Genomic DNA, 230,686 nt, shown 5'->3' with positions numbered 1-230,686 from the left:
ACGCCGATGGGCCATTGGTGGTCAGCAGTGCAGCCACCGATATCGGAACGGGTACGTATACAGTAATGGCAATGATTGCAGCTGAGTCGTTGGGGTTGCCGCTTGAGCGCGTCACCTTCCAGTTAGGTGACTCAAACCTGCCTTTTGCACCAATCGAGGGCGGCTCTTCGCACGTTACTTCAGTCGGTTCTGCGGTGGACGGTGCCTGCGGCAAGCTGCGCAAACAACTGCTTGTGCTGGCGCAACGTGAGGATGACTCGCCCTTCAGGGGACTGACGCTTGGGCAGGTGCAGTTCGTCGATTCGGGACTCCAGGTTCGCGGCGCGACAGCTACTCATGTTTCTCTTGATGATTTGCTGCATGGGGCCGGCAAGGGAAGTGTCGAAGCAAGATACTTACTGGTTCCTAACATGTTCAAAAAACGCAGGTTCACTAGGGCCACGCACAGCGCGGTGTTCGTAGAGGTGCGCGTGGATGAGGAACTTGGCACGGTGAGAGTGATGCGCGTGGTCAGCGCGATTGCAGCTGGTCGCATACTGAACCCGATTGCCGCCCGCAGCCAGATTATCGGCGGAGTGGTATGGGGAATCGGCGCGGCGCTGCACGAACACAGCGAGATGGATCATCGTTTCGGTCGATTCATGAATCACGACTTGGCGCAGTACCACCTTTCGGTCAATGCCGACATCCACGATATTGAGGTCGTGTTCGCACCCGAGGACGACCGAGTTGTGAGTGCGCTTGGAGCCAAGGGCGTGGGCGAGATCGGACTAGTCGGTGTTGCAGCCGCGATCTGCAACGCGATATTTCACGCCACTGGCAAGCGCGTCCGTAATACGCCGATGACGCCGGACAAGGTAATGAACTGAATTTTTTGCGATCGGGTCTGACTGCGGTGCGCGTGACGATGCAACCCTGTCTATCTCATTGAAGGCTAACGCGTCTAGCACCATGTTGGGAACAGTCGCCAGACACTGCATTTCCGCTTTGAAGGGGTCATGGGGCAATGCGCGATTGCCACCCAACCTGAGGAGCACCCAAGATGTACATGCACAACAAACGTCTGCAGTACACCGTTCGCGTCGCGGAAGGAAATCCTGCTTTGGCGACGCTGCTACTGGAACAGTTCGGCGGTCCACAAGGCGAGTTAGCCGCGGCCATGCGCTATTTTACGCAAGCCTTGGCTGAGGACGATCCGGGCAGAAAAGATCTGTTGTTCGACATCTCCACCGAGGAGTTGAGCCATTTGGAGATCATCGGCTCGATCATCACCATGCTCAACAAAGGCGCGAAGGGTGAACTTGCTGAAGGTATGGAAGAAATGGGCGAGCTGCGCTCATTGACCGGCAACAGCACAAGCCAAACCCAGGCAATTCTCTACGGAAACGGCCCTGCCTTGGTTAATTCCAGCGGCGTGCCATGGAGTGCGTCTTATTTGGACAGCATTGGCGAGCCAACTGCTGACTTGCGCTCAAACATCGCGGCTGAAGCACGTGCAAAGATGGTCTACGAACGCCTGATCGGCGTCACCGATGATCCGGGCATCAAGGATGCGCTGACATTCCTTATGACACGTGAGATTGCACATCAGAAATCCTTCGAAAAAGCCTTATACGCAATCTCTCCAAACTTCCCCACAGGCAAGTTGCCAGGAGACCCCAACTACACCGATGTCTATTTTGATGCCTCGCAGGGAAGTGGCAACGTACTCGGCCCATGGAATGACGGCGAGTTGTGGGAGCGCGTAGAGGACCAGGAGGCCCAATGCGCAGTGGATGGCGGTGACGGCACCGCCAGTGTTGGTCTCACGCCGCGGCAGAGAGAGGCTCTGGCCTCTTTCGTGGCGCGCACCGCCTCTGATCCGGGCAGTGATCCGATGACCGGTGCTGAGCTTGGTGCGGGGCCCGGTGCAGGCGCTACGAACCCGTTGAATTGATCGAATAATAAATCTCTCTGGGTAGGCATGGGCTCTCAGTTGGCCCATGCTCTGCTCAGGAAGTTCCTAAGGGAAATCAGGAGAAATCACAGCTTTCGCATCGTAGGCGAGCGATCCTGCTCTGGTCTTCCACAGTCGCACAGGAGGCCACGCTCGGGGTGGCGATTTTTGATCTTCCCAGCGTTGAGATTGCCCGAAAGCTATTGACCCCAGATTCTTTAGCGCTACTAATCACACTTCCTTTTGGAAAGTGAAACTCTTAAAAAATAGCTGCTGCCGCGCGCGCCGCAGGGGAGGGGGTCAGCCTTTATCCCTTCCAATCCCGGCCGCTGGTATGCAAGCTCACAGCCGCTATTGCTTTGGCTGGCGATTGCCGATCGCCTGCTTTTGTTACTCCGACTCGTGAAGCGATCCAAGCCAGTCGGCGTATGGGGTGTTGCGAGCCATGTGTCTGTTGAAATCAGGTGAGCCATCAGTCCACCACACAGGACCCCGTTCTCCAAGGCCAATCTTTGCCTGATGCACGCTTGCACGAGCCTTACGCATTTCACGCCGATCTCCCGTGGACGACGCTGCGATGACCGCACGGCGCCCATCCATGAGGTCATTGATTAGTTGCTGTCGCTGGGGGGCGCTCAAGCCCGGGTTAGGGGCGCGCCACAGACGTCCTCTCACTAAGATGTATCTTCCGTCAGGAGTGACGGGAGGTCCTTCGCTTTTCATGCTCATCCTCCCGGAAGTTCAGAAGCGCTTGCTGTGGAGATACAACGCGTGGCGGTTCAGGTTGGCCCACAATTCCAAAGGCCATCTGAGTTGGTTTTAGCCATCCACACGCGGCCCACGACGACTTGGTCGAAATGGCGAGGAATCTGTGATGCTCGCCAGATAGCGGCAGCAAACGCCTCCTCGATGGCGAAATACCAGTAGCTTCCATCGAGGTCAATCCGAGCAGCTTTCGCATTGTTAAGGAAATCCGCAGAGAGGACACTTCGTACCAGACCGACCAGATGTGATAGCAACTGACCACGAAGTTCGCTTGGCAGGATCTGCCGTAGCCTCAGCCGATCGCGCGGCGTCATCGAATGCATTGGGGTTTCTCCAGCTGCCGATGAACGGCGGCAGAGCCGAGTTCAGAAGGGCGCCGGCGGCGGCCGGCAAAATCCAAACAGAGAGTGCTAGAACATGAAGGGTGATGGCGTACAGGTGATTGGCCATCCCTTTTGTAGGCAGCGTTGCATGGCTGTATCGCTGTGAAATCTACGCGTAGAGCTGGCATCGAATGCTGTGACGCGTGAGGAGTGGTTCGTAGTGATAGTGCCAGTTTGTGGGTCCGAGTACGCTGGCTACAAGATACATGCCGTTGAAGTCGCCGGTTGGTGGTACGAGAATCCTGTGTAGTTGGACCTCAACATCGTGAGTGCTAACTTCCATGATGGCGGATGAAACTGCTTCGATTAAGTCTTCGGCACTGGCTTGCAACACCAGATGGCGAAATGCCAGACGGTGGAGTTTCGTTGAAATGAGCACGGGCGCTACCTCTGATGCATCGCCCCCGCAAAATTCACTCTACGCCCTTACAGATTTACTGATCCTCACATGTGCAGCAGAGCAGCTGTCTGCTACCACCTTCTGTAAGAATCGCATTGATGACATCGAGGGCAGATTTTGATTCGAGCAGGGTGATCCCTGCATTTTTGATCGGCAAGCCAATCAGCGGTTCGGTGTGATCGCATCTTGCGAAAGCTCACCGATCCGATCGCTCTAAGCTGAAGGTAACTCACTTTGAGCTCAACTGATCTATATGCACGCCGGTGGAATAGGCTGCCAGTTCTCACCGGTCTCATGACGGATCGTGGCATTGAGAAAAGCACGGGGCTCACGCTGCAGGCAGACAGGAAAATTCCTTGGATCATGCTGCCTGGCTGATTCCGGTTGCACCTCACGGTGCCAATATCAACCCAGTTGAAATATGCCAATTCGAACGTATTGGAGCTAAGCCAGCCTTGCCAGTGCGGTTCGCGATGCACGTGATGATCCTCAACACACGCTACGCTTAAAGAGTCAATCGCGCGGCCAATTCAGACGAACGGCGGGTGCTTCAGAGTAACGGCAGGCACTTCTAATGTTGGACCCTGTTGGCGTCCTAGCCGTCTAGCGAACGTGGCTGAAAGCCAGCCAGTAGCGCATAAGCGTTCGGCTTTGCTCTTGGTGCTCGCTAAAAGCGCGTTAGTTCGGCGTATAGGGGTCTCACGGCTGAACAACGGCTCGGCGCTTAGCTTGCCGGATGCAAGTTTTCTTGGCAGACACAATCGATATCAACGACCAGGCGTTGCGTATTGCCAATTGGCGGAACTTACGTGCCGCGGCAATCAATTTCATTGCCAGTACTCCAACTCTTCCACTGCCTGGACGTGGCAACACGCTTGATCGATGGCGCGCCTTATCAGCGATCGGCGGTCAGGACCTGGCGCTGGTGAAGGTGCTCGAAGCGCATTTTGATGCTCAGGCCATCCTCGCAGATCTTGATGCGGCGGCGATGGCAACAGGTGAGTTATGGGCAGTATGGGCTGCCGAACCTCCGGGCGTAGTGCTCGACTTCACGGCGACCACTGAGACATCAGGTCTCCTCTCAGGGACTAAAGCGTGGTGTTCGGGCGCACAAATTGCCAGCCATGCATTACTGACTGCAACTGCCGGTGGAAGGCAGGTTCTGTGTCGGGCGGTTGTGGATCTGGAATACATGGATTACGACACCAGCCGATGGCAGGCGGTCGGAATGTCGCGGATCAGTAGTGGCACCTTGATGCTGCGAGGGGCGCGCGCAAGCCTGGTAGGGCCTCCCGGCGCATATTTGGACAGGCCTGGCTTCTGGCATGGCGGCGCGGGGATCGCGGCATGCTGGTTCGGTGCAACTACTGCGATTGCCGGTCGGCTTCGCGAGGATCGGCGAGTGAAGTCCAATCCACACGTGGCCGCGCATCTGGGTGCGATCGACATCGCGCTCTCCGCGGTAGCCGCGCTGTTTCGCGAGACGGCTGCGCTAATCGATGCCCAACCTCGCCAAGCGCATCGCCACGAAATTGTCAGGCTACGTGCGTTGATGGACCGCGTCGCCAGCGACGTGATCGAACGCGTTGGGCGCGCGTTGGGCGCAGGACCGCTTTGCACCGAGCATGACCATGCCCAACGCTGTGCCGATCTGATGGTGTTTCTACGCCAGGCGCACGCCGAGTCAGATGAGCAGCGGCTCGGAGAAGCACTATTCGATGGGGAGACCCGCACATGGAGGCTTTGAAGGGCCGGTCCATCCAGGGGACGGGCAATACAGAGGAGGCTTGGGCCAGCAGTACACTGCTGCGGGATCTTCCGGAAACCGACCTGGCCGGGCTGCTGGGTGATAGCGCGCGGCTGGTTGTGGTCGCGCCGCACCCGGATGATGAAGTGTTGGGCTGCGGTGGCTTGATCGCCGCCGCAATCCACTCCGGGCTCCAAGTGCTGGTGGTCTCACTCACCGATGGCGAAGCGGCGTATGCCTGTGATCCTGCGTGGCCGCCGCAACGGCTTGCGCCAATCAGGCGCAGCGAACTGCTCAACGCCGTCCGTGCGCTGGGTGGTGGCACCGACAACATCGCGCATGTTGGGATTGCAGATGGGCATATCGCCGTGTGCATCGAGCGGGCCATCGATGCGTTGGCTCAGGTGCGCCGCCGGGACACTGTCCTGGTGACTTGGGCCAAGGATGGACATCCCGATCACGAGGCGGCGGCTCAGGCCGCGCAGCAGGTATGTGCCCGCGTGGGCGCGCGCCTGATCCAGTATCCAATCTGGTGCTGGCACTGGGCCGACCCGGAGCGCGCCGATTTCTTGAGCAACCGGGCCCGGCGCTTTTTGCTGAGTGCGTCGGTCCAGGCGCGCAAGCGTGCCGCACTTTTGGCGTTTGCCACGCAGATCGGGACCAGCGTTCCAAGGCCTGCCTCACCCATCCTTCCCCCGCACGTGCTGGCGCGGTTCCAGCGTCCATACGAGGTCTACCTGACGTGACAGTGCAAACGGAAATTCCGTCTGCTGCCTATTTCGAGCAGATCCATGCGAACGGTGACCCTTTTGGGTATCGATCGCGCTGGTATGAAGCAAGGAAGCGGCAGGTCCTGCTGGCAACCCTGCCAAAGCCCAACTTCGAACGCGCCTGGGAGCTTGGCTGCTCCAACGGCGAATTGACCGCCGCACTGTCTGAACGCTGTAGCTCGCTACTGGCCACCGATATCTCGAACCGTGCGGTGCAGTTGGCGAGGCAGCGCACGCAGCAACTCGCGGGCGTGAGTGTCGAGCAGATGACGCATCCGTCGCAGTGGCCGACAGGCAGCTTCGCACTGATTGTGATGAGTGAAGTGGGCTATTACATGACCCCTGCAGCGTTGCACGAAACGATCGAAAAGCTGCAGGACGCCCTGCAGCCCGGAGGCGTCTTGGTGGCTTGTCACTGGCTGCACCCGTTCGCCGGGGCTCCCCAAAATGGCAGACAGGTCCACGCGCGTATAGCCGAAATTCTGGGCTCCTTGCCCACATACGCCTATGAGGATCGTGATTTCGTATTGGAAGCCTGGGGCGGCGGTGAGGCCTCGATCGCTGAGTTGGAGGGTCTGAGGTGATCGCTGTCCTGATCCCAGCGCATAACGAAGCAGCTCTGATCGGTGCGTGTCTGCGATCGGTCCGACGTGCGGCAGAGCATCCCGAGCTGCAGGAGGAAGTGCGCGTCGTCGTGGCGGTGGATCGCTGCCAAGACGCGACAGCACCAATCGCTCACGCGCTTGGCGCACATGTCATTGAAGTCTCTGCGCCAGGCGGGGTAGGGCTCGCACGCGCAGAAGCTTCCGCCTTGGCGGTGTCTTGGGGAGCGCGCTGGCTATCTATGACCGATGCTGATACCACCGTGCCGCAGGACTGGCTGGTCGAACAACTGCGCCATCGCGCGGATGCCTTCTGCGGCATCGTGGAAGTGGAAGACTGGGAGGATTATGGGGATGAGGTGCAGAGCGCCTTCCGCATGGGGCAATGTGCACTTGATGGTCATATGCGCGTCCATGGCGCCAATATGGGAGTGAGCGCTGATTTCTACACGCGCTGCGGGGGATTCTTGCCCTATTTGTGCAGTGAAGATGTCGCACTGATCGATGCATTGGTGGGTATCAATGCCAGGATTGCGCGCATGGCGCGGCCAGTCGTGAAGACGAGCGCCCGGCGTATGGCGCGTGCGACCGGCGGCTTTTCTGACTTCATGAAGCAGGTGGAGCGCATGAGTCTTCAGCCTGGCGTCGAACCAATTACGTCCCTCTGATACAGCTATCGCATGCGCTCGCATTACGCGTTGATGGACGGCATGATTGGAGGCGGACGCAATAGCGGTCATCTCCTCTTTCCGGAAGCGCGCTGATCGATACCTGCTGACGATCGTTCTGCTCTAACGGGTTGCGCACGCCGTAGGTAGCTGTTTCTATGAACAGACGTTCCCAGGATTGGCAGCGTAGCTGCCGGCTTTGGCTAGTCGGTTCCAGAGTGGACCGTCAGTCCTGCAAAATCGGCTACGAAGCTGACTTGTCAAAAGGCGTTCGGCAGTGCTCTTGCATGTGAGTGATCGATGTTGTCTCACATCTGTTCGCCACCCAAAGCTGGCCTCAGCGGGCGCAAATATAAAGAATGCGCGCCCAGGTAAAGCCGAATACGAGTCGCGCAACGTCTTCTTCCATCCCCAAGCACCGCGCTTCGCTCAAAGCAAGCGCGAGCGCAGATTCCATGGTGAACGCGGCATCAGTAGCTGAGGCATAGATCTTCGTCATCAGCTCCCACCGGTGAGCGAACTGAACTGGTGAACATCCCCTCTGCTCGGCGACGCTGCACCAGTACTTGTACTCGGCGTCCATGTCCCAGGCCATGATCGACGCGGGAAATAGCGGAGGGACTGGGTCATGGGCGGCCTGTTTCTGTTGGGGATCTGTACTATCGCCCAGCTTTTGTAGGGCGGCTACACAAGTAGTGATCGTTATGAGGCGCCTGGGCTCCCATACGGGGAGTCAAATGCGAACCGGGCGCACCGTTGGTCCGAATTTTCGACGGGGGCCGTTCATAGCGCGTAGCTTGCAAGAACGGGGGGCTCCCGCGTTCTCTTTGGGAATCTCTGTGACAGGAAGCAAGGCCTATCGCTTCACCCACCGGGCGTCTCAGCAAGGGGCGATGGCCGGTGTGCAATACAGGCCACTCCCGCACCCGTTTGCCTGCGTGCATCCTTTTCGAAAGCAAGTGCGCGTGGCTTTGCAAGAATCGATGATTGCTCATGTTGCAGGTGCCGCTCGGCGCTTGGAACGTCGATGAAACCAAGACAGACCTATTTGATCCTCCTCCATCTGAGGAATGGGCAGTCCATTGGTCCTGAGCGTCTTGGGTCGATGTGGAAGACTGCGTGCGGTGGCAGTCCCGGGTCAAGCGTCACCTGCCGATGCAGGGGTGAAGAGTTCGATCAGTCGGTGACATACCAGTTGCGAGCCATGTCGGATACCCCGATCAAGGCTGCCGAAGAACTCATGCGCGACATGCTAGATAGTGACGGATTTGTGTTTCGCCTAACTCGCTCGCGCTGATTTTGGATCCGGTCAAAAAGCTCGACAAGCGACGGGTTTACTTTCGCTTCCGTCAGATGTTCTTCGTGGGCTTCGCCTCCAGGTGAAATACGATGGTCAACTATGTCTTTAGAAGTTGTTGCAATGCACCGAATGAGGCCGGAGACCTCGAGACCTCCGTTCGCGCGGCACTGCGTGAGGTTCGCTGCCAGGGAGCTTTCCAATATGAGCAAGCAGATACCACAGAGACATCGGGTGCAGATGGCGGCTACGTCCTGATGAACATCATGGCGGCCGCTGGTTGGCAGTATCACCATGAGTTGGTGTTCAGCCGTCATGGAATCACATGCGCATATTTCACCGCAGAGTCCGGCTTGGGGACTTGCTGATGGCCTACATAGAAGATCAGCCACAGGCCACGACTGAAGTGGCCTTGATCACCAGGTTCTCGCTGTGGATCGACAGATTTGAACCCGCCGGGAAGCTATTCCTTGCCTTTGACAAGGAGAAGTGCCAGCACAACGGGGAACTGATGGCTGTTCTAAGCTCACCCGTGTGCTCAATTGATCTGATGCATGCTTACAGCAATCAGCTGACCAAGGCTGATCGATTGGGATATTTTCCATTCAACCTTGAACAGGAGGATGGTACGGAACTGAACGACCGGGACTTCATTCTTCTTTCAGACCGGGAAAAGCACAGAGTTATCCAGGGTCGATGAAGCGGTAGCCCTATTCGGAATGCCTCATTTTTATGAAGATAACCATGCGCCTTCATGCTGGACAGGTCTAGGAGCTTCTCCGGCCTTATTGCGGGATGTCTGCTGTCGGACGCCGCTAGCTGCCGATAGACTAAGTGAAGCTACCTAGGAGCTAACATCGTTCCGCTACAGGTATCAGCGCCGCATCGGCACGCCCATAACGCCTGCATGCGCTTGGTGTGTCTGACCGGCAGGCAGATCCCATAGCTCAGGGTGAGCTCATCGCCTGGCGCAATCGGCCTGATGGCGTGGAACATAATCCTGTCCAGGCTGCGGTCGTCACTATCGTGCTCGTAGAGTACGCTCTCGCAATTGGGCTGGCAGCTGTGGTTGAACCACTTGGCTGCACAGCGCGATCTCGTCGCATCAAGCAGAAACTGGTCGTTGAGCGAAAACAAAAACGTGTGGCCCGAGTCGATGCCATGTAGATCATCGGCCTCGGCATCCTCGCTGGACTTGACGACGCCACGGTACTGGGCGACCCGTTGGCCGGGTGATATGTCGACCTGGGCGAAGACCCCTTTGCCATGGATCGGCGAGTTGCGGACAAGAATTCTTTTCTGCATAGGGGTGATCTTAAGGGCCTTGCTGCAAGGGCGCTGTGGTTATCTCAGTAGGGTGGACCATGGGCTTGATGGCGCGTTGCGGCTCGGGGGCTTATGGTCGGCTATCGATGACAATTTGGCGGATCTGTGCCGCCTGAATGGATGGAAGGGTGGTTGATTTGAGATTGGACACGGTAACCATCGCCTTGATACTGGCAACGGTCGAGGAGGGCAGCATCTCGCGCGCCGCCAATCGCCTCGATCTGGCCGTTGCGGCGGCCTCCAGGCGGATCTCCGAGCTGGAGGAGCAGCTGGGCGTCAAGCTGTTCCGGCGCCTGCCGCATGGCATGGAGGTGACCGAGGCTGGCGACAAGCTGATCGTGCACTTGCAGCAGGTCGATATGCTGGTCGATCGCCTGGCCGGCGATGCCCAGGCGATGGTCAGCGGCCTGGACGGTCGCATCATCATCGGCGCGCCCAAGGCGGTGATCATCGAGTTCCTCTGCGGCGACATCGCCCGCATCCAGCAGCTCTATCCCGGCATCAGCCTCAAGATCGTCGAAGAAAACAGCCGCATCATCCAGCAGTCGCTGCGCGACCGGGTGATCGACATCGGCATCTACGAATCGCGCAGTGGTTTCCTGGACTTGAGGCAATATCCATATCGGGAGGATCGGCTGGTGCTGGTCTACAACCCGTCCCATTTCAGCTTTGATGCAGATCCGGTTCCGCTGGAAGCCTTGTTCGACAAGCCGGTGATCTCCCTGGGCAAGGGCTCGGCCACCCTGGCCGCCATCGAGCGGGCCTTCCGAAACCAGGGCAGGGCGTTCACCAACAACTTCCTGGTCTCCGGTTTCGACACCATGTTCAACATGGTGCGGCATGGACTTGGGATCGGGCTGATGCCACCTGAGGTCCATCGCTTCTTCGACCCTGGCGCCACCATCGGCCAGGCTGAGCTAGACGGGAACTGGCAGCATCGCCAGTACGTGCTGTCCTACGTCGAGGGGCATGCACAAGGGCAGACTCTGGCCAATATCGTGAGCGAGCTCAGGCGCGGGTCCACGTCCAGGTCCTGAGGCACCTTAGTGTCGTCGGGGGAGGCGGCCGAGCGACGCCTTGGCGTGGATTGCGACCATGGTCTAAGGCGCTTTTGCGGCTCGCAAGTCAGCGGCGGCGGGCAGGCCTTTCGCTGCTTTTCGAAATGGCCGGGCGCAGATGCCCACGCCTTGCCGCATCTATCTTTCAGCGCGTTTTGAGCGGAACCGATTGCTGGCGAAGTGGTGCCACGTGTCCGCATAGCTGTCGCGTGTTTGGCGGCTCACTCTTAGTGCTTTCGAATTCTGCGAAACCTGCCATGTCCGCCACATCATTGCCGGTGGCAGGCGCCTTGGTGAGAGTGCAACGCAAGCACTCGCGCATCGAACCGGAGGAACCATGGCGCACTCGAACGAAACCGCAACTGCCACGCTGCCACTGGCGGGCGTCCGCGTCCTGGACGTCAGCCAGGTCATGGCCGGTCCCTTCGCCTGCATGATGCTGGCCGACATGGGCGCCGACGTCATCAAGGTCGAGCCCCTGGAGGGCGACCAGACCCGTGGCGCCATGGGCTTCAAGATGAAGGGGCCCGACAGCATGGGCTTCCTCAATATGAACCGGAACAAGCGCTCGGTGGCGCTGGACCTCAAGACTGAAGAGGGCAAGGAGTTCTTCTACGAGCTGGCCAAGACCGCCGACATGATCGTGGAGAACTACCGCCCCGGCGTGGTCAAGCGCTTGGGCATCGACTACGACACCATCTCCAGGCTCAACCCCAAGATCGCCTACGCCAGCATCTCCGGGTTCGGCCAGAGCGGGCCTTGGTCTTCGCGCCCAGGCTTCGACCTGATGGCTCAGGCCATGTCCGGGGTGATGAGCGTGACCGGCTACAAGGATGGTCCACCGGTGAAGGCTGGTGTGCCGGTGGCAGACATCGGCTGCGCGCTGTTCGCGGTATACGGCCTGCTGTCTGCCTACATCGGTGCACAGAAGTCCGGCCAGGGCCAGCACATCGATGCGTCGCTGTTCGACTCGGCCATGGCCTTCTCGATCTGGGACATGTCCGAGTACTGGGGCATCGGCACGCCGCCGACGCCGCTGGGCACGGCCAACAAGATGAGCGCGCCTTACCAGGCGGTCAAGGCGAGCGACGGTTACTTCGTCATGGGCGCGACCAACCAGAAGCTATGGACCAAACTGTGCGAGCTGCTGGAACGCCCCGATCTTCTGGCGCATCCCGACTACGCCACGGTCGCCTTGCGCCTGAAACACAAGGAAGCCCTCATTGCTGCGCTTGAAGACTCCTTCGGCCGACAGCAAGCAGAGCACTGGATTACCACCATGCTCGATGCCGGCATCCCGGCGGGCCCGATCCTGACCTATCCGGAAGCCTTCGGCAGCGACCACGCCCAGCATCGCGGGATGTGCATGGAGATCGACCATCCCAACGAGGGCAAGGTCAAGAACATCGGCTTCCCGGTGAAAATGCGCGGCACGCCGCAGCGGGTCTACCGGCATCCGCCGCTGCTGGGCGAACACAACGAGGAGCTGATGGAAGAGCTGGGCGCGGTGCAGTCATGAACGACACCGCCGCCAGCGCGCAGGTGCTCGAACGCGTCATCTCGCCAGGGATCGTCGAGGTGGTGATTGATCGCCCGGAACGGCGCAATGCGATGACCCTCCAGATGTATGAGTTGATGCTGGGCATCATGGCCAAGCTGCAGGAAGATGCATCGGTGCGGTGCATCATGATCCGGGGCGCGGGTGGAAAATCCTTCGTCGCCGGCACCGACATCGATCATTTCCGGGAGTTCACCAGCGGTGCGCAGGGCGTGGCCTACGAGGCAATGATCGAAAAGGTGATCGGTGCGGTCGAGCGCATTACCGTTCCCACGATTGCGGTGATCGACGGCTGGGCTGCCGGCGGTGGATTGGCGCTGGCCACGGCCTGCGACTTCCGGGTCTGTAGTGCAGGCTCCAAGTTCGGAGCGCCGATTGCCAAGACGCTTTCAAACACCTTGAGCGCTCGTAACCTGGCACGACTGATCGCAGGCTTCGGCGTGCCGCGGGTCAAGAAGATGCTGATGCTGGCCGACTTCGTCGATGCACCCGAGGCGCTTGCCTGTGGCTACGTCCATCAGATCGCGCAAGCCGATGAACTGGAAGCCAGCGCACTGGCACTTGCGCAGCGGCTGCCCCCCTTGTCGCAGGTCACCCAGCATGCGGTGAAGGAGTCCATCCGCCGCGTGGTGATGGAACACAGCTTCAGTGACGACGACCTGGTGGCTGCGGTCTATGGCAGCGCTGCCTTTCATGATGCGGTGGCAGCCTTCGGCTCGAAAACAAACAACAAGCGCTAGCCCTTCAGGGCTGGCGTGTTCCTCACGACCGGTCGGTCTGAGGCAAGAGACAATGACCTGGGAGGGTTCATGAAACGCTTGTCCATGAAGGCCAGTACCACGGTACTGGTGATGCTCTGCCTGATGTACTTCATCACCTACATTGACCGGGTCAATGTGAGCACGGCCGCCGGTCAGTTCAAAACCGAGCTAGGGCTGTCCAACACCCAGCTGGGCGTGGTGTTCTCCGCCTTTGGCTATCCGTACGTGATCTTCCAGTTCATCGGGGGATGGATCGGCGATCGCTTCGGTGCGCGCCGCACCCTGCTGGTGTGCGCCTCGATCTGGGCGCTGGCCACGGTCCTGACCGGCATGGCTGGTGGGCTGGTCTCCTTGATCGCTGCACGCCTGCTGCTGGGCCTGGGCGAGGGCGCAACCTTTCCCGCGGCCACCAGCGCCATGGGCGCCTGGATCCCGCGCGAGAAACGCGGCATGGCCCAGGGCATCACGCATTCGGCGGCGCGGTTTGGCAACGCGGTGGCGCCGATGATCGTGCTGGCGATCATGACCGCCTTCGACTGGCGCACCTCGTTCTACGTGATGGGCGTGGTCAGCGCGGTGTGGTTGGTAGCCTGGTACTTCTGCTACACCGAGCTTCCAGCTGACCATCCTCGGATCACGGCCCAGGAGCTTGAGTCGCTGCCCAAGCCCAAGGTGCGCCGGGTCGACCCGCCGGGGACCTGGGCGCGGCTCTACCGTCGCATGGCGCCGGTGTCTGCGGTCTACTTTTGCTACAACTGGACGCTGTGGCTGATGCTCAGCTGGATGCCGCTGTACTTCATGCACAGCTTCAACCTGGACATCAAGAAGGCGGTGATCTTCACCTCCGGCGTCTTCATCGCCGGCGTGGTGGGCGACCTGGTCGGAGGCATGGTGAGCGACCGCCTGCTGACCAGGACGCGCAATCTCAAGATCGCCCGCAGCTACCTGGTGGCCGGCTGCATGGCCCTGACCGCCCTGTCGCTGCTGCCGGTGCTGCTGGTCAATGATCCCTTCCACGCCCTGATCTTCCTGGGGGCGGCAATGTTCTTCAATGAGATGACGGTGGGCCCGATGTGGGCAGTGCCGATGGACGTTGCCAACGAACGGGCCGGCACGGCCAGCGGGATCATGAGCGGCACTGGCGTGACCGCAGCATTGATCAGTCCAGTCGTGGCCGGCTTCATTGCGGACCGCCTGGGCAACTGGAACATCACCTTCATGGTCTCGGTCGGTGTGATGGTGGTGGGCACGGTGCTGTGTTTCCTGATGAAGCCGGATGTGCCGTTCCAGGAGAAGCTTTCGACCTTACCTACGGGGGAGAAGAGTTCGCCGGCCACCACGAGCGCGTTCTTCGCCGACAAGCAGCCGCGCCAGGCCAGCTGAAAGGTGCGGTTGCGGCAATGTAAGAGGAGCCATATGCCTTGTTATGAGATTGAAGGCCAGCGCCCGGTGCTGGCGCCAAGCTGCTGGGTTGCGCCGGGTGCGCACGTCATCGGCCAGGTCAGCCTGGAGGCCGGTGCCAGCATCTGGTTCGGCGCAGTGGCGCGTGGCGACAACACCCCGATCAGCATCGGCCAGGGGACCAACATCCAGGACGGCGCGATCCTGCACTCGGATCCCGGCTATCCGCTGATCGTTGGCGACCAAGTGACCGTCGGCCATCGCGCAACCTTGCACGGCTGCACGATCGGGCAGGGCAGCCTGATCGGCATGGGCGCCACGGTCATGAATGGGGCGGTGATCGGTGAGCAGTCGCTGGTGGCGGCCAATGCGCTGGTGACCGAGGGCAAGGTCTTTCCACCGCGAAGCCTGATCGTCGGCAGCCCGGCCAAGGTCGTCCGCCAGCTCGACGATGCAACGCTCGAGGGACTGGCGACATCCTGGAAGCAGTATCGCGACAAGGCCGCGCTGTTCGCCCAGGGCCTGCGAGTAGTGGAGGATGCGGGATGAGCAGCGTCTTGGAACGCTTTGATGGCGCGCTGCCTGCCGTTGGAAGCAGCGCAGGGCCGTCCCCTGCTGATCCGCGACAGCTGCTGCTGGGCATGTTCCATGCGGCGGTCGATGCGGCACAGCCGGCGCTGCGCCTTCGCGATGCTCTGCCTGCGCCGCCCAAGGGACGTACCGTGGTCATCGGCGCTGGCAAGGCTTCGGCCGCCATGGCGCAGGTGCTGGAAGCGCATTGGCCAACGCCGCTGGAAGGTGTGGTCGTGACGCGCTACGGCCACGGCGTGCCGTGTCGATCGATCGAGATCCTGGAGGCCGCCCATCCGGTGCCGGACCAGAATGGGCTGCGGGCCGCCCAACGCATCATGGCCTGCGTGCAGGGGCTGACCGCCGATGACCTGGTGATCTGCCTGATCTCCGGTGGTGGCTCGGCCTTGCTACCTCTGCCCGCGCCAGGCATCAGCCTGCAGGACAAGCAGGTCATCAGCCAGCAGCTGCTGGAAGCCGGCGCCACCATCAGCGAGATAAACTGCGTGCGTCGGCATCTGTCGGCCGTCAAGGGTGGCCACCTGGCCGCAGCCTGTCATCCGGCGCCAATCTGCAATCTGGTGATCTCCGACGTGCCGGCCGATCATTTGAGCGACATCGCATCAGGGCCAACGGTCCCCGATGCCAGCACCAGCGCCCAGGCAATGGACCTGCTGGTTCGGTATGGCATCCAAGTGCCGCCAGCCGTATCTGCGGCGCTTGCGCAGGGTCGCACCGAGACCATTAAGCCAGGTTCGGCGTCCCTTCCACAGATCCAGAACCATCTGGTGGCCACGCCCCAGCAGTCCCTTGAGGCGGCCGCAGCCTACGCGACCGGTCATGGCCTCAATGCCTACATCCTTGGCGATGCCGTCGAAGGCGAGGCAAGGGAAGTGGGCAAGGTGATGGCGGCGATCGCGCGTCAGGTGCGCCTTCACGGCCAGCCGTTCAAGCCACCCTGCGTCCTGCTCTCTGGGGGTGAGACTACAGTGACCGTGCGCGGCAACGGCCGTGGCGGTCGCAACGTCGAGTTCCTGCTGTCGCTAGGGATCGCACTGGGAGGAATGGACGGGGTTCATGCCATCGCATGTGATACCGATGGTATCGATGGCCGCGAGGAGATCGCGGGCGCCACCCTTGCACCTGACAGCCTGACCCGTGCACTTGCGCTGGGCGTGCGTGCGGCCGCGGCGCTGCAAGACAACGACGGCCATGGCTTCTTCGGATGCTTGGGCGATGCCGTCGTGACGGGGCCGACCCACACCAACGTCAACGATTTCAGGGCCATCTACATCGGGGCATAGTGATATCCCCGCGCTTCGCCTGCTCCGCCGCGGCCTCGCGTGGGCGAGGCCGGACGGTCGTGCGTCAATGATGCGGCTTGGCGTTGTCGCGCGCCTTGCCGACTTCGCTCTGTACTTTGCCAACGCCTTTCTGGATCTTGCCTTCGGCTTCCTGAGTCTTGCTACCGGTCACCTTGCCGGCGATTTCCTTGGCAGTGCCTTTGACCTGGTTCTTGGCACCTTCAGTACGATTTCTGTCCATCGTCGTGTTGCCTTGATCTGCGCCCAAAGCGGGCTAAGAAAAGCTGGACCTCGACGAGTTGAATCGCCGTGAAGCAAGCGAGCGTTTCCAAGACGCGATTGCAACAACTCCTGCACAAAGATGAGTTGAAATCGCAGTGTCTCCGGCCGCTCGGAGTTGTCTTACATTTTCGCAATAGACTAACTGGATGCAGGACTCCGAGCACGTAGATAGCTCGATCATCCAAAGCGACCGCGTGTTCACGGTTGCGATCTGTGTCAGCCGCCAGGGCCAATGCACCTTGCTTTACGTCGGCAAAGCGATCGAAACCCCCGGCCAGGCTTGGCTGGTACTCGAATGGGATCGCTCAGGGATGCAGGCCCTCAAGCGACTTCCGCTGACCGCCAAGCTGTTGCAGAAGCATCCACCCGTTGGACACGGTGTTGAAGCGAACTGGACCTATATCGTTCCGATGCCACGCCCCAAGCTGCGCTGAGCTGCGATAGGGACTGCAACCGTTGGGTTGGCCTCCTTAACGATGTTCGATGGGCTAGCTTTTGCATAGCAGTGATCCGTGCATTACAGATCATCCTCGCTGCGAGACTGTCGCCTCGAATCGCAGGAGCGATTAGTCAGCCCTGGCCGAAACTTCTGCACTGGCGCGTTGGAAGACTCACGTCTTCCTTCAATCTTGGAAGTTCGACATGTCCGCAGACGACCTCTTCCAGACCGTGGGCTTGCTTTATCAGGTTCTTGGCCTTTGTGCCTCGGGCAAGGCTCCGGACCCTGTGGTGTGCGAGTGGCTCTGCAAGCTCCTGCTTGCGCGGCGGGATGCTGAAGGTGTCTACGCACTCACCGAGGCAGGATGGCGCCTGTTGGGCGAGCTCAAAAGCAGGTTCGACGCCTGAGGCGATCGCGGCCACGGCGCCAGGAATGATGGATAGAACTCCAGATCTCCACTTTGCGTGAAGGTGCATCGAACGAACTTGAACACCCGGTTAGCAGCTGGGGCCTGAGCATCGATGTCTCCTCCGCCAGCTGACTGGACCCATTCCATGGCCGCAAGCAAGCGCGCTTCAAACCAAGCCCCGACCTCTACCGGAACTTCGACCGAGCTCAGGGGGCAGGGCGATGAACTGCACCAGCTTGCGGGCGGCAGTCATCCGCCGCTGACCACCAACCAGGGCATTGCGGTCAGCGACAACCAGAACTCGTTGCGGGCGGGTGCCAGGGGGCCGACCCTGCTGGAAGACTTCGTGCTGCGCGAAAAGATCATGCATTTCGATCACGAGCGCATCCCCGAACGCATCGTGCATGCCCGCGGCACAGGTGCCCATGGCTATTTCGAGCTGACCAATTCGCTGTCCCGGTACACCACGGCCAAGATCCTGACTGAGGTTGGCCACAAGACGCCTGTGTTCACCCGATTCTCCACCGTGGCCGGCGGCGCCGGCTCGGTTGACACGCCGCGTGACGTGCGCGGGTTTGCGGTGAAGTTCTATACCAAGGAAGGCAACTGGGACCTGGTGGGCAACAACATCCCGGTGTTCTTCATCCAGGACGCGATCAAGTTCCCCGACCTGATCCACGCGGTGAAGATGGAACCGGACCGCGGCTTTCCGCAAGCCGCCAGCGCCCACGACACCTTTTGGGACTTCATTTCGCTGACTCCTGAGTCCATGCACATGATCATGTGGGCGATGAGCGATCGGACCATCCCGCGCTCGCTGCGCATGATCGAAGGGTTCGGCATCCACAGTTTCCGGCTGCTCGATGAGCAAGGTCAGAGCACCTTCGTGAAGTTCCACTGGCGGCCCAAGCTGGGCCTGCAGTCGCATATCTGGGACGAGGCGGTGAAGGTGGCCGGGGCTGACCCGGATTTCCAGCGCCGTGACATGTTCGAGGCGATCAGCAATGGCGATTTCCCCGAATGGGAACTGGGCGTTCAGCTGTTCACTGAGGAAGACGCCGCTGGCTTTCCATTCGACCATCTGGATCCGACCAAGCTCATTCCCGAGGAGCTGGTGCCCTTGCAGGTCATTGGCCGCATGGTGCTCGATCGCTGGCCCGACAACTTCTTTGCCGAGACCGAACAGGTCGCCTATTGCCCGGCCAATATTCCGCCGGGCATCGACTTCTCCAACGACCCGCTGCTGCAGGGCAGGTTGTTTTCCTACCTGGATACGCAGCTTTCGCGACTGGGGTCAGCCAACTTTCACCAGCTCCCCATCAACGCGCCCAAGTGCCCGTTCCACAACAACCAGCGCGACGGGCACATGCAGAGCCAGGTGCCCAAGGGGCGGGTTGCCTATGAGCCTTCCTCGCTGCAGGAAGACTCCCCGCGGGAAACCAGGACCGGGTTCCGCAGCCATGCAACCGCCGATGATGGCCTCAAGGGGAGGTTGCGCGCGGAGAGCTTTGCCGACCACTACAGCCAGGCGCGCCTGTTCTACCGCAGCCAGTCCAAGCCGGAGCAGGCGCACATCGCTTCGGCCCTGGTCTTTGAGCTTTCCAAGGTTGAGACGGCCCACGTGCGCGACGCGGTCACCGGGCACCTGCGCCACATCGATCCGGACCTGGCCCAGCGCGTGGCCGATGGACTTGGCATGGATGCACTTCCGGCTGCGCCCGCCACCGCCTTCGAACCGATCGACATGAAGCCCTCGCCGGCGATCCAGCTGATCGGGAAGATGAAGGACACCTTGCAGGGCAGAAGCGTCGGCATCCTGGTCAGCGAGGGCTCCGACGCCGGAGCAGTGGCCGCTATCCAGAAAGCGGTCAAGTCCGCAGGCGGGCTTACCAAGATCGTGGCGCCCAAGCTGGGCATTACGCTATCCGATGGCAGGAAGATCACGGCCGCCGGGCAACTCGCCGGCACGCCTTCTTTCATCTTCGACGCGGTAGCGATCGTGCTGACGCCGGAAGCGGGCAATAGCTTGGCTAAGGACTCTGCGGCTATCGATTTTATCAGCAATGCGTGGGCCCACCTCAAGGCCATCGCCAGCGATGCGGGCGCCCAGCCGCTGCTCAAAGCTGGGAGTGTCGGTAAGGACACGGGCGTGGTCGATGCCGGCGACATGACGGCTTTCATCTCGGCGGCAAAAGTTCGCCAGTGGCTGCGCGAGCCGAAGCTTCGTGCCTTGGCTTGATTGAGAAAGTTCAGGCGAGATTTCAGTCCGACCAGACAAGGAACGAACATGAGCATCGAGAAGAAGACCACCCGGGAGCTCAATGCATTGATTGAGATTGCACGCGATGGCGAGCACTTCTACAGGGAAGCATCAAAAAAAATTCACGACAAAGCGCTTGCAGATCTCTTTACTCACATCGCGGACGCCAAGCAGGCAGTCGTAACCAAGCTCAGTGCCGTCGTGTTCTTCGTAGGACTAGAGCCCGCCAAGCACGGAACCGTGCTCGGCATGACTCGGAAGCTTTACGCCAAAGTCCGAGCGGGGCTTGGCGGCGGTGATTTTGCCTACCTTACGGAGCTTGAGGAGGCAGAGGATCGCCTGCTCAACGAGTTCATCGCGACCGCAACGGATGTGGACATTTCCATCGCGGGACGAGAAGCAGTCGCTGGACTGATTCCCTCGCTCAAAGACACCCGCAAGGTGCTTGGACATCGAAGGAGAGAACTACAGTTGCAGTGAGACCTACAGCAGCTGTAGTGCTAATGCAGCAACCCCAAAGCAGCGAGCCGTCCGATTCAAGACGGCGCCGAGTCATCTGACAGGAGCATCGCCATGAATTTCAACGTACAGCAGCGCCAGGTTCTGGAAAGTATCCGGGACGGCCGGAAAGTCTCGGAGATGGACGCAAACTGGGCAGTCAACAAGGAGCTGGCTACGCAAGGTGAGGATGGGGATATCGATCTCACCCAATTGGGACGCTCGCAAATCGATCGAAGCCCCAACGCATCGGTCTAATGGCCTCTGCACTAATCAAAGCACGCAGCGCCTCGTAAGGCGCGCCGTGAGCTGATCCGCGACGCCTGAGCCCGACATGGCAGGCTGTCCTCCACCGAACGGCGAAAGTCGGCAGCCGGGTAGTCATAGCGATATCGAAAGGGCAGGGGATCGGTCGACATCGTTTGCGGGAGCTCGCCAGTCGTTGCGGTGAGCAGGCGTCCGACCTTGCTCGAGATCACGTAATCGTCCGCGGACCGTCTGTGCAGGTCGTGCCCCATCCTGCATTCGCTCAGTCCAAGTCCGTACCAAAGCGATGTATCGAAATATCGGATCCCCCCGTCCCATGCATCCTGGAGCGTGTCCTGGCTTTGCGCATCGGTCGCCGGCGCAAAGCCGTTGCCGATGGCGACGCCTCCCAGCCCGAGATGGCTGGAGGGACGGAACCTGCCTTGTGGGCTTGCGCTTTCAGATGCGGGGGAAGTGTTGGAGTTATCTTTCATGGGAATTGTTCGAAGCTGGGGGGCACTTCGAGACTGTCATCTGTGCCATGTAGGAACGGTGCTGGGCCGTCATGAACTCATGCGCTGCTCTTCGGTGACCTGTTCAGCAACTCGTTGCGTGGCCATCACAGGGCGCACCGTAAAAAACTACTTCCTTCTGTTCATTCGCCCGCTTTGGACACGATCACGGCATTCTCCAATACATACCCCACGGTGGCAGTGGCCGTCGTGCTACTCGTCGTGGCCTGCACCGTATTTGGCCTGCTGATGGTCAAGCCCAGAAACGCAAGCCGCAGCGACATCACTGAGTCTAATCCGGCACTCGAAGCAAGCCTGGCCGACTGGTCCAGCGACTTGAAAACCCTTGCCATTTCCCTGCACCTTGGCCGATGGAATGACGTGAGATACGCCATGCAGTGGGACGTGTTGGAAGTGCCAGATAGTGTCTTCGTCGCTCTTGATGAGCAGTCATTGGGAGACAAGCAAACCGTACTGCTTTCAAGGGTGATGCAGGAGGCCACGACTCTGGCAAAGACTTCGGTCCTGATCGAGCATCATTACTTGCTGCCTAGCGGACAAGTCCCCAAGAAAGGGACCCAGCGTTACAGCGCTACCGACTATGCACGAGCTGTTCGCATGCTGTGCATTTCAATCGATCGTGCAGTTGCCGCCCTTGAACCGCAGAACCGTTCCGTGTCAAATTACGGCGCACGGTCGGAGCCTTCGGCGCAGCCCTTGAGCGAGGCTGCATGACCCGATCATTGCATCGCATCGCGCTTGATGCCGGAAACGGTGCAGAGCTGCACGACCTTCTTAAAATCGGGGACTTTGAGCACTGGATCGTGATGGGCTGGGAAGTCCGAGGCCAATACTGTGTTCCTGAGATTGCCATCCGGCTCGAGGGGCTGCCCTACATTCCCAGTGGCACTGGCCAAGCCGAATTTACCCTGATGTGCCCTCTACCTCTGTCGGGTACCCAATTCCATCGCATACCTGGCTTGGTGGTTTTTGAATCGGGCGAATCACAATCCTGGCGCTTGCGCGTACTTTCAGCGCTGCTAATTGAACATGCAGGTAAGCATCACCCTGACCAGATCATATCGGTGCCCAAGCCAGATGGGCGGCATTTGATGGATCCAAGGGTCAGGCCACGCAGGGCAGGGAGTCATCGCGGGCAAGCCGGCGATCTAGATCGAACCAGTCCGACCGTTTGACTGCGGTCTGTATGTGCAAACTGGTTGGAGTTCTATTGGAGCTGAAGGCGCGGTATGCGTAGGATCAGGTGGCTTTTGCCCGCATGGCGGGTGCGACGCGCCAAGCAGGATGCGCTGACGGCGCGAAGACTCAGGTCGGTAGCTCAGTTCCAAGTTGACCAAGAGGTGGAGAGGCTCTGGCTCGCCGTCCAGCAAAGCTCGAAATTGCGCCATATGATCGATAGGGCCGCCACCTCGGGCCACATCGACCGCGATATCGCCACCAAGGCGATCGCGTAGTTGACCGACTTGAGGTCGGAACCGGAACAGCTCAGCACCCGGCTTCGTTTGGCTGAGTTGAGCCAGGCAGATGTCCTTGGGACAGCACTGTAAGAAGCCCGAAGTGGGCGCGATTATCTAGCCTGTGCTGCTGATGAGCTTGAACTGCGCGCGCTCTTGCTCGGCATCGATCTTGCGATGCGCAGGCTGGTCAATGAGTCCATCGGCCTATTGGCTCAAGTCGACTCGCATCTCGGGGCGGCGGGCCGCCGCATACTGATGCGCAAGCATGCTTGCATCGACAAGTAAGCTCGTAGGCGCAAGCTCGGCTCAAGCACGCCTCCACACCCTCAGTCCACCTGGCAGGTCGTGCTCCCCTGGAAGGGGCATTCGATGCCGGTCCGATGCCGCGGTTAGCAGTGCAAGCATCAAGCCGGCGTGAATCTCATCCCACTTTCGCAGCGTGATCTTTCCAGTCAATATGGGCCACTTGACCGTGGAGACTTTCATGACTGGGCTGTCTAAAAACACTACTGTTTCACTGATGTCCCACGAGTCGACGCTCCTTGCCGAGTGGATGCAGAACCTGGAGGACAACGGCGCCTTGTCCGATGGACGCATCTCTCGCGCCGAGGTGGAGGGGCAGGCGCGTGAGTTCCTTCGTGCCTTCACCAGCGCTGCCCAAGATGGATCCAGCCTGCGCGTTCGAGACGAGGTTTGGGCCGATGCTCGGACTTTCCTGGACGCACTGTCGCGTAGCCGCGCCTTGGCCGGCTTCGATTCATCATCGACGGCCAGCTTTGTTTTTTCGATGAAACGTCCGATCTTCAGCCTGCTTCAGCAGGAATACAAAGCCGCCCCCGAGGCCCTGGCGGAGCAGCTGTGGCTGCTCTCAGACCTGATTGACCAGCTTGGTCTGCAAACGGTCCAGACTTTTCAAAAAACCCGCGAAGCCATCATTGCGCGCCAGCAGGAAGAGTTGCTGGAACTCTCCACTCCGGTAGTCAAGCTTTGGGACGGCGTCCTGGCACTGCCGATGATTGGCACCCTGGATTCCCAGCGAACCCAGGTGGTCATGGAATCGCTGCTTCAGCGCATCGTCGAGACCGGGTCGGAGATTGCCATCATCGACATCACCGGCGTGCCCACAGTCGACACACTGGTGGCCCAGCACCTGCTCAAGACCGTCACTGCCATCCGCCTGATGGGAGCCGACGCCATCATCAGTGGCGTGCGTCCGCAGATTGCTCAGACCATCGTCCACCTTGGCCTGGATCTGCAGGGCATCACCACCAAGGCGAACCTGGCAGATGCCCTGGCCCTGGCGCTCAAGCGCACGGGACAAGCCGTAGTTCGCAAGGACTGACATGGACCGCATCCCGCTGTTGAAGATGGGTGACTTCCTGCTGGCGACCATCCAGGTGGAGATGCATGACCGCCTCGCACTGACATTGCAGGAAGACTTGGCCGAACGAATCAGTGCAGTCGGTGCGCGCGGAGTCCTTCTGGACATCTCGGCGCTTGACATGGTCGATTCCTTCATCGGCCGCATGATCGCCAACATTTCCGGGCTATCCGAGTTGATGGGTGCCACCACGGTCCTGGTGGGCATGCAACCCGCGGTAGCCATCACCTTGGTTGAACTTGGATTGAGCCTGCCGGGCGTGCGCACCGCCATGAACGTCGAACGCGGCATGGCCCTTTTGCGCGCCAGCGTAGACGCCACGCCGTGATCGTTACCGCTCAGGGGCAGCAAGACGTCAGGAACGAGCAGGATGTCGTGCTGGCACGCCAACTGGTGCGCAAGCACGCTGTGACCTGCGGACTGAGACTGGTCGATCAGACCAAGGTGGTGACTGCCGTAAGCGAACTGGCGCGCAACACCGTGGTCTACGGCGGCGGCGGGACCATGCAATGGGAGCTGCTCGAAGATGGCATTCGCCGCGGCGTAAGGCTGTGCTTTGTTGACCAGGGGCAGGGTATCCCCGACATGGCTTTGGCGCTGACCGATGGCTGGACTTCAGGCTCGGGCATGGGCCTTGGGCTGACCGGTGCGCGTCGGCTGGTGGATGAGTTCGACATCCACAGCGTGGTCGGCCAGGGCACGCGCGTGACCATCACCAAGTGGACGTAGTCCATGTCGGCAAGCCTGCATTGTGCCTGCTGATCGAAGACGCCAGTCAGGTAGGGCATGCCAGGCGCGAAGCAGTCCGCCTGGCGACGACGCTGTCCTTTGACGAAGCCGATCTGGGTCGGGTAGCTCTTGTAACAACCGAGCTTTCAACCAACCTGCTCAAGCATGCCACCCGCGGGGTCCTCTATCTTTCGGTCGTCCCGGGCAAGATCAGTCCAGGCCTGGAGGCAGTCACGATCGACCAGGGGCCTGGATTTGAACTCCACCGCTGCCTGGCTGACGGCTATTCCAGCCGTGGCACCCAGGGCATTGGCCTGGGCGGAATCGCCCGCCAAAGCCAGATGTTCGATGCTTGGTCTGACGACAAGGGCAGCGTGGTGATCAGCCGTTTGTACGGAGGCACTGTCCTGGGCGGCGATCTGAGGGTCGGAGCCTGTCAGGTGCCACTGGCCCATGAGCCGGTCAGCGGCGACGGCTGGGCATTTGCACTGGACGCGCGCACCCTCAGCGTCATGGTGGTCGACGGGCTCGGACACGGCATCCTGGCGCACGACGCCGCCACGGCAGCATCAGAAGGATTTTCCAGCACCCCGTTTGACAGCCAGCTCGCACTGATCGAACGCCTGCACTCGGCAATGTCCGCAACCCGGGGCGGGGCCGTCGCCCTGGCTCAGATGCAACTGGAAACTGGCGCGCTCTCCTACCTGGGGGTGGGAAACATCGCCGGCTGCACGGTGTCAGATGAAGGCTCGCGTGGTCTTGCCTCCATGCCAGGCATCGTGGGCGGCGCGTTCCGCCGGCCGCAGGCGTTCCACAGCCAAGTTGAGCGCACGGTTCTTGTGATGCACAGCGACGGGCTGTCTGCACGTTGGAACCTGCGGGACTATCCGGGATTATTGCGGCGTCATCCTGCCGTGGTGGCCTGGGTGCTGCACCGGGATGCATCGCGTGGTCGTGACGATGCCACCGTCGTGGTCTTCGATCTGGGGGCGTTGAGATGAATCAGGAAAACATGCAGGAACGCATCGCTCAACTGCAGGCCGAAGCCGCTGCGTTGCGGGCCGAGCTTGAGGAGACCAACCAGGGCGTCCTGGCCCTGTATGCCGAGTTGGACATCCAAGCTGAGGCGCTCAAGCATGCCTCGGACCTCAAGAGCCGCTTCCTGTCCTACATGAGCCATGAGTTCCGCGCTCCGCTGGGTTCGATCCTGAGCATGACTCGCCTGCTCAGCGATCAGCTCGATGGCCCTTTGAGTGAGGAACAGCATCGCCAGGTGGGCTTTATCAGCCTCTCTGCGAACGAGCTGACCGAGATGGTCGACGACCTGCTGGATCTTGCCAAGATCGAGGCTGGACGCGTCACCATTTCCCCGGCCTGGTTCAACATGATGGATCTGTTCTCTGCCTTGCGCGGCATGTTCAGGCCTATCGCCGAGGGCGCAAAGGTCGATCTGGTGTTCGAACCACCCATCCCAGTCCCCCAACTTTTTACCGACGACAAGAAACTGGCGCAGATCCTGCGCAACTTTGTTTCCAATGCGCTCAAGTTCACCCCACAGGGCCAGGTGCGGGTCTTGGCCAGCATGGAAGATGCCCAGCACGTTCGCTTCACCGTCAAGGACACCGGCATCGGCATCCCGCAGGAGCTGCAGGCGAATCTGTTCGAGGATTTCTCGCAAATCGATTCGCCCTATCAAAAGCGTTTCCGTGGCACCGGGCTGGGACTTTCATTGTGCAAACGCTTTGCCACGCTGCTCGGGGGCCATGTGGGGATGAGCAGCGCGCCTGGGCAGGGTTCTGAATTCTTCCTCGTCATTCCAACCCGGCTCGAAGTGCCGTCCTCATGAACCAGCCAACGCAATTGTTGATCGTCGATGACAACGCCGCCACGCGTTACGCGATGCGACGTGTCCTGGAGCGTAATGGGTATGTGGTGCTTGAGGCAGGCACTGGCGGCGAAGGCCTCCAGTTGCTGGATGATCACCCGGTGCAGGCGCTGGTCCTGGACGTCAACCTGCCGGACGTGAGTGGATTTGACATCGTGCGCGTGCTGCGTGCCAAGCCTTCCACCGAATTGCTGCCGATCGTCCATGTCTCGGCGGCAGCGATCGCGACCGGTGACATGATCACGGGCCTCAATGCGGGCGCCGACGCTTATCTGATCCACCCGGTCGATCCAGATGTGCTGGTGGCAACCTTGCGTACCTTGCTAAGGGTGAGGAAGGCCGAGGATGCACAGCGCGCCAGCGAAGCGCGTTTCCGTGAGATTTTCCACAACCTGACCACGCCAATCGCTGTGGTCGATGCAACCTTGGCACTGGGCGAACGCAACGACGCATTCGTCGCACTATTTGGCGATATCGCCAAGCTCGACGTATCTGCCTTGGAGTTTCATGGCGGCGGGGCATCGCTGGCCGCCATGCAATCGGCGATCGGGCGCCAGTTTCATTGGAAGGGCGGCGTAGCTTTGACCGATCTATTGATGCCTGAAACCTTATGGAAGGTCGTCCCTGAGGCCGCAGCAGGTAAGGCACTGCTAATTATCGAAGACATCACCGAGTTCAAGCGCCGGGAACGCAACCAGACTCAGGCGCTGTACGAAGCCAACAGCGCACTGCTTGTAGAAACGGAGCAGCGACGCAATAGCGAAGCCCAACTCGCCCAGGCGCAAAAGATGGATGCTCTAGGGAAGCTGACCGGTGGCATCGCCCACGACTTCAACAACCTGCTCACCACCATTACCACTGGCATCGAGATGATGCACCGCTCGGTGGAGCTCAAGACGTTTGATCGCGTCAGCCGGTTTGCAGACCTGTCACTGGGTGCTGCGCGGCGCGCGGCAACCCTGACGCAGCGAATGCTGGCCTTTGCAAGGCGCCAGCCGCTGAGCGAGCGGGCACTGGACCTGTCCGAGCAGGTGCGTGATCTGCAGGACATGCTCCAGCGCACCATCGGCGAGCGGATTTCGCTTGATCTGCAGGATTGCCAGGCGCCTGTGTTTGCGCTGGCCGACAGCGGGCAACTGGACCATGTCGTCATCAACCTGGTCGTTAATGCCCGCGATGCCATGCCTGCTGGCGGGACTATTTTCCTGCGCAGTCAATATGTAGAGGAGGATGGGTCGAACGACCTGCCGGCAGGGCGCTACGCCATGCTCAGCATCTCCGATACGGGAACGGGCATGGCCCAGGATGTGCTCGAGCGGGTGTTCGAGCCGTTCTTCACGACCAAGCCGGCCGGCACCGGGACAGGGCTTGGCCTATCGATGAGCTATGGCTTTGCCAAGCAGTCACAGGGCACACTGCGCATTCAAAGCGCAGTGGGCCAAGGCACGACTGTATCGCTGCTTCTACCGGCTACCGAACCTGCGCTGCACACTGATACGGAGGGCGGCGAGGTCACACCATCAGGGGCGGGGCAAACCATCCTGGTTGTTGAGGACATCGAATCCTTGCGGGATCTGGTGGTTCAGATGCTTAACGAGTCCGGTTACACCTGCATGCAGGCGGCCAGAGTGGATCAGGCCATGTCCGTTCTACGCGGTGACTCTAAGGTCGATCTGCTGCTGACCGACTTTGGCTTGCCTGACGGCAATGGCCGTGAGCTCGCCGAGCGCGCACGAGCTTGGCGCCCCGAGATCAGAGTGCTTTTCATGACGGGATATATGGAAGGTCACACTCCAAGTGAACTACAGAACCTCTACGGCGCTGACATGATTGCCAAGCCGTTCGGCATGGATGCGCTGTTGCGCAAGGTTGCCGATGCGCTCCGCTAAGAGTTCGGGCCAGTAAGGGGTGGCGGGCCGAGCGTCAAACGCTGCTAGGGCGCTGCTTTCGATGCTCAAGGATCAGGCGCTGGACATCGTCCACTTCCACACCTGCCTGAGAGATTGCCCGGCGCAGTTCCAGCGGGGTGACTGCGAAGCGGGCGCACCAGAAGATGACATCGTCCTGGGTCTTGAGAATGACCTGGTTACGACGCGTGATTCCGCTTTCCTTGGTGCTCATGGGTGCGCCTGATCGCTGATGACCGGGTCGGATCAGACCACGGCAAGGATTGGCTCGGCGGCTATAACCGGAGTTGGTGGCTGCACGCAGCGATAACAACGTCGCGATCTTCAGTGTTGAAGACCTGTACCGAGCTACTTGTCCGATCAGAGGTACCGCTGGCCTACCGATTGCGGCGGCTGATGAGCGCTTCCATCAACACCTGACCGTCGTGATTGCGCGCGCTCAGGAGTCCTCCGTGGGCCCTGACAAACTGGTCTGCAATATAAAGTCCGAGCCCGAGACCCTTGCTGGTATGGAAGCGGCCTTTGAACGGCTCGAACAGACGCGGCAGCAACTGGTCGGGGATCATGCCGGCGTTGCTGATGGTGATCCGCACGTGGGCAGGGTCACGGCCGTCGAGCGAGATGTCGATCGGCTCCTGACCGCCATGCTCGATCGCGTTGCCGATCAGGTTGGACAGGATCTGCGCAAATCGGTCGGCATCCACATCGCAGAGCAGGTCGCCTTCTTCCTGCAGCTCAATGCTTCGCAGGCCGTGGGCTTGGCGCAGCTCCTCCACTGAAGCCTGCGCGACCTTGCCCAGGTCCTTGGCTGAGAAATCCATGCGCAGGCCACCGGTGCGGATGCGCGAGAAATCCAGCAACTGCTCTACCATGCGCGCCATGCGCTGGCCGCTGTTGTCCAAGAAACCCAGCGTGCGCTGGATCGCGGGTTCATCGGGCAGCTCCACGCGCAGCTTGTCCGCGCAGAGGAGCACGACTGACAGCGGGGTGCGCAGGTCATGGGTTAGCACCGCGGTCATGGTCTCGTTGAGGTCCAAGGCGCGTTCCAGCTCCGCATTACGCCTGGTCAGCAGCTGGCGCTGCTCGTAGAGCTCCACGAACACATTGACCTTGCCTAGGATCACCAGCGGCTCGATCGGCTTGTGCAGGAAGTCCACAGCACCGGTCTCGTAGCCCTTGAAGGCACGCAGCGGGTCGTTAGGCGAAGCGGTAAGGAAGATGATCGGAACCTGGCGGGTGCGCATGGAGCCCCGCATGAACTCGGCCAGCGCGAACCCGTCCATCTCGGGCATGTGGACGTCCAGCAGCGCCAGCGCCACGTCGTGCTTGAGCAGCAGCTCCAGCGCCTGTGCGCCTGAAGCTGCGCACAGGATGTTCAACTGCGGTCGGCGCAACAGCGCCTCCATGGCAATCAGGTTTTCCGCCACGTCGTCGACGATCAGGATATTGATGGCTTCCGAAGACGCGCCGGCTGGGGGTTCGGGATTAATGTGCATGGGGCAGCTGGCTGAGTTGTTCGCAGATTGCAGAAAGAGTGAGCACGGCATCGGCGCCGGCCCTGGCAAGCGCAGAGGCTGGCATCAAAGGCGAGCTGGCCTCGTCGGGGCATTGGATCCAGACGGTGCCGCCTGCTCGGCGGACTGCCACCACACCATCGGTGCCATCGCTGCTGGCGCCGGTAAGCAGGATCGCCAGCAACCCGGGGCCGAAGGCCTCGGCCGCAGACTCGAACAGCGGGTCGATCGCCGGCCGGGAGAACATCACCGGCTCGTCCACCGACAGCGCCACCGTGGCCTGGTCTTCGACGAGCAGGTGGTAGTCGGGCGGGGCAAACAGCACCTCGCCACCGCGCAAGGGCTGCTTGTCCTGGGCTTCGGCCACGGCCAGGGGACAGCCGGAACCGAGCAGCTCGGCCACCCGGCTTGGCCGGTCGCGTGGCAGGTGCAGCACGATCAGCACCGGCGCGGTCAGTGAGGCCGGCAGCGACTGGAGCAGTTGCTGCAGCGCGATCACCCCGCCGGCGGAGGCGCCGATCACGATGGCCGAAAAACCGGTGGGGCTGCTAGCGGTGTTCATGAGGCCTTCCGGTACAGGCGCTGCTCGCGGACGCAGACCTCGAAGGCGCTGGCATGAGCACCGAACTGCAGCGACTCCTTGCTGCCCAGGCCCAGGAAGCCGCGGTACACCAACGCCTCGTGGAAGAGGCCGACCGCGCGGTCCTGCAAAGCCCGGTTGAAGTAGATCAACACATTGCGGCACGACACCAGATGGACTTCTGAGAACACCTGGTCGGTGGCCAGGCTGTGGTCAGCGAACACGATGTTGCGCTTGAGGCTGCGATCGAACATCGCGCCGTTGTAGGCAGCGCTGTAGTAGTCCGACAGGGAGCCTTTGCCGCCTGCCTTGAGATAGTTCTGGCTGAACAAGGCCATGCGATCGATCGGGAACACCCCGGCCTCGGCCATAGCCAACGCATCGGAATTGATGTCCGTGGCATAGATCAGACTCCGATCCAGCAGCCCCTCCTCATGGAGCAGGATGGCCAGCGACCAGACTTCCTCGCCCGTGCTGCAGCCGGCAACCCAGAGCTTGATCGAAGGGTAAGTGCCCAGCACCGGCAGGGCGTGCTGGCGCAACACGCTGAAGTAGTCCGGATCCCGGAACATCTCCGAAACCTGCACGGTGAAGAACTGCATGGCCTGGGCGAACAGGTCCGGCTCGTGAAGCAGCCTGCGCTGCAGGTCACTGATGTGCTCGCATCCGAAGCGCGACATGGCATGGCGCACGCGCCGGCGCAGAGAGGAGAGCGCGTATTGCCTGAAGTCGTAGTGGTAGCGCTGGTAGATGGCCTCCAGCAGCAGCTTCAACTCCAGGTCGAACAGCTCTGTCTCGTTCACTGGCGGGAGGACCACACGCGGCACAGGGAGATCAGCTTGTCTACGTCGATCGGCTTGGCGATGTAGTCGTTGGCGCCAGCCTCCAGGCAGCGCTCGCGGTCATCGGCCATGGCCTTGGCGGTCAGCGCGATGATCGGCAGGCTCTGCCAGTGCCGCTGCTTGCGGATTTCCTGCATGGCGGTCAGGCCGTCCATCTCCGGCATCATGATGTCCATCAGCACCAGGTCGACATCGCACGCAGTCAGGCGTTCCAATGCCTCGCGACCATTGCGGGCAATCTCAAGCTTCACCCCCAGGGGTTCAAGTACGCTGGACAGGGCGAAGATGTTGCGCACGTCATCCTCGGCCAGCAGGATCGTGCGCCCGTCCAGGACCGTGTCGCGGCGACGCGCCTCGCGCAATAGGCGCTGCTGATCGGAGGGCAGGGAGGCTTCGACGCTGTGCAGGAACAGGGTGACTTCGTCGAGCAGGCGCTCGGGCGAGCGCGCCCCCTTGATGATGATGCTCTTGGAGTAGCGGCGCAGGCGCTGCTCTTCATCCCGAGTCAGGGCACGGCCGGTGTAGACGATCACCGGTGGGAAGGCTGAGGAGTCACTGTTGCCCATGCGCTCGAGCAGGTCATAGCCGCTGCCATCGGGCAGGGACAGGTCGGTGACCATGCAGTCGAAGGTGGCGGCCGCCAGCTGCTCCATCGCCTCTGCGATGCTGCCCACCGTGGTGATGTCCAGATGCTCATGCGCAAGCAGCCTGCGCAGGTTCTCGCGCAGCTCGCGATCGTCCTCGACGATCAGCAGGCGGCGCATGTCGCGTTCGCTGGTTTGCTCAAGCTGGCGGATCGCGGTCACCAGGCGCTCGCGTGTCGCAGGCTTGAGCAGGTAGCCCACTGCGCCCAGTTCCATGGCCACCTGGTTGCGTTCCTGCGCCGAGACCACGTGGACCGGGATATGGCGCGTGGCCGGATCGCGCTTGAGCGACTCAAGCACGCTCAGGCCCGACACATCGGGCAAGCCGATGTCGAGCAAGACGCCGCTGGGATGGAGCTGGGATGCCAGGACGATGGCTTCCTGGGCTGTGCCGGCGACCACGCAGTCAAAGTCCATGTCGTGGGCCAGCTCGATCAATGCCTGGGCAAAGGCCGCATCGTCTTCCACCGCCAGGATGACCCGACCAGGGCGCGTGCGGTGGTCTCGATCGTCCTGGGGAGCGACTGGTGGGCTGGGCTGGCTAATGGTGGCGCCGGCAGGACTGGCAGCTACAGGCGCTGGCGCAGCTTCGGTGGCCGCTGGCGCGGCCGCCTCGGCTTGAACGTTCTCTCCAGCCGGCGCACCGTCAAGGGGAAGTTCCAGAGTGAAGATGCTTCCGCGGCCCGGCTCACTGTCTACCGTGATCGAACCGCCCATGCGCTGGGCCAGGTCGCGCGAGATCGACAGCCCAAGGCCAGTGCCGCCGAAGCGGCGCTGGGTGCTGCCATCGGCCTGGCGGAAAGCTTCGAAGATGACGCTGGTCTGGTCCCGGCCAATGCCGATCCCGGTGTCGCTGACCACGAACCGAATGCGCTGGGCGCCATGCGCGTGCAGCGTCAGGCTGACCCGTCCCTGCTCGGTGAACTTGACCGCATTGGCCAGCAGGTTTTTGAGGATCTGCTGCAGACGCTGGCTGTCGGTGGTCAGGCGATCGGGCGTTCCTGGCGCAACGCTGATATCCAGGCTCAGGCCCTTCTGGCTGGCAAGCGGTTCGAAGGTTTCGCGCAGGCGTGACAGCAGCGGAGCGGTGGACACGGTCTCCTCGCTCAGCTCCACATGGCCAGCCTCGATCTTGGACAGATCCAGGATGTCGTTGATCAGGGCCAGCAGGTCGCTGTTGGAGGAGTAGATCGCCTGGGCGTATTTGACCTGCTCGGCGCTCAATCCACCGTCGCGGTTGTCCGCAAGCAGCTTGGCCAGAATCAGCGAGCTGTTGAGCGGGGTGCGCAGCTCGTGGGACATGTTGGCCAGGAACTCAGACTTGTACTGCGACGAGGCGGCCAGCTCCTTGGTGCTGCGCACCAGCTCGCCTTGAGCCGTGAGCAAGACCTGTCGCTGGGATTCGAGTTCGTGCGTGCGCTCTTCCAGGTGCACGTTGATCTGCTCCAGCTCGCTCTGCTGTTGCTCCAGGTTGGTCTGGGAGTGCTGCAAGCTGCGACTCTGTTCTTCCAGTTCCTCGTTGGCCACGCGCAGCTCTTCCTGCTGCGCCTGCAGCTCCTCGCTCTGGCGCTGGGTCTCTTCAAGCAGTTCAACCAGCTCGGCCCGGAGCTGGGCAGTGCGCAGCGCTACGCCGATGGTTTCCATACAGCGATCGAGCAGCTCCAGGCTGCGACCATCAGCGTTGTGCACACCCTGACGTCCCAGTTCCAGGACACCGATCACGCGACCATCGTCGGTGACCGGCGACAGCAGCAGTTCGTCTGGTGAGCCGCGCCCCAGGGCCGACTCGATCAAGACGCGGCTTTGGTTGACTTTGCTCAGCTGGCGCGGCTTGGCCAGAAGGATGATCTCGCCGAGCTGGCCTTCGCCAGTAGGTATGTCGCGGGGAATATCCGAGGGTAGGGCAATCCCCCCGGCCAGGCTGAGGCGGTCACCGGCTAGGCGATAGAGTGCACCGACCTGGGCGTCTAACACTTCGCACAGCACGCGCAGCGAGGCTTGGGCGATCTCGTTTGGCGTCAGGTCACCCTGCAGCGCCACCGCGACCGCATTCTCGCTGGCCTGGAGCCAAAGGGCGACCTGAGATGCCAGGCGGGCTCGGATGGCCTGCATCGCAATCAACGCGGTGCCCAAGAAACACGCTCCGCCAATGGTCCTGTTGACCATCGAGAAGGATGAGTTGTTGCTCGGAGGCGCGAACTGAAAGCCGACCACCAGCAGGACGCATGACAGCAACGCCACGATCAGCGGCAGCTTGGGGCGACTTTGAAAGATGGTGATGCCTACTGCCATGAAATGCAGCAACCACACCGCATAACCCAATGGCGTGATCAGCTCGAGCACCAGGGTGGCAATCAGCAGACCAAAGGCCGCGGCCCAGATCCAGGGGTCACGTGATGCAGTCGTCGCGCGCATGGTGTTTGGAACAAGAAAGGACCGGGGATGTTAGCCGATTCTTAACGCGCTCCAGAGCCGGAATTTTACAATGTTGCTTACACGCATCCTTCACGTGTATCCCGGGAAAAATCCACCTCCGCTGCGGTGGCCTGTCCGCGCGCCGCCGTTTACGAATTGCAGCGTCTGGGGATACTGCAGTTCTATCTTCCACCCTCAATGAGCTCTCATGTCCAAGCCCTTGCGCATCCTTTACGTCGAGGATCAGGTGGATCTGCGCGATCTTATGGCAGATGTCTTCGCGGACATGGGCATGGACGTAAAGCTGGCCGCTGATGCACAGACCGCGTTTGAGATGTTGACCTCTGGAACTGAGGTGGATGTGTTGTTCACCGACGTCTACATGCCAGGCCAGATGACCGGCGCCGAGCTCAGCCTACGCGTCCAGAAAATGATGCCGCACATCAAGATTGTGCTGGCGTCTGGTCATTCCCGACATCAATTGCCCCCGCTGCCGAGCGAGATTGAGTTCGTGCAGAAGCCCTACAGCCTGGGCCAGGTGATCAAGATGTTGCAGACATTCCAGTCAGCTGCCGCGTAGCAGCCGCATAAGGGCATGCAAACTTGGTAGTCGTCACCAAGCCTGAAGTAATTTGTCGACGCCGCCGCGACCTGCAACGAGGTAATTTTCCTGCCCATGTCAGAGCAGGGTGAGTTTGTGGAAGACGCAGCGCGCAGTGCGGAATCCGCACGCATCAATGAGGAGCTCTCAGGGACACAGGCCGCTCTCCAGTTCTGGAGATCCTCGCTCGAGCGCTTTGCAAGCGAGCAGACAACCTTGGATCTGCGCTCTGCCTTTGGCGACTGGGCACCCGTAGAGATCGAGCATCACCTGCGTAGCGGGCGTTCGCCAGATTTCCTGGATTCATGGAAAAGAACGTTTCTGGCGCTTGTGCAGGCACTTCCTGCAGCTGACCGCGCCATCGCGCGCAATCGCGTGGTGCTCGCCCAGGCTCGCGCCGAGGCCATGTCCGGAATTCGCTTCGAGCGGCGCCGCGAGCTTGGCATCGGCCTGACATGAAAGTGCCTGGCATCAGGTTGACAGAGGCTTTGGAAGCCATCCAGGATGGGCTTGAGTGGTCCTCCTCTCAATGCGCCAAGGGGCTTCGTCCGGGATCGGAATTTTCCGACAGCAGGCAAGGCAATTCTGACCTGTTGTGGTAATATCACGCTGGGCATCATTGCCTCCATCAAGTGGAGGTCACATGGAAATCGCCAACGAGTTGCTGATGGCCACCCTGGTCGGAATCAAGAACGGGATAGTCAGGCCGGACTTGACGCAATGGGCCTTGCTGGAAAGCAGCGGACTGGCTCGACAGGGCGTACTGACCACGGCGGGCTGGCGCTTGATCGACCCGAGAGCTCATCTGCAAATAGCGGATCGACCTATCCCATCCTGAAGCAGGGAGGCGGCGGCGAGGTCGCACGAAATCCGGGGGAGTCACCCGCAGCAATCTGTCGCCGTCATGGTCTTCACCGGCCGCACCGGTGTCAGATCCATATTCCCCCCCCTGGGACCGGACAAGCCGGGACCAATGCCGAATATACGCGCATGTCCGGCCAAGCAGCTTTGCTCGTTGACATGGCGTGCATAGGGCGCACCTTTAGCCTCTCGTCGAGTACGGGCCACTGCTGAAGTACGGCATGTCTGGTCGTCGCTATTCCTAGCACCGCAAGTCCATGCGCGATTTGCCGATCATGCGCCTTGCTTATCGCCGTGACGCGCTGTGCGCGATCAGGGCGGCCGACCCAACGGCGATGACATCTTCAACGGCGCCTGTGCTCTTCTGGCCATAGCGCTTGATCGCGCGCATGCGCAGATTGAAGGTCAGATACGCTGCACCAACGGCTGTGCCCGCCGCCAGAACAGCGCCCAGGCCGCGCTGACGCCTCGGCGCCAAGGCAGCACCGGCGATCAATCCGGTCGCGATCCGGGTGGCCATACCGGCGGGCACGATCCGATCAGGCGCCGACTTCATCTTGTCACCCATCAGTTCACCGCCAGCCAGCGCCAGCATCGCCGCTGATGCGAGCTTGTTGGACAGCAGACGTGGTGCGCCGTTGTCCCGCGGCAACATGCCGCTGCGTGCGGCATTGGTCACGGCCGCCAGCGGAGTTACCGCGCGCATGCCGGCCACCGCGCCCATCAAGATCGAATGCACCAATGCCATGACGGTTCTCCCTTTGGGAAATGAGGAATCGATGATTCTGCAAGCTACGGCCGCGGGCGTTCGCGCAGTGGCAAGACAGCGGGCCGGCGTCTTTGCATCCACCACCACAGCAGGCCGGCTAGAGTTAAGTCATGCGACGATTCGTCCAAGCCATTGCGGGGATGGAGATGCTTCCGGCGGGGCTACCGGTCCAGTTGGCGATGGCCGTCTCTGTTGCGCCTCAGCGATACAACATCGCCAAAGCAAAGCCAGCCTGCGTGATCGCCCAGGCGGTCAATGAGGCCCCGTTCCAGGCAGACATGCTCTGGGGCTTGGTTCCGCGATGGTCAGCAGAGCCAACTACGCCTTACACCACCGTGACCGCCCGGCTCGAACGCGCGCAGCACAGCAGAATCTATGCGCATGCATGGAAGCAGCGCCGCTGTGTCGTCCCCATGACCGGTTACTACAAATGGGACCGGAGTCAGAAGCGCCCATGGCCCCGTTTTGTGCAGCGACAAGACGGCATCGCTCTGCTGGCTGCGGGAATCTGGGAACGCTGGCAGGGTCAGGATGATGTGGTGCTCGATAGCTTCAGCCTTTTGACGGCTCCTAATCCGGCTATCCCGGCGCCACTGACTCCCGATGGCCCGGTGTTCCTCGATCCCGATAGCGCGATGGACTGGCTCTCCTTTCGGCTGACCACCACGGTCATGCTTAAAAGGCGAAGCTTGCTACCAGCGCTTGAGAGTTATCCGGTGAGCCGAGCGGTGGCAGATCCAGCCCGTGACGACTACACCCTCCTTGAGCCTGTCGAGCCGGATCGGGTGGAGGAATCGGATGAGGAGATCGAGCACGAACCTTGGGAAGATGAAAACTAGAAAACGTCTACCAACGTCCAGCGACAATGCGGCATGTATCAAGCCCAGCTGGCTTGGTCCATGTGGATTGTCCCAAGCGCTATTTTGTTTTTGGCAATCCAAGCGCTTTAGTCGCAACTTCCCGGGGGCGAACCGAAGCTCTCAGCTGACAAATAGTCATTGGCTCAAGAAATTAACGAATACGCGCAGCTTCGGAGAGAGCCGGCGACTGGGCGGCCATAAGATCGAAAACGGGCCTGGGCCGACCAGATGTCTCTTCGGCAGAGAATGAAGGCGTCCATCTTTCAGCGCGACATGTGCAAGGAACTCAGACATGTAGCCGATGCCCAGGCCGCCGATGGCGGCGGCGCAGCGCTTCCATGATGTTGCAGGTCAACACCGTCTTCAGCCTCGCGGCCGCAGCGAGTTGCTACTGCGAGACGGCAGCATCCGACCCATAGCGGACTTCCGCTGCGGCACACGTTCTGCATTCTGCTGGGTCCGGTTATACGTCGGCTTGTTAGCCAAACCGAGCGGCCCTAAGATCAAGCCTTATCAATGGGATAGCCCGGCGTACGGTGCGCTGTGGATCAGTCGTATAACCGGACCCCGGGATCCGTATATTAGGTAGTTAGCCCTCAATGAAAACAGTGCTTGACACCGGACACACTTGGTTCTTGGAGGCATGTAGTCAACTGCCTAGCGGCGAGTTGCACATTCGCCTGGCTGAGGGCATTAAAGGCAGGGAACGTCTTCCCGTACAGATCGGAGACCAAGCACTAGGTCCTTACTTCCCGGTCACAATCGGGCCGGCCAGTCGGGCTGTTGAGGTGCGTTTTCCTTACGCACTCGCCTTGTTCACCTACAACGAATCCTATGATGCAAAAGATCCAGATTTGACTATTGAGAGCCGCACGGTACTACGCAGGGTCAATGTTTCCTCCTTTCGCAAGTACGTTGCCGCAAATACAACCGCATTTGAGCTCGGCAAAGAGCCGCTGACTGAGTGGTTGCTGTGGACAGAGAACCAGGTGTTTCAGCTAATTGCATCCGGAGATCCGCAGGTTGTAGAGCTTCCTAATGGCCCTGATCTCTCCATAGAGCGGTATCAAACATGGTCAGCCAGTTGAGGGCTAACAATTCATTCAAGCCGAACCCGCTTTGCGGGTCGGCTTAATTCAGGCGTTGGTTGATGTCCGCTTCTGGCCGGTAGCGGACCAGTAGGACATGGCGATTAGGCAGGCTTATCGGGGGTTAGCATGCTTCTTCTCAAGGTGGCCGATCCAGCAGGTGTGGGATAAGCCAAGCGGTGCGCTTGATGCAAGCGGACGACCACGTAAGCCTGCATCATCTCGGCAGGTTGCGTTGTCCTGATTTGCGGTCTCAAGTTCCGGTTGGACTAGAGCTGACCTTTGATGTTTCTATAGTCCCGCGGTGACATGCCAACGGTAGCTTTGAACTGCCGCGCAAAAGCGCTCTGGTCCGCGAAGCCGCACTGCTGGCCGATGCTGGCGATGCTTTCGTCGCCGTGCAGCAGGCGCATGGCGGCCTCGATGCGCAGCTTGGTCAGGAGCTGCTGGGGTGTCACCTGGAACACGCGGCGGAAATGGCGCTCCAGCTGCGCCACCGAGAGCTCTGCCAGGTCCGCCAGCGACTGCACGCGGATCTGGTCATCGAAGTGGTTCTGCATGTGGTCGAGCACCTTGTTGAGGCGCTCGAACGCCGAATGCCGGTTGTCGGGCTGGCCCAGGTCGCGCGAGATGCCGATCACGCCGACCACGTCCTCGCCCCGGCAGAGCGGACGCTTGAAGGTCAGGCACCAGCCGGGCATGCGGTTGGGATACAGATGCACTTCAAGCTGGTTGTCGATGAGCTCGCCGCATAGCACGCGACGGTCCTGCATCATGTAGCTGCCGCCGAACGGCAGCGGGAACAACTCCAGCACGGTTCTGCCGATCACGTCGCTGCGCTGCTTGCGCCCAAGGCGCCGGACCAGGGTCAGGTTGCAATGCGTGTAACGTCCTTCCTGGTCCTTGATGAAGAAGACCACTTCGGGCAACGCATCGAACAAGGCCTGCATTTCAAGGCCGGAGAGGTTGACGTCCATTGGATCCGCTGGCGGTGTGCTGGGGGCGCTTGGGCTTTGATGCTAGCGCAAAGCGGGCGCAGCGGCGGGAAAACGATTGTGCGGATTTCCGCATTTGCTGCCGACATTCGGCGCTAGTCGTCATTGCGTGCCGGGTGGGAGCATCTGTCCCATGCACACGATCGACGTGATTGACTCCCATACCGCCGGCGAACCGACCCGTGTCGTGATCGCGGGCTTCCCTGAACTGGGCGAAGGTGACTTGGCCCAGTGCCGCGCGCGGTTCCGTCGCGACTTCGATCACTGGCGCAGCGCGATCGCCTGCGAGCCGCGTGGCTCGGACACGATGGTTGGCGCGTTGTTGTTGCCGCCGCGCGATCCGGCCGCCTGCACCGGGGTGATCTTCTTCAATAATGTCGGCTACCTGGGCATGTGCGGACACGGCACCATCGGCGTGGTCCGCACGCTGGTGGCGCTGCGCCGGATCGGGCCCGGGCGGCACCTGATCGAGACGCCGGTCGGCAATGTCGGGGTCGATCTGGACGAGGCCGGGAATGTCTCGGTCGATAACGTCGAAAGCTATCGCTACGCCCGCGATATCCAGGTGCAGGTCGACGGCCACGGCAGCGTACGTGGCGACATTGCCTGGGGCGGCAACTGGTTCTTCATCACCTCGCAGTCGCCGTGTGCGCTGGAGCTGGCCAACCAGCGCGCGCTGACAGCGTATACCGAAGCGATCCGCCAGGCGCTGGAAGCGGCCGGGATCACCGGCGCCGACGGCGGCGAGATCGACCACATCGAGGTCAACGGCCTAGCGCCGGATGGCAGCGGGCAGGCGCGCAATTTCGTGCTTTGCCCGGGCCTGGCGTACGACCGTTCGCCGTGCGGCACCGGCACCAGCGCCAAGCTGGCGTGCCTGGCGGCCGACGGCAAACTGGCCGAGGGCGAGCGCTGGATCCAGCAAGGCATCCTGGGCAGCGCGTTCGAAGGCAGTTACCGCCAAGGCGCGCGCGGCATCCTGCCGCGCATCACCGGAACCGCCCACATCACCGCGCGCGCGCAGTTGTTGATCGACCCGGTCGATCCGTTCGCCTGGGGCATCGGCGCGGAGCCTGTCGCGCCGTAATGAGCCGCTACGACCTCATCATCGTCGGCGCCGGCATCGTGGGCGCAGCTTGTGCTGCCAATGCTGCCTGTGAAGGCCTGAGCGTGGCACTGGTCGAGCCGGGCCCGATCGGCGGCGGCGCGACGGCGGCCGCGATGGGGCACCTGGTGGCGATGGATGACGATCCGGCAGAGCTGGCGCTGTCAGCGTATTCGCTGAAACTCTGGGAGCGCTACGCGCATCTGGAAGACGCCGAGTTCAGCCGCTGCGGCACGTTGTGGGTCGCGCGTAATCCGCGCGAACTGGAGACGGTGCCGGCCAAGATCGCGCGCCTGGCGGCGGCCGGGCTGACCGCCGAGCGGGTCGATGCGGAGCAGCTCTATCAGTTCGAACCGGCCCTGGTGCCGGGCCTGGCCGGCGGCATGCGGGTGCCTGGCGAGGCGGTGGTGTATCCGCCGCGCATGGCGCGGCATCTGGTGGACCAGGCGATCGAGGCCGGCGCGCGCCTGTACGCGGGCCGACGCGTGGCCGAGCTGGTCGATCGTGGCGTGCGCCTGGACAACGGTGAGCGATTGACCGGCCCGGTGCTGATGGCCACGGGCGTGGAGCTGCCGCAGCTGCTGCCCGAACTGCCGCTGCGGCCGCGCAAGGGCCATTTGGCCATCACCGATCGCTATCCCGGGCTGGTGCATCACCAGCTGCTGTCGCTCGATTACGCCGACTCGGCGCATGGCGATGCCGACACCAGCGTCGCCTTCAACGTGCAGCCGCGTCCGACCGGGCAGATCCTGATCGGCTCGTCGCGGCAGTTCAACGTGTCCGACCGCGAGATCAACCTGCCGCTGCTGCGGCAGATGCTGCAGCAGGCGGTGGCATTCCTGCCGGTGTTGCGAGAGCTGCAGGTGATCCGGGTCTGGACCGGCCTTCGCCCGGCCACGCCGGATGGTCGTCCGTACCTGGGCCCCGTGCCGGGGCGGCGCGAGGTGTGGGTGGCGGCAGGGCACGAAGGCCTGGGCGTCACCACGGCATTGGGCACGGCGCGCCTGATCGTCGATGGCCTGCTTGGGCGCACGCCGGAGATCGATCCGGCGCCCTATCTGCCCGACCGGGCGATCACCGGGAAAGCCGCATGAGCGCGCTTCTGCAGCTGACCGTGGATGCCCAGCCGGTGCAGGTGCCGGCCGGCGCGACCGTGGCGGTCGCCGTGGCATTGGCCGGTGGGCCATTCCGTCGCTCACGCAACGGCGAGCCGCGCGCGCCGCTGTGCGGCATGGGCGTGTGTTTTGAATGCCGGGTACGCATCGATGGCGTGGCCCAGCTGCGCGCCTGCATGACGGCGGCGCGCGATGGCATGGCGGTGCTCACCGATGACTGAGTCCGTGCGCCATTACGAGGTGTTGGTGGTCGGTGCCGGTCCTGCCGGCCTGGCCGCGGCCAAAGCCGCCGCCTTGCACGGCGCGCGCGTGGGCCTGGTCGATGCACAGCCGCGCGCTGGAGGCCAGGTCTGGCGCCATGACATCGCGCACGGCGTGCCAGCTATTGCACGACGCGCACTGGCGGCGATCGAAGGCGAACAGATCGAATTCCTGGCGCAGGCTCAGATCGCGCTGGCGCAGCCGGGCTGGCTGCTGGCCGATGGTCCTGGCGGCGCCCGCAAGCTGCATTACCGCAATCTGGTGCTGGCCACCGGTGCACGCGAACTGCTGCTGCCGTTCCCCGGCTGGACGCTGCCCGGGGTGACCGGCGCCGGCGGCGCACAGGCGCTGGCCAAACAGGGATGGCCGCTGGCCGGCAAGCGTGTGCTGATCGCCGGCAGCGGACCGTTGTTGCTGGCCAGCGCCGCCACACTGCGTCGCCATGGTGCGCGCGTGCTGGGCATCCACGAGCAGGCATCGTCGGCCGCGCTGGCGCGCTTCGCGCTGCAGCTGCCGCGCTGGCCGGCAAAGGCTGCGCAGGCGCTGGTGCTGCAGGCGCAGCTGGCGGGCGTCGGTTACCAGCGCGGCAGCGTGGTGGTCGCCGCGCATGGCGACACGCAGGTGCGCGAGGTCGAGATCGAAGGCCCGCGCGGCCGCTGCCGCATCGCCTGCGACCAGCTCGCCGTCGGCTACGGCCTGGTGCCCAATGTCGAACTCGCCCAGCTGCTGGGCTGTCGCCTGGAGCGCACCGGCGCGCATCCGCAGGTCGCCGTGGATGCGCAGCTGCGCAGCAGCGTCGAGCACGTGTTCGCCGCCGGCGAAGCGCTGGGGATCGGCGGTCGCGACTGCGCCCTGATCGAAGGCGCCATTGCCGGGCACATGGCCGCCGGCAATGCCAAAGCCGCGCAGGTGCTGCTGCCGCGTCGCCGGCAGGCGCGCGCCTTCGCCACGCTGCTGCAGCAAACCTTCGCCCTGGATCACCGGGTCCATGCGCTGGCCCAGGACGACACCTTGGTGTGCCGCTGCGAAGACGTGCCGCTGGGCCAGCTACGCGGCTTCAGCGACCAGCGCGACGCCAAGCTCGCTTCGCGTTGCGGCATGGGCGCGTGCCAGGGCCGGATCTGCGGCACCGCACTGGCCGAACTTGGCCTGGCCGACCCGCGCCTTTCCACCGATGACGGCCGCCGGCCGCCGTTGTTCCCGGTCCGCCTCGCGGCGCTGGCCGGGCTTCCCACTGAACCCTCCTTCACCGACGACTCGCAAGGGATACATCCATGAGCAATGCCTCTTTCTGGAAGGGCGTCCTGCCCGCCATCACCACCCCGTTCAACGCCGACGGCAGCGTCGACCACGGCTTCCTGGCCAAGCACGCGCTGCAGATGGTCGAAGCCGGTTGCACGGCGATCGTGCCGCTGGGCTCGCTGGGCGAAGCGGCCACGCTGTCTTTCGACGAGAAAGTCGCGATCATCAGCACCCTGGTGAAGGCCGTCGACGGTCGCGTGCCGGTGGTGCCGGGCATCGCATCGCTGTCCACCGATGAGGCGGTCAAGCTGGCCCAGGCCGCTAAGGCCGCGGGTGCAGGCGGCCTGATGGTGCTGCCGGTGTACGTCTACACCTCCGACTGGCACGAGGCCTCGGCCTATGCGCGCGCCGTCCTGGGCGCGACCGACCTGCCGTGCATCCTCTACAACAACCCGGTCGCCTACCGCACCGACATTCTGCCGTCGCAGATCGCGCAGCTGGCGGGCGAATTCCCCAACCTGCAGGCGGTCAAGGAATCCTCCGGCGAGATACGTCGCTTTGCCGCGATCAAAGAGCTGCTGGGCGATCGCCTGGTGCTGCTGGTCGGCATGGACGACGCCATCGTCGAAGGCCTGGCGATGGGCGCGCAGGGCTGGATCGCGGGCCTGGTCAATGCGTATCCGGTCGAGTCGGTAAAGCTGTTCGAACTGGCGCGCGACGGTGGCTACGCCGCGGCGGCCGAGCTGTACAACTGGTTCCTGCCGCTACTGCGCCTGGACACCGTGCCCAAGTTCGTCCAGCTGATCAAACTGGTGCAGGCGAAAGTCGACCTGGGCAGCGAAACCGTGCGCGCCCCGCGCCTGGTGATCGAAGGCGCCGAGCGCGAAGCCGCGCTGAAGGTGATCGACCACGCCATCGCCACCAAGCCGGCGCTGTGATCGAGCGTCGTGCGCCTGCCGGGGATGTGCCTCGGCAGGCGCGCGGCGATGGAACGGGCGGCGCCAGGTGCGAAGAGATGCACGTGGCGTCGCCGGCTCTGCTTGCAGTGGAGGCAGGCGACCCCCCTGAATCATGAGAGATTCGATGAACGACGCGATCCAACCCGTCCTGCTCGCCGGCCAGTGGCAGTCCAGCCTGGGCACCACCGGCCAGTTCCGTGCAGCCGATCCGACCACGGGTTTGGCCATCGGCCCGGTGTTTCCGGTCAGCGGTGCAGCCGATGTGGAGGCGGCACTCGCCGCCGCCAGCGCCGTGGCCGCCGAACTGGCTGCTACGCCCGCCGAACGGATCGCGGAATTTCTCGAAGCCTATGCCGATGCGCTCGATGCCGATGCCGACACGCTGGTCGCGCTGGCCGCGGCCGAGACTGCACTGGCGGCGCCAACGCGTTTGCGTGGCAACGAACTGCCACGCGCCAGTGGCCAGCTGCGCCAGGCGGCGCAGGCGGTGCGCAGTTACAGCTGGACCAACCCGACCATCGACACGGCCGCAGGCCTGCGTGCGCACCTGGCGCCGCTGGGCAAGCCGGTGCTGGTGTTCGGCCCCAATAATTTCCCGTTCGCCTTCAATGCGATCGCGGGCAGCGATTTCGCCTCGGCGATCGCCGCGCGCAACCCTGTGATCGCCAAGGCGCATCCGCTGCACCCGGCCACCAGCCAGCGCATGGCGCAGCTGGCGCATACGGCGCTGCTGCAGGCGGGCTTGCCAGCCGCGTCGGTGCAGCTGCTGTATCAGTTCGACAACGCCATCGGGCTCAAGCTCGCCGGTGACGCGCGCCTGGGGGCTATTGGTTTCACCGGCAGCCGTGGTGGTGGGCTGGCGCTGAAGGCCGCAGCCGATGCCGCGGGCATCCCGTTCTATGCCGAGCTGTCCAGCGTCAATCCCGTGTTCCTGCTGCCCGGTGCGCTGGCCGAACGCGGCGATACGCTTGCGCAGGAATTCTTTGCCTCGTGCACCCTGGGCAGTGGGCAGTTCTGCACCAATCCCGGCGTGGTCGTCGTGCCGCGTTCGGCGGCCGGCGATGCGTTCGTGGCGTCGGCAACGGCGCACTTCGCCAACGCTTCGCCGATGGTGCTGTTCTCGCAGCGCGGCGTGGATCACGTCGCTGCAGGTGTGGCCACGCTGTGCCGTGCAGGCGCCGAGGTGCTGGCGGTTGGCGTGATTGGGCAGGGCGAAGGCTCCCGCTATGCGCCGACATTGCTGAGCGTGGATGCGGCCGAGTTCATCGCCCAGCCGCAGGCCTTGCAGACCGAGGCCTTCGGTCCGGTCAGCCTGCTGGTGCGGGTCGAGGATGCCGACGAGATGGTGTTCGTGGCCAAGGCCTTCGAGGGCAATCTCACCGGCACGCTGTACCGCGCCTCCGATGGCAGTGACGATGCGGCCTGGCAGGCGATCGCGCCGGTGCTGCGCGCGCGCGTGGGCCGCCTGATCAACTCCAAGATGCCGACCGGCGTGGCGGTCAGCGCCGCGCAGAACCACGGCGGGCCGTTCCCCAGCACCGGGCATCCGGGCTTCACCGCGGTGGGCATGCCGGCCTCGATCCATCGGTTCGCCGCGTTGCACAGCTACGACGCGGTGCCCGACGCGCTGCTGCCCGTCGAGCTGCGCGATGCCAATCCCGGCGGCGTGCAGCGCATCGTCGACGGTCTCTGGACCACCGCCTACATCGGAAGCGCCGCATGAGCCCGCAGATCGGTCACCTCACCCTGGAACAGGCGCAGGCGCAGCTGGTGCCGTGGGCCCAGCGCGCCCCGGCCATCACCGCCGCCGAATACCAGCAGCGTATCGATCACGCGCGCGCGCTGATGCGCGAGCAGGGCGTCGATGCGCTGCTGGTCAACGCCGGAACCTCGCTGCGTTACTTTGCCGGCGTGCCGTGGGGCGCCAGCGAGCGCCTGGTCGCGCTGCTGATCACCGCCCGCGATGCGCCGGTGCTGGTGTGCCCGGCGTTCGAGGAAGGCTCGCTCGACGCGGTGTTGAAGATTCCTGCCGACAAGCGCCTGTGGGAAGAGCACCAAGATCCCTACGCCCTGGTCGCCACGCTGATGGCAGAGCGCGGCGCACGCACATTGGCACTGGATCCGGGCGCGGCTTTCTTCATCCACACCGGGTTGCGCGCGCACCTGGACGTGTCGGCGATCAGCGATGCCGCTGCGATCATCGACGGCTGCCGCATGTGCAAGTCGCCGGCGGAGCTGGCGCTGATGCAACAGGCCTGCGACATGACCCTACTGGTCCACCGGCTGGCCGCGGGCATCGCGCGCGAAGGCATCGGCACCGACGAACTGGTGCGCTTCATCGACCATGCCCATCGCGCGCTGGGCGCCGACAACGGCTCGACCTTCTGCATCGTGCAGTTCGGCCATGCCACGTCCTTTCCGCACGGCATCCCGGGCGTGCAGCACCTGCGCGAAGGCGAACTGGTATTGATCGACACCGGCTGCACCGTGCAGGGCTATCACTCCGACGTGACCCGCACCTGGATCTTCGGTACGCCAAGCGCCGAGCAGCAGCGGATCTGGGACCTGGAACACGCCGCGCAGGCCGCCGCCTTCGCCGCCGTGCGCCCGGGCGTCACCTGCGCCTCGATCGACGATGCCGCACGCGCGGTGCTGGACGCGGCGGGCCTGGGCCCGGATTACCGCCTGCCCGGCCTGCCGCATCGCACCGGCCACGGCTGCGGCCTGGCCATCCACGAGGCGCCGTACCTGGTGCGCGGCAACCACACCGTGCTGAAGCCGGGCATGTGCTGCAGCAACGAGCCGATGATCGTGGTGCCGGGCGCGTTCGGCGTTCGGCTTGAAGACCATTTCTACGTGACCGACGACGGCGCGCGCTGGTTTACGCCGCCGTCGCCGGCGATCGACCGGCCGTTCGCATGAGCGCTTGCCGGATGCATGGCAGCGGCGGCATCACCGCACGCACCTGTGTCCGGCAGGCTTGGACGTTTGTGACCTTTGCCATCGGAGTGCGCGCATGACCCTGTTCCGCCCCCTCGCCATCAGTGTGCTGGCCGCCGCGCTGTTCACCGCCTGCCAGCCTGCCTCGCCGCCGGCGGCGGTCGAAACCCCCAAGACGGTCGTGGACAGCGCACGGGTGGCCAAGGCCTTCGATGCGCTGCTGGACCAGCAATGGCAATACCAGCTGGCGCACAGCCCGGAGTTCGCCAGCATCATCGGCGACCGGCGCTACAACGATCGCTGGACTGATTACTCGCTGGCCGCGGTGCAGGCCGATCGTACGGCCACGGCCGCGCTGCTCAAGCAGTTCGAAGCCATCGACGGCAAGGCGCTCGATGAGCAGCGCCAGCTGAGCTTGCAGATGATGCTGCGCCAGTTGCGCGACAAGCTCACCGGCATCGACCTGAAAAATTACGAGATGCCACTGGAACCGGTGGGTGGCATTCAACTCGCGCTGGCCGGGCAGGGCGATGCGTTCCCGTTTGAAAACGCCAAGGATTACCAGGACTACATCAAGCGCCTGCACGCGATCCCGGCGCTGCTGGACCAGATCATCGAAGTCTCGCGCCAGGGTGCCAAGGACCAGCTGGTCCAGCCGCGCTACCTGCTGGACCGCCTGCCGGCGCAGATCACCAAGATCGCCGCGGCGGCTGGTGCCGACAGCGCGTTCGCCTCGCCTTTAAAGAAGCTCGACAAGGCCGTGCCCGATCCGGCCCAGCGCGAGGCCATCCGCAAGCAGCTCGTCGCCGCTGTCGACGAAGCGGTACGCCCGGCCTACGTAAAATTGGCCTCGTTCGTGAAGGACGAATACGCCGCGCGGGGCCGCCAGCACGAAGGCCTGTGGTCGCTGCCCGATGGCGACAAGCGCTATTTGTTCGCCATCCACACCCAGACCACCACCGATAAGTCGCCCGAAGAGATCCACCAGATCGGCCTGCAGGAAGTGGCGCGCATCGAAGGCGAGATGACCGCGATCGCCAAGGCGCAGGGCTATCCGGACCTGGCCAGCTTCCGCAAGGCGGTGGCAACGGACAAGACCCATTTCGCCAAGTCCAGTGAACAGATCCTGGACCTGTATCGCGGCTACATCGCCGGGATGGAACCGGAACTGCCCAAGTTGTTCGGCCACCTGCCCAAGACGCCGCTGGAAGTGCAGGGCATGCCGGCGTTCCGACGCGAGGCGCCCGGCGCCGAGTACTGGCAGAGCAATCCGGAAGGCACCAAGCCGGCCATCGTGATGGTCAACGCCAACGACGCGACCGACCGCACCCTGGTCAACATCGAGACCACCGCCTATCACGAGGGCGTGCCGGGCCATCACCTGCAGATCTCGCTGGCCCAGACCTTGCCGCTGCCGCCGTTCCGCCAGCAGGCCGGCTACAACGCCTTCATCGAAGGCTGGGCGCTGTACGCCGAGCGCCTGGCCGGCGAAGTGGGCTTCTACAAGGATCCCTATAGCGCCTACGGCCACCTGGCCGGCGAGCTGCTCCGCGCCAATCGTTTGGTGCTCGACACAGGCGTGCACTACAAGCACTGGACGCGCCAGCAGATGGTGGATTTCTTCCACGCCCATCCGTCCGATGATGAGCCCAGCATCCAAGCCGAGACCGATCGCTACATCGTGTGGCCGGGCCAGGCGCTGGGCTACAAACTCGGCCAGCTCGACATCCTGGCGCTGCGCGCCAAGGCCGAAGCGGCACTGGGAGACAAGTTCGACATCCGCGCCTTCCACGACGAAGTGCTGGGCGGCGGCGCCATGCCGCTGGACCTGCTCGACGCGCGGATCGACGCCTGGATCGCCCAGGTCCAGTCCGGCGCTGCCGCGTCCGCCGCCACGCCTGCCAAGGACACCCCATGATGCTGCGTTCCCATTTGTCTTTTGCACTGCTGATGGCCCTTGGCGTCGGCAGCCTCGCCGGTGCGATTCCCTTTGCGCAAGCAGCCGATGCCGACGCGGCCGCCGTGCAGGGCGATGCGACCGCGCGCTTCAAGGCGCTCTACACCCGCGAGTGGACCTGGCGCCAGGCGCAGACCGCCGGCGCCGACGACGAGAACGGCGACAGCCGCGCCGCAGACCATCTGCCCAAGGTCGATGTCGCCACCCAGGCCATGCGCACGGCGTACTGGCAGCAGGTGATGCGCGAACTCGATGCAATCCCGCCGGCGCAGCTTTCGGCGCAAGACCAGGTCAACTATCAGGTCTATCGGCAGCAGATCGAGGTGTTCCTCGATCAGCAGCATTTCCGCGCGTGGGAAATGCCGTTCAACAGCGATACCGCGTTCTGGACCAACCTGGGCTTCACCGCGCGCAGTACGCTGCACAGCGCCGACGACTATCGGCGCTACCTCAAACTGCTGGCCGATATCCCGCGCTACTTCGACGAGCAGACGGTCAACATGCGTGCTGGCCTGGCGCGCGGTTTCAGCCAGCCGCGGGTGACGCTCACCGGACGCGACCAGTCGATCGCCGACGTGGTCGATGCCAAGGGCGAGGCCAACCTGTTCTACACGCCGTTCAAGCAGATGCCGGCTTCGATCCCCGCCGCGCAGCAGGCGCAACTGCGACAGCAGGCGCTGGCGGCGATTTCCGCCAGCGTGATCCCGGCCTACGGCAAGCTGTTGACCTTCATGCGTCAGGACTACATGCCGCATGCGCGCACCACGCTGGCTGGTGAAGCGCTGCCCGACGGCAAGGCGTATTACCGCGCGCAGATCCGCGAGTTCGTCACCGAGGACATGGCGCCCGAACAGATCCACCAGATCGGCCTGGACGAAGTCGCGCGCCTGCGCAAGGAAATGCAGCAGGTGATGGATGAGGTGGCTTTCAAGGGCAGCTTCGCAGAGTTCCTGACCTTCCTGCGCACCGATCCGCAGTTCTACGCCAAGACGCCACAGGAACTGCTCGATCACGCCGCCTGGATCGCCAAGTCGATGGACGGCAACCTGGGTAAGTACTTCGGCCGCGTGCCGCGCCAGCGCTTCACCATCAAGCCGGTGCCCGATGACCTGGCGCCGTTCTACACCGGCGGCCGTGGCGGCATGGATACCTACTGGCTCAACACCTACAACCTGCCGTCGCGGCCGTTGTACGTGCTGCCAGCGCTGACCCTGCATGAATCCTCGCCGGGCCATTCGCTGCAGATGTCGCTGGCGGCCGAGGACACCGGCCTGCCGGACTACCGCCGCTACAACTACATCTCCGCCTATGGCGAAGGCTGGGCGCTGTACTGCGAATACCTGGGACAGGAGATGGGCATGTACACCACGCCCTACGAGCGCTTCGGTTACCTGACCTACCAGATGTGGCGCGCCGCGCGCCTGGTGATCGACACCGGCGTCCATCACGAAGGCTGGAGCCGCGAGCAGGCGCTGGCCTACCTGCGCGACAACGCTGCACTGAGCGAGCACGAGATCACCACCGAGGTCGATCGCTACATCGCCTGGCCGGGCCAGGCGCTGTCCTACTACCTGGGCCAGCTGGAGATCCTGAAGCTGCGCAAGAAGGCCGAGGCCGCGCTGGGCGAGAAGTTCGACATCCGCGCCTTCCACGACGCGGTGCTGTCGCTGGGCTCGGTGCCGCTGCCGGTGCTGGACGCGCGCATCGATCGCTTCATCGCGGAAGGCGGCACCTCGCCCTGGGCCGACGCGCCCACGCACTGAGGCATCGCCTCCCACCTTCGCTTGCACGTTGCGGCGCTCGGTCCGCAACGGCTTCGGCACCCAACGCACCACCGGGGGATCCCATGGCAGTAGCAGGAAAATTCCATAAACGCCTCAGCCTGACCGACCTGACCTTCATCGGCCTGGGCTCGATCTTCGGTTCGGGCTGGCTGTTCGCGGCCAGCCACGTGTCCTCGATCGCAGGGCCAGCCGGCATCCTGTCCTGGATCATCGGCGGCATTGCGGTGTTCCTGCTTGGCCTGGTGTATTGCGAGCTGGGCGCGGCGCTGCCGCGCGCCGGCGGCGTGGTGCGCTATCCGGAGTATTCGCACGGCGCGCTGCTGGGGTGGCTGACGGGCTTCATCACGCTGATCGCGTTTTCCAGCCTGATCGCGATCGAGGTGGAAGCCTGCAGGCAGTACGCGGCGGCGTGGTTCCCGTCGCTGAGCCAGCCAGGCAGCACCCATCCCAGCCTGGCCGGCTGGCTGCTGCAGTTCGCGCTGCTGGTGCTGTTCTTCCTGTTGAACTACTTTAGCGTCAAGACCTTCGCGTTGGCCAACAACGTCATCAGCGTGTTCAAGTTCCTGGTGCCGCTGCTGGTGATCGTGCTGCTGCTTTCGCACTTCAACGGCGACAACTTGCACAGCCACGGGTTCGCGCCGGCCGGCGCGGCGGGCGTGGAAGCGGCGATCTCCGCCGGTGGCATCATCTTCGCCTACCTGGGCCTGACTCCGATCGTGTCGGTGGCCAGCGAGGTGCGCGACCCGCAACGCACGATCCCGATCGCGTTGATCCTGTCGGTGGCGCTTTCCACGGTGATCTACGTGCTGCTGCAGCTGTCTTTCCTCGGCGCGGTGCCGGGCGACGTGCTGGCCGGCGGCTGGGCCGGCATGGACAAGGTGTTCTCGCTGCCGTACCGCGATATCGCCCTGGCGCTAGGCATGGGTTGGCTGGCCACGCTGGTGGTGGCCGACGCGGTGGTCTCGCCCAGCGGCACCGGCAACATTTACATGAACGCCACGCCGCGCGTGGTGTACGGCTGGGCGCGCAGCAGCAACTTCCTGCCGGTGCTGACGCGGGTGGATGCCAAGTCGGGCATCCCGCGTCCCGCGCTGTGGTTGAGCTTTGGCCTGTCGGTGTTCTGGACGCTGCCGTTCCCGTCGTGGGACACGCTGATCGGCGTGGTGTCGGCCGCGCTGGTGCTGAGCTATGCGATCGCCCCGGTGACGGTGGCCGCGCTGCGGCGCAGCGCGCCTGACCTGCAGCGCCCGTTCCGGGTCAAGGGCATGGCGGTGCTGGGGCCGCTGTCGTTCATGGTCGCCGCGCTGATCGTCTACTGGTCCACCTGGTCGACAGTGTCCTGGCTGCTGGGCCTGCAGGTGCTGATCTACGTCGGCTACGTGCTGTCGCAGCTGCCGTCCACGCCGCGCCGCGCGCGCGTGCTGCAACAGGTGCGCAGTTCGGCCTGGCTGATCGTGTTCTTCGTGCTGGTGATGGGCGTGTCCTACCTGGGGACCTTCGGCGGCATCGGCGCAATCGCCCATCCTTGGGACACGGTCTGCGTGGCGGTGATCGCCTGTGGCATCTACCACTGGGGTGCGCGCAGCGGCCTGCGTAGCCACGAACTGGCGCTGGAAGAAGACGACGGCGAGTAAGCCGCACCGCGTGACACCCGAGGCCCCCGCATGAAGACCCGCGCATGAAGAAGTTCGCCGCCTTGCTGCTGCTCGCCGTCGCCGGCAGCGTCCAGGCCACGCCGACGCCTGCCGATTACGCGCGTTCGCTCGGCCTGCGCGAATCTTGGCGCGGGCTGACGCGCGATGTCGCCTTCCCGGCGCAATGGCGCGATGACGGCCGCTTCTACTACCGCAAGACGGTCGAAGGGGGATTTGCTTTCGTCGTGCGCACACCGGGCCGCGATGCGGTCGAGCCGGCGTTCGATGCGGCGAGGTTGGCCGAGGCACTGTCCCGGGCCAGCCACCAGGCGGTCGCCCCGCTGGCGCTGCCGTTCTCGCATTTCGACTACGAGGCCGAAGGCGCGCAGGCGCATAGCGCCATCCGCTTTTACATGGACAGCGACTACGCAACGTGGCGCTGCACGCTGGTCGACTACGTGTGTGCGCCTATGCAGAGCTCCGGACGGCCACGCGGCTTTGGCGTGGTGCGCGATCTGCGCGTCGCGGCGGACAACACGCCACATCGATCGCCCGACGGGCAGTGGGACGCCTATGCAGACGGCTTCAATGTCGTGCTGCGGAAGGTGGCGGACGGCCAGGTGATCACTTTGACCTCCGATGGCCGCGCCGACGCCTTCTACGACCCGGAAACCATCGCCTGGTCGCCCGATGCGCGCCATGTGGCGCTGTACCGGGTGACGCCCGGCTTCCCGCGCCTGGTGACGCGGGTCGAGTCTTCGCCGCCAGACCAGCTGCAGCCGCGCGTGCGAACCCAGCTCTATCCCAAGCCCGGCGATGCGGTGGATATCGAGCGTCCGGTGTTGTTCGACGTGAGCGGCCGCCGCATCGCGATCGACGATGCGCTGATGACCAACCCCTATTCGATGTCGCCGATCCAGTGGCGCGCCGATAGCGCCAGTTTCAGCGTGCAGTACGTGCAGCGAGGGTTCCAGCGGATGCGCGTGGTGGCCGTCGATGCGGCCAGCGGCCGGGCGCATGCGGCGGTGGATGAAACGGCCAAGACCTTCATCTACGCCGATCGCAGCTTCGCCCATGATGTCGACGGCCTAGGCAAGGAGATTCTCTGGATCTCCGAACGCGACGGCTGGCGCCATCTGTACCTGGTTGATGGCATCACCGGCAAGATCAAGCAGCAGCTTACTCGTGGCGATTGGGTGGTGCGCGAGGTCCTGCGCGTGGACGATGTCCAGCGCAGGATCTGGTTCAGCGCGAGCGGCACCGAAGCTGGCAAGGACCCGTACGATCGCCAGCTTTTCAGCGTGGATTTCGACGGGCGCCATCTGACCCGGCTGAGCAAGTCAGATGCTGATCACGACATCGCGATCTCCGGCGATGGCCGCTATTACGTGGACCTGTATTCGCGTCCGGACCTGGCGCCGGTCATGGAACTGCACACCATCGACGGCGCGCTTGTGCAGGTGGCAGAACGAGGCGACCTCTCGCGCCTGGTCGCCGCCGGCTGGAAGGCGCCGGAAACCTTCGTCGCCAACGGCCGCGACGGCAAGACCGATATCTGGGGCATGGTCGTGCGTCCACGCGACTACGATCCGCACAAGCGCTATCGCGTGATCGAGAACATCTACGCCGGTCCGCACGATGCCTTCGTGCCCAAGACCTTTTGGCCGTTCGGCTATCACTCTGGCGGTGACAAGCAGATCGGCATGCAGGCGCTGGCCGATCTGGGCTTCATCGTCGTGCAGATCGATGGCATGGGCACGGCCAATCGTTCCAAGGCCTTCCAGGATGTGGCTTGGAAGAAACTGGGCGACTCTGGCTTTCCTGATCGCATCGCCTGGCACAAGGCGATGGCCGCGCGCGATCCTTCCTACGACATCAGCCGCGGCGTGGGCATCTACGGCGCTTCGGCCGGTGGCCAGAGCACGCTGGGCGCGCTGGAGCGCCATCCCGAGTTCTATACCGTCGGCGTGGCGATGGCTGGTTGCTACGACAACCGCATGGACAAGATCAGCTGGAACGAGCAGTGGATGGGCTGGCCGGTGGATGACAGCTACGCGCGCGCTTCCGGCGTGGTCAACGCGGGCAAGCTGCGCGGCGACCTGCTGCTGGTGGTCGGCGAGCAGGACAGCAATGTCGATCCCGCCTCGACCGGGCAGTTGGTGGACGCGCTGATCAAGGCGGGCAAGGAGTTCGACCTGCTCGCCGTACCCAGTGGCGAACACACCGTCGGTCGCTCCACCGGTCCGATCGATTACGTCACCCGTCGCCAGTACGACTTTTTCGTCCGTCACCTGCAGGGCGGCGCCACGCCGCGCTGGAATGCCTTGGAGGCCATCGCGCCATGACTGCAGCATGTTCCAACCCCCGTCGCCGTGCCAGCCGCTTGCATCAACGCCTGGCGCTGGCCGGCCTGCTATTGGCGGGCGTGTGCGCCGCCGCCACGGCCGAGCAGCTGCCGCGCTTCGTCAGCGAAAAGGGCCGCCATGCGCTGCTGGTCGATGGCGCGCCGTACACGGTACTGGCTGCGCAGCTGCACAACTCCAGCGCCTGGCCGTCGGTGCTGCCGGGTTCGCTGGATCAGGTGGTGGCCTTGCACGCCAACACCGTCGAGGCGCCGGTGTACTGGGAGCAGTTCGAGCCCGCACTTGGGCGCTACGACACGGCTAACGTCGATGCGCTAATTGCCCAAGCTCGCCAGCGCGGGCTGCGAGTGGCGCTGCTGTGGTTCGGCAGCTGGAAGAATGGGCAGATGCACTACGTGCCCGAATGGATCAAGCGCGACGCCGCGACCTATCCGCGCGCGCTGGATGAAAAGGGCCAGCCGGTCGATGTGCTCTCGCCCTATGCCAGCGCCAATGTCGAGGCGGACACACGCGCCTTCACCGCGCTGATGGCGCACCTGCGCAAGGTCGACGGTGATCGCCACACCGTGATCCTGGTCCAGGTGGAAAACGAGCCGGGCACGGTCGGTGCGGTCCGCGACCACGGCGCCGCCGCCAATGCCGCCTTCGCCCAGCCGGTGCCGGCGGCGATCACGGCCAAGCTGGGCAAGCCGGCCGGGAGCTGGCAGCAGGTGTTCGGGCCCGAGGCCGACGAGGCCTTCAATGCCTATGGCACCGCCCATTACATTGAGCAGGTCGCCGCCGCCGGCAAGCAGGCGTATCCGCTGCCGATGTACGTCAATACCTGGCTGCGCTACAAGGGCAAGAAATTCCCGGGGCTGGATTACCCCTCCGGGGGCGCAACGGTGAATGTGTTCGACCTGTGGCGCGCGGCGACGCCGTCGATCGACTTCATCGGCACCGACATCTACACCAGCGACTACAACGAATACACCAAGGTCATCAGCCAGTACGCGCGTCCGGACAACCCCGCCTGGGTGTCGGAAACCGGCTTCGAACCGGCGACGGTGCCGTATCTGTTCCATGTGCTCGGCCAGGGCGGCATCGGTTTCTCGGTGTTCGGCATGGATGGTGCGGACTCGCCGCAGAAGCAGACCGCCACCGCCGCCCACGCGGCCAACTTTGGCCAGCTGGCGCCGATGCAGCGGATCCTGGCCAAGGCCGCGTTCGAAGGCCGTCTGCAGGCGGTGGCCGAGCAGCCCGGCCAGCCGCAGCGGACGCTGCGTTTCGGCGACTGGGAAGTACGCGTGTCCTACGGTGCGCCGTATTGGGGCGATGCCGATCCGATCCTGTCGGGCAACGCCGACCATGATGGTCGCCTGCTGGTGGTGCAGACCGCAGCGGATCAGTTCCTACTGACCGGCTTCGCCGCACGCGCCGAATTTGCGCGTGTCGCCAACGACGATTTACATGGCCAGTTGCTGCGGGTGGAGCTGGGGCATTACGTGGACGGGCAGTGGCAGTTCGAACGCCTGCTCAACGGCGACCAGACCGACTACGGGCTCAATTTCGTCCGCACCGATCCGCCGGTGCTGCGGGTCACGGTCGGCACGTACTGAGCTGCAACTGCGGACCGGAGCGCTGTCGCCGGCAGACCCGACTTGTGCGAAAAGCCGCACCGGCGACAGGCGTGCAGGACAAGACGCCGCGCGCCCCGCGCCGCACGATGCAGCTTGATCATCGAACCGCGTGGGCACCATGGATCGCAGAGACTTCCTTCGCCAGGGCATGGCCGCAACGGCAGCCGCCGGCCTGCTTCCCGCTGTCGGCAGCCTGGCTGCCGACAAGACCGGCGCCGCAGGGGACGCCAGTCCGCTGCCGGTCCTGCAGCCCGTCAGCAACGTCGATCTGGCCGGGCTTACCCAGCTCAGCGCCTTTGCCCATCGCGGCCAGGTTTGGACCGTGCACGAAGACCTGCGCACGCCACAGGGCGCGCTGGTGCTGGCCTGCGCGGCCGGCGTGCTGGATCTGGGCAAGCGCACCGAGGACGTGTGGGGCAGCACCGCCACGCCGTACTTCGGCATGCCGTTGGCCAAGTTGGCGATGGCCGAAGCCGACCTGCTGGCCGATCAGCTGCTGCGCGATGGCGATCCGCGTGAGGATGAAGTGCGCGATGTCGCGCCGCCGCCGGCCTCGCGCCTGGATCCGAAGGACTACAACGGCCGCCTGCCCTGGACGACGTTCGTCGGCACCGTGCAGGGCAACGACACGATGCAGATCTATCCCGATGGGCGCAGCCGCACCTATCGCGCGATCCAGTTCTTCCCCGAGTTGGTCGATGCCGACAAGGTCGCCCACCGCGCCGAAGGCGTGCTGGGCGGCTGGATGCCGGCCGTGCACAAGGTGATCCCGGCCGGCGAGGGCCGCTGGTACGACCTGCTGGTGTTCGCAGACGTCAATGCGCAGGACAAGTTCATCGTGCAGACCTGGCACCGCGCGGTGCTGGTCGAGCAGGGCAGGGCGGTGCGCACCGTCTACGGCTACAGCTATCCCGATTATCCGCCACGCCGCGGCGGCGCCACGGCAGAGGATTTCTATCGCGGCATGATCGACTTCGCCGGTGTCTGGCAGGCGCAGCTGGCGCAGGCCAGCGCGATGCAGTTGCCCGATGCGGGCTGGCCAGATCTGGCGCGCTTCGCCTTCGCGCGCGAGCTGGTGGTGCGCCCCGGTGGCGTGTATCCGAAGTACGGGGCGGTGGATCGCGATTATGTCGGCAACGAGTACGACGGCTTCCAGGACACCTTCACCAGTTCGCTGTACGCCAACCTGGAGTGGGGTCGCTTCGACCAGGCCCGCGCCGTGCTGGACAACTATCTGTCCGAGTACACCCAGCCCGATGGCCTGATCAACATGCGTGGGCCGGAGACGGGCCAGTTTGGCCTGACGCTCTCGCTGCTGGCGCGCTACCTGCGCTACACCGGAGATATCGCGCTGTTGCGCAAGCACCAGGGCAAGATCGAAGCGACGGCGCAGCTGCTGGCCGAACTGCACGATGCCAGCCTGAAGCTGCCGCGCAGCGATCGCGGTTACGGCCTGATCCACGGCTGGAGCGAATCCGACGCCTGCCTGTATCCGGATCCGTCGCTCTGGTGGAAGCCGTACTTCGGCAACAGCGCCTTGGCGATCCGCGGTTGGGAAGACATCGCCGCGGTGTGGCCGACGATTGCGGGCACGCCAGGACTTTCCGGCCAATGGCGCCAACGCGCGCAGCAGCTGCACAAGCGACTGCTGGAAAGCCTGCGTGCCGATATTCGCCGCGATCTCACGCCCGCGTATGTCGGCCCGCTGCCGGGCACGACCGAGACCTTCCGCCAGGCCATGTCGCAGGAGGATCCCAGCAAGAGCGAGCAGCTGTGGTCGCATCGTGCCTATGCGGAACTGTTGCAGGCCGACGTGCTGCCCGACGACCTGGCGCACCTGGTCATCGATTGCCTGCGCGGCCACGGCGGTACGACCTTGGGCATCGTCTCCAACATCTGGAAGCCCACGCCGGAGGGGCGCGACATCCTCGGCTTCATTTCCTACGGGCATGCCCAGCAGCTGCTGCGGCTGGACCGGATCGAGGAATACCTGCTGTTCCTCTATGCGCATCGCTACCAGGCGCACACGCGCGGTAGCTGGACCGCAGGCGAGGTGGCTGGCATCACCGGCGGCATGCCGCTGTTCTGCATGCCGGCGCAGATGACCGTGCCGCTGCTGCTGCGCTGGATGCTGGTGTTCGACCAGGAGGAGGAATTGTTCCTGGCGCGTGCATTGCCACGCGATTGGCTCGCCAGCGGCAAGCCGATCACGATCATCGGTGCGCCCACGCCGTGGGGCAAGGTCAGCGTGTCGCTTCAGGCGAAGCCCGAGCAAGGCGCGATCCAGGCGCAGGTGACGCTGCCCGCTTTGAAACCCAAGACCACCTGGTTGACCCTGCGCGCGCCCGCCGGAAAGACCTTGCGCGAAGTCACCATCGATGGCGCGCCGGCGACACTGAGCGGCCCGCATCGCGACCGCGTTGCGCTGCCGTTGATCGCTGGTAGCAAGGTCAATATCGCGGCGCGTTACGGATGAAGTGACTGGGCCGTCAGAAAAGTGCGGATTTCCGCACGTGGCCCAGCCAATTGCGTCAAGACGATCTGTCTTTTGTTGCTGGATGATGGCACTGGACCGATCAGCGATCTTCTCGCGCGCAGCGTGATGGATCGCGGTTGAAAAGGGACGCGGTGTCGCCGATGGCGGCACCACGATCGTCGTCGGGGAGGCGACGGTCGGTACTAAGACACCTGGGCCCTGCGGCCACCGGTGTTTCGCCTTGCTTGTTGTTTGGATTCCGCTGCCACCGCGGAACGGGCGGTCTTGGCCCGGATTTCCCTACTTTCCCGCTGTATTTCAGTCCGAGGATCCTTCGATGCTGTCGAACCCCCATGCCCGTCCGCGCCACACGCGCAGCGCCCTGGCCATCGCCATGGCGATGGCACTCTCCGCCACCACCATTGCGCCTGCACTTGCCCAACAGGCCGACGCCACCGCGGAGGATGCCTCCAAGGATGAGAAGGCGCAGACGCTCGACACCGTCAGCGTCACCGGTAGCCACATCCGCCGCGTGGACATGGAAACGGCCAGCCCGGTGATCACCATCGATCGCCAGCGCATTGAGGACAGCGGCAAATCCACGCTGGGTGACCTGTTGCAGGACATGCCGGTGATGGCCGGATATCAGGCCAATACGTCGATCAACAGCGGCTTCAGTCATGGCCGTGCATTGGTCTCGCTGCGCGGCCTAGGGCCTGAGCGAACGCTGGTGCTGCTTGATGGCCACCGCATGACCGGCCCAGCGAGCAGCGTGGCTTCGGCACCGGGCGTGGACGTCAACTCGATCCCCGCCTCGATGGTGGACCACATCGAAGTGCTGACCTCCGGTGCGTCGGCCATCTACGGTTCCGATGCGATCGGCGGCGTGGTCAACATCATTCTCAAGAAGGGTTACGACGGCTTCGCGCTGGAAGCCGATGGTGGAATCAGCGGTCACGGCGATGGCGCCCGTCGCAACTTTGGCGTGGAGTGGGGCAAGACCTGGGACCGCGGCAGCCTGATGCTGGGCCTGAGCCACAACTCGCAGAACGCGCTCTATAACAGCGATCGCGACTTCGCGCAGAAGCAGCTCAACTACGTCAACGGCGTGATCGGTAGCTACACCGGAAGCAACGGGCGCGCGGTGCTCAGCGATGGCTCGGTGGTCGCCGCCAACAGCAACGCCGGCACCGGCCAGCTTAGCGCCAGCGATTACCACACCTTCGGCAGCGCGGCGGGCGATCGCTATAACTACTACGGCACCCAGTACATGGCCACGCCGGTAGAGCGCACAAACTTCACCGCCCGCGGCACCTTCGATGTGACAGACAGCATCGAGGCCTATGCTGATGTGCTGTGGACCCACAGCAAGACGATCTCCCACCTGCAGCCGTACGGCATCAGCGCCAGTTCGGTCGGCGCCGATATCGCCGACAATCCCTACAACCCGTTCGGTGCCGACCTGAGCGAGTACTACCTGCGTACCGATCTGTTTACGCGCAAGTATGTTTCCTCGATGGCGCAGACCAACATCGACGCCGGCCTGCGCGGTGGCTTCGGCGATTCCAGCTGGAAGTGGGATGCCAACTTCGGCTATGCCAAGTATGTCGACAAGCTGGTGCGCTACGGCTTTGCAGTGACCTCGGAACTGACCGATGTCTTCAACACGGCCAACGTGTTCAACGTCAACGATCCCTCCACCATCGCCGCACTCAACGCCAGCCTGCTACCGGTGGATCTGAAGGACGAGAGCACCAGCAAGAGCTTCAACCTGGCGCTCAACGGCACATTGTTCACCCTGCCGGCCGGTGACGTGCAGGCCGCGGTCGGCCTGGAATACCGCAAGAACGGCTTCCAGCAGGGCACGCAGGCCTCGGTGGCCATGGCCGACGAATACGGCGCGTGCGACTACATGGACGGCTGCATCCTGGCCCAGGGCCATGAAGAGACGCTCAAGGAGGTCTACGCCGAGCTGCTGGTGCCGATCCTGACCGATGTGCCGTTCGCGCATTCGCTGACGCTGGACATCGGCAGCCGCTATTCGCGCTACAGCGCCTTCGGAGGCACCACCAACAGTTCGCTGGCGCTGGAATGGCGGCCGGTCGAAGACCTGCTGATCCGCGGCACCGCCGCGCAGGTGTTCCGCGCCCCCGCCTTGGGCGACCTGTACGGCTCGCCGTACCAGGGCATCTACGACGCCGGCACGTTCTACGATCCGTGCGAGGGCTACACCGGCGGCGCAGGCGCGGGTGGCTGCACGAACGTGCCGACCGATGGCAGCTTCGTCAATACGGGGTCGGCCACGGTGATCGTCACCGGTGATGCCAACGCCGGCTTCGACCTGAAGCCCGAGACCGGCCATTCCTACGACGTGGGCCTGGTCTACGACCCTGAATGGCTGCCGGGCTTCTCGGTCAACCTCGATGCCTGGCGCGTCGAGTTGAGCGACATGATCTCCGGCGTTGACTACACCTACGTGCTGGACCAGTGCTACCAGGGCAACGCGCAGTACTGCGCGCTGGTGCAGCGCAGTTCCACCGGCGCGCTGGTCAGCGTGACCGTGCCGTATGCGATCAACTACGACAAGGTCGAGATCCGAGGCTACGACTTCGGCACCAAGTACCAGTTCGAAGCCGGGCGCTGGGGAAAATTCCAGCTCGGGCTGGATGCGACCATCATGGACAAGTACCTGGTCGACGGCGATTCGCATAACTACGTCGGCGAGACCTCCGGCACCGGTGGCAACCTGCCGCGCCTGAAGGCCAACCTGACTGCCGGCTGGGACTACCACGACTGGCATGCCGCCTGGACGATGCGCTACATCGGCTCCAGCACGGTTGGCAGCGCCTATGAAAACTACTGCTACAACACCGATGCCGCCGGCAACTGCGTGTACTTCAAGGTCAATCCGGTGGTCTACCACAACCTCTCGCTGAGCCGGAAGTTCGAGAAGCTGCACCTCAACGCCTCGCTGGGCGTGGACAACGTGGCCGACAAGCTGCCGCCAATCTATTACGGTTACTACTCCAATGCGTCCAACACCGACGCATCGACCTACGACACGCTGGGTCGTTACGTGTGGGGCAAGCTGCGCTGGGAGTTCTGATCGTTCGATGTGGGGCGCCGCCCTGGCGACGGGGCGGCGCTGTTTTGTTTTTGAAGGCTGCAGTGCGTGCACGCAAAGCGCGTGAATCCGCTGCGTGATCTATCTGCCTTCGTCATGGTTTGAAGAGGTTGCATGAACACCAAGGGTGACGTTCTCCCGTCGCGGCGCCGTGGCCTGGCCTGGTCGCTGCGCGCGCTATTGCTCACGTTGGCGCTGGGCTTGGAGCCCTGTTCGATGGCGCAGACGTCCACGTCGACAGCGCAGGTCGTGCAGCACCGCAGCATTGCCATCGGCGACCCGGTGTTCAAGGGCGATGCCCATCCGGTGCCGGACACCGGCGTCCCGTTCGCGCCGGGCGGCTATCTGCCAGCGGTGTTCGCGGCGGACCAGGCACAGGGTGCGGGCACGGCGCCTGGTCATGACTTCTGGATCGACCGGATGCTGGCCCGCAATGGCAACGGCGGTGGGTTCGACGACACCAACAACTGGCTGTTCACCCGTGGGCGAGCCGCTTACCTCTACACGCACAAGCCCGAAGTACCGGGCTTCGTTGGCGAGGTGGCGTACTGGCACAAGACCGGTCACGACGCGTTGTTCCGAATCAAGGCCGCGGAGGCGGGCAAGCCGCTGACGTTGGTCGAAGACACGTCCAGGCGCCGGCAGACGCCGAGCTACTTCAGCACCGCGTTCGCCGATGCCGCGGCCGGCGTGCGCATGCAGCTGGTCAAGTTCATCACCCAGGATGACGTGGCCGTGGCCGAGGTCAGCCTGGCCGCGACCGACGGCAAACCGCATGCGTTGACCCTTACCGCGGTCTCGCCGATGGCGTCGCATCCGGAAGGCGGAATGCTCACCGGCGCGTTCCAGGCGCGCAACGACATCACCACCGTGTTTCCGAAGTTGTCTGGCGATGGCTTCAGGGTCGATGGCGCGTCGCTGACACGGCGCGTCGAGGTGCCGGCCTCGGGAACGACCGCGACGTACAAGCTCCAGCTGGGCCTGATCACGCGCGAGTTGCCGTCTTCGCTCGCGGCTTTCCAGCGGATTGCCGCGCAGTCGCCGCAGCAGGCTTATCTCGGGCATGTCACCGCCTACAACCGCTGGTGGGCCGACAACATCCCTTACCTGGACACGCCCGAGGACAACATTGACAAAACGTTGTTCTATCGCTGGTGGCTGCTGCGGTTCAACTTCCTCGATGCCGACGTGCCGGGCAACGACTATCAGTTCCCGGTCGCCATCGAAGGCGTGCTCGGCTACAACAACGCGATCGTGCTGACCACGTGCATGTTCCTGGACGACCTGAAGTACCTGCGCGATCCGACCTACGCCTACGGGTCATGGATCGGCGCGGGCGAGGTTGCCGCCAGTGGCAAGTACGCCGACAACCCCGGTTCGCCGGAGAACTGGTCCAACTCCTACGCGCAGTACCTGACCGATGCGGCCTGGCGCTCCTATGAGTTGCACGGTGGTCCGGCCGCGGTGGCCGGCAAGCTCGCGCGCTACGGGCGCGATGACGTGCTCGGATTACTCAAGGCCTACGACAGTAACGGCAATGGCCTGATCGAGTACGACTGGGCGGCGATGACCGGTAACGACGCCGACGCGGTGTCCTTCGACTGGGCCAAGCAGCACGGCCAGGTGCGCATGGATCGCACCGAGAGTGCGTACGTGTATGCCAACGCGCTGGCATCGGCCCACGCCGCGCGCGTCGCCGGTGACCTCGCCACCGCCAAGCAGATGGAGGCCGAAGCGGCGAAGATCCGCAGCGCGGTGCTGTCGGTGCTGTGGCAGGACCACAGCGACACGCCGGATACGATGGGTCTGCACGGCGACCTGCTCAAGCACCGCCAAGTCGGCGGGCCGGGCGCCCTGGTGGACTGGAAGGAGACCAACAACTACTACCCGTTCACCGTCGGCCTGATGCCCAAGGCGGGTGAGGCCGATTACGATCCCAAATACGTGCGCGCGTTGCGGCTGTTCGCCGATGCAGACCAGTATCCGATCTTCCCGTTCCACACCGCCAACCAGGCCGACCGTGCGGCGCGCGGCGAGGGCGGCAGCAACAACTTCTCGGTGATCAATTCGACGGTCACCTTCCGCATGCTGGGCTCGGTGCTGCGCGACTATCCCAGTCCGTACCTGGACGCTGGCTGGTACCGCAAGTTGCTGTACTGGAATGCCTGGGCGCACGACATCGATGGCGACAACCGCTACCCGGACCAGAACGAATTCTGGGCCAAGGGCAGCGCGGATGACGGTGGCCACATCGGTTACCGCTCCTGGATCCACCACACCCAGCTGGGCGCGACCAACTTCACCGTGATCGAAGATGCGATGGGTCTGCGCCCGCGCAGCGACGCGAAGATCGAGCTGTATCCGATCGACATTGGCTGGGACCATTTCGCCGCGGACAACATCCGTTATCGCGATCGCAACCTATCCATCGTCTGGGACAAGGACGGCCGTCATTACGGTGGGCGGATGCCTAAGGGCTACTCGGTATTCCTGGACGGCAAGCGCGTGCTGACCCTTGATCGCCTGACGCATGTGGTCTACGACCCGGCGAGTGGTCAGGTCGAACTGCCGGCAGATGCGGTCAATGCCGATGCCGCCGGTGCGCAGGTGCTGGCCTCTCAGCGTACAACGGTCCTGCTCCCGGAGCAGGTAGTGTTCGACCAAGGTGCGCGCATCGACGACGTGCTGCAGAAGGCCGGTGTCGATCCAACCTTGCCGGTGAGCACGCCGGACCTGGCGCTTGGCGCGCGCGTGACATCGAGCTTCGCAGCGCCCGGCTTCGCCGCGGCCGGCGCGGTGGATGGCAGCACCGTCAACGAGCCGTTCTGGGGCACGGCGGGATCGCCGTCGGACCGCGACTGGATCGACCTGGACCTGGGCAAGCCGCAGCGGTTCGACGACGTGCGCCTGTACTTCTATCGCAGCTCCTCGCCCGCGGGCGAACAGCACGGGCTTCCCTCGGGTACGCGCGCCGGTTACGCACCGCCGTGGATGTACCAGGTGCAGGTCTTTGTCGACGGCTTGTGGAAGCCCGTGCCTGGCCAAGTGCGCGATGCGGCGATCGCGCAGGGCAATCGCAACCGCGTGCGCTTCCCGGCGATCACCGCGCAGCGCTTGCGCGTGCAGGTGGTCCACGCCGGCGCGTTGCGCACTGGGCTGAAAGAAGTGCAGGTCTACGCCACCGGTACCGCGCCAGCGGCGGCGCCCGCCAACCAGGCGCCGCAGGTCGTGGTCTGGCAACAGGATCGCGGGCAGGGCACTGCGATCCAGTTACGTGGCCAGGTCGGTGACGACGCGCTACCGCACGCGCAGTTGGCGGTGCACTGGCAGCAGGTCCAGGGGCCGGCGCAGGGTGAGGCGCTGTTCGGGACGCCCGATGCGACCTCGACGCTCGTGCGTTTCACGGCGCCCGGTCGCTACATACTGCGCCTGGTGGCCGATGACGGCGCGCTGCAAGGAAAGGCCGAGGTGCGCGTGGACGCCGTTGCGCAGGCGGTGGGGCAGGGCGTGCAGGTGCAGGGCGAGGCCACCGCCACGGCCCAGCAGACCGCCAGCCATCACCGCGTGCAGGCGCTCAACGATGGCTTCATTGCCGATGCGGCCTCACCGCCAGCGGCCGATCGTCGCTGGGGCAGCTGGGGACGCGCGCAGCCGGCCTCGGTCTGGCTGCAGTACCAGTGGCCGCAGCCGCAGCGGATTTCGGCCAGCACGATGTACTTCTGGGACGACCAGCCCGATGGCGGCGTCATGCAGCCGGTCAGCTGGAAGCTGCAATTCCTGCAGGACCAGCATTGGGTCGACCTGCCGGTGACCGGCGGTTATCCGTTAGCAGGTCGTGACAAGCCCAGCCGCGTGCACTTTGCGCCGGTCACCACCACGGCGCTGCGCGCAGTGATCGAGACGGCGACGCAGGGCAGCGGTCGTGCGGCGCTGGGCGTGGACGAATGGCAGGTGTTCGCTGATCGTCCCGAGCGGCTGGAGACGCTGGACGTGCGCACCGGCGCTGGCCAGGTACCGACGTTGCCCGATCGCATCACCGGCACCTATGCCGATGGCAGCCAGGGCCTGCTCGCCGTGCGCTGGCCGCAAATCGGGGCGGGTCGACTCGGCAGCGATGGCCACGTCGAGATTCACGGCCTGGCCGATGGCGGGCTGCCGGTCACCGCGCAGCTCTGGGTGCGGGCCAGCGAGCCTGGGCAGGTCAATACCGTCGATCCTCTACCGCCTCTGCGCGCCGTCGCCGGCAGCCCAGTCGCGCTGCCGGCCTTCGCCACCGTGCAGTACAACGATGGCTCGCGCGAACGTCGCTCGGTGCATTGGCCGCAGGCTTCAGTACAGGCACCTGCGGCCGGCAGCGAGCGCATGCTGGAAGGCGTCGTGCAAGGGCGCGGACAGACCGGGCAGCTGCCGGTGAATGTCACGGTGCGCGGCGTCGAGCCGGCGGCATCCGCGCTATGACCAGGCGCGTGCAGCCGCGTTTGCTGGCGATCATCGGATTGATCGGGTGGGCGTGCGCCTCCAGCGCACAGCAACCGGCCTCGCGGCAGGTGCAAGCCCACGTCAATCCGATCATGGCCGACGGCCAGTACTACTCGGCCGATCCGGCGCCGCTGGTGGCCGATGGAAGACTTTACATCTTGGCCGGGCGCGACGAAGCCGCACCGGACGTCAACGACTTTGTGATGAAGGAATGGCAACTGCTGGTCACCGACGATGTCGCCGGCGGGCGCTGGACGCATTATCCGGCGATCCTCAAGCCCGAGCAGGTATTTGCCTGGGCCGCGCCGGGCCGCGCCTATGCGGGGCAGATCGTGCAGGGGCCAGACCGGCGCTACTACCTGTATGCGCCGGTAGAAGAGCGCGATTCGACAAACCCCGACCGCTTCGCCATCGGCGTGGCGGTGGCCGACAGTCCGCTGGGACCCTGGCGTGACGCGCACCGCCAAGGACCAATCGTGTCGCAGTCGCTGCCGGAGCGAAACGACATCCAGAACATCGACCCGACGGTGATGGTGGATGACGATGGCCGCGTCTATCTGTATTGGGGCACGTTCGGCAAGCTGCGGGGGATTGAACTGGCGGCGGACATGCGCACGCCGATCGGGCATGCGGTGCAGGTCTCCACGCTCGATGGCTTCTTCGAGGCGCCTTGGCTGTTCAAGCGCAACGGGACCTACTACATGGCCTACGCCGGCAACAATGCCGGCCCCGATTCACCCTGCACGCCCGCGCGCTACCACGCCTGCATCGCCTATGGCACCGCGCCGTCGCCATTGGGTCCGTGGACCTACCGCGGCGTGGTGCTCGACCCGGTGTCCAGCACCACCTCGCATCCGGGCATCATCGCCTTCGGTGGCCAGTGGTACATGATCTATCACACCGCCGATGCCAGGGGCGGCGGGCATTTCCGCCGCAGCGTGGCCATCGACATGCTCGAATGGGACGACAGCGTCCGCCCGGCGCGAATGCGCAAGGTCGTGCAGACCCATCCTCCGCGCCCCGCGCTGAAGCCGCAGCGCAATATCGCCGCCGCCGCGCAGGCCAGCGCATCCAATAGTCCCGACATTCCGACCCAGTACTGGATCAAAGCGCTCAACGACGGCATCGTCCGCGCCAATCCGTTGCCGCCGGACATGTGGGGCAGCTGGACGCCGCACAATCCGGCCCGCCAATGGATCCAGTACCGATGGGGACGGCCGGTGACACTGGATGCCAGTCGCATCACGTTTTTCGCCGACCAGCCAGCCGGCGCATCGCAGGGCGTGGCACCACCGGCGCGCTGGCATCTTGAGTATCGCGACGATGGGCGTTGGCAGCCGGTCTTGCCGATCAGCGCTTATGGGGTCGCGCTAGGGGCAGCCAACACGGTGACGTTCAGGCCCGTGACCACCCGCTGCCTGCGCGCCGTGCTCGACGCGTCTGGCGGCGCGAGCCAGTACGCGGCCGTTGCGGTGCAGGAATGGGAAGCGCTGGCGCCGCAGCCGGTTTTGCTGGCCCCTGCGACGATGTCATCCGACACACGCTGCGACCTGGACTGATCCGCACGCTTGCCCGCTTCGTGCCGGATTCCGCATGTCCCGGCACGCTGCAGCTCAAGACGGTGCTTGCACGTCGGTGTGATAGTCGCTCTAGCGAGGCGCAGGCCTCGATCTTCATGCCCCGCCTGTCTCGCCGCCGTTGGCGCGTGAGTGGGGCTCGCCTATCGAGGACATCCAGATGCCGCTGCTCTATTTCCCTTCTCTGCGTGTAATGGCCAGCGAGCGCCGCGCATGAGTACGTCTTCCGATTCCACAAAGGTGCAGGCTTGTAGTCATGCGGTCAGCGACCTGTCGCGCCGCCGCTTTCTGCAATGGAGCGCGCTGGCGGTGGCGGCGGGGATGCTGCGCTTCCCGCGGGACGCTGCTGCATCCATCGCCGGCAAGGTGACCGCGCTGCCGCTGCAGGACGTGAGGCTGAAGCCGTCCATGTTCCTGGATTCGCTGCTGGTCAACCGGCGCTATCTGTTCGAGATCGAGCCGGACCGGCTGCTGCACAACTTCCTGCAATATGCCGGCCTGCCGCCCAAGGGCGAGGTCTATGGCGGCTGGGAAGGCGACACCATCGCCGGCCACACGCTGGGGCATTACCTCAGTGCGCTGTCCAAGCTGTATGCGCAGACCGGCGATATGCAGGTCAAGCAACGCATCGACTACATCGTGGCCCAGCTGGCCCGCGCCCAGGACCAGGACGCCGATGGCTACCTCGGTGGCCTGACCCGCAAGACCGACGCCGGCAAGATCGAGGGCGGTAAGGTCGTGTTCGAGGACGTACGGGCCGGCAAGGTCAAGGGCAGCGCCTTCAATATCAATGGCAGCTGGTCGCCGCTGTACACGGTGCACAAGTTGTTCGCCGGCCTGCTCGACGCCAATGAGCTGGCCGACAGCCCGCAGGCGCTAGAGGTGCTCACGCCGCTGGCGGCGTACCTGGCCGGGGTCTTCGACGCCCTCAACCACGATCAGATGCAGAGCCTGCTGGACACCGAGTTCGGCGGCCTCAACGAGTCCTATATCGAACTGGGCGCGCGCACCGGCAACGCGCGTTGGATTGCCATCGGCAAGCGGCTGCGCCACGACAAGATTATCGACCCTACCCTCGCGGGCAAGGATGACCTGCCGCACCATCACGCCAATACCCAAGTGCCCAAGTTCATCGGCGAGGCGCGCCAATTCGAAGTCGTGGGTGATGCGGATTCGGCAGCCGCGGCGCGCTTCTTCTGGGAGACGGTGACCAACCACTACAGCTACGTGATCGGCGGCAATGCAGACCGCGAGTATTTCCAGCAACCGGACACCATTGCCGCGTTCCTGACCGAGCAGACCTGCGAGCACTGCAACAGCTACAACATGCTCAAGCTGACCCGGCACCTGTACCAGTGGACGCCGCAGGCGCGGTACTTCGACTACTACGAGCGCACGCTGCACAACCACACGATGGCCGCGCAGCATCCGGCTACCGGCATGTTCACCTACATGACGCCGATGATCACCGGCGGCGAGCGCGGGTTCTCGGACAAGTTTGATTCGTTCTGGTGCTGCGTCGGCAGCGGCATGGAGGCGCACGCGCAGTTCGGCGACTCGATCTACTGGCAGGACGGCAGCGCGCTGTACGTCAACCTGTACATTCCCTCGACCCTGGACTGGAAACAGGGCGAGCTGGTGCTGGAGCTGGACAGCGGCATCCCGCATAACGGCCAGGTGCGCCTGCAGGTGACGCGTGCCGGGGCCAAGGCGCCGCAGCGCCTGATGCTGCGGATCCCGGCCTGGTGCGAGGGGCGTTACGCGCTCACGCTCAACGGGCGCAAGACCAGTGCCCACATGGAAGGCGGTTATGCATTGCTGGAGCGTCGCTTGAAGGCCGGCGATGTCATCGAGCTGGCGCTCGAAACGCCCTTGCGCCTGGAGCACGCCGCGGGCGATCCGGACAGCGTGGTGGTGATGCGCGGTCCATTGGCGCTGGCCGCCGACCTGGGGCCGGTCACCACGCCTTATGACGCCCCGGACCCTGCGCTGGTGGCCGATGTCTCGCCGCTGTCCGGCTTCGTGGCCCTGCCCGAGCCCGGGCGCTACCTGGCCAGCACCACGCGTCCGCAGGCGCTGGAGTTCGCGCCGTTCTACGCGCAGTACGACCGCCGCAGCGCACTGTATTTCAAGCGCATGGACTCCAAACAGTGGGCGCAGGAAGCGCAACGGCGCACGCGCGACAAGGCCGAGCATGCCGCATTGCTGGCCAGTGCGGTGGACATGATCCAGTTCGGCAACGAGGCCTCCGAACAGGCGCATAAGCTCACCAGCGATACCTCTTTCGGTGGCGCCTACCGAAGGCAGGAATGCCGCGACGTGCGCGGCAAGGGGTTCGTCGAATTCCAGATGAAGAGCAGCGATGCGCCGCTGGCGTTGCGGCTGCGTTTCTGGGGGAGCGACAAGGGCCGCTTCAACATCCTCATCAACGGCCAGCTGGCCGTGGAGGTCAAGGTCGAGCGCGGGCAGGTGATCGACTTCGTCGACCACGACTACCCGCTGCCGCCGGCGCTGACGCGCGAGGCCCAATCGCTGACCTTCCGTTTCGAGCCACAGCACGGCGATACGGCCGGACCGCTGTTCGGCGGCTGGTTGATTCCGGCCTGAGCGCACACGCGCTACGCCTGCATTGGGCGTGGCGCCTTCTTCGATGATCACGGGAGGCGCCATGGCGCGTATCGGACTGGTTATTCCATTTCACGTGGTTGTAAAGCCCGTGCTTCTTGCCTTGGTGTTGGGCACAGCCGTCGCCGCGTTCGCCGGCTGCGCGCATGCGCCGCCGCTCGCACAACAGGCTGCGGTGACTGCTGAAGCCAGTTCGCTGGAAGGTGTCTGGGTCTTTGCCAAAGGGCCCTCATTCCCTGGGCCGCGCTACCTGCGGATCGCAATGAGAGACGGCCAGCCGCAAGGCAGCCTGACCACCGACTGGTATGGCGATGTACCGATGAATCGGCTGCGCATCGAAGGCACGACCGCGTCATTCGAGATCGATAACGGCAACGCCAAGCTGCCCGCACGGCCGTGGACAGCCACGCTGCACGATGGGCATCTGCGCGTGCAGGGTCGGATCTGGGACGAGCAGGTCGATATCGTCGGCCTGCGCGGCAGCGAGGCCGACGCGGCGCGGCTGGCATTTCCGGCACAAGCCTTGCCCGTGATGCAGGGGCTGGCGCCGGATGGACAAGCCGCCACGCCGCCGATGGGCTGGAGCAGCTGGAATAAGTTCGCCGATCGAATCGACGATGCCACCGTCCGGGGGATCGCTGATGCAATGGTGCGCAGCGGCCTGCGCGATGCCGGCTATCTCTATATCAACATCGACGACGGCTGGCAGGGCGCACGTGATGCCAGCGGCGTACTGCAGCCCAATGCACACTTTCCCGACATGAAAGCGCTGGCCGATTATGTGCATGCCAAGGGCCTCAAGCTGGGCATCTACAGTTCGCCAGGCCCTAAGACCTGTGCCGGCTATGTCGGCAGCTACGGTCATGTCGAGCAGGATGCGCGGGCCTGGGCGGAGTGGGGCATCGACTACGTCAAGTACGACTTGTGCTCGGGCGAGGGCATCTTCCGCACGCCGCTGCAGGTGCGGCAGGCCTATCTGAAAATGGGCTTGGCCCTGCGCGCGACCGGGCGCCCGATTCTCTACAGTCTGTGCCAGTACGGCCGCGACCACGTCGGCCAGTGGGGGCGCGACGTAGGTGGCCACCTGTGGCGCACGACGGGCGACATCGAGGATCGCTATGCGGTGATGGCCAGCATCGGCTTCGATCGGAATGGCGATGCGGCCGATGCCGGCCCCGGCGGCTGGAATGATCCGGACATGCTGGAGGTCGGCAACGGCGGCATGTCGCAAGCCGAATACCGAACGCACATGACGCTCTGGGCGTTGTCCGCTGCGCCGCTGCTGCTGGGCAACGATGTCCGCACGCTCGATCCAGTGACGCGGCAGCTGTTACTGAATCGGGACGTGATCGCGGTCGACCAGGATGCGCTGGGCCAGCAGGGGCGGCCGGTGCGCAGCGCGGGTGAGATGTCGCTGTGGCGAAAGGCGATGGCCGATGGCTCGGTGGTGATCGGGATTTTCAATCGCGGCGAAGCGACGCAGTCGTTCAATGTGTCGAGCGCGGATATCTCCCTGCCCGGAACACGCTGGAAAGCACGCGATCTCTGGTCCGGACGCGCGCTGAAACACGGTGTCGAGACTGTGTCAGTGCCGGCACATGGTGCCAGCATGATCCGGCTGTGGGCGCGGGAAGGCGCAGTGCGGGGCGCCACGCACTGACGGGCGACAAGCGCGCGGAAATCGTTGCTGGGTCCGTGCTGTTTTCCGCATCCACAGGCATCAAATGCGACAAGACGCTGCGGCGTCGTGAGCGGCACATTGTGACCGTGTGATTAAGAAAGCGTTGCGTTGTACGTAGGTCGAGATCTTGGGCCGCTCCTCGCGTGCATCGCTTTCCCGGTCATTCCCTGGCGCGTTCGCCAGCACGCAAGACAGATCAAGCCGATTCGCTGGCGCTTGCCGGTGCGGGGGACTGTTGCCCTCGATTGCCGTGGTACGCGCATCTCTGAGGAACTACCGCAATGACGCCCACGATGTTCGCTTCCGCCAACGCTGCACGCTTGCACGCGCCTCCACTCGCCACACGGCGCGGCCTCTCCATCGCGATCACCGCAGTGCTGGCGCTTGCCGGAGCGTCGCCGGTGTCAGCCCAGGAGGCTACTGCTTCTGGCGACGATGCGCCCAAGACCCTGGACAACGTCGTGGTCACCGGCTCGCGCCTGCGCCGCGTCGATACCGAGACCGCCAACCCGGTGGTGACCGTCACCCGCGAGCAGATCACCGCCACCGGCAAGGCGACCGTCGGCGACCTGCTGCAGGAACTGCCGTCCATCGCCGGCAACGCCACCAATCCCAATACCAACAATGGCGGCGGCACGGGCGCTTCGACGGTCTCGCTGCGCGGACTGGGCGACAAGCGCACGCTGGTGCTGGTCAATGGCACGCGCCTGGCCTACAACGACGTCAATGCGATTCCGGCCAGCATGATCGAGCGCATCGAAGTGCTGAGCGATGGCGCCTCGGCCGTGTATGGCTCCGATGCCATTGGCGGCGTGGTGAACTTCATCCTGCGCGATCGCTTCGAGGGCACGCAGTTCTCCACCGACTTCGGCAGCAGCTGGAAGGGCGACGGCAACCGCCGCAATTTCTCGCTCACCACCGGCAAGACTTGGGACCGCGGCAGCCTCGTCGCCGGCCTGTCCTATCACAATCTCGATGCAGTCTCGGCCGCCGAGCGTGACTACTCCAAGGACGCGCTGTACCTGATCGATGGCGCGTCGGTGAAGCAGGGGTCGTCGGCCACGCCGACCGGCTCGGTCAACTTCAACGATGGTTCGGCGGCGTCCACGGCACTGGCCACGGCCAACGGCTGTTCGCGCGTGACCCTCAATAGTGGCGTCAACGGTACGGCTGGTGCCAGCGACTTCCACTGCTATAGCGCAGCAAACGACTCTTACAACTATCAGCCTTACAACCTGCTGCAGACCCCGCAGGAGCGCACCAATGCGTTCGTGCTGGGGACTTTCCGGATCAACGACAACGTCGAGGCCTATCTCAATACGTGGTTCAGCAAGACCGAGTCGTCGTCGGTGATCGCGCCGATCCCGATCTTCGCCAATGGCGACAACTTCCTGGTCTCGGCCGACAGCTACTACAACCCGTATGGCGTGAACTTCGGAACTGATCGCACTACCGGCACCTCGTACAACGACCTCAATACCCGCATCACCGCGCTGGGCAATCGTCGCTACCAGTACAACACCTATAACCTGCAAGTGACGCCGGGCCTGCGCGGTAGCTTCGGCAGTAGCTCCTGGCAGTGGGATGCCAGCTTCAACTATGGCCGGGTCAAGCAGAAGTCGATCAACTACGGCTTCCTGGACTACGCCAAGTTCAACCAGGCCGTCGGTGCCTCGTTCATGGATAACGATGGCACGGTCAAGTGCGGGAGCGCCGGCAACTTGATCGCAGGCTGCACCCCGATCAACATCTTCAATATCAACGATGCCTCCAACACGGCCGCGCTGGAATCGATGCTGGTCAACCCGGTCGTCACCAGCGTCTACACGGTCAAGCAGTTCGAGGCCAACGCCAACGGCGAGCTGTTCGACCTGGCTGCCGGCACCGTGAGCCTGGCCGCAGGCCTGTCGTATCGCAAGGAGTCCACCAGCACGCAGGCCGATGCGCTATGGACAGCCGACGAGAACGGCCTGTGCAACGTGATCGAGTTTTGCGCCTCCACGCTCAATGGCAGCTTCGACGTCAAGGAAGCCTATGCCGAAGCGCTGCTGCCGCTGCTCAAGGATCTGCCGCTGGTCGAATCGCTGAACCTCACGCTCGGCTCGCGCTTCTCGGACTACAGCTCGGTCGGCAGCAAGACCAACAGCAAGGTCTCGCTGGAATACCGCCCGGTGCAGGACCTGCTGCTGCGGGCGACGGCCTCGCAGGTGTTTCGCGCGCCCAACATCAGCGAGCTGTATGCGGGCGTGGCCGGCGATGCAGCCACTGCCAATGACCCCTGCAACGGCTACACCGGTGGTCACGAGGCGGCCTGTGCGAACGTGCCCACCGACGGCAGCTACCAGCAGGCCGATGGACAAGTCTCGGGCAAGGCCTCGGGTGCGGCCGTGGCCGGCTACCAGTTGAAGCCGGAGACCGGCAAGTCCTATGACGTGGGCTTCGTCTACGATCCGCGCTGGCTCGATGGCCTGTCGCTGAGCGCGGACTGGTGGCGCATCGATCTGGAAGACACGATCACCACCGTCTCGGCGCAGACCGTGATGAACCAGTGCTACGCCAACTCGGCCAGCAGCTTCTGCGCGCTGATCCACCGCAACGGCAACGGCACCATAAACTATATCGCCGAGCCGACCGTGAACCTGGGCAAGCTCTGGGCACGCGGCATCGACTTCAACCTGGCCTATCGCCTGCCGGACACCCAGTGGGGCAAGTTCACCGCCAGCCTCAATGGCACCTACACCACGCAGTACGACATCCTGCCCGACACCACAGATCCGAGCACGGTCACCATCCACAACGCCGGCAAGTTCACCTATTCCTACGGCAACTTCCCGCGCTGGCGTGCGCTGGGCACGCTGAGCTGGAGCAAGGGTGACTGGAGTGCGGCGTGGCGTCTGCGCTATGTCGGCAAGACCGAGATCGGCAGCACAGATCTGGACCAGGGGCTGTCGGCCGATTCCGATCAGGCCGGCGTGGTCCGCGGCATCGGCGCCTACGTCTACAACAACGTGCAGGTGGGTTACCAGGTGACGCCGTGGCACACGCGCTTCGAAGTGGGTGTGGACAACATCACCAACAAGCAGCCGCCGCTGTATTACGCCAACAACGTGACCAACGCCAACACTGACGTGGCGACATACGACTTGCTGGGCCGCTTCATGTGGGCGCGCATGACGGTGACGTTCTAAGGCGGGGAGTGCGAGCCGCTGTTTGCGGTCTCGCGGGATGGCCGGCATGGCGCAAAGCGCCATGTCGGCTTTTCGTTTGATGAAACCGTCGAGCTGATATGAGGAGTTTGGAAATGAAGCAGGTGCATCCGTCATGCATGCCGTCGATCCTTGAACGATGGGCGAGGAGCGCTCGTGTCGATGTTCGCCAGGCATCGCGCATGAAGCGCCTGCTTGCCGTCACGGGCTTGCTGTTGTGGATGCCTCTATTGGCCTTGGCCGCCGACAAGCCTGCGACCATCGTTCCCGGTGCGCTGTGGCATGACCGCCAGGGCGAGGTGATCAATGCGCACGGCGCCGGCATGCTCAAGGCCCCCGATGGCCGCTATTACTGGTTTGGCGAGCACAAGATATCCGGCAAGGGCGGCAATGCCGCGCATGTGGGTGTGTCGGTCTATCAATCCAGCGACTTGTTGCACTGGAACGCGCGCGGCATCGCGTTGCCGGTATCGAAAGATCCTGATTCGGACATTGCAGACGGCGCCATCATCGAGCGGCCCAAGGTGCTGCATAACGCGGCGACCGGGAAGTACGTGATGTGGTTTCACCTGGAGCGGGCAGGGCACGGTTACAAGGATGCGCGCGTTGGCGTGGCTGTCGCTGATGCGCCAGCCGGGCCCTATCGTTACTTGCGCTCGTTCCAGCCCAACGGCCAGCAGTCGCGCGACATGACGCTGTTCCAGGATGACGGTGGCATCGCGTACCTCTTCTACAGCTCCGAACGCAACGCCACGATGCACGTGACGCGCCTGACCGATGATTACCTGGGCACCGAGCAGGACTACCAGCGCCTGTTCGTCGACCAGTGGTTAGAAGCACCGGCGATCTTCAAGCATGCCGGACGCTATTACTTCATGGGTTCGGAATGCACAGGCTGGAAGCCGAACACCGCGCACGGGGCGGCCGCGACATCGCCAATGGGCCCGTGGACCGAGTTCGGCAATCCCGCGCAGGGCGACGATGCCGCGCTCACCTTCCATAGCCAGAGTGCTTACGTGCTGCCCATGCCAGGGCAGCCGGGTCGCTTCATCTACATGGGCGATCGCTGGAATCCGGAGAACGCCATCGACGGGCGCTATGTATGGCTGCCGCTGCAACTTGAAGGCGATGGCTTTCGCGTCGATTGGCATGCGTCCTGGTCGTTGGACGAGGCGCAGAAAACGCACGTTCCATCGCGCTGATTCGAGAGGTGAAACGCGATCATGCGCAGATCCGCATGAAACGCGCGGTGCTCGGCCAAGACGCCTGATTTCAGCGCTCTATATTCAAGTTTCGTAAATCTAATGCTGCGTCATGACGCAGCATTAGACGCTGCGCATCGAACACGTGTCAGGGGCTTTTCAACGTGTTTCGGTGCATGTCAGCAACATCGAATACATGTCGGCATGTGTCGACATTGCCATCAAACGTAAATGCCAAACCGCTTTCCAAAAGGAAGCGGAAGGCGTGTGCGTGCGATAAACCCCACGACCAAGGACCCACCCGATGAACCTGTTGTCTCCCACATCCGCTACCTCGCGCCAGCAGCGCGTCGGTGCGCCGCAGGCAGGCCTGCGCCGTACGCTCCAGAAGAGCGCCCTGAGCCTGGCCTTGGGGCTATGCGTGGTCGGCGCGGTGCACGCGCAGTCCACCACCGGCAGCCTCTACGGCACCGCACCCGCAGAGGCGGGTATCACGGTGGTGGCCACCAACCAGAGTGGCGTCAGCCGCACCGTGCCGATCGGCGACAACGGCCGCTATAGCCTCAACGCGCTGCCGGTCGGTACCTATACCGTCGAGCTGCATCGCGGTGATACGGTGATCGAATCGCGCGAGAACGTTCTGCTCAAGGTCGGCACCGGCACCGAGGTGTCGTTCGTTGCAGCCAGTGGCGATGCGAAGAACCTGGCCGCCGTGTCGGTCACCGCCGCCAGCGCGCCGAAGATCGACGTGAGCAGCACCGTGTCGCGCTCGGTGGTCACCTCGCAGGAGCTGGCCACGCTGCCGCTGGGCCGCAGTGCCGAAGCGATCGCGCTGCTGGCGCCGGGCGCCGTGGCCGGCAATGGTGCCTTCGCCAACGGCAGCCGCTCGGTGGTGTCCTTCGGCGGCTCGGGCGTGACCGAGAACGCGTACTACATCAACGGCTTCAACGTCAGCAATCCGCTGAGCAACCTCGGCGGTGTTAGCCTGCCGTACGGCGTCATCGACCAGCAGGAAACCTACACCGGCGGCTACAGCGCCCGTTACGGCCGCTCCACCGGTGGCGTGATCAACCAGGTCGGCAAGCGCGGCACCAACGACTGGCATTACGGCTTCCAGGCCACCTGGGCGCCGGCCTCGCTGGCCAGTTCGCCGGGCGACATCTGGTACCCCAACGACACGCTGCCCGAAGGCTTTGGCTACCAGAACACCAGCCTGCCCGGCACGCTGTATCGCAGCCGCAGTGGCGACACCGAAACCAACACAACCTATAGCGCCTACGTCGGCGGCCCGCTGATCAAGGACCGCTTGTTCATCTTCATGGCGGGTGAGTCGGACAAGACCAGCGGTGTGTCGACCAACACCAGCGACGACAGCGTCCAGGCGCGCAACCATTACAGCTACAGCGCGCCGAAGTTCTACGGCAAGCTGGACTGGAACATCACCGATGACCACATCCTGGAATACACCCGCATCCAGAACAGCGACCGTCGTGCCGGCTACTACACCGCGTTCGACTACGACACGCTGACCGAAAGCGACCGCACCGGCACCTATCCGGATACCTACAAGCTCACCGACACTTACGACATCTTCAAGTACACCGGTTACTTGACCGACAACCTGACCCTGAGCGCCACCTGGGGCCAGAGCCGCGAGCAGGATTACCAGGCCAATCCGCTGAGCTCGGACCTGCCTTACATCAGTGGCAGGACCAACCAGGACCCGTCGATCACCGGCGGCACGCCGATCACCAACGACCAGGCCTCGACTTCGATCAAGGACGCCGATGCACAGAGCAAGACCCGCAACCTGCGCGTCGAGCTGGAATACCGCCTGGGCAACCACGACCTGACCGCCGGCGTGGACAACATGTACTACAACGCTTACGACGAAGGCAGCGACACCAGTGGCCCGGGCTATCGCTGGATCTACAGCAAGGCCTCCGACCCGACCGCAGAAATCTCGCCTAACCTCGGCGTCGGCGCGCCCGGTGGCGATGGCTATTACGTCAGCAAGTACATCTTCCGCAGCGCCACCAGCATGGCGGTGGAGCAGAAGGCGTTCTACCTGGAAGACCGCTGGCAGGTCAGCGACAACTGGCTGGTGACGATGGGCCTGCGCAACGACCAGTTCACCAACTACAACAGCGATCACGTCGCCTATGTCGACAGCGGCGACCAGTGGGCCCCACGCTTTGGCGCCAGCTGGGACGTGTTCGCTGATTCCTCGTTCAAGGTGTTCGCCAACCTCGGTCGCTACTATTTGGCGCTGCCCAACAGTGTGGCAATCCGCGGTGCATCGGCCTCGACCTACACCAACGAGTACTTCACCTACACCGGCATCGACGCCAACGGCGAGCCGACCGGCCTGACTGCACTGGGCTCCGGTCCGGTCTCGGCCAACGGCGAATACGGCCAGGCGCCCGATCCGAACTCGTTCGCGCCGAGCGACCTGAAGTCGCAGTACCAGGACGAACTGATCCTGGGCTTCGAGAAAACCATCGGCTCCAACTGGAACAGCGGCGCCAAGTTCACCTATCGCCAGCTGCAGTCGGCGATCGAAGACGTCTGCGATACCGCCAAGATCGGCGACAAGCTGGAGTCGATGGGCATCGATTCCAGCACGGTCACCATCCCCGGCTGCGTGATGTTTAACCCGGGCGAGACCAACACCTACAACCTCAGCAACGTCGACGGATCCGGCTACACCACCGTGCAGATGTCCTCATCTGACTGGGGCTTCAACCAGGGCGTCAAGCGAAAGTACGCGGCGGTGGACCTGTTCCTGGAGCATCCGTTCGCCAACAACTGGTATGCGCGCTTCGACTACACCTGGTCGCACAGCTACGGCAACGTCGAAGGCCAAGTGAAATCCGACACCGGCCAGACCGACGTATCCAAGACCACCTACTGGGATGCGGCCTCGCTGATGGAGTACGCCAGCGGTGACCTCGGTAACGATCGCCGCCACCAGTTCAAGGCGTTTGGCTACTACCAGTTCACGCCTGAGTGGGTGGCCTCGGCCACGTTGAAGGTCCTGTCCGGCACGCCCAAGTCCTGTCTGGGCTACTACGGCACCGACGAGTCCAACCCGATCTCCTACGGTTCGGCCTACCACTGGTGCGCCGGTGAGCCGTCGGCACCGGGCGACGCCGGTCGCACGCCGTGGACTTTCCAGCTGGACCTGGGCACCTCGTACCGCCCGGCGGTGTTCGACCACAAGCTGGCGTTTGGCTTGCAGGTCTTCAACGTGACCAACCAGCGCGTGCCGGTGGCCACCAACGTGACCTACGAAAGCTCGCCCTACACCGTGTCCAACACCTACGACCTGGGCAAGTACTACACCGAGCCGCGCTACGTGCGCCTGTCGATGTCGTATGACTTCTAACGTTTAACAGGATTGCTCAAGGAAGAAGGCGTCTTCAACGGGCGTCTTCTTCTTTACTGCCTGAGGACAATTTAGTGTGAGGCAGGTTGGTCGCTTCTGGCCGATAGCTGCCGTCATCGGCTTGAAGATTTCTCAAGCTTGGCTGTACGTCTGTTGCGGTCGGCGAAAATTGCGTGGCGTTTGTGGTCAGTGTATTTGCGCCAGTTTTTATTCTCTTCGGCTGTTCGTAAACAGCCGACGCAAAGTTTGTTTTTCGGTTGGACTGGCGGACCTCGGTGCATGATGATTTGACTGCCAATGTGTCCTCTTCTCAGCCCGGCGTCTTGATTGGCCGTCTTTGCTTACTTCAGGTAGCTCTTCAGGATCGCCGTGACATCCTCGACGGCTGCTTCTCGGTCCTTCAACTGATCGCGCTCCGCCACGTGGTGCTTCAGGTGGTCGGCCAGCAGCTCGACCATCAATCCCTGTGAGGCGCCACGGACCGCAGCAACCTGAGTCAGGAGCGCAGCGCAGTCCACGTCTTTATCCAGCGCCTTTTCAAGCGCTTCGACCTGGCCTCTGAGCCGGCGCACACGCGCGAGCAATTTGGATTTGTCTTTGTTGAGATGAGCCAAGGCATACCTCCCGGGGGTAGTTAAGGTACCATGGGGGGGTATCTTATCTTCAGGGTCCCACCAAGTGTCGATTTCAACGACGGCTGTTCAGCGAAGCCACTCCCATGCCTTTGGTAGTGGCAATCCATTGGCGGAACGCAGCACCCGGCGCGCTGTGGTCCTGACGGCCATCATGATGGTGGTCGAGATCATTGGCGGCTGGATGCTCAACTCCATGGCGTTGCTGGCTGACGGCTGGCACATGAGCTCGCATGCGCTTGCGCTCGGGCTTGCCTTGTTTGCCTACGCATTCGCAAGGCGCCACGCGGCCAATGACCGGTTTGCCTTTGGCACATGGAAGGTCGAGGTCCTCGGCGGTTACACCAGTGCAATCCTTCTGCTTGGTGTCGCCGCACTAATGGCTTTCCAATCGGTCGAGCGCCTTTTTACGCCTAAGCCGATCCAGTACCAGGAAGCCATCCTGATCGCGGTCATTGGCCTGATCGTCAACCTAGTGTGCGCCTGGTGGCTGAAGGACTCGCATGGTCATGATCACGGCCACGGCCACGGCCACGGCCACGGCCACGGTCATGGCGATCACCACGACCACGGCACTCACGGACACAAGGATCTCAATCTGCGTGCTGCCTATCTGCATGTAGTGGCTGACGCGGCTACTTCGGTGCTGGCCATCGTGGCGCTGATCGTGGGCATGGTCTGGGGCGCTACGTGGATGGACCCAGCCATGGGCATCGTCGGAGCGGTGCTGGTGACCGTGTGGGCTTGGGGACTGCTGCGCAGCACCGGCAAGGTGTTACTTGATGCAGAGATGGATGCACCGGTCGTGGCCGAGGTTCGGGAGGTCATCGAAGAGCTGCCCTACGAGGCGGCCATCAGTGACCTGCACGTCTGGCGGGTGGGCGGCGACAAATACGCCTGTGTACTGAGCCTAGTCGCAGACGCGCCGGTTAGCGCCGATGATGTGCGCACAGCGCTAGGGATCCATGAGGAGCTGGTCCATATCACCGTGGAAATCCATCAGCCCCAGCATGCAGTCGTGTGATTGCAACGGTACCGTAGCGTGCCTGCTCGGATGACCAAGGGACATGCCATGATGTGGATTACGACCAAGTATGCGATCACCGCGCTGGTGGTTGTTGCGGTATCAGAGTTCGCCAAACGGAGCGACCGCCTAGGTGGCTTGGTAGCGGCATTGCCCCTGGTCACCTTGTTGTCCCTGGTTTGGCTGTATGCCGAGAAGCAGCCTGAGGCGAAGATCGCCAACCACGCCTGGTACACCTTCTGGTACGTGGTTCCGACCCTGCCGATGTTCCTGGTGTTTCCGTGGCTGCTGCCGCGATTGGGCTTCTGGGTGACGCTGCTGTCGAGCGCGGGGCTCTCGGTGGCGTGCTTCGTCCTGTTTGCCTTGGTCGTGAAGAATTTCGGAATCCAGCTTCTCCCCTAGGTCGATCATGTCCAGCGCTCGTGGCTGCTCTTGGCCGGTAGCAGTCGTCATGCTGTCTTCGCAGCGTCCACTCGGTAGCGTGCTTTTCTTACATCATTTGATTTCCTTGGCGCGAACTACAAGAGCCCATGCGGCAGGACCTACCGGTGGACGTTGCTCAACACTTGCGCAATGGCCATGAGGAATCGCCGGGTGCATGGCTCGTATTTGCCCGAAATGGGGCCAATGGTCGCGACATCGAATCCGCAAACTTTTGGCTTAGAGCAGCCTCGCTCGAGAAAGCCGGGGTCCCCGCATAGCCCCAAACCAGCCGGCCGGCTTCAGGGTCCACCCCGCCCTCAGCTGCCTCAACAGAAAAGGCCTGCTGTGCAACCGCTACGGTGCTGCAGCTTCGCCAGTTTCAACTCCAGTCCAACAAGGAACGGCGTGTCTCGCCTGGTCTGATCGACCTCAGGTCAGATCAGAAGCGCCTGCGGCGTTGAGGTCGTGCAGTCGATCCAGCGTATCGCCTGGAACCCAAAGCTCATGACGCGCCCGGCTCATGCCCAGGTACGAGGCATGCACGGGCAAGAATCCACGCTGCCGTGAGGCGTCCTCGTAGCAGCAAGGCGATAGGGCAACGGTGTCGAACTCCAGGTTTTTGGAGTGGTCAATCAGCCCCAAGGTCAGCTCGGCATGCGCCGATTGCTGGGTATAGGTCGCCAGCTCCGTGAAGTTGGCCGCGGTGAATCCGCGTTCGAACAACCTCACGATCGATTGCAGTCCCTGTCGGTTGAACTTGCGCACCAGCTCATCCAGGGTGCTGCAGCCGTTGACCTGCAGGCCATGCCAGCTCTCCAGGCTCTCAAACAGGATCGAAGCGTTGCGTACCGACTTTTCCAGAGCCTGCCTGCTGGCCGTAAGCATCCCGATCGGTGCCTGGGCCGCCTTGAGGCGCAGGGCAGCTTCGAGCATGGCCCACTCGTTGCCATACAGGCGCAGGCCTCGATCGGGCATCACGCGTGGGCTGTCGTAGGCGCGCAGGCGCGTGATGTGATCACGTGCAGAGCGAAACTCGCCCATTTGGCGGTCGGGGACCAGGCCCAGCGTCTGCTCGATCATGCGGTCAGCGCCCAGGCCTATCCTTAGCGAAGTCAGCATCGCGGTGCTCTGGAAGCGCTCGGGCCGACTGAAATAGCCCTGCAGCTTCTGGTGCGGATCGCCCATCAGGATGCAGCCGGACTGGTAGCTTCCAAGCAGGCTGATCCAGCTCGGCGGAAGGTCATGGGCCTCGTCGACCAGAAGCGTCCCGTAGCTTGTAGAAGGACAGGCGCCTTGCAACACCAGCCACTTGGCCACCTGTGCGTGCCAGATGTCGAAAATGCGCCCGGCCCGTGGAGGCTTTGCGAACATCGCGTCCCACAGCCGGTAGGCGGCAGCGATGTAGTAGGGGATTTCCAGCGGTTCGCGCACGCGCGAGCGCAGGAAATGGCGCGTTCCGAGCGCGGTGTCATCGGTGTAGCACCAAGAGCGGATCGCGGCGTAGAGGCGTCGCATCACCTCTTCAGGCCGGGTGTTACCGATCGAGCCGATACCCGCGAGTTGGGCCTGTTCGGACAGGCTCAGCTCGGAGACGCCAATGCTGGGAACGTAATTCATCCCAGCATCGCGGGCGTAGCCTCGTAGCAGTCGCCACGCCAGGCCGTTGAGGGTGAAGGCCTGACCTGGTTCACTTTTGCCGGCTGCGCGTTCGTAGCCGTGGATCTGCGCCTGGCTCGGGGCGACGTAGGTGAAGCCTCCGGGCAGGTGCTCCTGGAGCATGCGCACCAGATAGGTCTTGCCGGTGCCCGCATAGGCCTCCACCGCGATCCGTTCCTGCGATGCAGAGGCGGCGATGCTGGCGACCACCGCCTGCTCGCGCGTGCCCTCCAGCCTGGCGGGCTGGCCGGATCTGGTTCCCGGGGACGGCTGCTCCTGCTCATCGTCATCGATCGCGGCGGCCGGCTGATGGAAGGCAATGTCGTAGGTGTCCAGCAACGCAGCGCATTCGTCCTGGAACTGGTAGGAGTAGCCGCCATCGCTGGCGAGCCACTTGCGCTGGTCGATGAGGTGCCTGGGCGCGGTGCTGATCGAGTCGGCCAGAAGGCCATCCAGGAAGGTGGCCAGATCCATTGGATGGCCGTCGAGCATCTGCAGCAGCTGCGCGTGTCCTGCCTCTGCCTGGCTCTCAAACAGCGGATAGGCCTGTTGCACCAAACGCTCAAGCTCGGCTGGGTTCCTGCGCTGGCCGAAGTGGGTCAGGGCGGCAAACATCGCCGCGGCCTCGATCGGCTCCTGGAACGGGCTGCGCCCCTCCAGGAAGGACTTGCTGCTTTCAGGGGACAGGGGAAGGTGGAACAGAGAACTCATCGAGGCGCTTGGTCTGGTGCTCAGGCGAGGGATGTTCGAGCCTGTTGCTGCGCATCCATTCTAGAAGACGGCGACGCCACCGGCCGCGTTGGCTGCCCGTCGCGCTGCCTGTTCCCTCCTCGCGCCTGGCAACTGCCAAGGCTTACTGCGGAAATCTGGGAAAGCGCTCGTTTGGATGATTCTTCTTCCACTCGGTATGGGCCACGGTTCCTTCCCATGCGGCAAACGCCTTCGGAGGCCGGCCGATTCCTGACCAGGTTTCTCCACTGAACGGCAGCCAGTAACGCGGCGGCGCATCCTTCTTCTCTGTTCGCGGCACCTGGGATGGCCTTGCGACACCGGCCAGTCGCCGGATCTTGTCCTGCTGCCTGGCGTCGAATGAGGAAAAGTGGCCCTCAAGCAGGCTCAGAACCCGGCGGTGCGCCTCTGCGATGACGGCCTTCAAAACGGCCTGGTCATCCATGCCGGAGCGTGCGATCTGCTGATCGATCGTGGGCCTGCCGATTCCAGTGGAGCCGGGCGCTGCGGATTTGGGTGGCATGGACGAGCAGGGATGAAGGTTGGCTATGGTCCCTCAGTCTCCGCACAAGCGCCCGGGGTCTGCAAGCTTCGCCGATCCGATGGCGCAGCCCCTCCCGCACCAAAACAGGGCGACGCGCACCCGGGACTTTGAGAAGATGTGCGCCTTCGATCGTGTGCAGCCCGAACAGGGAGGGGCGGCTTGACCACAGCAGGAACTTCGCTTTCGCTCTTCAAGCTGGTCCCTGGCGAGCTTTTCCGTCCCCTGGCCTCCCCGAACCGTGAGCACCACTGGCTGTTGCTATGCCGGCTGTTCGACGAGTTCTTCGGTCCTGATGCGCCCATGCCGCCTAGCGTGGGCTTGCCGCGCCGCGAAATCACCGCGGCGATCGAACGCTATCTGCTGACTGACGACCCCTGGGAAACCGAGGAAGGCGACATCCCCGATGCGCCATTGCCTGCGCGTGCCCAGACCCTGTACGAGCGCTTCCGCAGCGCCGGCTGGTTGCGTCAGGAGCGGGTGGGCGCGCGCGAGATGGTGTCCATGCCTCCGCTGGTGGCCCAGTTCCTTTCGACCCTGATCGATTTCAGTGAGCACGGACCGACCTTCGTCTCGGCCAAGGTCCGTTCCATCGAGCTGCAGCTGCAGCAGGTGGTCGAGGGCAGGGCAGGGGCCGATGCGCTGGATGAAGCGGCCGACCAGGCGCGCAAGCTGCTGGTTTCGCTCTCGTCCATGAGCCTGCAGGTGCGTGACCTGATGCCCGAGCTCAGCAAGGCCGAGAGTACTGCACAGTTCGCCCGGCAGTGGTTCGAGCGCTATGTGGGGCAGTTCTTCATCGGCGATTACGCCGACCTGCACCGAGCCGATCATCCGCTAGCGCGACGCAGCTCGATCCTGGCCATGGTTCAGCAGATCGAGTCGACCGACCTGCGTGACCGGCTGCAGTCCTGGTACGGCGAGCACCTGGGCGGCCATGATCCTGAGCGAGCCAGCCATCGCCTACAGCGCAGCCTTCGGCGCCTGCACGAGCTGGACCGGATCGGCGAGTACCTGGGGCGCCTGGACGATGACATCCGCCAGGCCAACCGCCGCGCCCTGGCCTTCATCGATTACCGCCTTCGCGCCCCGGACAAGCTCGATGTCCTGCTGCAGCGCGCCTGTCGTGGCGCGCTCAACGCGCCGGAAGAGGCGCTGCGCATGCCGGTCGGCCCGGGCGGCCTGATGGGCGCCGAGCGCCTGCGCGCCCCGCGCCAGAAACCCCAGACGATCGCCCGAAGCGCCAATTCCAGCCAGCAACCCACCGCCGAACAGCTCGCTCGCCTGAGCCTGCTCAGGCGGATCAAGCGTGCCCGCCTGGTCACACCCGAAGACATGGCCCGCTATGTCGGACGCCACCTGGAGCAGCAGGCGAGCGTCGACTCGTCAGTCCTGAGCATCGATTCGATCGAGGATTTCCGGGCCTACCAGACCCTGCTGACCCTAGCGCTGCGCAGCCATCGCCAGGGCGGATTGCGCCGCGAAGACCCCTTGGGCCGGCTGCTGCGCGGGTTCCGCGTCGAGCTGGTCGCAGATGCCGGCCCCCTGGATACGCCACATCTGAGCGCCTCGCGCTTTGTCATTCACCGGATTCAAAAAGCCGCATGAAACGCAGTTGGAACACCTTGAGCCAGGCCTCGAACGGGATGTACACCGTCCAGGACTTCGAGCGCGCGGCCTATCGCCTGGTCACCGAGCAGGTCCTTTACGCCAGCGATCGCAGCTCGCGCGTGGCCTACCACCTGATCGAAGCGCATCTGGAAGACTTCAAGTCCGCACTCGAGCCGCTGGGCATCGTGCTGGAGCGCAACGCGCACTATCGCTACGTGGTGGCTTTGCCCCAGCACGGTGAAGGCGCGCCGGTCTCGCTGGAAGAAACCATCCTGCTGCTGATCCTGCGCCATCGCTACGATCAGGCCATGCGCCAGGGCCAGATCGAGGACCTGGGCGAGGTCGTGGTCGACCTGCCCGAGCTGCAGGAGGCCTACCCGGCCTTTTCGGGGCGGCAGATGCCCGAGGTGGGCGCGCTGCGCCTGCTGGCACGTGCGCTCAAGCGCTGGGGCGTGTGCCGGCTGGTGGAGACCGAGGGCGACGATCCGCAGCCCTTCCACTTGCTGGTGCGCCCGGCAATCGTGGAAGTGGTGGGCGAGCAGTGGCTGCAACGTCTGGACCAGCACAACCACGACGAACAGGGCCAGGACAGCCAGGAACTGACGGAGGACGACGATGCAACTGCTTGAGCGCGTCCACCTGGTCCAGTTTTTCCTGTTCGAGGCCCAGACCCTTCAGCTGGATGCGACCAGCGCCATCATCGCGCCCAACGGCGCCGGCAAGAGCGCGCTGCTCGACGCCTTGCAGATCGTGCTGCTGGGCGCCGACCGCAGCCGGATCCGCTTCAATGCCCAGGCCGGCGGCAGCAGCCGCGCGCGTTCGATCCGCGACTACTGCCTTGGCGTGTATCGCAGCGGCGACGATGGCCGCAAGCGACGTACCGCCACGACCTACATCAGCCTGGTGTTCCGCGACCAGGAGACGGGCGAGCCGCTGACGGCCGGCATCGCGCTGGGCGCCTCGGTCGATGAGCCCGACCATCGCGTCCACGGTCTATATCTGCTGCCAGGCGTTGCCTTGGAGCTGGATGACCATCTGGAGCGCGCCGGCGGCAAGGTACTGCCGCTGGCCTGGAATGCGTTCCGCGAACTGGGCAACAAGCTGTGCAAGCAGGCGCAGACCAAGCAGGAGCTGCACACCACCAGCGAGCGCTTCCTCAAGGACCTGCTGCTGCGCCTGCGTGCCTCGCCGACCCTGCATCCGGACCTGGGCGCCTATCGCAAGGCGTTCTCCAACGCACTGAACCTGCAGAAGCACGAGGACATCGACCTGTTCGTGCGTACCCTGGTGGCCGAAGACCGGCCCACCGAGATCGCGCGCTTCCGGGCTTTGCTGGAGACCTTCCGCCAGATCAAGGACAAGATCGAGCAGGTCAGCCAGCGGATCGAGGTCGCCGAGAAGGTCGAGGAGCAGTACGGCAAGATCGCCGCCCAGGCCGAACGCGCGGCCTCGAGCAGGGCACTGGAAGCCGAGTACCGGCGCGATCTGCTCGGCGAACAGGTCGAGCAGGCCGACCAGGATCTGATCAGGGCTGGCGAGCAACTCTCCACGGCTGGACGGGCCTTGCAGGAAGCCCGCTCGGGACGCAGCAGCGCACGCCAGGCCTATGAGCAGGCCCAACAGCGGTTGCAGGGCACGCACGGATTTGCCGACCAGGCCGCGTTCGACGCGATCGTCGGCCGTGACCGTGATCAGCTGGTCCAGCGCAAGAAGGATCTGGTGCGCCAGATCGCCTATGTGCGTGACCAGCTGCAGGCGGTAGACAAGCTCAAACTGGACAGCGTGCAGCCACAGGCATTGGCGCAGGCGTTGGCCCCCTGGCAGCAGTGGCTGGATGAGCTGACCGCGCTTGCCGGTGATTCGGATATCCCGATCTCGCCCGATACGCTCCATGACCAGGCAAGAACCGCGCTGAAGCAGAGCGCGCCGATCCTGGCCGCGGTGTCCCAGCACGCGCGCTCGCGCCACGCCGCCTGGGAAGAGGCCAGCGCCCGCCGCGACAGCGCCAAACGCAACCAGGCACGCGTGAGCGCAGGCCAGTCCGAACTGCGCCCGGACGTGTCTCGCCTGATGAGCTACCTCCAGGATGAGGGCATCGTGGTTCGCCCGGTCTGCGATCTGGTGCGCATCTCCGATGTTTCCTGGCAGCCGGCCATCGAGGCTTACCTTCGAAGCCATGTCGAGGCGCTATTGGTTCCGGCCGAGCATGAGGAGCGCGCCACCCGGCTGGTGCGCTCGCTACAGGGCGGGCGTGCGGTCTACGGGGTGAAGCTGGCACTGAGCACCCATGCGCGCGCCGGCAGGGGCGAGCATCCAGCGGTCGATGCAGTGGCCAGCCTGATCGTGGGCGACAACGCCGAGGCGGTCGCCTACCTGCGTCGACAGCTGGGTGAGCTGCGCCAGGTCGAGAGCGACCAGGACGTGGTGCGCACGCGCCAGGGACTGACCCGGGATGGCCTGGTCGCCAAGGGCGGCGGGATCGAGCGCCGGCGGCTGCCAGCGGCGTCCGAGCTGAAGATCGGTGCCACCGACAGCCGCGAACGGCTGCGCAGCCTGCGCGATGAGCTGGAAACGGCCGAGCAGGATGTGCGCCGGCTTGAGCCTGCCTATCGCCAGGCCGAGGCGCTGCAACAGGCGCTGTCGCGGTTTGCCGATGCCGACGAAGTCGCGCTGTCCATCCACGACGGGCTGCTGCAGCACAAGGAGGCTGAAGCGCGTTATCGCAATACCCGGGACAACCAGGCAGCCCAGCTGGATCCGGATCTGGTCAGGCTGTCCGAGCAGGTGCGCGAGCTGCAGGAGCAGGCAGGGCAGTTCGATCAGCAGATCGAGCAGCTGGCCGGCAATGAAGCCGTGGCACAGCGCCAGCGTGACGCCGCAGAACGCATCCTGGAAGGACTGCGCTCGCAGGAAGAGCAGTACTCTAAGAACGCGGTGGCCGCGTTCAACGATCCGGACGTGAACCCTAATCGGGTCGAGCGCCAGCGCGAGGAGCTCGACGAAAAGCTTCCATCGCTGGAGGAGCGGGTCAAACGCTGCGAAGAGCGAGCCCGCGATGCGGATCGCCAGCTGGCCTCACTGGTGCCAGCGGCCTGGAGCGAGCTGGCCCAGTACGCCAAGGACCATGGCGCGATGCTGGAGTTCGCAGCCGACGCCTGGCGTCCGGCGCAAGGTTTCCTGAAGAAGGAGCTGGACCACCTGCGTGGCACCGAGCTGGCCCAGTACAGGGAGCAGGCGGCCGAGGCCTATGGGACGGCGGTTGAGACCTTCCGCACCAATGTCGCCTCGACCCTGTACGACAACTTCTCCAAGCTCAAGCACCAGATAAACACGCTCAACCGGACCCTGCGCGCCAGTCCAGCGTTCTCCAACAACGAGCGCTACCAGTTCCATTACGAGGTCATCCCCGAGTATCAGGACCTGTATCGCTTCATCCAGCGCGCCGCCGACCTCAATGGCGAGGACGGCCTGTTCGGTACGGCCGGCGAAGTGCCTGCAGCGTTTCGCGAACTGATCGAGGACAGCACCCAGGCCAAGACCGCGGCGTCGCCGCTGGACGATTACCGCCGCTTCTTCAAGTTCGAGGTGCAGATCAAGCAGGAGGATCGCGTCATCGGCACCTTGAGCGAGCGTATGCGCTCAGGTTCGGGTGGCGAGCATCGCGCACCGCTCTATGTCATCGCAGGAGCTGCCCTGGCGGCGGCCTATGGCAAGAGCGATGCCCATCCCGGCGGCATGGGCCTGATCCTGCTGGATGAGTTCGGCGACAAGATCGATGCCCAGAACGCACGCGCGACCACCAACTACCTGCGTTCGCTAGGGCTGCAGCTGATCCTGGCGGCGCCGGACACCGCGCAGGGCACACTCAGCGGCGTCATGGACAGCTATATCGAGCTGTTCCGCGACGGCGACCTGCTCCAGGTCGAGCGTATCGAGGTCAAGGCTGCGGCCCGCGAGCTGCTACTCAGCGATCAGTTCGACCTACACCCTGAGCTGCTGGCGGCCGAAACCGCGCGCATCAACGCCGAGCGCGGTGCCGGGCATGAGTGAGGCCCGCATTACGCTGGAGAAGCTCCTGCGGCGCGGCGAGAACGCACGCCTCCGGGGCTCCAGCGAGGATGTCTCCCTGTCCATGACCAGCCAGGCGCATGCCGCAGAGTACATCCAGCTGCGTGCCCTGGAAGCGATCGAGCGCTACCACGCCCAGATCACCCTGGCAGAGCGCGATGCGGCGGTCAGCGTGCAGCGCGATCGCCTGGCAGGGGATGGCTCCCGGCTTGTGCGGATCACGGTGGCCAACCTGGAACGGCTGGCCCTGCACCTAGGGATCCAGCTGACAGGCGAGAAGGCCGTGGCGGCGGCGCTGATCCTGGCGCCGTGGGCAAACCGGTTTCCGATCACCCAGGAAATCCTGGAGATCTGGCAGCAGGGGCGCAAGGTGCGCAGCTTTGGCAGCGAAGCTGCGGCTGACCTGGCCGATGCCGCAAGTTTCGTCGCCATGCGGACCAAGGACACCGGTGCTGAAGCTGTCCTGCGCCGCGAAAGCGCCAGACACTTCGGCGACAGCAAGCGCCTGGAGAAACTGCCCCACTGGCTGGATGTGCTGGTGTCAGGCCAGCTCAATGCCAGCGGACTCACCAAGGAGGAAATCTGGTCGGCCATCGGCGTGCGGCGTGAGCCGCAGCCCTTGCTGATCGCCGGGTCCGGCTTCGTGCAGATCTCAGGCAATCCAGCGCCGCTGCCGTTGATCGCGCCTTACCTCGGTGTGCCGCCGCAAGCCATTGCAGGGTTCTCGCTTGAGGCCAGGTATGTGCTGACCATCGAGAATCTGGCGACGTTCCACGATGCGCTTAGCGTGCTGGCAGGTTCCGGCGGCGTGGTCTTGTACACCGGGGGGATGCCTTCGCCGGCGTGGCGCCTGGCGTACACCAAGCTGCTCAGCAGCCTGTCGACCAAGGTACCCGTGTTCCACTGGGGCGACATCGACCAGGGCGGGTTTCGAATCGCCGCGGTGGTCGCTGAGGCGGCAATCTCTACAGGACGGAAATGCCATCCATGGCTGATGTCGCCTTGCGATGTTCCCGAAGAACTCAAAAAGACCGCCTGCAAAGTTGCATCCGGGGTCCTGTCCTCCATGAAACTGTCGGCAGAGCGGGCAGGGTGGCATGCCGTTTCCGCTCAACTCACTGACGAACCGTTCTCGCTGGAGCAGGAGGCTCTGGACCCTGAGGTTCCGCTCCTGGCTTCATGATCGAGACCAGCTATGTGTGAGACATAGGCGGCCTGGCTCTTCACTTCGCAGCACCTAGATCTACCGCACGAGAGTCCGCCGACAACTCGCGACTGCCTCATGACTGATGAAGATATTTTCCTGATCCGGAATGCAGATTCAGTGGCTTAGCGATTACGCAGTGCAGTATCGCCAAAGAGTTTGGCTAAATCGCTGACTTAGCAGGCATCTTTACAAAGCCCACAGACAGCCCGAAGATCTTTCCCAAAGACTGGAGCGTGGCAAGGGTGGGATTACCCTTGCCACGTTCAATCTGCTTGAGCGTCAATTCAGCAATCCCAAGCTTCTTGGCAAATTCAACCTGCGTCATGCCGGTCACATTGCGCATGCGCCTGACTGCCTCAGGGATATCCAGGCGGCCTGCCTCAATGTCCTCTGACAAAGCGTCGCGAAGCTGGCGAAAGCTTTCCGCATCACGAATTGGCATGGCCCGTCATCCTCTGGATCTGGCTGATCTGTTGTTCTGCATGACGCCTGCAGCGCTCTACGATTTCGGAATCGGCATCCATCGACATCAGGTGATCGATCACGCCTGGCAACTGCTCTTCACCAAAGCGCCGTAGCTCCCTGGCGGCAATTCCCTTGACTGCCTCTGGCAGATCCAGCTGTCCGAAGATGACATCCCAGTCGGCGGTGACCGTATTGGCACCGATCTTCCAGTTGCTGCTGCGTACCACAATCTCCGGATCCCGATACATGGGGCTCAGGTCGTAGATCGGTGTCAGTTGAATGGTTCCGTCTTCAAGTCGCTGCACCGAGGTGTTGCGAAGGTGATTGTCGGTGTTGCCGAGCACTTGATTGAGCACATCGCGGCACAGGAAATCGGTCACCGTGACCGCAGGGTCAGTGGCGACCTGGGCCAGACGCTGCGTCAGCTCAAACAGCGATGCACCCGTACCGAATCCCGTCTGACCGCAAAGGGCAGACAAAGTTTCCTGATGCAGCCGCACGACCTTGCCCTCACGTACCTGCCTGTCGAATCGGCTCAGCAGCAGCATGCCCTCCCGGAACTCGACATCTACAATCGTTCGCAGGCCACAGGCCGCTGCGGCTTGCAGGTAGATCGCCTCGTGTCGCAGGATCGATAGATCCAACGCACTTCTCCCGCGCGGGTACTTCAGCATCCAATGGGACACAGCGCGCTCGTCGCTCAAAGCGGCATCGGCGTAGTAAAGCCCATCCTCGTCCCGGGATAGCAGGAACTTCGGGGCCACACCCTGTACCCCCGGTGTGCCGGCGGTGAGCATGTTGTACAGCGCCAGTTGTTCGCGGAAGGCTTCTGGCTGCGCGAAGATGTTGTCTCTATCGAACCCTGCGACCACTGCACCCTCGGTCTGCTCTTCGTAGAAGCGGACAGCCTTGCTCAGCCTCAGCCGGCCGATGGGTGCGTAAGCACCGTGCGCAGCCAGAATAAGGTCGTTTAAAGGATCTGCAGGCGAGATGGCCAGTGCCTCGGCGACATACTTCCGCCCCTCACCCTGAGGGACCAGATCCCAGAGGAAAGCCAGCGGCGTTATTTCGCCAATCAGATTGCTACGGCGAAGCTGAGCGTCAGGCTCAACGCAAATGCTGACTGGTCCGGTGTTGGCCGCGGTCTCGAATACGAAGAGGGGGTCGTGGTCGAAGAAGACAAGCCGATCCCGAACCGTCACCGTGCCGGCGCGGTGCCAGATCCCATTCGCGTGCAGTTCGAGATAGCTTTCCATGGCACGAAGATAAGATACTTAAATATCCCATTCAAGCTCCCCTGACTGGCTTGAAGGGATACTTAAATATCCCATTTAAGCTCAATCTGGTTTTTCGAAGGATAGTTAAATATCTCATTAGTGTATTACACGGCTGCGTTGCCCAGACATTTCCGCAAGCGTTGGCTTTACGCGGCGCTTGTTGTCCCTGTGCTTGTTGTCCCTGTGATCGCACTCGGCCTCGCGTCCAGGCGAAATGCGGCTCTGCTGCCATCTGAGTTCGGCAAGTATCCCGGTGATGCCCTCTAGGCACCGATGTTTTTCCTGATCTTCGGCGCGCTTTTCCGATGATGGTCTACGGGCTGGCTGGCGATGCTTGCCCTCGGGTTCTCGTTTGCGATTGAGTTCTTTCAGCTCTATCAGCTGCCATAGCTCATGGACGTACGCCGCACCACGCCTGGCCACCTGGTACTTGGCTCCGGGTTCCACCCGCAAGATCTTTTGGCCTATGGCATAGGGGTGGGCGCAAGCGCGACCGGCGAGAAGATCTTCGCTTGGATGCGAAGTAGGTAAGCGATCGATCGGCAATCGAATATTGCAGTGTAAGTGTCTGGGCCTGACCGCCTTCAACAACTAGAAGGCTTTGCTTCCCTGACTGAGATCGGCACACCCTTCAGGTAAGCACTAAGAAGGCCGCTTCGGGCCAATACCCGGCACCTCTGCAACTGCAATCCAACCCTCACAAACGAGGCGGCATCTCCAAAGCTCCACCCGCGGTCCCCATGACCGATGGCAGGCTGTTCAAGCAGTCCTGTCGGCGCTTTTATATGATCGGATTCACTCTTTTTGAAGCGTGGCGTTCGTGGATAGCAATGGGGGATGTCGTGGCGGGAACCGCGCTACACGCGGGCTCGTCAGAACACGAGTGGCGCTAATGGCTGGAATCCTGGCCACACCCGCGCCGCCGGAGGATCAATCCAATGGAATTGGGAATGGGGTAATGCGCGGGACTGGGCGCTGGACTGCGCCTTGCACCGGGCGCCGCGTCGCGCCGGAGTTGTGATGGGCGCTGCGCGGTATCGCTTCGGCCCCTATCTGCTGGATACAGCCAAGCGCGAGCTCTCAAAAGATCTGGAACCCGTGGCGCTTCCCGCGCGGGTCTTTGAGTGCCTGATCCATCTGATCGAACACCACGATCGCGCCGTGGACCGTGACGAGCTGGCCCTGGCAGTGTTCGCGCGACAGGACGTCTCCGATGCGCAGCTGGCGCAGGTGATTCTGCGAAGCAGGCGCGCCGTTGGCGATGACGGCCAGGAACAGCAAACTATCCGCACGGTTCCGCGTTATGGATTTCGCTGGGTCGCCGGCGTTGCTTTGGAAGTGGTGCCTGCACCGGCTCCGCAAGCAACCGGCCTGGTCGAAGCTTCAGTCGCCGCCGCTCCAGCGTTTGAGTCTGCTGACGATGCAAGGCTAGACAATGCCGAACCCGAGCCGCCGGTTGCCCAGGCCATGGCCAACCCGCGTTCACCGGGTGCCAGTCGCCGCCTCATCACCCTGGTTGCCATAGGAGCAGGCCTGGCGATGGCGTTGGTCGCCGGTGTCGCGTTGTGGCGCCAATCACTTCCACAAACCACCGTGGCGAACTCAACCCCCTCAACCCCGCAAGCCAGAGCCGTGAACCCCTTGCTGGTTTTGCCTGTCCAGGCGGGCGGCGACGATGACCAGGCCTGGGTTCGCCTGGGGCTTATGGATGATCTCGCCAACCGGCTACGCCAGTCCGGCCTGCCCGTCGTCTCAAGCGACAGCACGCTGAGTCTGCTTGGCGCCGCACTGCATGCCGGCAAAGCCGAGCCTGAGCAAGCGCAGCTCAGACGCCAGTCCGGGGCAGGCTGGATCGTGCAGGGCCAGGTGGAAGGGTCGTCAGGCCAGTGGACGGTGCACTGGCGGGCGCAGGATGCCCAAGGGCTGATGCACCACGTCCAGGCCAGCGGGAGCAATGTCCTGTCCACCGCGCGCCTGGCCGGCGATCGACTACTGGCGGCGCTTGGCCATCTGCCCCCGAAGCATGCCGGCGATGAGGATCCGGGCCTGGCCGAGCGCCTGCAGCGCGCGCAGGCGGCCATGTTGGCCAACGAGTTCGACACCGCCAGGCGTGTGCTGTCCGAAGCACCGGAGCTGCAGCGCGCGCAGCCGCTGTTGCGCTATCGGCTGGCGACGGTGGATTTCCGCGAGGGCCGCTATCCGCAGGTCCTGGCCAGCGTCGATGCACTCCGCCAGGATCCACTGACCCGGCGAGACCCGCTGTTTTTGGGACGCCTGCAGTTACTGCGGGGCGCAGTGCTGGCACGCCTGGGCCGCTACCCCGAGGCGGAGAGCGAGTACGAGCAGGCCATCGCCACCCTGCAACCGACCGGCTCGCCGAACGAGTTGGGGGATGCCTTGCTGGGTCGGGGCAATACCCGCATGGCGCAGCACCAGTTGGACGAGGCCCTGGAAGACTTTGGCCGGGCCCGGGTGCAGCTGCTCCAGTCGGGCGACGCCCTGGCGGTTGCGCGGGTGGAACTGGCGGTGGGTTCCATCCAGCTGTTGCGCGGCCTGCCGCAGCAGGCCTTGGACTACTACCGACACGGTGCGCAGGAGTTGCGCCAGCTGGGGGCGCTCAACGAACTGGCCAGCGTGCTCAACCTGACCCAAGCCGTGGACCTCCAGTTGCTGCAGCCAGCCCAGGCCTTGGCCATCAGCGATCAGAGCTGGGCGCTGGTCCCGCATCTGCATGACCCGGCTTTGCGCGCGAGCATGCGGCTGGCGCGTGCCGAAGCCCTCGCTGCCAACGGGCGACTGCATGAGGCCAGCGCCGTGCTGGCTGATCCTGAGCTCGCCGCCTTGCCGCCCAGCGAGGCACGCCGGCGCGCGGTGATGTCTATCGAGCTCACGCGTGACCAGGCGAATACGGCCTCACGCCTCCAGACCTTTGATCAGACACTCGGCAGTTGGCCGCCGGACCAGTCCGCGGTGCTGCGGACCTGGCAGCGGGTGCATCGGTTAGGGCTGTGGCGCCAGCTAGGACAGCCGGCGCCACTGGCCGATCGTGCGGCAGGCAGCGGTGGCGGACTCTCGCTGGCACTGCTGGAGGCCGGTCGCCAGGGCGATCCGGTCAAGGCCGATGCGATGTACCACGACGCCCTGCGCCACGCCGGCGAGCAAGGCATTCCACGCGACCTCAAGGAGGCGGTGAGCGGCTATGCCGACTGGCTGATGCTGCACGGTCGCACCAGCCAGGCTGCCGGACTGCTGGGACAGGTCATGCCTTGGGCCGATCAGGATTTCGATCTGTCGATCCTGCAGGCCAGGATCTATGGACGCCTGGGTGAACGCGAGTCCTGGCAGGCCTCCCTGCAGCGTGCCAAGGCGCTGGCCGGGGAGCGCGCCATCCCCTCCGATGCCATCACGTTCCATCCAGACACGCTGTAATCGCTCCGCAACACGCTGATCAGAAAAGAGAAATCCTCCAGCAATTAAATCGTCAAGAAGTTGGAATGACGCCATGTGACCGGCGTGACAGGGTTCAGTCACGGTTGCGCTGACGGTCCTCCTGGACAGTCGCTCAACCATGGGGAGGCCCGCTGCCACCGCCACAAGGCAGGTGCGCACGCCGGCCATGCACTGACATTCCAATGGGTTCGGACTGACTATGAATCGTATCTACCGCAAGGTATGGGACGCCGTGCGCGGCGTGTGTGTGGCTTCGGAGCTGGCCAAGGCCAGGGGCAAAGGGCACGCGCCGCGCCTGCTGGAAGCGGTGGTCCTGGCCACGGTGGTCGCCGCCGGTCCTGCCATGGCGGACGAACCTGGGACGCCCCAGCAGCGCGCGTCGGTGGCCCAGGTGACCCAAGCTGATCCGGCCACTTACTTCACGGCGACCGGTGGCAAGAGCAGCGATGCCGGTGCTTATGCAGAAGGCGAGGATGCCACTGCGGCGGGCGAGGCCAGCAATGCGATCGGCGAGGGCGCGTCGGCTTTCGGTAGCGGCGCCACCGCCTTTGCCGACGGCGCCACGGCCATCGGCCTGGACAGCACCGCCATGGCGGCCAATGCCGTCGCGGTCGGCACGGCCGCTCAGGCCATTGCCGAGCAGGCTGCCGCGCTGGGCGCCAGTGCCACAGCAGCCGGTCAGGCTTCGACCGCGCTGGGGGCCTCGGCCACTGCGGCGGCCGATCAGTCCACCGCCATCGGAGCCAACGCCGATGCCGAAGGTGTGCAATCCACCGCGGTAGGCAACGGTGCATCGGCCAGCGGTCAGTACGCCGCCGCCTTCGGCACCTCGAGCATGGTCGACGGCAATGGCGCGCTGGCCATGGGCAACTTCGCCAAGGCGCTGGCCGACCATGCCGTCTCGGTGGGCGCCGGCACCCTGGCAGAAGGTCAGGGCAGCACCGCGCTGGGCGGCGCCATCCTGATCGGTCGTTTCTATCGGGCCTCGCAGGCCCTGGGCACCGGTGCAACCGCGGTAGGTGCCGGAACCAATGCGTTCGACGACTACAGCACCGCCCTGGGCACGCGCGCTGCGGCCACGGGACTGAACACCACCGCGGTCGGTTTCCTGGCCAAGACCAATGCCGACTACGCCACCGCGTTGGGCGAGGAGTCGATCGCCAATGGCCTGCAGAGCGTGGCGCTGGGCTCGCTGTCATTGGCCACGGCCGACAACAGCATGGCGCTTGGCTTCTACAGCGAAGCCGATGGCGCAGATAGTGTTGCGCTGGGCTCCAACTCGATCGCGGATCGGGACAACACCGTCTCGGTCGGCAGCGCGGGTGCCGAACGCCAGATCACCAACGTGGCCGCAGGCACCGAAGCAACCGATGCGGTCAACCTGGCTCAGTTGAAGCAGACCTCGGACTACTTCACCGCCAAGGGCGGGGAGAGCAGTGATGCCGGCGCCTACGCCGAAGGTGAAGACGCCACCGCGGCAGGTGAGGCGAGCAACGCCATCGGTGTCGGAGCGTCGGCTTTCGGTAGCGGTGCGACCGCTTTTGCCGACGGCGCCACGGCCGTCGGCCTGGACAGCACGGCCATGGCGACCAACGCGATCGCCATCGGCACGGCCGCGCAGGCCGCAGCCGAGCAAGCCGCAGCCGTCGGCGCCAATGCAACAGCGGCCGGTGCAGCCTCGACGGCGCTGGGATCCTCAGCCCTGGCAACAGCAGACCAGGCCACGGCGGTCGGTGCCAACGCCGATGCCGAAGGACTGCAGTCCACAGCCGTGGGCAATGGCGCCACGGCGAGCGGCCAGTACGCGGCGGCTTTTGGCGCCTCAAGCACGGTGGATGGCAACGGTGCGCTGGCCATGGGCAACTTCGCCAAGGCTTTGGCCGACCATGCCGTGTCGGTGGGTGCAGGAACGCTCGCCCAAGGGCAGGGCAGTACTGCGTTGGGCGGGGCGATCTTGATCGGTCGCTTTTACCGCGCCTCGCAAGCATTGGGCACCGGTTCGACCGCTGTGGGCGCGGGCACCAATGCGTTCGACGACTACAGCACGGCGCTGGGAACGCGTGCATCTGCGACCGGCTTGAACAGCACGAGCGTCGGTTATCTGTCCAAGACCAACGCCGACTACGCGACCGCGCTGGGTGAGGAGGCGATCGCCAATGGCCTGCAGAGCGTTGCATTGGGCTCGGTGTCACTGGCAAACGGCGACAACAGCATGGCCCTGGGCTTCTACAGTGAAGCCGATGGCGCAGATAGTGTTGCCTTGGGTTCCAACTCGATCGCCGATCGTGACAACACGATCTCGGTCGGCAGTGCCGGTGCCGAGCGCCAGATCACCAACGTGGCGGCCGGCACCGCCGATACCGATGCGGTGAACGTCGGCCAGCTCAACGCCGTGGCTGAGCAGGCCAATGCCACCAGCACCTATTTCACTGCGACCGGGGGCGAGAGCAGCGCTGCCGGAGCCTATGCCGAAGGTGAGGACGCGACCGCAGCCGGTGAAGCCAGCAACGCGATCGGTAGTGGGGCGACGGCATACGGCAGTGGCGCCACCGCCTTCGCAGATGGCGCCACCGCAGTGGGACTAGACAGCACCGCGATGGCGGCCAATGCGGCGGCTTTCGGGGTGAGGGCGTATGCCGCCGGTGCGGAATCGGTCGCACTGGGCTATCTGGCCACCGCCTCGGCCGACTACGCCACCGCTGTCGGTGCCGAGACGGTCGCTGCGTCCAAGGCAACCGCGGTGGGCTATCAGGCCAGCGCCGAGAACACCTATGCCACAGCCGTGGGCCAGCTCAGCACCGCCTCTGGCCAGTGGTCTTCGGCCCTGGGTTCCAACGCGCGCGCTGATGGAGCCAACGCCTTGGCTGCAGGCAACTCGACCCAGGCGCTGGGCAGTCACTCTGCTGCGGTTGGTGCAGGTGCCTTGGCAGAAGGGATCGGCAGCACGGCCGTGGGCGGTGCGGTCTATCGCCTCGGCCGCTATGCCGCCACGCAGGCCAATGGTGTTGCGGCCAGTGCATTCGGCGGCGGGGCGGTGGCCTATGGCGACTACAGCACCTCGCTGGGCGCCCTGAGCGAGGCTGATGGTGCCTATGCAGTGGCCGCGGGCTACCGCTCGGCCGCCAATGGGGACTACACGCTGGCCATGGGCTGGTATGCCACCGCCGATGGATCGGACGCGCTGGCGTTGGGCACCGAAAGCGAGGCGGCAGGAACCAGCAGCGTGGCGCTGGGCTATGGGAGCGATGCGCAGGGCGCCGACAGCGTGGCGCTTGGCTCGGGCTCGGTCGCCGACCGCGACAACACGATCTCGGTCGGCAGTGTCGGCAGCGAACGCCAGATCACCAACGTGGCCGCCGGTACCCAAGACACCGACGCGGTAAACCTGGCGCAGCTCAAGCAGGTGACCGCCAATGTCGGCGCGGTTGCCGACAGCGCGGTGACCTACGACGACGACACCAAGGATCAGGTGAGCTTTGCCGGGGCCAATGGCACAACGCTGGATAACGTGGCCGGCGGCGTGATCAGTGCCGGTAGCCTGCAGGCCGTCAACGGTGGCCAGTTCTACAACGCACTAGGCAGCCTGGCCCAGGCGCTCGGTGGCGGGACTTACCTCAACAATGGCGTGCTGAGCGGCACCAGTTACGTGGTCGCTGGTGACAGCTACTTCAGCGTTGGCGATGCGCTCACCGCCCTGGACTCGGCCGTCAGTGCGATCGATAGCCGCGTGACCACCGTCGAGCAGACGCCAACCGGTGTGGCGGCCGGCAGAGGCAAGGGCACCTCCGTCGGCACGGACAGCTTGGCGACCGATCCCACCGATACGGCCGTGGGCAGTGGCGCCCAGGTGGCCGCCGATAGTGGCACGGCCGTAGGTGCTGGCAGCACGATTGCCGCGGCGGCCACCGATGCTACCGCTGTGGGTGCCAACAGCAGCGTGACTGCGACCGGTGGCACTGCTGTGGGCGAGGGCGCCAGCACCAGCGCCAGCAACGCTGTGGCACTGGGCAGTGGCTCGATCGCCGATCGTGCCAACACGGTGTCGGTTGGCAGCGCCGGCAACGAACGCCAGGTGACCAACGTGGCGGCCGGCACCGCAGATACCGATGCGGCCAACGTGGCCCAGGTCAATGCAGGTGATGCGCAGACCCTGGCCAGCGCGCAGTCCTACACCGACACCACCGCGACCCAGACCCTGACCTCGGCCAAGGGTTACACCGACAGCCAGGTCAGCGCGCTCAATGACGACTTCAGCAAGCTCAAGAGCGACGTCGACCAGCGCCTGCACGGGATGGATGAGCGGATCGACCGGATGTCGGCCATCAGCGGTGCCTACGCCGGCATGGCGATGAACACCGCAGGCCTGGCCGGACAGAACCGCGTCGGCGTGGGTGTCGGTGGCCAGGGTGGCCAGAAAGCCCTGGCGGTCGGCTACCAGCGGGTGATCGGCAACCGCGCCAGCGTCTCGCTCGGCGGGGCCTTCTCCGGCGATGAGAAGAGTGTCATGGCGGGCGCCGGCTTCAGCTGGTGATGCCTGTTCGGGGGGGCGCGTGCCGCCCCCTGTTGCTTCCGCGTGCCCGACTCAGGGGGCGGGCACCGGCTGTCCCTCACGCGCCTTGCGGGCGCGCGTCTTCCACTTCCAAGGAATCCATAAGGTGAACAAGCTCAACAACGTGGCGGCCATGGTCCTGGCCGCCGGGTGTGCGCTGGCGGTCCATCCGTCCGCCCATGCCGCCCAGACCGTGCTGGCGGTCAAGCCGCTCAACGTCAACCAGGCGCTGCAGCAGTCCGAAGACACCGACCGCATCGTGGTGCGCTACAAGAGCGCCTCGCTCAGCAGTGCGAGCAAGCTCAGCGCCGTGACCGGTGCCGCGATCCGTGCGGGCATCCTGCAGCCAGCCACGCGCGCTGTGGCCGGTGCGGCTTCATCCACAACGCTGACCGCCAGGCGCCTGCGCACGCTCTCCATCGGTGGCGAGGTGATCCAGCTCTCTCGCCAGATCAGTCCGGCAGAACAGACCACGCTGCTGACCAAGCTGCGCGCCGATAGTACGGTGGAGACTGCGTACGTGTCGCACCGCGCCTATGCGCAGGCAAGCGACCCGAACGATGCCTATTGGGGCAACTACGAGTGGACGCTCAAGTCCGGCGCCGGCGGCGTCAATGCGCCCGCCGCGTGGGATACGACCAAGGGCGCAGGCGTGATCGTGGCGGTCCTGGATACCGGCATCCTGCCGCTGCACCCGGACCATCCGGTCAACCTGCTGGAAGGCTACGACTTCATTAGCGATGCCGAAGTCTCCGGCCGCGCCACCGACGACCGTGTGGCGGGTGCCATCGACCAGGGTGACTGGACCACCGACGAGCAGTGCACCACCGGCTGGAAGGGACAGCAGAGCAGCTGGCATGGCACGCACGTGGCCGGCACGATCGCCGAAGCCACCAACAACACCATCGGCATGGCGGGTCTGGCGCCGGATGCCACCATCCTGCCCGTGCGCGTTCTGGGGCATTGTGGTGGCTATGAGGATGACATCGCCGATGCGATCGTCTGGGCCTCGGGTGGTCACGTCGAGGGCGTGCCGGACAACCAGAACCCTGCCGAGATCATCAACATGAGCCTGGGCGGGGGCGGTGCCTGTACCGAGCGTCCGCTGTATCAGGCTGCGATCGACGCGGCTGTGGCCAATGGCACCCTGGTGGTCGTGGCCGCAGGCAACAACGCGGCGGACACCAAGAACTACTCGCCCTCCAGCTGCAACAACGTAGTGACCGTGGCGTCCACGGGCTACTCGGGCCAGATGTCGAGCTCGTACACCAACTACGGCACGCTGGTTGACGTTGCTGCGCCGGGTGGCGCGGTCACCGAGGGCAACCCGAATGGCTACGTGTGGCAGCAGGGCTATAACGGCACCACCACCAATACCTCCGGCGGCTACACCTACATGGGCATGGCAGGCACCTCGCAGGCGACCCCGCATGTCTCTGCAAGCGCCGCGCTGGTGCAGGCGGCCCTGATTGCCGCTGGCAAGGCGCCGCTGACGCCGGCCGACCTGGAAACGCTGCTGAAGAAGACCGCGCGTGCCTTCCCGATTGCGCCCTCCAGCAGCACGCCGATCGGTAGCGGCATCGTCGACCCAGTGGCCGCCATCCAGTCCGCCCTGTCCGGTGGCGACACTTGCGACAGCGACAGTGCCGACTGCGAGACGGGCGTGACGCCAGTGGAGAACAAGGTGAACCTGGTCAACCTGTCCGGGACCTCAGGATCTGAGACCGTCTACAGCTTCAAGGCCACCGCTGGTGCGGCATTGAGCGTCATCACGCTGGGCGGCACGGGCAACGTGGATGTTTACGTGAGCTACGGCAAGACGCCGAGCACTTCGGTGTACGACGCCAAGTCGGCGCGCGCTGGAAACAACGAGACCGTGCGCATCGCCACGCCTGTGGCCGGCACGTACTACATCAAGCTGGTGGGTGCTTCGCAGTACGCGGGCGTGACGCTGAGCGTTCGCCAGTAAGGGTTACGCGGACCTTTGTCCGCGGGGAAGAGCCCGGCCAGGATGGCCGGGCTTTTTTCGCCTATCGGGCCAGCCAAATCAAAGTGGACCACCGAGCAGGCTCTGCGCAGGCGGGCGCGGACGCGGGTATACCGACGTTTGGCTCACGGAGCTTGTACCACCGATATCCGTGAAGACGCAGGCCAACTAGAACAGGGCTTCTGCTCAATGAGCCGCCCCCTTTAGCGCAAAGCATAGGATCAACCGGAGTCCGGCTTTGAGAAATCAAGTCACTAGGTGATGGCCATCCTTAAGCGAGACGAAAGTTTCCGGGTCCTTGGCCGTCGATGGTTCTCCATGCCGCAGCGCATCGTGACGGTACGCAATGCCGAATCTATCGTAGAGAGCGAGGCCGCCAAACACTGCCTCATGGATTAAGAAAACCAACACAGGGGAAAGTCATGGAAGTTCCCATGTATCGCGTGACTATGCTCGCGCTGCTGAGCTTGGGCAGCCTCCAGCTGCTCCACGCGCAGGAGCAGCCGGTATCGCCAGGTAGCACGAAGGAGAGCTCCATTGAAGTTTGCGATCCGGCAGGCGAGCGTGCTTACCTCGGCCGGCTGATCTGCAAGGACGACTCGCATCCGCAATTCAAACGGTTGGGCAGCGTGGGGATGCGCCAGGACCTGCCGCCCAATCTTTCCGAAGACGCAATGGCTGATGCGCTGATGTCCTCGATGGGAGGCGAGAAAATTAAGCCTGGTGAGTTGGATCACCACACAGTCGACAGCTACAGCGTTGAGTGTGGATCTGACAAGACCGTGCTCTTTCTCGATATGTATCACTGCGACGCCGCCGCCCCGCAGGAAGCGCCGGCAGGCTTCAGGCTGATGAATTGATGACATCTTCTATCAAGACGAAGAAGCCCACGGCCCACGACTATGGAATACGCACTTCTGTTCATCGCGGTATCGATGAACATCGTTGCTTCGGTGGCGGTGCTTCGTCTTCAAGATGCTTCAGGGACGCAGCGCTTTCTGATGCTGGTCTTCGTGTGGCTGGTCCCCGTGTTGGGGGCGATCATCTGCGGAGCTTTCTCGCGCGCCGTGGCTCGGCAGCCCGAACCGATGAGCCAGAGTGATGGTCCCATCGGGTTTGATGGCGGCGAGTTCTCAAACTCAAGCGTAGACAGCAGTGACTGCGGTAGCAGCGATGGCGGCGGAAGTTGCAGCGACTGAAGGTTGCCTTCCGGCCAGAAGCGAATTAGGCCGATTACCTGATATGACGGCGCATAGGTGCATGGGCACTCGGAGGCGGGGCAACGCGAGTGCTTACAGGCCAAGGTTCTTTGCTAGTGTTGCTATAGGTGGAATTACCCTCGTCGTCCCAGTACGCTTCGCCGATGCGCACCAAGCCCAATGCACAGCCTAACCAGTCGCTGATCGACGGGATCGCCACGCTTCAGGCGCTGGCTTCGTCTGCCGAGCCGATCGGCTGCCGCGAGCTTGCGCGTCAGCTCGATGCCAATCCCACGCGCGTGAACCGCCTGCTCAAGACGCTGGCCTATCTGGGCATTGCGCGGCAGACCGCCGATCGCAAGTACACCCCTGGACCAGGCATGCATGTGCTGGCCGCGCAGAGCCTGTTTGCCTCGGGTCTGATTCGCCGCGCGTTACCCGTGCTGGAGCACTTGCGGCGGTTCGGTCACACCGTTGCGCTGGGTGTGCTCTGGAACGACAGCGTCAGCTATCTGTTCCATGCGCCACCAGGCATCGAGGCTGCTCGTGGCCTGGGCCGCATTGGCCTGTTGCCTGCCACCACCAGCGGAATCGGCATCGTGCTGCTGTCCCAGCTGTCGGACGAGGAGGTGCGCGAGATTTATGCCGATCGCGAGATCCCCATGTTCCCGGAAGGGATTGATCAGCTGTTGGCGACGCTGGCCAAGACGCGCGCGCAGGGCTATGCCCGCGTCCATGTGGCCGATGAGCGTGACCATCACATCGTGGCCATCGCCATGGGCGATCCGGTCCATGCCGGCATTGCCATGTCTGGATGGATCCCCGAGTCGGCCACTGCCGAGCTGGTTGCTGCACTTGGTCAGGCGGCCGAAGAAATCAGCTGAAAGCTCTGCCGCGGTGCGGTTTGACTTGTTGCTAAAATAGCAATACGTTCGATCCTCGCTTTCGGGAGGAAGACGCATGGCTGTGGGAGTTGAGGGTGGGCGGTCAGGGAAGGTGCGCTGGCTCCTCCTAAGCCTTTTGTTCGTCTCGACGGTGATCAACTACCTCGATCGGCAGGCGCTTTCGATCCTGGCGACCACCATCCAGGCCGACTTGAAGATGTCGGACCTGGAGTACGCCCGGGTCGTACAGGTATTCCTTCTTGCCTACGCCTTCGCCTACGTACTGGCTGGACGGGTCACCGACTGGCTGGGCTCCAAGGTCGCGCTGGTGCTGTTCATTGGCTGGTGGTCTCTGGCCAATATCGCAACCGGCCTGGTTCGCAGCTCGGTGGAGTTGGGCGCAGCGCGTTTTGCGCTTGGCCTGGGCGAGCCCGGCAACTACACAGTGGGCACCAAGGTGGTGTCCGAGCATTTCCCCGCGCGCGAACGTGGGTTGGCGCTCGGCCTGTACACGGCAGGCGCAATGATTGGCGCCACGATTGCGCCACCATTGATCGGCGGCATCGCGCTGGTCTACGGCTGGCGCAGCGCGTTCTGGATCACCGGCCTGGTCGGGCTGGCCTGGATCGTGGCCTGGTGGTTCGCCTATCCAAAGCAGTCGGCACAGGAAGCGGCCCAGCCCAAGCCGTCGATGAAAGGTGTCTGGGGAAAGCTCGCGCGTACGCCGGCCGTATGGGCGTTGGTCGCCTCGCGCGCGGTCGCCGATCCGGTCTGGTACTTCTACCTGTTCTGGTTCCCCAAGTACCTGGGAGACGTGCGCGGCATGAGCCTGGCCACGGTCGCCTCACTTGCCTGGATTGTGTATGTGACTGCCGACATCGGTAGCGTCGGCGGCGGCGCGATCTCTGGTGCACTGGTACGCCGAGGCCATAACCCGGTGCGCGCGCGCCTGCTCAGCATGACGGGCGCCGCCATCGTGGCGCCGGTCGGCATCTTCATTACGCTGCATCCTTCGGTGCCGGTGCTTTTCGCGCTGGCCTGCCTGGTCACCTTTGCCCATCTGGTCTACCAGATCAATCTGACCTCGATGGTGGTGGACATCTTCCCCACGCGTTACATCGCATCTGTGGCCGGACTGATCGGTTGCGGCAGCGCGCTGGGCGGAATGCTATCGGCTCAGGTGATCGGCATGCTGGTATCGGGACACGCGTTTGACCGGACCTTCGTGCTGATGGCCTTTCTGCATCCGATCGCGGTGTTGCTGGCCTGGACGGCGCTGCGCCTGGCGCGGCGCTCGCCCCTGTCACTGGTCTATGACGGACCGGCTCAGCCGATCGCTTCGGCGTGATCCCAAAAGGCCGGGCCCGGCGTGGCCCCCAGGCCATGGCCGGTTGGCAGGTGGTAATGCCCGTCGCGATAGGCCATGTCGGTATCGAGCATCTCCAGTGACCGGGAGAAGATCGAGTGCTGCCACTCGTGTCGCCACAGACCCGGCGTGACGGTGGTTGCATGCAAGCTGGCGGCCATGAACAGCCCGCCACCGATGGTGGCATGAGGTGCGACCTGTACGCCGTATGCGTGCGCCAGTCGGGTGATGCGCAGGAACTGGGTGACGCCGGTGTGCCCCATCTCTGGTTGGATGTAGGACAGGCTCTTTCCCGACAAGCGTAGCCGCGCTTCGTACTCGGTATGCCATTCCTCGCCGGCGGCCACCGGGACTGGACTGCGGCGTCCCAGCTCGATCAGGCCATCGACATCCTCAGGCTTGAGTGGGGCTTCAATGAACTTCATCTGGTGCGGTGCCAGCTGATGTGCCAGCGCCAGGGCCTGCTCGCAGTTGAATTTCCAGTGCAGGTCGACCATCAGCTCGGCATCTGGACCAAGGGCCTGGCGCAGGGCGGCCATTTCTTCAACGATGCCATCGTGACTGACAACTGCATGCACCTTGAATGCGGTGTGGCCCTGGGCGGCGAAATCGCGCGCCATGCTGACCTTTTCCTCGAGCGTGGCGGCAGGCAGGCCGGACAGGTAGCCAGGGATCGCCTCGTACTGGCGCTCACCCAGTAGCGTCCAAAGCGGGACGCGCTGCGAACGCGCGCGCAGGTCCCACAGTGCGATATCGAGCGCGGCGATGGCATCGACATGAAATCCGCCGAAGCAGCCACGCACACGCATCAACCCGTAGAGGTCATCCCAGATCTGCTCCACATCTTCCGGATCGCGCCCAATCAATTCCGGTGCAAGCAGGTCGTTGATGAGCTCGCACACCGCGCGCGGCGCGCAGATGCCATAGGTCTCGCCCCAACCAACCGCGCCATCTTCGGTAGTGACCCTGACCACGACCGATCGGTCGACGGTGGGGTAGAGCGTGCCGTTCCCCTTTCGGACCAGATAGCCGCGGCTATTGACCCGCTCACCCGGACCCAGCGGCCCAAGGTAGGGCGTGGTGCGCGGGATGGTCAGGATGAAGGTCTCGACCTGTGTGACCTGGCTCATGCGAGATGCCTCTTGGTCCGGCCGGGCACCGAATCCATCGGAACCAGATCGGCAATGCGGCTGAGCAGGATATCCAGCTCACGCTGGTCATCGGCGTCCAGGGCCGGGCCTGGCGCGCGGACATGGTCGCTGGCGATCAGCCCGCGTCGCTTGAGCACGGCCTTGGTCAGTCGCCAGCGGAAGATCGCCTGCATGCTCAACAGGGGCAGGGTGCGCTCGAAGAGCACGCGTGCATATTCGCGCTCGCCTGCGGCCCATGCGGCCAGCATCGCCACGTGCACTTCTGTGATCTCGCAGGCCGGCATGGTGCCGACCGCGCCGCGGGTCAGCTCATCCAGCACATAGCGCGCGCCTGCGCCGCCGAACACCGCCTGGACCGAACCGGCCGTGCGCTGACTCAGGGCGGTGATGCGATGGCCCGAAGGCATGGTCTCTTCCTTGACGTAGGCAATGCCGGGCACGCTGGCCGCCAGGGACACCACCTCTTCCACGCCAAGGCCAATGCCCATCGGCGCGGGCGCGTTCTGCAGCATGATCGGCACGCCGCTGCGGGCGTGCAGGTCATTGAAGAAGGTGGACATGGCAGGCAGGTCGCCGGCATGTGCATGCGGGGTCAGCACCATGACGGCGGCAGCCCCGATCTCCGAGCCAGCCACGGCATAGGCCACGGCCTGGTCGAGGGTCTTGGCGCTGGCGCCAATGATCACCGGGACGCGTCCGCGGTTCCATTTGCCAAGACAGGTCGTCAGATCCAGGCGCTCCTGCGGCGTCAGCATGTCGTACTCACTGGCCAGGCCCGGGAAGACAACACCAGCCGCGCCAGAGTCCAGCAGGTACTCAAAGACATTGGAGGTCCCGGCTTCGTCGACCCTGCCGTCGGCGTGGAAGATTGTCGGGAGGATAGGGAAAACACCCTGCAGCTCAGCCATGCACGTGGTCTCGGCGATTGATGTGTCAAAGGAAGCAACAGCTTTCGAGCCTTGCGGCGCCGAGGCCTCGCTAATTCTGCGTTCTTCGCTGCGGTGCAGCGTGTATCGCGAAATCATATTGCTATATTAGCTACACGCTGCCAAGCCGCAGCGCAGCAGCGATTGACGGATAGCGCTGGACCCGGGGTAGCTAGGCCATCGCAGCCAGCCAGTCCGGGTCCCACACTTGGGGGAGGGCCCAACTCATGCGTAATGTTCGACGTTCGACCTTGTATATGGCCGTCGGGGCCTGCTTGCTGGCACCTGTTGTGGCATCGGCGCAGGCCGTGTCGCAGGAACCAGCTGGACAGCAGGCGCTGCAAGAACAGCCTGCGATAGAGCAGGCTGGGGAGCAGGGGAGTGCAAAGACGCTGGATGCTGTGAGCGTGGTAGGCATCCGCGGCAGCCTCGAGGCGGCGCGCGACATCAAGCGGGACTCGGCCCAGATTGTCGATGCGGTGGTCGCCGACGACATAGGAAAGCTGCCCGATACCAACGTTGCCGAATCGCTCGCGCGTGTGGCGGGCGTCCAGCTCGAACGTGGCATGGGCGAGGGCAGCGACATCCTGGTGCGCGGCCTGAAGGAAAACGTCGTGCTCTACAACGGTCGGCAGATCGTCGATGCCACCGGCCGCGGCGGCAATGGCCTGGATCAATTGGCCACCTCGACCTATGGGTTGCTGTCGCTGGTCCCCTCCGAGCTGATCTCGCGGCTGTCGGTGACCAAGCTTGCGGGCTCCGACCAGATCGCCGGCGGGCTTGGCGGCATCATCGACATCAACACGCGCATGCCACTGGACGGCGACGTCAACCAGAACGTGGTGAGCCTGGCGGGCACCTACGACGAACTTTCCAAGGACGTGGGCAGCAACGCCTTCGGCCTGTTGAGTGCGCGCAACGAGGACCGCACGTTCGGCGCCTTGATCTCCGCCACCTACGGTCAGCGCGAGGTCGTGCAACAGGGCCTGGATACCTTCTCCGGTTACGCCAAGTACACCGATGCGACCGGTGCCACGCGCTTTGGCAGTACCGACATGCGTGCCCAGAATATCGACGACGATCGCAAGAAGACCGGCGTCAGTGCGGTCCTGCAGTGGCGACCAGCCGATGGAGTCGAGATCACTGCAGATACCTTTTACGCACGCCAGCAAGCCGAGCGCGATCGCTATTGGGTCGCCTTCAATCCGGCTGCGGGCCTGAGCAATGCGGTCTACTCCGATCACAACATCCTGCTGGCCGGACGCTCTACCGGCACGGTCCTGCTCAACACCGAAGTGGCCGATGTCGACTCAGATACCTGGTCCTCGGCGCTGCGCGCCAAGTTCCGCGTGGGTGACCACCTGGATGGCAGCGTGGAAGGCAACTGGGCCAAGTCCACGGCGAGCTATCACCAGCGTTACATGCGCCTGGCGCCGATGGCGGGCCTGACCTCGATCACCGACTTCGACCTGCGCAGCGGCAGCTTTGGCAGCTTCAATGTCAGTGGCATCGATGTGACCGATCCTGCGCAGTGGCGCATGACCATCATGTTCGACAACGACTGGCGCGCAGAAACAGACAGCAAGGCGCTGCGCACCGACTGGAGCCTGAACTTCGATCAGGGCGCTTTCACCTCCCTGGACTTCGGCGCGCGCTTCAACCGCATGGAAAGCGAGCAGAACCCGCTGCGCGCCGATATCCGTCCTGCTGGTGGCATCCCCGCCACCCAGCTTGCGGATTACCTGCGGGTCTACAGCAACAATGACTTCCTGCCGGGTGAGTTTGCCGGCTTACCGCGCTCCTATCTGGGAGCCTATCGCGCCCAGTTCGGCGGATGCGGCACCTTCACCACGATCCCGGCGATCTCGCAGAACGCACAATGCCTGGATCCGCGCAACAACGCGCTGGCCTATGCCGCGACCTTTGGCGTGGATGAGGACTTCCTGGAGGCCTATACCAAGCTCAACTGGGACACCACGCTGGGTGACATGGGTTTTTCGGGCAACGTTGGCGTGCGCATGGTTGACCGGGATCTGGAATCCCGCGGCAACCTCCTCAATGCTGCCGGTATGGCCCAGCCGTCCACCTTCCGTCGCACTGACCGTGAGTTCCTCCCGTCGGGCGTGGCCAAGCTGCAGCTCTCCGATACCTGGGTCCTGCGAGGCGGCGCGGCCAAGGTCGTGGCATTTCCCAATACCGAAGACCTCAACAACGGCGTGACGCTCAATAACAATGCCGTGTTCGACACCAACGGCGTGCAGATCTCACCAGGCACCGGCACTGGTGGCGCCCCGGATCTGGATCCGTTCAAGGCAACCCAGTACGACCTGTCGCTGGAGTGGTACTACGGTGGCCAGGGCATGTTGTCCGCAGGCCTGTTCTACAAGGACGTGTCGACGTTCATCGTGCAGCAGCAGAGCGCCGAGACTTACAACAACACCAACTATCTGGTGCTGCGGAAGGTCAACGGCGACAGCGCCACGGTGCGTGGCGCCGAGCTCCTGGCGCAGGTGCCGTTCACCGGCATGCTCGAAGGCTTTGGCATGGTCGCGACCTATACCTGGATCGATTCGGAAACCCCGATCCAGGATGTCAACGGCAATGCACTGACCTTTCCTGGCCTGTCCAAGAACAACGTCAACCTGATTGGCTATTACGAGAACGGGCCCTTCGGTGCGCGCGTGGCCTACAACTGGCGCGACGAGTATCTGGTCGGTTTGTCGGCAGCGGCCACCGGCATCTACAACGATACCTACAAGGATCTGTCGGCCAGTGTCAGCTACGATTTCACCGATGCGTTGTCGCTCAAGCTGGAAGGCAACAACCTGTTGGACAGCGAACAGCGCACCTACGATGGCTTTGAGGAAGGGCTGCGGACCAATGTGGTCTTCGGGCGTTCCTACAAAGCGCTGCTGACCTACCGATTCTGAAGCCGCATTGAAAAGGACGTTGGGAACATGAGCGAAGGCTCGATGCAGGGAATGGTCGCACTTGTCACAGGCGCCGCCAGTGGAATTGGCAGCGCGGTGGTGTCGCGATTGAAGGGCGACGGGGCCAAGGTCGCCGCGCTGGACCTGGCCGTCGTTGAAGATGCAGATGCTTCGGCCCAGGCGGACCTGCGTGATGCCAATGCGGTAGGCGCTGCCATCGACCAACTGGTTAAAGCACTAGGTCCATTCGATGCGGTGGTCCACTGCGCAGGCATCTGTCCCTCCGGCGGCACATTGGATCACGATGATGCGCTCTGGATAGACACCTATTCGGTCAACGTCCTTGGCGCGCTTCGGGTCATGCGCGCAGTGGTCCCCGACATGCGTCTTCGAGGTGGCAGCATCGTGCTGGTGTCTTCGATCAACGCGCGTTTTGCCACGCCAACCCTGGCGGCCTATGCGGCGTCCAAGGCGGCACTGGAAGAAGTGGCACGCACCGCGGCGCTGGAATTTGCCCCGGAAGGCATTCGCGTCAACTGCATGGCGCCGGCATCGGTCGATACGCCGATGCTGCAGGCATCCTTTGCCAGGGCAGACGATCCCGAGCATGCGCGGGCGCGCAACGTGGAGCGACATCCACTGGGCCGATTGGGCACGTCGCAAGATGCTGCGGAGTTGGCGCTGTTCCTGGCATCGCCACGAAGCGGCTGGATCACCGGGGGCGTCTTCCCTCTCGATGGTGGCGCGGGAGTGACGCGCCGATGAGGGATCACGCCAACGCCCCTATTGTGGGAATCAATTGGGGCAGCACCAACTTCCGCGCATTCCTCATCGACGCTGATGGCCAGGTGCTCGACAAGGTCGAGCAGCCGCGCGGTATCGCGGGCCTGGATCGGGCGCAGATGCAGCTGATGGTCGAGGAGCTGGCATCGCGCTGGCCCCAGGCCGGACAGGTCTACGCCTGTGGCATGGTTGGGTCGAACATCGGCTGGAGCGATGCTGGCTACCTGGAGTGCCCGGCGACCCCGGCGGGTTTGGCCAGGCAGCTGCATCATGTCCAGATCGGAAGCGTGGCGGTCGCGATCGTGCCAGGCCTGGCCTGCCGCCGTGCCGCTGATGGCGCTCCGGACATCATGCGAGGAGAGGAGACAGAACTCCTCGGGCTGATGGCAACAGGCTCGGTACCCGCCGATGGTCTGGTGGTCCTGCCGGGAACCCATAGCAAGTGGGTCCGGTTGCAAGAGGGGGCGGTGCTGGAGTTCCTTACCGCCATGTCTGGCGAGATCTTCGACCGATTGACCGCAGCAGGTCTGCTGGCGTCTGTGGTGGATGGTCCGGCAGTGCAGGGCGAAGTGTTCGATGGCGGCGTGCGCGCGGGGCACGCGGGAATGGGCCTGGGGAGCCAGCTTTTCGGCGCGCGCGCGCGGGTCATTCGTGGCAATCTGCCTCGAAGCGACGGCGCCTCCTGGCTGCGTGGCCTCTTGATCGGTGCAGAACTGGCCGACGCGCAAGCACTTTGGCCACAGGTGGTCGGTGAGCCGCTTACCGTGGTCGGCGCCGCACCGGTCTGCGAACTCTATGCCCGCGCACTGTCGGTGCTGGGCGGGCAGGGCAAGCCTTCTCCGTCGCAAGGCGCGGTCGTTCGTGGCTTTCTAGCTCTGCATCAGGCGGCGGTCTTGCCATGACCTCCCATTACCTTGAACAGTTCGACGCGTTCCTCGAGCAGGCTCCGCTGGTTGCCATCCTCCGCGGTCTTCGCGGAGACGATGCCATTGAGGTGGTTCAGGCGCTGTTTGACGCCGGCGTGCGGCTGGCTGAAGTCCCGCTCAATTCGCCTGATCCGTTCGACACGATCGCCAAGTTGGCCAGCCATTTTGCAGGCCGCATGCTCATTGGCGCGGGCACCGTCATGGATGCAAAAGAGGTCGTGCGCCTGTCGAAGGTCGGCTGTGCCTTCATCGTTTCACCCAACGCCGATCCTGCAGTGATCGCAGCGAGCGTGGCGCACGGCATGGTGTCATTGCCAGGCTTTTCCACGCCGAGCGAGGCCTTTACCGCCCTTGCCGCGGGCGCGCGTCATCTCAAGGCATTTCCCGCGCATGACGCAGCGCCGCGGTTGGCAGCGCTGTCTGCAGTGCTACCTGCAGGCGTGAAGGTATTGGCCGTCGGCGGAGCGACGCCCAAGGACCTGGGCGCCCTATGGCAGTCAGGGGTGTGCGGGGTCGGGATCGGATCGGACTTATACAAGCCCGGCCGTACGCCTGAAGAGGTCGGTAAACGGGCTTTGGGCTGGATTGAGGCGATCCAACGGCGCGCCTCATCAGCGGCATCTCTTGTCTGCAATCCCCAAACCATGGTCGGCGAATCGCCCTTGATCGTGGATGGCGATGTGCTGTGGGTCGATCCGACCCGGCCAGCGCTGCTGCGCTGGGACGGCCAGCATTGCCACACGATGGCTCTGTCCGAGCCGGTATGGGCCCTGGGACTGTCCAACGGCGGACTGGTCGGCAATGGCGAGGAGCACTTCGTGCGCCTGGATGTGGACGGAACCATCCATTCGGGGCCGCACATCGAAGTCGGCCCAGGGTGCCGCCTCAACGACCTGGTTGTTGATGGAGCCGGTGGACTATGGGCCGGCTCGATGCATCGCGGCCTGTTGGCCGGCCGGGGCGCGATGTTCTACGCCCCTTCGGTCGACCAGCCGGCAAGACGGGTGGCAGATGGGCTGGGTGTCGCCAACGGAATGGCATTCTCTGCCGATGGCCACACGCTGTTTGTGATCGACACGCTCTCCCGCACGCTGCTGGCCTATGACGCGGACATCAAGCTCGGCATCCTGGGCGAACCGCGCGTCATCACTGATTTTTTGGGCATTCCCGGCAAGCCGGATGGGATGGCGATGTCCCCGGATGGAAGGCTTTGGGTTGCGATGTGGGGCGGGGATGCTGTGATTGAGCTTGCCGCCAACGGCGCCTTGCTACGCTCAATCCCTGTGCCAGCCCACCATGTCGGGAGCCTGTGTTTCGACCAAGGCGGACGCCTGTTCGTCACCACCGCGCGGGCCCGGCTTTCGCCACAGGCATTGGCGGCAAATCCAGGGTCGGGCGGCCTCTTCGTCATCCAGCCATGAGTCGGTTTATCCGACTCGTGGCGACCTCATTGGCACTGTTGATCACGGTGGCTTCTCAGCCAGCGCTGGCTGCACAGCTGCTCGGGGCGCCCTTCGCCGATCATGCGGTTCTGCAGCGCGATCAGCCGATCCTGGTCTGGGGCATCGCATCTCCGGGCGCACGGATTTCCGTGACCCTCGCCGGTCATGAAACCAGTGCACTGGCATCAAAGAGCGGCGCCTGGAAGGCAACCCTACCGGCGCTAGCTGCAGGCGGGCCCTTCACCCTGGAAGTTCAAGCCGGCCAGCGACATCAACGCGTGGACGATGTACTTGTCGGGGACGTGTGGCTATGTGGCGGGCAGTCCAACATGGAATTTCCAGTAGAGCGAGCGCTGGATGCCAATGCCGAAATCGCCAATGCTTTCGACTCGAAGATCCGCTTGCTGCGGGTCCCAAAAAGCAGCGCCGATAGTCCGAATCAGGCATTTTCATCGGCGGCCGCCTGGTCTGAGGCGACTCCAGATACCGTGCGGTCGTTCTCGGCGGTGTGTTGGTATTTCGCCAAGTCACTACGACGAGATCTTGAAGTCCCCTTAGGGCTCATCAGTGCTTCGTGGAATGGCTCACGCATCGAGGCCTGGACGAGCCAATCGGCGCTTCGCCGCGCCGGCGGGCTCAATGCTGAACTGGCTTTGCAGGAAACGCACGCCCGGGATCCTGACGCGGCCATCCAGCCGTGGGCTGCGATGTGGGAGAGGTGGTGGCGCAAGCATCAGACCTCCGGAGAAGTGCGTCCGCCCTGGTCGCCTGATGCCGCTGGAGACTGGAGCCCGACGCATCCTTCTTCGCGGTGGGTCGCACCTGCGCTTGCCGACCACGTCGGCTTGATCTGGTTCCGAACAACGGTCGAACTCAGCGCGTCGCAGGCACTGCAAGGTGGCGTGCTTGAGCTGGGACGAGCTGACGAAATCGATACGACATGGGTGAACGGCCACGGGGTCGGCACAACTTATGGCTCTGCCGTCCAGCGTCGCTACGCCGTGGCGCCGGGGATCTTGCACGCCGGTTCCAACACAATCGTCGTCAATGTCCTCAATACCTATCGTCAGGGCGGCCTTAACGGATCTGACGTCGCCAGCCGCGCCTTGGTGCTCGCCGATGGAGTGCGCTTGCCTTTGGAAAAGGCCTGGCAGGTACGCCCCGAGCCAGAGGCGATCGGCATGCCACCAGCAGCACCCTGGATGTCCGCTTACGGGCTGGGCACGCTCTACAACGGAATGATTGCGCCACTTGCCGGTTACGGCTTGCGGGGAGCGCTGTGGTATCAGGGCGAGTCGAATACGCACGAGCCCGAGCGCTATGGCGCGCGCCTCGCCACCTGGCGTGATGACTTTCGCGCGCACTTCGGTGCGGATCTTCCGCTTGTGGTCGTCCAGCTGGCTGGATATGGCCCGGCGGCTACTGCGCCCGGGCAAAGCGCGTGGGCCACGCTGCGTGAGGAACAGCGCCGCTTGGTCGCTCAGGACCAGCACGCGGCGTTAGCCGTTACGATCGATCTTGGAGAGCATGGTGACATCCATCCTGCCAACAAGCAGGAGGTTGGCCGACGCGCCGCGCTCGCGGCCCTCGCACAGGTCTATCGCGTGCGCGCATCTCCAACTGGTCCGGTGCCGCTGCAGGCACGTCGCGAAGGTGATGATGTGCTCGTTCGATTTGGCGGTATCGAAGGTGCGCTGGCGGCTCTTGGGGGTCAGGATGTACTGGGGTTTGAGTTGTGCGACCAAGGCCTGAAAGAATGTCGTTACCCACATGCCGCTATTGAGGGCGACATCGTGCGGCTAAGCCTGGATGGCAGTAGGGAGGCGACAACCGTGCGCTATGCATGGGCAGACAGCCCGATCTTGAACCTGTATGACGGCTCCGAACGTCCTGCGGGACCGTTTGTTGTGCCAATTAATTAGTTGTAGCAAAGGCGGCAGGCTCAAAGTTCGCTTCAACGAGCTTCCGCCGCTTTTCGGTAGCGGTCCCAATCACGGCGTGGCAGCATCCGACCCATAGCGGGCGAATTGTTCTTCGGGGCAATGGCAAACTTCATGCTGAGCACACAGAGCTAAGCGAAGTTTGTCTGATGAGTAATCGACAGAAGCCTCGCTGGGTGAAAATCATGTCGCTGGGCTTTGCTCTGGCTGCAGCTGCAAGCGGCTATTGGCTAGGGGCTTATGCGTGGTTCGGGGGCTGTACGTTGACCAAGGACTCGGTTGGCAGCCTCGTTCTATGGGGATCCCTGCTTGTCGCTGCATTGCGCTGGAAATCTGACCCACGCTTGTGGCCTCTGCACTTCCTCTATCTAATCGCAACGCTATCTATTTTTTCGGTAGCAGTCGGAGTCGGCGAAGTCGCCTACTTTGGCGCGAACGATGCAGAAGGATTTTTCGAGGTGTTGGGGCTAGCAATGAGTGGGAGTCTCTAATGCCTGCTTCTGGCCGTTAGTCTTCACCATGCCGGCATGGCAACTTTCGACCGAAGCGGATAGCTATGCGGACTGAAGAATAGAGACTTGCTCGGAGGGTATCAATGAAAGCTTTGTTCGGGCTTTGGGCTATTTTCAGCACCGTCTTCGCGTTTTCAGTAAGGGCTGGAGACCTCGACCAGGCACTTGACGCGGGAAGGGTGGCTGCTGAAAATTTCGAGAAGGAATTGTTTCGGCAGCAGGAACAGATAACGATCGATGAGAGCAATAAGGCACTCGTCGAGTACGTCTATGACCGTCGTAATTATTCGATAGGGGTTTCTAGAAGGAACGGAATCTATGTCGTTGTTTTTTCCCTAAAGCAGGATGCCGACGAAAGGATGCTCGGCGGCGGTGCCATGTATGAAATTGAAGTTGACACTCTTAGGATTGCCAGCATAAAGCTCTATGAGTAGCTTCTGCTTGCGACCCGAAGCCGGACATATGACGATCGAATTCAAGGTCTGGCGATGACGGCCTGACGCAAGATTCCAGCAGATCTTCGTCTCTTATCAAACTCCGATTTGAGCATCTCGCCATTGGGGCTGTATGGCAAAAGGAGCTTATTGGCCCGGGCCCCTGCCAGCGGCGAGAAATGTCCCTCACCACGATCCAGATAGCTGACGATTACGCTGCTGCTTGAGTCTAGGAGGCCAAGCAGCCGAGAGCTGGAGAGTGCGCTGCATGTATCGACGGATGGATAGGAGCGAACTTCCAAGGCAGCGGGGCTAAGGTCTGGATCCGTAAGTAGCCTCACCTTCAAGCCGAAATGCTGGAGCGCTTCTGCCATGCAAACCGCATAGCAGCCAATGGTGTCTGTGTAGCGACAGCGTTCAATAACTTCCTTTGGACTGGCATCTATTCCGTAGCGTGTCAGCACCAACCAGACAGATGCAGGACCGCACGGGCCAGTAAGACCCGAGATCTCTGTAGGAATCGATTGTACGGGGCGGTAGACACTGCTAAGCAATGCAAGAACTCGAAGTCACAGAAAGGAGGGCTGGCCGCGCAATAGAGTATCTTTGCACCATGAAAGGATTCGAGCCGGAGCGGACTTGCAGCGTTTCCAACACTATTCTCCTGAATCCAGGTCTTAGATTGTTAAGTGTCATGAAAAGGCTGCCAGCACTCCTTGGATCATGTCTCGCGCTACTCACGGCGACTGGTGCTGCCCGAGTAGGCGATGCACTTCAGGTCGACCTGGATGGCGATGGCAAAGCCGAAATGGTCGAGCTGCAGCAACACCCCGGCGAGGTCGCAGTACTGGTGCGAGGTCCGACGCTCGCTGGCGGTCGGCAGAAGCTCTCTTTCGGTGTAGATCCAGGCCGCCAAGACGCGATATGCAGTCTTCCTGTCACGCTGGAGGTGGAGAAGTTGGAGTGTGCCCCTGAGACTTCTGGTCAGGGCGCTCATGAGGGATGCCGGAAAAACACCTCCGCGAGAGGCCTTGTCCTGGACGACGGCGAGTGTGACCCGATCCACCTGTATTGGGATCAAGCCAAGCATCAGGTCGCTTGGTGGCGGGAATAACAGCCAACATTCCTCTCATGCCGACGCTGCTTCGTGGCCTGGCGTCACTCAATCGTTGGCAAAAGTCCACATCTAGCCGTTGGCGGCCGTCTTGATGTCGTGGCAGCATCGGGCCCATAAAGCATCCCTCGGTTAGATGAATGTTTCAGGAAATCTGAGATCGAGATCATTCAATCTGCAGCCCACAAAAGGATTCTTGGGAAATGCGAACGGCAAATGTCATAGGCGCGCAACCTCCAAATTTGCGCAAGAAAAGTGAATCGTATCGCATTCAAATATTTCCTCTCGCGATTCTCGGAGTCATGCTTCCTTTGTGCGCCGCTGCACTAGGACACCAAGAAACCGCAAGCTTAGCCGGGAGTGCTATGCCGGTCGATTACAGGTTCTCGGTTGAAACGCCTAATGGCACGCCTGTAGATGTTGCCGTCTACAACAAGATGATGGAAGCCCAGGGCCTAGAGCACTACTGTGACTCTGGACGTTGCGACAGACTGCCTGAACTTCTGGCCGGCGAAGCCCCGGTCTATCCACTGGAGCTCATCGGATTTGACGTAACCGGTCAGGCAACAGTAGTTTTCACCATCGATGAGAGCGGATCTGTCGTCGATCCTGTGGTTGAGTCAGCTACCAACTTGGCATTCTCTGAAGCTTCCCTGCGTGCCATAAGAACTTGGAAATTCAGACCTGCCTCGCTAGAGGGCAAGCCTGTTCGCCAGAGCTCGCGACAACAATTTCCCTTTGAATTGCAGGACAAATATGTCCTGCCTGAGCCGGCTTTCAACTAGGCTTTTGAATGGCCGGGTTCGGACAAAAATGCCATGGCGTGGATACCTGGGAAGGGCGTTGTCTTGATTCCTTCTGCTGCCTTCATGGCCGAGGTCCGCTTCTGGCCGATAGCGGACCGTGTGAGCAGCACCGGAAATCGACAGCGACCGCGGAGTCAACATGGCGGTCGCGGTTTGCTCAGCTTGTCCTAGGTGATGCCGTCCAACATCGCGGAATCGACATCCTCTTTTTCCGAACGAAGAGATTCTTGCTTCACCTGCTTTGCTTGATATCGCTCACCCCACGCGCGTAGGTCGTACAGGAGTGGGATCAAGGTGCGCGCGAGCGGTGTGGCTTCATATTCAACGCGAGGCGGGACCTCCGGATAGACATGCCGGATCACAAGCCCGTCCGCCTCAAGCTCGCGCAGCTGCAGGGTCAGCATGCGCTGGGTCGCGTCGGGGACCAAACGACACAACTCCATGAAGCGACGTTTCTCCGTGAGGATGTGGAAGAGCAGGATTGGCTTCCAGATGCCGCTGATCAGCGACACCGTAAGTTCCACGGCACAGCCGCTCTTAGGATTGCGTTGTCTTAGGCGCATGGGGAAACCTCGCGTGGTGCAGTGGGGTGTACTTACAAAAATGATAGTTGCGATGCAATTTGTGCGTTCTTACGAAGCGCATCCTGCAATCCTATAGTTCGGCGATCGCTTACAACACAGGCGCTCGCCGAATGTCCTTTCGTGCCTTGCTCGCTTCGCGCTCATCCGAGGGCGAAGTCACCACTAAGTTGGAAACCCTGCAGGACGACGCGTTGGTCGACGGAAATGTCGACGTGGACATCGCGTGGTCCAACCTCAATTACAAGGATGCTATCGCGCTCGCAGGATTCAACATCATCCAGTCCTTCCCATTGGTGCCGGGGATCGATTTTGCCGGCACCGTGACGGCTTCGCAGGACCCGCACTTCAAGCCTGGCGATTCCGTGGTCGCCACTGGCTGGAACCTGAGCCAGACCCACAATGGCGGATTTGCCCAGCGTGCCCGCGTTCCGGGCGACTGGCTGATCAACCTGCCTGACGCCATTGACACGCGCAATGCCATGGCTATCGGGACGGCGGGCCTAACAGCGATGCTCAGCGTGCTGGCGCTGGAGCAGGCCGGACTCACGCCGGCGCGCGGCGAGGTCCTGGTCACCGGTGCCACTGGCGGCGTCGGTTCGGTCGCCATCGCACTACTGGCCGCGCTGGGCTATCGCGTGGTGGCATCTTCAGGCAAGCCAGCCGAAGCAGACTATCTCAGGAAGCTGGGCGCCGCCGAGGTCATTGCCCGCGAAAAGCTCAGCCAGCCCGGGCCGCCGGTGGCGGCCGAGCGCTGGGCCGGCGCGATTGACTCGGTCGGTGGGCAGACCTTGGCGAATGTGCTTGCGCAGACGTCGTATCGCGGTGCCGTCACTACCTGCGGCTTTGTCGGAGGGCGCGAACTGCCAGCCACGGTGCTGCCCTTCATCCTGCGCGGGGTCACCCTCGCCGGCATCGATTCGGTGCAGGCGCCGCACGGACTGCGCGAGCAGGCGTGGAAGCGGCTTGCATCCGATCTAGACCTGAACCTGCTGGCGTCTACGCTCAGCGAAATCCCGCTCGACGCGGTGCCGGATACGGCAAGGCAGATGCTGGGCGGGAGCCGCAAGGGACGCACCCTGGTGAACGTCAATCGCTGATGTTGATCCGCAGCCACATAGGAGTCCTCAATGTCATCTGATGTGCAGACCGCGCTGATCACTGGTGCTTCGACGGGGATCGGCGCGGTGTATGCCGATCGCCTGGCCAGACGTGGCTATCGCCTGATCCTGGTGGCACGCGACCAAGCACGCATGCAGGCCCAGGTCAGCGCGCTAAGGCAGGCCGGGGCCCCAGACGTCGAAATCCTGCCTGCCGACCTCACCCAGCCGAATGACGTCACGGCTGTCGAGCACCGCCTGCAGCAGGGCGACGTCACGCTGCTGGTCAACAATGCCGGCATGTCGCTCAAGGGCGGCTTGCTGGAGAACGGGGCAGAGGAATTCGTACGCATCATCGCCTTGAACGTCACCGCGCCCACGCGCTTGGCGGCCGTCGCGGCAAAGGTATTTGTTGCACGCGGCCATGGCGGCATCGTCAACCTGTCCTCGGTGCTTGCGCTGGCGCCGGAGATGTTCGAGGGCATCTACAGCGGGACCAAGGCTTACCTGCTCAACCTCAGTCAGGCCATGGCCGCTCAGCTTGGCCCGCAGGGCGTGCAGATCCAGGCCGTACTGCCTGGCGCCACGCGCACCGAACTGTGGGGCAAGGCCGGGCGCGATATGGACGAATTTCCCCCTGGGTTCCTGATGGAAGTTGGAGACATGGTGGATGCTGCACTGGTCGGTTTCGATCGCAAGGAGCCCGTGACCATCCCACCGTTGCCTGATGCCGGCCAGTTCGAGGCAATGCATGCTGCACGCCGTGCCATGGCGCCCAACCTCTCGCGCAGCGAAGTGCCCACGCGTTACCGCGTCCAATCGAACTGATGCAATGCCCCCCCCCCCACAGGAGTGTGTGATGTCCGAATTCGTAACCGTCAAAGACGGCGCCCGGATCTTCTTCAAGGATTGGGGCACCGGCCAGCCCATCGTGTTCGCGCATGGCTGGCCGCTGTCATCCGATGCCTGGGACCCGCAGATCCTATTCATGGGTCAGCACGGCTATCGCGTGATCGCCCATGACCGCCGCAGCCACGGCCGCTCCAGCCAGACCTGGGCCGGCAACGACATGGACACCTACGCCGACGACCTAGCCGCGGTGCTGGAAGCGGCTAACGTCACCGACGCGATTCTGGTTGGCCATTCCACTGGCGGTGGCGAGATCAGCCACTACGTCGGCCGCCATGGCAGCAAGCGCGTGGCCAAGATGGTCCTGGTCGGTGCGGTGCCGCCGCTGATGCTTAGGACCGATGCCAACCCAAATGGGACACCGATCGAGGTGTTCGACAGCATCCGTGCCGGCGTGGCAGGCGACCGCTCGCAGTTCTATCAGGATCTTAGCGGACCGTTCTTCGGCGCCAACCGCGACGGCAACAAGGTCACTCAAGGCATGCGCGACAGCTTCTGGCTGCAGGGCATGGCCGGTGGCGTGAAGGGCCAGTACGACTGCGTGCGCGAGTTCTCCGAAGTCGACTACACCGCCGACCTGAAGAAGATCGACAAGCCGACCCTGGTGATCCACGGCAACGACGACCAGATCGTGCCGATCGATGCCTCGGGCAAGCTCTCGGCCGAGATCGTCAAGGACGCACGCCTGAAGATCTACACCGGTGCCCCGCATGGCCTGACCATCACCCACGCCGCGCAGTTCAACGCCGACCTGCTTGAGTTCGCGAGGGCCTGACTGCGTCCCATGGCTGGAAGCTGAGAAGTCCAGGCACCCACCTTGTTCAATCGACGTGCGTCCTGTGGTTAATCGCAGCGGCGGCGGATGTCCCCTCCCATCCACCACCGTGTCATACCACCCTCAGGGCGCACGTCACTTCTTTCACTCAAAGGAGCAAAGCGATGCTGCTCAATTGGTCCGACTATGTCCCTGCAGTCACCAAAGCGTTCGGACGCTTAGGCAAGAAGCACCCAAAGATGCTCGGTGCTTACCAGGGGCTCAGTGCTGCTACGGCAGCGTCCGACGCACTCGACCCCAAGACGCGTGAGCTGATCGCCGTGGCGGTCGCCATAACGCTTCGCTGCGATGGCTGCATCGGTACCCACACTCAAGCGGCACAAAATGCAGGCGCCAGCGAGGAAGAATTGGCGCAGGCTTTGGCTACCGCTATACAAGTCAACGCTGGAGCTGCCTACGTGTTCTCGCTGCGCGCGCTGGAAGCTTATGACGTTGCAGCTAGCGCCGATAAATAGGAGAACGGAGTCGCTATGCTGATCGAGCATTCGCGACGTACTGAGATCTGCTTCTGGCGGCCGATAGTCGTCATCGTGTCTGATCTGTAGACCGTGGCCGATAACGAAAACTCTCGCTAATCACTTAACGCAAGAAGAAGTCAGCCACGTTATGGCGTCTTGAGGCACCGCACTGTTGGACACAATGTCGTTGGGTAGAAGCACGTCTGGAACGATACGTGCTCCAACTTCGTGACCTGATCGGTCCACGTCAATGCCTGTGGTCAGATAGATGGCACTGCTATCAGGAAGCGTGAATTTCCTGTTTGCACTCGCTTGTCCACTGGTCGGAGCGCCAAAGCTCCGCGTGTCCTTCCTTCCAATGAATGCCAAAGCGGTTGCTTCACCCGAACTGCTAGTTCTCGGCCCCAGTAGAACGGCAATCCGCGCATCCTTTGCATCCGATACGCCGGAGACGAAAGTCACCAGCGGAGACTGGATGGACCACCAGTTGATGTCGCCATTGCGATATTTAAATCCTCCCAATCGCTCTTCGTCAAAGAAAATACTGAGCGCTGAGATCATGGGCCACATACTGCCCCCACGATTTTTCCTCAGATCAACAATCCAGCCGCAACGAGCGCTGCCGTTGAGATCCTTCAGCTGTTGGCCGATCTGATCTGCGAACTTCTTAGCTAGATCACGATTAGAACCAGGGACGGTCGGCACTGAAACATAGCCGACACCTCCGTCCATTAGCTTCACCTCAGCCGCGCCCGGATCGCCACCAGACTTGGAGTAATGGCGCGCCACCTCAGCACTCTGATAGAAGCTATGGGAGTCATTGAGCTCTCGCAAAAGCGCTTGTATTGCTTTCTGAGCCTGATAGCCCGAGCCCGCTTCACCTGATAATTCAGGCTTGGAGTCAAATAGATTCTTGCTGAGGTTGCTTGCCCAGTAGGCGCTCTCCAAGACGACCTGGAGTGCTGCATCGTAGACTTGCTTTGCGCTTGCTGAACTTCCTTGCAGAGTGTCCTCGGTTTCCACAAGCTTGAGACCCATTGCTGTTGTACTTCCAGGCCCATGCATAACAACACCGAATGCAATGCTTGTCGCATCCGGAGGAATTCGCAAGTCAACGCTGAGATGGCCGTCAGTAGGGACGTCCGAACCTGCCGAAGTGACGAACCTGAGAGGTTTTCCCGAACTTCCGTCTGCCCTCAACCACATTGCCGGCATTGCACCTGGCGTTGACGTAACTAGCGCAGACAGTTGTACAAGCTTGTTGACCCAGGGGCGAGGGCTGGTCCGATAAATGATCCCGCCATATGCTTTTCCATCGGCATGAGCAGCCGACATCGTCACTTGAGCACCAAGATCACTCAGGGGCTCGCCTGCTGACGAACTCTGATATCCCATCTTTTCGTTGACGGTCTTGTGGGTAACGTCTTCAGCTGCGAACGCGCTAGGCGTTAAACACAGACCAGCAATGAGAATTGCTAGGCCCAACTTTTCGGCTTGAAACAACTTTCACCTCCATGTAGTGCACCGACTTGGCCGAATGGCTGCATGCATCAGCAGATGTCCCCACACTGCGCAGCGGAGTAGAGCAAGCACGGGACGAAAGCATCGGTAGTTGCCACGATGCCAGCTGCTAATGCTCGATGCGTCCTTGTAAGACGTAAGCATGACCCAGCGTGCCGATCATTGCCACCTGATTTATCGTCCTCTGGTGTACTTGGCATCCTTGAAAATGAGACCTGCGATAGATGGACTTGGACACGCTGTTCGATCAATCCCATGCGCTCGCCGGCAACGTGATCCAGCTCGTGGCCCGGCCGATCTATGATGAGCGTGAGCGGTTCAGGGTCTCCAACTTGTCGTGTTCGCTTGCCTTTGAGCACGGCGAAGGAGCAAAGCTGGCGCTGGCCTGCGGCCTTCTGCCCTCTGCTGCGATGCTACATCGAGCCCAGTTCGAAGCCGTCCTGCGCGCAGTTTGGGTGCTTTACGCGGCAAGCGATGAGCAGGTTGGCAAGCTTGGCGCCGACCTCACTGCGGGAAGCGAGCAGGCAGCCAAGCATTTGCCCACCACCGCCAAGATGATGGATGCCCTGGTAGGGAAGGCGCCGCCGGAGCCGCTGGAAACCTTGGTCGAATTCAAGGCCTACAACTGGCAGGCGCTCAATTCCTATGCCCACGCAGGTATTCATGCGATTTCAAGCCACAGGTCCGGGCTTTCGTCGGAACTGCTGTTCAATGTTCTGTTGAACATCAATGGGCTGCTGGTGTTCACCGCAATGCAGGCCGCGATCCTGACAGGCGTGCCGAACCTGCAGCGCCTAGTCCTGCAGACTGCGGCGCAATACCCGCAGCTGCTGAGCGCAAAACCCAGTACTTGAGTGAGTACGAAAGGCCAGTTAACTGGACCCTCATCGGCAACGGCATTGGACACCGCCGCCAAATGAACTGGATGCTTGAATTAACACCCAGTCGTGGCGAGATTGATCGGAGAAGGTGGCTCCTACCGACCCAAAGGGGACATCAAGGCGTCGGCTTCAATTCGCCGCAAGCGGACTTTCCTGATGAGAACAACCAACAGAACTAGGGCGCTGGCAAGGTTATCAAACGGTTCTCACGCCAAGCTGACTTCAGCACGCGCGAAGCTGAGCGCAAGAACAGCACAAGCAGCCCAGCGGCGATCAGCAGATCAGGCCAGCCTGCACCGAAGAGCCATACGCAGGCTGCGGCCAACACGACCGCGAAGCCTTCGTAGATATCGTTTCGCGAGCACTCCCACGCCGACGACAGGTTGATGTCGCCGTTGCGATAGGGGTTGAGCAGCACCAGGCACCAGGCATTAGCGGCGAGGTTCAGCACCGCAGCCAGCCCCATGCCTTCGAACAGCGGTGTCGCCGGGTTCTGCAGCCGCCAGATGATCTGCGCACCGACGGCGGCCGCCGCCGCGAGGATTAAGAATCCCTTGAAGAGGGCGACCCTAGCTTTGGCTCGGGTCGAAGCGCCCACGACCGCAAGGCTGATCGCGTAGGTCAGGGCGTCGCCCAGGTTGTCCAGTCCACCGGAGAGTAGCGACGAGGAGTGGCTAACCCACGCCGCAGCAAGCATCATGGCGAAGGTGATCAGGTTGATGGCCAGCACCACCGTGAGGACGCGACGCTGCTTGGAGTGCATCGCCGCAACGTCCACGACCTTCCCGCATCCACAACTCTCGCCCATTTCGCTCTCCAGGTAATAAATCAGCTACCGCGCACGCGGGCCTTATATATTTGTAACCTTATGAACGAAATTGTCTAACATCGACAGCGGCATATATCCTTATACCTATGACCCGCTTCGCGTCCCGTGCACGTCGCTACCTGCGCCTTTCGGCGCTAGTGCTGTTGCTGCTTGCGACGGTCATCAATCCTGTATTCGCCGCGGTGGGCGACCTGCATGAAGCTGTGCGAGGTGTCGCTGAACATATCCATGACGGCGGTGAGCCCAAAGAGCTGATGCAGGCCGCAGCGCATGATGAGGACGGCAATGGGGGCGATCTGATGCATGCATTGATGCATGCCTCGCACTGCTGTGGCCACCTAACCGCTATTCTTGCCGGGGCTGAGCTGATCGTAGCAGCGGTCCAGGGCTGCAATACACAGAGTTCGGTGCTGTTGCCAAACATCGCGGAAATCTCCGCTTCGGACATTCGTCCCCCGATCGGTCTGTAACTGAATTGCCGCCCAGTTGGGCGGTTTCTGTTACGAATCTATCGGAGAATTCCCATGTGGTTGCGATTGGCGGCATTGGCCGCTTGCGCCTTCGTGCCTGCGATTTATGCGCAGGAACGGGCGCCTAGTCAGACATTGACACTTCAACAGGCGATCGAACGCGTCGCCGAAACCCACCCTGATCTGCGGCTTGTCGATGGAAGCCGCGCTGTCCTTCAGGCGAACTACGACTCCGCGAGCCTAAAGCCGCCGCTTACCTTGGGCGCTACAGTCGAGAACGCACTAGGGACAGGCGCCTACCGCGCATTCGACCAGACTGAGGTCACGGTCACTCTGGCTGGGGTGCTCGAGCGCGGTGGAAAGCTAGATGCACGAAGGGCGGTTGCCCAGGCCAATATCGACAAGCTTGCTCCGCAGCGCGAAGTCGTGCGTCTGGATCTCCTGGCGGAGACGGCACGCCGTTATCTCGCGGTAACCGCTGCCATTCGTCAGCGCGATATTGCAGACCTGGATATCGAACAACGCCGTAGGACGGTCGACGCAGCGAAACGGCGTCTTGCGGCAGGCGCATCCCCCGAGTCTGTAGTTCTAACCGCGCAGGCTGCATTGGCCGAGGCAGAGTTGGATCGTGATCGCGCGGGCCAGGCGGAGGCAGCAGCGCGCCAAGCGCTTTCCTCCCTGTGGAACAGCCGCGTTCCGGCTCATGGTGCCGTGACAGGCGATCCGATGGAACTTCCGAAACTGGAGGACTTCGCCAGCCTAAGTGGAATGCTGGAGCGAACCCCGGAGTTGGCACAACTTGCAGGTGATGCGCGTATTCGTGAGGCCCAGGTGCGTTTGGCCCGCAGTGATGCCACGCCCGACATCCAGTGGCAGGTAGGCGGCCGCGCTTTCCGTAGCGGCAACGACGTCGGCGTGTTAGCCGGCTTCAGCATCCCCCTTGGTTCGACGCGTCGCGCGCAAGCGGGTATCCGTGCGGCGGAGGCGGAGCTGGCGCTGACCAATGTGGAGCGCGAGTCCCTGCTGGTTGGCATGAACGCAGCCCTGGCGACCGCCTATGGCGATTACTCGACCGCGCAGTTGGAGGTGGGAAGGATACGGAGCGACGTTCTCCCACGACTCGCGAAGGCTGAAGCTGCTGCCGACCGCGCATGGCGTGCTGGTGCAATCAGCTACATGGAGTGGGCACTTCTCCAGGACCAGCGTGTCCAGGCTCGCCGCCGCCAGCTTGATGCTGCTCTCTCGGCGCAATCCTCCCTGATCGAAGTCCAGCGGTTGCTGGGTCAGCCAATTGTCCAGGCGCAGGACGCCACCAACACGGAAATTTCCTCCCAATGAAGAACTCGATCTCGATGACCGTGCTGGCGATGGCCCTCCTGCTGTCCCTGATTGCGTGCGGAAACTCTGCGGCTCCAACGGACGCGGCCGCGGAACCTGAGAAGGAAATGGGCGAAAAGCCTAGCGAACATGAGGAAGAAGCTCCGGAGTCAACGTCAATAACTCGGGCAGACGCTGATGCTAATGGCGTCAAGGTCGCTGTAGTGGCGTCTGGCCAAGTCTCCAACGAAATGGAAGTTCAAGGAGTAGTTCGGGCAATCGATGGAAGCGTGGCGCAGGTGAGCGCGCGCTACCCGGGACGTGTCACGGCGCTTCGAGTCAACGTCGGCGACAAAGTGTCGGCAGGACAGAACCTGGCCAGCATCGAAAGCAATTTGAGCCTGAGCGTATACGGAGTGGCGTCGCCAATCGCGGGCGTGGTGTTGAGTCGGCAAGCTCAGACCGGCGGCGGTGCAGCTGAGGGGCAGACTCTGTTCGAAGTGGCGAACTTCGCCCGCGTCTGGGCTGATCTCGCTGTCTTCGGCCGTCAGATCATTGATGTGCGGCCCGGCCAGTCCGTCAGTCTGGAACGACTCTACGACGGGAAGCAGATATCCGGCACGGTTGACAGCGTGCTACCGGGCACGACGAGCGCATCGCAAAGCACGGTCGCGCGAGTGACCCTGGATAACTCCGACCAACAATGGCGTCCTGGCACAGCAGTTACGGGCAAGATCGCAACGCTCACCCGCGATGCGGCAGTGGTTGTTCCGCGCGGGGCCGTTCAGACCATGGACGGTCACGACTCGGTGTTTGTTCGAAAGGGCGATGTATACACGGCGCGCGCAGTGACGCTGGGTGAGGGTGACGCACGAGTGGTCGAGGTGATTGAGGGCTTGCAGGCTGGCGAGGAGGTTGTCGTCGAGCAGAGCTATCTCATCAAGGCGGACATCGAAAAGTCCGGTGCGTCGCACGAGCACTAAGGAGACCGACATGCTTGAGAAAATGATAAGGGCGTCGGTCAGCTACCGCTGGTTGATGATGACCCTAACTGTTGTGCTGATGGCGGTCGGTGTTTGGAGCTTCAAACAGCTGCCGATCGACGTCACGCCGGACATCACTAACGTCCAGGTGCAGGTGAACACCTCTGCTCCCGGCTACTCTCCGCTGGAAGCCGAGCAGCGCATCACCTACGCGGTTGAAACGGCAATGGCAGGGTTGCCGAAGATGGACTACTTCAGGTCGATCTCGCGATATGGCTTGTCGCAGATCACCGTGGTGTTCAAGGATGGCACCGACATTTACTTTGCGAGGCAGCAGGTAGCAGAACGGCTTCAGCAGGTTAAATCGCAGATACCTGACGGAATCGAACCAACCCTGGGGCCGATCGCCACCGGTATGGGTGAGATCTTCTCCTACACCATCGATGCTGACCCGAAGGCTCGTAAGCCTGACGGAAGCCCGTATACGGCCACAGATCTGCGGACGCTACAAGATTGGGTCATCCGCCCGCAGCTGCGCAATGTGGCAGGCGTCACTGAGGTGAATACGCTCGGTGGCTACAAGCGCGAAGTGCACGTCACGCCTGATCCGGCCAGGTTGCGTTCCTTGAACCTGACCCTGGAGGACGTCGTCCAAGCGCTGCAGGCTAACAATCAAAACGTCGGCGCCGGCTACATCGAACGGAATGGTCAGCAGTTTCTGGTCCGCATGCCGGCCCAGGTCGCTGATATTCCGCAGATTGAGCAGATCGTCGTGGCCAATCGCAGCGGTGCAGTCATCCGCGTCCAAGATATCGCACAGGTTGCAGATGGAGCGGAACTGCGTAGCGGCGCGGCGACCCAGAATGGCCACGAGGTTGTCCTGGGCACCGTCGTTATGCTCGTGGGCTCGAATAGTCGAGACGTCTCACAGGCTGCTGCGGCGCGGCTGAAAGAGGCGGAGAAGAGTTTGCCGAAGGGAGTGACAGCCACCCCCGTCTATGACCGCACGGTCCTGGTTGATCGCACGATCGGCACGGTCGCCAAGAACCTTACCGAAGGTGCGTTGCTGGTCATCGTCATCTTGTTCCTGCTTCTGGGCAACTTCCGCGCGGCGTTGATCACGGCGTTAGTGATCCCCCTCGCGATGTTGTTCACTCTTACCGGAATGGCGCGTGGCGGCGTGTCGGCTAACTTGATGAGCCTGGGTGCCTTGGACTTTGGCCTCATCGTGGACGGCGCAGTGATCATCATTGAGAACTGCCTGCGTCGGTTCGGCGAAAGGCAACATCACCTTGGCCGTCAGATGACACTGGCGGAGCGCTTCGAAGAAACCGCGAGTGCCACCGCCGAGGTGATTCGTCCTAGCCTTTTCGGTCTGGGCATCATCACTGCCGTCTATCTGCCGATCTTCGCGTTGACAGGTGTCGAAGGGAAGATGTTCCACCCGATGGCAATTACCGTGGTGCTGGCACTAACCGGCGCCATGATCCTCTCGCTGACGTTCGTGCCAGCGGCGATTGCATTGGCGCTAGGGGGCAAGGTAGAGGAGAAGGAGAACCGCCTCATGGCTTGGATGCGCCGAGGCTACGAACCACTCCTGGACTTCAGTCTACGCCGTGGCGCCTTGATCGGCGTTGCTGCCATTGTCCTGCTGGGCGTGAGTGGGCTCGTTGCCACGCGCCTGGGGAGTGAGTTCGTGCCCAGCCTGGATGAGGGCGATTTCGCGCTCCAGGCAATGCGCATTCCTGGGACCAGCTTGACCCAATCGATCGGCATGCAACGAGTGTTGGAAGAGCGTCTGGCGAAGGTGCCAGAGATCGAGCGTATCTTCTCCAAGATCGGCACTTCCGAGGTGGCATCCGATCCGATGCCGCCATCGGTGGCAGACACCTTCGTTATGGTCAAGCCGCGTGAAGAATGGCCGAATCCTACGAAGCTGAAAGCCGACTTGGTCGCCGAAGTGGAAAAGATCGTGGCAACGATCCCGGGCAACAACTACGAGTTCAGTCAGCCCATCCAGATGCGCACTAATGAGCTGATCTCAGGTGTGCGCGCCGACGTTGCTATCAATGTCTACGGCGATGACCTGGATTCGCTGCTGAAGATCGGGCAGCAGATCGAGCAGGTTGCGAAGACCGTTCCTGGTGCAGCGGATGTGCGCGTGGAGCAGGCCAGCGGCTTGCCTCTGTTGACGATAGAGCCCAATCGCCGTGCGTTGGCGGTTTACGGTCTGAGCGCGGACGATGTTCAACGCACGGTGTCTACGGCGGTTGGCGGAGAGGTGGCAGGAAAGCTATTCGAGGGTGATCGCCGCTTCGACCTGGTGGTTCGCTTGCCCGAGTCGCTGCGACAGGACCCCGCTGCGCTCGAAAACCTGCCGATTCCCCTACCTGCAGGCACGGGCGGTCAAACGGATGATTCGGCCAGGACGGTGCCCCTTAAAGAAGTTGCCAAGGTTGTAGCCAGCGAGGGCGCGAACCAGATCAACCGCTACAACGGCAAGCGCCGTATCGCGGTAACCGCCAATGTGCGCGATCGTGACCTGGGTGGTTTCGTCACCGAACTACAAAGCCAGATTAGTAGCAAGGTGCAAGTCCCCAGTGGCTATTGGGTTGAATACGGCGGAAGCTTCGAGCAGCTGATTTCGGCGAGCAAGCGCCTGGCCATCGTGGTGCCGGTCACGCTGATCTTGATCTTCGCACTGCTGTTCATGGCCTTCGGTTCGGCAAAGGATGCTGCGATCGTTTTCAGCGGCGTGCCACTTGCGCTGACTGGTGGCGTGCTCGCGCTGACCCTGCGCGGAATCCCGCTCTCGATTTCAGCGGGTATCGGATTCATTGCGCTCTCTGGCGTTGCAGTGCTGAACGGATTGGTCTTGATCAGCTTTATCAAGTCACTGAGAGAGTCTGGTTCTGGCCTGGCTGACGCAGTCCGGGAAGGTGCGCTGAGTCGCCTTCGACCGGTGCTGATGACCGCTTTGGTTGCCTCGTTGGGATTCGTGCCGATGGCTCTGAACGTGGGGGCAGGGTCTGAGGTGCAGCGGCCACTTGCGACGGTGGTCATTGGTGGAATCATCTCCTCAACCTTGCTGACCCTGGTGGTGCTGCCGGTGCTGTATCGGTGGGTGCACGGAAAGTTCCCGGGTCGTCCGCGCACTTCTTGATGTCGAACCCTATCACGCCCTCTGGCTGGGCGGGACCATCAATGGGGCAGGCCAAGAGCCTGCCCCTTTGGAGAATTCAAATGAGTGGAAACCACGATCACGGTGTCTCCGAGGTCAAGTTCGAGAAGCCGCTATGGTGGGCGCTCGGCTTGACTGCCACGTTCATGGTCGCTGAAGTGGTTGGCGGCCTGGTCACCAACAGTCTCGCCCTGCTATCCGACGCCGCCCACATGATGACCGATGTCATTGCGCTGGGAGTTTCACTATTCGCCGTGCGCATGGCTAAGCGACCTGCTGACGCTCGCAATACCTATGGCTATGCGCGAATGGAGGCCCTGGGTGCGCTCATCAACGGTGGCCTACTTTTTCTTGTCGCGGGATACATCTTGTGGGAGGCGGTAGGGCGTTTCCGGCAACCTCCCGAGGTGGCGTCCAGCGGCATGTTGGTCATAGCGGTGCTTGGTCTGGTGGTCAACCTGATCTCGATGCGCCTGCTGAAGGCAGGTAGTGGTGACTCGCTCAACGTCAAGGGAGCCTACCTTGAGGTTTGGAGCGACATGCTTGGTTCGGTCGGCGTGATCGCAGGCGCAATAGTGATTCGATTCACCGGCTGGACGCTTGTCGATCCGATCATCGCTGTAGCTATTGGTCTGTGGGTGTTGCCGCGGACTTGGACGTTGTTGAGGGCTGCATCACATGTGCTAATGCAAGGGGCGCCGTCGGAGATACGCGTTGACGATGTGCGAGCAGCGCTGAGGAACAACCGCAATGTTGCCCAGGTGCATGACCTGCATATTTGGTCGGTGTCGAGTAAGCGCCCGGTGCTCACTGCGCACGTGGTGCTGACGGACGCTAGCCAATCCGTTGATCAGGTCAGGCAAGAACTGAGTGTCATGCTGGACGAGTTGTTCTCGATCGAGGAGGTCACCCTTCAGATCGAGCAGACGTCGTGCGCCGATGATGGGCACGAGCATGGCCACCCATAAGCAAGTGCGGAGAGAATTCAGACAATCGTGGGTCGTCTTTGCGCTAACGGAGTGGGCTGCTGTTGATTGCCTTGCATCGACCTCGACCCTGGGTTTTTCGTCATCGGAGCGCGCAACTTCTGCGTTGTCAGAGGGGGCTGTAGGCGGTCGGGAGCAATGCGATGCTGATTGATGTCATCGCAAATAACGAGGTGATCCGCGCGACCGCTAGAAGCCTTGCCGCTCGCGGACATCAGATACGGCGGATCAACTTGTCCAGGGTGGGAGACATTACCTTGGCCGGCGACGCTTGCGTGGTTGGCGTTGGGCCACACACCAGGCTGGCAGCTCAGTGTGTGCAGCAGCTTCGGCGGGCGATTGGACGCGTATACCCGATCGTGGTGCTGATCCCAAACGACGACGTGGATACTAAGATCGAACTCCTTCGGGCTGGGGCAGACGATTGCTTGTTGTCTACCTGCGCGCCTGTGGAGCTGGAAGTGCGCATTGAGGTCCTGGTGCTGCATCGGGCGCGCCGTTCAGTTGGCAAAGTCCTGCGCGTTGGGGATCTGAAATTCGACCTGCAGACCCTGACGGCTACGAGGGCTGGCAAGGTCATTCACCTGTTTCCTGTGAGCAGGCGCCTCTTAGAGGTGCTCATGGCCGCAAGCCCTGCCGTCGTCTACACACGAACCCTGGAATGGGCGGTTTGGGGAGACCTGCCGCCGAAGCATGGGGGCCTGCGTGGTCACATTTACGAACTTCGGCAGAGCGTGGATGCTGGCTCCGACGTAAAGCTGATTCATGCGGTTCGTGGGGCCGGTTATCGACTAGTTGACGATGTCCAGCTGGCGAACACACGCAGAGGATTTGCATGAGCGAAGTGCTGCCAGACGTTCTGAAAGGTGCGCTCATCTGTGTGTTAGCTGTGTGCGCTGGCCTGGGTGCATATCAGGTCATGCTCAAGTTGTGGAAGCGAATGCGAAAGGGTCGTGAGAAGCCTTGGGTCGCCCTGGCGGCCCTTGGCGGAATTGCCTTGGTGACCGTTGACTACTTCATTGTGAGGGTCTTCATTCTTGCGACCGCATCATCGGCTCTCTATATCCTTTCCTTCATCGTGCAGTGCCCAGATGACTCGGTGCTCACGTCGAACCCAGGACGCACCGCCGTTTGGTTCAAGCGCGCAGCCTTGGCATCCCTGTTCGCGTCGATTGTCGGACTGGCGGTGTGGGGCGGTTTCGTTCTTTGGTTAAGCGGTGGCGAGCCAGGTGTGGGCACGTGACTGTTATACCGCTGGACTCCCGTCCTTAACCTGTGACCGGGTGTGTCCTTGCTGAGTCAGTGTCGGCATCGCCCTATGTTCGATGTCCGCTTCTAGCCGATTGAAGACGACCCCGTCTCATAACACTGGTGCTGCACCCGAGCCACTCCGGAGCTCTTCTTGGACTGCAACTGGATGTGCCTCGTGTGCCAACCGATGTTGTCCGTGGCGACGACCTGGCCCTGCCCGTCGTCCAAGATCACCGACTTGATCAGCCCGGCCTCGTGGGTAACGATGCGGCAAGGGGAGGGATTCAAATGGCCAAGGAATGGTTGGTGCGCATGTTGGTGCTGCTCAGTGGCGTGATGCCCCTGCTTGCGGTCGCCCAGGTCCATGTGTCGGGCTACTTCCGCAAAGACGGCACCTACGTCGCTCCGCATTACCGGAGCGCACCAAACAGCTCGGCTAGCGATAACTATTCCAGCGCCGGCAACATCAATCCGTTCACCGGGTTGGTGGATCGCCGTCAGGCGAACGGCCTGCAGATCGATCCATCTGCTACCTACATCGCACTGCTGATGCCGCGTGCGCACGTCACAGCCCCGGTCCAGGTGCCTGCAGTGCCTGCGCATCAGGTGCGGATCGTGTCGATCTGGAAGTGCGTCGATGTCCAAGGTGTTGCCCATTACCTCGCCTACCCACGTGCGGGATGCGACGAGATCAACGTGACCACTGCAGCTGCGCCGCCACCCAGACCGATCGCTTCAGCGGTTCCGTTCTACTTCCGCGGATCAGCCTGCACCCAGGGCTGCTCGGGGCACGAGGCGGGCTACAACTGGGCCGAAGAAAACGGCATTGATGACCCAGATGATTGCGGCGGGAACTCTGCTTCCTTCATCGAGGGGTGTGAAGCCTACGCCGAAGAGCAGCAGGAACAGGCGCAGCAAGAACAGGACGAACGGGCCGTGCAGGACGCCGAAGACGCCTGGTGATGCTGATCGAAGCGAAGTCCTAGGGATGGACCATGGTATTGGTATGGGTTGCGGCGAAGTCGACGATGCCTTGGCCAATCTCCATACATCGAAGAACCGGCGGGTGAGTGACACGCTCTGATTTCTGACCGCCGGTCGTCGACTGGATCTTCTTATGCAACTTCTGGCCTGGGTGGGCAGGAAACGATTGGCAGCTACCGATCCGTAGCGGACGTCCGGTGGACCCTTGCCCTGATGAGTTTCGAGTGGACGGTCCGGTCGATGTTCGGTATCTGGTTCCGCAACCGTTCGTCTAAATTGTCTTGGACATGAAGCTCGCCGACGAGGGGCACATGCCCGAGAACTGCCGCGTCGAACGGATCGCATCGGGCGCGTTTGCTCTGGGCGTTAGCGCGTAGCCACAGCGCTCGAAGAGCGGTGCGGCGGTCGTCGTGAGCAGGAACAGCTTGGCAATCCCAGCCTCTGCGGCAAGCCGCTCGCCCGCATCGATCAGCGCTAGCGACAGGCCCATGCCGCGTGCGTCGGGGCGAACGCTGAGCGAGCGCAGCAGGCCCACATTTCCGTGCATCTCGATTGCGACGACGCCAATGAGGCGTCCTTCCTCCTCGGCACCTGCGTAGAGGCGCGGCACATCATCTTCTAGATCTTCGATGGGAAGTCCGCTGGCGACGAGCAGGTCCAGAACCCGTCGGTCCAGCGCAATCGGAGAGATGATGTTCATGCGGCCTCGGGTCAGTTTTCTGCGCTGGGCGTGCGGGTGTCGATCACCATGTCACCGTCTTCTTTCTGGAACGGGCTGGGCAGCGTTGGCAGGATGTCCAGGACGACCTCAGACGGCCGCGCGAGGCGAACGCCAAGGTCGGTCTCGACCAGCGGCCGGTTGATCAAGATCGGCGTCGCGATCATCGCGTCCAGCAGTTGGTCATCTGTCAGGGCCGGATCGTCGAGACCGAGTTCCAGATACGGCGTGCCCTTCTGCCGGACCGCGTCGCGGACAGACAGGCCAGCACGTCGGATCAAGACGGTGAGTGTGTCCTTTGTCGGGGGCGTCTGCAGATACTCGATGACCGTCGGCTCGATACCTGCATGGCGGATCAATGAGAGCGTGTTGCGCGAGGTGCCGCAGCTGGGGTTGTGATAAATCGTCGCCTTCATGTTGTGGCTCCTGCGGCCACGGGCGCTGTGGTCGCGCCTGATGATGCAGCCAGTGCAGCGGCCTGGGCATCGCCCTTTCGTTCGCTGTAGCGGTCTACCAAGTAGTCGCTGCGGTCCCGGACGAGCAAGGTGAACTTCACCAGTTCCTCCATCACGTCCACGACCCGGTCGTAATAGGCAGATGGCTTCATGCGCCCAGCCTCGTCGAATTCCTGCCAAGCCTTCGGCACCGACGACTGGTTGGGGATCGTCACCATGCGCATCCAGCGGCCCAGCACGCGCAATGCGTTCACTACGTTGAAGGACTGCGAGCCGCCGCTGACCTGCATTACGGCGAGCGTTCGACCCTGGGTGGGACGCATGCCTGCATCTTCCAAGGGCAGCCAGTCGATCTGGTTCTTCAGCACAGCCGTCAGCGTCCCGTGTCGTTCCGGGCTGACCCAGACATGGCCTTCAGACCACATGGACGCCTCACGCAGTTCGCGGACCTTGGGGTGATCGGCCGGCACGGCGTCCAGCATCGGCAGCTCATGTGGGTCGAACAGCCTGGTCTCGGCGCCGAAATGCTCCAGAAGGCGCTGCGCCTCCTGAGCCAGCTTCTTGCTGAAGGACTGCGGGCGCAGTGAGCCATAGAGGATCAGGATGCGCGGCTTGTGGGCGCGCGGCTGTTCGACGGCAAGTCGGGCGAGGCTGGGTGTGTCCAGCAGGCCGGGGTCGATGTTGGGGAGATCGAGCATTGGTTGTTCCTGGCTAACGTTTCAACTATTCTGGAAATATGGAACATACCACAGCAGTTCGCGCCCTGGCGGCGCTTGGCAACGGCACACGCCTCTCCATCTATCGCGTGCTGGTCGAGGCAGGGCACGGGGGCAAACTGGCCGGGGAGATTGCCCAGGCCCTATCGTTGCCGGCGCCCACGCTGTCCTTTCATCTGAAGGAGCTGGCGGCGGCTGACTTGGTTGCGGGAGAGCAGCGGGGCCGAACGATCTGCTACCGGGCGAACTTCGATGTCATGACCGGCCTGGTTGGCTACCTGACAGAGAACTGCTGCGCGGGCGACCAAGAGACCTGCGGCGTGCAGGCGGAGTGCTGCTGATGTCCAGCGAGGCTGCAGCGCGCCCCGGCCGGCTCTCGTTCCTTGATCGCTACCTCACTGCGTGGATCTTCATCGCGATGGGAATCGGAGTCGCCCTTGGGGCGCTCGTGCCGAGCGTGCAAGGCAAGATCGATGCATTGACCATCGGGACCACGAACCTGCCAATCGCGGTCGGGCTGATCCTGATGATATTCCCGCCCTTAGCGAAGGTCGATTACGGGCAGCTGGGCGTCGTCTTCCAGGACAGGCGAGTCTTGGCCTTGTCGCTACTGCAGAACTGGATCGTCGGTCCGGTGCTGATGTTCGCGCTGGCGGTCATCTTCCTGCGGGACCAGCCGGGCTATATGACCGGCTTGATCCTGATCGGCTTGGCGCGCTGCATCGCGATGGTGTTGGTCTGGAACCAGCTGGCTGGTGGTGACAACCAATATGTTGCTGGGCTAGTTGCCTTCAATTCGATCTTCCAGATCGCCTTTTTCAGCATCTACGCCTGGTTGTTCCTGTCAGTGCTCCCGAGCGCAATCGGTCTGCAGGGTGTCGTGCTGGACGTGGGGTTCTGGCCGGTTGCCGAGGCCGTGCTGATTTATCTGGGCATCCCCTTCGCGGCTGGCTACATCACGCGGCGCCTTTTGATCGCCAGCAGAGGTGCAGCCTGGTATCGGGATCGTTTTCTGCCTGCGATCAGCCCGATCACCCTGGTGGCGCTCCTGCTGACCATCGTGGTCATGTTCGCGATGAAGGGCGGCGACGTGGTCCGGTTGCCTTTGGATGTCGTGCGGGTCGCAGTGCCGCTGACGTTCTACTTCCTGATTCAGTTCGGTATCAGCTTTGCCCTGGGCAAGCTCATCGCGAAGGACTACCCCCGCACGACGGCCATCGCCTTCACCGCGACAGGCAACAACTTCGAGCTGGCGATTGCGGTTGCGGTGGCTGCATTCGGGATCGCATCACCCGTCGCTTTTGCAGCTGTAATCGGGCCGCTGATCGAGGTGCCGGTGCTGATCGTGTTGGTTGGTCTGTCTGTAAGGTTGCAACGGCACTTCGCTAAGCACTGATCACTCTCATGTCCGCTTGTGGCCGGAAGCGGACTAGCGAGGCAGAACGATTAGGCAGGTTTAGCGAGGGTAGGGCGCGACCGGCTTTATTGATCTGTGGAATGTGCCTGCTCCAGCCAATCGCTCGCTAAGCCGAGAAATCGGTCGAGACGCTGAGCGCACGCCAGCGGCGCAATTCCTCCAGTCGCCGGCAGTCGGCCGCTTCGATGGCATCGGCCGCGTCGCTGCCCAGCGCGATGCGCAGCGGCGGCTGCGGCATTGACGCCAAGGCGAGGATCGCCTGCGCTGCGCGTGCCGGGTCCCCAGGCTGGTGGCCATCGTAGCCACGCTGGCGACGTGCCGTCGCGCCCACGACCGCGTCGTACTCTGCGCGTCCCTCGCGCAGTTCAGTGGAAGCCCCGGCGAAATCGGTGCGGAAGCCGCCGGGTTCAACAATGGTGACGTGGACGCCGATCAACGCCATCTCCAGCGCGAGCGATTCGGAGAAGCCCTCCACGCCCCACTTGGCGGCTGAGTATGGTGCGCGGCCAGGTGCACCTATGCGCCCGCCCACCGACGAGAGCTGCATCAGGTGGCCACTGCGCTGTGCACGCATCAGCGGGATCACAGCCTTGGTCATGATGATTGTCCCGAACAGATTGGTCTCGATCTGTCGGCGGAAGTCGGCCAGTGGTGTGTCTTCCACTGAGTCGACGTTGCCGTAGCCGGCATTGTTGACCAGCACGTCGATGCCGCCGAACGTCTCGATCGCTGCCAGCACCGCGTGTTGTGCGGCCGCCTCGTCGGTGACGTCCAGCGCCACGGTGCGCACCGCATCGCCGTAGCGTTCGGACAGGTCGGCCAGCTGTGCCGGGTCGCGTGCCGTGGCGACGAGCGAGTGTCCGGCCTGAAGTACCGCTTCGGCCAGGGAGCGGCCGAGACCGCGCGAACTACCGGTGATGAACCATCTTGATGACATGGATGAACTCTTGGGGATCAGGGGGCGCGGGACGCGGGCGCATCATCGCGCCGTGCGGCCAGCAGCTGGCGGATCTTTGCCTCGGTCTGGGCATAGCCGCCTTCGCCGAAATGCTGGTAGACGATGCGGCCATCCGCATCGATGAGGTACAGCGCGGGCCAGTACTGGTTGCCGTATGCACTCCAGGTCCGGTAGTCGTTGTCCTGTGCCACCGGGTACGTGATCCCGAAGCGCTGCACCGCGGCCTGCAGGTTGTGGGTCTGCTTTTCGTAGGCATATTCGGGCGTGTGGACGCCCACCACCACCAGACCCTGATCGTGGAAGTCGGCATGCCACTGCTTCACATGCGGCAGCACGTGGATGCAGTTGATGCACGAGTAAGTCCAGAACTCCACCAGCACCACTTTCCCGCGCAGCTGCGGCAATGACAGTGGGGAGGAGTTGATCCATTGGCCGATGCCTTGGAAGTCCGGCGCCATTGGGGCGGGCGAGGTGTGGCTGGGTTCTACCTGGTCGGCCTGCACCTGCGGCGAGCAGGCGCTGGCGAACACGCAGGCGGCCAGCAGGGTGAGGGTGGGGACGAGCTTGCGCATGATCAGAGTCCTTGCGAAACGGAGGGAAGCCATTGCGTCGCCCAGGCCGAGACAAGCACGTCGTACTGGAACAGCTGTAGAAGCGCGATACCTAGGGCGAGCGCGCCGAAGCCGCGGCGGAATAGCGTGGTATGGCGTTGCAGCACGGACAGGCGGGAGTCCACCCACCGTCCGCCATAGGCGATGAGCAACATGGGCAGGCCTGCACCGAGCGCATACACGCCCAGCAACGCGGTGGCTTTTCCCGGCGCCTGGGCGCTGGCGGCCAGCGCCAGCACGGAAGCGAGCACTGGGCCGGCGCAGGGCGTCCACGCCAGGCCGAGCGAAGCGCCAACCAGCAGCGCGCCGATTGCACCCTCCAGCAGACGCCCGGAGTTACGCGGTCTGCGCCAAGCCTGCAGCTTTGCCACTAATGCCTCGAACGGGGCTGGCCAGAAGCACGAGAGCGCAGCCAGCAACAGTACGCCGATGGAGGCATCGCGGATCGCACCTTGCAGCGCGCCGGAAGAGGCCGAGAGCGCGCCGATCAGCCAGCCGCCCGCAGCGAAGCTCAGGACGAAACCGGTGATGATCCACAGCGGCGTGGCGCGGCCACGCCCCGCCGTGGTGGCCAGCACGATCGGTAACACCGGCAGGATGCACGGGGATAGCAGAGTGGCCATACCAGCGGCGATGGCCAGGGCGTAGGCGAGCATGTCGTTGCCTCCGGGCTAGAGAACGTCGATGCGCACGCCGATGTTGCCGCGCGTGGCCCGCGAATACGGGCAAAGGCGATGCGCCTGTTCGACCAGCACCTGCGCCTGTTCGCGTGACAGGCCCGGCAGCAACACCGCGAGTCGCGCCTGCAGCTGAAATTCCACGCCGGTCTTGCCCAAATCGATTTCCGCGTCGATGGCGGTGTCCATCGGCAGCGCGATCTGCAAGCCACTCGCAGCCCTCCTCATCGCGCCTTCGAAACACGCCGACCAGCCAGCGGCGAACAGCTGCTCGGGATTCGTGCCGGGACGACCACTGCCCGGCGGGGAGAGTGCGACGTTCAGTTGGCCGTCGTCGCTGCGGGCATGGCCTTCGCGGCCGCCAACAACGCGGGTCTTTGCGGTGTACAGCACGGTATCGAGGGAATTCATGAGGAGCTCCTTAAGGGTTCGCGTGCGCGGTGGCGATCACGGCGCGTAGCGGGTGAACACGTAGTCGCGTTGCTTGACGCGTGCCGCATGGCAGGCATCGCAGGTGCGGTGCTGGGCTTCGTCGGCAGGCTGGCCATCGATGAAACGGCCATAGCCCCAGCCGCCGGTTGCGGCGTAACGCTTTGAGTCCTTCACCATCACCTGCACTGTGGTGGCGGCGCCGGGCACCGTGGCGGTGGCAAAGTCGCCTGAAGGCGCGCGCTTCCATGCCAGCTTCACCAGCACTGCGCCGTCCGGGAATGGGCGGATGTTTTCGCGGAATGCGCGCACCGCCAGCGGGTTGCCGAGCACCACGCGCAGTTCGTCCAGCGGGGCGGCTTCCTCGGCCGGGGCGATCAGTTCCCACTGCCGGTAGCCATGCGGCAGCGTCACGCCATAGATCGGGGTGGCGGGGCCGGCATCGTCAGCGCGGGCAAGAAAGGCGACGCCCAGCGCCGTGGCAGCACCGCACAACAGCAGCGCGGATTGAAGGATCGGCTTCATCGCGGCGCTCCGGTTACAAGCGGGTGGCGTCGATGACCGCCTGGACGAAGGCGGCAGGCGCTTCCTGCGGCGGGTTGTGACCGATGCCGCCTCGCAGTGTGCGGTGCTCGTAGTTCCCGGTGAACTTCGCCGCGTAGGCTTCCGGCCGCGGATGGGGCGCGCCGTTGGCATCGCCTTCCAGGGTGATGGTCGGCACGGTGATGGCCGGCAGCTGCGCCAGGCGCTGCTCCAGCGCGGCGTACTTGGGTTCGCCCTGCGCTAGGCCCAGCCGCCAGCGGTAGTTGTGGATCGTGATGGCGACCTGGTCGGGGTTGTCCAGCGACGCCGCGCTGCGGGCGAAGGTGGTGTCGTCGAACTTCCACTCCGGCGAGGCCAGCTTCCAGATCTGCCGCGCGAAATCATGCGTGTACTGCGCGTAGCCGTCGCGGCCGCGATCGGTGGCGAAGTAATACTGGTACCACCACTGCAGTTCGGCCGAGGGCGGCAGCGGATTGCGGCCGGCCTCCTGGCTGCTGATCAGGTATCCGCTCACCGATACCAGCGCCTTGACCCGCTGCGGCCACAGCGCGGCGACGATGTCAGCCGAGCGCGCACCCCAGTCAAAACCGGCCAGCGTGGCGCGCTGGATATGCAGCGCGTCCATCAGCGCGATGACATCGGAAGCCAGGGCGGCCGGCTCGCCGTTGCGCGGGGTGTCGGGCGAGAGGAAGCGCGTGCTGCCGTAGCCGCGCAGGTGCGGCACGACCACCCGGTAACCCTGTGCGGCAAGCCTGGGGGCGACCTCGGCGTAGCTATTGATGTCGTAGGGCCAGCCGTGCAGCAGGATCACCACTTCGCCCGTCTTCGGGCCGAGATCGGCGTAGCCGATATCCAGATCGCCGGCGACGACGTGCTGGTCGGCGACCAGCGGCGCGGGTGGGGTGGCGGCGCTGACGATGCCGACCAGCAGGGGCTGGGCAGCCAGCAGCAGGGTGGCCAGGCGCATCGGGGTGCGGCGGAAGAGGCTGGACATGCTCGTACTCCTGTCGTGATGGGGGCGGTGCCGGCGGTGTCGTCCGGCGGTGTGTGCATTGCATGCCCCGGGCGTATCCCGCCCGTGTCCCCCAACCGCCGCTTTTGTCAGCAAGCCGCACCCGCTGGCCGCCGGATACACATCGATACAAAACGGCCGCGGCTTTGTATCTGAATGTGTACAGCGCCTCGCGGGCGCGGCCCGCATACATTTCGCCACCGACGCGACAACGGCCCGATACAGCGCGGCGCTGCAATGCAGGCCCCAAGCCGAGGAGTCAACGCCATGGTGCGTACCGTTGCCCTAGCCAGCCTGCTGGCCGCCGCCGTCTCTCCCGTCATCGCGTTTGGAGCCGAGCGCGTCGCGCTGCCCACAGTTGTCCTCGTCCATGGTGCGTTCGCCGATGCGTCGAGCTGGGACGCGGTCGCGTTGCGCCTGCAGCGTCGTGGCGTGCCGGTGGTGGAGGTGGAAAACCCGCTGACTTCGCTGGCCGACGATGTCACCGCCACGCGCCGCGCCATCGATGCCGCACCGGGGAAGGTGGTGCTGGTCGGCCATTCGTGGGGCGGCACGGTAATCACCGAAGCGGGCGTGGACCCGAAGGTCGAATCACTCGTCTACGTTGCCGCCTTCGCGCCCGACGTCGGCCAGACCTCCGCGCAGCAGGGCGAGCACTTCCCCGTCGCGCCCGGGCTACAGCAGCTGGTGGAGAAAGACGGCTTCCTCTCGCTGTCACCCGACACTGTGGCCGAAGACTTCGCCCAGGACCTGGTGCCCGTGCAGATTGCCGAGGTGGTGAAGCACCAGTTGCCATTGAAGGCGACCGCGCTTTCCGAGCCGGTGGACGTGGCGGCGTGGCGCTCGCGCCCGAGCTGGTACGTGGTTTCGCGCAATGACCGCATGCTCACGCCTGCGATGCAGGTCGCTACAGCGCAGCGCATCGGCGCGAAATGCCGTTCAATTGCGTCCAGCCATGTCTCGCCGCTTTCCGCACCCGGCGAGGTGGCCGACACCATCCTCGAAGCGGCCGGCATGAAGCCCGCCGGGCAGGCGCCCGGCTTCGGCGGTGGCTGAGCGCACATTCCACCTTCGCGCAAGAAGCTACCATCGCGCCTCGCCGCGTCCCCTCGTCCACGGAAAGCTTGATGTCCCACGCCGATCATATTCTCGTCGTCGATGACGACCGCGATATCCGCCAGCTGGTCGGTGACTACCTGCGCAAGAACGGCCTGCGCGTGAGTCTGGCCGCTGATGGCCGCGAGATGAAGGCAACCTTGGACACCAGCGACGTAGACCTGGTGGTGCTCGATGTGATGATGCCTGGCGAAGATGGTCTGACCTTGTGCCGCAACCTGCGTGCGGGCAAGCACCGCGCCGTGCCGGTGGTGATGCTCACCGCGCGCGATGACGAGACCGATCGCATCATCGGTCTGGAGATGGGCGCAGACGATTATGTCGTCAAGCCGTTCTCGCAACGCGAGCTGCTGGCGCGCATCAATGCTGTGATCCGCCGCACCCGCATGTTGCCGCCGAACCTGCAGGTAAGTGAGGCGGCGCGGCTGATCGGCTTCGGCGAATGGCGGCTGGATACCACCGCGCGCCATCTGCTCGATGCGCAGGACACCGCCTATCCGCTCAGCGCCGCCGAGTTTCGCCTGCTGCGCGTTTTCGTCGACCACCCGCAGCGCGTGCTCAGCCGCGACCAGCTGCTCAACCTCACGCAGGGTCGCGACGCAGAACTGTTCGATCGTTCGATCGATTTGCTGGTCAGTCGCTTGCGCCAGCGCCTGGGCGATGCGGCGCGCGAGCAGGCCTACATCAAGACCGTGCGCAGCGAGGGCTATGTGTTCTGCCAGCCAGTCACGCTGATCGGGGACCCTGCGTGAGCCTGCGCATCCCGTGGCCGCGTTCGCTGGGCACGCGGCTGGTGCTGCTGCTGGCCGGCGGCCTGCTGCTGGCGCATGCGCTGTCGTTTGGCCTGCTGCTGCACGAGCGCGACCTCGCCACACGCGGCATGATGCTCAGCGGCATGGAGCAGGACGTCCCGTTGAGTGTGGCGCTGCTCGAGCGGCTGTCGCCGGCCGAGCGGCAGGCCTGGCTGCCAAGGCTGGAGCGGCGCACCTATCGCTATCTGATGCGTCCTGCACAACCCGGCACGGCACTGGACAGCGAGCGTGCGCGGCAAGTCACCGGGCTGGTCGACAACGCGCTGGGCCATCACTACGCGCTGCGGCCGCGTGCCGTATCCGCCATCCCGGAACGGTATGAGATCGAGCTCACGCTGGCCGACGGCCAGCCGCTCACGATCGAGGTCACGCCTTCGCTGCTGCCATTGGCTCGCTGGCTGCCGTGGGTGTTGGCGCTGCAGGTGCTGCTTTTGATCGCCTGCGCGTGGGTGGCGGTGCGCGCGGTGACACGTCCGCTGGCGCGGTTGGCCGATGCGGCTAGGCGGTTGGACCCGGCGCGGCCATCCCCGCCGTTGCCGCAGGATGGTCCGCGCGAAGTTGCCCAGGCTGCGGGTGCGCTCAACGCGCTGCAGGCACGCATCGCCACGCATGTCACTGAGCGCATGCAAATCCTCGCTGCAATCTCGCATGACCTCCAGACCCCGATCACCCGCCTGCGCCTGCGGGTAGAGAGCATGGAAGAAGGCCCGACCCAGTCGCGCCTGCTCGATGATGTCACCCAGCTCGGCCAGCTCGTGCGCGAAGGCGTGACCTATGCGCGCAGCGCGCATGTCGCACTGGGGCCGGCTGTGCGCGTGGACCTGCAGTCCTTCCTCGGCAGTGTGGTGGACGATTACCAGGACATGGGCCGCGCCGTGCAAATGGGCCATACCGAGGCGGTGGCGTTGCCGACGCACCCGCAAGTGCTGCGGCGCGTGGTGCAGAACCTGGTCGACAATGCGCTCGCCTACGCGGGCAGTGCTGAGGCGGCGCTGCATCGGCAGGCGGACGGCCACGTGCGGATCGAGGTGCTTGATCGGGGCCCCGGCATTCCCGCCGACGCGCTGGCCGCAGTGCTGCAGCCTTTTCATCGTCTGGAGCCTTCGCGTGGTCGCGAGAGTGGCGGTACCGGGCTGGGGCTGGCGATCGCCCAGCAGCTGGCGCAGGCCCTCGGCGGTGAACTGCAACTGGGCAACCGCGAGGGCGGTGGGCTTTGTGCGGTGCTCGTTCTGCCTGCGGGTGCGTGACCGGCATCCGTGCGCTTCAGCCAGGCCGCGCTAGAGTAGCGGCCTCGACAGGAGACCCTTCGGACGTGTGAGCCCTGATTCCCCGTAGACCGCGCGACCGCGCAGCCGTGAGCGGCTGGCGTGCGCGCGGGCGTCCGCCGCGCTGGCCATGCCGTGCGCGCCGCATCCCACGGAGGATTTCCATGTCCCCTGCGCCCATCCGCGTATCGAACCTGAGCTTTGCCTGGCCGGACGGCACGCCCGTCCTCGACGATCTTTCCTTCACCCTCGGCGCCGCGCGCACGGGCCTTGTCGCACCAAACGGCGCCGGCAAGAGCACGCTGTTGCGCCTGCTCGCCGGCGAGTTGTCGCCCTCCGCCGGACGCATTGAACTGCATGGCCGCGTGGCGTACCTGCCACAGAAGCTCGTGCTCGCACCCCACGCGCGGGTGGCCGACGCCCTCGGCGTGGCGGCAAAGTTGTGCGCGCTGGATGCCGTGCTGGCGGGCGACGCCGAGCCAGAGGCGCTCGACCTAGTGGACGGAGACTGGGATCTGCATGAGCGCGTCGCCGCGATGCTGGGCCGCCTTGGACTTGATGGGCTGTCGTTGGAGCGCCCGTTGGCCACGCTCAGCGGGGGTGAGGCGATGTCTATGGCTTTGGCGGCGCGACTGCTGGAGCGCCCCGACGTGCTGTTGCTCGATGAGCCCAGCAACCACCTCGACCAAGCCGCCCGTCACCGCCTGCGCGACGTGCTCTCCAGCTGGCCGGGCTGCGTGTTGGTGGCCAGCCATGATCGCGAGCTGCTCGAAGGCGTGGACCAGATCGCCGAACTGCGTGCCGATCACCTGCAGCTGCATGGCGGAGGATGGGGCTTCTATCGCGACGCAGTGGAATCCGGGCAGGAGGTCGCCGAACAACGCGTGCGCCAGCTGCGGAGCGAGGTGCGGCGGCAGCAGTACGCAAGGCAGGATGCACGGGAACGCGCCGAGCGCCGCAGTGGCCGTGCCGAACGTCGGGTTGGCGATGCCGGCCTACCGCGCTTGATTGCCGGCAGGCGCGCCGGCGCCGCGCAGGTGTCGGCCGGCAAGGCCGACGACGTACATGCCGACCGCCTGGCCCAGGCTCGCGCCCAGCTGCGCGACGCGGTGCAGGCGGTGGATGCCTCCGGTCCGATAAACCTGCCGGCGCCCGCCACGCGCGTGCCGGACGAACGCGTTCTGTTCCATGGTGAAGGTCTGCGCGTGCAGCGTGATGGCCGTGCGCTTTTCGGTACGCAAGGCGCGACGCTGACGATCCGCGGCCCCGAACGCATCGCGCTGCTGGGCGCCAACGGGGTCGGTAAGACGACGCTGCTGAGGCTGATCGCTGGCGACGTGCTTCCCGAGTCAGGCAGCGTGCGCCGCGGGCCGGGGCGCATCGCGTGGTTGTCGCAGAGGCTGGAACTGCCCGAGCCTGGGCGAAGCGTCGCGCGACACTTCGCTGAGGCTGCGCCGGGCCTGCCGGAAGCCGAGCGCGCGAGGCTGCTGGCAGGCTTGGGCTTTCGCGGCGACCGGGCAAATCTACCGCTGGATGCTTTGTCTGGCGGCGAACGGCTACGCGCGGTGTTCTTGTGCATGCTGCATGCCGAGCCGGCGCCGCAGTTGCTCTTACTCGACGAGCCCACCAACAACCTTGACCTGGACACTGTCGCGCACCTGGAACAGGCGCTGAGCGGCTACCAAGGAGCGATGCTGGTCGCCAGCCACGACCGCGCCTTTCTTGAGGCGATCGGGGTAACGCGCCGGTGGATGCTGGCCGAGGGTGTCCTGTCTGAGCTGCATTGATGAGCGCCGAGGCGACGGGTGGGGTGTGGCAGGCATATAGCTTTAGCCCTTCCGTCGCTAACAGATCCAAGCCTTAAGCTGAGCACCGAACAAGGCCTGATCGACAACATCGGCTATGTCAGCAACTGACCGTTAGTCTTCACCACGCCGGCATGGCAACATTCGACCGAAGCGGATAGCTATGTGGACTGAATGATGGAGACTTGCTCGGAGGGTATCAATGAAATCTTTGTTCGGGCTTTGGGCTATTTTCAGCACCGTCTTCGCGTTTTCAGTAAGGGCTGGAGACCTCGACGAGGCGCTTGGCGCGGGAAGGGTGGCTGCTGAAAATTTCGAGAAGGAACTGTTTCGGCAGCAGGAACAGATAGCGATCGATGAAAGCAGTAAGGCACTCGTCGAGTACGTCTATGACCGTCGTAATTATTCGATAGGGATTTCTAGAAGGAACGGAATCTATGTCGTTGTTTTTTCCCTAAAGCAGGATGCCGCCGAAAGGGTGCTCGGCGGCGGTGCCATGTATGAAATTGAAGCTGACACTCTTAGGATTTCCAGCATCAAGCTCTATGAGTAGCTTCTGCTTGCGACCCGAAGCGGACGTTTTCGTCAGCGTGGGGCTGAAGTCAGGATTTCGAGTATTGGGGTGGTGGTGCAATGACAGATTGGTCGTATCTGCTGTTCGCTGGCTCAATCTATGCATTGGGCTTTGTTGGTCTATTCGCTTTCACACTTCTCCCGCTAAGGGCGTATCTCGCGATTCGGCGCAACAAGCATTTCTGGCATTCTTCGAACGTCGGCAAGTTCGCTCTGCTTGTTGTTGCAGTTGCCGCGGTCAGCGCGATATCGCTCAGCATCTTTCCGATCGCCCGGGTGTTCAGATGCCTTGCCGAGGCTTACTGTGGCCCAAATCGGGCGCACGGCTGGCTTTATCTGGCTTTCATTGGCCTGCTCTACGTTGGCTTTGAAGCCATATCAGTTTGCACTATTGCGTTTGCACGAAAATTTTCCTGTTCCACACTCTGAAAATTTGATCAAGCGAAAATCGCGACGTGTATGGACCTAGCCATGCCGGGATGTCGGCTCATGGCCGAAAGCTGCCCCAGTCACTTCTCATCTCAACGAAGCGGCATGCCCCCCCGGGGGAGCTGGCCATTTAGCTGGTCTCAGTACATAGCTTTTTTTTTGACTGAGGCCGGCAAAAATATGCAAGCCGCGTGGATAAAAATGCCGAAGACTCATCGTGCGCGGACTTGTATGAAGCGCCGATGGAGAAGCGGATGGCTAGCTCATGAGGGCTCGGGGCGTATCTATCGCGCTGCCGGAAGGCGTTGAAAAGTCGGAACTATGTAGGCTTCTTGCAGCATTCGCGATTGTTGGACGCATCCGCACGAATGCGTACAAAGTAAGTCTGGTCTCTGCTGAAGGAAGAGCAGTTAAAAGCAGCTGCGGAGAGTGGCTGCGCACCAGGCCGATTTCAGAGTCGCGTTCAGATACCTTGTTGATCTTGGGGCCTGATGATCCGCGACTGGTGAGCTACGCCCCAGCATTCACGAGGTGCCTTGATGAATCCAGTCGAGCCGCACGTCGGCTAGGTGTGGTCGGAACGGGCGCCTTCGTAGCGGCCGAAGCCGGACTTCTGATAGGCAGGGAAATAGCGACAGACTGGCGATATGCGACACACTTCCGTGAGCGATTCCCACAAATTCCGGTGAAGCAAGCGAAGGAAGGGCTGATCTCGCGGCCGGGATTTCTTGCTTCTGATCGAGGTCAGTTCGTAACGGAGCTAGCGCTAACGATGATCGAAGAGGACCTCGGGGTTGGAACCGCGCGAACGGTACGTTTCCTCACAACGATCAATCAGCTCGCAGCCAAGCATGAGGAGCTTCCCGTAACCATCGGCGCGAAAGGATCGGGATCTATTAAGAGCTCTTGCTTGCGCTGTAAATCATAGCTTCGTCGCATCTACTACTGCCTGGGCAAATGCCTCTGGCGCTTCTTGCGGCGGGTTATGGCCAATACCTCCAGTCAGCAAGCGATGCTCGTAAGGCCCAGAAAACCTTTTGGCGTAAGCTTCTGGGAGCGGATGTGGCGCTCCGTTTGCGTCGCCTTCAATGGTAATGGTCGGAACACCGATTGAAGGGATCTGAGCGAGCTTCTCTTCGAGCGCTGCATATTTGGCTTCACCATGTGCTAGGCCAACCCGCCAACGATAGTTGTGGATGACGATCTCAACATGGTCGGGGTTATCAAGCGATACGGCGCTGCGCGCGAACGTCGCATCATCGAACTCCCACTGCGGCGAGGCGAGATGCCAGATAAGCTTCGCGAATTCATGAGTGTTCTGCGCGTAGCCGGCACGTCCACGCTCGGTAGCGAAGTAGAACTGGTACCACCATTGGAGCTCGGCCTTAGGCGGGAGCGGCTTGCTGCCCGCGTCCTGGCTGCTAATGAGGTAGCCGCTAACAGACACCAGTGCCTTGACCCTTTCCGGCCAAAGCGCAGCAACGATATCGGCAGAGCGCGCGCCCCAGTCGTAGCCAGCTAGCGTGGCTTGCTTTATCTTCAATGCATCCATCAACGCAACGACATCGGAGGCAAGCGCCGCAGGTTCGCCGTTGCGGGGCGTGTCTTCTTTCAGAAAGCGCGTTGTTCCATGCCCTCGTGTGTGCGGAACGATTACGCGGTAACCCTTGGAGACGAGAATGGGAGCGACTTTGGCATAGCTGCTGATGTCGTACGGCCAGCCGTGCAGAAGGATGATGACCTCACCCTTAGCGGGGCCAAGATCGACGTAGCCCACGCTCAGATCTCCGGCAGAGACCTGCCGGTTAGCTTGGAACGGCTCAGCGGGCGGTTGGGCGAGTGCGGATTGCGGGCTGATCAGTCCTCCGAACAGCCAAAGAGAAGCTGCGCTCCAATGACGAATCAAAAAAAAGCGGGAATGGGCGGTAGACGGGGTCGTTTGCTTGCGCACGTGCAACATCCTCCTGGCTGGGGCGCGACGAGCCGCGCCCGAAAGTCGGTAGCACCAGCAATAGAAAGGCGGTCGCAGACAACAGTTAGAGGACGAAGCCGCCATCCATCGTGATGCTCGTTCCAGTCATGTAGGACGACTCGCTGCCCGCGATATAGGACACCAGGCTGGCGATGTCTTCGGGCTGACCCACTCTCCCGACATGGCTTCTGGGAAGCATGGCATCCAAGAATCCAGCGGTAATTTCGGTCTCGACGGGTCCGGGCTGAACGTTATTGATGGTGATGCCTCGCGGCGAGATCTCGACGGCGAGTTCGCGCACCAGTGCTGCCAAGCCGGCTTTGGTCATGGAGTAGAGGCCACCTCCGGCGAATCCGGATCGAATCGCAACACTGCTACCAATCGTGATGATTCGGGCACCGCTTCCCATCACGGATGCTGCAGACTGGATGGCAAAAAAGGCGCCGCGCACGTTGATGTTCAGGAGCTCGTCCAGCATCTGGGACGAGACCTCCTCGAGCGGCGCGCTGCGGTAGATGCCTGCATTAACGACCGCTACCTTCAACGGGCCCAAGCGCTCCACAGTTTGATGGACCGCAGCATCAACCGCGTGCTTGTCGGTGCTATCGGCCTTGATGGCCATCGCAACTCCACCCAGCGCGCGAATGCCTGTGACAACCTCCTCAGCAGCGTCAGGCCTGGAGACGTAGGTCAGAGCTACTGAGTGGCCCTCACGAGCCAAGCGCTTTGAGATCGCCGCACCGATCCCGCGCGAGCCACCAAATATCAAGGCCGAGCGATGCTCCGCCTGCTGTTCGAGATGCATGACGTCGTCCTCTTCAAGCGCTTCAATGGGGGAACTTGGCTTCTCACATCAGCGGATTCGCTGATGGACAGATTGATCGCAACAGCCAAGAACAGGCCGAATTGAAGGTCCCGCCCTTGTCAGCACCTTAGAACCGTTGGTCCAAGAAGACTTGTATTGCCTTGCGCGAGCGAATGATCAGTCATCAGCCTCTGCAGCCGTTGCTGCAGAGGCCAATTTGCCGTCTAGGTACCGTTGCGCCCTCAAAACTTGGCGCGCAAGTTGAAGAGAACGCGGCGGGGCTCTCCCCAGTAACCGGAATTGAAGTACCCGACGTTGCGGTAGTACACCCTGTCGAAGAGGTTGGTCAGGGTGACACCCACACTCAGATGGTCATTGATTCGATAACGCCCCATCAGGTCTGCAAGGATGTAGCCACCTTGGGTGACGCGCCCGGTCGCCGTAACAGGTCGACCCGCTGAGGTGAATTGACCCGTCGGAATGGCCTGGATCTGATAAACCTCGGACTGCCAGGTCACCCCCCCGCCCACGGTCCAGTCACCAACCGAATAGGTCGTGTTGAACTTGCCCAGATGCATCGGGCTGACCGTGAAGACGCGGGCCCCAGTCTGATCACGGCTGTATGCATAGGTGTAGCCGCCAGTCATGCTCCAGTTTGGTGTGATTGAGCCAGACACTTCGAACTCTGCGCCCCATGTTTCCACGCCGGAGCGCGCCCTGTATGCAGAGCTCCCGTCGGGCAGGGAGTTCGGCTCCACGCTGGGATCCAGCTCGGCCACATTGTCCTGCTGCATGTGAAAGCCATTGAGCGCTGTGTACAGCTGGCCACCAAAGAATTCGCCCTTGAGGCCATATTCGTAGTTCTTGCCAATGACCGGGTCGAGCTGATTGTTGTCCTTGTCACGAAGGTTCTGCGGCTGGAAGACATCGGAGTAGCTGACGAATGCAGAGATGGATGAGCTGAGATCGTAGATAGCCCCAAAGTACGGCGTGACCTTGCTCTCGCTGTAGCGGCCCGTGGTGCCGGTAAACACGTTGTCGACGTTGTAGTTGTCGGTGTCCGTCTTCCAGTCCGAGTAGCGGGCGCCAGCAATCACCTTCAAGTGATCCATGGGGTTGAGTCGAATGGCACCGTAATAACCTGTCTCGCGTGTGTCCGCGACCGAGCTTGGATAGCCATAGTTCCGGAGCTGGGGAACGGCAATGTCACCATCCCAATCAAAGATGCTGGGGAAAACTGTGGGATAGCTGCCCAGGAACGCGGTACGGATCGTACTGAGCTCTCTGCTGTAGTGGTTCGCACCGAACACGAGCTCATGTTCGCGTCCGAAAATCTGGAGAGGCCCCGACGCATAAAGGTCAAAGGCGTCCTCTCGCGTCTCCGATATGGAGTAGGTCTTGGCGATGTTCAGGCCAAGACCCGTGGTCGAGTTGGCCCAGTTACCGGTATTAGAACCTGCCAGGAGCAGGCTGTCGGTATCGGTGGCACGACGGTTGACGGCGATACGGCCACTCCAGCCGGCCGGCAGCTGCTGTTCGAGCACGGCGAAGTAGTTTGTGCTTTCGCGATCCCAGCGGTTCCACTTGGCTGCGGCGCTATAGGAACGGCTGAAGTGGGTCTTGGTTCCATCGCTGAAGAACAGCGGCGATGCGCTCCAGGCACCCCCGTCGGATTGAGTCTTCAGGTAGTCGATGCCTGCACGTAGGCGTGTGCTGTCCGAGAGGTCGGCCTCGACGACCCCGTAGAGACTCGGCGACTTGTCATGCTGGAACCTGACCCAGGTGTCCTTGTCTGTGTAGGCGCCCACCAGCCGTCCGCGCACTGCCCCTGACTTGGTCAGGGGACCGGAGACATCTACCTCCGCACGACGATAGTCCCAGGAGCCTGCGCTCAGGCTGGTGCTGGCCTGGAAATCGGAAGTCGGACGTTTTCGCACCATGTTGACTGTCGCTGAAGGATTGCCGGATCCGGTCACAAGGCCGGTGGCGCCGCGCACGACCTCGATGCGTTCGTAAATGGATGTATCGCTCAGCACCGAATTGCCGCCAGCGCCGGTGTTGTAATAGGTCGGTACGCCATCGAACATGAAGTTGTTGATGGCAAAACCACGTGCGTTGAACAGCGTGCGGTTGCTGTCGTAAGACTGCACGCTGACGCCGGGCGTCTGCTGCAGGACTTCAGCGATCGTGATGAGGTTGAAATCTTCAATGCGTTGACGCGTGAAGACGGTGAGCGATTGCGGCGTCTCGCGCAGGGTGAGTGGAAGCTTGGTCGCCGTATTGGTGCCGTAGACCTGGTAACCCTCGGTCCGGGTGGTGACCAGCACCTTGTCGAGCTCAGTCGCATCCGCGTTGGGAGCGCGATCTTGTGTGGTTTCAGACGCCTGTGCGAAAGCGAGGGAAGGGCCGATAGACCCGGCAAGCGCCAAAGCCAAGGTGAGCGGCGCCCGACGCAGCGGCGCGCCATGGAAGACGATGGACATAGGTAACCTCAGATGTTGAAGCGAAAGAGCAGTCGGCTAGCGGCGGCGAGCTGTTTGAGTGGTAGTCCTGGGCCAGAAGCTCAGGATGAGCAGCACTGGAGCTGCAGCAGCGGCCAGGACGCCCCAATAGCCAATGCATCCCATCGCCCATCCCCACACGCGCACGCATGGCCAAAGCGCTAGGACCAAGGCGGAAAAGCCAGCCAGGCGCGAGGCATGGGGGCTACGCCGCTCGCGCATCTGTCCGAAGGTTTCACGCCAGTGTCGCTCCATGGACAGCGCCAAACTCCCAAACCCCGCGAAGGCCAATGCCAGGGCGAGCAGGATCATGCTCTTGGCTCCGTTGCCGGTGCTTGTGTCTGCATGCGCGGAATGCGCCTTGGGGCCGGCGCAAAGCGGCGGACCTTGCGTGCGGCCCACAACACACTGCCCCCCAGGGCCAGCATGCCGGCATCCATGCCTGCGAGCGCGCCGTCGCCTACGGCAATGGCGTGGATTAGGGCGTGAGGCGGGAGGATGAGGTTGTAGAGCGGCAGGCCGATGAGCATGACACCGGCTGCAAAAAGCTGTTCGCACCATGCCTGCCTGGACCGGCGCATGAACGCGTGGCCAAGACAGACCGCACAGAGCGCAAAGAACACAGTGACCTCAGCGTCAGCGCGGCCCGCGTAGCTGGTGGGCAGCAGCCGATTGGCCCAGAGGTAGCCCGTCATGGCGATGGGCAGACCTGCAAGGAAGCCGACGTTGAGTTTTTCGACCAGTCGAAATCCCAGATGGGGGTGGCTTGGATCAGGAAGCTGCTGGCGGCGTTTCACAGTCCAGAGCACAAGTCCGGTGACGACCATCAAAGTGCCCGCGACACCGGACAGGAAAAACAGCCATCTCAGCGCCAATGGGGCAAAGCGCGCAGCATGGAGTCCAATCATGCCGTCGCGCGTCAGCACGGCAGCCGATGGCGGATCCTGGGAGTCAGTGACTTGGCCTGCAGCGTTGAACTCCACGGGATCGGCGCGATCAGAGATCAGGTCACCGCTGCGCCGGCGCACCGTCAGGCGCATTCCTGCATCACCTGGATGTTCAATGGTGATGCTACCCGCATGCCCCTTGTCCCAGCGCGCTTCAGCGGTTTTGACAATGGCAGCCAAGTCCGGAAGTGATGCCTGCTGGCCAAGACGCAACGCAGCAACTGCGCGCGGTTGGAGAGCCTCGAAGAACTGGTCCCGATCGTCGAAGTTGGCCTTCACCCCCCATGGCATGTACAGGGTCATCAAGGTAATCAGGCCCGTGTAGGTGATCATCAGGTGGAACGGCAGCGACAGGACGGCCAAGGCGTTATGGCCATCGAGCCAGGTGCGTTGGCCTTTGGTCCTGCGAAAGGTGAAGAAGTCAGCGAAGATCTTCTTGTGGGTGATCACGCCAGACACGATCGCCACCAGCATGAACATCGCGCAGAAGCAGACAAACCAGCGCGCCCACAACACCGGGATGTAATGCAGGTCAAAGTGAAGGCGATAGAAGAAGTTGCCGCCGCGGGTCTGTCGCGGCTCAACCGGGACGCCGTGTGCATCGAGCGTGGCTTGATAGGGATTGCTCTGGCCCCGGCGCGCTGGCTTTGCGCCTTCTGGAAGCCATGTGACCCGGGTGCCAGCAGCGCGCGCGTCAGGAAGCTCAATTGCCCAACGGTCTGCACCCTGTGCATGTGTGGAGAGAAAGCCGACCGCAGCGCCTAACCCTTGCTCAGGCAGGCCTGGAATGCCCACCTCAGGCTGCATCCATCGAGTGATTTCTTCCTTCCAGTAGCTGGCTGTGCCGGTGAGAAAGATCAAGTACAGCACCCAGCCCACCACCAGTCCCGACCAGGTGTGCAGGACCGACTGGCTTTGCCGAAATCCCGGAGCCTTGCTCACTTGGAGATCGCCTGGTTAACAAACAGGGTCAGCACGCCAAGGGCTGCAGGCACGCACAGACCCAAAGCTGCGCTTCGAAGGGTGGCTGCCGCGAAGGACCAGACTGCGGTCAGGGCGTAAATGATGAAGGAGGCCATTGTTGCGACCAACGAAGCGTCGACAGGCTGCAGCGGCAGCAATCGGCCAAGCACGAGGGCATACAGCGCTGCCATGCCATAGCCGCCCAACACGGCACTGACGCCTCTCCCAGCGAGGCGCAGGTTGTCAGCCTTCGTTGCCACTACGCGCCTCGTGTGAGCTCCGGCATCAGCCGTCGCGGGTGAGAATCATTACCATCAATACATGTTAAGCGTCGACAAGATGTCCGTCGACTGACGCCCGTGTCATCTTCTAGCTTGGTACGAAAATCAAGGCTTGAAGCTTTGTGACCGCAGCGACTTTCCCTTGAAATCCATGGCTTTCCGGATTGGTGCGCGCCGGGAAACACTCCGCTTCCTCATATCGAACTTGCAGATCTCCGCGCGCTATAGCACCGGAATCAGATGCCATCAGCGAATCGCTCGATAGCGGCGCTTGCTCGCTCGGCGAAGCGTGCGTGCGCGTTGAAGATTGGTTTTGAAAGCGCTGTGCCGCTAGGGAAGCCCTGATGTGTGAGCCTGTCAGCTGCAGAAAAGCCCGGCGATCTCGCCGGGCTTTGAGGATCAGAACTTCGAGAACTCTAGGAGATCCTGGTTGAACTGCTCGGTGTGGGTGACGGCCAGGCCATGTGGCGCACCCTTGTAGATCTTCAGTTTGGCGTTGCGGACGATTGAGGCCGAGAGCTTGCCGGCCGCATCAATCGGGACGATCTGGTCGTCGTCGCCGTGGATCACCAGCGTGGGCTTGTCGATCTTCTTCAGATCCGCGGTGTAGTCCACTTCAGAGAACTCGCGAACGCAGTCATACTGACCCTTGACGCCGCCCAGCATGCCCTGCAGCCAGAAGCTGTCGCGCATGCCTTGGGTCACTTTGTTGCCGTCGCGATTGGCGCCGAAGAACGGCGTCGCCAAGTCCTTGTAGAACTGCGACCGGTCGCCGGCAACGCCAGCGCGGATCCCATCGAAAGCCTCCAATGGCGTGCCGTTGGGGTTCGTTTTGGTCTTGAGCATCAACGGAGGAACGGCGCCGACCAGCACCATCTTGGCCACGCGCTTGGTGCCATGACGACCCACGTAATGGGTGATCTCGCCGCCACCGGTTGAATGACCGACCAAGATTGCGCCACTCACGTTGGCTGCTTCCAGCACGGCTTCCAGGTCGTCGGCGTAGGTGTCCATGTTGTTGCCACTCCACGTTTGGCTGGAGCGCCCGTGGCTCCTGCGGTCATGGGCGATTACACGGAAGCCGTGCTGACCCATGAAGAGCATCTGTGCATCCCACGCGTCCGAGCATAGCGGCCAGCCATGCGAGAAGACGATGGGCTGGCCCACACCCCAGTCTTTGTAGAAGATCTGGGCACCATCTTTGACGGTCACGAAGTTGCTCATGTTTCGAACTCCTTTCTGGGGGAGAGAAGCTTTGGAGGCTGGTAGGGACGCGGCGAAGGACGGCAAGGCCAGGGTGGCGGCCATGCCGGCAGAGGCTGCGAGGAAGTCCCGGCGTGTCAGTCCGCCGGTCGAATCGTGATCAGGAGGGGGATTCACAGGAGGGCTCCTTGCGTAACGCACTGCGCGGCGCGCAGCGGTGCTTCAATTGAATTCAAGTCGCGCCTGAATTCTTGGATCGTGATGCGGCACTTACCGGCGGTGTCTTCAGTAGAGGCCGATATCAGTGGCGACACAGCGCGCGCTGCGTAAGAACGGCTATGCAACGACGATGGAGTGGCTGATTCCCAACCGGAACATCTTGGTATATGGGCAAGTTCTCTCTGCCTGTCGGACCAGCGCCGCCGCTTGCCTTGGATCCATGCCTGGCATGTGCACCACAACGTTCGCAGAGAGTTGAAACAGACCGTCGACCGGATCACGGGCGAAGGTGACAGCTGCGTCGATCGAAAGATCCGTCAGCGCAATGCCGGAATTGGACGCAAAAAGCACCAACACGCCGTGGAAGCAGGAGGCATACCCGGCAGCCAGCAACTGCTCGGGATTGGTGCCACCGCCCGGTCCACCGAGCTCGACCGGGAGTCTGAGATCGGCGACTAGGGCGCCATCGTCCGAACGCACGCGTCCCGACGCCCGGCCGTGTCCGGATTCGCCGCCTTCCACACAGACGCGTGCGGTATACAGCGGCAGCGGCTCGGTGCCATGAAACTTGTCGAGCAGGTTGAGCGGGGGGGGGTGCAAGGGACTCATGGCAAAACGCAGGTCATCGGTCTAAAGGGTGAGCACATGCCCACCAAACGACGATAGTCCTGGCGTCAGTCGGTCGGTAGCTCCGTGTCGGGATACGCCTCGTTGCCTGCAGATCAACAATGCAACTGCCAGGACTTGCGTGCCAGGTGATGCTCTTTACCGGTGCCGAATGCCCGGAAAATCAAGACATAGGTCTTTGCGCGAGCACTTTGAAAGCGGAGACGGCGATTGGTGCTCGCATGGAAGCAATCTGCGCCGTCTCTGAGATCTACCCTCGGGGTGCCTGGGCGCACACGATAGTGGCCCGAGTCTTGGTGGTGCCTTGTCCTCCCAGGCTCATCCTTGAGGAAGCCTCCCATGAGTGTTGAATCAATTGGCCTGTTGATGATGGCCTTGTTACTCGTCGTGCTGTGCAGTGGTCAGGAAGTCAGACAGCACGGCTCCAAGCATGTCGTGCGCGCGCGTCGTTCTGATCGCTTGCGAGCCCGGCATCTCATGGTCAAGCGGCGCCATCGCTAGGGCAACGCCGCCCTGGCCAGGAAGCCGCTGCAATCGATATCCAGCAGGCGTACGCGCTCCACCATGAAATCAACAAACTGCCTGAGACGGTTCGGCATGTGCTCCCGGCTGAGGTAGGCGACAAAATGCCCGTCGTCGTCCGGCGTCAGGTCGCCCAAGCAGGCCACCAGGCGACCTTGGGACAAATGGTGGGCCACCTGGTACGCGGGTAGCTGGGCCAAGCCTCGTCCCGCAAGCACTTGGTCCAGTACGAGCGCCGGATCGTTGAAGCCGAGGCTGGAGGGGGGCGCATAGATCTGGCGTTGCCCATTAACGTGGAACTTCCAGGAGCGTGACCGGCCATTGGTGGCGATCTCGGAGACGCTGGCATGCTTGGACAACGAGTCCAACGTGGTCGGCGCCCCGCGTTCCTTCAGGTACGCAGGGGAGGCGCACACAACCCACTGCATGGGGATCAGTCGCCGCGCCACGATCTGGGCATCATCGAGCGACCCATCGAGGAAAGCGACATCGATCCGATCGCCTGCAAAATTGATCGGCCGATCATCGAGGACCAGTTCCAAGGACACCTGGGGGTGCCGCTGGCCGAACTCTGAAACCAGAGGCGCGATCACGTGCCGACCAAAGCCGAGTCCCGCCTGGACCCGAAGCCGGCCGCGCAAGGGTCCTTCGCGCAGCTCGTACATGTCCTCGATAGCCTGCACCACCCGGGCAACCCCAGGCTTGCAGTTCTCGTAGAACAACTCGCCCTCGCGCGTGAGCGACGTAGTGCGCGTTGTGCGCTGGAACAGCCGGACGCCTATCTGGCCCTCCAGCTTCTGCACGCTCCTGCTGATCGCCGAGCGGCCTACGCCGAGCTTCTCGGCCGCACGGACGAAACTGCCTTCATTGGCAACGGCGATGAAAGCGACAACGCCGGCATAGCTCGCCGAAAAGCTGGCGGCCAGGCTGTCGATCGGCGGTGGCTGTGCGGTCATGTGAGATAGCGAGGGTCGAGTTGAGCGGGCAGTAACGTCAGTGCACTGCAGTGCTTTCGCACCAAGCCGATAGGCTTGTACGTCCGATGCGTGCCGATCTGACGGGAACCAGCGACATCTGGCTTGTACGGCCGCCGAAGTAGGTCGCCTTGGGGTCAGCCTCAACGCAGCGCTGATCCCCGAGGATCGCCAGATAGCGGCGCATGAATTCGTCAAACGGTGCGCGCTCCGGGCCTGCCAGATCCACGCAGCCGTACATGGGGCGTCCGGATGCCGCATCGGCCAGGGCCAGGGCAACATCTTCTGAGGCGATGGGCTGGAACATTGCCGTGGAGACCTTGATGTTGCCGCTACTACCACTGGCGTTGGCGATACCGGGAATGACGTCGAACAGGGGTGTGCTCCTGATGATGGAGAATGGAACACTGGCGGCTTCCACCACCGCCTCCTGTGCGGCCTTTGCCTCGAAGTAGCCATTGCCTGGGAGGCGATCGGCGCCTACGGTCGACAGCAGGATGTGGTGACTGATCTTCGCGCCCACTTCTTCTTTAAGCAGTCGCCTGGTCATCGTCACGAGGTACTCCCGGCAAACCTTGGATTCGTAGCTCGGTGGCGTGGTCAGGTCGATCACCACATCACTTCGTTGAAGTGCAGCCTTGAGCTTCTCCAGCGCCTTGTTCTGAGAAACATCAATGTCGCCAAGGCGCACGATCTTCCAGCCCGACGCGGTCAAGCGTTCGCTCAGAAAGTTACCGATGACACCAGAATCTCCGATCAGCACCACACGCTTGTTGTCCATCGCGACCTCCAATGAGGGGGGGGGTGAGGTTCCGGCGGGAAGCCGGAGTGAGTCGTGATGTGAGAATTTGAATGTGGCACGTGGACCGGCGCCGAGCTTGTAAATGTTTGCCGTTAACATCTTTGTTTTGAAAGCAGCTGATTCCGAGCAAAAAAGGATTGATCGGACGTGCCAGGCGTGACTAGCATTGCGCCATTGGCCTTAAGCGCATGGAGATTTCGTCTACCGCGAGCGCGTAGGGGAGCAGGCACCGGCAGCGCTTGGAGGTCATTGGCCAAGCGATCAGTCCAATTCTTCCGAGGTCAGGATCTGCACATGGGCAAGCGCACTTCTGCGTATCGGTTGCTGACTTCAGGCACAGTCGAAGAACTTGCGCGCTTGGCCTCGGCTTGTCGAAAAGTGCTGGCTTTCCTGCTGGTGCCATTTGTTCTGGCAAGTCTTTCAAGTGCAGCCCATGCGTTTCCTGTTGGGCCGCGCTACACGGTCAGCACCTGGGGCATTCCGGAAGGCGCACCTTCGGACGTCAGGGCCTTGGCCATGACCTCCGACGGCTTCATGTGGTTGGGCACCGGGACAGGCCTGTACCGATTTGATGGCGTGCATTTCACGCGCATGGAGCCGCCGCTGTATGCCGCCGTGCCGTCCGGGATCTGGGCGCTGGCTGCGACTGACAACAACGGCCTTTGGGTCGGAGCAAGAAGCCGTGTCACGCTGCTTGAAGATGCTGTCCTGAAGCAGGAAGAGTACTTGCCCGCGGCTGTCGGGCCGATTCGTCAGCTCTTGATGGCGCCTTCGAATCAACCAGTCGCCGTGACGAGCAACGATGTCCTGATGCGCAGTGCCGATGCTTGGAAATCCATCCTTCCACCTGTGGATGCCTATCGGACGACCTACTACTCAGCTTTCCGTGCACAGGACGATGCACTCTGGATTGCCTCCAGCGAGGGAGTGCTACGTCGTGACCCGAGAAGCGGCGCGATCGCCAAGCTCTCTACGCAGGCAGAGGCGGGACACTTCACCCAATCTGCCGACGGCACGGTCTGGTATCAGGATATCCAGTACGGGCTGACGGCCTTTACTTCCGCCAAGGCGATCCAGCGCTGGCCGGGGGAAAAAGGCCACTTGGTCATGTCGGTCGGCACCGATGTACTTGTGATGGCGGGAGAGGTTGGCTTGCGCGTGGCCAATGCCAATCCCAACCAGGCTTCGGATGCGAATGGCGCGTTCCCGAGGCAGGCCATCGTTGAGCAGGACGATGCGCTCGGCAAACTTGCGGCGAGGGATCTTTTAGCCGACCGGGAAGGGAATTACTGGGCAGCCACCTATGATGGGCTTGCGCGGTTGCGCACCAATCGCTTGATCGAGCCATGGGTGGGCCAGTCGGGCGGGCTGGCGGCGACGGGCAATGGCCTGATGGTGCTCAGCTACGAGACCGGCTTGAGCCAAGGCGGCGCGGCGTTGACGAACATGCCGCTGCCGATCAAGGAAGGTACCTGCATTTACGAGGATGCCGCTGGCACGGTCTGGATTGGCGGACGCAATCAACGCGCGCTGGTCCAGATCAAGGATGGACGCATCACCACGCTCGCCCTTCCCGAGATGCCTGATGGCGCCTATGTGGCCGCCATTGGCGTCGACCAGGCTGGGGGCGTCTGGTTCACGGCCCATCCTGGAGGCACCTATCGCTGGCACGACGGTCAGTGGATGGATCGCGGCGGGTTCACCGAGATGCCGCGCTATGGGCGCTCCTACGCCCTAGGCGAGGATGGGCGTTTCTGGGCCGGGTATGCGAACAACAAGATCTTCGCCATCGCCGGCCACACACTGAAGGAATATGGGCCCGAACAAGGTGTGGGCGTGGGAACGGTCTATAGCGTCGCCGCGCGTGCAGACCTGGTTGCCATCGGAGGCGAAGAAGGCGTGGACCTGCTATTGGCGGACAAGTTCGTACGCCTGCGCGCCAGCGTTGGGTTGATGGGCGTCAGCTCGCTGCTGCTGACCCGGGGCGGTGATTTGTGGATAAACCAATCCAACGGGCTGGTGCGGATCCCGAAGGCCGAGCTTGCCGCTTTCATGCGCACGCCTTCGATCGCCGTGCGCGCGGAGATGTTTGATTTCCGCGATGGCCTTAAAGGGAGCGCCACGCCGACCCCGCCTCTCCCCAACGCGGCGGAGGCGGATGACGGAACGCTTTGGTTCTCTGCTGCCAATATCGTCCGTATCAACCCTGAGAACATCCCGCGCAACGTCGTTGCGCCACGGGCCAAGATCCTGACCGTCTCGACGGACCGGACCACCGTGCGTGCAGGAAGCGAGATCTCGCTGCCGCAGGGGACGCGCGCGTTCTCGGTAGAGTTCGCTGCACCCTCGATGACCGATCCGGCCAAGGTGCGCTACCGCTACCGCTTGGAAGGCGTCGATGAGGGATGGCGCGAGGTCCACGGTGTTAATCAGGCCAGCTACAGCAATTTACCCTCAGGCAATCATGTCTTCAGCGTGATTGCAGCCAATGAGGATGGCGTCTGGGACAAGGTTGGCGCGCAGAGCAGGATCGAGGTGCCGCTGTTCTTCCACGAGCATCTTTGGTTCAAGGCCCTGGTGGTCGTGATCGGCGGGCTGGTGCTCTGGTTTGCGTTCTGGTTGCGATCTTTACAGGTAGCGGCTCAGGTCAGGGATCGGCTGCGGGAGCGTTCGAAAGAGCGTGAGCGCATTGCGCGAGATCTGCACGACACCATGCTTCAGGGCATCCAGGGTTTGATGCTGCATCTGCAGGTGCTGAGCGATGGGCTGACCCAAGGTGACCCGAACCGCAGATCGCTGGAAACAGCGCTGGATAATGCGGACACGTTGGTGCGCGAAGGGCGTGAGAGGCTGGGCGATCTTCGCGGCCTGGAAGGTGCCATTGACCTCAGTGACTACTTCAGGGAGATCCTGGAGTCGCTACGCGGCGGAAGCCGAGTTCGCTTCACCATGAGCGAAGAAGGTGAGCGGGTGGAGATGACGCCCGAAGCCACAGACGAGATCAAGAAGATCGTGTCAGAGGCATTGGTCAACGCACTCCGGCACTCGCAAGCGACCAACATCAAGGTCGCCGTCGTTTACGACGCGCGCGCATTCAGCGTTCAGGTTATCGATGACGGGATCGGTATCCCGGACGAGGTGCTGAGCGCTGGAGGCCGGGACGGGCATTGGGGACTGGCGGGTATGCGCGAGCGCGCCCAGCGCGTGGGCGGCTCGGTTGAAGCCTGCAACGTGACCGACGGCTCCGGGGCGGTGGTTACAGTGCGTGTGCCAGCGGCTTCAGCGTATGCGCGCCGGCGACCTGGCATGTCCGTGCTTCTGGCAATCTGCGATCGCCTGGGATGGCGGGTACGGGCGGCATCGTTGCTTGGGCGGCGCACTGCTTGAGGAACTCGCGTGGCGAGTAGCCTGTTTGCTTACGGAAGGCGTTGCTGAAGTGCGCCTGGTCGCAGAAGCCAAGATCCTGAGCCAGGTGCGTCATCGACAAGCGCACGTTCTCAGCCAGCCGCGCACGCGCGATCGCCACGCGTCGCTGGGTCAGGTACGCCGTGAAGCTGGATCCGGTGGTGACGCTGAACTTCCGGGAGAACTGGAAGCGGCTCAGGTGGACCTGGCGCGCCACATCTTCCAGGCGCAGGACGCGACTGAGCTCTCGGTCGATGAATCGCAAGGCGCGCTCCAGCTGGTCTGGGGAGAGCGGATTGACCCGCTCTGGGGCCTTAGAGCGGCCCTCGGCCGTGTCCTGTTCTTCCTGCGTGCAAGTCGATGCCATGGTCAACCAGCCTCCAGCGTGCTTCCTGACGACGGATGCGGACATGCTAGGAAGGCGGTGCTCTGCTGAAATCACCCGACAGGCTGGCGCCCGGCGCCATGAAGGCTTAGGTTTCGCTACGCCTTTTGGGGGAGGCAGAGGTGAGCCACGAGGGCTAGGCTAGCGGCGCCGTCGCGGCTCCCCCTATGGATCGAGACTGGACGACGTGCATGGACCAACCTATCCGCATACTTGTGATCGATGACCATCCGCTCATGCGGGACGGAATCGCGTTGCTGCTGAATCAGCAACCGGATATGCGAGTCGTGGGAGAAGCGGGCGACGGCGCAGAAGCGTTGGTCCAGTTCCGTGCGTTACGCCCGGACGTCATCCTGGTGGATCTGCAGATGCCGAACATGGATGGACATGAATTCGCACGCTCGGTCCACGCCGAAGATCCCACGGCCAAGATGATCATGTTGACCACGTTTCGTGGGGACATGCATGTCTTCCATGCATTCGCTGCCGGCGTCTCTGGCTACATGCTCAAGGACATGATGCGCAAGGACCTGGTGAACATGGTCCGCGACGTCTTCTCCGGACGACGGGTGCTCTCCACCGAGATTGCAGGTGACGTGATGTCTCATCTCAGTGGACAGCGCTTGAGCGAGCGGGAAGTGGAGATCTTGCGCCTGGTGGCCTTGGGAAATTCCAACAAGGCGGTCGGCAAGATCCTCACCCTCGGTGAGGCCACGGTCAAAACCCATATGCGTAGCATCATGTCCAAGCTCGATGCGAATGACCGGACCCACGCTGTTACCATCGCACTGAAGCGCGGCATCATCACGATCGACTGAATTGCTGCATTCGCAGAAGCGCAGCGTCGCATCGTCGCGATCTTGTGAGCCCTGCCACCGCCCGCTTACGGTAAACCCATGCGCACAGTGCGCATCTGCAGGGCGCATGGCCGATGCAGATCACCAACGTGGGCACCGCTGCCCTGGAGGTTCGCATGGGCAGTACGCAAAAGGTCGCCGTGGTCACGGGCGCAACGCGTGGCATCGGGCTTGAAACAGCCCGCCAGCTTGCCCAGGAGGGCGTTCGGGTCTACCTCGCGGGCCGGGATTGGCCGCGTGCGGTGGCCTCAGCGCTATGCCTGCGTGCTGAAGGACTCGATGTCGAAGCGCTGTGCCTGGACGTCACCGATGCTGGCAGCATCGATGCCGCTGCCGCCTCCATCTGCGCATGGCACGACAAGCTCGACATCCTGGTCAACAACGCCGGGGTGATGGTGGATGATCCGGCGCGCAAGCCGTCGGCACAGCGGCTCGACGTCTGGCGCCACACGTTTGACACCAATCTATTCGGCCTGATCGCAGTGACGCAGGCATTCCTGCCACTGCTGCGCCTGGCGCCGAGCGCCACCATCGTGAATGTCTCCAGCCTGCTGGGCTCGCTGTCGCTGCACACCAAGGAAGCTTCGCCGAGCTACGACTTCAATACCCCGGCCTACATCGTCAGCAAGGCTGCGGTGAACACCTGGACGCTGCAGCTGGCATGGGAGCTGCGGGACACGAACATCCGGGTCAACGCCGTCCATCCGGGCTACGTGCGCACCGACATGAATCGCGGCGAAGGCGATATCGACGTTCCGCTGGGCGCGCGCAGCAGCGTGGACCTTGCGCTGATTGGACCTGCGGGCCCGCACGGTACCTATAGCTATCTCGGCGAAGCGCTCGCCTGGTGATCCCCTGGCTGAGCTAGCGCGCAGCAACAGCGTTAGTCGATCGCGATTTCCGGTCGTACCGACATGCCCACACGTAAGCGCTCGATGTCCTTTTGTGCGCTGGACAGCGCAATGCGGACGGGCAAGCGCTGCACGATCTTCGTGAAGTTGCCGGTCGCGTTATGTGGGGCAATGGGTGAAAAGCTCACGCCACTGGCAGGCCCAAGGCTTTCGACTCGCCCTTTGAGCAGCACACCGGGCAGGGCATCGATCACAATCTCCACGGGCTGGCCGATCTGTACCCTAGCCAGCTGCGTCTCGCGGAAGCTGGCTTCGACATAGAGCGCATCCAGCGGGACCAGGGTCAGCAGTGGTTCGCCTACACGCGCATAGCCGCCGAACCTGGCCCTGCGTTGGGCCACGACGCCCGCAGTGGGCGCGAGGATCTGGGTCCGAGACAGCGTCAGGCGCGCAGCGGCCACCTCGGCATTGGCGGTGTCCCAGGCAGCTTCGGCTTTGGCGAGCTCAGCCAGGAGGATCTTGGTCTGTTGCTCCGCCGATCTCAGGCTTGCACTGGCCTTGGCTTGGGACGCGCGCTGGACGCGCGATTCTGCGTCGGCCTGCTGGGCAGCCAGCAAGGTGCCTGAGCCATCGCTCGCCAGATTCTCAAAGCGCGCCTTGTTCGTTTGGGCCAGCCGCAGGCTCGCGCCGGAGATATCCAATGTCGCGCGAGCCTGTGCGATCTCGCTGTTCTGGCGCTCCAGGGCGCCATGCAGGCTAGCGACCGTGGCATCGGCACTTGCGAGTTTGGCTTGGGCGGTATCAAGCAGGATCTTGCTGTCCCGGTCGTCGATCCGGAGCAATAGGTCCCCAGCGTTGACGGCTTGGTTCTCCTGAACCGACAGCTGGGTGATCAAGCCGGTGACTTGTGGCACGACCACGGTCATGTCCGCCCGCACGTAGGCATCATCGGTCGACTGTCGATCGGCACGCGATTCGTTGTGGTTGAGCAGGATGATCCCCAGCACGATGGCGGCCAGCGCCGCCGTACCGCAGATCAAACGAAAGCGATTAACGGGGCTCATCTTGATCACCAGAGGCATGAGGGGCATTAGGGCCGTTGGGACCAGCAGCCGATGGTTGTGGCGCGCGCGCTGTGCGTGCCGGAGGCGCGATGTAGCGCATGCACAGGGCCATAGGGCCTAAACAGATGGCGATCAGCGCGAAGATCCGTAGCAGGTCAGATGCCGCAAGCACGGCGGCCTGCTGTGCGATGGCACCGGCGAAGGTGCCGAGGGAGGTCAGGTCAGGTGCGCGACCGCAAAAGGCTTGCGTGGCATGGTCCAGGAGCATGTCCGAGTAGAAGGTCGACCTGGCCTGCATGCCTTGCGCGGTGAATGCGGTGCTTAATACGGTGCCGAGCGCACGCAAGGTGTTCACGATGCCGGCGACAAATGGCCCCTCAGCAGGTTGCACCACACTGGTGGCCAGGAACAGCAACGACACGATCGCCATGGGTTGTCCGGCCATCTGGAAGAGCGCAGGCAAATAGAACTCCTGGGTCAGCCAGCTGCTGTCCACCTTGGCGCCCAGCCAGCATCCAAAGGCAATGCTGGCCAAGCCCGCAGCCATGACGACCCGCGCGTCGATCCAGCGGCGATAGAGCAACAAGGCCACTGCCGGGCCGAGGAGCAGCTGCGGAAGGCCGACCAGTAGCCCAAGGGAGGCGACCTGCTCCACGCGCAACCCCTGCACCTGGCCGAGCAGGTTCGTTGGCAGGCCCACGCCACCGGTCGTGACAATCAGCAACAGCACGAAGACCGAAAAAGCGATTGTCAGGTTGCGCCGTGCCAAGAGCTGGAGGCGCATGAATGGCGCAGGATGAAGCCACTCGCTGATTAGGAAGATCACAGTAAAGATCGATCCGATCACCAGGGACGACAGCACCAGTGGCGACTGGGTCCACTCAAGGCGCACGCCCTGATCCAGGCCGACCACGAGCAGTGCTAAACCAGGAAGTCCCAGTGCCATGCCCAACCAATTTCCCTGCCTCCAGCGCTGGGGCAGCGCGGGCGCTTTGGGCATCCCCCACCAGATCAGCCCCAGTGCCAACACGCCCGGGGGGATGACATGCCAATACACCCACTGCCAGTGCTGCAGGTGGTCCAAGGCAAAGGTGCAGACCCAGAGCGATACATTCGGCGCAAAGGTCGCCGTCAGCGCAAACAACGCCAGCCCATGGAGCCGAACCTGTGGCGGAAGGAAGCGCAGGGCCGACATCATCAACAAGGGGATCAGTGCACCGGAGGCGAACCCCTGCAGCGCACGCAGGCCGACCATCAGGTGCAGGTCCTGGATCAATGGCAAGGCGCCAGCCAGTACCAAGTTCAGGGTCAGGCATGCGAGCAAGGTGCGTCTGAGCGAGCAGGTCACCGCGAACCAGGTCGCGAAGGGCATCACGGCCAACTCACCTGCCGAGTAGCCCGTTGTGAGCCAGGAGGCATCGTCCTGCGCAAGCCCCAACGCGCCGCGGAGGTCGGGCAACGCCAGGCCGGGGACGCGATTATTCAGTCCAGCGATCAGGGCCGCCAGCAGCACGCCGGTAAGCCCGACGATGAGCCTTGGGCCCAGCCCTTCGGCCGGCGCTGCTTGGCTCAGCGATGGTCCTTGCACGATGGCGGCCATCAATGGGCCCCCGCCGGAGCTTGGCCATCGGCTGCTGGAGCCGCCAACGCAGGCGACCAGCCACCACCGAGCGCGCGGTAGAGCGACACCACAGACAGCGCCGAGGCCGTCGCACAGTCGGCCAGTGCTGCCTGTGTGCCAAGCAGGGCGCGCTGGGCGACCAGCACGCCGGTGATGTCGACGCTGCCTTGGCCATATGCGCGTCGCGCGACGGAAAGCGCAATCGTCGACTGCTGCAGGGCGTCTTGCAGTGCTTCCTGCCGCATACGTTCGGTCTGGTAGGCGCGCAGCGCCGCGTCCACCTCGTGCCAGGCAGCCAGGACGGTGCGCTGGTACCGGATCGCCGCCAATTGGTGGCGTGCTTGGGTCAGCGCCAGGTTGGATTTGAGGCGTCCGCCCTGGAAGATCGGCAGGTGCATGACCGGGCCAACGGCGAATGTTCGCGAGCCCCAATCCCCGAGGTTATCTGCATCGAAAGCCTCCACTCCGAGGCGCCCAGAGAGCTGGATGCGCGGATAAAAATCCGCGCGCGCTGCACCGATGTCTGCCACGGATGCGCGAAGCGTTGCGGCGGCTTCCTGAATGTCAGGTCGGCGCTGCGCCAGTTCCGATGGCAGGCCTACCGGCAAACGCGCGGGCATCGTGGGCAACGGCGCGGAGGCCAAGCGGGTGTCCAGCACGCGCGGTGGTTGAGCAAGCAACAGCGCCAAGGCGTTCGTCACTCCATCGCGCTGTTGTTGCAACTGCAGCGTACGGGCCTGTAGCGAGGCGAGCTCTGCATTAGCCGAAGCCGTGTCCAGGCGGGAGGCCACCCCGTTGCGATGCCGGCTCTCGGCAACCTGGACAAGGTGTGTGGCAATGTCCCTGTTCCCTTGCACGATGGCGAGCTGGGCTTGGATGCCGCGTAGGAGCAGGTATGTCCGCGCGACCTCTGCCGAAACCGATACCTGCATTGCTTCGTGGCGAAAGCCCGTTGCAATCAGGCGAGCCGAAGCTGCCTGTCGTTGGTAGCGCAGGTGTCCCCACAGATCCAGTTCCCAAGAAGCCTGGAATCCGGCTTCGTAGAAATCGGTGGCCTCAGTGGGAGCGCCCAGTCGTGCAAGCGGCCCGTTCTCGCTTAGACCCTGTTGCCTGGCGCTGCCGCTGGCACCGAGCTGCAGCGACTGGGCCGACCGTGTAATGCCCAAGAGCGCATGCGCCTCATCGATGCGCGCGGTGGCCTCGCGAACATCAAAGTTGTCACTGGCTTGATCTTCAAGTGAGATCAGCAGCGGGTCGTTGAACAGCGCCCACCACTGTGTGGGGGCGGATGAAGTCTCGAGCGCCGTCTCGCGCTCCAGCTCCTGAGCCCATGCGGTCGTGGCGGCCGCGGCATCGGGCATTGCAGGTGTCTGGATGTCGCGCGTGGAGACGCAGCCGGTCAGGACCACCGCCAGCATGGCCAGCGATGCGGGCAGCAGTGGAGAACAACGTGCCTGGAACGAAGGCAAGGGCATCGGATAGGCGAGCGGCGGAAGTCCGCGTCATGGTGTTGCCCCACTGCCGCATCGACAATCGATGCGGGCGTCGACGGACTGTTTCCTGATCCGCACACATCAAGACAGGCAGGCCGCGCACACACTGCGCAGGCAAGGACACTAGTCGGCGAGAAGCGTTGAAGCTGATCTGGCGGGATTGGTGCACGGATGGAAACAGCCTGCGTCCAGCGGGATGCCTACCGGCCCAAACAGGTGCGAGTCAGCATGGCGATCAGGTTGTGGCGTTGGCCGCACCGGCTCCCATCTGAAGAGGAACGCGTTATGAGTGCCCGTATCGACTATCAGAAGGCGGCTCCGGACCTATTCCGGAAGTTCGTCGAGTTCAGCATGGCCTTAAAGAAGGCGTCTTCGCTGGGCAATACCATTTTCGACCTGGTGCACATCCGTGCATCCCAGCTCAATGGTTGCGCGTTCTGCCTGGACATGCACATCAAGGAGGCGACGCTGCACAAGGAACGCCCCTTGCGCCTGCATCACATCGCCATCTGGCGCGAGTCGCCCCTGTTCGACGCACGCGATCGTGCGGTCCTGGAATGGACCGAAGCGGTGACGCATCTGGATCGTCGCGGCATCCCCGATGAGATCTACGCCGATGCCAAGGACCACTTTACCGATCAGGAACTGGTGGAGCTGACTTGGGCGGTGGCCGAGATCAATGCGTGGAACCGGGTCAATGTTGCCTTCAAGGGCGTGCCCGGCTCCGCAGACAAGGCCTTCGGCCTCGACAAAGCCGGACTGGAGTGAGAAAGCCACCATGCGCAATTCACTGATCGCAGTACTGTTGACCTTCTGCCTGGTATTGCCGGCGTTCGCGGCTGATACCACCAAGGCTGCCGCCGACCAGGGCAAGTTCCCGCGTGTGCACAAGCTGCCGCACGCCACGGTGACCGAACTGATGATCCAGCCCTTGGCAGATCAGCCCGGCAAGGAGATCGAGACCATCGTGGTGGATTTCCCGCCTGGCGCCATCGATCCGGTCCATCGCCACGACGCCCACGCCGTGGTCTATGTGCTGGAGGGACGTATCGTCATGGGCGTAAAGGGCAAGCCCGAACAGGAGATCGGTCCTGGTGAGACCTTCTACGAAGGTCCCAGCGATATCCACACCGTCGGCCGCAACGCGAGCAAGGACAAGCCGGCCAAGTTCGTGGTCGTGCTGTTCAAGGACAAGGGCAAGCCGATCGTGCTGCCGCCGTGAACTGAGGTGCCTGTGCAAGCAGATGCAAGTTTCGGGCGGTAGCTGGCCCCATCCTCTCCGGTGGAGCGGCATGTCGATGAAGATCTCGACATGCTGCTCCTTTTTCGTTGTTGTCCCTGAGTAGAAGGAGCAAGCCCCCATGCAAAATTCACAACATCCCCTGCATACCGGCTACAGCGCTGCCACGATCGCGTCAGAAGTTCTGGAGGGGCGTGACCTGTCGGGTCTGCAGGCCATCGTGACCGGTGGGTATTCGGGTATCGGTGTCGAGACTGTCCGGGCCCTGCGTAACGCCGGCGCCAATGTGCTGGTGCCCGCCCGTGACCTCGACAAGGCAAGCCGCACCCTGCACGGAATCGATGTGCAGGTGCTGAAAATGGACCTGACCGATCCGGCCTCTATCGACGCTTTCGCTACAGAGTTCCTGGCGCGCAACCAGCCGCTGGATATCCTGATCAATAGCGCTGGCATCATGGCATGTCCTCTGCAACGCGATGCGCGCGGTTATGAGCAGCAGCTGGCGACCAACCACCTGGGGCACTTTCAGCTGACGGCCCGCCTATGGCCTGCGCTGGTAAGCGCTGGCGCCGCGCGCGTGGTCTCTGTTTCGTCCCGTGGACACTTCTTCAGTGACGTGGATTTTGAAGACCCAAACTTCGAGCGCCGCGAATACGACCGCTGGATTGCCTACGGTCAGTCCAAAACGGCGAACGTGATGTTTGCCGTCGGTCTGGACGCGCGTGGACGGGAAGAGGGCGTGCGGGCCTTCGCGCTTCACCCGGGGGCGATCATCACCGAGCTGTCTCGGCATATGAGCGCCGAGGAATTGGAAGCGGCGAGCGCCTTTGATGCAGACGGCAAGCCCGTGGCCGATCTTGCCCGCGGGCTGAAGAGCGTCGAGCAGGGCGCGGCCACCAGTGTGTGGGCTGCGACCAGTGCACAGTTGAACGATCTGGGCGGGCTCTATCTGGAGGACTGCGATGTCGCCGTCATCGCGCCCGAGCCTGAGCCAGGTGTCGATCCCAAGCGGGTCGGCGTGCGCGGTTATGCGATTGACCCGGTCAAAGCCGAGCGGCTATGGGCGTTGAGCGAGCAGCTAACCGGCGTATCGCTTCCGGTATGAATTGGATGCGGTGAGACCAAGCCCGGCCCTGACGGGCTGGGCTTTCTTTGTGCGGGGCATCAGGCGATCGCGGTCTGGCGCACCGTTGTGTGGCGGCCGATCCAGCCATTGAAACAGGTCGACCCGCGCCACGCAGAAGGTGCCGGCAACAGCGTGTCCTTCAGCAGTCGGGCACCATAGTAGGTGGCATGCTGGTCTGCCACGACCTTGCGCGAGTCACCGGAGGCCAGCAGATAGCGCTGGGCGAAATCGACCAGAGAGGCGCGTTCGGGGCCGGCGACTTCGATGATCTCATTGGCCGGCGGCTGCAGCGCCTGGCGCGTGACCGCCAGTGCGACATCTTCTGCCGCGATGGGCTGGATGAGTCCGGCGGACAAATGCACGACGTCGTCGTCTTCTATGCCGCCTTCGATGATGGAGGGAAGGAACTCGAAGAATTGGGTTGAGTGCAGGATGGTGAAAGGCACCTTGGACTTGGCGACGATCTCCTCCTGCGCGATCTTGCCGCGGAAGTAGGGGCTACTGGCGAGGCGCTGGGTGCCCACCACCGATAGGACCACATGGTGCTTGATCCGCGCCTGCGCGGCAGCTGCCAAAAGGTTATGGCCGGCGGTCATGTAGAAATTCATGATCGCGTGATCTTCAAAGGATGGCGGGTTGGTCAGGTCGATGACCACGCTGGCCCCCGAAAGTGCTTGGTCCAGCCCTTCGCCCGTCACGATGTCCACGCCTGTGCTTGGTGCGGCGACCACCACGGTATGTCCTTCCTTGGGTAGGCGTGCAACAACCTTGCTGCCGATCAAACCTGTGCCACCGACGACGACGACTTTCATGAGTGCCTCCTGGGCGCTTGTCCGGGATAAAAGCCAGTGAATCCAGCTTCATCCTAGAAATGGATGGCGCGCGCGAGTAGGCCTATCTAGAGCACCGTCCTGTTCTCGTGGCCGCACCAATCACAGGCGCATACCGAGCATCCCCGCCAAGACGGCTGCATCTAGCACGCCACCTGCGAGCATGAGGATCCATGCCCATCCATTCGCGGTCCGCTCGCGAACGCCATGTGCCATCAGAACCACGCGGACTGCGCAGGCCAGATGGATCGCAAGCAGCAGGATCGCCAAGGCGTAGTGCGGTACCAGCCGGATATTCCAGGCGTCGTCGAGCAGTCCGGCGGGCTGGCCGGTGGCCCACGCGTAGTCGGTCTCAACGCCATTGCGCCGTGCCAGATTGAAGACTGAGTTCAGATGCGCCGGAATGAAGACGGCCAGATACAGACCCGAGGCACGCTGCAGGACCTGGAACGGACTGATTGGCTGTGATTGCGGTTGGCACAGCAGCACCAGTCCGCTGATGACCTGGAAGCCGAACACGGCGACCAAGGCGGGCTGGACAGCGGCATTGCGATAGAAATGCCGCAGCCAGGTCATCACATCGCGGTGGACGTCTTCTCCCAGCAAGCCCAGGAGATGGTTGACGATATGGGGTCCCAAGAACAGCGTGAGCAGCAGCAGCGCGCTGATGCCGTGGAGCGCGGGCAACAACGAGCGCGGCCGATCTGTAAGAAGTATCCGTGGCGCGCCAGTCTCGTGGGTCGCCATGCGCAACGCGCCGTAGGCAGTCAGTGCAGACCACGCTCCTGTCCATGTCGCGTCATCAATGCCATCGATCCGCATGAGATACAGCAGCACGCCGAGCAGTGTGAAGGCAGGTGGTGTGGCCGCGTAGAGGCAGCACAGCTCAAGACCCAACCGTCGGATTGGGGTGAGTAATAACTTGCGCGCCATCACGGCCGCGCATGCGATGGCCAGAACCGTGGGGAGTGCGCTGGCAAGCAGGAGCGCTGCTCCAGCGCCTGCGTGATGTGCGTGAAATTGTTGTTGCGCACTTGCCAGGATCCAGGGGTAGAGCAAAGACGCAAAGGCGGGAATCAGCCATAGCCAGGCGCCTGCATGGTCAGCGCGACGAGGCATGCTCAATGATTGATCAGCGCTCATGCGCGCTGTCCTGTCGAAGTTCCCATCAGGCCTTTCCCAAGCGCGATCTTGCGCGTTTCGCATCAACCCGCAAGCCTAAGCAACCCAGTAGGGCACCGGTAGGCGTAGGTTCGGAAGCGCGGCGTTGCCCAAACGGGAACAATCGCGCTATCAGGGATCGGCGGTTCCTTCGAGTAAGCGGGTTACCGCACAGCCAATGAAGAGGTCCTGCACTGCCAACCCAGAACTATCGAACACCGTAATGTCGCAGGACGAGGCCCGGCCCTTGGTCTGGCCGGTCAAGACCCAGCCTATGTCGGTCACGAAGTGATGGGGGCTGGCGTGCTGGAACTCGCCGATCCGGCGGGACTGGGTTGCCAGGTCGCTGAACAGCTTGGCCGTCCTGAACAGCGCTGGTGGTAACTCCTGCTTGCCTTGGCCATCTGTCCCCATTGCTGAGATATGGGTGCCGGGCTGGATCCATTTGGCTTCGAAGAGCGGTGCATGCGCGGTGGTGGCGGTGATCACGACGTCGGCTGCCAGGCAGGCCGATTCGGCGGATGAGGCCTGTGCGGGGAGACCTGCGCTGATCAGGTCCAGGCAGAACGCCTCGGTGCGATGTGGATCTCTTCCCACCACCAGGATCCGCTCAAAGTCCCGGACCCGGACGACGGCGCGCACCTCGTATCCGGCCTGATGCCCGGTGCCGAAGATTGCGAGCGTGCGAGCGTTCTTACGGGCGAGGACATCGACAGCGACTGCATCGGCAGCGGCCGTGCGGTAGGCGTTGAGCAAGCCGCCTTCGATGATCGAGGCGATCCGGCCGGTCTGTTGGTCCAGCAGGATGATGGTGGAGTTGTGGCGCGGCAGCCCAAGGGCTTCGTTGCCTGGCCAGTAAGCGCCGATCTTCAGGCCGGTGAGTTCCCCGGAACTGGCGGACTTGACGCTGAAACGGGTGCCTTCATCGCGGCCCTGGCCCAGAACGACGGGGAAGATCCGGGTGCTTTCCTCGGATGCAGCAATCAGGGCGCCGCGTGCTGCCTCATAGGCCAATGCGTGCGTGACGACACTGGCAGAGAGGGCTTCGGGAATGAATTTCATGTCCAGTTCCTGGCCAGTTATTGGCCTTAGGGAGAAGGTGGCCTGCTCAGGTGGCGAGCGGCTACGCGCCCAACAGTCGAGCAAGCACGCCCAAATCCACGTTGCCACCACTGAGGATCAATCCGACGCGCTTGCCCCGCACATCGAGCTTTCCGCTCAGAATGGCGGCAAGCCCCAGGCAGGCAGTGGGTTCGACGACCAGCTTCATGCGCTCGGCCAGGAAACGCATTGCCTGGACCAGCTCTTCGTCGGTGACCGTGAGGATGTCTTCGACGCTGCGCTGGATGATGGGGAAGGTGTGGTGCCCGACTTGCGTCACGATCGCGCCGTCAGCGATGGACCGTGGTGGATCGATCGAGACGATACGCCCGCTGCGCAACGAGCGCTGGCCATCATTGCCTGCTTCCGGCTCCACGCCATACAGCTTGCACTCCGGTCTGACGGCGTTGGCGGTCAGGCAGCTCCCCGCCAGCAGTCCACCGCCTCCCAAGCCAACGATCAGCACGTCCAGGAGGCCGGCTTCATCGAAGAGCTCCAATGCACAGGTGCCTTGTCCTGCGATGATCCAGGGATGGTCGAAAGGCGGGATCAGGGCGTAACCATGGGTCTCGGCCAGGTGGCTTGCGATCTGCTCGCGGCTCTCGTTGTAGCGGTCGTAGAACACGATCTGCGCACCGTAACCCCGAGTGGCTGCGACCTTGGCCGCGGGTGCGTCCTGGGGCATGACGATCGTGGCCTTGGTGCCATGCAGGCGCGCGGCCAGGGCGACGGCCTGGGCGTGGTTGCCTGACGAGTACGCGAGCACGCCGTGGAACGCCTCGGTATCCATCGAAGCGATGGCATTGCAGGCGCCTCTGAACTTGAAGGCCCCCGCGCGCTGGAACTGCTCCGCCTTCAAGAACAGCTGTGCGCCTGTCAATGCATCGAGCGTGCGCGAGGTCAGCACCGGGGTGATGTGGGCATACGGCGCGATGCGCCAGGCGGCGGCTTGGACGTCGGTGAAGGTCGGAGCGCGGTGCAAGGCCTGGTTCATCTGCTGATTTCCTGGGCGGGGGCGAATGTCCGAAACGATAGGCAACTGCTCCTAGAATGGTTGCAATATCGTGTTGCGGAAAATGAAAGATGGCCCGCGAGCTCCTGCGTTCCAACCAACTGCGACTGGCCGATCTTGAAGCGTTCTGTGCCGTCGCCGAGAAGCTCAGCTACGTCGCAGCTGCACGCAGCACGGGGATGAGTGCCAGTGGTGTCACCCGTGCCATCCAGGGCGTCGAAGCGGTGGTGGGACACCAGCTGGTCAATCGTAGCCAACGCGGCGTCTCGCTGACGCCGGCAGGAGAGGCCTACTACCGGGTCGCCAAGTCTGCGCTGCGGCAATTGTCTGGCGCGAGCGAGACCCTGAGCCAGGCTGCCTCCGACCTGAGTGGGTGGGTCAGGTTCTCGGCACCATCGCTGCTGGAGGCGCATGTGCTGCCGCAGGCGCTCGCGCGTGTGGCTCTGAAGCATCCAGGGCTGCATTTCGATGTGACCTTTACTGATGCCTTTGTTGACCCCGCACAGTCGGGAATGGACTTCGCCATTCGCGGCGCATTTCCGCTCAGTAGCAACCTGATCGGACAGACGCTGTGGAAGTACGACCGCTTTCTGTGCGCGAGCCCGCATTACGTGGAGACCCATGGCAGCCCCACCCAGCCGGACGTGTTGGGGGGCCACCGTTTCCTGATCCATACCGGCCCTCGGCTGCTCCGTGACTGGCATCTGATCCGAACAAGAGAGGGAGGGATCGTTCGTGTCCATATCGATGCCACACACCGAGTGAGTTCTGGATCGGGCGTATTGCAACTGCTCCTTGCTGGGGAGGGCATTGCGCGACTTGCCAGTTGGGTGGCGCAGCCGCTGATCGATGAAGGCAGGCTGGTCCGGATCTGTCCCGGTTATCGCGTGGTCTCCAGCACCGGGAAGCAGGCAGAGATGCATGCGGTCTACCAGGGCCCGACGCCCTCTGCAGGAACCAAGGCGATCATCAAGGCACTGAGGGCGTTAGGCTCCGAACTCGTTCTGAAGTAGGGGAGGTCAGGCCGTGGTGGATCGCTTAATCTCCGACACCGCATCGGCATGCCGATCGTGGTTGAGCGCGTGCTGGGCAGACTCGGTCAGGATCCAGTCGTCGAACCCGAGGTGACCTGTGTAATCCGGATGCGCCGCGATGATCGAATCGTCCTGCAGCGGGCCTCCAAAGTAGGTTGCTTCGACATCGGCGATGGCACGACGAGGATCCCGGGTGGCCGTGAAGAGCCGTGCGAACCACGACTCGAAAGGCGCGTGCTCCTTGCCGGCGATGGTGACCGCACCGTGATGCGGATCGTTCAAAGCAATTGACGCAAGTGCCTTGGCGACGTCGTCGGCCGCGATCGGCTGAAATTGTGCGTTCGGCAGATGGGTGATCAGACCCTTGGTAAAGCCGGTCGCAAGCGTGGGCATGAATTCGAAGAACTGGGTCGCTCGCGCGATCGTGTAAGGCACGCCGGACGCGCGTACGAGATCTTCCTGTCCGAGCTTGGCGTCGAAGTAGGGATTGCCCCTGACCCGGTCGACGCCGACGATGGACAGGCAGATGTGATGGCGGACGCCAGCGGCGCGCTCGGCCTGGTAAACATGCTTTGCCGCATCACCAAAGAAGCTGGCCAACGACGAGGGATCGAAGGACGGAACATCGGAGGTGTCGATGACGACGTCCGCGCCAGTGAGGGCGGTCTCAAGCCCTTCGCCAGTGAGGATGTTCACACCGGTACGGCGAGAAGCAGCAATTACCTGGGCGCCGGCTGCCTGCAGCGCGCTGACCACGCGCGTACCGATCAGGCCACCGCCTCCCAGAACGACGACTTTCAGATTCAATGACATGCTCGATCCTTGATGGCAGGTTGGGAGAAGGGGTCGGTCAAAGCAACTCTGTGGTTGGGGTCGGGTGGCGCCGAGGCGTGCTCGTATATGCGATTGCCAAGGCAAGCCCGAGCGCGACAATCGCGGGGGCCGCACCCAGACCGCTGCCATGGAAGATCAAGGTGCCGGCAGCAGCTGTCATTACGAAGGTCGCGATCAGGGCGCCTGCCATCCTCGTCTCTGCGGCGATTAGGCAAGCCGCCGCGCTGAACTCCAGTGCGGCAGTGACAAAGTGGAACCAGGACGGATACCCCCATCGGACGTAGTCAGCGACGGTCGTCGCGCTCGGAAACGTGTTGTTGATGGCGCCGAAGAAGAGAAAAGCGGCAAGCAGCAACGAAAGGAAGCCGGGGAGGGAAGGACGGCGCATGGACTGCTCCTGATCTTGGATGGCGGACCGGCGATGTCTGCCAAGGCGACATGTGCGCGCCATTGACGGGATGAAAATTCTTGCCGAGGTGCCCGCGGGCATAAAGATCGCAAGGGGCGAGAGACTGGTTCCCGAAAGCGGACAATGCCGAAATAGCTCGCACGGTGTGCGAGAAGGCGCGCGAGGTCTTGGCGAATCAGATCCAGTTCTCGCTGAGCCGGCAGGATCTGCAGCGCTTCAACGCATTGCTTGACGCGCCGCTGGCCGAGAACGAGGCGGTCCGCCGCCTGCTGGAAACTCCCTCGCCCTGGGAGCGCTGAGTCTTGCGGCTCAGCAGCCCTGCGCCGCTTTTAGCGGAGCACAGATTGGATGATTTTCAGTGCACTGCGCCGGGGCTCGCTCGATGGCTGATTGAGCGCGCGTGCCAAAACCAGGAGCCCGGCGCATCGCGCTGCTTTGTCGTGTGCGACGAAGGACAACGTGTCGTCGCTTACTACGCGCTCGCCGCCGGCGCGGTGTCGCATGAACAAGCGCCCGGGCACATCCGTCACAACATGCATGATCCGACTTCGGTCATCGTCCTCGGCCGCCTGGCCGTACACGCGGATTACCTCGGCCAAGGCATTGGTCGCGGGCTGCTCAAGGATGCAGTCCTGCGCACCCTGCAGGCGCGCGAGAACATTGGTGCGCGTGCGCTGCTATGTCATGCGATCAGAGATGAAGCCAAGGCTTTCTATCTCAGGAACGGCTTCATCGAATCGCCCATCCATTCCATGACGGTCATGCTATCGCTTGGATGATGCTAAGGGCTTTTATTCTCCCAAGCGTGGATCGCTATTCCTACGATCAAGTTCGCGGTGGTGTACCATCCAAGCTGATTGATCAGCGCCCCGCTGACCGAACAGTGTTGAACACCTCTGTTCACCACTGTTGATCTAACTGCCCTTGTCTTTGGCGGTAGTTTCGACGGTTATGCAGCCTAACCAGTCATCACAGGAACCTTTGAATTCAACAATTTAGATGACCTAAAGATGATTGAGTGGGCGGCACCGCCAAAGCTCATCCCTAAAGCTACAGCCCAATCCTACAAGGGGCTTGATAGCTAGAAAGATTATTTATCGGACCCACTGCTGTTTAGCCAAATCGTAGACCCTATCAGCCATCGCAATCGTTTCCAGCCGATGCGCGATAATTATTCTGGTGATATTCAAGGAATCTACCGCGGCGTTCGAAATTCTTTCATTTATATTATCCAGATGACTCGTTGCCTCATCGAGAACTAAAACCTTCGGATTTTGATAAAGTGCACGAGCAAGAAGTATTCGTTGCTTTTGGCCGCCAGAGAGCGTCGACCCCATGTCTCCGACAATTGTTTCGTATCCCATTGGCATTAAAGCTATCTCATCATGGATTCCGGCGGTTCGCGCAACGCTTTTGATCGACTCAACATCTGACTCGGGGTCAAAAAAAGAAACGTTATCGGCGATAGTTCCAGAAAATAATGTGTCATCCTGCATTACTGCCGCGATAACGCCAACAGATAATGATCCAGCACCTTTATTTCTCTTCAATCCTCCAATGAAAACATCGCCCTCTTTGGCGGGAATCAAACCCAAAATTATTTTTGCAAGTGTGGTTTTTCCGCAGCCGCTCGCGCCAATGATCGCTACGGATTGACCGGATTCGATCGTAAAACTGAGATCCCGAAATATCCACGGATCCCATTCCGAGTAGCGGTAACCTAGCCCTGTAATACTTATCTCTGGTGGGCTATCAAAATCAATACCAGAATGCTGGGAGATCTCTTCTACTTCTGTTGTTACAATGTCTGAAATTCGATCAAGATGAAGTCTTATTATTCGTAACTCAGCGAGCTTGTCTATGAGTGCACCAACGCGCACTGAGAACTGGTCTGCATAAGCGAGGGTGGCAACCAACATGCCCGCAGTCAGGTCTGCCTCGGAAATTAAATAGGCACCCAAGGATAAAAAGAAGACTCGTTGCAGCGAGAAAATACCTTGGCTTGCTGCAGAAAATCCAAGTTGGATTCGCTGCGAAATCAAGTCCCGCTTCCCAGCTTCAACAGTGGTATTCGCAACGCGAGCACGCCTTTCGGCATGGCGGCCCGCCAGCTTTATCGCCTGTATTCCCCGGACTGACTCGATTAACTCAGATTGCTGCCGGGCGAGGTAAATTAGCCGCTCTTCGTTTGCCTTCCACGTCATTTTAAACATCAAAATACGACTCATACCGTACATGCCCGCAACAAAGATTGCGCACAAAGCCATATTTCTGTTATAGACAAAAAGCATCGTCAATGCCAATGTCCCAGTAATACCGTCGAGAAAGACGGTGACAAAGCTTCCAGTTAACGTCGCTTGAATGCTGTGAATCGAATCGAATCTAGAGAGAACATCGCCCAAGTATCTTCTCTCAAAAAACTCCAATGGCAAACGCATCAAATGACCAAAAATATTTGTGATCCACTGCGAACTTATATTAACACCAATCCAACTAATTAGCCACGAACGCGCCACGTTTAATGAAGTTTGTATGGCAACTATTACTATGAATATAGAAGCAATTGTCACAATCTGCGCCGAGCCTGGCACGCTGTATTGATCGATAGTCCACTGCGCCTGGAGTGGAATGCAAAGGCCAAGCACCTCGATGGCCAGCGCCAAGCCTAAAACCTGAACTAATGATCGCTTGAGTCCCGAAACTCTACCGATCAACTGCGATAATGGGATTTTCTCCCGAGTCTCAATTCTTTTAAAAGAAGACGCAGGGCTGAACTCAAGAAGTATACCGGTGAAATGCTTACTAACTTCAGAGAGCGACATGTGCCGCTCTCCGCGTGCGGGATCCATTATAATTAGCTTGCCGGACTTCGTTCCTGCGAGAACAACAAAGTGGTTCATGTTCCAATGTAAAATGGCTGGCCCATTGTTGATGGTTTCCAGGTAGTCCAGTTCGGCTCGAATTGCTCGACAGTCGAAGTTCAAGCTTCCTGATATATCCATAACACGATCGAGCGACATTCCTCTGAGCGTTGAACTGAAGCGCCGTCGTAAAGCCCGTAGCTCGACTTTACTTCCATGATAATTGGCGATCATTGCAATGCAAGCGAGCGCACACTCCGCTGCTTCAGTCTGCATAATGATTTCCACTTTACTACCTGTCGCCCAGGGTACAAAAGAACTTGCATTGATCATCAGTGTCGCCTGTTAGTCGACAATATTAATTGTTTCACTACGGGGCTTAAAAACCCATTCAATGAGGCGCCGATTTTCGACCGAAATCTTAGCCGATAGAGTCATCCCTGGTTTAAGAAGAGAGCTTCCAAACTTATTGCGCCTAGAAACAGAAGGCTGCACAAGCACGCGGTATGCCCCTTCCTTTTCTTCATGGCCCAGAAAGTTTGTCAATTCGGCAGCAGAGATTGACGCATTCGTTATCGATTTAATTTTTCCTGGCTGCCAACCATATCGATCTGAAGGGAATGCATCATAGCTAATTGCCACGTCATCCCCGGCCTTTAGAAGACCCACCGAGCGATTTGGCACCCACAGCTCTACAACAAGCTTGGCGTCATCTGGAAGAATAGACATTAGCGGCAGAGTGTCGTTTATCGGCTGCCCAATGTGCGCGAGCAGGCCAGTTACGACGCCATCATTTGGTGCTCGTATAATCAAAGCGCGAGTCTGCTCATTCTCTGCTTTCGCGCTCTGTACATCAGCAAGCTGTGCGGAAATTAACGAAATCTGATCGTTCGTCTTCGTTGATAGCTGCGAAAGTTCAGCTTGGGTCTGCGCTAGATCTGCGAGCACTTGAAGGCGCTGGTCGTTGAGACTTTCCACCAAGGATTGTTGCTGAAGTACCGAGTCGTGCTGTTGTGATAGCTGATATCCGCTTATGACATCAACAGCCTTTATCCTCCATACTTCATATATATCTTTAGCCGCAGAATAGCGCTGCTCTTGGGTCCGGATTTGGGAATCAAACCTTAGCTTTCGTTGTTCAAGGATCTCAATCCGGCCTTTCATCTCCTTCTCTCTGAGAAGAGCTAGATTTTTCTGTGACTCAATGGAAGCTCTCAAATCAGCAGACTTCCTCTCAAGTTGCTGAGAGATAATTTCGCCGGTGTCACCCAACGCTACGCTTGTTCGCTGCAGAGTTACCTTTATAACTGGTTCTCCCTTTTTTACTATCTGGCCCTCTCGCACGAGAACAGAGGTAACGATGCCGCCGCGAGCATTCGTTGCGAATATAGACGATTGACCTGAAGAAGGCATAAGCCTACCAGACACATTTTCTGTTTTTGCATAGCGACCAAAATAGCCGAGTGCGAGTATGGCCATTAACAGCCCCGAAGCGAGAGTGAAAAATAGCCATCCAATTCGAGGAGGCGATAGGCTGATCTCACCATACTTTTCTATTTTCTGAGCATCTATCGCTTCTTGACGAAACAGTGTCACGACGCCAACCTCTTCTCTCGAATTATCTTCGGCCCATTAATCTTATTATCAAAATATTTACACTAGATCTTTCTAGCCTGTATTTAATCGCGCGCGACTGGTGAATTTCTTAAATGAGTTCCTTGTAGTCCTGGGTATCAACAAATCTATTGGTTTTTAAGTCTTCCTTTATTTTTACGTAAAGCTCTTCCCGAACAAGATCGTGTAACGATGTTTTGCTGCATTCGGCTTGCAAAGAAGAACCAGCTAGGTGCGCACAAAAAAAGTCGCTAGCAACGTCCAGCATTCTAATTTCCGGCAAAATCATTTCCACCCAGAGAAATTGCCCTTGCTGATTGGCTTCGAGAAAAACGTAGTCACCTCTTTCGTCAACGATGAAGTCAAAGCAGGCGATCTCTATTTGGAAAATTTCCATGTAGGCCAAGCACTTCAGCTTGACATCCTCTGGAAGGCGGTGGGGTGATGCGTACTCAGAAACGACGCTAATATTTCTCCAGTCCAATTCACCTTGAGCGGAGCGCTGAGAATCGATCTTGATGGTCCGATCTTCTTTACCGAAGAATGTCGATCTTACTTCGTATAATTTATTGACCTTACGCTGATATATTCCGGGAACAGCCGATATAACTCTATGGTTAGTGAAATCAGATGCTTTTACGCTCGCCGTGTACATTGGCTTGACAACACCTGGTTCATCCCAAGCCATTGGGTAAAACGTCTTGTAGATCGCGCCATCACCATATTCGAGCGATCCTACAAAATCTTCAATCTCTTGAGGAGCGTTGCTAACCAGCGTTTCGGGAATTTTAAATTTGACATCTAATGCAGTGCGCAATTGTTGAACTTTAGTCTCTGCTCTTTGGTAGTTGCTGATTGAATGAATCCATTTAGTTTCGGCGTCAAGAGCGCTCCAGATCGATCTAAAAAAGGACCGATTTTCCTGTTCAGCGAAGGTCGAGTCTTCTTGCACTACCCACTCGGGTAATGAGATTTGGCTATGCCGTCTCATCCAAACCGCATCAAAAAAGTTGGACCGGTAGCTACGGCTCTCGATGGAGAAGTATGTTCCTGACTTACCCAGAGAGACGCTTGCGAGCTGTGTTCCTGCTATTTGAGGCTGCGGCCAGATCACAACCCTGCGCCCGCGCTTCGCCAGGGCAGCAGCAACGCATATCCCGTGTTCGTCAAATGCATGAGATATGATAAGGAGGCTCAAGTTTCACCTGTAAGAGATTCCGAAATTAAGAGGGGCGCCTTTTTAGGCGCCCCAGATCTAATTTAAATCGAAATTAGATCGCGCGGATGGGACGATTTTACTTATCGCCGTCCACACTATCGTGCGACACGCCGCCCGGATCGGTGCCAGTCTTAATCGTTGTCTGCGTAGCAGCCAACAGTCCGCCGGAAACCTTCTTCAACTCCTCGATGGAAAGCTCGCGTGAAAGCTTGTATCCCAAGATACGATTATCATTGGTATTCATAATCATTCTCACTCTGTTAAAAGATGCAAGAAAGCTTCGAACTTTGCTTGCATGGGGAATGCGCAGCACCTCCGCGCTCAGGACCAGGACTACACCTGGCAATTCTCTTTTACCAAAAGATTCGTTGCTCTGAGCTTGGCTTGCCGTAATTGCGATCAAGTATCGCAATAAACTGCAACTTCAGAAGTCATACTATTTATTATTGATCTTTGAGTAGTATTCTTTAATCGGATCGAGATTCATTAGTTCGCGCCGGACATCGACTTCATTTGGACTCGAGTAAGGGATAGGAGATGTTTGACCATCTGCGTTGTCCCTTCCCTGAGTACCGTATATCTGATCTTTCTTCATGAGCATGGCAGTGCGATCAGCGAGCAGGGAATAGCACTCGCGAGGCAGTCTGCGCTCCATCATTTGCTCCGAGAACTGATCGAATCCTTTTATCATTAGTGTGAGGTCAGCCGAATGCTGAAACATCAAGAAAACGTCGAATACGTCTCTTCGTGTCAAAGCGCTTCCGCTAAAGAGAGTATTGCTCGTAATTTTTTCTGAGATCCATACTCCAGCAGCCTCGTCTTGCTTTTTCGCTGCGAGATAGGATGGTGTGTCTGTTTTGAATTCGTCGGACTGCCAAGCCTTCCTTGTTTCGTCTGATCGAGATGAGACAGCCTTCAGCTCGAATCTCGTTTTATTTTTAATGTCCTCATCAAGGCACTTGTAGATAGTCGCACTGGCGGTTGGTGCTGCCAAGCCAAGCTGCGCCCTATCTTCAGCGAGACGAGCCTCTATTTCATAGGACTCGATTCCAAGGTTGTCTCTATGCCGGTTGAACAGGAATTCTTCATCGGGAGTGACACCAGCACCGACAATGGTTCCAAAGTACTGATCCTCCTTAGATTCCTGAAGCGCCTGATCCGTCAACCTAGCGAACTGATATGGACTTACATCGAGTTCGGTCCTCGATTCAAGGAAATCTATACCTGATTTCCGCGTAGCATCGTCTGTTGTAGAGGCTACGAGTGCAGCTACTTTTTCTACTAATGGCGAGCATTTGTCTTGACTGATATTTGAAACCAGTGAACTCAGCAACCTGGCGCTTTCGCTTGCAACAGGTCGTGCGTTCGAGCGATCAGCTGTGGAAACAGAAACAGCTATAACTGCCGTCGTGAGGACAGTACAGGTCCGTAGAAATCTAGCGATCATTTTCAGGCTCTTAATTACTCGTACCCAACCACTTGCGCACGTATCAGCGACTGATAGTGGAATTCACTTCGCGCCACAGCTTAATTTTTGATCACAGATAGACCAAAAATGTGCCGCCTCAGCGGCTGGCTTATCAATGAGAGCTCTTAACCGTGCTTGGAGCGATGCACGAGCGGTCTACCTGCGAACTGGTACCGCGCAATCGCGATTGGCTATTTTTTTTCTTGTGAAAGCACTGCATGTGCATCCTTTCATCCATGGAAGCGAGTATCAATTTCGCTCGGTGCAAATTTGATATCACGCCAATTTCCTCAGCGCAAGCGCATTTTTTTTTCAAGCCTGACAATTTGCATGCTTCAGGTGTCTTAGGTATCGATATTCACCCATTGGTCTGTGAAGCTTCTCTGTGCGAATTTGCCGCCCGGGGCGGTGACTTGAGCTTCCTCACATTGTTTCAGAGTGAGTAATGCAGCTTCATTCTCGCGCGTTGAATTTTCTTGACTGCGAGTAGGGAAGGGCGGGCACCACAGCAATTTTCTCGCTATTGCTGCATTGCAACTCCGTTGCGCATGCGAAGTCGGTCACAAATCCCAGTTGCAAGAGAAGTCACCGGTCGAAGGTCGCTTCGGTCGAATAATTTTTCGTCCGCCTTTTAAGTTTTATCTTTTTTTTACTCAGATACCTGAGATCTGCTCTCAGCAGCGTGACTTGATCGATCTCTTACTTATAGTCCATGTAGTCGCCGATGGAGGAAGGCGCATCGCAACAGCACAGGAGCTGATTTAGTTATCGCTGGATTAATCTCTCATGCCTGAACCAGGCGGCAACTGAGAGCTTTAGAAGCGAGATTAATATGTGCAGGCAAAGGGCTGGACCCGCACCCGAATCTTTGCATCCAGCGATCTGAATTAGGCCTACCTCAGGCGCAGTTGGCACACTTGAGTGGACTATCTCGCCAGACCCTGGTCGGAAAAGAAATGGCACCTTGAGCGATCTCGGCGTCAACCGCGTGGGGTAGGTAACGGTACCCAAAGCTGGACACGCAGGCGCGGCGCGAGATGCGCAGCCTGTGCATGGCGGCAAAATGGCCAGTGTCAGCTACACATGCGAATTTTGAGCCCGACTCCCAAGAGCAAGTCTTGGCGAGCGGGGAAGTACCTGCTTATTCGGCCCCGCACCTGACGCATTTGCTCGGCGAAACGCGCGTTCCCATCATCGCGATGGCTGTGGAAGAGACGGCCTCACGAACGCAGGTGCCGCCAAAGCAGATCTGGCGCAACGCGACAAAGCTAGCCGGGAATCATTTTCAGCGCACCGTCGGGCGCTGTGGACATGAAGTCCGGGGCATTGCCCGGTGGTCTCTGGGAGAAGACATTCCCGCGAGCGTTGGCGCTGGTCGCCGAGATCAACCGGTGCGGCTGCATCACGATCCGTCCAAGGAGAGCGAACGGAGGGTGCTGATGTTCCATACTACGACATGAGCTCTATTCCTACGACCAGATTCGCCGTGGTGTAGCATTCAAGATGATTGATCGGGGCCGCGCTGACCAAGCTGTGTTGAATCCGATGTTCACCACATTTAATCTAACTACCCTTGTCTTTGACGGTAGTTTCGACGGTTATCCAACTAAATCAATCATTGAGGAACTTTTAAATTCAACAATTTAGATGACCTACCGATGATTGAGTGGGAGTGAGCTGAGCACCGCGCTGCTACGAAAACGCCGCCTTCAAGGCGGCGTTTTCGTTTGCGGAGTCGCAGCGCCGATCAGCCCTTGGCGGCGTTGTAGCGGCGCTCGACTTCGTTCCAGTCGACCACGGCGTAGAAGGCGTCGATGTATTCCGGGCGGCGGTTCTGGTACTTGAGGTAATAGGCGTGTTCCCACACGTCCAGGCCGAGGATCGGGGTCAGGCCCTGCATCAGCGGGCTGTCCTGGTTGGCGCTGTTCTCCACGCTGAGCTTGCCGGCCTTGCTCACGCACAGCCAGGCCCAGCCGCTGCCGAAGCGGGTAATGGCTGCCTGGGTGAAGGCCTTCTTGAACGCGTCGAAGCCGCCCAGTTCCGCGTCGATCGCCGTGGCCACGTTGCCGCTCGGCGTGCCGCCGCCGTTGGGCGACATCACGGTCCAGAACAGCGAATGGTTGGCGTGTCCGCCGCCGTGGTTGGTGACGGCACCCTTGATCTTGTCGGGCAGCTCGCCGATGCGCGCGACCAGTTCCTCGACCGGCAACTCTGCCCATTCGGTGCCTTCCACCGCAGTGTTGAGCGAGTTGACGTAGGTCTGGTGGTGCTTGGTGTGGTGGATCTCCATCGTCTTGGTGTCGATGTTGGGCTCCAGCGCGTCATAGGCGTAGGGCAGGGCGGGCAGGGTGTACGGCATGGGGAGCTCCTGGTCAGTTCAGGGTTGTAACGGGCGGATGGGATGCCTGGAGCAACCGCGCAATGCCGGGATGCTCGTGGGTACGAAGAAAGTGCTGCAGCTCCAGATGGCTGCGCTGGCTGTGGCACAGGGCGGCATCGCGCCAGTCCTGGGGCAGGCCCGGGTCCAGCGCCATCTTCAACAGGCGCAGGTGGATGCCGACCAGTTCGTTGGCGGCGCGCTCGGCATCGCCGGCGCGATCGAGCGCTTCGGCCAGGTTAAGGCGCGAAACGGTGTAGGCCGCGATCGCGGGATCGGGAGGGCTGTCGCTGGCCAGTAGCGGCTCGGCGGCGTCCACTGCCTGCCGGTAGATTGTGATGGCGTCATCCAGCTTGCCCTGCGCGAACACGGCATTGGCTGCGCGAGTCAGCGCTTGCCAGTGGTGCAACGAATCGGAAGGAAACCGGGGCTGGGACATGGACTTGGACGCAAGGACGTGCCGCAAAGGGCAGGGGAGTCGTCGTTGCGTCTGCAGCGCGGGATCGGATGAAGCCTCGATCGCGGCGTTGCACGTCAGCGTGGAACTGGTGATTCCGTGTCCCCATTATCCACCGTGTCCGGTAGCGATGCGTGAAACGCTGCGCCGCATCGAGGCAACGCCCGTGCGGCGCCGTTAGAATTCGATCCCGTCCACCACACGACACGCCTGAGCTGATGTCATCCAGCGCGCCCCACGACTCTGACGAAGCTGCCGGCACCGAATGCGCGGCGCAGGACGTGGCGTGGATGCGGCGTGCGTTCGAACTGGCCGACATCGCCCAGCACGAGCGCGACGAAATTCCGGTCGGCGCGGTGCTGCTGGATGCCGATGGCCAGTGCATCGGCGAAGGCGGCAATCGCAACCGCTGCGATCACGACCCGACCGCGCATGCCGAGATCGTGGCCATGCGCCAGGGTGGCGCGCACCTGCAGAACCATCGCCTGGTCGGCTGCACGCTGTACGTGACCCTGGAACCCTGCGCGATGTGCGCGATGGCGATGGTCCACGCGCGCGTGGCCCGCGTGGTCTACGCCGCCGCCGATCCCAAGACCGGCGCGGCCGGCAGCGTATTCGACCTGCTCACCGATCCGCGCCACAACCACCGCGTGCAGGTCACCGGCGGCGTGCTGGCCGAGGAGGCCGGCCGGCGCCTGACCAACTACTTCCGGGCCAAGCGCGGCCGCCCATTGCTGGACTGATCAGGCTGCGGCCGCCGACGCTCCCACTTCGTGACGGGGCGGCGACAACCGGCGCGTCAGCCAGATTCGCACTGGCGTCTCGAACAGGCGGTTGACCGCCGAAGACACCAGCACCGAGACCACGATGCACAGCGGGATCGAGACCCACGCACTTGCCTGCTCGAACAGCCCCATGACCCGCATGACGCCGATCACCGGTTCGTGCAGCAGATAGATCGAAAAGCTCGCCCGGCCCAGTTCACGCATCAGCGCATTGCCCAGCAGCGCGGTGGACGCTGCGGTGCTGTAGGAGAAGCCCAGCACTGCGATCGCGGCGAACAGCGCACGTGGCAGGTCGGCGTAGTACCAGCGCCCGTAATCGGCCACGGCCGCCGCAGGAAATAACGGCAGCAGCATGAATTCGCCGGGCAGGGCAAGCAGCACCAACGCAATGACGCCAACCAGTTGCAGCGCGCCTTTGGCGAAGCCCGTCAGCGGCCGGTGTTCGGCCAGCCACCATCGCACGATCGCCACGGCTACGCCGAACAGGAAGATCTGCAGCTTGGACACGAACAGGATGCCCGGCAGCCTCGGCGATGCGGCGTAGCAGGCCACGGCGAACACCGCCAAGGCCGCCAACGCGGCCTTGCGCCAACGCACCGGCAGGGCGGTGATGCCCCACATCAACACGAAGAATCCGTAGAACTGGAACTCCGGCCCGACCGACCAGAACACACTGACTTTGCCGGTGAACAGCAGGTGGCGGGCCAGCTCCAGCGTATCCATGTGGTAGACGCTGAAGGCATCGAGCCCCAGGTGATACGTGGAGAGATAGCCGAGTACCACCACTGCGTAGTACAGCGGCACGATGCGCGCGGTGCGGGCCGCGCAGAAGCGGCGCACCGAGACCGCGTTGAACGACTGGCGCAGGTGCAGGTGCGCCATCAGGAACCCGCTGAGCACGAAGAACAGCATCACCCCGGCCGGGCCAAGGTTGTAGATGTCCCAATTGAACATGTGCAGGTGCGAGATCAGCACCACGACCGCCGCCAGGCCACGCAGGCCATCCAGCGCGGGCATGTGTTCCTTGTCGAGGGCGGGATGCTGGGAAACGCTTGAAGCGGGGGCAGGATCTGCAGGCGGTACGACACCGCCTGTCTCAGCCTGCAGTGGGGGAAGCTGCATGGTGGACTCCGCGCGTGGATTGGATGCGTCTCGAAGGTGCCGCGCAAAGCCTGAATGACTTCACGTGACGTCTTCAAAACTGAATACGCGGAGTTGCACGGAGTTCGGCCACGCGACCGGCAATCAAACCGTCAGTAGCGCTAGGCGGATTTCAGGCGCGGGCGATCTCCCGACGCGTCGCGCCGAGACGCATTGAGGTGCGGCGTTTCTCAGGCCGTGCGCGCGATGGCGCTGTGCGCACCGCTGGGCGTGAAGCGGCGGGTGATCCAGAGCCGGGCGGGCGTTTCCAGGATGCGGTTGACCAGCGAGGCCAGTAGCACGGTCGCCACGAGGCAGCCGATGCCTGCGACCGAGGGATTGAGCCGCTCGAACAGGCCGAAGTAGGTCATGACGTCGATCACCGGCCGATGCAGCAGGTAGATCGAGAAACTCGAACGGCCCAGCTCACTGACCAGCCCGTTGCCAAGCAGCAGATCGGAGACCTTGTTGCGATACGAGAACGCCAGCACCACCAGCGCCGCCAGCAGCACGCGCGGCAGGTCGGTGTAATACCAGGCGCTGATCTGCGCCACGTCCTGCGCCGGAAACAGCGGCAGCAGCATCTGGTGATACGGGAACAGCATGCCGACCACCGCAGCACAGGCCAACAGCTGGAGCGCCCCGATCCCGCGTGCATCAGGCTGCTGGCCCCGCGTGGCCAATGCATGTCGTAGCAGCGCGATCGCCACACCGCCCAGGAAGATATGCAGCTTGGAGATGAACAGCACGCCCGGCAGATACGGCGAACCGAAGTAGCAGGCGATGGCGAACGCACCCAGCACCAGCAACGCCAGCGTGCGGGCCTTGCCGTGCAATGCCGTGATGCCCCAAAGCAGCAGGAAGAACCCGTAGAACTGGAATTCCGGACCGACCGACCAGAACACGTCGGTCGACCCGACAAACGCCAGCAGCCGGACAAGCGCCACCGTGTCCATGCGGTAGTGGAAGTCGGCCTGGGTCAGCACCGACACCGCATAGGCGATCAGCACCACCGTGTAATACAGCGGCACGATGCGCGCCACGCGCGCCACGCCAAAGCGACGCAGCCGTTGCGCATCGAACGGCTGCTGCAAGTGCAGGTGGGCCATCAGAAAGCCGCTCAGCACGAAGAACAGGAACACGCCGGTCTCGCCGAAGTTGACTTGCTCCCAGGCCCACGTCTTCGTCGGCAGGTGCGCAATCACCACCGACAGCGCCGCCAGTCCGCGCAGGCCATCAAGCGCGGGCATGTGTTCCTTGGCCTTGCCCTTCGTCGTCGTGTTGACGGAGGGCAAAGGCGGTGCGTCGGGCAACGCGATCGTGCCCTGTGCAGCCTGCAGGTGGGGGGATTGCTGCATGCCGGACTCCACTTTTGTTTGTGTGATCACCCAGGCCGATGCTGTGACTGCGGCAGGTGATGCAGGGCGTACTTCCACCCTGATGAACGTCGTTTGGTGCGGGAAGGTGCCAAACGACCCTACACGCAAAGCGCGTCAGGACCCTGCGGTATGATGAACAACCAAGTTGCGAATGTCCCAACCCATGAATTCAGTCCCAAATAACAGCCACCTGATCTGGATCGATCTGGAGATGACGGGGCTGGATACCGACAACGATTCGATTCTTGAAATCGCCACGGTGGTGACTGATTCGCAGCTCAACATCCTGGCCGAAGGGCCGGAGTTTGCCATTGCCCATTCGCTCGACACGCTCGAGTCGATGGACGAGTGGAACCGCAACCAGCATCGCCGCTCCGGCCTGTGGGACCGCGTGGTCTCCAGCTCGGTCACGCTGGGTCAGGCCGAAGCGGCCACGGTCAGCTTCCTGTCCGAATGGGTGCCGGCCAATGCCTCGCCGATGAGCGGCAACTCGATCTGCCAGGACCGACGTTTCCTGCATCGCCAGATGCCGCGGCTGGAGCGCTACTTCCACTACCGCAACCTTGATGTCAGCACCTTGAAGGAGCTGGCGCGCCGCTGGGCGCCCGAGGTGCTGGAAGGCGTCAAGAAGCAGTCCTCGCACACCGCGCTAAGCGACGTGCACGATTCGATCGCCGAGCTGCGGCACTATCGCAAGCATCTGGCCAGACTGGCCTTGCCCACAGGGGCCTGACCGCCGGTTGATCAAGAAAAAAGGGCGCCCTCGGCGCCCTTTCCTGTTCCAGTCACCTCATGCCTCAGCCGTTGTGGCCCGGCTCGTTGTCGCGCGTCTTGGGCGGCGACTGCAGCGCATCCACGGGCACCGTCGTCAGCGCCGCTGCCGGAATGGCCGCGCCGTCGGTGCCCAGATGGTGATAGACGTGGACGTCGCGCTGCGGGAAGGGAATGCTGACGCCGTTGGCATCGAACGCCTTCTTGATGTTTTCGGTCAGGTCGCACTTCACCCCGAACCAATCGTTGTTCAGGACATGGCAGCGCACGCCCAGGTTGACGCTATTGTCGGCCAATGCATAAACCACCACGTCGGCCGCGGGCTCTTGCAGAATGCGCGTGTCGCCCTTGAGCAGTTCACCGATCAGTGACTTGGCCTTGTCGATGTCATCGTTGTAGCCGATGCCAATCACCAGCTCCACGCGGCGGCGTGTATCGGGCGTCAGGTTGATGATCTCGCTGCTGGTGATCACGCTGTTGGGCAAGATGATCGTCTGATTGTCCGCACCGCGCAGACGCGTCTGGAAAATGCTCACCGACTCGCACTTGCCGGTCTGGCCACTGAGCGTGACCACATCCCCGACGCGGAACGGCTTGAGCGTCACCAGCATCACGCCAGATGCGACGTTGGACAGCGAGTCCTTCAAGGCCAGGCCGATCGCCAGTCCGGCGGCGCCGACCACGGCCATCAGCGAAGCAGGCGCCACGCCAAACACCGATTGTAGGATCGCCAACAGCAGCAGGACCAGCAAGACAACATATAGCACCCGTGCGATGAACTGCACGGCAGTAGGTTCGAGTTCGGCGCGCGTCATGCCGCGGGTGGCGATGCCCGCGAGCCACTTGGCCAGGCGCAGGCCGATCCACAGGACCACCAACCCGATCAGCACGCGTGTGCCCACGCCCAGTGCGATCCCGGTCCATTGTTCCTGCCGTTCGGCGGTCCACCAGTTTTCCACGTCTGTTCTCCTTCACTAGTCTGCTTTTCAAAATACAGAACCCCGCACTAGGCGGGGCTCTGTCGTATTGCCCTGAAACGTTACCGAGATGGCGTTCCGATCAGGCGGCCTTGAGCTTGGCCAGGCGCAGCCAGGTATCGACCACGGTGTCAGGGTTGAGCGAGACCGACTCGATGCCTTCCTGCATCAGCCACTCGGCCAGCTCCGGGTGGTCCGAGGGACCCTGGCCGCAAATGCCGACGTACTTGCCCTTGGCGCGCGCGGCCTTGATCGCCATCGACAGCAGCTTCTTGACCGCCAGGTTCCGCTCGTCGAACAGGTGCGCGACGATCGACGAATCGCGGTCCAGGCCCAGGGTCAGCTGGGTCAGGTCGTTGGAACCGATCGAGAAGCCATCGAAGATTTCCAGGAACTCATCGGCGAGCAGCGCGTTGGACGGCAGCTCGCACATCATGATGATCTTCAGCCCGCGCTCGCCCTGCTTGAGGCCGTTGGCCTCCAGCACCTCGACGACCTTTCGGCCTTCTTCCAGCGTGCGCACGAACGGGATCATGACCCACAGGTTGTCCAGGCCCATCTCGTTGCGGACCTTCAGCACCGCCTTGCACTCCAGCGCGAAGGCTTCGGTGAAGGACGGATCGACGTAACGGCTGGCGCCGCGGAAGCCGATCATCGGGTTCTCTTCTTCCGGCTCGTACTTGCTGCCGCCGATCAGGTTGGCGTACTCGTTGGACTTGAAGTCCGACAGGCGCACGATCACCGGGTTCGGCGCGACCGAGGCGGTCAGCGTGGCGATGCCTTCGGCCAGGCGGTTGATGTAGAACTCCACCGGCGCGCCGTACCCGGCGATCTTGGCGTCGATCTTCTTCTTCACCGCCGCGTCCTGCGTGTCGTATTCCAGCAGGGCCTTGGGATGGATGCCGATGTGGCTGGCGATGATCATCTCCAGGCGCGCCAGGCCGATGCCGGCGTTGGGCAGCTGGCCGAAATCGAACGCGCGCTCCGGGTTGGCCACGTTCATCATGATCTTCAGCGGCGCCGGCGGCATGTTGCCCAGGTCGGTCGTGGTGCGCTCGAACTCCAGGATGCCGTCGTAGATGAAGCCGGTATCACCCTCGGCGCAGCTGACGGTGACTTCCTGCCCGTCCTTGACCAGCTCGGTGGCGTTACCCGAACCCACCACGGCCGGCACGCCCAGCTCGCGCGCGATGATCGCGGCATGGCAGGTACGGCCACCACGGTTGGTGACGATGGCCGACGCACGTTTCATCACCGGTTCCCAATCGGGATCGGTCATGTCGGCGATCAGTACGTCGCCGGGCTGCACGCGATCCATGTCCTCCAGCGAGCGCACGACGCGGGCCTTGCCGGCGCCGATCTTGGCACCCACGGCGCGGCCTTCGGCCAGCACCTTGGCGTCCTTGGACGACAGCGCGAAGCGTTCGATCTGGGTGGCATGGCTGCGCGACTTCACCGTCTCCGGGCGCGCCTGGACGATGAACAGCTTGCCGCTGACGCCGTCTTTGGCCCACTCGATGTCCATCGGGCGGCCGTAATGCTTTTCAATGACCAGCGCCTGCTTGGACAGTTCCTGCACGTCCTCATCGCTGATGGAGAAGGTGTTGCGCAATTCGGCAGGGGTGTCCTCGGTGCGCACGCGTTCGCCCGGCACGTCCGAATACACCATGCGCAGGGCCTTGCTGCCCAGCGAGCGGCGCAGGATCGCCGGCTTGCCCGCGTTGAGCGTGGGCTTGTAGACGTAGAACTCGTCCGGGTTGACCGCGCCCTGCACGACCATTTCGCCGAGGCCGACCGAGGAGGTCACGAACACCACGTCGCGGAAGCCGGACTCGGTATCGAGGGTGAACAACACGCCCGAGGCGCCCACGTCCGAACGGACCATCAGCTGCACGCCCGAGGACAGGAACACGTCCTCGTGCTTGAAGCCGTGGTGCACGCGGTAAGCGATGGCGCGGTCGTTGTAGAGCGAGGCGAAGACTTCCTTGACCTTGTGCACCACATCGTCGGCGCCGGTCACGTTGAGGAAGGTTTCCTGCTGGCCGGCGAATGACGCGTCGGGCAGGTCTTCGGCGGTGGCCGAGGAGCGCACGGCCACGGCGACTTCGCCGCCGCCGTTTTCGTCGCACAGCTGCTTGTAGGCGGTGCGGATGTCGGCATCCAGCTCCGGCTGCAGCGGGGCATCGATCACCCAGCCGCGGATTTCCTTGCCGGCGGCGGTCAGTGCGCCGACGTCTTCCACGTCCAGCGTGGCCAGCTTGTCGAAGATCCGCTTGGACAGATCGTTGTGGGCGATGAAGTCCTTGAATGCTTCTGCCGTGGTTGCGTAGCCACCGGGAACCGAGACGCCCAGCTGGGCCAGGTTGCCGATCATTTCGCCGAGTGAGGAATTCTTGCCGCCGACGCGGGCGAGGTCGGACAGGCCAAGCTCATGCAGCCACAGGATGTTCTGGTTCAAGCGCTACGCTCCTTGAGGGACCTGGGGATTCGGCGCAAAAACGCGTCGGGCCGTGGTCCATTGAGGGGGGGAGAGGGTGTGCTAATGATGCAGCCCGATATCGCACTGCACAAGCAATGGTGCGATATTGGTATCGTCAGTGTCCAGCACGAGGGATGAACGTAATGTCGAGTGTCCGACCGGTCTTTTATGTTTCAGATGGAACCGGGATCACCGTTGAAACGATCGGCCATAGCCTGCTTACCCAGTTCTCCGGGTTTTCCTTCATCACCGACCGGATCCCCTTCGTCGACGACATCGACAAGGCCAGCGAGGCCGCCGGGCGCATCCGCGAGGCCGGGCTGCGTCACGACGCGCGCCCGATCGTGATCCATTCCATCGTCGATCCGGCCATCGCCCATCTGCTGGAATCCAGCGGCGCGCTGATGCTTGACGTGTTTGCGCCTTTCATCAATCCGATGGAGCTGGAGCTGGGTGCGGTGCGCCAGTCGCGGGTCGGCCAGGCGCACGGCATCGTCAACTTCGAGGCCTATCACCGGCGCATCAACGCGATGAACTTCGCCCTGAGCCACGATGACGGCATCGCCATCAACTACGACGAGGCCGACCTGATCCTGGTTGCGGTCTCGCGGGCGGGCAAAACGCCGACCTGCGTCTATCTGGCGCTGCATTACGGGGTCAAGGCGGCCAACTATCCGCTGACCGACGAGGACCTGGACAGCGACCGCCTGCCGCCGCGCCTGCGCGCCTACCGCAAGAAGCTGTTCGGCCTGACCATCGATCCCGAGCGGCTCTGCCAGATCCGCCAGGAGCGCCGGCCTAATTCCGGCTACGCCAAGGCCGAGACCTGCCGGCGCGAAGTGGCCGCCGCCGAGAGCATGTTCACCACCGAGCGCCTGCCCACGTTGAGCACCACGCATACCTCGATCGAGGAAATCGCCAGCAAGGTCATGTCCACGCTGGGCCTGCAGCGCGAGATGTTCTGAGCAATGGGGTGGGCGAGGGCGTCGCGGCCGCGGGTTGGAAACGGGCGGCCGGACCCTCAAATTAGGGCCTGGACACGTGGGGCGTCAATGCTGCCGTTGGCGCCTGACAGCGTGTAGGATCGAGCCATGCCCGCCATTCTCTCCCGTGCCACACACCTGCCCAAGCTGGGCCGTTTCGGCTGGCTGATGGCGCTGTACGCGGAAAATTACGGGCGCCTGGCGCGCCTGTTCGCCCCGGCCGACCTGACGCCCGGGCGCTATGTCTCCAGCATCGGCGACGGGCTGGACCTGCATCTGGATGTGATCGAGACGCACCGCTATACGGTCGAGCTGCGCCTGACCTACGGCATCATCGACCCGCAAACCGGCGAGCCGGATCCCTCTGCTTTCGTGCGTGTTTACCGCGATGCACGCCAGGCCGAGGCGACGCACTGCTATGTCGGGCGTCGCTGGCAGGACGTGATCGGGATGTTCCCGCCGCCGGCCGAGCTGATCAGCCACCGGATGCGGATGAACACCTTCCTGGGCAAGTGGGTCGAATACTTGGCCGAACGCGGCCACGGTGTCGCCACGCTGCGCCGGGTGGAAGAGGGCGAAGTGATTGCCCGTGTCGAGGCCGGCGACGCCGCCTGACTCGGTTGCGCCGGGGCGAATGCCGCCCCGATCATTGATGCTTCGCGTTACCAGAAGTCCGGCAACGGACGCTTGACGATGGCGTCGTGGCAGTCGATCTGCGATTCGATATGCATCCGCGCCAGGGTCAGATAGTTGGCCTTGGGTCCACCGCCGGACCCCGTGACCTCGCCCAGGTACTCGCTACCGGCCCAGACCCGTCCAATCCACGTGGCCTCGTCTTCGCCGATGGTCAGGGTCACGGTGTAGCGCAGGCGGCGCCCCTGCTTGTCCTTGCACAGATAGACGGTCGGGAACTGCATGGTGAAGCTGTCTTCGCCACTGCGTCGCTGCAGGAACTTGCGCAGCTCGGCCGTGGCCGCGGTTTTGGCGTCGACATCCAGCAGGGTGAACTCGTCGCGGATGTAATCGGAGTGTTCGAGGAAGTGCTCGATCGCCTCGCTCGGCGCATAGCCGTTCCTGCGGATCCAGCTGGCGAACGCCGCTTCATGGCGTCCGTTGGGGTTCTTGTCTGACTTCGGCATCGAGGCTCCTTGCGGCTTCATGAGGCGGGCGCATCCGCGACGGATGCCTGTTTATTTTCATGAATTCACGATGCGGATCAGATGAAGAAGACTGCCGCCCGGCCTTCATTTGTTCCTAATCCTGTCGCGCGATGCCGCCCGCACCCACCGCGATGAAAGGACGCGCGCAACAAAAAAGCGCAACGGATGTCCGCTGCGCTTTGATGCAAAACAAGTGGCGTCCCCACGGGGATTCGAACCCCGGTGTCCACCGTGAAAGGGTGGTGTCCTAGGCCTCTAGACGATGGGGACGCTGTCTAAACTTGCGAATCACAAGCAGGCCTGGTGCTTGTAACCGGTGAAACGTGGTGGAGCCAGGCGGGATCGAACCGCCGACCTCCTGCATGCCATGCAGGCGCTCTCCCAGCTGAGCTATGGCCCCGATGTTGCCAAGAAAAAACGCAGCGGCGAAACACGCTGCGTCTTCCCTCGTTGTAGCTGGCGTCCCCACGGGGATTCGAACCCCGGTGTCCACCGTGAAAGGGTGGTGTCCTAGGCCTCTAGACGATGGGGACGCTGTCTAAACTTACGAATCACAAGCAGGCCTAGTGCTTGCAACCCTTGAAACGTGGTGGAGCCAGGCGGGATCGAACCGCCGACCTCCTGCATGCCATGCAGGCGCTCTCCCAGCTGAGCTATGGCCCCGGTGTCTTGGGAGCCCGGCATTCTAATGACCGATTCGGTGTTCCGCAAGCATGAATACGCGAATTTTTTATATGCATGCAACGCTGGCGTTTCAGGTGCGCTGAAGACGCAAGCGCAGTGCGTTGCTGACCACTGACACCGAGCTCAAGCTCATCGCGACGGCCGCGAAGATGGGCGAGAGCTTCCAGCCCAACCACGGCGTCAGCACGCCTGCTGCAAGCGGCACGCCCAGGCCGTTGTAGAACAGCGCGAAGCCCAGGTTCTGACGCATGTTGCGCACGGTCTGCTGCGAGATGCGGCGCGCGCGCAGCAGGCCGGACAGCTCGCCTTTGACCAGCGTTACCTGCGCACTGGACATGGCCACGTCGGTGCCGGTGCCCATCGCGATGCCGACATCGGCCGATGCCAGTGCAGGCGCGTCGTTGATGCCGTCGCCGGCCATCGCCACCACGCGGCCCTGCTGGCGCAGTGCATCGACCAGGCGCGCCTTGTCGGCAGGGTTTGTTTCGCCGTGGACCTCATCGATCCCAAGCTGGCGCGCGACGGCTTGTGCGGTGCTGGTGGCATCGCCGCTGGCCATGACGATGCGCAGGCCGCTGGCCTTGAGCGAGGCGATGGCGTGCGCGGCGCCGTCCTTGATCGGATCGACGACGGAAATCAGGCCAGCGAGCACACCATCGACGGCCAGGAACATCACGCTGGCACCGTCCAGGCGCAGTGCTTCGGCAGTGCCCTCAAGTGGCGCGACCTCAATCCGCGCGGTCGCAAGCAGGGCGCGATTGCCGAGCAGCAATGCGTGTCCGTCGACGTGCCCGCGCACGCCCAATCCGGGGTCGGAAGTCATGTCCGCGCTGGCCGATAACGTCATCCCGCGTTGGCGCGCTTCGGCGACGATGGCCTGGGCGAGCGGGTGTTCGCTGCCGGCATCCAGGCTGGCGGCCAGCCGCAGCACACCTTCCGCGCGGTACGGCGCCAGCGCCTGCACATCGCCGAAGCTTGGCTTGCCGCGCGTGAGCGTGCCGGTCTTGTCGAGCACCAGCGTGTCGACGCTGCGCAGACGCTCGATCGCCTGAGCGTCGCGGAACAGCACGCCAGCCTGCGCGGCGCGGCCGCTGGCGACCATGATCGACATCGGTGTCGCCAAGCCCAGCGCACAGGGGCAGGCGATGATCAGAACGCTGACGGCATTGAGCAGGCCGTGGGTCCATGACGGCGGTGGCCCGAACAGGCCCCACACCAGCAGCGTGGCCACGGCGACCGCCAGCACGGCAAGCACGAACCAGTACGCGACGCGATCGGCCATCGCCTGCATCGGGGCACGCGTGCGCTGGGCCTGGGCGACAAGCTGGACGATCTGGGCGAGCGTGCTGTCGCTGCCGGTGCGGGTGGCTTCGATGATCAGCGCGCCCGCACCATTGAGCGTGGCGCCGATGACCGGATCGCCCGGTCCGCGTGCAACCGGCACCGGCTCGCCGGTCAGCATCGACTCGTCCAGATGCGAGCGACCTTCGCGCACCACGCCATCCACCGGGACTTTCTCGCCGGGCCGCACGCGCAGGCGATCGCCGGGCTGGAGCGTGTCGAGCGCGACGTCGTGCTCGCTGCCATCGGCGTCGATCTTTCGTGCGGTTTTGGGGGCAAGGCCGAGCAGGCGGCGGATCGCCGAAGATGTCTGCGCGCGCGCCTTGAGTTCCATCAGCTGGCCGAGCAGGGTCAGGCTGATGATGGCCGCGGCCGCTTCGAAATAGACTTCCACCTGCCCATGCAGGCGGAACGCCGCGGGAAAGACCTGCGGCACCAGTAACGCAACCACGCTATAGAGATACGCCGCCGATACGCCGGTGCCGATCAGCGTCCACATGTTGGGGCTGCGATGGACAATCGACTGCACCCAGCGCTGCAAAAAGGGCCAGCCTGCCCACAACACCACCGGCGTGGCGAGCGCGCCCTGCAGCCACGCCGACACGCCCATCGGCATCAGCGACAACAGATGGCCTGACATCGCCAGCAAGACGGCCAGCGCACTCAACGGCAGCGACCACCAGAAGCGGCGGCGGAAGTCGGTGAGTTCCGGGTTCTCGGTTTCGTCCAGCGACGGCATCATCGGCTCCAGCGCCATGCCGCACTTGGGGCAGGTGCCGGGGGCATCGCGCACGATTTCCGGGTCCATCGGACAGGTGTATTGCGTGCCGGGCGGTGGCGGCGCCGTGTCCTGCGGCGTGCGCTGCAAGTAGCGGTGCGGATCTGCGCTGAACTTCTGCTTGCAGCCGGCGGAGCAGAAGCCGTAGGTCTGGCCTGCGTGCTCGACGCGGTGCTGGGTGGTCGCCAGATCAACGCGCATGCCGCAGACCGGATCGGTCGCCGACGACGTGGGCTCCGCTGCGAGCGGCTGATGGTGTGGGTGCCCACAGCAGGACGACTTTGGTGCGACGGGCTGCGCCGCGACGACGGCGGGCGATGCTGGCTCGGTCGCCTCGGATTCCGATTTGGAATGGCAGCAGCTTGGGCGAGGCTGGGCCGGATCCTGCTCGGACACCACCTCAACCGTCCTCGCGCAAGGCCGAGACGATCGGGCAGTCGCGCAGCGCGCCATGCCCCGGGCAGGCGTCGACCATGACCTTGAGCGCGTCGCGGACACGGGCCAGTTCGTCGATGCGTTGCTCGACCTGGCTCAGCTTGCGGCTGGCGGCGTCCTTGACCGCGGCCATGTCGCCGCGACCGGCGCTGATCGCCAGGAGTTCGCCAATTTCCTCAAGAGTGAAACCTAACCCCTTGGCACGCCTGATGAAATTCAGGCGCGAGACGTCGTCTTCGGCATAACGGCGGTAGCCGCCCGTCGAGCGCGGCGGCTCCGGCAACAGGCGTTGCCGCTCGTAATACCGGATCGTGTCGATCGGGACCTGGGTCTGGCGGGCCAGCTGACCGATGTTCATGGGGCGCTCCAACAGGGAAGACGCCCAGTGTGCACCCTTGAGTCTGGTCAAGAGTCAAGGGTTTGGCTGCCAGCAGCCTGCGCTCAGAACCAGAAGCGCAGGCCGGCGACCCAGCCGTGATCCAGTGCAGGCTCGCCGTCGGCGCGGACCAGATCGGCGGTGTCGCCGAAGCTGCGACTCCAGCCATAGCCCACGTACGGGGCGAACTGGCGGGTGATCTCGTAGCGCAGGCGCAGGCCAGCTTCGCCGTCACTCAGGCCCTTGCCGATCCGGTTGGCCCGGTCGTCCTTGCTGTAGGCGTTGAATTCCACCCGCGGGGTCAGGATCAGGCGGTTGGTCAGCAGCAGCTCGTACTCGGCCTCGACGCGCGCGGCCAGGCGGCCCTGTTCGCCGATGTAGGCGTGGGCTTCCAGTTCGAACTTGTAAGGCGCCAGGCCCATGACGCCGAGACCCGCCCATTGCCGCGATGGCCCCGGGCCGAAATCGCTGCGCAGCGAAAACACCCGGTCCCACCACGGTCCGGTCGCATGGCTCCATTGCAGCTGCACGTCGCCGCGCGCCTGTTCGCCCCGGTGTTGTTCGCCCTCGCTACGTAGCCAGAATTTGTCGAAATTGCCGCCCACGCCAAAGCGCGCATCCCAGGCTGTGCCGCCGCCTTCGACGTGCTCCAGGCGATCGCCGCGCAGCACTGCAACGGTGGGGTTGTCGTCCATATGCAGCGACATATCCATGCCGCCGAGGTCAGGAAACGCCGCGGCACGTTTCTCCATCGTCGGCGCGGGCAGGGGCGCCGGCATCGGCGCGCTGTGTCCGTGATGTGCGTTGTGATCCATCGGCGGGGCGCCAGGCGCAGCCATCGGCATGTCCATGCCCGGCATGGATTCCATCGACATTCCGGCCGGCATCGCGTGGCCGGCGTGCGGATCGGCAGGTCTCGAGGGCGTGACCTGCTTGGGTTTGGCGGCCGGCGTCTTGGCTTTGGGCTTGGTGGCCGGCTGCTTCGGCGTGGCCGGCGCGTGCTGCGCGTGGTCCATCGGCATGGCCATGTCGTGATGGCCGGCGTGGGGATCGGCCTTCGGCGCGGATGTGCTGGCCTGCGGCTTGGTTTCGGCCTTGTCCGAGGTTTTCTTCTTGTCGGCCGGCTTGCCGGTGTCCTGCATCGACGACATGTCCATGCCGGGCATGTCCTGCATCTGCATGGCGGCGTGGTCGTGCTGCTGGGCGAAGGCCGAACCCTGCGCCAAAGCCAATGCGCACGCCAAGGCCAAGCTGCGGTAATGGGGCAGGGGGCTCATGCGACCTGCACCTCGCGGAACATGCCCAGCTCCATGTGCAGCAGCATGTGGCAATGGAACGCCCACCGCCCGAGCGCGTCGGCGCTGACCCGATAGCTGCGGACGCTGCCCGGCGGCACGCTGACGGTATGGCGGCGGACCTGGAACTGGCCATCGGCGCTTTCCACGTCGCTCCACATGCCATGCAGGTGGATGGGGTGCTCCATCATGGTGTCGTTGACCAGCACGATACGCACGCGTTCGCCGTAGTTGAGCTTGACCGGGCCGGCCTTGGAGAACGGAATCCCGTCGAAGCCCCAGACGTAGCGCTCCATGTTGCCGGTCAGGTGCAGCTGAAGTTCGCGCCCAGGCTCGCGCGGATCGGGATCGTCGAAGGTGCTGTGCAGATCGGCCGCAGTCAGGACGCGCCGGCCGTTGTCGCGCAGGCCGATGCCCGGGTCGTCCAGGGCGCGGCTGGGCGTCATGGTCTGCATGTCCACGGCCGGGTTGTTCGATTCGCTGGCGGGATGGCGGACTTCGATCGCCGACTTGGTCGTGCCCATGCCGGGCATCGCGTGATCGTGGCCCATGCCGGCCATCGCCGAAGCCTCCATCGCACCCATGTCACCGTGGCCCATCGACGCGTGATCCATGCCGGCGTGATCCTGGTTGGACGTGCTCGTCCCCGGCATCGCCATCGCACCGTGCGACATCCCGCCGTGGCCATGGTCCATGCCCATGTCGGCCATGGTCAGCAACGGGCGGGGATCCAGCGGTGGCACCGGTGCCTGCAGGCCGGGGCGGGGCGTCAGGGTGGCGCGCGCGTAGCCGCTGCGGTCCATCGCCTGGCAGAACACCGTGTAGGGCTGGTCCTCCTGCGGCTGCACGACCACGTCCAGGGTCTCGGCCACCGCGATGCGGAATTCGTCCACGCTGACCGGATGCACCGGCTGGCCGTCGGCGGCCACCACGGTCATCTTCAGTCCCGGAATGCGCACGTCGAAGAAGCTCATCGCCGAGCCATTGATGAAGCGCAGGCGCACGCGCTCGCCGCGCTTGAACAGGCCGCTCCAGTTCGCGTCCGGGCTGGCCCCGTTGACCAGGTAGGTATAGGTCTGGCCGCTCACGTCGGCCAGGTCGGTCGGGCTCATCCGCATCTGGCCCCACATGCGCCGGTCCTGCGTCGCGACCTTGAGACCTTGCTGCCGTGCGTCGCGGACGAAGTCGCCCACGGTGCGCTTGTGGACGTTGTAGTAGTCCGGCTGCAGCTTGAGCTTGCGCACGATGGCGTGCGGATCTTCGTCGCTCCAGTCCGAGAGCAGCAGCACGTAGTCGCGGTCCACTGCCACCGGATCAGGCCCGGCCGGCGCCACGACGATCGCGCCGAACGCGCCCTTGGCCTCCTGCAGGCTGGAATGCGCGTGGTACCAGTACGTGCCAGATTGCTTCAACTTGAAGCGGTAAAGATATGATTCTGAAGGACCTATCCCGTGGAAACTCAGTCCCGGCACGCCGTCCATCGCCGCCGGGAGGATGATCCCGTGCCAATGCAGCGAGGTGTCTACGCCGAGCCGATTGCTGACCTTCAGCGTGACCTCGTCGCCTTCGCGCCAATGCAGCGTCGGCCCCGGCATCGAGCCATTGATTGCCACCGCCTGCGACGGCCGACCGGTGATGTTGACGGGCAGGGCGCCGATAGACAGGTCGAATGCCTGCCCGCGCAGCTCAGGAACCTGCGGTGCGAAGGAGCCGGATTGCCCCAGGGCCAACCCCGGCACGGCCAGCGACGACCCTGCCAACGCCAGCCCGGTGCCGGTGACGAACCGCCGCCGCGTGGTCGAGAACCCAGGCGGGCGGAAAGCTTCCATCGACATCCACAGACTCCAGGCGCGGCGCAAAACGGCCGGCGAGTATGCAAAGTCTGGAGTGAAGTCCAGTCAAGGCAAAACCCCTATTTCCAGATGACGAAGCGGCCATCCGGGCGTAGGCGCTCAGGCCAGCAGGCGGTCGACCAGCGCCGAGCCGCGGCCCTGCGCCAGCAGCTCGGACAGCACGAACGGCAGGTTCAAACCCAGCCCGTGGCCCAGGCCATCGAGGTTGGGCAGCGTGCCAACGTAGCGTGCAACCGCTGAGCCATCGGCCTGTGCGAAGGCCTTGTCCAGGTTGATCCAGTGCAGCTTGCCCAGCTTGGCCTGCAGGGATTCATGGCTCAGCCGCGCATTGGCCTGCGTGGCCCGGACCAGGCACATCAGCGCCAGCGCGATCCAATAGCGATCGTCGGTTTCGGCGAGCATCCGCGCGCGGGCCAGCTCGTATTCCTCCTGCCGGACGAATTCATAGCGGATCGCCGCATCTACCGGCGCCACCTCCCATAACTGCTGGTGTCCGGAGGCGATCGTCTGCAACAGCAGCTTGCGGACCTGGCCATCGTCGAAAGCCGGCAACATGGCCTCGGCCCATTGCGCAGGCGTCCAGCCGACAAGCCGTTCGCCCAATCCAAGCCGGTGCCACTGAAACTGGCTACCGAACCCGGAGCAAAGCAGCACGTCGCCGATGTATCCGACGGCCAGTCGGGTTTCTTCCTGATCCGCAGCAATGGTGACGTTGAGCTCTGGAACTTGGACAGCCACGCGAATCCTTGATGCGATTGGGGAGCGGAGCAGCAGAGTAGCCAAGAAGCGTGAGGTGCTTGGCGATGGATGCCTCCTGAGCTCGATTTTTATTTACATAATATACATTATGCGAAATTAAGAATGACCCTCAACCTCACAGATCAACAATACGAATCACGACGCCGTCGGGAACATGCCGCCACCCTTTCCCGCCTGGACGACGATCAATGCCGCTGCATGCCACCCCCACGCCTGGTTCCAACCTGCTTTCGCCCAAAGACCACGCACTGGTCCTGATCGACTTCCAGTCGCAGATGGCGTTTGCGACCAAGTCCATTGACGCAGTCAACCTTCGCAACAACGCCGCGCTGATTGCCAATGCGGCAGCCGGCTTCAAGGTGCCGACCATCCTGACCACCGTGGCCGAGAAGTCGTTCTCCGGCCCGATGTTTACCGAAGTCACCGACCCCTTCCCGGGCCAGGCGCTGCTGGACCGCACCTCGATGAACACCTGGGAAGACGCAGCGGTGATCGACCAGATCAACGCGATCGGCAAGCAGCGCCTGGTGTTCGCCGGCCTGTGGACCTCGGTGTGCATCGTCGGCCCGACCCTGTCGGCGCTGGACCAGGGCTTTGAGTGCTACGTGATCGCCGACGCGTGCGGCGATGTCTCCACCGAGGCGCATGAGCGTGCGATGGAGCGCATGGTCCAGGCCGGCGTGCGGCCGATGACGTCCCTGCAGTACATGCTGGAGCTGCAGCGCGACTGGGCCCGCACCGAAACCTACGACATGACCACCGGCTACGCCAAGCAATACGGCGGTGCGTACGGCCTGGGCGTCACCTACGCCAAGACCATGTTCAACGCGCACGAAGGCTGAAGTTCCGCTTCACAACGCCTCTCCCGTCCGCGCTGGATTCCTTCCGCGCGGACGCCGTGCCTGTTCCGTCTCGGAGTCCTTCGATGAAGCCCTATCTGCTGTCCTTGGCGGCCGGCTTGCTGGTTGGCGTGATCTACAGCCTGCTCAATGTGCGCTCGCCTGCGCCGCCGGTCATCGCATTGGTAGGCCTGCTCGGCATCTTGGTGGGCGAGCAGCTCCCGCCGTTGGCCCGTCAGGTGCTGGCGCGCAGCCAGACCGAGATCACCTGGGTCCGACACCAGGTCAAGCCGCACATGTTCGGCCACCTGCCCAAGGGCAAGCGCCCGTCGAAAGACCTTCCTCAAACGTCATCGCCGATCCACGGCGAGGAGCACGACGCATGACCTCCCCCATCACGCCGGATCTGATCCTGCATCGCGGCCTGTTCGTCACCCTGGACAAAGCCAACCCGACCGCCAGCTGCGTGGCGATCAAGGACGGCCGCTTCCTCCAGGTCGGCCAGGATCACGACATCATGCCCAGCGCCGGGCCGGACACCACGATCATCGACCTGCGAGGCCGGCGCGTGCTGCCCGGCCTGATCGACAACCACATCCACATCATCCGCGGCGGCCTGAACTTCAACATGGAGCTGCGCTGGGATGGCGTGCGCAGCCTGGCCGATGCGATGGACATGCTGAAGCGCCAGGTGGATGCGACCCCTGCCCCGCAATGGGTGCGCGTGGTCGGCGGCTTCACCGAGCATCAGTTCGTCGAAAAGCGCCTGCCGACCCTGGACGAGCTCAACGCCATTGCGCCCGATACGCCGGTCTTCATCCTGCATCTGTACGACCGCGCCCTGCTCAACGGCGCGGCGCTGCGTGCCGTGGGCTACACCCGCGAGACGCCCAACCCGCCGGGCGGCGAGATCCTGCGCGATGCCAACGGCAACCCGAACGGGCTGCTGTTGGCCAAGCCCAACGCCGGCATCCTCTACGCGACGCTGGCCAAGGGGCCGAAGCTGCCGCTGGAATACCAGGTCAACTCCACGCGCCACTTCATGCGTGAGCTCAACCGCCTGGGCGTGACCAGCGTGATCGATGCCGGCGGCGGCTTCCAGAACTATCCAGAGGATTACCAGGTGATCCAGCAGCTGTCCGATGCCGGGCAACTGACCATCCGCCTGGCCTACAACCTGTTCACCCAGAAGCCGAAGCAGGAAAAGGAAGACTTCCTCAACTGGACCGCGTCCTCCAAGTACAAGCAAGGCGACGACTATTTCCGCCATAACGGGGCTGGCGAAATGCTGGTGTTCTCGGCGGCCGACTTCGAGGACTTCCGCCAGCCGCGGCCCGAGATGGCGCCGGAGATGGAAGGCGAGTTGGAAGAGGTCGTGCGCGTGCTGGCGGAGAACCGCTGGCCCTGGCGCATGCATGCCACTTACGACGAAACCATCAGTCGCTCGCTGGATGTGTTCGAGCGCGTCAACCAGGAGATCCCGCTCGAAGGCCTGAACTGGTTCTTCGACCATGCCGAGACGATCTCCGATCGCTCGATCGACCGCATCGCGGCGCTCGGCGGCGGCGTCGCCGTGCAGCACCGCATGGCGTATCAGGGCGAGTACTTCGTCGAGCGTTACGGCCCGGGCGCTGCCGAGGCAACGCCGCCGATCAAGCGGATCCTGGAGGCCGGGGTCAAGGTCTCGGCCGGCACCGATGCCACGCGCGTGGCTTCCTACAACCCGTGGGTCTCGCTGAACTGGATGATCACCGGCCGCACGGTCGGCGGGCTTGGGCTGTATCCGCGCCGCAACTGCCTGGATCGCGAAGATGCGCTGCGCATGTGGACCGTCAACGTCACCTGGTTCTCCAATGAGGAAGGCAAGAAAGGCGCGATCAAGGCCGGCCAGTTCGCCGACCTGATGGTGCCGGACCGCGACTTCTACGCCTGTGCCGAGGACGAAATCAGCGGGATCACCTCGCTGCTGACCGTGGTCGGCGGCAAGGTGGTCTATGGCGCGGGTGACTTCGCCCGGTTCGATGACGCGGCGCCGCCCCCGGCGATGCCGGACTGGTCGCCGGTACGCCGTTTCGGCGGCTATGCCGGCTGGGGCGATACCGCTGCCAAACCCGACGCGACGGCGCAGGCGCGCCAGGCTGCGGCAGGTTGCGGCTGCGCCAACCAGTGCAACGTGCACGGCCACGCGCACGCGACGGCGTGGACCAGCAAGCTGCCGATCTCGGACCTGAAAGGCTTCTGGGGCGCGCTGGGCTGCGCCTGCTGGGCAGTCTGATGATCGGCCTGTTGCGCGAAGCGTTCACTTCGCCCTGGGTGCATTGGGTTGCGCTGCTGCTGTTGTGCTCGGCGTACCTGCAGGGCTCGTTCGACAAGCTGCGCGACTTTCCTGCCGCGGTGGCCGAAATGCATCACTTCGGCCTGCGCCCTGCACTGCCGTTCGCCGCGCTCATCATCGCCTTCGAACTGGCGGCTTCAGCACTGGTGCTGAGCGGCTGGTATCGCTGGGCCGGTGCCTTGGCGCTGGGCGGGTTCACCATCCTGGCCAACTTCATGGCCGATCGCTTCTGGGGCCTGCAGAAACCGGAACGCACGACGATCGCCAATTCCTTCTTCGAGCACTGGGGGCTGACCGGCGGTTTCCTGCTGGTCGCCTGGCACGACCTGGGAGGTCGTTATGTCTTCTGAAAAACCTCGCGCAAGTGGCGGCAGCTTCGCGCCGCTGGCACAGCCCGTGTTCGCCGTCCTGTGGGCGGCTGCCGTACTGGGTAACACCGGCAGCTTCATCCGCGATGTGGCCAGCTCCTGGATGGTCACCGAGCTCTCGGCCAATCCCACTGCGGTCGCCCTGATCCAGACCGCCGCGACGCTGCCGATCTTCCTGCTGGCGATCCCGGCCGGGGTCCTGTCGGACATCCTGGATCGTCGACGTTTCCTGATCTTCATCCAGATCATGCTGGCCAGCGTCAGCCTGACCCTGCTGCTGCTCACCCGCAGCGGGGCGCTGACGGTCGAGTATCTGATCGGCATGACCTTCATCGGTGGCATCGGCGCGGCGTTGATGGGACCGGCGTGGCAGTCGATCGTGCCCGAGCTGGTCCCGCGCAGCGATCTGAAGAACGCCGTGGCGCTGAACTCGCTGGGCATCAACATCGCCCGCGCCATCGGCCCGGCGCTGGGCGGCGTGCTGCTGGCCAACTTCGGCGCGTCCCTGGCCTACGGCGCCGACGTGCTGAGCTATGTCTTCGTGATCGCCGCGCTGTTGTGGTGGAAGCGCCCGGCCAACGTGCATGACGCCTTGTCCGAACAGTTTCTCGGCGCGCTGCGTGCGGGTCTGCGCTTCACGCGATCCAGTCGCGAGCTGCATGTGGTGCTGCTGCGCGCGGCGGTGTTCTTCCTGTTCGCCAGTTCGGTGTGGGCGCTGCTGCCATTGGTGGCACGCCAGCTGCTGCATGGCACGGCCGGCTTCTATGGCGTGCTGTTGGGCGCGGTGGGCGCCGGCGCAATTGTCGGCGCGCTACTGTTGCCGCGCCTGCGCGCACGCTTCGATGCCGATGGTCTGATCCTGGTGGCTTCGGCCTGCACCGTGGTGGTGATGGGCGGCCTGGCCATGGCGCCGCCGCAGTGGCTCAGCGTGGCGCTGATGCTGCTGCTGGGCGTAGGTTGGATCATCGCGCTCACCACGCTCAACGGCGTGGCCCAGGCCGTGCTGCCCAACTGGGTGCGTGGACGCGCATTGGCCGTCTACCTGATGGTGTTCAACGGTGCGATGGCGGCCGGCAGTTTCGGCTGGGGCCTGGTCGCGCAGGAAGTCGGCGTTCCCAGGGCGCTGGTCATCGGTGCGGTCGGCCTGGCGGTGATCGCGCTGCTGTTCCATCGCGTACGACTGCCGACCGGCGAGGCCGACCTGCAGGCCTCCAACCACTGGCCCGAGCCCCTCACCAGCCCCGAGGTGAGCCACGACCGCGGCCCGGTGATGATCCTGATCGAGTACCGCGTCGCCACCGAAGACCACGCCGCCTTCCAGGCCGCGATCACGCGCCTGTCGCTGGGCCGTCGCCGCGACGGCGCCTACCTGTGGGGCATCACCGAGGACGCGGCTGATCCGCAGAAGCTGGTCGAGTGGTTCATGGTCGAGTCCTGGGCCGAGCACCTTCGCCAGCACCGTCGCGTCTCCAACGCCGATGCCGACCTGCAGTCCGAAGCGCTGCAGTACCACCAGGGCCCGGAACCGCCGGTGGTGCGCCACTTCATCACGATGGATGGCAAGCGCCACGCGCCGCTGCAGCACGTCCACGCCTGATGCCCTCCCCCACTTTCTCTGGAACCCTCATGCGCCTGACGCTGTCTTTTTCCGTTGCCATCACGCTGCTGCTCGGCAGCATCACGCCGGCCATTGCCAAGCAAGCCACCACATCATCGGTATCGGTCGGTCCGCAGTACGACACCACCCATGTCTATATCGCGCCGGAGGAGGTCGAAGCGTTCGTGCAGAGCTTTACCGCGACCTTCGGCGGCAAAAGCACGCCGCAGGTGGTAGCGACCGTGACGCCCACGCCCAGCAGCACGACCTCGCAGCTGGTGCAGACGCCGGCCGGCACGGTGTCGCTGTTCGGGTTCAAGACGCCGATCCCGGCGCCGTTTGGCGCTGAGCGCACCGGCTATCTGGTGACCGACATGGAACAGGCAATCAAGGCCGCGCGTGCCGCAGGCGCCGAGGTGCTGGTGGAGCCGTTCCGGGATCCGATCGGCCTGGATGCGGTGATCGCCTGGCCGGGCGGCGTGAACATGCAGCTGTACTGGCACGACAAGGCCCCCCACTACGCGCCGTTGGAGACCGTGCCGGAGAACCGCGTGTACGTGTCGCGCGAGCGCGCCGATGCCTTCGTCAAGGCGTTCCTAGCGTTTTCGCATGGCTCGGTCGAGCGCGACGACCCCAAGGCTGACGGCGCGCTGATCGGCCGGCCAGGCGAGAGTTTTCGCAGCATCGAACTCTACTCCGGGTTTGGCCAGATGCAGGTGCTGGTCACCGATGGGCACCTGCCCTATCCCTACGGCCATGAGATGACCGGCTATGCAGTGAAGGACCTGGAGGCAACCATCGCCAGGGCCACGGCCGCCGGCGTGCAGGTGCTTGTGCCGGAAGTGAAGAGCACCGCACGCCGCTCTGCCGTGCTGCAGTTTCCCGGCGGCTACATCGCCGAGATCCACGCCGCGGCACAGTCCTGATCGCAATGTCTCGACGCTTCGCACCGCTGCTGGCGCTCGTGTGCCTCCCCGCCTGGGCGTGGGCACAGCAGGCAACGCAAGACACCACGCTGCCTGCCCGGCCCGCGTTGAAATCCAACCGCTGGCAGGAGGACTGGTCGCCCCTGCTCGACCCAGCCATGCGAAGCCAGCCGCTGGACCACCTGAAGGCGATCGCGCTGGGGCCTGATGCGTATCTATCGCTTGGGGTGATCCTGCGCGAGCGACTGGAATCCAATCACGCCTCCGCTTTTGGCGTAGGCCGCGAGGACGACCGCTATCTGCTGCAGCGATTGCAGGTGCACGGCGACCTGCGCGTGGGCGACCACTGGCAAGGCTTTGTCCAGCTCGAAGACGCTCGCGCCTACCAGAAGACCAGCATCGGTCCGGCCGATACGAATCCGCTGGACCTGCGCATGGCCTTCGTCGCCTACACCACGCCCCTGCGCGGCGGTGAGTTGAAGGTCCGGGTCGGCCGCCAGGAGTTCGCCTTCGACCTGCAGCGCTTTGTCTCGCTGCGCGACGGCCCGAACGTGCGCCAGTCCTTCGATGCGGTCTGGGCCAACTATGAACATGGCCCATGGCGCTGGATCGGCTTTGTCAGTCGGCCGGTGCAGTACGCGGCCGGGTCGGACTTCGATGACACCTCCAACCGGCATTTCGCCTTCGACACCGTGCGCGTGGAGCGACAGGTGCTGGGCACCGATGAGCTGTCGCTGTACTACGCACGTTACGAGCTGGACGATGCCAGCTTCCTGGATGCGGTCGGCGATGAGCGACGCGACATCCTGGATGCGCGCTTTGCTGGCGTGCAAGGCGCGCTGGACTGGGATCTTGAAGCGATGGGCCAGCGCGGCCGTGTCGGTAGCGCTTCGGTACATGCCTGGGGCATGGGTGGGCGCATCGGCTATACCTTCAAGGACGCTGCCTTGTCACCTCGGATCGGCATGCAGGTCGATGCCGCCTCGGGCGATCGCAAAGCCGATGATGGCCGTCTGGAAACCTTCAATCCGCTGTTTCCCAACGGGTCGTATTTCAGCCTCGCCGGCTACACCGGCTACAGCAACCTGCTGCACATCAAGCCTGCGCTCACTGTGCATCCCGATGCCGCCATCACCCTGACCGGTGCGATCGGCCTGCTCTGGCGACAAAGCACGGCCGATGCGGTCTACATCCAACCCGACGTGCCGCTGGCAGGCACTGCCGGAACCGGCGGCCGCTGGACCGGCGCCTACCTGCAGCTGCGCACGGACTGGAAGCTGTCCCCAAACCTCTCCACGGCCGTGGAGCTTGTCCATTACCAAGTCGGCAACGTCATCCGCAACGCCGGTGGCAGCGACAGCCAATACGCCGGAGGCGAACTGAAATTCTCATGGTGACATCCGACACTTCAAACCCCGCCGTGCCGCAAGCGCCGCTGGAAAAGCCGCTGCTGGCACGCCTGTCCATCGCGATGTTCGCCATGGTGATGGGCGTCGGCGGCCTGGCCAACGCCTGGGCGCTGGCGCATACCGTGTTCGGAGCGCCGGTGATCATCAGCCAGGCGTTGCTGCTGCTGGCGGTGGTGGCGTTCGCATTGCTGTTCGTCACGCACCTGGCCAAGCTGGGGTTCCACTTCAAGGCGGTGGCCGAGGAGTTCGCCCATCCGGTGCGTTCCAGCTTTTTCCCCGCCACCTCCGTGGCGGCCATTGTCCTGAGCATCGGCACGCGCGCTTATTCGGTTGAACTGGCACAGGGCCTATGGTGGTTCGGCGCGGTGCTGCACCTGATGCTGGCGATGACCCTCATCCGGCGCTGGATCACCCATGCGCAGGACGAAAGCGTGCTGACGCCGGCCTGGTTCATCCCCATCGTCGGCAACATCCTCGTGCCGGTCGGCGGCGTGCCGTTGGGGCATGTGGAGATCAGCTGGTTCTTCTTCTCCGTGGGCCTGGTGTTCTGGCTGATGTTCTTCACCATCGTGCTGCACCGGGTACTGTTCGTGCCGGCGATGAGCGCGCGCAGCGTGCCGACGTTGTTCATCCTGCTGGCACCGCCTTCGATCGGGCTGTCCGCGTATCTGGCCTTTACCGGCGGCTTTGCCGGCCCGTTGGCGCACATCCTCTACAGCCTGGCGTTGTTCATCGCCATCCTGTTGCTCACGCTGCTGCGGCATGTCACCCACGGGCCGTTCTTCATGAGCTGGTGGGCCATGACCTTCCCGGTCGATGGCTGGGCGGGCGCAGCGCTGGCGTACCAGCATGCGCAACCCTCGGCGTATGCGCAGGCCATTGCGGTGTTCGCGCTTGCGGCGGCGTCGCTGGTGGTATTGCTCATCGGTGCAAGGACCGCGTTCTACATGCTCAGCGGGAAAGCCTTCAACGAAGACTGAGATCGGGCGCGTCGCCCTGCCCCGTGGCCGGCGGCGTGGGTCGCGACCGTCCCTATGAGGAAGCGCGTGCTCTCCTCATTCGCTGTCAATCGAGTCACAAACATCCAAGACGGCCCAGGTGCGGCGGCCTAGTTTGATGATCTGCATGGTGCTGTCCCAGCCGCAAAAAGGCGTGGACTGCGCGATGCATGCCCTCCCCTCTTAAGACGCGGTCGATGTCCGACACCCCGTTTCCCTCCCCCGATCTCACCCGCCGCCAGGTTCTTGCCACCGGCGCGGCCATGCTGGCCATCGCGGCACTGCCAGTGCGCGCACAAGCCAAGGTCACTACCCCTTCCCACCACGCTGGAGAACCTGCAATGCCTTTCGTCACAACCAAAGATGGCGCCGAAATCTTCTACAAGGACTGGGGCACCGGCACCCCGGTGGTGTTCTCGCACGGCTGGCCGCTCAACGGCGATGCCTGGGATCCGCAGATGCTGTTCCTGGTCCAGCAGGGCTACCGGGTCATCGCCCATGACCGCCGTGGCCACGGCCGTTCCAGCCAGACCGCGAAGGGCAACGACATGGACACCTACGCCGATGACCTGGCCGCGGTGATCGAGCACCTGGACCTGAAGGACGCGATGCTGGTCGGCCATTCCACCGGCGGCGGCGAAGTGGCCCATTACATCGGTCGCCACGGCACCAAGCGCGTGGCCAAGGCCGTGCTGGTGGGCGCGGTGCCGCCGATCATGCTCAAGACCGAAGCCAATCCCGGCGGCCTGCCGATGTCGGTGTTCGACGGCATCCGCGAGGGCGTGGCCAAGGACCGCTCGCAGTTCTTCAAGGATCTGTCCGGCCCGTTCTTCGGCGCCAATCGCCCCGACTCCAAGGCCTCGCAGGGCATGCGCGATGCGTTCTGGGCGCAGGGCATGACCGGCAGCGTGCTCGGCCACTATCTGTGCGTCCGTGAATTCTCGGAAGTGGACTACACCGAGGACCTGAAGAAGATCGATGTACCGACGCTGGTCATCCACGGCGACGCCGACCAGATCGTGCCGATCGATGCCTCCGGCAAGCTCTCGGCCAAGATCGTCAAGAACGCGACCCTGAAGATCTACAAGGATGCGCCGCACGGTCTCTCGGCCACCCATGCCGATGAGCTCAATGCCGACCTGCTGGCCTTTCTGAAGAGCTGATCCGTAGATCGCCGCCCCCGAAGATGGGGGCGGCGATTACCGGTATGTTTGGGATCTTCCGAGCCATCCACGCCCTGTCTCGGTCTTCTCGAGCAGGGCGTTTTCGTTAGGCCTAGAGCCTCAATCCGAATACAGGCGCAGGCCCAGTGGCGAAAGAAGATCGTGCGTTTCCGGACGCGCTTCCATGTAGAGGAAAAACGCCGCGCACAGTGGCGTGACATACCGCTGCTCCGCGCGCGAGGTTGCCAGGCAGTGCCGGACCAGTTCATCGACCAAGCCCGCGTCCTGCGCGCTCCTGGAATGATGGGTTTGCACGAAGCTCAAAATCCCGTCGTCTTCTTCGTAAACCGCCCACGCATGCGCCGTTGCCGTCCAGGCAACGAAGCGGCATCGCGCCGCTTCATGGACGAAGGCGATCAATTCGCTCACGCGTAGCTGCTTGGCATCGCCGTTCGCACGTCTTTCGCATTGACCGACAAGGTCGCCGTCATGGCCTGGCGTCGCCAGGCCAACGGCGTCGTCCCGGTGTCGGCTTTGAAGGCCCGCGTGAAATGGGCCTGGTCGCTGAAGCCGCACTGCGCGGCGATATCGGTCAGCGCGTGCCGATCCTCAGCCAGCATCGTCTTGGCCAGTGCGATGCGCTGGACGTGCCGCCAGCTGTGCGGGGGCAACCCGAAGGTCTGTTTGAACGCGCGCGAGAAGTGCCCGCGCGACAGGCCGCACTCACGGGCCAGCGCCGTGGTCGAGATCCTGGCGGCGAGCTGGCTGAGCATCATGCGGACCACACTGTTCGCCTGCCACGGGGCCAAGCCGGCGACCGCGGCCTGCTGGGCGGGCGCTGTTTCGGGCGTCAGGAAGTACGGCAGCAGCGACGTGCGCGGGACCAGCGCAAGCGAGGTCGTCATGGTGAAACATCTCCTTTCATGACTGGGCGATGCATCGGCATCGCACCTGTGTCCCCCCGGCACCATGTTGCAAGCGCCTTACGCCGCGCCCTACCCCAGATGGTGCCAACGCCCGGCTACCCGTTCGGGTGATTCACTCAAGGCGCAGGCGGACGGCGTTCGGTCACCACGCGCCGGCCGAACAGGCGGGCGTCCAGCGAGTACGCACCAGGCCCAAGGCCGAGCACGGCCAGCGAAACCAGCAGCACGGGCAAGGCTTGCGCCCAGGGCATCCCCAGTTGGGCTGCAAGCCACACGCTGCCAATCGCGAAGATGGCAGCCAGCACTTGCACCAGCAGACCCAGCAACAGGCCGGCGGTCAGCAGGCCCAGCGCCACGCCGGCGCCCACGCCTGGTGCGCTGCCGAACACCGTCAGGAGGCTCAGGACGAGATACAGCCTGAGAAGCACCAGCCCGAAACCGGGCCGCCCATCAGGGAACATGGCGTAGAGACGCTGCACCTGGGCAGGCTAAGATCATTCGGCCATCGCGGCGTCACCATATCGGGTGGGTGAATCACACCCCCATTCGGGGTGATGGGGCGCGACGCGCGATCACCGAGAATCACCGCATGCGCCGTGTCCTTCGTTTCTCCCCACCGCTTGGCCTCCGTGCCGGGCGCCAGCTGCTGGTCCTGGCTTGGCTGCTGTGGCTGTGGGTGCTGCCGGCGCAGGCCGCTTTGCCCGAAGGATTCGCGCAATACCAGCAGACCGCCTGGACGACCGCGTCCGGCGCGCCGGCCGATATCTGGGCGATGCGCCAGTCCAGGGACGGCTATCTATGGCTGGCCACCGGCTTTGGCCTGTATCGCTTCGATGGCCAGCGCTTCGAGCGGCGCGCGCCGCCACCGGGGACGCAGTTCGCCTCCAACAACATGACCGCACTTGAGGTCGAAGACGATGGCACCCTGTGGATCGGGTACTACAACGCGGGCGTTACCCGCGTTGGGCCCAAGACGCTGGACAACTACGGGCAGGCACAAGGCGTGCCCGGTGGCATGGTGTTCGGCTTCGCCCGCGATGCGGACCACCGACTGTGGGTGGCCACCGATCATGGCCTGGCCTATTTCAACGGCCAGCGCTGGATCGCCGTCGGTGCCGCCGAAGGTTTCGTTTCAGGCGGTGCGCAGTGGCTGCTGCAGGACCGGCACGGACGCCTGTGGGTCGCCACCGCACAGCGGCTCTACTACCTGCCCGCGCATGGCAAGCGCTTCGTCACCACGGAGGTGACGACCGCCGACCTTCCAGTCATGGCCGAGAGCCCGGACGGCCGCCTGTGGCTGGCCGATCCCGATCACGGCGTGCGTGCGATCACCGACGCCTCCGGGCAGCTCTTGTCGGCGGGCGAGATCCATCCGCTGCAGCCCCGGCTCAAGGCGCGACGCATGATGTTCGCCCGCGACGGCAGCCTGTGGGGCACTGACTACGATGAGCGCGGCATTTTCCGCATCGGAGCCGCAGCCCTGGCCGCGCAGCGTGCCGATGTCGAGCGCCTGGGCCGCGCGGATGGGCTGACCGCCGACATGGCCGGCGCCATCGTGCAGGACCGCGAGGGCAGCTTCTGGATCGGCACCAATCTGGGGCTCAACCGCCTGCGCCATCGCAATGTCATGACGATCGACGGCCTGGTGCCCAAGGTCTGGTCGCGCGCCTCGGTCCTCGCCGACGCGCAGGGCAATACGCTGCTGATCAATCATGGTGTCGCGGTCTCGGGCAATCGCAGCGACCTGCAGAAGGCAATGGAGGGCACCCTGCCCCTGCTGCCATCACCGAAGACCAATGTCTGGTGGGCCGGGGACGGTGGTGTCTGGCAGTTCAAGGATGGTGTGTCGCGCGTGATCGCCCCGCCCGAGGGCAGCGAGATCCGCCAGCAGACGGCGATGGCGGTCGATCGTGAGGGACAGTTCTGGCTGTCGGTCGACCAGCTCGGTGTGTTCGTCACCCATGACGGGCACTGGAGACGGGAACGCCTGCTGCCAACGCAAGGCGCCACCGCGATCGTGCATGATCGCCAGGGGCGGACCTGGCTTGGCTATCCCTCCAGCACGCTGCGTGTCCTGGAGGGGGGCAAGGTGCGGACCTATGACCGCCGCGATGGCCTCGACGTCGGCCACATCACCGCCCTGCTGGTCGATGGCGGTCAACCGTTGATTGCCGGCGAAATGGGCATCGCCACGATGACGCCGGATGGGCGCTTCCATACCTTGCCGCCGGAGCGGTCCAATCTGCTGACCGGGATCACCGGCATCGCCGAAGATCGCCACGGAGAGCTGTGGTTGAACGGCAATATGGGCGTGGTCAGGATCAACCGGAAGGCGCTCACCGAGACGCTCTGGCCCGGCACGCCATCGGTGCCCGCAGAGCTGTTCAACGCCCTCGACGGCCTGCCCGGCATCGCCGAACAGGCCAGCATGTTGCCGACGGCGCTGGCGGCCGCCGATGGGTTGCTGTGGTTCTCCACGAACCAGGGCCTGGCCTGGATCGACCCGGACGCGATGCAGCGCAATCTGCTGCCGCCGCAGGTGTTCATTCGTGGATTGCGCGGCAATGACGTGTCGATCCCGTTGTCCGAACAGCCCGCACTGGAGCGCGGTGTCACCCGCGTGCAGATCACCTATACCGCCACCAGCCTGGCCGAATCGGACCGCCTGAACTTCCGCTACCGGTTGAAGGGCGTCGACGAGGACTGGCGCGATGCGGGGTCGCGACGCGAAGCGTTCTATACCAACCTGGCGCCGGGTGACTATCTGTTCGAAGTCAGCGCCGCCAACAACGACGGCATCTGGAGCCTGGCCCCGGCGACGTTGCGGTTCACCATCGCACCTGCGCTTTATCAGACGCTCTGGTTCCAGGTGCTTGGCGCTGTCATCGTCCTGCTTGGCATCTGGATGCTGATGCGTTGGCGCGCGCACCTGTTGTTCCTGCGCCTCAAGGCGCGCCTGCAGGAGCGCCACGGTGAGCGCGAGCGCATCGCGCGTGAGCTGCATGACACTCTGCTCCAGGGCATGCAGGGGCTGATCCTGCGCCTGCACGCGATGACGCTGGGCATGGCCGACACCAACCCCGTGCGACACCAGCTTGAGAAGGCCATGGATCTTGCCGAGCACGCCCTGGGCGAGGCGCGCGATCGCGTCCGCGGCCTTCGCAACACCAACCAGGACGCCGACCTCGCCGAGGCGCTGATGCAGATCCGCGACGAGTATCCGCAGTCCAACGAGGTCACCCTGACTGCAGTCGTGGAAGGTCGGCACACGCCGCTCAAGCCGCTGGTCCATGACGAACTGCTCCAACTCGGCCGGGAAGCGTTGGCCAACGCATTTCGCCACGCCCAGGCCCAGGAGATCGAGATCCAGCTCTGCTATGGCCTGCGTGAGTTCCGCCTATACGTGCGCGATGATGGACGTGGAATCTCCGAGGAGGTGCTCGATCGCCAGGGTGTCGAAGGCCATTGGGGCTTGCCGGGCATGCACGAGCGCGCGAAGCGGATATGCGCCCAGCTGCAGATCTGGTCCCGACCCGGCGCCGGCACGGAACTTCAATTGCGCATGCCCGCACGCCTCGCCTATCGCGACCCACTCTGGCAGCTTGGCCTGCAGCGCCTGCGCCTTCATTTTGCCGGTGCAACACCATGACCCAAGACGCCTTCCAGCCCCCGACCCGCATCCTCGTGGTCGACGATCATCCTTTGGTCCGCGACGGACTGGTCGCCATCCTCCAGACCCAGCGCGATATGGAGGTCGTGGGAGAAGTCGAGGACGGCGAGCAAGCCGTCCTGCGCTATCGCGAACTGCAGCCGGACATCGTGCTCATGGATCTGCAGATGCCGCGGATGGGCGGCATCGAAGCCATCGTCCGCATCTGCAAGCTCGATCCAAGTGCCCGCATCGTGGTGCTGACGACGTACAAGGGCGATGTGCAGGCGGTCAAGGCGCTGGAAGCCGGCGCCTGCGCCTATCTGCTCAAAAGCGTCCTGCGTCGTGAGCTGGTGGAAACCATCCGCGAGATCCGATTTGACCGCCTGTGGCGCAAACGCCTGCCACAGGAAATCGCCGCCGACGTGGCCGCCCATGTCCTCGACGATGCACTGTCCCGACGCGAGGCCGAAGTCCTGGGCCTGATCTCCGGCGGCAACTCCAACAAAGCCATCGCCGCCCTCATGGGCATCTCCGAAGATACGGTCAAAGCCCACGTCAAAAGCATCCTGCGCAAGCTCAACGCCCGCGACCGCACGCATGCCGTCACCCTCGGCTTGCGCCGCGGCATCATCGAGCTTTGACCGGAAGGGCCTTCCTCCAGTTTGTGCTTGTGCTGTAAGGCATCGCGAAGGCGCCGAAATAGCTGAGCTGTAAGTACTCATTTATCATTGGCCTTCGCCAGAAAAATTTGCCGTTCTCAGCTTCAGGGCTAGAGGGGGACAACTAATGGTTTCGGGCGCCGGCTGTATCGTGATTCGTGGACGTCAGCTCGAGCTTGATGGGCTCGTCGATTGCAAGATCCGCGATCCGGCCTATCGAAAAAGGCTTCAGCAGGATTTTGAGCATGCCTTCCCTTTTCCCCATCTCCGACTCGACACGCTTTTCGACCCTGTGCTGCTCCAGCTTGTGCGCGAGGAGTTCGATCTCTATCCCGCGCGGGGTTGGCGCTCGTTCTCCAATGCGCAGGAACAGACCTATCGTTCGCTACCTGGGCATCGCTTTGGACCGGCGTCTAGGCTTTACTTTGACGTGGTCAATTCGAGCGAGTTCGTCGAATTCCTCAGCGAAATCTCGGGGATCAAGCATTTGATCGTCGACTGCACCCTGTTTGGCGGCGGGCTACATGAAAGCCGCAATGGAGGCAAGTTCGGGATGCACCGTGACTTCGACTTGCATGCCGAAACAGGCCTTGCGAACGAGATGGTCTTTTTGACCTACCTCAATCCGGACTGGGATCCGGCGTGGGGTGGTGCACTTGAGCTCTGGGATACAAAAGCCGAGCGGTCGGTTGTCCATATCCAGCCAGAACTTGGAACATGCCTGTTGATGAAGAACCAGGCAGACAGCTATCACGGCCACCCCGAGCCGATGCGATTGCCGGAAGGCATCAAACGGCGCTCGCTCGCGTCCTACTACTACACCAACCCGTGCGAGCAAGAATATCGCGCAAAAGCGCGGACTACCGTCTTCCTCAGCAAATCACGAAGTGCCCTGATGCGCGATGGAAGCTTGAGGCTCGCGCGCCGCTGGTCACCTCCGGTCGTCTGGGATTTCGCGCGGCGCGTACGCATGGCGTGGGCCAAGCGCTAATGCTTGCCCGCAGTAACAGTTGAGGCATTGAGCCCTTTCCATCAATTGCGCGCGACGAATGCGCATGCAACTAAGGACTGCGCTAGCCACACAGCATCTGCAGACGCTCGGCCAGACGCAGGCTCAGGGCAATAATCGTGAAGGTAGGGAACGCCCAACCACCGGTGGGGAACACCGAACTGCCGGCAATATGGAGGTTGTCGATCCCGTGGACCCGGCAATCTCGATTCACAACGCCATGGCGCGGGTCATCGGCCATGCGAGTGGTGCCCATGTGATGCCCGGTACCTTCAACCCGTGGCGGTGTCACGTCATCTGCTTCGACCCACGGCTCCGGCTCGAAACATCCTCCACTCGCCGATGCGAGTTCGTGCCCGAACAGCCGGGCCGCGACCCGGTAGGTGTGCCGATCAAGCGCGTTCAAGTGCCAGTCGACGCAGACTTTGCGCTGCCCAAGCGCATCGCGTGACGCGTCGAGCTTGATGCGACTGTTCGGGTTGGGCGCCTGCTCGAAATACCCGACCAGAACGAGGTGGCTGCTTCGCACCGCGGGTTTGCCGACACGCTTTCGCGCCATTGCGCGCGCGATGTCGCCCACGCCCAGCGCGAGCTGCAGAAGGAGCCCGCTCGTCGAGCCGGACGCGACGCTGGAGACGGGCAAGGCGCTGTTGCGCATGGCTGTGCAGAGCGAATCCTCAAGGGCTTTCCCTTCATTGGAGATTGCCGAGCGCCTGCGCTTGCGCAGTCCGCGCAAGGCGGCGACGCCGCGCGGAACGGGGCCTTCGGCAACGAACGGATGGACCCGGCCATTAAGGAGACCATCGCGTTGCTGCGCCTGCTCAGAGAGGCAGATCTCCGGAAACGTGGCTCTACCCTTTGCGTTTTCCCGATCGTAAGGTCTTGCCAGATGATCGGTCTTTCCACCGATCACCGCACCAAGCCTCCCGCTTGGATGATCCATGAAGTAGCGTCCAACCAGGCCGTGCGTATTGCCTGGGCCGCCTGGCAATCGCCTGTCCGATTGCAGCAGAAGTCGCGCGTTCTCAATGCCGCCACATGCAAGGACGAAATGCCGTGCCCGCACCACGCCGCGCTTGCCAGCGAGCGAGCCGATGGTGGCGCCCTGCACGACGCGACCGTCAGGCGCGATGTCCAGCTCGAGCAGGTTCGCATGCAGCAGTACGGTGACATTGGGTGCCTGCCCAAGCTCGGCCAAATAGTCACGACCGAACAGCAGCTGCGTGCGCATGAAAATCTGGTTGCTGAGTTTGCCCTGATCGAAGGGAATCGGTGGGAAGCCGGGCAGTGCGTTGAAGCCATTGCCGTTGCCGTGCAACGGATACCAAGGAAGGCCACAGACCTCCATCGCCCGCACGTAGTAAGGCTTGAGCTCACTGGCGGTGATAGGCCACCCACTCTGCGCAACCCAATCGCGTGCGCGCAGATCCATCGCATTGAGCGGCATGCAGCCGCCACCCCACAGGTTGCAACTGCCGCCGAACGCCCGCATCCGCGAGGTCGCAGGGTCCAGTGACAGGGATCCCACCGATTTCCCTGCGTAGAGCGCCTGGCTCTGCTGCTCACCGGTCAGTCCGCCGCCTTCCAGCAGACAGACACGTAAGGACGTCCCAATGAAAGCACGGGCCATCGCAATCCCCGCCGCCCCTGCCCCGACGATGCAGATATCCGCGGCAGTGCCCGCCGCCGCTGAGTCATCCAGATAGTCGACGATCATCTTGTTCCTTGAACTGCGCGACTGTGGCCCAGGAATCGGCGGTCGAAATTTTATTTCGCGACGCTTGCCGCATTTTTCATCTTCGTACGTTAGCCATGGCGTAGAGCGGCCGCGCATCAGTCCTGTCCGGATTTGGTGCGGGAAGAACGTGCTTTCCAAGTTTGTCAGCGCCCTTCTGAAACTGCGTTTCCGAAAGCGCTTACAGATCTAAAGATCTTGGTTCTTGAAGGCTTCGCGGACTTAACCGGCTTCACCACTAGGTCAAAACACGGGTGACACATGCGTTGGAAACGTCCCACAGCCCTTGGATCAGATCGAGCACGCGGCCGGCTCGCGCTGACACCGGGAGGCCAGTCATGACCACCTTCCATCGTCTTGCAGCATTGCTGCTGACCGGCCTGCTTGCCGGCTGTGCGTCATCTGCTGGAACACACGCGGCACCCCAGCTCGACAGCACGGTCATGGCGGTGACCGACTACCGCATCGGCGTGGACGATCAGTTGAAAGTGTCGGTCTGGCAAAACCCGGACCTCAGCGTCACCGTACCGGTCCGTCCGGACGGAAAGATCACCGTACCGTTGATCGGCGATGTCCAGGCCGGCGGCGAGACACCCGATGCGGTCGCCGCCACGATCCAGGAAAAGCTCAAGTCATTCGTGCGCGATCCCCAGGTCGCGGTGATCCTGACCGAGCTGCGCAGCCATGAGTATCTCTCGCGCATCCGCGTCACCGGCGCCGTGCGCAATCCGGTCTCCCTGCCCTATCGGCAAGGCATGACCATCTTGGATGCGGTCCTGGCCGCGGGCGGTACCAACGAATTCGCCGCGCCCGACAAGACCGAGCTGTATCGGCACGGTGGCGATGGCGTCACGCAGGCCTACGCCGTGCGGTTGGGAAGGATCCTGCAGCAGGGCGAACTGGAGACCAACTACCCGGTCCAGCCAGGCGACGTGGTCACCGTTCCGCAGCGCGCTTTCTAACTTGGGTGATGCCGTCATGGATGAGCAGAACAACGGGTTTCCTGTCCTGGCGCCGGTGCTGTTGACCGAGGCAAAGCGCAACCGCCTCACCCTGGGCGGCATCTTTGCGGGCATCGCGCTGTGTGCGCTGGTCGCGGGGCTGCTCTGGCCCAAGAAGTATGTCGCCTCGACCACGATCCTGGCCCAAGAAAAAAGCATCATCACGCCGCTGATGGAAGGCGCAGCCACGCCCACCGGCAATGCGGACCGCGCCGGCATCGCGCGGGCCGTCATCTTCGGGAACAAGGTCATCGACGCCGCTTTCGATGCGGGCGGCTGGCCTGACGATCACCCATCCCCGATGGAGAAGGAGCGCATCATCGAAGGCATCAAGGCCCGGACCAAGGTCGAGCTATCGCGCGACAACCTGCTGACGATCAGCTACTTCGATTCCGATCCGCGGCGGGCCTATGAGGTCACCCGGCAGTTCGAACAGAAATTCATCAGCGAGAGCCTGGCCTCCAAGCAGCGCGAAAGCCGGGAGGCGTTTGAATTCATCGACAGCCAGGTCGAGGCCTACCGGATCAAGCTCACCAACGCGGAAGACAAGTTGAAGAAGTACCGGGAAGGCGATGCCGATGCCAGGCCTGGCAGCGATGTGGCGACCCTCTCGCGCATTAACGACCTGCGCGCGCAGGTCGAGAACACGCGTATGGACCTGATGGAGCGGCGGTCGCAGGAGGCATCGATCAGGGCCCAGCTGTCCGGCGAATCGGAGGTCTCCGCGGTCCAGACCACGGATGGCGTCTACCAGGCGCAGATGGCCGAGCTGCAGGCACAACTGGACAAGCTGCTGCTGAGCTATACACCCGACTACCCAGATGTGGTGCGCATTCGCCACCAGATGGAAGACATCCAGCACCAGGTGGCGGTGGCCCGGCAGCGCAAAGCGAGTGCGCAGGCTGCCGGCGTGCCGACTGCGCTGGACGCCCATGCGCAGTTCAATCCGCTCTACCAGCAGATGAAGAGCCAGTTGTCCTCCGTTCGTGCCGATGCCGCCGCGACCGCCGCGCGCCTGGGCGCTTCTGAATCCATGCTTGCCGCCGAGCTCGCGCGCAGCAGGCACATCGCCTCAACCGCCAACGTGACCGCCGAACTGACGCGCGACTACGACGTCAACCGCAACGTCTATCAGGACTTGTTGAAGCGACGCGAGAACGCGCGCGTCTCCATGAACCTGGACGCGCGCCAGCGCGGCCTGACCATGGTCGTGCAGAATCCGGCCACCGTCCCGCTGGTGCCCTCGGGCCTGCGCTTCATGCACTTCGCCCTGGCCGGCATGGCGCTTGCGATTGCGGCGCCGCTGGCGCTGCTGTTCGGCGTGGCCCGCTACGACCCCCGGCTGCGTTCGGCTGAGCAACTGGAGCGCCTGACCGGCGTTACCGTGCTGGCCACCGTTCCTTACTACCCCAACGCACACGACCGCCGTCGCCGTGTTGCGCACAACACCGTGCTGCTGGGGATTCTGGCCGTGGTGGTACTGGCCTATCTGGTTGTTTTCCTGCTCAAGCAACGGGGACTGACGTGACCATCAGGGATACATCGCACGACATCGACGAAACGGTCACCAACGAAGTCACGCGCGCCACCAGCCTGGTCCGTCGCACCTCGTCCCGCCATGTGATCACGCGCATGGCCGAGACCACGATGCTGGAGCCGGCGCAGTTCGATCGCATGCGCCTGATCCATCGCGAGGAGTCGGCGCGGCCGCACTCGGACGCGTTCCGCGAAATCCGGACCCGCCTGCTGGACCTGGCCAACGGGCACAATTTCGTGACACTGCTGGCGGCGGTCAGCCCGCATTCGGGCAGCAGCTTCGTGGCTCGTAATCTGGCCACGGCGTTTGCCTTCGATGTCGCCAAGACCAGCCTGTTGATCGACTGCAACCTGCGCTATCCGGCCCAGCACAAGGCCCTGGATGTCGAACCGAGCTCGGGAGGCCTGATCGAGTTCCTCGACGCACCCGGGCGCGGCATTCCCAGCATGATCTATCCGACCGGCATTCCCCGCCTGCGGCTGATCCCGGCAGGCACCGCGCGTGAGAACGGCAGCGAATATTTTTCTTCGGTGCCCATGCGGGCCGCAATGAAGACGCTGCGCGGCCGCTACATGGATCGCTACATTTTCCTGGACGGGCCGGCCATCAGCGGATCCCCGGATGCGCGCATCCTGTCAGATCTGGCCGATTTCGTGGTGGTCGTGGCCGGCTACGGCCGCGACACGGCGAAGTCGATCAGCCAGGCCGTTGCCAACTTCGCGCCGGGCAAGGTCGCGGGTGTGGTCTTCAACCATGCGCCTTGATCCTTCCCTGCACGCAAGGCCCAAGCAAGCGTGCCAGCAAGACCGGGCGCGTTGAGGACATGCACAAGCGGCTCCGCGCTGCCCCGTTGATTCGGACGCAGCGGTGGCTCCTTGACCTGACGGCTTTCCACGCGTGACTTCCAGCGAGAGCGGTATGTCGGATTCCATCAAGCACGCACGCAGCGTCGGGTTGGCGCTGGTGGCTGCCGCGCTCCCCGTCCCCCTGTGGGCCGGCCAGCTCAACTACACGCTCTACGGCGGCATTGAGCATAGCGACAACATCGCGCTGACCGCCCAGGACGCGATGAGCGAGTCGGTGCTGGTGCCGGGGATGAGCTTTTCCTACCTGCAGCAAGGCACGGATCTGCAGGCGAATTTCGCGGGCAACCTTGAGTATCGCGACTACCTGAGCCAGCGATTCTCCGACCAGACCCAACTTCAGCTCGCTGGCCAGGCCAACTGGACGCTCCTGCCTTCGCGCCTGGATCTGGAATTGAAGGACTACGCCGGCGTGCAGCCCATTGATCGCCTCGCAAGCAACGGGCCGGACAACCTGCAGCAGACCAACGTGTTCACGTTCGGGCCCGTGCTGCATTTCCTGCTGGGCAGCGCCACTCGTGGACAGGCCGCGGTGCACTACATCAACAGCTACGCGGAGAAGTCGAAGGATTTCAATTCGTACCGGACCCAGGGGTCGCTGGCGATCATCCGGGAGATCAATCCCACCGACCGGGTCTCGCTCAACCTTGAGGCCCAGCAGGTCTCCCTGACCGAGCAATCCGCCACCCCGGACTACGATCGCCGCGAACTGCTCGCGGGCTATGTGAGCGAGCTGGCGCATTTCCAGGTCGATCTGGGCCTGGGCTGGACGCAGCTGGATTTCAAGGAATCCAGCATGCCAACGGCGTCCGGACCGCTGCAGCGCATGACGGTGAACTACCGGCCAAGCGAGCGCAGCACGTTCTCCCTCTCCGCCGCCCGCGAGTATTCCGATGCCGCACAGGATCTGTTGCTGCAGGCGCCGATCGGCATCCTGGAAGGCACCGGGAGAGGCGTCGATGTGGGCGGTACCACCGTCGATGCGCAGGTCTATCGCGAGCGACGGTTCCGGCTGGCCTATACCTACGAGGACGATCGCCTCACGGTGACGGCCGCCCCGCTCTACCGCAGGCTTGGCTACCTCAACGATGCCACGCTCGACCAGACCACGCGCGGCGCCGGCATCAACATCAGCTACCGGGTCCGCCCCACGCTCACCCTGGCGATGGTCTCGGTCTACGAACGCGTGGCCTACGACAACATCGATCGTCGCGATACCACCACCAACTACGGCCTGGACCTCGTCAAGCAGCTGAACTCTCACTGGGGCTGGCGGATCTCTCTGCTTCACCAGCAGCGCAGCAGCAACCAGGCGGAACAGGACTACCGCGAGAACCAGGTCTACTTCGGCATCCTCTACAACCGATGAATACGAACACACAGCTGGAAATCCCCTTCCACTTCGGTCCCAGGCAGGATCTGTTCGGCATCTATCATCCTGGGGCATTCGAGCATGGGATTGGGGTGCTGCTGTGCCCGCCCCTGGGCCAGGACCTGATCCGTTGCCATCGCCTGTATCGCCAGCTGGCGCACGCACTGGCCGCGGCCGGCGCGGATGTGCTGCGCTTCGACTACTACGGAACCGGTGATTCTGCGGGCGCCAGCGAAGAGGTCGAGTGGTCGCGCTGCATGAGCGACGTGGCCACGGCCGCAGAACGCCTGCGACTGCGCAGCGGCTGCCAGCAGGTCATCGCGTTCGGCCCCCGGCTTGGCGGCAGCCTTGCCTTGGCTGCCTCGACGCGCGCACGCCTGGACCAGTTGATCCTGTGGGATCCGGTCCTGGACGGCGCCACGCACGTGGCCGCGCTCGATGCACTCCAGGCCGCGCTGCGCTTCGACCTCAACCGCTTCAACGCGCCCCGCCCAGCGGCGGCGCTGTCCGGACAATGGCAAGGCTTTGCCATCAGCGC

Annotated in this window: 196 protein-coding genes, 4 tRNA genes and 1 pseudogene (2 of these 201 only partly in view); 125 read left to right on the top strand and 76 right to left on the bottom strand. The window is 62.8% G+C overall.

Annotation, left to right across the window (positions count from 1 at the left end; genetic code table 11):
• Together BMZ17_RS08095 and BMZ17_RS08090 are read left to right on the top strand one after the other, a co-directional pair.
• Window positions 1–869, top strand: the 3' end of a protein-coding gene (locus BMZ17_RS08095; RefSeq protein ID WP_093137945.1) for a xanthine dehydrogenase family protein molybdopterin-binding subunit. Its footprint begins 1,402 nt before the window's first position; the window shows 869 of its 2,271 coding nt (coding positions 1,403–2,271); its start codon lies off the left edge, out of view; the stop codon is at window positions 867–869.
• A gap of 173 nt (window positions 870–1,042) precedes the next feature.
• Window positions 1,043–1,936: a manganese catalase family protein gene (locus tag BMZ17_RS08090; protein ID WP_093137944.1), complete on the top strand. Its 894-nt coding sequence runs from the start codon at window positions 1,043–1,045 to the stop codon at window positions 1,934–1,936.
• A 390-nt stretch (window positions 1,937–2,326) separates the two neighbouring features.
• Here the strand turns inward: BMZ17_RS08090 and BMZ17_RS21280 are convergent, their stop codons facing one another.
• Both BMZ17_RS21280 and BMZ17_RS20910 read right to left on the bottom strand, forming a co-directional pair.
• Window positions 2,327–2,659 (bottom strand): hypothetical protein, encoded by a 333-nt coding sequence (locus tag BMZ17_RS21280; RefSeq protein ID WP_093138116.1) that lies wholly within the window; start codon window positions 2,657–2,659, stop codon window positions 2,327–2,329.
• Between the two features lie 56 nt (window positions 2,660–2,715).
• Window positions 2,716–3,024 carry a hypothetical protein gene (locus tag BMZ17_RS20910; protein ID WP_139202833.1) on the bottom strand — a complete coding sequence of 103 codons (309 nt, stop codon included), beginning with the start codon at window positions 3,022–3,024 and terminating at the stop codon, window positions 2,716–2,718.
• A gap of 1,196 nt (window positions 3,025–4,220) precedes the next feature.
• Between BMZ17_RS20910 and BMZ17_RS08080 the strand changes: the two genes are divergently transcribed.
• Genes BMZ17_RS08080 through BMZ17_RS08065 form a run of 4 tightly spaced genes read left to right on the top strand, consistent with a single transcriptional unit; the run spans window position 4,221 to window position 7,271 of the window.
• Window positions 4,221–5,231 carry an acyl-CoA dehydrogenase gene (locus BMZ17_RS08080; protein ID WP_254775217.1) on the top strand — a complete coding sequence of 337 codons (1,011 nt, stop codon included), beginning with the start codon at window positions 4,221–4,223 and terminating at the stop codon, window positions 5,229–5,231.
• Window positions 5,219–5,977: a PIG-L deacetylase family protein gene (locus tag BMZ17_RS08075; RefSeq protein ID WP_093137943.1), complete on the top strand. Its 759-nt coding sequence runs from the start codon at window positions 5,219–5,221 to the stop codon at window positions 5,975–5,977. Before BMZ17_RS08080 ends, BMZ17_RS08075 begins: the two co-directional genes overlap by 13 nt.
• Before the next feature lie 2 nt (window positions 5,978–5,979).
• Window positions 5,980–6,585: a class I SAM-dependent DNA methyltransferase gene (locus tag BMZ17_RS08070; RefSeq protein WP_254775250.1), complete on the top strand. Its 606-nt coding sequence runs from the start codon at window positions 5,980–5,982 to the stop codon at window positions 6,583–6,585.
• Window positions 6,582–7,271 (top strand): glycosyltransferase family 2 protein, encoded by a 690-nt coding sequence (locus tag BMZ17_RS08065; protein WP_093137942.1) that lies wholly within the window; start codon window positions 6,582–6,584, stop codon window positions 7,269–7,271. Before BMZ17_RS08070 ends, BMZ17_RS08065 begins: the two co-directional genes overlap by 4 nt.
• Window positions 7,272–7,608: 337 nt before the next feature.
• Here BMZ17_RS08065 and BMZ17_RS21135 read toward each other — a convergent pair whose 3' ends face one another.
• Complete coding sequence (locus BMZ17_RS21135; protein ID WP_175485507.1) at window positions 7,609–7,770, bottom strand: hypothetical protein; 162 nt, start codon at window positions 7,768–7,770, stop codon at window positions 7,609–7,611.
• A 1,165-nt stretch (window positions 7,771–8,935) separates the two neighbouring features.
• Between BMZ17_RS21135 and BMZ17_RS08055 the strand changes: the two genes are divergently transcribed.
• Window positions 8,936–9,268 carry a hypothetical protein gene (locus BMZ17_RS08055; protein WP_139202832.1) on the top strand — a complete coding sequence of 111 codons (333 nt, stop codon included), beginning with the start codon at window positions 8,936–8,938 and terminating at the stop codon, window positions 9,266–9,268.
• Between the two features lie 140 nt (window positions 9,269–9,408).
• On the opposite strand, the gene BMZ17_RS08050 is transcribed toward BMZ17_RS08055, so the two are convergent.
• Window positions 9,409–9,873: an SET domain-containing protein gene (locus BMZ17_RS08050; protein WP_093137939.1), complete on the bottom strand. Its 465-nt coding sequence runs from the start codon at window positions 9,871–9,873 to the stop codon at window positions 9,409–9,411.
• A 149-nt stretch (window positions 9,874–10,022) separates the two neighbouring features.
• Here BMZ17_RS08050 and BMZ17_RS08045 point away from each other — a divergent pair, with 149 nt between their 5' ends.
• From BMZ17_RS08045 to BMZ17_RS08020, 6 genes are all read left to right on the top strand, one after another.
• Complete coding sequence (locus tag BMZ17_RS08045) at window positions 10,023–10,931, top strand: LysR family transcriptional regulator (protein WP_217645744.1); 909 nt, start codon at window positions 10,023–10,025, stop codon at window positions 10,929–10,931.
• A 358-nt stretch (window positions 10,932–11,289) separates the two neighbouring features.
• A complete protein-coding gene (locus tag BMZ17_RS08040; protein WP_093137937.1) occupies window positions 11,290–12,471 on the top strand; it encodes a CaiB/BaiF CoA transferase family protein in 1,182 nt (393 codons plus the stop codon).
• On the top strand, window positions 12,468–13,250 hold the full coding sequence (locus BMZ17_RS08035; RefSeq protein ID WP_093137936.1) for an enoyl-CoA hydratase: 783 nt from the start codon (window positions 12,468–12,470) through the stop codon (window positions 13,248–13,250). The genes BMZ17_RS08040 and BMZ17_RS08035 overlap by 4 nt, the downstream gene beginning before the upstream one ends.
• Before the next feature lie 69 nt (window positions 13,251–13,319).
• On the top strand, window positions 13,320–14,654 hold the full coding sequence (locus BMZ17_RS08030; protein WP_093137935.1) for an MFS transporter: 1,335 nt from the start codon (window positions 13,320–13,322) through the stop codon (window positions 14,652–14,654).
• A 33-nt stretch (window positions 14,655–14,687) separates the two neighbouring features.
• Entirely contained in the window at window positions 14,688–15,221 is a 534-nt protein-coding gene (locus tag BMZ17_RS08025; protein WP_093137934.1) for a gamma carbonic anhydrase family protein, read from the top strand.
• Window positions 15,218–16,546, top strand: a complete 1,329-nt coding sequence (locus BMZ17_RS08020) for a glycerate kinase type-2 family protein (protein WP_093137933.1) — start codon at window positions 15,218–15,220, stop codon at window positions 16,544–16,546. Before BMZ17_RS08025 ends, BMZ17_RS08020 begins: the two co-directional genes overlap by 4 nt.
• Before the next feature lie 64 nt (window positions 16,547–16,610).
• On the opposite strand, the gene BMZ17_RS08015 is transcribed toward BMZ17_RS08020, so the two are convergent.
• Entirely contained in the window at window positions 16,611–16,787 is a 177-nt protein-coding gene (locus BMZ17_RS08015; protein ID WP_093138113.1) for a CsbD family protein, read from the bottom strand.
• A gap of 187 nt (window positions 16,788–16,974) precedes the next feature.
• On the opposite strand from BMZ17_RS08015, the gene BMZ17_RS08010 reads away from it, so the two are divergent.
• From BMZ17_RS08010 to BMZ17_RS07990, 5 genes are all read left to right on the top strand, one after another.
• Window positions 16,975–17,262, top strand: a complete 288-nt coding sequence (locus BMZ17_RS08010) for a hypothetical protein (RefSeq protein ID WP_093137932.1) — start codon at window positions 16,975–16,977, stop codon at window positions 17,260–17,262.
• A 208-nt stretch (window positions 17,263–17,470) separates the two neighbouring features.
• Window positions 17,471–17,674: a hypothetical protein gene (locus BMZ17_RS08005; protein ID WP_093137931.1), complete on the top strand. Its 204-nt coding sequence runs from the start codon at window positions 17,471–17,473 to the stop codon at window positions 17,672–17,674.
• Window positions 17,675–17,821: 147 nt separating this feature from the next.
• A complete protein-coding gene (locus tag BMZ17_RS08000) occupies window positions 17,822–19,915 on the top strand; it encodes a catalase (RefSeq protein ID WP_093137930.1) in 2,094 nt (697 codons plus the stop codon).
• Window positions 19,916–19,963: 48 nt separating this feature from the next.
• Window positions 19,964–20,416: a PA2169 family four-helix-bundle protein gene (locus BMZ17_RS07995; protein WP_093137929.1), complete on the top strand. Its 453-nt coding sequence runs from the start codon at window positions 19,964–19,966 to the stop codon at window positions 20,414–20,416.
• Between the two features lie 93 nt (window positions 20,417–20,509).
• Window positions 20,510–20,692, top strand: coding sequence for a hypothetical protein (locus BMZ17_RS07990; RefSeq protein ID WP_093137928.1), 183 nt, complete (start codon window positions 20,510–20,512; stop codon window positions 20,690–20,692).
• Between the two features lie 80 nt (window positions 20,693–20,772).
• Here the strand turns inward: BMZ17_RS07990 and BMZ17_RS07985 are convergent.
• Window positions 20,773–21,174, bottom strand: a pseudogene (locus BMZ17_RS07985) (aldo/keto reductase); the annotation flags it as partial.
• A gap of 213 nt (window positions 21,175–21,387) precedes the next feature.
• On the opposite strand from BMZ17_RS07985, the gene BMZ17_RS07980 reads away from it, so the two are divergent.
• The 8 genes from BMZ17_RS07980 to BMZ17_RS07945 all read left to right on the top strand — a co-directional run bounded on the left by BMZ17_RS07980 (window position 21,388) and on the right by BMZ17_RS07945 (window position 28,554).
• Window positions 21,388–21,927: a hypothetical protein gene (locus tag BMZ17_RS07980; RefSeq protein ID WP_175485506.1), complete on the top strand. Its 540-nt coding sequence runs from the start codon at window positions 21,388–21,390 to the stop codon at window positions 21,925–21,927.
• Complete coding sequence (locus BMZ17_RS20905; RefSeq protein ID WP_139202830.1) at window positions 21,924–22,388, top strand: hypothetical protein; 465 nt, start codon at window positions 21,924–21,926, stop codon at window positions 22,386–22,388. Before BMZ17_RS07980 ends, BMZ17_RS20905 begins: the two co-directional genes overlap by 4 nt.
• A 766-nt stretch (window positions 22,389–23,154) precedes the next feature.
• Window positions 23,155–24,012, top strand: coding sequence for an STAS domain-containing protein (locus BMZ17_RS07970; protein ID WP_093138112.1), 858 nt, complete (start codon window positions 23,155–23,157; stop codon window positions 24,010–24,012).
• Window position 24,013: 1 nt separating this feature from the next.
• Window positions 24,014–24,379, top strand: a complete 366-nt coding sequence (locus BMZ17_RS07965) for an STAS domain-containing protein (protein WP_093137924.1) — start codon at window positions 24,014–24,016, stop codon at window positions 24,377–24,379.
• Entirely contained in the window at window positions 24,379–24,780 is a 402-nt protein-coding gene (locus BMZ17_RS07960) for an anti-sigma regulatory factor (RefSeq protein WP_093138111.1), read from the top strand. The genes BMZ17_RS07965 and BMZ17_RS07960 overlap by 1 nt, the downstream gene beginning before the upstream one ends.
• Complete coding sequence (locus BMZ17_RS07955; RefSeq protein ID WP_217645743.1) at window positions 24,771–25,781, top strand: ATP-binding protein; 1,011 nt, start codon at window positions 24,771–24,773, stop codon at window positions 25,779–25,781. Before BMZ17_RS07960 ends, BMZ17_RS07955 begins: the two co-directional genes overlap by 10 nt.
• A gap of 11 nt (window positions 25,782–25,792) precedes the next feature.
• A complete protein-coding gene (locus BMZ17_RS07950) occupies window positions 25,793–26,626 on the top strand; it encodes a sensor histidine kinase (RefSeq protein ID WP_254775216.1) in 834 nt (277 codons plus the stop codon).
• On the top strand, window positions 26,623–28,554 hold the full coding sequence (locus BMZ17_RS07945; RefSeq protein ID WP_093137922.1) for a response regulator: 1,932 nt from the start codon (window positions 26,623–26,625) through the stop codon (window positions 28,552–28,554). The genes BMZ17_RS07950 and BMZ17_RS07945 overlap by 4 nt, the downstream gene beginning before the upstream one ends.
• Before the next feature lie 34 nt (window positions 28,555–28,588).
• Here the strand turns inward: BMZ17_RS07945 and BMZ17_RS07940 are convergent, their stop codons facing one another.
• The 5 genes from BMZ17_RS07940 to BMZ17_RS07920 form a co-directional block, all read right to left on the bottom strand.
• A complete protein-coding gene (locus tag BMZ17_RS07940; protein ID WP_093137921.1) occupies window positions 28,589–28,786 on the bottom strand; it encodes a DUF3606 domain-containing protein in 198 nt (65 codons plus the stop codon).
• Between the two features lie 163 nt (window positions 28,787–28,949).
• On the bottom strand, window positions 28,950–30,068 hold the full coding sequence (locus BMZ17_RS07935) for a hybrid sensor histidine kinase/response regulator (RefSeq protein WP_093137920.1): 1,119 nt from the start codon (window positions 30,066–30,068) through the stop codon (window positions 28,950–28,952).
• A complete protein-coding gene (locus tag BMZ17_RS07930) occupies window positions 30,058–30,648 on the bottom strand; it encodes a chemotaxis protein CheB (protein ID WP_093137918.1) in 591 nt (196 codons plus the stop codon). The genes BMZ17_RS07935 and BMZ17_RS07930 overlap by 11 nt, the downstream gene beginning before the upstream one ends.
• On the bottom strand, window positions 30,645–31,493 hold the full coding sequence (locus BMZ17_RS07925) for a CheR family methyltransferase (RefSeq protein WP_175485504.1): 849 nt from the start codon (window positions 31,491–31,493) through the stop codon (window positions 30,645–30,647). Before BMZ17_RS07925 ends, BMZ17_RS07930 begins: the two co-directional genes overlap by 4 nt.
• Complete coding sequence (locus BMZ17_RS07920) at window positions 31,466–34,567, bottom strand: response regulator (RefSeq protein WP_093137911.1); 3,102 nt, start codon at window positions 34,565–34,567, stop codon at window positions 31,466–31,468. Before BMZ17_RS07920 ends, BMZ17_RS07925 begins: the two co-directional genes overlap by 28 nt.
• A gap of 208 nt (window positions 34,568–34,775) precedes the next feature.
• Between BMZ17_RS07920 and BMZ17_RS07915 the strand changes: the two genes are divergently transcribed.
• The 3 genes from BMZ17_RS07915 (at window position 34,776) to BMZ17_RS07905 (ending at window position 36,006) form a co-directional block, all read left to right on the top strand.
• Window positions 34,776–35,147 (top strand): response regulator, encoded by a 372-nt coding sequence (locus BMZ17_RS07915; RefSeq protein ID WP_093137908.1) that lies wholly within the window; start codon window positions 34,776–34,778, stop codon window positions 35,145–35,147.
• 96 nt (window positions 35,148–35,243) lie between these two features.
• Window positions 35,244–35,627 (top strand): hypothetical protein, encoded by a 384-nt coding sequence (locus tag BMZ17_RS07910; RefSeq protein ID WP_093137905.1) that lies wholly within the window; start codon window positions 35,244–35,246, stop codon window positions 35,625–35,627.
• 184 nt (window positions 35,628–35,811) lie between these two features.
• A complete protein-coding gene (locus BMZ17_RS07905) occupies window positions 35,812–36,006 on the top strand; it encodes a hypothetical protein (RefSeq protein ID WP_093137903.1) in 195 nt (64 codons plus the stop codon).
• 309 nt (window positions 36,007–36,315) lie between these two features.
• Here BMZ17_RS07905 and BMZ17_RS07900 read toward each other — a convergent pair whose 3' ends face one another.
• The gene (locus BMZ17_RS07900) at window positions 36,316–36,777 is read right to left on the bottom strand and encodes a DUF4126 domain-containing protein (protein WP_093137900.1); all 462 of its coding nucleotides are present in this window, start codon (window positions 36,775–36,777) and stop codon (window positions 36,316–36,318) included.
• A 131-nt stretch (window positions 36,778–36,908) separates the two neighbouring features.
• Between BMZ17_RS07900 and BMZ17_RS07895 the strand changes: the two genes are divergently transcribed.
• Together BMZ17_RS07895 and BMZ17_RS20900 are read left to right on the top strand one after the other, a co-directional pair.
• Entirely contained in the window at window positions 36,909–37,637 is a 729-nt protein-coding gene (locus BMZ17_RS07895; RefSeq protein ID WP_093137898.1) for an SOS response-associated peptidase, read from the top strand.
• A gap of 620 nt (window positions 37,638–38,257) precedes the next feature.
• On the top strand, window positions 38,258–38,746 hold the full coding sequence (locus tag BMZ17_RS20900; RefSeq protein ID WP_139202829.1) for a hypothetical protein: 489 nt from the start codon (window positions 38,258–38,260) through the stop codon (window positions 38,744–38,746).
• A gap of 269 nt (window positions 38,747–39,015) precedes the next feature.
• Here BMZ17_RS20900 and BMZ17_RS07885 read toward each other — a convergent pair whose 3' ends face one another.
• Window positions 39,016–39,723 (bottom strand): AraC family transcriptional regulator, encoded by a 708-nt coding sequence (locus tag BMZ17_RS07885; protein ID WP_093137894.1) that lies wholly within the window; start codon window positions 39,721–39,723, stop codon window positions 39,016–39,018.
• 151 nt (window positions 39,724–39,874) lie between these two features.
• On the opposite strand from BMZ17_RS07885, the gene BMZ17_RS07880 reads away from it, so the two are divergent.
• The 21 genes from BMZ17_RS07880 to BMZ17_RS07780 all read left to right on the top strand — a co-directional run bounded on the left by BMZ17_RS07880 (window position 39,875) and on the right by BMZ17_RS07780 (window position 80,478).
• Window positions 39,875–40,828: a proline racemase family protein gene (locus BMZ17_RS07880; RefSeq protein WP_093137892.1), complete on the top strand. Its 954-nt coding sequence runs from the start codon at window positions 39,875–39,877 to the stop codon at window positions 40,826–40,828.
• Window positions 40,828–41,940: an NAD(P)/FAD-dependent oxidoreductase gene (locus BMZ17_RS07875; protein ID WP_093137890.1), complete on the top strand. Its 1,113-nt coding sequence runs from the start codon at window positions 40,828–40,830 to the stop codon at window positions 41,938–41,940. Before BMZ17_RS07880 ends, BMZ17_RS07875 begins: the two co-directional genes overlap by 1 nt.
• Window positions 41,937–42,182, top strand: a complete 246-nt coding sequence (locus tag BMZ17_RS07870) for a 2Fe-2S iron-sulfur cluster-binding protein (protein ID WP_093137888.1) — start codon at window positions 41,937–41,939, stop codon at window positions 42,180–42,182. Before BMZ17_RS07875 ends, BMZ17_RS07870 begins: the two co-directional genes overlap by 4 nt.
• Window positions 42,175–43,500 carry an NAD(P)/FAD-dependent oxidoreductase gene (locus BMZ17_RS07865; protein WP_175485503.1) on the top strand — a complete coding sequence of 442 codons (1,326 nt, stop codon included), beginning with the start codon at window positions 42,175–42,177 and terminating at the stop codon, window positions 43,498–43,500. The genes BMZ17_RS07870 and BMZ17_RS07865 overlap by 8 nt, the downstream gene beginning before the upstream one ends.
• The gene (locus tag BMZ17_RS07860; protein ID WP_093137883.1) at window positions 43,497–44,402 is read left to right on the top strand and encodes a dihydrodipicolinate synthase family protein; all 906 of its coding nucleotides are present in this window, start codon (window positions 43,497–43,499) and stop codon (window positions 44,400–44,402) included. Before BMZ17_RS07865 ends, BMZ17_RS07860 begins: the two co-directional genes overlap by 4 nt.
• Window positions 44,403–44,547: 145 nt before the next feature.
• Entirely contained in the window at window positions 44,548–46,146 is a 1,599-nt protein-coding gene (locus tag BMZ17_RS07855) for an aldehyde dehydrogenase family protein (RefSeq protein WP_093137880.1), read from the top strand.
• Window positions 46,143–47,345 (top strand): M24 family metallopeptidase, encoded by a 1,203-nt coding sequence (locus BMZ17_RS07850; RefSeq protein WP_093137878.1) that lies wholly within the window; start codon window positions 46,143–46,145, stop codon window positions 47,343–47,345. Before BMZ17_RS07855 ends, BMZ17_RS07850 begins: the two co-directional genes overlap by 4 nt.
• Before the next feature lie 94 nt (window positions 47,346–47,439).
• On the top strand, window positions 47,440–49,281 hold the full coding sequence (locus BMZ17_RS07845; protein ID WP_093137875.1) for a DUF885 domain-containing protein: 1,842 nt from the start codon (window positions 47,440–47,442) through the stop codon (window positions 49,279–49,281).
• 32 nt (window positions 49,282–49,313) lie between these two features.
• Window positions 49,314–51,083, top strand: a complete 1,770-nt coding sequence (locus BMZ17_RS07840) for a DUF885 domain-containing protein (RefSeq protein ID WP_254775248.1) — start codon at window positions 49,314–49,316, stop codon at window positions 51,081–51,083.
• 83 nt (window positions 51,084–51,166) lie between these two features.
• Window positions 51,167–52,738, top strand: a complete 1,572-nt coding sequence (locus BMZ17_RS07835; protein ID WP_093137871.1) for an APC family permease — start codon at window positions 51,167–51,169, stop codon at window positions 52,736–52,738.
• Between the two features lie 44 nt (window positions 52,739–52,782).
• A complete protein-coding gene (locus tag BMZ17_RS07830; protein ID WP_093137869.1) occupies window positions 52,783–55,083 on the top strand; it encodes a DPP IV N-terminal domain-containing protein in 2,301 nt (766 codons plus the stop codon).
• Window positions 55,080–56,699 (top strand): DUF5597 domain-containing protein, encoded by a 1,620-nt coding sequence (locus BMZ17_RS07825; RefSeq protein WP_093137867.1) that lies wholly within the window; start codon window positions 55,080–55,082, stop codon window positions 56,697–56,699. Before BMZ17_RS07830 ends, BMZ17_RS07825 begins: the two co-directional genes overlap by 4 nt.
• Before the next feature lie 139 nt (window positions 56,700–56,838).
• A complete protein-coding gene (locus BMZ17_RS07820) occupies window positions 56,839–59,196 on the top strand; it encodes a glucosidase family protein (RefSeq protein ID WP_093137865.1) in 2,358 nt (785 codons plus the stop codon).
• 337 nt (window positions 59,197–59,533) lie between these two features.
• Entirely contained in the window at window positions 59,534–62,302 is a 2,769-nt protein-coding gene (locus BMZ17_RS07815; protein ID WP_093137862.1) for a TonB-dependent receptor, read from the top strand.
• A gap of 234 nt (window positions 62,303–62,536) precedes the next feature.
• Entirely contained in the window at window positions 62,537–66,778 is a 4,242-nt protein-coding gene (locus BMZ17_RS07810; protein WP_093138109.1) for a galactose-binding domain-containing protein, read from the top strand.
• Between the two features lie 29 nt (window positions 66,779–66,807).
• Window positions 66,808–68,358 carry a family 43 glycosylhydrolase gene (locus BMZ17_RS07805; RefSeq protein ID WP_254775247.1) on the top strand — a complete coding sequence of 517 codons (1,551 nt, stop codon included), beginning with the start codon at window positions 66,808–66,810 and terminating at the stop codon, window positions 68,356–68,358.
• A gap of 231 nt (window positions 68,359–68,589) precedes the next feature.
• Window positions 68,590–70,983 (top strand): glycoside hydrolase family 127 protein, encoded by a 2,394-nt coding sequence (locus tag BMZ17_RS07800; RefSeq protein WP_093137856.1) that lies wholly within the window; start codon window positions 68,590–68,592, stop codon window positions 70,981–70,983.
• Between the two features lie 61 nt (window positions 70,984–71,044).
• A complete protein-coding gene (locus BMZ17_RS07795) occupies window positions 71,045–72,661 on the top strand; it encodes a glycoside hydrolase family 27 protein (RefSeq protein ID WP_093137853.1) in 1,617 nt (538 codons plus the stop codon).
• Between the two features lie 314 nt (window positions 72,662–72,975).
• Window positions 72,976–75,870: a TonB-dependent receptor plug domain-containing protein gene (locus BMZ17_RS07790; RefSeq protein ID WP_093138108.1), complete on the top strand. Its 2,895-nt coding sequence runs from the start codon at window positions 72,976–72,978 to the stop codon at window positions 75,868–75,870.
• A gap of 113 nt (window positions 75,871–75,983) precedes the next feature.
• Window positions 75,984–77,090, top strand: coding sequence for a glycoside hydrolase family 43 protein (locus BMZ17_RS07785; protein ID WP_254775215.1), 1,107 nt, complete (start codon window positions 75,984–75,986; stop codon window positions 77,088–77,090).
• 304 nt (window positions 77,091–77,394) lie between these two features.
• Window positions 77,395–80,478 carry a TonB-dependent receptor gene (locus tag BMZ17_RS07780; protein ID WP_093137846.1) on the top strand — a complete coding sequence of 1,028 codons (3,084 nt, stop codon included), beginning with the start codon at window positions 77,395–77,397 and terminating at the stop codon, window positions 80,476–80,478.
• 341 nt (window positions 80,479–80,819) lie between these two features.
• On the opposite strand, the gene BMZ17_RS07770 is transcribed toward BMZ17_RS07780, so the two are convergent.
• Window positions 80,820–81,092 (bottom strand): metal/formaldehyde-sensitive transcriptional repressor, encoded by a 273-nt coding sequence (locus tag BMZ17_RS07770; protein WP_093137844.1) that lies wholly within the window; start codon window positions 81,090–81,092, stop codon window positions 80,820–80,822.
• Window positions 81,093–81,156: 64 nt separating this feature from the next.
• On the opposite strand from BMZ17_RS07770, the gene dmeF reads away from it, so the two are divergent.
• A complete protein-coding gene (gene dmeF, locus BMZ17_RS07765) occupies window positions 81,157–82,134 on the top strand; it encodes a CDF family Co(II)/Ni(II) efflux transporter DmeF (protein WP_093137841.1) in 978 nt (325 codons plus the stop codon).
• 48 nt (window positions 82,135–82,182) lie between these two features.
• Window positions 82,183–82,536 carry a DUF3147 family protein gene (locus tag BMZ17_RS07760; RefSeq protein ID WP_093138107.1) on the top strand — a complete coding sequence of 118 codons (354 nt, stop codon included), beginning with the start codon at window positions 82,183–82,185 and terminating at the stop codon, window positions 82,534–82,536.
• A 450-nt stretch (window positions 82,537–82,986) separates the two neighbouring features.
• On the opposite strand, the gene BMZ17_RS07755 is transcribed toward BMZ17_RS07760, so the two are convergent.
• Together BMZ17_RS07755 and BMZ17_RS07750 are read right to left on the bottom strand one after the other, a co-directional pair.
• Window positions 82,987–84,828: a hypothetical protein gene (locus tag BMZ17_RS07755; protein WP_139202827.1), complete on the bottom strand. Its 1,842-nt coding sequence runs from the start codon at window positions 84,826–84,828 to the stop codon at window positions 82,987–82,989.
• 238 nt (window positions 84,829–85,066) lie between these two features.
• The gene (locus tag BMZ17_RS07750; protein WP_254775214.1) at window positions 85,067–85,387 is read right to left on the bottom strand and encodes an H-NS family nucleoid-associated regulatory protein; all 321 of its coding nucleotides are present in this window, start codon (window positions 85,385–85,387) and stop codon (window positions 85,067–85,069) included.
• A gap of 258 nt (window positions 85,388–85,645) precedes the next feature.
• Here BMZ17_RS07750 and BMZ17_RS07745 point away from each other — a divergent pair, with 258 nt between their 5' ends.
• From BMZ17_RS07745 to BMZ17_RS07730, 4 genes are read left to right on the top strand one after another with little or no spacing between them, the layout of a single operon-like run.
• Complete coding sequence (locus BMZ17_RS07745; RefSeq protein ID WP_093137834.1) at window positions 85,646–87,088, top strand: Wadjet anti-phage system protein JetA family protein; 1,443 nt, start codon at window positions 85,646–85,648, stop codon at window positions 87,086–87,088.
• Entirely contained in the window at window positions 87,085–87,720 is a 636-nt protein-coding gene (locus BMZ17_RS07740) for a DUF4194 domain-containing protein (protein WP_093137832.1), read from the top strand. Before BMZ17_RS07745 ends, BMZ17_RS07740 begins: the two co-directional genes overlap by 4 nt.
• The gene (locus BMZ17_RS07735) at window positions 87,707–91,141 is read left to right on the top strand and encodes an SbcC/MukB-like Walker B domain-containing protein (protein ID WP_093137829.1); all 3,435 of its coding nucleotides are present in this window, start codon (window positions 87,707–87,709) and stop codon (window positions 91,139–91,141) included. Before BMZ17_RS07740 ends, BMZ17_RS07735 begins: the two co-directional genes overlap by 14 nt.
• The gene (locus BMZ17_RS07730; protein WP_093137827.1) at window positions 91,134–92,342 is read left to right on the top strand and encodes a Wadjet anti-phage system protein JetD domain-containing protein; all 1,209 of its coding nucleotides are present in this window, start codon (window positions 91,134–91,136) and stop codon (window positions 92,340–92,342) included. The genes BMZ17_RS07735 and BMZ17_RS07730 overlap by 8 nt, the downstream gene beginning before the upstream one ends.
• A gap of 184 nt (window positions 92,343–92,526) precedes the next feature.
• Here the strand turns inward: BMZ17_RS07730 and BMZ17_RS07725 are convergent, their stop codons facing one another.
• Entirely contained in the window at window positions 92,527–92,808 is a 282-nt protein-coding gene (locus BMZ17_RS07725) for a helix-turn-helix transcriptional regulator (protein ID WP_093137825.1), read from the bottom strand.
• Window positions 92,795–94,087: a type II toxin-antitoxin system HipA family toxin gene (locus tag BMZ17_RS07720; RefSeq protein WP_093137823.1), complete on the bottom strand. Its 1,293-nt coding sequence runs from the start codon at window positions 94,085–94,087 to the stop codon at window positions 92,795–92,797. Before BMZ17_RS07720 ends, BMZ17_RS07725 begins: the two co-directional genes overlap by 14 nt.
• Window positions 94,088–95,128: 1,041 nt before the next feature.
• Between BMZ17_RS07720 and BMZ17_RS07715 the strand changes: the two genes are divergently transcribed.
• From BMZ17_RS07715 to BMZ17_RS07685, 7 genes are all read left to right on the top strand, one after another.
• Window positions 95,129–97,537 carry a winged helix-turn-helix domain-containing protein gene (locus tag BMZ17_RS07715; protein ID WP_175485502.1) on the top strand — a complete coding sequence of 803 codons (2,409 nt, stop codon included), beginning with the start codon at window positions 95,129–95,131 and terminating at the stop codon, window positions 97,535–97,537.
• Between the two features lie 220 nt (window positions 97,538–97,757).
• Window positions 97,758–102,089, top strand: coding sequence for a YadA-like family protein (locus tag BMZ17_RS07710; RefSeq protein ID WP_093137819.1), 4,332 nt, complete (start codon window positions 97,758–97,760; stop codon window positions 102,087–102,089).
• 151 nt (window positions 102,090–102,240) lie between these two features.
• Window positions 102,241–104,076, top strand: coding sequence for a S8 family peptidase (locus BMZ17_RS07705; protein ID WP_093138106.1), 1,836 nt, complete (start codon window positions 102,241–102,243; stop codon window positions 104,074–104,076).
• Window positions 104,077–104,528: 452 nt separating this feature from the next.
• Window positions 104,529–104,954: a hypothetical protein gene (locus BMZ17_RS07700; protein WP_139202825.1), complete on the top strand. Its 426-nt coding sequence runs from the start codon at window positions 104,529–104,531 to the stop codon at window positions 104,952–104,954.
• A gap of 42 nt (window positions 104,955–104,996) precedes the next feature.
• The gene (locus BMZ17_RS07695) at window positions 104,997–105,293 is read left to right on the top strand and encodes a hypothetical protein (RefSeq protein ID WP_093137815.1); all 297 of its coding nucleotides are present in this window, start codon (window positions 104,997–104,999) and stop codon (window positions 105,291–105,293) included.
• A 164-nt stretch (window positions 105,294–105,457) separates the two neighbouring features.
• On the top strand, window positions 105,458–106,177 hold the full coding sequence (locus BMZ17_RS07690) for an IclR family transcriptional regulator (RefSeq protein WP_093137813.1): 720 nt from the start codon (window positions 105,458–105,460) through the stop codon (window positions 106,175–106,177).
• 112 nt (window positions 106,178–106,289) lie between these two features.
• A complete protein-coding gene (locus BMZ17_RS07685) occupies window positions 106,290–107,525 on the top strand; it encodes an MFS transporter (protein ID WP_217645740.1) in 1,236 nt (411 codons plus the stop codon).
• Here the strand turns inward: BMZ17_RS07685 and BMZ17_RS07680 are convergent.
• Both BMZ17_RS07680 and BMZ17_RS07675 read right to left on the bottom strand, forming a co-directional pair.
• Window positions 107,504–108,673, bottom strand: coding sequence for a mandelate racemase/muconate lactonizing enzyme family protein (locus tag BMZ17_RS07680; RefSeq protein WP_093137809.1), 1,170 nt, complete (start codon window positions 108,671–108,673; stop codon window positions 107,504–107,506). The two genes, BMZ17_RS07685 and BMZ17_RS07680, sit on opposite strands and share 22 nt — an antisense overlap.
• The gene (locus BMZ17_RS07675; protein WP_093137807.1) at window positions 108,670–109,602 is read right to left on the bottom strand and encodes a dihydrodipicolinate synthase family protein; all 933 of its coding nucleotides are present in this window, start codon (window positions 109,600–109,602) and stop codon (window positions 108,670–108,672) included. The genes BMZ17_RS07680 and BMZ17_RS07675 overlap by 4 nt, the downstream gene beginning before the upstream one ends.
• Window positions 109,603–109,847: 245 nt before the next feature.
• On the opposite strand from BMZ17_RS07675, the gene BMZ17_RS07670 reads away from it, so the two are divergent.
• The 7 genes from BMZ17_RS07670 (at window position 109,848) to BMZ17_RS07645 (ending at window position 118,587) form a co-directional block, all read left to right on the top strand.
• A complete protein-coding gene (locus tag BMZ17_RS07670) occupies window positions 109,848–112,550 on the top strand; it encodes a TonB-dependent receptor (RefSeq protein ID WP_093137805.1) in 2,703 nt (900 codons plus the stop codon).
• Window positions 112,551–112,577: 27 nt separating this feature from the next.
• Window positions 112,578–113,315, top strand: coding sequence for an SDR family NAD(P)-dependent oxidoreductase (locus BMZ17_RS07665; RefSeq protein WP_093137802.1), 738 nt, complete (start codon window positions 112,578–112,580; stop codon window positions 113,313–113,315).
• Window positions 113,312–114,235 carry a 2-dehydro-3-deoxygalactonokinase gene (locus BMZ17_RS07660; RefSeq protein ID WP_093137800.1) on the top strand — a complete coding sequence of 308 codons (924 nt, stop codon included), beginning with the start codon at window positions 113,312–113,314 and terminating at the stop codon, window positions 114,233–114,235. The genes BMZ17_RS07665 and BMZ17_RS07660 overlap by 4 nt, the downstream gene beginning before the upstream one ends.
• Window positions 114,232–115,680 carry a 2-dehydro-3-deoxy-6-phosphogalactonate aldolase gene (locus BMZ17_RS07655; RefSeq protein WP_093137798.1) on the top strand — a complete coding sequence of 483 codons (1,449 nt, stop codon included), beginning with the start codon at window positions 114,232–114,234 and terminating at the stop codon, window positions 115,678–115,680. The genes BMZ17_RS07660 and BMZ17_RS07655 overlap by 4 nt, the downstream gene beginning before the upstream one ends.
• Window positions 115,677–117,623, top strand: coding sequence for a sialate O-acetylesterase (locus tag BMZ17_RS07650; protein WP_093137796.1), 1,947 nt, complete (start codon window positions 115,677–115,679; stop codon window positions 117,621–117,623). Before BMZ17_RS07655 ends, BMZ17_RS07650 begins: the two co-directional genes overlap by 4 nt.
• Before the next feature lie 167 nt (window positions 117,624–117,790).
• Window positions 117,791–118,132: a hypothetical protein gene (locus BMZ17_RS20890; protein WP_139202824.1), complete on the top strand. Its 342-nt coding sequence runs from the start codon at window positions 117,791–117,793 to the stop codon at window positions 118,130–118,132.
• 104 nt (window positions 118,133–118,236) lie between these two features.
• Window positions 118,237–118,587 carry a hypothetical protein gene (locus BMZ17_RS07645; protein ID WP_093137794.1) on the top strand — a complete coding sequence of 117 codons (351 nt, stop codon included), beginning with the start codon at window positions 118,237–118,239 and terminating at the stop codon, window positions 118,585–118,587.
• A gap of 733 nt (window positions 118,588–119,320) precedes the next feature.
• Here BMZ17_RS07645 and BMZ17_RS07640 read toward each other — a convergent pair.
• Entirely contained in the window at window positions 119,321–119,584 is a 264-nt protein-coding gene (locus BMZ17_RS07640; RefSeq protein ID WP_139202823.1) for a hypothetical protein, read from the bottom strand.
• 320 nt (window positions 119,585–119,904) lie between these two features.
• Here BMZ17_RS07640 and BMZ17_RS07635 point away from each other — a divergent pair, with 320 nt between their 5' ends.
• Window positions 119,905–120,486 carry an energy transducer TonB gene (locus BMZ17_RS07635; RefSeq protein WP_093137790.1) on the top strand — a complete coding sequence of 194 codons (582 nt, stop codon included), beginning with the start codon at window positions 119,905–119,907 and terminating at the stop codon, window positions 120,484–120,486.
• A gap of 188 nt (window positions 120,487–120,674) precedes the next feature.
• Here the strand turns inward: BMZ17_RS07635 and BMZ17_RS07630 are convergent, their stop codons facing one another.
• Window positions 120,675–121,070 carry a winged helix-turn-helix transcriptional regulator gene (locus tag BMZ17_RS07630; RefSeq protein ID WP_093137788.1) on the bottom strand — a complete coding sequence of 132 codons (396 nt, stop codon included), beginning with the start codon at window positions 121,068–121,070 and terminating at the stop codon, window positions 120,675–120,677.
• Window positions 121,071–121,201: 131 nt separating this feature from the next.
• Between BMZ17_RS07630 and BMZ17_RS07625 the strand changes: the two genes are divergently transcribed.
• From BMZ17_RS07625 to BMZ17_RS07610, 4 genes are all read left to right on the top strand, one after another.
• Window positions 121,202–122,188 (top strand): MDR family oxidoreductase, encoded by a 987-nt coding sequence (locus BMZ17_RS07625; RefSeq protein ID WP_093137785.1) that lies wholly within the window; start codon window positions 121,202–121,204, stop codon window positions 122,186–122,188.
• Window positions 122,189–122,218: 30 nt separating this feature from the next.
• On the top strand, window positions 122,219–123,016 hold the full coding sequence (locus tag BMZ17_RS07620) for an SDR family NAD(P)-dependent oxidoreductase (protein ID WP_093137782.1): 798 nt from the start codon (window positions 122,219–122,221) through the stop codon (window positions 123,014–123,016).
• A gap of 31 nt (window positions 123,017–123,047) precedes the next feature.
• Window positions 123,048–123,872, top strand: a complete 825-nt coding sequence (locus tag BMZ17_RS07615) for an alpha/beta fold hydrolase (protein WP_093137779.1) — start codon at window positions 123,048–123,050, stop codon at window positions 123,870–123,872.
• 164 nt (window positions 123,873–124,036) lie between these two features.
• Window positions 124,037–124,387, top strand: a complete 351-nt coding sequence (locus BMZ17_RS07610; protein WP_093137776.1) for a carboxymuconolactone decarboxylase family protein — start codon at window positions 124,037–124,039, stop codon at window positions 124,385–124,387.
• Between the two features lie 120 nt (window positions 124,388–124,507).
• On the opposite strand, the gene BMZ17_RS07605 is transcribed toward BMZ17_RS07610, so the two are convergent.
• Entirely contained in the window at window positions 124,508–125,893 is a 1,386-nt protein-coding gene (locus BMZ17_RS07605; protein WP_093137773.1) for a S41 family peptidase, read from the bottom strand.
• Window positions 125,894–126,141: 248 nt separating this feature from the next.
• On the opposite strand from BMZ17_RS07605, the gene BMZ17_RS07600 reads away from it, so the two are divergent.
• Window positions 126,142–126,765 carry a DUF6988 family protein gene (locus tag BMZ17_RS07600; protein WP_139202822.1) on the top strand — a complete coding sequence of 208 codons (624 nt, stop codon included), beginning with the start codon at window positions 126,142–126,144 and terminating at the stop codon, window positions 126,763–126,765.
• A gap of 202 nt (window positions 126,766–126,967) precedes the next feature.
• Here the strand turns inward: BMZ17_RS07600 and BMZ17_RS07595 are convergent, their stop codons facing one another.
• Window positions 126,968–127,600 carry a cation efflux transmembrane domain-containing protein gene (locus tag BMZ17_RS07595; RefSeq protein WP_093137768.1) on the bottom strand — a complete coding sequence of 211 codons (633 nt, stop codon included), beginning with the start codon at window positions 127,598–127,600 and terminating at the stop codon, window positions 126,968–126,970.
• A 107-nt stretch (window positions 127,601–127,707) separates the two neighbouring features.
• On the opposite strand from BMZ17_RS07595, the gene BMZ17_RS20885 reads away from it, so the two are divergent.
• From BMZ17_RS20885 to BMZ17_RS07555, 8 genes are all read left to right on the top strand, one after another.
• Entirely contained in the window at window positions 127,708–128,091 is a 384-nt protein-coding gene (locus BMZ17_RS20885) for a hypothetical protein (RefSeq protein WP_139202821.1), read from the top strand.
• A gap of 54 nt (window positions 128,092–128,145) precedes the next feature.
• Window positions 128,146–129,429: a TolC family protein gene (locus BMZ17_RS07590; RefSeq protein ID WP_093137765.1), complete on the top strand. Its 1,284-nt coding sequence runs from the start codon at window positions 128,146–128,148 to the stop codon at window positions 129,427–129,429.
• The gene (locus tag BMZ17_RS07585; protein ID WP_093137762.1) at window positions 129,426–130,391 is read left to right on the top strand and encodes an efflux RND transporter periplasmic adaptor subunit; all 966 of its coding nucleotides are present in this window, start codon (window positions 129,426–129,428) and stop codon (window positions 130,389–130,391) included. Before BMZ17_RS07590 ends, BMZ17_RS07585 begins: the two co-directional genes overlap by 4 nt.
• 10 nt (window positions 130,392–130,401) lie before the next feature.
• Entirely contained in the window at window positions 130,402–133,554 is a 3,153-nt protein-coding gene (locus BMZ17_RS07580; RefSeq protein WP_093138105.1) for an efflux RND transporter permease subunit, read from the top strand.
• A gap of 80 nt (window positions 133,555–133,634) precedes the next feature.
• A complete protein-coding gene (locus tag BMZ17_RS07575) occupies window positions 133,635–134,540 on the top strand; it encodes a cation diffusion facilitator family transporter (protein ID WP_093137760.1) in 906 nt (301 codons plus the stop codon).
• Window positions 134,541–134,701: 161 nt separating this feature from the next.
• Window positions 134,702–135,397, top strand: coding sequence for a response regulator transcription factor (locus BMZ17_RS07570; RefSeq protein ID WP_093137757.1), 696 nt, complete (start codon window positions 134,702–134,704; stop codon window positions 135,395–135,397).
• Window positions 135,394–135,801, top strand: coding sequence for a hypothetical protein (locus BMZ17_RS07565; protein WP_093137755.1), 408 nt, complete (start codon window positions 135,394–135,396; stop codon window positions 135,799–135,801). The genes BMZ17_RS07570 and BMZ17_RS07565 overlap by 4 nt, the downstream gene beginning before the upstream one ends.
• A gap of 296 nt (window positions 135,802–136,097) precedes the next feature.
• Window positions 136,098–136,772 (top strand): hypothetical protein, encoded by a 675-nt coding sequence (locus tag BMZ17_RS07555; protein WP_093137749.1) that lies wholly within the window; start codon window positions 136,098–136,100, stop codon window positions 136,770–136,772.
• A gap of 292 nt (window positions 136,773–137,064) precedes the next feature.
• On the opposite strand, the gene arsN2 is transcribed toward BMZ17_RS07555, so the two are convergent.
• The 3 genes from arsN2 to arsH are packed head-to-tail and all read right to left on the bottom strand — an operon-like array spanning window position 137,065 to window position 138,664.
• A complete protein-coding gene (arsN2, locus tag BMZ17_RS07550; RefSeq protein ID WP_093137746.1) occupies window positions 137,065–137,493 on the bottom strand; it encodes an arsenic resistance N-acetyltransferase ArsN2 in 429 nt (142 codons plus the stop codon).
• An 11-nt stretch (window positions 137,494–137,504) separates the two neighbouring features.
• The gene (gene arsC / locus BMZ17_RS07545; protein WP_093137743.1) at window positions 137,505–137,927 is read right to left on the bottom strand and encodes an arsenate reductase (glutaredoxin); all 423 of its coding nucleotides are present in this window, start codon (window positions 137,925–137,927) and stop codon (window positions 137,505–137,507) included.
• Entirely contained in the window at window positions 137,924–138,664 is a 741-nt protein-coding gene (gene arsH / locus BMZ17_RS07540; protein ID WP_093137740.1) for an arsenical resistance protein ArsH, read from the bottom strand. Before arsH ends, arsC begins: the two co-directional genes overlap by 4 nt.
• A gap of 38 nt (window positions 138,665–138,702) precedes the next feature.
• Between arsH and BMZ17_RS07535 the strand changes: the two genes are divergently transcribed.
• Entirely contained in the window at window positions 138,703–139,023 is a 321-nt protein-coding gene (locus BMZ17_RS07535) for an ArsR/SmtB family transcription factor (protein ID WP_093137738.1), read from the top strand.
• On the top strand, window positions 139,023–140,078 hold the full coding sequence (arsB, locus tag BMZ17_RS07530; protein WP_093138104.1) for an ACR3 family arsenite efflux transporter: 1,056 nt from the start codon (window positions 139,023–139,025) through the stop codon (window positions 140,076–140,078). The genes BMZ17_RS07535 and arsB overlap by 1 nt, the downstream gene beginning before the upstream one ends.
• A gap of 127 nt (window positions 140,079–140,205) precedes the next feature.
• On the opposite strand, the gene BMZ17_RS07525 is transcribed toward arsB, so the two are convergent.
• Genes BMZ17_RS07525 through BMZ17_RS07500 form a run of 6 tightly spaced genes read right to left on the bottom strand, consistent with a single transcriptional unit; the run spans window position 140,206 to window position 144,311 of the window.
• On the bottom strand, window positions 140,206–141,036 hold the full coding sequence (locus tag BMZ17_RS07525) for an oxidoreductase (RefSeq protein WP_093137735.1): 831 nt from the start codon (window positions 141,034–141,036) through the stop codon (window positions 140,206–140,208).
• A 17-nt stretch (window positions 141,037–141,053) separates the two neighbouring features.
• Window positions 141,054–141,629: a thioredoxin family protein gene (locus BMZ17_RS07520; RefSeq protein ID WP_093137733.1), complete on the bottom strand. Its 576-nt coding sequence runs from the start codon at window positions 141,627–141,629 to the stop codon at window positions 141,054–141,056.
• 2 nt (window positions 141,630–141,631) lie between these two features.
• The gene (locus BMZ17_RS07515) at window positions 141,632–142,324 is read right to left on the bottom strand and encodes a cytochrome c biogenesis CcdA family protein (protein ID WP_093137731.1); all 693 of its coding nucleotides are present in this window, start codon (window positions 142,322–142,324) and stop codon (window positions 141,632–141,634) included.
• Window positions 142,325–142,339: 15 nt separating this feature from the next.
• Window positions 142,340–142,756 carry an organic hydroperoxide resistance protein gene (locus tag BMZ17_RS07510; protein ID WP_093137729.1) on the bottom strand — a complete coding sequence of 139 codons (417 nt, stop codon included), beginning with the start codon at window positions 142,754–142,756 and terminating at the stop codon, window positions 142,340–142,342.
• A 36-nt stretch (window positions 142,757–142,792) separates the two neighbouring features.
• Window positions 142,793–143,299 carry a cytochrome P460 family protein gene (locus BMZ17_RS07505; protein ID WP_093137727.1) on the bottom strand — a complete coding sequence of 169 codons (507 nt, stop codon included), beginning with the start codon at window positions 143,297–143,299 and terminating at the stop codon, window positions 142,793–142,795.
• A gap of 13 nt (window positions 143,300–143,312) precedes the next feature.
• Window positions 143,313–144,311 carry an alpha/beta fold hydrolase gene (locus BMZ17_RS07500; RefSeq protein ID WP_175485500.1) on the bottom strand — a complete coding sequence of 333 codons (999 nt, stop codon included), beginning with the start codon at window positions 144,309–144,311 and terminating at the stop codon, window positions 143,313–143,315.
• Between the two features lie 285 nt (window positions 144,312–144,596).
• Between BMZ17_RS07500 and BMZ17_RS07495 the strand changes: the two genes are divergently transcribed.
• The 6 genes from BMZ17_RS07495 (at window position 144,597) to BMZ17_RS20880 (ending at window position 150,329) form a co-directional block, all read left to right on the top strand.
• Window positions 144,597–145,385, top strand: a complete 789-nt coding sequence (locus tag BMZ17_RS07495) for an alpha/beta fold hydrolase (RefSeq protein WP_093137725.1) — start codon at window positions 144,597–144,599, stop codon at window positions 145,383–145,385.
• 71 nt (window positions 145,386–145,456) lie between these two features.
• On the top strand, window positions 145,457–146,197 hold the full coding sequence (locus tag BMZ17_RS07490) for a response regulator (protein WP_093137723.1): 741 nt from the start codon (window positions 145,457–145,459) through the stop codon (window positions 146,195–146,197).
• A 41-nt stretch (window positions 146,198–146,238) separates the two neighbouring features.
• Complete coding sequence (locus BMZ17_RS07485; RefSeq protein WP_254775212.1) at window positions 146,239–147,504, top strand: ATP-binding protein; 1,266 nt, start codon at window positions 146,239–146,241, stop codon at window positions 147,502–147,504.
• A gap of 182 nt (window positions 147,505–147,686) precedes the next feature.
• Window positions 147,687–149,309, top strand: coding sequence for an ABC-F family ATP-binding cassette domain-containing protein (locus BMZ17_RS07480; RefSeq protein ID WP_093137721.1), 1,623 nt, complete (start codon window positions 147,687–147,689; stop codon window positions 149,307–149,309).
• A gap of 220 nt (window positions 149,310–149,529) precedes the next feature.
• Window positions 149,530–149,880, top strand: a complete 351-nt coding sequence (locus BMZ17_RS07475; RefSeq protein ID WP_093137719.1) for a hypothetical protein — start codon at window positions 149,530–149,532, stop codon at window positions 149,878–149,880.
• Window positions 149,881–149,960: 80 nt separating this feature from the next.
• Window positions 149,961–150,329 (top strand): hypothetical protein, encoded by a 369-nt coding sequence (locus BMZ17_RS20880; RefSeq protein WP_139202820.1) that lies wholly within the window; start codon window positions 149,961–149,963, stop codon window positions 150,327–150,329.
• A gap of 922 nt (window positions 150,330–151,251) precedes the next feature.
• Here BMZ17_RS20880 and BMZ17_RS07470 read toward each other — a convergent pair.
• The 9 genes from BMZ17_RS07470 to BMZ17_RS07425 all read right to left on the bottom strand — a co-directional run bounded on the left by BMZ17_RS07470 (window position 151,252) and on the right by BMZ17_RS07425 (window position 162,124).
• Entirely contained in the window at window positions 151,252–152,280 is a 1,029-nt protein-coding gene (locus BMZ17_RS07470; RefSeq protein ID WP_254775211.1) for an alpha/beta fold hydrolase, read from the bottom strand.
• An 85-nt stretch (window positions 152,281–152,365) separates the two neighbouring features.
• Entirely contained in the window at window positions 152,366–153,106 is a 741-nt protein-coding gene (locus BMZ17_RS07465) for an SDR family NAD(P)-dependent oxidoreductase (RefSeq protein WP_175485498.1), read from the bottom strand.
• A gap of 242 nt (window positions 153,107–153,348) precedes the next feature.
• The gene (locus BMZ17_RS07460) at window positions 153,349–155,589 is read right to left on the bottom strand and encodes a TonB-dependent siderophore receptor (protein WP_093137715.1); all 2,241 of its coding nucleotides are present in this window, start codon (window positions 155,587–155,589) and stop codon (window positions 153,349–153,351) included.
• Between the two features lie 326 nt (window positions 155,590–155,915).
• Window positions 155,916–157,496 carry a PepSY-associated TM helix domain-containing protein gene (locus BMZ17_RS07450; RefSeq protein ID WP_093137711.1) on the bottom strand — a complete coding sequence of 527 codons (1,581 nt, stop codon included), beginning with the start codon at window positions 157,494–157,496 and terminating at the stop codon, window positions 155,916–155,918.
• Window positions 157,493–157,777, bottom strand: a complete 285-nt coding sequence (locus BMZ17_RS07445; protein WP_093137709.1) for a hypothetical protein — start codon at window positions 157,775–157,777, stop codon at window positions 157,493–157,495. The genes BMZ17_RS07450 and BMZ17_RS07445 overlap by 4 nt, the downstream gene beginning before the upstream one ends.
• A gap of 420 nt (window positions 157,778–158,197) precedes the next feature.
• Window positions 158,198–159,022 carry an alpha/beta fold hydrolase gene (locus BMZ17_RS07440; RefSeq protein ID WP_093137707.1) on the bottom strand — a complete coding sequence of 275 codons (825 nt, stop codon included), beginning with the start codon at window positions 159,020–159,022 and terminating at the stop codon, window positions 158,198–158,200.
• Window positions 159,023–159,337: 315 nt separating this feature from the next.
• Window positions 159,338–159,829: an Ohr family peroxiredoxin gene (locus tag BMZ17_RS07435; protein WP_093137704.1), complete on the bottom strand. Its 492-nt coding sequence runs from the start codon at window positions 159,827–159,829 to the stop codon at window positions 159,338–159,340.
• A gap of 515 nt (window positions 159,830–160,344) precedes the next feature.
• Window positions 160,345–161,325: a LysR family transcriptional regulator gene (locus BMZ17_RS07430; RefSeq protein WP_093137701.1), complete on the bottom strand. Its 981-nt coding sequence runs from the start codon at window positions 161,323–161,325 to the stop codon at window positions 160,345–160,347.
• 37 nt (window positions 161,326–161,362) lie between these two features.
• Window positions 161,363–162,124 (bottom strand): SDR family oxidoreductase, encoded by a 762-nt coding sequence (locus BMZ17_RS07425; RefSeq protein ID WP_139202817.1) that lies wholly within the window; start codon window positions 162,122–162,124, stop codon window positions 161,363–161,365.
• A gap of 315 nt (window positions 162,125–162,439) precedes the next feature.
• Here BMZ17_RS07425 and BMZ17_RS07420 point away from each other — a divergent pair, with 315 nt between their 5' ends.
• The 4 genes from BMZ17_RS07420 (at window position 162,440) to BMZ17_RS07405 (ending at window position 167,643) form a co-directional block, all read left to right on the top strand.
• Entirely contained in the window at window positions 162,440–165,532 is a 3,093-nt protein-coding gene (locus tag BMZ17_RS07420) for a sensor histidine kinase (RefSeq protein WP_093137697.1), read from the top strand.
• Between the two features lie 49 nt (window positions 165,533–165,581).
• Window positions 165,582–165,986, top strand: coding sequence for a hypothetical protein (locus BMZ17_RS21130; protein WP_175485428.1), 405 nt, complete (start codon window positions 165,582–165,584; stop codon window positions 165,984–165,986).
• 140 nt (window positions 165,987–166,126) lie between these two features.
• Window positions 166,127–166,753, top strand: a complete 627-nt coding sequence (locus BMZ17_RS07410) for a response regulator (protein ID WP_093137693.1) — start codon at window positions 166,127–166,129, stop codon at window positions 166,751–166,753.
• A gap of 155 nt (window positions 166,754–166,908) precedes the next feature.
• Window positions 166,909–167,643, top strand: a complete 735-nt coding sequence (locus BMZ17_RS07405) for an SDR family oxidoreductase (protein ID WP_093138100.1) — start codon at window positions 166,909–166,911, stop codon at window positions 167,641–167,643.
• Window positions 167,644–167,675: 32 nt separating this feature from the next.
• Here BMZ17_RS07405 and BMZ17_RS07400 read toward each other — a convergent pair whose 3' ends face one another.
• Genes BMZ17_RS07400 through BMZ17_RS07390 form a run of 3 tightly spaced genes read right to left on the bottom strand, consistent with a single transcriptional unit; the run spans window position 167,676 to window position 171,746 of the window.
• Window positions 167,676–168,725 (bottom strand): HlyD family secretion protein, encoded by a 1,050-nt coding sequence (locus BMZ17_RS07400; RefSeq protein ID WP_254775210.1) that lies wholly within the window; start codon window positions 168,723–168,725, stop codon window positions 167,676–167,678.
• The gene (locus tag BMZ17_RS07395) at window positions 168,694–170,307 is read right to left on the bottom strand and encodes an MFS transporter (RefSeq protein ID WP_093137688.1); all 1,614 of its coding nucleotides are present in this window, start codon (window positions 170,305–170,307) and stop codon (window positions 168,694–168,696) included. Before BMZ17_RS07395 ends, BMZ17_RS07400 begins: the two co-directional genes overlap by 32 nt.
• Window positions 170,307–171,746 carry an efflux transporter outer membrane subunit gene (locus BMZ17_RS07390; RefSeq protein WP_093137686.1) on the bottom strand — a complete coding sequence of 480 codons (1,440 nt, stop codon included), beginning with the start codon at window positions 171,744–171,746 and terminating at the stop codon, window positions 170,307–170,309. Before BMZ17_RS07390 ends, BMZ17_RS07395 begins: the two co-directional genes overlap by 1 nt.
• Before the next feature lie 360 nt (window positions 171,747–172,106).
• Between BMZ17_RS07390 and BMZ17_RS07385 the strand changes: the two genes are divergently transcribed.
• From BMZ17_RS07385 to BMZ17_RS07375, 3 genes are all read left to right on the top strand, one after another.
• The gene (locus tag BMZ17_RS07385) at window positions 172,107–172,589 is read left to right on the top strand and encodes a carboxymuconolactone decarboxylase family protein (RefSeq protein WP_093137683.1); all 483 of its coding nucleotides are present in this window, start codon (window positions 172,107–172,109) and stop codon (window positions 172,587–172,589) included.
• 10 nt (window positions 172,590–172,599) lie between these two features.
• Complete coding sequence (locus BMZ17_RS07380; RefSeq protein WP_093137680.1) at window positions 172,600–173,043, top strand: cupin domain-containing protein; 444 nt, start codon at window positions 172,600–172,602, stop codon at window positions 173,041–173,043.
• A gap of 139 nt (window positions 173,044–173,182) precedes the next feature.
• On the top strand, window positions 173,183–174,166 hold the full coding sequence (locus tag BMZ17_RS07375) for an oxidoreductase (RefSeq protein WP_093137678.1): 984 nt from the start codon (window positions 173,183–173,185) through the stop codon (window positions 174,164–174,166).
• A 59-nt stretch (window positions 174,167–174,225) separates the two neighbouring features.
• Here BMZ17_RS07375 and BMZ17_RS07370 read toward each other — a convergent pair whose 3' ends face one another.
• The 4 genes from BMZ17_RS07370 to BMZ17_RS07355 all read right to left on the bottom strand — a co-directional run bounded on the left by BMZ17_RS07370 (window position 174,226) and on the right by BMZ17_RS07355 (window position 178,273).
• On the bottom strand, window positions 174,226–174,999 hold the full coding sequence (locus BMZ17_RS07370; RefSeq protein ID WP_093137676.1) for an SDR family oxidoreductase: 774 nt from the start codon (window positions 174,997–174,999) through the stop codon (window positions 174,226–174,228).
• A gap of 120 nt (window positions 175,000–175,119) precedes the next feature.
• Window positions 175,120–176,160, bottom strand: a complete 1,041-nt coding sequence (locus BMZ17_RS20870; RefSeq protein WP_139202816.1) for a hypothetical protein — start codon at window positions 176,158–176,160, stop codon at window positions 175,120–175,122.
• A gap of 150 nt (window positions 176,161–176,310) precedes the next feature.
• A complete protein-coding gene (locus tag BMZ17_RS07360; protein ID WP_093137672.1) occupies window positions 176,311–177,240 on the bottom strand; it encodes an ornithine cyclodeaminase family protein in 930 nt (309 codons plus the stop codon).
• A gap of 61 nt (window positions 177,241–177,301) precedes the next feature.
• The gene (locus tag BMZ17_RS07355; RefSeq protein ID WP_093137670.1) at window positions 177,302–178,273 is read right to left on the bottom strand and encodes a threo-3-hydroxy-L-aspartate ammonia-lyase; all 972 of its coding nucleotides are present in this window, start codon (window positions 178,271–178,273) and stop codon (window positions 177,302–177,304) included.
• Window positions 178,274–178,362: 89 nt separating this feature from the next.
• On the opposite strand from BMZ17_RS07355, the gene BMZ17_RS07350 reads away from it, so the two are divergent.
• On the top strand, window positions 178,363–179,304 hold the full coding sequence (locus BMZ17_RS07350) for a LysR family transcriptional regulator (protein ID WP_093137668.1): 942 nt from the start codon (window positions 178,363–178,365) through the stop codon (window positions 179,302–179,304).
• Between the two features lie 6 nt (window positions 179,305–179,310).
• On the opposite strand, the gene BMZ17_RS07345 is transcribed toward BMZ17_RS07350, so the two are convergent.
• Both BMZ17_RS07345 and BMZ17_RS07340 read right to left on the bottom strand, forming a co-directional pair.
• Window positions 179,311–180,138: an SDR family oxidoreductase gene (locus tag BMZ17_RS07345; protein WP_217645738.1), complete on the bottom strand. Its 828-nt coding sequence runs from the start codon at window positions 180,136–180,138 to the stop codon at window positions 179,311–179,313.
• 37 nt (window positions 180,139–180,175) lie between these two features.
• Window positions 180,176–180,547: a DoxX family protein gene (locus BMZ17_RS07340; protein ID WP_093137666.1), complete on the bottom strand. Its 372-nt coding sequence runs from the start codon at window positions 180,545–180,547 to the stop codon at window positions 180,176–180,178.
• 164 nt (window positions 180,548–180,711) lie between these two features.
• Here BMZ17_RS07340 and BMZ17_RS07335 point away from each other — a divergent pair, with 164 nt between their 5' ends.
• The gene (locus BMZ17_RS07335) at window positions 180,712–180,867 is read left to right on the top strand and encodes a type II toxin-antitoxin system TacA family antitoxin (RefSeq protein ID WP_256371049.1); all 156 of its coding nucleotides are present in this window, start codon (window positions 180,712–180,714) and stop codon (window positions 180,865–180,867) included.
• A gap of 45 nt (window positions 180,868–180,912) precedes the next feature.
• Window positions 180,913–181,347, top strand: coding sequence for a GNAT family N-acetyltransferase (locus BMZ17_RS07330; RefSeq protein ID WP_254775209.1), 435 nt, complete (start codon window positions 180,913–180,915; stop codon window positions 181,345–181,347).
• Window positions 181,348–181,662: 315 nt separating this feature from the next.
• Here BMZ17_RS07330 and BMZ17_RS07325 read toward each other — a convergent pair whose 3' ends face one another.
• The 7 genes from BMZ17_RS07325 to BMZ17_RS07300 form a co-directional block, all read right to left on the bottom strand.
• Complete coding sequence (locus tag BMZ17_RS07325; RefSeq protein WP_093137659.1) at window positions 181,663–183,762, bottom strand: peptidase domain-containing ABC transporter; 2,100 nt, start codon at window positions 183,760–183,762, stop codon at window positions 181,663–181,665.
• 12 nt (window positions 183,763–183,774) lie between these two features.
• The gene (locus tag BMZ17_RS07320) at window positions 183,775–185,025 is read right to left on the bottom strand and encodes a putative HlyD family type I secretion protein (RefSeq protein WP_139202815.1); all 1,251 of its coding nucleotides are present in this window, start codon (window positions 185,023–185,025) and stop codon (window positions 183,775–183,777) included.
• 109 nt (window positions 185,026–185,134) lie between these two features.
• Complete coding sequence (locus tag BMZ17_RS20865) at window positions 185,135–186,241, bottom strand: MvdC/MvdD family ATP grasp protein (protein ID WP_139202814.1); 1,107 nt, start codon at window positions 186,239–186,241, stop codon at window positions 185,135–185,137.
• Between the two features lie 97 nt (window positions 186,242–186,338).
• Complete coding sequence (locus tag BMZ17_RS21125) at window positions 186,339–186,506, bottom strand: bacteriocin (RefSeq protein WP_175485496.1); 168 nt, start codon at window positions 186,504–186,506, stop codon at window positions 186,339–186,341.
• A 192-nt stretch (window positions 186,507–186,698) separates the two neighbouring features.
• Entirely contained in the window at window positions 186,699–187,709 is a 1,011-nt protein-coding gene (locus BMZ17_RS20855) for a hypothetical protein (protein ID WP_139202812.1), read from the bottom strand.
• A 1,768-nt stretch (window positions 187,710–189,477) separates the two neighbouring features.
• A complete protein-coding gene (locus BMZ17_RS07305; RefSeq protein WP_093137652.1) occupies window positions 189,478–190,089 on the bottom strand; it encodes a superoxide dismutase in 612 nt (203 codons plus the stop codon).
• Window positions 190,090–190,102: 13 nt separating this feature from the next.
• A complete protein-coding gene (locus BMZ17_RS07300) occupies window positions 190,103–190,546 on the bottom strand; it encodes a tetratricopeptide repeat protein (protein ID WP_139202811.1) in 444 nt (147 codons plus the stop codon).
• A 236-nt stretch (window positions 190,547–190,782) separates the two neighbouring features.
• Here BMZ17_RS07300 and tadA point away from each other — a divergent pair, with 236 nt between their 5' ends.
• Window positions 190,783–191,307 (top strand): tRNA adenosine(34) deaminase TadA, encoded by a 525-nt coding sequence (tadA, locus tag BMZ17_RS07295; protein ID WP_093137648.1) that lies wholly within the window; start codon window positions 190,783–190,785, stop codon window positions 191,305–191,307.
• Here the strand turns inward: tadA and BMZ17_RS07290 are convergent, their stop codons facing one another.
• The gene (locus BMZ17_RS07290) at window positions 191,308–192,366 is read right to left on the bottom strand and encodes an acyltransferase family protein (RefSeq protein ID WP_254775208.1); all 1,059 of its coding nucleotides are present in this window, start codon (window positions 192,364–192,366) and stop codon (window positions 191,308–191,310) included.
• A gap of 314 nt (window positions 192,367–192,680) precedes the next feature.
• Window positions 192,681–193,847 (bottom strand): acyltransferase family protein, encoded by a 1,167-nt coding sequence (locus BMZ17_RS07285; protein ID WP_254775207.1) that lies wholly within the window; start codon window positions 193,845–193,847, stop codon window positions 192,681–192,683.
• A gap of 184 nt (window positions 193,848–194,031) precedes the next feature.
• Here BMZ17_RS07285 and orn point away from each other — a divergent pair, with 184 nt between their 5' ends.
• Complete coding sequence (gene orn, locus BMZ17_RS07280) at window positions 194,032–194,601, top strand: oligoribonuclease (protein ID WP_254775206.1); 570 nt, start codon at window positions 194,032–194,034, stop codon at window positions 194,599–194,601.
• 64 nt (window positions 194,602–194,665) lie between these two features.
• Here orn and BMZ17_RS07275 read toward each other — a convergent pair whose 3' ends face one another.
• Window positions 194,666–195,598: a mechanosensitive ion channel family protein gene (locus BMZ17_RS07275; RefSeq protein WP_093137639.1), complete on the bottom strand. Its 933-nt coding sequence runs from the start codon at window positions 195,596–195,598 to the stop codon at window positions 194,666–194,668.
• 100 nt (window positions 195,599–195,698) lie between these two features.
• Window positions 195,699–198,074, bottom strand: coding sequence for a phosphoenolpyruvate synthase (gene ppsA / locus BMZ17_RS07270; protein ID WP_093137636.1), 2,376 nt, complete (start codon window positions 198,072–198,074; stop codon window positions 195,699–195,701).
• Window positions 198,075–198,238: 164 nt separating this feature from the next.
• Between ppsA and BMZ17_RS07265 the strand changes: the two genes are divergently transcribed.
• The gene (locus BMZ17_RS07265; protein ID WP_093137633.1) at window positions 198,239–199,060 is read left to right on the top strand and encodes a posphoenolpyruvate synthetase regulatory kinase/phosphorylase PpsR; all 822 of its coding nucleotides are present in this window, start codon (window positions 198,239–198,241) and stop codon (window positions 199,058–199,060) included.
• A gap of 126 nt (window positions 199,061–199,186) precedes the next feature.
• Complete coding sequence (locus BMZ17_RS07260) at window positions 199,187–199,693, top strand: DUF1249 domain-containing protein (protein WP_093137631.1); 507 nt, start codon at window positions 199,187–199,189, stop codon at window positions 199,691–199,693.
• Between the two features lie 47 nt (window positions 199,694–199,740).
• On the opposite strand, the gene BMZ17_RS07255 is transcribed toward BMZ17_RS07260, so the two are convergent.
• From BMZ17_RS07255 to BMZ17_RS07210, 10 genes are all read right to left on the bottom strand, one after another.
• Entirely contained in the window at window positions 199,741–200,217 is a 477-nt protein-coding gene (locus BMZ17_RS07255; protein ID WP_139202810.1) for a hypothetical protein, read from the bottom strand.
• 215 nt (window positions 200,218–200,432) lie between these two features.
• Window positions 200,433–200,508: transfer RNA gene (locus tag BMZ17_RS07250), tRNA-Glu, on the bottom strand.
• Window positions 200,509–200,562: 54 nt separating this feature from the next.
• A tRNA-Ala gene (locus tag BMZ17_RS07245) sits at window positions 200,563–200,638 on the bottom strand.
• 57 nt (window positions 200,639–200,695) lie between these two features.
• A tRNA-Glu gene (locus BMZ17_RS07240) sits at window positions 200,696–200,771 on the bottom strand.
• 54 nt (window positions 200,772–200,825) lie between these two features.
• Window positions 200,826–200,901: transfer RNA gene (locus BMZ17_RS07235), tRNA-Ala, on the bottom strand.
• A 91-nt stretch (window positions 200,902–200,992) separates the two neighbouring features.
• Complete coding sequence (locus BMZ17_RS07230; protein WP_256371047.1) at window positions 200,993–203,437, bottom strand: heavy metal translocating P-type ATPase; 2,445 nt, start codon at window positions 203,435–203,437, stop codon at window positions 200,993–200,995.
• 4 nt (window positions 203,438–203,441) lie between these two features.
• Window positions 203,442–203,834 (bottom strand): MerR family transcriptional regulator, encoded by a 393-nt coding sequence (locus BMZ17_RS07225; protein WP_093137625.1) that lies wholly within the window; start codon window positions 203,832–203,834, stop codon window positions 203,442–203,444.
• An 83-nt stretch (window positions 203,835–203,917) separates the two neighbouring features.
• Entirely contained in the window at window positions 203,918–205,129 is a 1,212-nt protein-coding gene (locus tag BMZ17_RS07220; RefSeq protein ID WP_093137623.1) for a copper resistance protein B, read from the bottom strand.
• Complete coding sequence (locus tag BMZ17_RS07215) at window positions 205,126–206,982, bottom strand: copper resistance system multicopper oxidase (protein WP_254775204.1); 1,857 nt, start codon at window positions 206,980–206,982, stop codon at window positions 205,126–205,128. The genes BMZ17_RS07220 and BMZ17_RS07215 overlap by 4 nt, the downstream gene beginning before the upstream one ends.
• Window positions 206,983–207,099: 117 nt before the next feature.
• Window positions 207,100–207,738 (bottom strand): hypothetical protein, encoded by a 639-nt coding sequence (locus BMZ17_RS07210; RefSeq protein ID WP_139202809.1) that lies wholly within the window; start codon window positions 207,736–207,738, stop codon window positions 207,100–207,102.
• 209 nt (window positions 207,739–207,947) lie between these two features.
• Here BMZ17_RS07210 and BMZ17_RS07205 point away from each other — a divergent pair, with 209 nt between their 5' ends.
• The 9 genes from BMZ17_RS07205 (at window position 207,948) to BMZ17_RS07165 (ending at window position 217,394) form a co-directional block, all read left to right on the top strand.
• A complete protein-coding gene (locus BMZ17_RS07205; protein WP_093137620.1) occupies window positions 207,948–208,601 on the top strand; it encodes a hydrolase in 654 nt (217 codons plus the stop codon).
• A gap of 83 nt (window positions 208,602–208,684) precedes the next feature.
• On the top strand, window positions 208,685–208,984 hold the full coding sequence (locus BMZ17_RS07200) for a XapX domain-containing protein (RefSeq protein WP_093137618.1): 300 nt from the start codon (window positions 208,685–208,687) through the stop codon (window positions 208,982–208,984).
• Window positions 208,981–210,873: an amidohydrolase gene (locus BMZ17_RS07195; RefSeq protein ID WP_175485495.1), complete on the top strand. Its 1,893-nt coding sequence runs from the start codon at window positions 208,981–208,983 to the stop codon at window positions 210,871–210,873. The genes BMZ17_RS07200 and BMZ17_RS07195 overlap by 4 nt, the downstream gene beginning before the upstream one ends.
• Window positions 210,873–211,283 carry a DoxX family protein gene (locus tag BMZ17_RS07190; protein ID WP_093137616.1) on the top strand — a complete coding sequence of 137 codons (411 nt, stop codon included), beginning with the start codon at window positions 210,873–210,875 and terminating at the stop codon, window positions 211,281–211,283. The genes BMZ17_RS07195 and BMZ17_RS07190 overlap by 1 nt, the downstream gene beginning before the upstream one ends.
• Window positions 211,273–212,898: an MFS transporter gene (locus tag BMZ17_RS07185; RefSeq protein ID WP_093137613.1), complete on the top strand. Its 1,626-nt coding sequence runs from the start codon at window positions 211,273–211,275 to the stop codon at window positions 212,896–212,898. The genes BMZ17_RS07190 and BMZ17_RS07185 overlap by 11 nt, the downstream gene beginning before the upstream one ends.
• Window positions 212,899–212,927: 29 nt before the next feature.
• Entirely contained in the window at window positions 212,928–213,824 is an 897-nt protein-coding gene (locus tag BMZ17_RS07180) for a VOC family protein (protein WP_093137611.1), read from the top strand.
• Between the two features lie 5 nt (window positions 213,825–213,829).
• Window positions 213,830–215,221: an alginate export family protein gene (locus BMZ17_RS07175; protein ID WP_093137609.1), complete on the top strand. Its 1,392-nt coding sequence runs from the start codon at window positions 213,830–213,832 to the stop codon at window positions 215,219–215,221.
• Window positions 215,215–216,213, top strand: coding sequence for an SLAC1 anion channel family protein (locus BMZ17_RS07170; RefSeq protein WP_093137607.1), 999 nt, complete (start codon window positions 215,215–215,217; stop codon window positions 216,211–216,213). Before BMZ17_RS07175 ends, BMZ17_RS07170 begins: the two co-directional genes overlap by 7 nt.
• Before the next feature lie 359 nt (window positions 216,214–216,572).
• Complete coding sequence (locus tag BMZ17_RS07165; protein WP_093137604.1) at window positions 216,573–217,394, top strand: alpha/beta fold hydrolase; 822 nt, start codon at window positions 216,573–216,575, stop codon at window positions 217,392–217,394.
• Between the two features lie 120 nt (window positions 217,395–217,514).
• Here the strand turns inward: BMZ17_RS07165 and BMZ17_RS07160 are convergent, their stop codons facing one another.
• The 3 genes from BMZ17_RS07160 to BMZ17_RS07150 all read right to left on the bottom strand — a co-directional run bounded on the left by BMZ17_RS07160 (window position 217,515) and on the right by BMZ17_RS07150 (window position 218,748).
• Window positions 217,515–217,823, bottom strand: a complete 309-nt coding sequence (locus tag BMZ17_RS07160; RefSeq protein ID WP_093137602.1) for an N-acetyltransferase — start codon at window positions 217,821–217,823, stop codon at window positions 217,515–217,517.
• Window positions 217,820–218,299, bottom strand: coding sequence for a helix-turn-helix domain-containing protein (locus BMZ17_RS07155; RefSeq protein ID WP_217645736.1), 480 nt, complete (start codon window positions 218,297–218,299; stop codon window positions 217,820–217,822). The genes BMZ17_RS07160 and BMZ17_RS07155 overlap by 4 nt, the downstream gene beginning before the upstream one ends.
• 137 nt (window positions 218,300–218,436) lie before the next feature.
• Window positions 218,437–218,748 (bottom strand): hypothetical protein, encoded by a 312-nt coding sequence (locus tag BMZ17_RS07150; protein WP_254775203.1) that lies wholly within the window; start codon window positions 218,746–218,748, stop codon window positions 218,437–218,439.
• A 161-nt stretch (window positions 218,749–218,909) separates the two neighbouring features.
• Here BMZ17_RS07150 and BMZ17_RS07145 point away from each other — a divergent pair, with 161 nt between their 5' ends.
• The 3 genes from BMZ17_RS07145 to BMZ17_RS07135 all read left to right on the top strand — a co-directional run bounded on the left by BMZ17_RS07145 (window position 218,910) and on the right by BMZ17_RS07135 (window position 223,622).
• Complete coding sequence (locus BMZ17_RS07145) at window positions 218,910–221,969, top strand: sensor histidine kinase (protein WP_093137594.1); 3,060 nt, start codon at window positions 218,910–218,912, stop codon at window positions 221,967–221,969.
• Window positions 221,966–222,613: a response regulator transcription factor gene (locus BMZ17_RS07140; RefSeq protein ID WP_093137591.1), complete on the top strand. Its 648-nt coding sequence runs from the start codon at window positions 221,966–221,968 to the stop codon at window positions 222,611–222,613. Before BMZ17_RS07145 ends, BMZ17_RS07140 begins: the two co-directional genes overlap by 4 nt.
• Window positions 222,614–222,758: 145 nt before the next feature.
• Window positions 222,759–223,622 carry a 2OG-Fe(II) oxygenase gene (locus BMZ17_RS07135; protein ID WP_093137588.1) on the top strand — a complete coding sequence of 288 codons (864 nt, stop codon included), beginning with the start codon at window positions 222,759–222,761 and terminating at the stop codon, window positions 223,620–223,622.
• 82 nt (window positions 223,623–223,704) lie between these two features.
• Here the strand turns inward: BMZ17_RS07135 and BMZ17_RS07130 are convergent, their stop codons facing one another.
• On the bottom strand, window positions 223,705–225,357 hold the full coding sequence (locus tag BMZ17_RS07130) for a GMC oxidoreductase (RefSeq protein WP_093137585.1): 1,653 nt from the start codon (window positions 225,355–225,357) through the stop codon (window positions 223,705–223,707).
• A gap of 356 nt (window positions 225,358–225,713) precedes the next feature.
• Between BMZ17_RS07130 and BMZ17_RS07125 the strand changes: the two genes are divergently transcribed.
• From BMZ17_RS07125 to BMZ17_RS07105, 5 genes are all read left to right on the top strand, one after another.
• A complete protein-coding gene (locus BMZ17_RS07125; protein WP_093137583.1) occupies window positions 225,714–226,337 on the top strand; it encodes an XrtA/PEP-CTERM system exopolysaccharide export protein in 624 nt (207 codons plus the stop codon).
• A 55-nt stretch (window positions 226,338–226,392) separates the two neighbouring features.
• The gene (locus BMZ17_RS07120; RefSeq protein WP_254775202.1) at window positions 226,393–227,904 is read left to right on the top strand and encodes an XrtA system polysaccharide chain length determinant; all 1,512 of its coding nucleotides are present in this window, start codon (window positions 226,393–226,395) and stop codon (window positions 227,902–227,904) included.
• A complete protein-coding gene (locus tag BMZ17_RS07115; RefSeq protein WP_093137580.1) occupies window positions 227,901–228,677 on the top strand; it encodes a P-loop NTPase family protein in 777 nt (258 codons plus the stop codon). Before BMZ17_RS07120 ends, BMZ17_RS07115 begins: the two co-directional genes overlap by 4 nt.
• A 154-nt stretch (window positions 228,678–228,831) precedes the next feature.
• Window positions 228,832–230,145 carry an outer membrane beta-barrel protein gene (locus tag BMZ17_RS07110; protein WP_093137578.1) on the top strand — a complete coding sequence of 438 codons (1,314 nt, stop codon included), beginning with the start codon at window positions 228,832–228,834 and terminating at the stop codon, window positions 230,143–230,145.
• Window positions 230,142–230,686, top strand: partial view of a serine aminopeptidase domain-containing protein gene (locus BMZ17_RS07105; RefSeq protein ID WP_093137575.1) — the 5' portion only. 244 nt of this gene lie beyond the right edge of the window; 545 of the gene's 789 nt are visible here — the first part of the coding sequence; it begins with the start codon at window positions 230,142–230,144; its stop codon lies off the right edge, out of view. Before BMZ17_RS07110 ends, BMZ17_RS07105 begins: the two co-directional genes overlap by 4 nt.

This window comes from Pseudoxanthomonas sp. GM95 (assembly GCF_900109775.1).
Taxonomy (GTDB): Bacteria; Pseudomonadota; Gammaproteobacteria; order Xanthomonadales; family Xanthomonadaceae; genus Pseudoxanthomonas_A.
The sequence above is the reverse complement of the archived record's forward strand: the minus strand, read 5'-3'. Positions and strand labels throughout refer to the sequence as shown.

Bases quoted from the DNA above. Each gene is read 5' to 3' on its own strand.
- BMZ17_RS08090 (WP_093137944.1), top strand. From the start codon at position 1,043: ATGTACATGCACAACAAACGTCTGCAGTACACCGTTCGCGTCGCGGAA.
- BMZ17_RS21280 (WP_093138116.1), bottom strand. From the start codon at position 2,659: ATGAAAAGCGAAGGACCTCCCGTCACTCCTGACGGAAGATACATCTTA.
- BMZ17_RS20910 (WP_139202833.1), bottom strand. From the start codon at position 3,024: ATGCATTCGATGACGCCGCGCGATCGGCTGAGGCTACGGCAGATCCTG.
- BMZ17_RS08080 (WP_254775217.1), top strand. From the start codon at position 4,221: ATGCAAGTTTTCTTGGCAGACACAATCGATATCAACGACCAGGCGTTG.
- BMZ17_RS08075 (WP_093137943.1), top strand. From the start codon at position 5,219: ATGGAGGCTTTGAAGGGCCGGTCCATCCAGGGGACGGGCAATACAGAG.
- BMZ17_RS21135 (WP_175485507.1), bottom strand. From the start codon at position 7,770: ATGACGAAGATCTATGCCTCAGCTACTGATGCCGCGTTCACCATGGAA.
- BMZ17_RS08055 (WP_139202832.1), top strand. From the start codon at position 8,936: ATGGCCTACATAGAAGATCAGCCACAGGCCACGACTGAAGTGGCCTTG.
- BMZ17_RS08050 (WP_093137939.1), bottom strand. From the start codon at position 9,873: ATGCAGAAAAGAATTCTTGTCCGCAACTCGCCGATCCATGGCAAAGGG.
- BMZ17_RS08040 (WP_093137937.1), top strand. From the start codon at position 11,290: ATGGCGCACTCGAACGAAACCGCAACTGCCACGCTGCCACTGGCGGGC.
- BMZ17_RS08035 (WP_093137936.1), top strand. From the start codon at position 12,468: ATGAACGACACCGCCGCCAGCGCGCAGGTGCTCGAACGCGTCATCTCG.
- BMZ17_RS08030 (WP_093137935.1), top strand. From the start codon at position 13,320: ATGAAACGCTTGTCCATGAAGGCCAGTACCACGGTACTGGTGATGCTC.
- BMZ17_RS08025 (WP_093137934.1), top strand. From the start codon at position 14,688: ATGCCTTGTTATGAGATTGAAGGCCAGCGCCCGGTGCTGGCGCCAAGC.
- BMZ17_RS08020 (WP_093137933.1), top strand. From the start codon at position 15,218: ATGAGCAGCGTCTTGGAACGCTTTGATGGCGCGCTGCCTGCCGTTGGA.
- BMZ17_RS08015 (WP_093138113.1), bottom strand. From the start codon at position 16,787: ATGGACAGAAATCGTACTGAAGGTGCCAAGAACCAGGTCAAAGGCACT.
- BMZ17_RS08010 (WP_093137932.1), top strand. From the start codon at position 16,975: ATGCAGGACTCCGAGCACGTAGATAGCTCGATCATCCAAAGCGACCGC.
- BMZ17_RS08005 (WP_093137931.1), top strand. From the start codon at position 17,471: ATGTCCGCAGACGACCTCTTCCAGACCGTGGGCTTGCTTTATCAGGTT.
- BMZ17_RS08000 (WP_093137930.1), top strand. From the start codon at position 17,822: ATGGCCGCAAGCAAGCGCGCTTCAAACCAAGCCCCGACCTCTACCGGA.
- BMZ17_RS07995 (WP_093137929.1), top strand. From the start codon at position 19,964: ATGAGCATCGAGAAGAAGACCACCCGGGAGCTCAATGCATTGATTGAG.
- BMZ17_RS07990 (WP_093137928.1), top strand. From the start codon at position 20,510: ATGAATTTCAACGTACAGCAGCGCCAGGTTCTGGAAAGTATCCGGGAC.
- BMZ17_RS20905 (WP_139202830.1), top strand. From the start codon at position 21,924: ATGACCCGATCATTGCATCGCATCGCGCTTGATGCCGGAAACGGTGCA.
- BMZ17_RS07970 (WP_093138112.1), top strand. From the start codon at position 23,155: ATGACTGGGCTGTCTAAAAACACTACTGTTTCACTGATGTCCCACGAG.
- BMZ17_RS07965 (WP_093137924.1), top strand. From the start codon at position 24,014: ATGGACCGCATCCCGCTGTTGAAGATGGGTGACTTCCTGCTGGCGACC.
- BMZ17_RS07950 (WP_254775216.1), top strand. From the start codon at position 25,793: ATGCAGGAACGCATCGCTCAACTGCAGGCCGAAGCCGCTGCGTTGCGG.
- BMZ17_RS07945 (WP_093137922.1), top strand. From the start codon at position 26,623: ATGAACCAGCCAACGCAATTGTTGATCGTCGATGACAACGCCGCCACG.
- BMZ17_RS07940 (WP_093137921.1), bottom strand. From the start codon at position 28,786: ATGAGCACCAAGGAAAGCGGAATCACGCGTCGTAACCAGGTCATTCTC.
- BMZ17_RS07935 (WP_093137920.1), bottom strand. From the start codon at position 30,068: ATGCACATTAATCCCGAACCCCCAGCCGGCGCGTCTTCGGAAGCCATC.
- BMZ17_RS07930 (WP_093137918.1), bottom strand. From the start codon at position 30,648: ATGAACACCGCTAGCAGCCCCACCGGTTTTTCGGCCATCGTGATCGGC.
- BMZ17_RS07920 (WP_093137911.1), bottom strand. From the start codon at position 34,567: ATGCGCGCGACGACTGCATCACGTGACCCCTGGATCTGGGCCGCGGCC.
- BMZ17_RS07915 (WP_093137908.1), top strand. From the start codon at position 34,776: ATGTCCAAGCCCTTGCGCATCCTTTACGTCGAGGATCAGGTGGATCTG.
- BMZ17_RS07910 (WP_093137905.1), top strand. From the start codon at position 35,244: ATGTCAGAGCAGGGTGAGTTTGTGGAAGACGCAGCGCGCAGTGCGGAA.
- BMZ17_RS07905 (WP_093137903.1), top strand. From the start codon at position 35,812: ATGGAAATCGCCAACGAGTTGCTGATGGCCACCCTGGTCGGAATCAAG.
- BMZ17_RS07900 (WP_093137900.1), bottom strand. From the start codon at position 36,777: ATGGCATTGGTGCATTCGATCTTGATGGGCGCGGTGGCCGGCATGCGC.
- BMZ17_RS07895 (WP_093137898.1), top strand. From the start codon at position 36,909: ATGCGACGATTCGTCCAAGCCATTGCGGGGATGGAGATGCTTCCGGCG.
- BMZ17_RS20900 (WP_139202829.1), top strand. From the start codon at position 38,258: ATGAAAACAGTGCTTGACACCGGACACACTTGGTTCTTGGAGGCATGT.
- BMZ17_RS07885 (WP_093137894.1), bottom strand. From the start codon at position 39,723: ATGGACGTCAACCTCTCCGGCCTTGAAATGCAGGCCTTGTTCGATGCG.
- BMZ17_RS07880 (WP_093137892.1), top strand. From the start codon at position 39,875: ATGCACACGATCGACGTGATTGACTCCCATACCGCCGGCGAACCGACC.
- BMZ17_RS07875 (WP_093137890.1), top strand. From the start codon at position 40,828: ATGAGCCGCTACGACCTCATCATCGTCGGCGCCGGCATCGTGGGCGCA.
- BMZ17_RS07870 (WP_093137888.1), top strand. From the start codon at position 41,937: ATGAGCGCGCTTCTGCAGCTGACCGTGGATGCCCAGCCGGTGCAGGTG.
- BMZ17_RS07865 (WP_175485503.1), top strand. From the start codon at position 42,175: ATGACTGAGTCCGTGCGCCATTACGAGGTGTTGGTGGTCGGTGCCGGT.
- BMZ17_RS07860 (WP_093137883.1), top strand. From the start codon at position 43,497: ATGAGCAATGCCTCTTTCTGGAAGGGCGTCCTGCCCGCCATCACCACC.
- BMZ17_RS07855 (WP_093137880.1), top strand. From the start codon at position 44,548: ATGAACGACGCGATCCAACCCGTCCTGCTCGCCGGCCAGTGGCAGTCC.
- BMZ17_RS07850 (WP_093137878.1), top strand. From the start codon at position 46,143: ATGAGCCCGCAGATCGGTCACCTCACCCTGGAACAGGCGCAGGCGCAG.
- BMZ17_RS07845 (WP_093137875.1), top strand. From the start codon at position 47,440: ATGACCCTGTTCCGCCCCCTCGCCATCAGTGTGCTGGCCGCCGCGCTG.
- BMZ17_RS07840 (WP_254775248.1), top strand. From the start codon at position 49,314: ATGGCCCTTGGCGTCGGCAGCCTCGCCGGTGCGATTCCCTTTGCGCAA.
- BMZ17_RS07835 (WP_093137871.1), top strand. From the start codon at position 51,167: ATGGCAGTAGCAGGAAAATTCCATAAACGCCTCAGCCTGACCGACCTG.
- BMZ17_RS07830 (WP_093137869.1), top strand. From the start codon at position 52,783: ATGAAGAAGTTCGCCGCCTTGCTGCTGCTCGCCGTCGCCGGCAGCGTC.
- BMZ17_RS07825 (WP_093137867.1), top strand. From the start codon at position 55,080: ATGACTGCAGCATGTTCCAACCCCCGTCGCCGTGCCAGCCGCTTGCAT.
- BMZ17_RS07820 (WP_093137865.1), top strand. From the start codon at position 56,839: ATGGATCGCAGAGACTTCCTTCGCCAGGGCATGGCCGCAACGGCAGCC.
- BMZ17_RS07815 (WP_093137862.1), top strand. From the start codon at position 59,534: ATGCTGTCGAACCCCCATGCCCGTCCGCGCCACACGCGCAGCGCCCTG.
- BMZ17_RS07810 (WP_093138109.1), top strand. From the start codon at position 62,537: ATGGCGCAGACGTCCACGTCGACAGCGCAGGTCGTGCAGCACCGCAGC.
- BMZ17_RS07800 (WP_093137856.1), top strand. From the start codon at position 68,590: ATGAGTACGTCTTCCGATTCCACAAAGGTGCAGGCTTGTAGTCATGCG.
- BMZ17_RS07795 (WP_093137853.1), top strand. From the start codon at position 71,045: ATGGCGCGTATCGGACTGGTTATTCCATTTCACGTGGTTGTAAAGCCC.
- BMZ17_RS07790 (WP_093138108.1), top strand. From the start codon at position 72,976: ATGTTCGCTTCCGCCAACGCTGCACGCTTGCACGCGCCTCCACTCGCC.
- BMZ17_RS07785 (WP_254775215.1), top strand. From the start codon at position 75,984: ATGAAGCAGGTGCATCCGTCATGCATGCCGTCGATCCTTGAACGATGG.
- BMZ17_RS07780 (WP_093137846.1), top strand. From the start codon at position 77,395: ATGAACCTGTTGTCTCCCACATCCGCTACCTCGCGCCAGCAGCGCGTC.
- BMZ17_RS07760 (WP_093138107.1), top strand. From the start codon at position 82,183: ATGATGTGGATTACGACCAAGTATGCGATCACCGCGCTGGTGGTTGTT.
- BMZ17_RS07755 (WP_139202827.1), bottom strand. From the start codon at position 84,828: ATGTTTGCCGCCCTGACCCACTTCGGCCAGCGCAGGAACCCAGCCGAG.
- BMZ17_RS07750 (WP_254775214.1), bottom strand. From the start codon at position 85,387: ATGGATGACCAGGCCGTTTTGAAGGCCGTCATCGCAGAGGCGCACCGC.
- BMZ17_RS07740 (WP_093137832.1), top strand. From the start codon at position 87,085: ATGAAACGCAGTTGGAACACCTTGAGCCAGGCCTCGAACGGGATGTAC.
- BMZ17_RS07735 (WP_093137829.1), top strand. From the start codon at position 87,707: ATGCAACTGCTTGAGCGCGTCCACCTGGTCCAGTTTTTCCTGTTCGAG.
- BMZ17_RS07730 (WP_093137827.1), top strand. From the start codon at position 91,134: ATGAGTGAGGCCCGCATTACGCTGGAGAAGCTCCTGCGGCGCGGCGAG.
- BMZ17_RS07725 (WP_093137825.1), bottom strand. From the start codon at position 92,808: ATGCCAATTCGTGATGCGGAAAGCTTTCGCCAGCTTCGCGACGCTTTG.
- BMZ17_RS07720 (WP_093137823.1), bottom strand. From the start codon at position 94,087: ATGGAAAGCTATCTCGAACTGCACGCGAATGGGATCTGGCACCGCGCC.
- BMZ17_RS07715 (WP_175485502.1), top strand. From the start codon at position 95,129: ATGGGCGCTGCGCGGTATCGCTTCGGCCCCTATCTGCTGGATACAGCC.
- BMZ17_RS07710 (WP_093137819.1), top strand. From the start codon at position 97,758: ATGAATCGTATCTACCGCAAGGTATGGGACGCCGTGCGCGGCGTGTGT.
- BMZ17_RS07705 (WP_093138106.1), top strand. From the start codon at position 102,241: ATGGTCCTGGCCGCCGGGTGTGCGCTGGCGGTCCATCCGTCCGCCCAT.
- BMZ17_RS07700 (WP_139202825.1), top strand. From the start codon at position 104,529: ATGTATCGCGTGACTATGCTCGCGCTGCTGAGCTTGGGCAGCCTCCAG.
- BMZ17_RS07695 (WP_093137815.1), top strand. From the start codon at position 104,997: ATGGAATACGCACTTCTGTTCATCGCGGTATCGATGAACATCGTTGCT.
- BMZ17_RS07690 (WP_093137813.1), top strand. From the start codon at position 105,458: ATGCGCACCAAGCCCAATGCACAGCCTAACCAGTCGCTGATCGACGGG.
- BMZ17_RS07680 (WP_093137809.1), bottom strand. From the start codon at position 108,673: ATGAGCCAGGTCACACAGGTCGAGACCTTCATCCTGACCATCCCGCGC.
- BMZ17_RS07675 (WP_093137807.1), bottom strand. From the start codon at position 109,602: ATGGCTGAGCTGCAGGGTGTTTTCCCTATCCTCCCGACAATCTTCCAC.
- BMZ17_RS07670 (WP_093137805.1), top strand. From the start codon at position 109,848: ATGCGTAATGTTCGACGTTCGACCTTGTATATGGCCGTCGGGGCCTGC.
- BMZ17_RS07665 (WP_093137802.1), top strand. From the start codon at position 112,578: ATGAGCGAAGGCTCGATGCAGGGAATGGTCGCACTTGTCACAGGCGCC.
- BMZ17_RS07660 (WP_093137800.1), top strand. From the start codon at position 113,312: ATGAGGGATCACGCCAACGCCCCTATTGTGGGAATCAATTGGGGCAGC.
- BMZ17_RS07655 (WP_093137798.1), top strand. From the start codon at position 114,232: ATGACCTCCCATTACCTTGAACAGTTCGACGCGTTCCTCGAGCAGGCT.
- BMZ17_RS07650 (WP_093137796.1), top strand. From the start codon at position 115,677: ATGAGTCGGTTTATCCGACTCGTGGCGACCTCATTGGCACTGTTGATC.
- BMZ17_RS20890 (WP_139202824.1), top strand. From the start codon at position 117,791: ATGAGTAATCGACAGAAGCCTCGCTGGGTGAAAATCATGTCGCTGGGC.
- BMZ17_RS07645 (WP_093137794.1), top strand. From the start codon at position 118,237: ATGAAAGCTTTGTTCGGGCTTTGGGCTATTTTCAGCACCGTCTTCGCG.
- BMZ17_RS07640 (WP_139202823.1), bottom strand. From the start codon at position 119,584: ATGAGCGCCCTGACCAGAAGTCTCAGGGGCACACTCCAACTTCTCCAC.
- BMZ17_RS07635 (WP_093137790.1), top strand. From the start codon at position 119,905: ATGCGAACGGCAAATGTCATAGGCGCGCAACCTCCAAATTTGCGCAAG.
- BMZ17_RS07630 (WP_093137788.1), bottom strand. From the start codon at position 121,070: ATGCGCCTAAGACAACGCAATCCTAAGAGCGGCTGTGCCGTGGAACTT.
- BMZ17_RS07625 (WP_093137785.1), top strand. From the start codon at position 121,202: ATGTCCTTTCGTGCCTTGCTCGCTTCGCGCTCATCCGAGGGCGAAGTC.
- BMZ17_RS07620 (WP_093137782.1), top strand. From the start codon at position 122,219: ATGTCATCTGATGTGCAGACCGCGCTGATCACTGGTGCTTCGACGGGG.
- BMZ17_RS07615 (WP_093137779.1), top strand. From the start codon at position 123,048: ATGTCCGAATTCGTAACCGTCAAAGACGGCGCCCGGATCTTCTTCAAG.
- BMZ17_RS07610 (WP_093137776.1), top strand. From the start codon at position 124,037: ATGCTGCTCAATTGGTCCGACTATGTCCCTGCAGTCACCAAAGCGTTC.
- BMZ17_RS07595 (WP_093137768.1), bottom strand. From the start codon at position 127,600: ATGGGCGAGAGTTGTGGATGCGGGAAGGTCGTGGACGTTGCGGCGATG.
- BMZ17_RS20885 (WP_139202821.1), top strand. From the start codon at position 127,708: ATGACCCGCTTCGCGTCCCGTGCACGTCGCTACCTGCGCCTTTCGGCG.
- BMZ17_RS07590 (WP_093137765.1), top strand. From the start codon at position 128,146: ATGTGGTTGCGATTGGCGGCATTGGCCGCTTGCGCCTTCGTGCCTGCG.
- BMZ17_RS07585 (WP_093137762.1), top strand. From the start codon at position 129,426: ATGAAGAACTCGATCTCGATGACCGTGCTGGCGATGGCCCTCCTGCTG.
- BMZ17_RS07580 (WP_093138105.1), top strand. From the start codon at position 130,402: ATGCTTGAGAAAATGATAAGGGCGTCGGTCAGCTACCGCTGGTTGATG.
- BMZ17_RS07575 (WP_093137760.1), top strand. From the start codon at position 133,635: ATGAGTGGAAACCACGATCACGGTGTCTCCGAGGTCAAGTTCGAGAAG.
- BMZ17_RS07570 (WP_093137757.1), top strand. From the start codon at position 134,702: ATGCTGATTGATGTCATCGCAAATAACGAGGTGATCCGCGCGACCGCT.
- BMZ17_RS07565 (WP_093137755.1), top strand. From the start codon at position 135,394: ATGAGCGAAGTGCTGCCAGACGTTCTGAAAGGTGCGCTCATCTGTGTG.
- BMZ17_RS07555 (WP_093137749.1), top strand. From the start codon at position 136,098: ATGGCCAAGGAATGGTTGGTGCGCATGTTGGTGCTGCTCAGTGGCGTG.
- arsN2 (WP_093137746.1), bottom strand. From the start codon at position 137,493: ATGAACATCATCTCTCCGATTGCGCTGGACCGACGGGTTCTGGACCTG.
- arsC (WP_093137743.1), bottom strand. From the start codon at position 137,927: ATGAAGGCGACGATTTATCACAACCCCAGCTGCGGCACCTCGCGCAAC.
- arsH (WP_093137740.1), bottom strand. From the start codon at position 138,664: ATGCTCGATCTCCCCAACATCGACCCCGGCCTGCTGGACACACCCAGC.
- BMZ17_RS07535 (WP_093137738.1), top strand. From the start codon at position 138,703: ATGGAACATACCACAGCAGTTCGCGCCCTGGCGGCGCTTGGCAACGGC.
- arsB (WP_093138104.1), top strand. From the start codon at position 139,023: ATGTCCAGCGAGGCTGCAGCGCGCCCCGGCCGGCTCTCGTTCCTTGAT.
- BMZ17_RS07525 (WP_093137735.1), bottom strand. From the start codon at position 141,036: ATGTCATCAAGATGGTTCATCACCGGTAGTTCGCGCGGTCTCGGCCGC.
- BMZ17_RS07520 (WP_093137733.1), bottom strand. From the start codon at position 141,629: ATGCGCAAGCTCGTCCCCACCCTCACCCTGCTGGCCGCCTGCGTGTTC.
- BMZ17_RS07515 (WP_093137731.1), bottom strand. From the start codon at position 142,324: ATGCTCGCCTACGCCCTGGCCATCGCCGCTGGTATGGCCACTCTGCTA.
- BMZ17_RS07510 (WP_093137729.1), bottom strand. From the start codon at position 142,756: ATGAATTCCCTCGATACCGTGCTGTACACCGCAAAGACCCGCGTTGTT.
- BMZ17_RS07505 (WP_093137727.1), bottom strand. From the start codon at position 143,299: ATGAAGCCGATCCTTCAATCCGCGCTGCTGTTGTGCGGTGCTGCCACG.
- BMZ17_RS07500 (WP_175485500.1), bottom strand. From the start codon at position 144,311: ATGTCCAGCCTCTTCCGCCGCACCCCGATGCGCCTGGCCACCCTGCTG.
- BMZ17_RS07495 (WP_093137725.1), top strand. From the start codon at position 144,597: ATGGTGCGTACCGTTGCCCTAGCCAGCCTGCTGGCCGCCGCCGTCTCT.
- BMZ17_RS07490 (WP_093137723.1), top strand. From the start codon at position 145,457: ATGTCCCACGCCGATCATATTCTCGTCGTCGATGACGACCGCGATATC.
- BMZ17_RS07480 (WP_093137721.1), top strand. From the start codon at position 147,687: ATGTCCCCTGCGCCCATCCGCGTATCGAACCTGAGCTTTGCCTGGCCG.
- BMZ17_RS07475 (WP_093137719.1), top strand. From the start codon at position 149,530: ATGAAATCTTTGTTCGGGCTTTGGGCTATTTTCAGCACCGTCTTCGCG.
- BMZ17_RS20880 (WP_139202820.1), top strand. From the start codon at position 149,961: ATGACAGATTGGTCGTATCTGCTGTTCGCTGGCTCAATCTATGCATTG.
- BMZ17_RS07465 (WP_175485498.1), bottom strand. From the start codon at position 153,106: ATGCATCTCGAACAGCAGGCGGAGCATCGCTCGGCCTTGATATTTGGT.
- BMZ17_RS07460 (WP_093137715.1), bottom strand. From the start codon at position 155,589: ATGTCCATCGTCTTCCATGGCGCGCCGCTGCGTCGGGCGCCGCTCACC.
- BMZ17_RS07440 (WP_093137707.1), bottom strand. From the start codon at position 159,022: ATGAGCAACTTCGTGACCGTCAAAGATGGTGCCCAGATCTTCTACAAA.
- BMZ17_RS07435 (WP_093137704.1), bottom strand. From the start codon at position 159,829: ATGAGTCCCTTGCACCCCCCCCCGCTCAACCTGCTCGACAAGTTTCAT.
- BMZ17_RS07430 (WP_093137701.1), bottom strand. From the start codon at position 161,325: ATGACCGCACAGCCACCGCCGATCGACAGCCTGGCCGCCAGCTTTTCG.
- BMZ17_RS07425 (WP_139202817.1), bottom strand. From the start codon at position 162,124: ATGGACAACAAGCGTGTGGTGCTGATCGGAGATTCTGGTGTCATCGGT.
- BMZ17_RS07420 (WP_093137697.1), top strand. From the start codon at position 162,440: ATGGGCAAGCGCACTTCTGCGTATCGGTTGCTGACTTCAGGCACAGTC.
- BMZ17_RS07410 (WP_093137693.1), top strand. From the start codon at position 166,127: ATGGACCAACCTATCCGCATACTTGTGATCGATGACCATCCGCTCATG.
- BMZ17_RS07405 (WP_093138100.1), top strand. From the start codon at position 166,909: ATGGGCAGTACGCAAAAGGTCGCCGTGGTCACGGGCGCAACGCGTGGC.
- BMZ17_RS07400 (WP_254775210.1), bottom strand. From the start codon at position 168,725: ATGCCTCTGGTGATCAAGATGAGCCCCGTTAATCGCTTTCGTTTGATC.
- BMZ17_RS07395 (WP_093137688.1), bottom strand. From the start codon at position 170,307: ATGGCCGCCATCGTGCAAGGACCATCGCTGAGCCAAGCAGCGCCGGCC.
- BMZ17_RS07390 (WP_093137686.1), bottom strand. From the start codon at position 171,746: ATGCTGGCGGTGGTCCTGACCGGCTGCGTCTCCACGCGCGACATCCAG.
- BMZ17_RS07385 (WP_093137683.1), top strand. From the start codon at position 172,107: ATGAGTGCCCGTATCGACTATCAGAAGGCGGCTCCGGACCTATTCCGG.
- BMZ17_RS07380 (WP_093137680.1), top strand. From the start codon at position 172,600: ATGCGCAATTCACTGATCGCAGTACTGTTGACCTTCTGCCTGGTATTG.
- BMZ17_RS07375 (WP_093137678.1), top strand. From the start codon at position 173,183: ATGCAAAATTCACAACATCCCCTGCATACCGGCTACAGCGCTGCCACG.
- BMZ17_RS07370 (WP_093137676.1), bottom strand. From the start codon at position 174,999: ATGAAAGTCGTCGTCGTCGGTGGCACAGGTTTGATCGGCAGCAAGGTT.
- BMZ17_RS20870 (WP_139202816.1), bottom strand. From the start codon at position 176,160: ATGAGCGCTGATCAATCATTGAGCATGCCTCGTCGCGCTGACCATGCA.
- BMZ17_RS07360 (WP_093137672.1), bottom strand. From the start codon at position 177,240: ATGAAATTCATTCCCGAAGCCCTCTCTGCCAGTGTCGTCACGCACGCA.
- BMZ17_RS07355 (WP_093137670.1), bottom strand. From the start codon at position 178,273: ATGAACCAGGCCTTGCACCGCGCTCCGACCTTCACCGACGTCCAAGCC.
- BMZ17_RS07350 (WP_093137668.1), top strand. From the start codon at position 178,363: ATGGCCCGCGAGCTCCTGCGTTCCAACCAACTGCGACTGGCCGATCTT.
- BMZ17_RS07345 (WP_217645738.1), bottom strand. From the start codon at position 180,138: ATGTCATTGAATCTGAAAGTCGTCGTTCTGGGAGGCGGTGGCCTGATC.
- BMZ17_RS07340 (WP_093137666.1), bottom strand. From the start codon at position 180,547: ATGCGCCGTCCTTCCCTCCCCGGCTTCCTTTCGTTGCTGCTTGCCGCT.
- BMZ17_RS07325 (WP_093137659.1), bottom strand. From the start codon at position 183,762: ATGATCAATGCAAGTTCTTTTGTACCCTGGGCGACAGGTAGTAAAGTG.
- BMZ17_RS21125 (WP_175485496.1), bottom strand. From the start codon at position 186,506: ATGAATACCAATGATAATCGTATCTTGGGATACAAGCTTTCACGCGAG.
- BMZ17_RS20855 (WP_139202812.1), bottom strand. From the start codon at position 187,709: ATGATCGCTAGATTTCTACGGACCTGTACTGTCCTCACGACGGCAGTT.
- BMZ17_RS07305 (WP_093137652.1), bottom strand. From the start codon at position 190,089: ATGCCGTACACCCTGCCCGCCCTGCCCTACGCCTATGACGCGCTGGAG.
- BMZ17_RS07300 (WP_139202811.1), bottom strand. From the start codon at position 190,546: ATGTCCCAGCCCCGGTTTCCTTCCGATTCGTTGCACCACTGGCAAGCG.
- tadA (WP_093137648.1), top strand. From the start codon at position 190,783: ATGTCATCCAGCGCGCCCCACGACTCTGACGAAGCTGCCGGCACCGAA.
- BMZ17_RS07290 (WP_254775208.1), bottom strand. From the start codon at position 192,366: ATGCCCGCGCTGGATGGCCTGCGTGGCCTGGCGGCGGTCGTGGTGCTG.
- BMZ17_RS07285 (WP_254775207.1), bottom strand. From the start codon at position 193,847: ATGCAGCAATCCCCCCACCTGCAGGCTGCACAGGGCACGATCGCGTTG.
- orn (WP_254775206.1), top strand. From the start codon at position 194,032: ATGAATTCAGTCCCAAATAACAGCCACCTGATCTGGATCGATCTGGAG.
- BMZ17_RS07265 (WP_093137633.1), top strand. From the start codon at position 198,239: ATGTCGAGTGTCCGACCGGTCTTTTATGTTTCAGATGGAACCGGGATC.
- BMZ17_RS07260 (WP_093137631.1), top strand. From the start codon at position 199,187: ATGCCCGCCATTCTCTCCCGTGCCACACACCTGCCCAAGCTGGGCCGT.
- BMZ17_RS07255 (WP_139202810.1), bottom strand. From the start codon at position 200,217: ATGCCGAAGTCAGACAAGAACCCCAACGGACGCCATGAAGCGGCGTTC.
- BMZ17_RS07225 (WP_093137625.1), bottom strand. From the start codon at position 203,834: ATGAACATCGGTCAGCTGGCCCGCCAGACCCAGGTCCCGATCGACACG.
- BMZ17_RS07220 (WP_093137623.1), bottom strand. From the start codon at position 205,129: ATGAGCCCCCTGCCCCATTACCGCAGCTTGGCCTTGGCGTGCGCATTG.
- BMZ17_RS07215 (WP_254775204.1), bottom strand. From the start codon at position 206,982: ATGTCGATGGAAGCTTTCCGCCCGCCTGGGTTCTCGACCACGCGGCGG.
- BMZ17_RS07205 (WP_093137620.1), top strand. From the start codon at position 207,948: ATGCCGCTGCATGCCACCCCCACGCCTGGTTCCAACCTGCTTTCGCCC.
- BMZ17_RS07200 (WP_093137618.1), top strand. From the start codon at position 208,685: ATGAAGCCCTATCTGCTGTCCTTGGCGGCCGGCTTGCTGGTTGGCGTG.
- BMZ17_RS07195 (WP_175485495.1), top strand. From the start codon at position 208,981: ATGACCTCCCCCATCACGCCGGATCTGATCCTGCATCGCGGCCTGTTC.
- BMZ17_RS07190 (WP_093137616.1), top strand. From the start codon at position 210,873: ATGATCGGCCTGTTGCGCGAAGCGTTCACTTCGCCCTGGGTGCATTGG.
- BMZ17_RS07185 (WP_093137613.1), top strand. From the start codon at position 211,273: ATGTCTTCTGAAAAACCTCGCGCAAGTGGCGGCAGCTTCGCGCCGCTG.
- BMZ17_RS07180 (WP_093137611.1), top strand. From the start codon at position 212,928: ATGCGCCTGACGCTGTCTTTTTCCGTTGCCATCACGCTGCTGCTCGGC.
- BMZ17_RS07175 (WP_093137609.1), top strand. From the start codon at position 213,830: ATGTCTCGACGCTTCGCACCGCTGCTGGCGCTCGTGTGCCTCCCCGCC.
- BMZ17_RS07170 (WP_093137607.1), top strand. From the start codon at position 215,215: ATGGTGACATCCGACACTTCAAACCCCGCCGTGCCGCAAGCGCCGCTG.
- BMZ17_RS07165 (WP_093137604.1), top strand. From the start codon at position 216,573: ATGCCTTTCGTCACAACCAAAGATGGCGCCGAAATCTTCTACAAGGAC.
- BMZ17_RS07155 (WP_217645736.1), bottom strand. From the start codon at position 218,299: ATGACGACCTCGCTTGCGCTGGTCCCGCGCACGTCGCTGCTGCCGTAC.
- BMZ17_RS07145 (WP_093137594.1), top strand. From the start codon at position 218,910: ATGCGCCGTGTCCTTCGTTTCTCCCCACCGCTTGGCCTCCGTGCCGGG.
- BMZ17_RS07140 (WP_093137591.1), top strand. From the start codon at position 221,966: ATGACCCAAGACGCCTTCCAGCCCCCGACCCGCATCCTCGTGGTCGAC.
- BMZ17_RS07135 (WP_093137588.1), top strand. From the start codon at position 222,759: ATGGTTTCGGGCGCCGGCTGTATCGTGATTCGTGGACGTCAGCTCGAG.
- BMZ17_RS07130 (WP_093137585.1), bottom strand. From the start codon at position 225,357: ATGATCGTCGACTATCTGGATGACTCAGCGGCGGCGGGCACTGCCGCG.
- BMZ17_RS07125 (WP_093137583.1), top strand. From the start codon at position 225,714: ATGACCACCTTCCATCGTCTTGCAGCATTGCTGCTGACCGGCCTGCTT.
- BMZ17_RS07110 (WP_093137578.1), top strand. From the start codon at position 228,832: ATGTCGGATTCCATCAAGCACGCACGCAGCGTCGGGTTGGCGCTGGTG.